Origin of the sequence: Paenibacillus wynnii (assembly GCF_030812855.1) — a bacterium.
Taxonomy (GTDB): Bacteria; Bacillota; Bacilli; order Paenibacillales; family Paenibacillaceae; genus Paenibacillus_AQ; species Paenibacillus_AQ wynnii_A.
Window position 1 is genome coordinate 1 of record NZ_JAUSTK010000007.1, and the last position, 216,781, is coordinate 216,781.

Consider the following 216,781-nt stretch of genomic DNA (forward strand, 5'->3'; position numbering starts at 1 on the left):
TGAGATGTAAAAGTGCAATTGAATCGCCCTCAGATGGTGCAATCCGCCAAATGAGATGTAAAAGTGCAATTGAATCGCCCTCAGATGGTGCAATCCGCCAAATGAGATGTAAAAGTGCAATTGAATCGCCCTCAGATGGTGCAATCCGCATAACAGAGGTGTGAAGTGCAGATCGTTGGCGTCTATGTGTTGGACCCGAGCTCTTGCGGCAATTGGACCTCAAATAGTGTTCGTACCACGCTACTTTCTACTGAAATGACTCCATCATGCTGCTCCACAATATTCCTGGCAATGAACAGGCCCAGACCTGTGCCGCCCCCCGGATGCGTTCTTGCCCGGTCACTCGTATAGTACATATCGAAGATATGTGGCAAATCGTCTGGATCGATGAATCCCCCGTAATTAATGACCTCAACCACCACCTGCCCAGAAGCAAGGCGGCTATTAATATCTACATACATTCCATCCTTCCCGTAACGGGCGGCATTGGTTAATAGATTCTCAAACACACGGGCCAGAAGTTCCCCATCACCTGCAATGTACAAGTTTGGCGTAATATTTACTCTAGAGAGCAGATGATTTTTCTCAAAAACAGGATATAATTCCTCATTCAGCTGCATCAACAGCTCACCGATGTCTATTCGCTTCTTCTCAACCGGCAGCATACCATAGTTCATTCTAGTGATATCGAACAATCCATCAATTAGTTTCTCTAAACGCTTCGACTTCGTAAAGGCAATGGAAGTGAAATGCTTGACTTGCTCTTCTGTCAACTGATTATCCCTAAGAATCAAATCCAAATAACCCAATACAGAGGTAAGCGGTGTACGTAAATCATGCGCCAAATTCACGACTAACTGATCTTTGCTGTTCTCTGCAAAATCCCCTCGTTCTACGGCCTGCTGCAGCTTTTCACTTGCCAGATTCAGATCTTCCGCAATGACTTTGAACTCATCCCTAGAGGAAATATGAACCCGATTCTTAAACTCACCACTAGCCAGATGATGAATTCCCTTCGAGATCTCATTGAAATAGGAAGCATACGGTTTGGTAAACCAGTAGAAGAAAAGAATAGCCAGCGGAATAAAGAGGAGCAGGAAAAAATAAATATCCCCTATGTTACTCATGATATGACGATACTGGGCCACAGGATCTTCCCGGCGCACACCGGAATAATAGAGCTGAAGGAGCCTATAGACCCCGTAAGTAATAGCGCCGGACAAAAGCATACTTAACCCCAGCAGCAGAATCATTTTGGTCCTAAAGCTTCGGATTCCCTTATTCATTGAACGTATACCCCACGCCCCAGATAGTTTTGATAAATTTATTCTTGTTCATATCTTCTCCAAGCTTCTTCCGCAGGGTTCGGATGTGTACCATAACCGTATTGCCGCTTTCATAGTAGGCCTCAGCCCACACCTGCTGAAAAATACTTTCCGCGCTAAAAACCTGCTTCGGGTGGCTGGCTAATAAATAGAGAATATCAAATTCCTTCGGCGTTAACTGGACAACCTCGCCATAAAGGGTAACGGTATGCTGATCCAGTGAAATGGTTAGTCCACTCACCTCCAGTACCGTCTTATTCACTGCCGCAGGTTGGTTGAAGTGCAAAGAACGGCGGAGATGAGAATTCACTCGAGCCACCAATTCCATAGGATTGAACGGTTTCGTCATATAGTCGTCCGCCCCCATCACCAGCCCCGTGATCTTATCGAGATCGGAGATTTTGGCACTCAAAAAAACGATTGGCAGATGGTACTGCTCCCGAATTTGACGGGTCACCTCGTAACCATCCATCTCAGGCATCATAATATCCAATATGGCTAAATCTATCGATTGTGACTGAATCGCCTGAATAGCAGCTTTCCCGTCAGAGACTTTAACAATATGATACCCTTCTTTTTGCAAATGCAAGGCGACCAAATCAGCGATCTCCGCCTCATCATCCGCTATCAAAACCGTGATTCGCTTCATTCCACTCCGCTCCTATATATAACGATCAATAGTATATTAAGCTTACTATTTGAATCCTAACTTAGGCTGAGACAAAACGCAAAAAAGGACAACCGTTTGGGTGCCCTTCATGATTGATTTTTTTCTATCTTTCTAACAAATTAAATCTTCCCAGCTCATCCTGAAGTTGTTGCGCACTCGCGCTTAGCATTTCTGAGGATGCTTGCACTTCTTCCATAGATGATAATTGTTCCTCGGCGGCAGCAGCCATATTTCTCGATTCATCGGCCGTTTGTTTCGAGATATCCACCATCTCGGTAAACGCTGCTGTTACTTGCTCCGTGCCTGCCGATACTTGTTCTGCAGATGCAGACACATCCTGAATTTGATCCGCGACTAACTGAATGGAGTTCAATATTATTCCAATAGCTTGGACAGCTTCCTTATTTGTCTCTAATCCCTGCTCCGTTACTAGAGCTGTTTGTTCCATAGAGGCTACAACCCTTGCAACCAGTGTACGGACTTCATCAACGAGTGCTGCAATCGACATGGCCGATTGTGTTGTTCGTTCGGCGAGTTTGCCTACTTCCGTGGCCACAACCATAAAACCTCGACCTTGCTCTCCTGCTCTTGCTGCTTCAATGTTGGCATTTAACGAAAGAAGATGGGTTTGTGAGGAGATTCCCATAATCATAGACACAATCGAATGAATCTCATCGGAATGCTCGTTTAGTTTCGTTACGAATTGACTGGACTGACCTACTGCCTCTTGAATTAGATTCATCTGGATAAACGAATCCTGAAGCTTCTTCTCTCCCAATTTTGCTCCATTCGTCGCGTCTGAGGCCGAGTCTGAAACTTCCGACGCGCTCTCCGCGATCCTCGTTATAGCTACGGCCATTTCTTTCATGGCCAACGCATTCTCCTCCGAGGCTTTCTGCTGTACTTCCGCACCATCTGATATGGCACTGACGGAGTAAGCAATTTGTTTCATAACCGTCGTTGACTCCACAGATACCGCTGATAATTGCTGTGAGGAAGCCGCCACCTGCTCGGAGATTTCCTGATTCCGGCGAAGAAGATCATTAAGTGAATCAGCCATGAGATTAAACGAGTCTCCCACATAACTTAATTCATCCTTCGTCTGAAGCTTCAAACGCTCCGACAAATCACCAGCAGCTAACTTGGCTGCCCCAACCTGTAAGGATTGAATCGTTGACTTTACATTTCTATAGAACGCAGTATAGAAAAGTCCAACCAATAGCAGGGAAATCCCAATAATTAAAAGCATGTTATTTCGGTTGGAGGAAAGGTTGTCGATCCGTACATCAAGAAGTTGGCTCAATTCAGCAGAGACGACTTTGAAGAGACTCACAGAATCATCAATCGCCTTCGTGCCTTCAGCAAAATAGTCTGCTGGCGTCATAGATATTGCCGATGTATTTAATATATTTGTATCTAACGCTTGAATAAAACGATTAACAGACTCTACGTTGAGTTTACTCGTATCCCCAAACTGTTTGTCAAAAGATGTATTATATTTAGTCGCCTTAATCACTGCCTGTTCAATTCCCTGTAGAGCATTTTCAATCTGATTTTTGTCGATCATCAAGCTTATTTTTTCATCCGTAGTGATCTGTTTCCGAGCCAATATTCCATTTCCTTGACCACGGGCTTGTCCAGTAAGCTCAATCAGTATGGGAAGTCGGTTAACCATCATATCCATTAAGTAGAAAGAATCAATCTCAGGATCCAGAGTTAATCCCGATTGATCTGCCGCAAGAGTGATGAGACCGAGCACGTTGTGTATGAGAGCGGAATGCTGATTAAAGCTGTCTTCGGGCCTAAGCGAAGTTGTCGTCGCCTGCAGCTTCTTCCAATCACTTTGAATAAGTGTCCACAGGTCAGTAGAATCAAGCTCTACTATATTCTTGGCTTTTGTCTTGCCAATAAGCTCTATATTGGAATTGATCTTTTTTTCCGTTTCAACAAGCTTGGACTCTGAAGTTGTATCTCCATTCAAATATCCATTCGCTAGCCCACGATGCTGTTGTATATTGAGCATCAGAGGCATGAGAGATTCGATATAGGATACTCCCACTTTTTCTTTCTCTGCAATTTCAATATTTTGCTGAATATTTGAGAGCCAAATACTCAACAGAAAAACCAAGGGTCCAACAAAAAGCAAGCTAAGCAGAATAAACTTCTGCGCATACTTTAAACGGGAAATGACAGCTATAAAAGGTTTTAAAATAAAAGCACTCATGAAGCTAAACCACCTTTAATTATTAGATTAAATTTTATGTTACTTTATTATTATCGGTAATTATAAACCCTATCATAATAGTATGAATTTAAATTTAATAAAAGGGGAATATCCCAGCGGCCATTTGCATGACCTTTGGGACAGCCCCCTCAACTTGGCTATCATGTGTGGAAATTACTGCTTTACTTGCGCCATCTTTCAGCCAACTCACGGATTTGATGCGGCGTTGTACGGCAGCATCCACCTATTATGCGCGCCCCTGCAGCGTACCAACGTTCCGACTCATCACGCATACTCCCGCAGGTTCCGTTTCCATGCCAGGTTTTGGTCTCCGGGTTGTACATCTCTCCCGAGTTAGGATATACAATGATCGGTTTTGTGGTGTAGTTGCTCAGAATAGTGACTGCATCGGTCACCACGGTTGTCGGTGCGCAGTTCAGGCCGATTGCAGCAATCTGCTTATTGGACCCGAACCGAGCGGCACACTCTTCAAGCGATGTCCCCTCACTGATGGAGGTTCCATCCTTCAACGAAAAGGACAGCCAGGCGAAGACATCTGGGAATTCCTTCAGCAGTGCCTCTAACACCCCAGCCTCCTGAAGGGAAGGAATGGTCTCAAAAGCTAAGATATCGGCCCCTGCTTCGATTAGTGCAGCCATCCGGGGACGATGAAAGGCGGTTAAAGTCTCATCTGTCACCCCGTAATGGCCTACATACTCCGATCCGTCCGCCAGATAAGCACCATAAGGACCTACGGATGCTGCTACAAGCGGCTTTGGCCGATGGGTCTGCTCCCCTTCCTGCCAAACATCATCTCTCGCCCGACTAGCTAGCTGTACTGTTAAGCGGATCAGATCCAACGCAGCTTGTTCCCCGATTCCCTTTTCACCAAAGCCCAATACCGTAGCCTGATAACTGGACGTAATTGCACAGTCCGCTCCGGCTCTGAAATAATCGGCATGCACCTGATAGATTAGCTCAGGATTCTCCAGCAGCACACGGGCGGACCAGAGAGGATCATCTAGATTACATCCATGCTGCTCCAATTCGGTCGCGAGGGCTCCATCCAGAATCATAACGGAGTAATCGCGTAAAATAGCTTCAATTGGATTGGATAGGTTCGACATGGGCTTGTCCTCTTTTCTTTACACGTTGAGTGAGATAGTAGCTGCCATAACATAAGATTATAAAGGGTATTCCACAATACAGCGCAATTCGCTGTGTCGAGTCAAAAGCAATTCCGATGCATGAAGCCAGGCAAAGGACTAAAGAGACTAGCGGTACCACCGGATAAAAAGGAGTCCGGTAAATTAGATCCTTAACTGAATTCCCTTCCCGTAGATACTGCCTGCGGAACAACAATTGTGACAGGCTGATGCTCATCCATACGACAACAACAGCCAGTCCAGAAATCGATACCAAAGCAATATACACTGTCCCCGGTGCAATAATGCTGGACAGCAACGCTAATCCACCACCCAGCATACTGAAGGTTACCGCATATATCGGCACGCCCCGCTTCGTTAACTTGGCAAACACCGGAGAGACGGTCTGTTTATCCGCTAGAGACCACAGCATCCGGGAGGAGGCATATAATCCTGAATTGGCTGCTGACAGAATGGCTGTCAGAATAACAAAGTTCATGATATCAGCGGCATATGGAACACCGATGCGCTCCATCACAGCTACAAATGGACTCTCCAGAACACTGGCGTCTGACATGGGCAGCAGTGCAGCCAGAATTACAATCGTCCCAATAAAAAAGATAATCAGACGCCACAACGTGGTGTGGATTGCTTTAGGAATTGTTTTTTCCGGATCAACCGTTTCCCCGGCTGCAATTCCAATTAACTCCGTTCCCGAAAAGGCAAAATTGACGGCGAGCATGGTAAGAAGGATGGCTGTTGCACCCTGCGGGAACCAACCGGAAGCCGTTATATTTGAAAAGAGGGGTGCAGCTTCCGTCTCAGCCATTGGGATAAATCCGAACATAGCGGCCCCACCCAGAATAATAAATATTACAATCGTTAGTACTTTAATCGAAGAAAACCAAAACTCCGATTCCGCAAAAAGCCTGACCGTCAACGAATTAAACAAAAAGATCATCAATGCAAACAATGCACTCCAAATCCATACGTTAACGGAAGGGAACCAGCGCTGCATCAACAGTCCTGCCGCTGTAAACTCTGAACCAAGTGCAACGGTCCAAGTCAACCAGTACAACCAGGCGACTGTATATCCGGTTGCTGGACCAATATACTTGGCTGCATAACTGTGAAACGCACCGGTCTCCGGCATATGTACGGACAGTTCTCCAAGACAAAGCATAACCAAATAAACGGATACCGCACCAATGAGATACGCCAAAATTGTTCCTAAGGGTCCAGCCTGCTGAATAGTATAGCCGGAACTAAGAAATAATCCAGTCCCGATTACCCCACCAAGCGACAGCATGACGACATGCCGTGTCTCCATCTTTCTTTGAAATGGTTGTTTTCTGTTGTTCTCCATGCTTTCTCCCCTTCTTCTTCATCCAGGGTGAACACAAAAAACGCACCCTTATAATAGAGTGCGTACTGATAAATAAAGACAAATGCTTATCTATCAGGCTGTTCACCCGCTGGAGTTAGCACAGTATCCTTCAGAGATCTGTTGCTGAGGCTTCAAAGGGCCAGTCCCTCCACCTCTCTGGATAAGAAATAATTTGATTTTTAACTACTATAGCGATCTATGTTTCAGCTGTCAATATATAAGTAGATTTATGTATCGGTTTGCAGCGCAGGCTTCACTGCTCTGGTTTATACTCACCTAACTTCCCTTCGTAGATCAAATACAACCGCTCGCTTTGCCGGAAGTCGTCCGGTGTAACGAGTGCAGGCAGCTTGTTCCATAGCTTTATGCCGGAGCGCTCTAGAATCTCGGCAACGAATTGCGAACAAAAGTAGGAGTTGCTGAATTCAACAGGTTCCTTGAGTGCGATACCGATAACACCCAGAATGTTATAGAGATACTTTTTACGGCTTCGGATAAAAATTTGCAAAACCCGCTTCATTTTCTCGACTTCGCGGTCGGATACATGTAGCTCATAGATGACGCAGGTCGTATTCGGATATTTGCTGAATGTGCCTGTCTTAATATCCTCTTTCACAAATCCACCGTTGAGAGGGTTGCTTGGGTGCTTTCTCCCGAAGCTGTACAGCTCAGAAAGTTCCCGGTTAAACGAAATCGAAGCGTGGTTGTATGGCGCTTTCGTATAGCCTTGAATCATTTTCGTAAAAAGCGTTCCGGTATTCGTGAGCAAAATAAAGACCGATCGATCTTCTGCCATTTACATAATTTCCCCTTATCAAGTTTGGACTATTCCTTCATAATATCATATGATCCCTTTAATGGAATCTACCTCACGATAAGTTGGTGATTGGCAATGAGCAGCTCATTATTTACGTTAATTCTTATATTTTCAGCCTTATCGGCTATCCAATTGGTCTACTATATAGTGGGTAGATTACAGCCGAGCAAAGACTATACGGCCATTGGATTCCGCATTAAAACCTGGTGGGGCATGCTCTTCATCTTTTGCCTGGCAACCCTTTTCAACCCTATCGTTTCCCTGCTGTCCCTAATGGCACTCACCTTCTTTGCACTGAAAGAGTATTTCTCCATGATCAAATCCAAAAAAGCCGACCGCAGACTTTTTCTGTGGGCGTACTTATCCATTCCTGTACAATTTTATTGGATTTATATCGAGTGGTACGGGATGTTTATCGTATTTATCCCGGTCTATATCTTCTTGTTCCTACCGATCCCTCGTCTGATTAATAAAGGAACGGTAGGTTTTCTGCGCAGTGTCAGTCAGGCTCAATGGGGGCTTATGCTGATGGTTTTCGGGCTTAGTCATCTGGCCTACTTCCAATTTGCTACACCGCAGTATGGCGCAGGACTTGTACTTTTCCTAGTGGTGTTGACGCAGTTAAATGACGTGGTGCACCATTTGGCATCCATGTATTTCGGCAAGCGAAAGGTAGTCCCGACAGCCAACCCGTATTTAACTTGGGAAGGTTTTGCGTGCGCGTTTATCGTAACGACAGGGAGTTCTTATCTAATCTACCCGTACTTAACTCCTCTTGACCTAACTTTTGGGATCGTGTCCGGCATGCTAATCAGCTTGAGCGGTTTCTTCGGCAGCCTAACGGTCTCCGTGTTGAAACGGGATTTGTTAATCGGCGATGACGATAAGTTCGAGTCTTTGAAAAAAAGCTACTTAAGCCGGGTCGATAGTCTGACCTATACCTCGCCGATTTTTTTCCACGTCATCCGTTACTTCTTCGATTTTATGTAGGAATTTAAGAAAAGGTTAGAAATGTCCATTTGTTAAATTTTACAACAAAACCATTTGGTCTTACCTTCGTTTAACTAATATGACCAACATTTCTCAACAAGGTGATGACCAAATGACGAAAATCAAAGGCGTGTTACTTTCTCTTCTGACTATGTCCATGTTATATTCAGCCTCTGCTCATGCAGAAGAAACCAAGGCCGAGGCCCAAATGACTCCCATCGCAATGTCCATCTATTTGGACGGCCAACGCCTTCAACCTGAAGTCGAGCCGATCAACCTCAACGGTACGGTACTTGTTCCTATGAATGAACTGTTTAAGGTACAGGGTGCCAATCTATCCTGGAATAACACGAATAAAACGGTCACAGCAACTAAGGGCGACACAACGTTTACCTATCGCATTGGAGAGCTTACAGCTAATCTAAATGATCAGACACTGAAACTGACCACTGCCGGCCATATTACTAATGGGTACACCATGATACCGCTGCGCTTCGTTACTGAAGCCCTGGGAAATACAGTGAAGTGGGATCCGGACACCCGATCCATCCAAATCTCGTCTGTAATAGACTATGATACTGCCATCCTTTGGGGCGTCAATCTTCGAAACCTCCCCAGTTCCCAGAGCGCCTCCGCAAGTCTGGAAATGCTGGCCGCAGGCTCAAAAGTTCATGTTATCGACGAGGTTGATGCTTTATGGATAAAAGTACGCACCCCCGATAACAAAATCGGATACTTATCAGCGAAACCGAAATATACCGATTACACAAGCTCCTCCCTGATTAAGATGCAAGCGGACGAGCTGATTACTTACGGAAAGAAATATCTAGGCAAACCGTATGTCTTCGGTGCTTCACCGGATCAGACAGACACCTTTGACTGCTCTTCTTTTGTTAAGCGTGTGTTCGAAGATACACTGTCGATTGAGCTTCCACGAGTCTCCTATGATCAGGCCAAGATAGGCAAGGAAATCGGGATCAACGATCTGCGTAAAGGGGACTTATTGTTCTTCACCGCACGTAATCTGGAAATCGGACATGTTGCCATCTATGCAGGGAACGATCAGATTTTGCATACGTATTCGAAGGAACTCGGCGTTCATATCGAATCCTTCGGCAGTAAGTGGAAGGAACGGTTCGTTACGGCCCGGAGGGTGTTCTAGAAACAACGATTCCACTTCTATACAGACACGAACAAACCCCAATGCCATGAACTCCATGGGGTTGGGGTTTTTTTACAGAAACTGTTTTTAGCAGTCTTTTGGACCTCATTCATACGAATTCGGGTTAGACTGAAACGGTTCAGTAACGAGTCGGGCTACATTAGTAGGCTTTAAATGCATGTGAGGCAACTGCTTGGTATTTGTCAGTTGTATTGGCTCGCTTTATCCATAATTTGATAGTGTAGGTACCCTTCGTAGGGAAATCATATGCCCAGCTAGCTTGTGATAATAATCCAGTGTCTTCAACTAGCACAGAAGCTGCATTTGTCTTATCTACAACCTTCCCAGCATATTCAATCGTCCAGTATTGTTGATAAGTTACATTTACCTTACTTACTGAAATAGAAGCATATGTATCAAACGGTGCTGAGTTTATCGAAAATGCACCTATAGGATTACCATCTTGAAAAGCTAAAACGGTGTCTGCCTTATAGGTTACACTGTTCCCCGCTGCAAAAGCGGTGGATGAAAATACGAACATAATTACAGCTACTAAAAATAAAAATCTGAACTTTTTCTTCAAATATTCCAACTCCTCTTAATTTATAGAATATGGCCTTTCGGAACCTCGTCTATCTTTTCGCCAAAGAACGATAAAATCCTTCTTTAAAAGTAAAATGATTCCATGTCAATCTTCACTTTATTTTCACAATAATTAATAAAAAAGAGCACTTATTACCGTCCCTTCACCCATTTGAGTGCTCACGTTAATCCGCCCACCCATCGCTTGGACTAATTCCTTAGTTATAGCCATTCCGAGACCACTTCCTTCTATGGAGCTATCCGTATTCGTTCCCCGATAATAACGGTCAAACAAGCGTGCAATGGTCTGTTGATCCATCCCTTGACCGTTATCGCTGAAGTCTATGCGCCAACCTTTCTCTGGCAGTTCGATCAATTCAATAATCATCTCCGTACCTGGGGAATTATGAAAAATCGCATTGGCTATGATATTATCTCCTCTGAGCCTCATATTCATTTTCAAGTATCTGCAGGAACGGACGAAAAACCGTTGACTACCCTTCCTATCACTTTTAAGGATGGCTTGGAACCGATCCGCGGTGATATCGTATCAGGAACTATAGATAAACAATAATGAAGAGGTGGAACAATGAAGCCCATTCCTAAGAAAAAGAAGTATACGACGAGCGGCAACATAGAATACGCGCAATCTGGTGAAGGCCTGCCTGCCGTAATTCTCATTAATGGAGGAAGCGGTCCGATTGAAGGCTGGTACAAAGTGTTCCATGAACTAGCTGAGCAGACAACGGTTTTCGCTTATAATCGATTTGGGGTAGGAGGCAGCGATAAGCCCTCCACTCCTCAGCATGGAAATGCGATTGTGAGCTCACTCAGAGAATTGCTCAAGGAAGTAAACCTCCAGCCTCCTTATATTCTAGTTGGGCACTCTCTAGGGGGGTTATATGCTAACCTGTTTGCTAGGCAATATCCAAATGAAATAGCGGGAGTCGTGCTTCTGGATTCCAGCCACCCGCAAGATCTAAAAATTAATGAAACCCAAAGTGGATTCATCCGGGGCATTAATCGAATCCTTCAGAAATTCGATTCCTTCTCTTCCCATAAACAATGGAACGAGGTTCACTTTGTAGAAGAGACCGTGCAGCAAATCGGGCAGGCCGCCCCTTTCCCAGATGTCCCGTTATTTGTAGTATCTGGGGGCAAAAAACCACCAATGCTCCCAGAGCATGCCTATCAATTAAGAAAAGCCAATCAACTAGACTTTGTGCAGCTTAACCATCAGGGCAAACACATTATAGCTTCCCAAAGCGGACACTTTCCGCAGATGTCGGAGCCAGAAGTCGTAAAGCAGGCTATTCAGGAGTGCATTGCTAGGGTGAGAAAAAAAGACACTTGAGCGTCTGTGCTCAGTGTCTTTTCTCTATATCAACCTACCCACAAACGTTTGTTTAAAAAGTGTGTCTATGAAACTGGATTCACAGTAGTAGCAGCGGTAGCAACATCCTGAGTCCTACCTTTTTTAACCCCAGAAGCTACCAATACAATAAGGAAAAAGACTGAAATCCCCCATAACACCTCTACGTTCATACTTCCCGTCTTAAATCCGCCGAAATACATGACCTCTCGAAGCCCTACTGCAACAAATTTCAGTGGAACCCATGAGTATAGCCAATCCTGCGTCGCCTGCGTCAGAAATTCAGGTGCAATATTAAGCACCGGCATGGAGAAGAACATGAGAAGTACGAGGATTCCCATAGCAGGAAGGCCAATCCAGTTCAGTAACGACGATTGTATTAGGAAGAATGCCGAGCCAGCCAGCCAAAGGAATAACCAGGTATCTACAGCATGTGTTAGCTCCATTCCATACCATGACGAAGCCATCCATACCAAGAACCCCGATACAGCCATTATTAAGACGAGTCCAACCCCTATCTGACTAAGAATAACAACCCATCTCCGAGTTCCCTTAGCAGCTACCTCCTTGGATATTATAAACAGCATTAACCCGGCTACCAAGCTGCCAATCCATTGGATCTGAGTCAGCATACCCGGTGCATTGCCACTCGCATTATTGATACCCACAGCATGGACCGTCTCTTCTTCTATAATTATTGGAGATAATAAAGCTTTAGCTGCTCCTACCGTTATCTGCTCTGATTGCTGACTCATCAGTCCAAGCAACTGCGTAGACAACTCCAGGCTGACGCCCTTCATTGCAGCTCCAAGCATCTGCTTTACAGCGGACGAGGCTTGCGTATTCGCACCTTCATTCGTAATAATCTTCACTGTTGCCGGTTTAGGATCTGGACTAGCCAACGATAACATTCCGCTGCTGAGGTCTGCCGGCAGCACCAATGCCCCGTAATACTCTCGATGATCCAAGCCCGCTCTTACTTCCGACTCTGAACCAACAACCTTCCATACAATAGGAGCCTGATTATTAGACAGTAACTTCTCCCTAATCTTCTCACCCACGGCTAGAGATTCACCTGTCGGCAGCCCTACCTGTTGATCTAGAACCACAATAGCAACCGGTAAATTTTTGGGCTTTGCCCCGACAATCGACCCCATCATAGCAGCCCCAAAAACAACTAACACAACAAATACAGCGACTATCCCTATCCACAGCTTTTTTTGTTTTATGAGAGCCATTCCACTCTACCCCATCTCTATTTTTAATTAACAATATGTTGATTAATGACCATAGTGTTAATTATAATGAGAGTCATACGGAATACAATAATCAGCTTTACCCCATTCTGTTAACTATTCAACACCACTCTGCAAAACTGTTCACTACCTCGAATAATTTAATCGAAAGGGGCTCCTTATGTCTGAAAAAATGGATCGAAGACAAGCTCGAAGCAAACAATTAATGCGCGAGGCTCTCCTGTCGATTTTAGAAGAGAAAAGTATCGAAGGGATTACCGTTACTGACATCGCGAACCGTGCAGATATTAACAGAGGAACCTTCTATCTGCATTATCGGGACGTAGCCGACATGCTGGACCAAATGAAGGATGAGGCTTTTGAGCAGATTCGGAATAGAATCCTGCAGCTTAATCCTAAGGAATTAATGGTTTATGCCGATCGAAATGAGCCCTACCCAAAGATAACCCTTATTTTCGAGGAGGTTGAACGTCAGGCAGGATTTTTTAAGGTTATGTTCGGGCCTCATGGCGATGTTTCTTACATCAATCGGTTTAAGGCCTCAATGGAAACCCAAATTTTCAACAACCTTTCTTATGCGCAGCCTCAAGAGGAGAATCGATTAGTTCCTTTGGAATTCCTGATTTCTTATATGGCTTCAGCTAACTTGGGAGTAGTACTGCACTGGCTACAATCAGGAATGAAGCAAACACCTCTCGAGCTTTCAGCTATAATGACAAACCTAATGAATTATGGCCCGCTTACTTCATCCGGACTAAGGATTGAAACCCCGAAGATAGAGTCGAGAAAACGGTCAAATCACATATGAGTCATTACTTTTGGGCAGGGAATTGAACCGCAAACAGGTTCCGTATATGATAACTTTATAATGTTTATTTAAGGGGAGGTTGCGTTTACGTGGCAGTACTAATTAATGAGCAGATCCGGGCATCTGAGGTGGCGCTGACTGGACTCAGAGGAGAAAAGCTCGGCTTCGTGTCCAGAGAAGAGGCGCTGGCTATGGCCCGAGCCCAAGGGGTGGATTTGGTCTGCACCTCGCTGATGAGCAGTCCCCCGCCTTGCAGCTTAGTTGCCAAGGGTAAAGGAAAAGCGGTAGCTGGGAAGGAAGCAGCAGCTGGCAAGTCGGGTAAGTCGGGTAAGTCTGGCGCAGGACGGACTATGGGAGCCGGCGGCAAGGAGAAGGTCAAGGAGCTTCGCTTCACCGCCCATATCGAGGAGCATGATTACGACACGAAGCTCCGCCAGGCGGACAAGCATCTCCGTTCCGGCAAGCCGGTACAACTGGTCGTGAAAGCATCCGGCGCCAAAGAAGGACTCGCCGCCAAAGCCGTGCTGGAACGGCTGTTGGCCGATTTGAAAGAGGCGGGAGTGAAGGACTCCGGCATTCAGACGGGCGGCAAAGGCTCGCAGGTGAAACTAAATCCGCGCTGAATCAGGCGTCCCTGTAAGTTTTACCTCTTCTTAAATATTTTTGTTTACTTCCTTATTGTGCATAATCCCCGGTGTAGTTGATGAGAGAAACATCCATAACTCCATCCAGAACGGATAAATCATGGACGAATGCGGTGTTGTCATCCCGTAGTCTAAGCTCAACAGTCATTTCTACATAGTCTTTGCGTACGGTCTTAGATTTCAGGGTGTAAACCAATTTTTGCAATTGAACCCTTACGGATGCAGTAGCGCTATCGGAATGACGGATAATCAATAGATATTGCTGCTCACGGATTTTGTGGCGGGAGAGCCATATTAGTGTTAGCCCGATTACAAGCGAGCCGATAAGGGCGAGGGGGTAAAGCTTGGCTCCTGTGGCGATGCCTCCGGCAATGGCCCAGAACATATACACGATATCCAGGGGATCCTTGACTGCGGTACGGAAACGCACAATACTGAGCGCCCCGACCATCCCGAGGGACAGTACAATATTGGAGCTGATCGTCATTATAACCATGCTTGTAATCATGCACATAAGTACAAAAGCAGCATTGTAATTATAGCTGTATACAACTCCGCGAAACGTTTTGCGGTAGATGAAGAAGATGAACATCCCGATTCCCAGAGAAGCGGCGAGTCCAAGCACCACATCGATATATGAAATCGTGCGGAAGGCATCGAGATGAGTGACACTTTTTTTAAATAAATCCTGGAAGTTAAGATTCTCGTTCATTCTAATGCGGGTCCCCTTATCGTTTGAAATGAAGCATGTTCGCTTCTCGGCAAATCACATATTTAGAAATGGTGGAGCGGTTACTTAACGTCGGGCTAGCAGCAAAACGTATATCTTCAGCAAGGAAGTTATTGTACTTCATTTCAAGGATTGTTTGTGCCGGGTCCAGCGTTTCCTTCAAAATAAGCCCGGGATAGAAAAGATCAATGCTGTTCACGCCGGCAACAAGCCTTTTGTCAAACGTGATCCGCACGTCTCCATGATCATACACATAGGCCTCCCGTAAATAGTCGACTATGGTGATCGGACGGTAGCCCCTATGTGCCAGTGCCAAGTAGAATTCCCGGATTAGGGAAGAGGTTGATCCATCAACTGCCGAATAATCACCCTGTAATATAGCTTCATACTGCATACGCGTCAGTGGAGCACTTTCCTTATGCACATAGTCTCCGAATTTGCTTTTGCGCTCGAGCTTGATCGTATGATCGCTTCCATTATAAATGCGGATCCTGAACTTTTCCCGTGAAAAGATCCCGTTAACCTTGTCATACAGCGCATAATCCACGGGGCTGTCGAAATACAGACTTCGGATTCCATATCCTTCAGGGCTTCGGGAATGCGAATCAAGCGGAAGCAAAGCCGAGACGCGCTGACGGATCGACAAATACTCATGAGGGTGCAGGTAATATTTATACTCATGCCGGAGCGGGCGTCCCCTAAATTCCATCTTAGTTCACCTTAACCTCTCTGACACCGTAATAAGGAAGATTCTCCTCGTCAAAATAAATATCGAATGCTACCTGCGAGTGACCGTTGCCATCGCTAACGGTTGCCTTCCAGTAATAAGTGCCCCGCAACAGATCGCCGAACTTCAATGTGGTATTTGGGGTACTGACCTTTTTTACGATATTGGTGAATTGCGGGTCTTTGGCCAAAGAGAATTCGTACTGAAGGTTGTCCCCCTGCAGATCGAAAGAGGTATCCCAGTTGAAAGTAGTTGTGGTTCCTTCCTGTTGAAGGTCACCCAGATAGAAAGGCTTGGGCTTCTCTATATCTTCTTTAAACCGTTTCATAGAGCGAAGCGGAACCTCACTAATCGCTTTCACGTCTTCGGATATCTCAGCGACGGGAATAGGGAAGAAGTTCCGATCAGGATTTTGGTTTGAAAACTTCTCAGTAATCGGGTAGTACAGGGCGATTTGCTTAGTAAGGGTATCGCTGTTGATATAATCCCGGTACAACTCGTCTATCTTATCCTTGAGAAGCTGAACATTCTCCTGGCTTCGAAAGAAACGGTTATGAAGTTTTACGCCCCAGTAATTACTGATGCCGCTGTTATACGGCCCAATACTGTTTACATTCCTCTGACGTTCCCAGCCCCCGTCATAATCCCAGGGAAGGAAGTACCACTTGTCGGTGTTCAAAGGTGAAAATAGCAGAAAATTTTGAGCATTCGTATCCATGTTGTCCATTAGGATATTGGAAGCCATCCAAGTTAGATAGTTATCAAGGTCGAAGTGCTTGCTTACCACCTCATTGATCGGCATGGATAAATTATTTACATCGTCCAGCATGGCCAACAGCTTGGTGTGATCTTCCCGACCGTTGATTTCCAGGTGGGTCTCGAATTTCGCCTTGTCATAGGTCGGATCGTCCTGCGCCTTCAAGTCCTCGGGATAACGGAGAAATTCGAACATAGTAGCTTTGTATAGCTGCCCGTAGGGATCCAGCCAATGGTTCTTGAGAAACTTCTTGTTGGGCTGCTCTATCTGGGTATACAGACCGTAATCAACATATTTCACAGAGGCGGTTGTTCCGCCCTCGCTCATATCCTTCACGTATAAATGTACGAATCGGGTACGTAGGCTGGTCATATTCGGCATAGCCTCGAATATATCGAAGCTGAGCTTGTTTCGCAGCCGGGAAGGGTCATGGGAATGTTTATTAAGATTCAATGTACTTTGGTCATTCCATACTCCCGCTTGATCTAACAGCTTGATCTTGTAGGAACGCTGGGAAGTATACCGAGCCGTTTTACCCCTTAGTGAGATATTAGCGTTTGCCTCCGTTGACGAATAGCCGAAGAAACCGGGCTTCGGTCCACTGCCATCCGCAGCCCCTTCCTGCAGAATGACCTTCATTGACCCTTCATCCATCCGATTGACGATCCGGTTCAATTGATACCAATCAAGAGGCGTTTCCGATCCGGTTTTCTCATCGGCTAGTACAGTCATGTAGAGCGTATCAACATTCGTGTCATGGTCTCGTTCATAGATGCGCTTATCTTCGGATAGCTTATCCTCCGTCACTGTAGAGGAAGTAACCGTATCCGGTGTGGCACCCTGGTTTACTGTTGTAGCCGCAGGGCTGCTGGTACAGGAAGACAACACAATCGCTGCAGCGATCAGACCCAGTGTCATTGACGCAGTGCTTGAAAGCGGGAGACGCTTGCGTTTTGGCCGCGTGGTCATAAGCGGCTGAGCACAGAACGTATGGTAATCAATGCTGCGGACATAACGTATTAGTCGGATTAAAGCTAGCAGCAGCACCACAAATGAGGCGCAAAGCATACCGTAGCCATGGTATTCATACAGCATAGAGAGTGTACTAAGGGCAACATTAAGGAAGAGATAAATACCGCTAATCATAAAAACACCTTTGCGGTCATCGTAATACAACAAGAGCAGCAGGATGACAAACGTGATGATAAACAGGTAATAACCTAATAGAAGAATGATAAACACATCCAATTGCTCCATACTGAAACCCACCATAGGAAGCAGCTTGATTCCTAGCGCTAGAGAGATAACGCTGAACATAAGTTGAATTTCCATCAGAAAGGTCAGCTCTTTAATCAGTGAGCGCTGCATTTCGCCGCGGGCCTCCGAGATCTCCTTCCATGTTCCGCTCTGCCGAATCAAATCGTAATAACCCCTGAATTTCTCGTAAAAGTTCGTTTCTACAGCAACCGTAAAGACGATTAAAGTTGGAATGACGCTTAGGTAAGCGTAGAAGACCGGTGTATCGTAAAAAGGAGAGATGAGATATCGGCCGGCTACCAACTTATGATAAGGGCCAAACCAGTACACAAAGCTATGCATGTACACACCGGCGTACAGAAATGTCCCTATGCCGAGCAGAGTGGGATATTTTCGGAAATAGGAAAGAAAGCTGAAAAACAAACGGGCATCTCTGCTCGGAAAGACCTGTTCAAAGTGACGATTCGTCAGCACCAATACAAGAAAAAAACCTGCATCCACTGCAGCGATCATACCCGCCGCTGTCTGATGTGTCGTCAACTCGCTTACCACCCAAGCTCCAATAGCCGCGGTACAGGCGCCGATCAGAAAGCTGCGAAATATACGCTTGTAATCCTTGAGTGCCGTAAGATGAACCGACTGTATCCAGATCAGAATCAGCTCCATGAACAAGAAAAACGCAAATACCTTATACATGTAGCCTGCTTCCACCCCCTTCAGAAACAGCAGGGCCGCCACTGCGCCACCCGGCAGACATATCGCAGCAGCTCCGTAATAGGAGGAGAGGGCATGCTCATATTTTTTCTGAAACAGCATATCTGCCAGAAACCGGGTCAGCACCATGGAGACACCGCCGGTAATCAGTACGGAAAAAATAAAGGCATACACAATGGTTGAAAAAAAGAGTTCACGCTCTAAGTAAGCAGCACCAGAGAACGTCATTAGATACTGAATTCCGGCTACCATAGCCATACATAACACCATAGGACCTATGGTCGACATGGAGGAATAGGCATAAGCCCGAAAATGATGGAGCAGTCCGTGCTCACGGTAAAGCTTCCTTAATTCAAAGCCGATACCTGCCATATCTGCTCCTCCTTATAATGATTATAAAGCTCACGATAGCTGCGGATAAACTGAGAATGAGTATAAAGAGCCTCTGCTCGGGCAAGGCCGCTCCGTCCCAATTGCTCACGGAGCTCCCTGCTGTTCCCGAGCCGTATGACAGCGTCGGCCATCTTATCGTAATGCATGACAGGGACAACGATTCCGGCAGGCCCGAAGTTATCCTCCCGGCCCTGAAGCAGGTCACGGCAGCTACCGACATCGGTTGTAACACACGGTTTGCCTGCGGCCATCGCTTCGAGAATCGCCAAAGGCATGCCCTCGCTGACGCTGGAGAGTAGAACCAAGTCAAGACGGCCCAGGTATTGGAGAACGTTAATTTCTCCTGTAAAGAAAACATCTGTAAGAAGAAGTGTATCTATCAGCTGACGGCATTCCCGGAAATAGTCCTCGTCTTCATCCCACGGCCCCATGATATGGAGCTCTGCATCAAGCAGTTCTTTCTTTACTAGAGCAAAGCTCTGGATCATCGTTTTGATATCCTTAATTGGAACTATTCTGACGATAGCACCAATCCTTAGCGGCCCACCCTCTGAAGGGGGTCCAGCAACGGACGCGTAATCATCTACATTCACGCCATTCGGAATGATTTTTATTTTGCGTTCATCGCAGCCGATCTCTATTTGGATTTCCCGATTACGGCCAAATAACGTAATGACCTCATTACTCGCAGTGTAAGCCGCTTCTGATAAGCGGTAAAAATATTGGATCCACAAATCCTTGAAATAACCCTGAACCCAGCCGGCTTTGATAATCTCTTCTTCTCTTTCCCGGGAGTAGATGCCATGCTCGGTAAGCAGAGTAGGCTTTCCATATAAGTGCTTGCCCAGAGCGCCCAACAACCCTGCATAACCGGTCGATACGCAGTGATAGAGATCCGCCTCTGGAATGTCTTCCCGTATCGTAAGAAGCAGCGGAAGCATCATAGAGCGAACAGTCCAGTACATTTCAGTAAACGGCACATGGGCATAGTCTTCACGGCAGCGTTCAGTGAGCACTTTGAAAAATTCGCGGCTCATCAGCAGATGGCCCGCGGTAGCGATGCGATCAGAACGAATCAGATCAAATAGACATCCCCAGTTCACCTGTTTCCCACCGCCAAGAAAGGCACTCAGTGCTTCCCGTTCACTAGGACTTAGACGTAGGCGGTCTCTGCTTGGTGCAGCCTCGTTCATATAACTATTTAGGAATATCTCTTTCACTTCTATAATGTTGGCTGGAAGATTGTATTTGTACAAGCCTCGTTGCTTCTCATCAGCCCCAATCGCCAGAATAATAAATTCATGCTCCGGCAGATGTGTAGTTAGTGAGTGAATCCAGCTTGAGACCCCGCCGGTAATATAAGGATAAGAGCCCTCCGCCACGATGCATATTTTCATAAGTTTAAGCCTCGCTAAAGTGAATTGTAAAACTAGATTCGGTTACCGTAATCAGTAGGATGCCTTCACCCATTTTTTTGGCTTCGCAGCCTTTCATTTGATCAATTTTTTTGTGAGTCCGAAGAACAAAGAAGGTTTCTCTCTGGAACGGAGTGACTTTACCATTGATTTCTTCAGCACTTTGTTGCAGCTCCACATGGCTCGACATCAGATTCTTCATATCCATGGCCGCTTCTACGGATGTTTTGGCACGCAGCCAGGGATAGGATTCTTGTAAATGTGACAACACTCCGGAGTAGGAATCGTACATTTCCTCCCAGGTGTTTCCTGAGTTACGATCACTATCAAGCACATCGTACGGATAGACAAAATGGGAGAAAAAACCGTAGACCGTCAGAACATTGGCCGCCGTCCAGCGTTCATAATCTCCTTGGTTATAGCCCGAAGTAACGCGCGGCATATCCAGAATTCCATCTTTCGCCTGTTCAAACTCCTGTTCATATGAATTGCCTGTAGCATCTTCCCCAAATACGGATGAAATAACGGCCATATGACCCCAACCTTGCTTGAGTGCTGCGCGGCCCTCTGGGCTCAGTACATTGGAAGGCGGCACGTACGAGAACATTGTATAATCCGGGAAGCTCCGCTTAACAAAGTTCACAGCTTCCTTGACCGACTGAGCCATGTCACTTTCACTTTCCCAAGGGGCATAATCAAAAGCTTCGCTCTTGCTGGAATCTGTGGTTAACGATTGGTGATTATAACCATGAAGACCAATCTCACCGCCGCTTTTGATAATCTCTCTCCCATAGCTGATTAGTCCTTGTGCATCCGCATCGGAGGGAGAATTAAAAGGTGGCTTTACCTGATCCTCATAGGATTCGATGGTTACAGCCGTATATTTCAGGCCGTAACGCTTGGCGGCCTTCAGCATATCCGGCCACCAAATCTGTTTGAAAAAATCTTGCCGGTTTAATTTATAAATTTCATAGATGTGCGGATCAATGGAGTTACCATATGGAGCCGGCCAGCCGTCAATGTACATTAGCTTGGAGTTAAAAATAGGATAGATAAAGTCCGGCATCAGCATTGAAACTCCACCTGCGATAATTCCCCGGCTAATCTTCTCTTGAAGCATCGTTCCATTGAAGACCATAACCTCTCCTTTCCCTACGGAAAAGCTCCATAAAAGCGGAGTATCTGCCAATGTTGTGGCATGAATACGTGCAGAGGAATCCAATTCCACCTGCATCACTGTATTATTGATAAAGCTGTCGTCAATTTGCAGACCCGCTTCACCTAGAAGCACTTCATCAATCAATCGAATTCCAACCTCATTCTTTAAAGCCCCAACATTAATAATTCCTAGCTTACGGTAAAGCTGATAAAAGGCATCATTTTGTTTCGGAAGGATGGTCAGGAAGATGTTCCCTCCCTGCTCCAAATATCCGTTTAGCAGACTCGGTTCCCGAAGAAGCGAAAGATCCTGCACGGAGAGAATCACGGCAGTACAGCCGGACACCTCGAGCTTGTTTTTGCGGAGATCTGTTACGCCTACCGTTTTTCTCATATCCCTCAGCACCCGGTTAGTCTGTCCATTGACCCGGGCACTGAATGGATCTTCACTGTCATAGGCTAGACAGAATGGAGCTCCGGAAGAATCAGCAGGTGCTATGGCTCCGTTCTTCCAGCCTTCGATCTGCGTTTCTAGATTGCGGTTATGACTGAATTGCTGGAAATACCGTATATGTGTAAGATACATAACTGCTGTAAGCAGCACGATGCCCGCGATGATAGTATAAATGCGGAAATTCAATTTCATAGTCTGTTCATCCATAACTCAATCTTCAAGCCCCTTCCGACCAGAACCGTACGAATCTCAGACCCTCATGCGACAGCCGTACGTTTGACTGCTTCAAAGATAGCAGCGCCTGGTTAAATTGCTGTGGAGACCTAGTGGTAAAATACAGGTTCATCAGCGCCAAATAAGGTTCCTCGCGGGTTGGAAACCGATCCTGGAATAATCGGCTTACCTGCTCGGCAGCGGCATAATTTCCAAGTTCCAGTTCAAATTGCACCTTTTGCCCGTAAACATCAAAGGCGTCTGGATCGGCTGCTATCCAGTTCTCAAGCACCTCTGCCAGGCTGTATTTAAGCCTCTGCATCGTCCCCTTGTCCAGAAATCCGCTGCGCATATAATTCTGCAGCAACTCGGCATAAGCTTCCAGAAAAAAAGCATCGTCACGGTGGCTTTCATACTGGACGGAGAGATCCTGCAGGGAATGGTTCAGCTTGCGTTTGACCTCAACAATCGCACTCACTGCATAATGAGAAGTTTCCGTATCTTCATTGGTCACTGCCAGCCGCAACACCTCTAAATAATCCGTTGCATCCTGCTTCAACAGATCAATCATGGTCCGACGGCGGGTGGTTAGATCGTTGACCAACAGTGCTTCCTCCAGAGGAATGATATTCACCTCTTTGGTGGCATCCACAATACGTGATACTTTAGATAAATCAGTCTGGGCGTCCTGTCGTAAATAAGATTCCAATTTCTCCACCCGCGGTGAATTCAGGTTTGCATTATGCCGCCGGAATAGAGGAAATAGAAAGCCTACAAACGGAAAGGCTACAGCAAATACGAAGCGGACAGCTGCTTCTGGTAGAGAATGGCGGTAGCGAAAGCCGAAATAACAGGCACAGACCGCAGCATAGATAAAATAAAAATTTTTAAGCATATTTCGGCTCCTCCTCCAAATGAAGGAAGACGGATTGGCCACGTAAGCGGCGTACGATATGCTCGACATCGCTTTGGGTCGAATTACTGAGCAGCATTAGCAGCTCTCCATCCGCGCTCATTCCCAGATAATCGGTTTCACGCAGGGAGCGGTGGATGCGTTCGATTATTTCAGAGTTAACATTCTTTAGCCCTGTAGGAAGCAGTACATAATTTACACCGAACTGCTCGCTTGCAGCCTGTTTACTGGCCAGTATCTCCATGAATGCCTCTGTCTGTAGTACTCTTCCTTCCTCGGGATCCACATATCGCTGGCTGGCAGCGGCGTCAATATACGTATGCGCGCGGGACAGTGAGGAAGAGATGAGTTCGACAACTGTTTTGAAAAGGTTCTGATAGTATAGGGTAAAGCGATGGAACTCAACAGCATGAAGGGATACGATCGCTACCACTTCCCCTCTACTGACCACAGGGGCAGAGAGCAGCGGCAACTCAGGGTTCAGTTCCTTATTAACATATAATTGCTTGTCATACAGCAGGGACATAAGATATTCATGTTGATCCGCCTTTAGAGAGCGCGGGAACTCAAGAGTGTCTACTGCTGAACAGCCCGCAAGACGCAAATAGCTTTTAGTCTTGTTAACTGTATAGATGGTCACCTGATCTGTTTGCATAATCTTTTCTAGTACACCGATAGCTGCCAGGAAGATTCGTTCTGGCTCCAGGCTCTCTAACTCTCTGGTAACCGTATGTATTTTGCCGAAGCTGTCCTCCGTTGTAATAATCTGATGATGGAGTTCGTCCTTAACTGAACGTGTCTCCTCATACACCTCGTACAGAAAAGCATATTTGTCTGACGCCTGCTGCAACTGCTGCTCAGCGTTGTTCAAGCGATTAGTACGTCGTTCGATGCTGTAGCCAACAACTAGACCCACGAAAAGATATAGGGCGAACTGGAAAAACAACGTTGAATCGTATAATAACGACACGACATCCCGGCCGTTTTCGGTTTGCTGCCGAATGAAGAGAAGGATAGACAATAGCACGGCTAGCATGGACTGACGGCTTCCGTAGAGGATGCCGATGATCGTGATATAGACAAGCTTGAAATCCATCCCAGCATAGTCCGAACGCTCTAATATCTCATTCAGTCCATACACAGCAGAAAAAGCAAGTAGATTCTCGGCATAGGGAAGCGCGGTCTTCAACTTTTGGCGAATCATTGATGGTTTTTCTTCTATAGTTTTGACAACAGGCTTGGTTTCCTTAGACTCTCTGGCCCAAGCATACATTTTGTGCAGACCGGACTGCAGTGTGTATTTAGGAGACCAATCCAAGGCATGCATGATCCGCGCGTTATCCAAGGTAGAACTATAGACATCACCTTCACGGGACGGAACATAATTGATGAGAGCATCGCCCTGTAACTGCTGGAGCTCCCGAATTAAATCATTGATGGAATTCTCTTGGCAGTTGGATAAATTGTAGACGCCGTCAAGGGAGGAGTAAGAAGCTCGGAATAGGGCATCGGCAATATCTTCTACATAGATGAAGTCACGAGTCTGATTGCCGTCACCATGCACCGTAATTTCTTGGTTCTCCAACATTTGCTTCATAAATATGGAGACCACGCCACCCTCGCCGCTACTTCCCTGCCTAGGCCCATATACGTTGGAAAAGCGGAAACATAAAGTGTCTAACCCGTACATCTCCTTCCAATTAGAGCAGTACATTTCCCCCACCATTTTATTCATTCCATAGGGAGAAATAGGTCCGAAAGGGGAAGTTTCAGGAATCGGCATCTCTTCAGTTACGCCATAAACAGCAGCCGAAGAAGCAAAAATAAATTTGCGAGCACCATACCGGCTTGATAGTGACAGCATATTGGTCAACCCAAGCACATTGGACTCAGCATCCTGATAAGGATTTTTTAATGAGACGGACACACTAACTTGAGCAGCCAAGTGAATAACGGCATCAAAGCGATTACTACGGAACACTTCTTCACATTTTGTGTCCTCCACGGAAAGAACATAACCTTTATGTTTAAAATTGATATTTTTCTTGCTTCCTGAAGACATATTGTCGATAATATACACGTCATAACCCTCTTTGTGGAATCGTTCTGCCACAGTAGAGCCGATAAATCCGTAACCACCGGTAATCAATACTTTAATAGCTACCCCTCCGTTCTATCTTTGATGTAACTCAATAGCACATAGGTCTGGGTATGTTTTAATAGTCTTAAGAGCCCTACGGTCTATCATTATACAGGACTAAGGACTTTTGAACCAGATGAAAAGTAGCGGAAAAAGTCAAAAAAGCAAGAGAAAGGTAGACTGCTATGCTAAAAAAAACACAGGGGTTGACCGCCAAATTAATACAGATATGTGCCGTGCTCCTTTTCTGCGGGGGATCGGGTTCAGTAGGAAAAGCTGCACCTGCCATGGCCGTAAGCTACCCCACCGAAACGCAAGCGGTGCTTTATAATCCATATATCGGTTTTGTAGCTGATGCTCGTGACCCCCAAAGGGTCAAGCAAAAAATCTCTCTCGTTCATGCCAATTTAACTTGGAGAGATTTGGAACCTGAGGAGGGCAGCTACGATTTCGCCGGTTTGGAAGAAAAATTCCATTTCAATCATTGGAAAGACCAAGGCGCCCGTATCGTGCTTCGAGTTGTGCTGGATTACCCTGGGGAAGAAAGCCATATGGATATTCCGGACTGGCTGTACGAGAAAATCAACAAAACGGGCATCGGGTACGATCTGACTTATGGCAAGGGTTTCAGCCCCGACTATTCCAATACAGTGCTGATTGCATCCCATAAGAAATTGATTGCCGCGCTGGCCGAGCATTACAACAGCGATCCCTTTGTTGCATTCATCCAGCTCGGAAGTATCGGCCATTGGGGAGAATGGCATACGATGGATTCCGGACCCGGTTATATCCCTTTTCCATCTCGAAGTATCACTGATCAGTACGTCGAGCATTATGTACGTTCCTTTACCGGAAAACAGATGCTAATGCGCCGCCCGACCCTAGCTGCTTCGCGTTACGGAATGGGATTATATAACGATGCCTTCGGCAAACATAATGCCACGATTGACGGTTTTTTAAGCTGGTTCACCAACGGATATACTTCGTGGCTGACGCAGGACGAGGAGCCGGCAATGCGCAATTTCTGGACGACCTCACCCAGCGGAGGGGAATTTTCGGATCCCAAAGCCTATCTCCAGGATTCAACCATTGATGAATCGATTTTGCAGGCTAAACTTACCCATGTTTCCTGGCTAGGCCCCTCTGCTCCATGGAATGAAGAGCAAGGAGGGATGCTTCAAGCCAATATAGATCGTTTTCTGCGGACAATCGGCTACCGCTTTGTCATACAGAAGGCGGTATACGAAAAGGAGATCATACCCGGAGGGACGGTGCATGTTAGACTGCTTATCGCCAACCGCGGCACGGCGCCCTTCTATTTCAAATGGCCTCTTGAAATATCATTGGCTGATACACAGGGGAATACTCTGGCTTCTGTAAGCAGCTCGACAGACATCCGTAAGTGGCTGCCCGGAACTACCCCCGCCACCGTCTTTCTGAAGCTGCCCAAACGACTGACACCCGGCCAGTACACCTTACAAGCCGCCATTCTCGATCCAATTACTGGAAAGCCGGGCGTAGATTTCGCCATCAATGGCCGTCAACCGGATGGACGTTTTTCGCTGGGGAAACTAACGGTCTCGGGTGGAAACTGAAAACTTACCGTAAATTCAACCTCTATAGGTTCAGGCTAGTATCTATAGGACGCAAATAAGGGCACCCCTCCGGGTGCCCTTTCGTCTGAACATAATAGGATGATTAAGTAGGGATTGTGATGAGGAATGTTGTACCCTTCCCTTTTTCACTATCGACTTCGATATTCCCTTTGACTTTATTGATTGCACTGTAGGCCATGAGCATACCAAGGCCCGTTCCTTCTTCTTTTGTAGAATAATAGGGCTTACCTAGACGTGATATTTCTTCCCTTGTCATTCCAATGCCGGTGTCTTGGATGCTGATGATAATATTTTGCTTACTCTCCGTTATATCGATAAAAAGAGTACCGCCGCCCTTTTCTCTCATCGCCTCAATACCGTTTTTATATAAATTAATTAGACATTGCTGAATTTGGTTCCTGTCATAGTCCTTATTCAACGTATTGTTGAAACTATATTGCACCTCCACATTATGAATAGAGGCATAAGGCATAATGATATTTTTGGTGTACTCTGACTCTTCTCTAATGTTGGAATAAACCATGTTTTCGGACTGCGGCTTGGCAAATGAGAGATAATCGCTTACAATTTTCTCCGCGCGGTTAAGTTCTAGTAAAGATAATTCCACATATCCTTTTTCCTCAGGTGTTAACGTCTTGGATTTATTTAATAGCTGTAGAAACCCGCTGGTTACCGTGAGTGGATTTCTTATTTCGTGTGAGACACTAGCTGCTAACTCACTGACCACATTTAATCTTTCCGATTGTAGAATTCGGTCGCGATTTTTAATATTGGCAATGATCTGCTCTATAAAAATCATTATGATACTCATCACCCCGACACAAGTCGTTAATACATTAAAGGTGAGTATCCAGAATTGTCTGTCTAATGTCCCCATAATAATACTCAGTATAATCAGGTAAGATCCCATGGTAAGAAAAGAAACGGTGGTTGCGCATACAATTCGATTTCTGGAATTTAATTTTATAAACTTTTTACTAAGTAAGGGTACTAAGATCACTACAGCTGTTGAAAATAAAAAGGATTGGCCCGCTCCGCCCCCGCCTAAATAGAACCGGTAAATATTTAATATCAAATATAACGGGAGTACATTCTTGTAACCTCCATAAAGAGCCACGATAATAAACGGGATGTATCTTAAATCAAAAATAAATCCTATTTCAAGTTTTATAGGTTTGGCAATACAAAGGATCATCGTCACTGCGGATAGTAAAACAAGAATCTTGCCATTATAGGAAAGTGGCCTATTTTCAAAGAAAATCAGAACGATTAATACTGGAAACAACATAAACAAGAAATTCAAAAGTAATGTTTCAAACAAGAGACACTTTCCTTTCGGCGTCTGTTACAGAAAAAGAATATATACCATATTTTTAAAGCTTATTATAGAAGATTACGCTACTTTAATTATATAAGTAAAGATAAACCTGCAAACTATCTATATCCGAGTTCTTTTAGACGAAAAAAAAGGGGTCCCAGAGCCATTTGCATGGTTGGAATCCTCCTATTCCTTGGTATCATGAGTCTCAGTCATTCACCAGTCCGCGAATAAAGCTCTCAAAGTTATTGGCCAACGTAGTAATCTTGTAATGATTAGCTTGATCTACATGAATAACCTCCGGTTCGCCGTCATTCCCAGATGAACGGTAATCCAGCATCACTACCTCATGATCTGAAGGACAATCACAAATCACTACGCCAATTTCAGGATAACCCCCATTTTCAATTCTAGACCGGCTGCCTAGATCTCCGCATAAAGAAAGACTCTTGTCCCGCCCAATGCCCAGAATACCTGAAATAACAATAGAATCATTGACCCCGGATTCCTTTGTAGGGTAATACTTATTATGAGGTATACCCCCATTATGTAACTTCATCATCTCAATGTAGAAAGCGGGTAACTTGAAGACGAGTTCCTCTTCCACTGAAGCAATCAGCTCATCCGTCGGCGACTCAGAGATATAATGATCTAATGCATATTCACTATCATCCCAAAAGTTTGAAGTATCGACGGCTTCTTTTGCAGGTTTTACTGCTTTTGCTGGTTTCTTAGCTTTTTCACGCCGGCACCAATCTATGAACTCCAATGTATCCTCGTCATCGGGTTCCATTTTATCGGCCATTTTAAATTCTTTTAGGGCTTCATCATATTGCTCCAGATAATAATAGGAAACCCCGATGCGGTAATGCCAGAGCGGATCTTCCTTGCCCTCTTCTGCAATGGTCTTAAATTGTTGAAGTCCTTCTTCGTAGCTTCCCAGATTATTCAGCGCTCTGCCTAAATGACTAGTCAATACATAATCTCTGTCAGCCGGAGGAATCTCCATAATTGCATCTACTATGTCTTGGAATTCATCATCTTCATGCCATAAATCCAGTTGTTCTAAAAGATCATCTCTCATCATTTCGGCCTCCCAATCGGTATCAATACCTAATATAAAGTATACCATTCCCGCTTGTCCCTCTCCAACAAGCTGGAATCAAAAAACAGGGACTCCCGCACAAACTGTGCGAAAGACCCCGTATAGGTGTTAGATATCTCAGTAAAAGCTAGATCTGAGCCCCGAATTGGTCTTAGATGTTTTAGGGTTACTCCTTTTTCGCTAGCTGCTCTTGGGCGAGACGAACCATTTCCCGAACCATGGACCCGCCAATTTTACCGCCTATATGACCTACCTCTTCCGTAGTCAGGCCCCCATTTTCACCTGGCTGCAGAGGGACACCAAGCTCCTTAGCCACTTCATATTTCACATCATCCGGGCGGTTCGGATCAACTGTATACCCTTCGCGCTTCATTACATCAGCTTTAAATGTCTGCATTTCACGCTCCACCCCTGACACCGCATATTTCCTTCTTCTAGCCATCCTGATGCACTCCCTTGATGTTTTTCCCCCTAACTTACCCGAAATCACTGGTTCTCATCCAATGGCGGATATAAACGATGGTTCTGTTTATTTTGAAACTTCTCCACACTGGTTGCCCTGATAAGTGTTTCCTCGTAGTTTGGGTGTCGCTGAGTCATCAATTTGAATACCATATCCCCTATTTTTGTTCAGAATATTAAAGCTAATGGTCGGATTTGAATTCGCATCGACAGCTATGCCGCTGTTACTATTGCCGCTGGCGCTATTTTTCTCAAGCACCGGTGTACTCTCTCCACTTACGTAAATACCGTTCATACCGTTGTTATAGCAATTGTTACTAGACGCAGAACCTAATGCTCTACCCTCGTAGACGATTCCATGTTGTTCATTGTTGAAACATTGATTTTGCTTCACTATAGGGGTCGACTTTCCCATAATGACAACTCCAAACTCATTGAAACTGCACTGATTCTCAGTAATAATGCCCTTCGCATCATCACTATATAGAATACCGAACAGTTTGTTCTCCTTACTATTATTCGAGTGGAGTTCAACACGAGTCTGTTCAATGGCAGTTAGTCCAGCTTCGCCATTATTATTACAGAAATTGAATTCAGCTTTTCCAGTTGCCCGCTCTCCAAATGCAATACCAGCGAATTGATTGCTGACTGTTGTGCATTGCGCAATCGATCCATTAGCATCATTACTTACTGCAATCCCGGTCTTGTTTGAATTGCATTCACAGCCTGTAGCCGTTATTTTGGATTGACCCCCTGCATAAATACCGCCGTATTCATTATGGCTGCAACTATTATTAATGAGAGCAGCTTGAGCCTGTTCCTTCACGAATATACCAAAAGGATTACTCTGACAAGTATTTGAACGTAGTGTTCCATTGACGGTTCCTTGCAAAGATATACCCGTATCATAATTGTTGTTGCAGATATTGCTTTCCAAAGCTATCGAATTGGAACCTTCCACATAAATACCATGCATCAAATTGCCACTGCATTCATTAGATGTAACTTCTGCCTCCCCGGCTGCATACTGGGCAATACCAGCTTCCCCATTCAGAGTACAGGTGTTACGCTCCAACACAAGTTTGCTTTTCGTCTCATAGCTAATACCCTTCGAGAGATTACGATTGCAGTGATTAGCTGCAAAATATCCTCCTGACGACTCCATTATATGTATTCCGTCAACATTTGCCTGACAAAGGTTACCTACAACCGTAAGAAAAGCTTTGTCTTGGCCGCGGATGCCCGTCTGCTCATTGCGCACTATTTCGTTATTTTCAATAGTTAACTCTGATTCTCCGGCACCAATCAACCCATTATTATTAAACCAGATTCGGTTATTCTGAAAATCACCTATGGAGTTATCATCCATATATATCCCCATAATGTTATGTGTAAGCTCACTATCATACAGCTTAACAGCGGCATGATCAGTAGCTATAATGCCTGACAGCCCCTGATTGCGGAACAAGCTGCATCGAATTTCAAGCTTGCTGGAATCAACCGCTGCGATGCCGACAGCATTATTAATAAATTGGCAACTATCGACTACTCCTGACGAATTGCCCTTCAAAAGTAAAGCTGCTCCTGACGAATCGGAATCCAAGGGCTCTTGCGGGGCACTGACATCCGTAAATTCGCAGCGCATGAACGAAACACGACCACTCTCGATGACAGCAATATTCCCTACCGTTCCGAACAGTTCAAACCGAATACCCTCTACATGCAGCTCTTTCATAGCTGTCAATCTTAACAACGAATCCAGCCTACCGGCAATGACTGTAGATCCATTATCTGCTCCGCGCAAACGTAGGGTTTTGTCTAATACGAGCGTCTCACTCAATAGATAACTAGCACCCTCCAATCGCAGTTCAGAATGCTCCTCCGCCTCGGCAATAGCAGCAACCAAATCCATATTAGCAGACAGAGCTGGCTCAGCCACCTGGGCTGACGATGAAATCTCAGGAACGTTTATATCACTCAACATCTGTTGTTCTAGCTGCTGCAAATACGAGAGCGCATTCTCTAATGTTGCAGGTATGACTCCGTCACTCACGTGTGTAATCGCACGATTGAAAGCCGCTCCAAACGCTCCTAGTTCCCAACCAATCATACTGCTGGTCATCATTTTTGCTCCGGTTGTCCAGTACAACTGTTTCTGCAAAAGGGCAGCTTCCGCCTGCGTCTCCTCTTGATTATTAAGCAGCCTGTCAAACTCAACTAAGCTCTCCTCCAGCTTGCTTAAGATAAGTTGTGACAGTTCAAAGCCTTCCTGCTCGTTACGCTTCAATCTTACTAAGAAAAGATTCTGTTTGGAGATTAACTCTTTATTGCGAGCATTGAGCTCATCGGCTGTAATTTCCATTTGAGCTAAGCGGGCATTAAGTACCTTGAGATTACCCTCCCAATCGAGCAGCGGTCGACCACCGAACATGCCGGATTTATTGTATACATTAAACTCTTCCTCAAGTTGCCTATGGGCTATATTATGATGATTAATACGCTGATCATTATGACTAAAGCTGCGCTTTATGTCATCATGTTCTTTTTCCAACTCATCAAGCACGCCAATCATCATATCCATCTGCTTATTTAACTTCATATAATCGCTCACAAGCCCTGGAAGTGGATAATACGACTGTAAATTGTGAAGTGCCGAATCTACATCTAAGCCGCTGAAGCTATTCAGCAATTGTTGCACCTTTTTACGATTGTCTGCCAACGTCTGTATTGATTTTTTCTTGTCATTAATAAGCATAAACGCTTGTTCATACTTACCATTTTGTTCAATTACGTTGTTTTGCAGCTTGGTGATCACATCGCGCAGACGTGACAACAGTCGCACACCCTTCTTCATAGCTGCTTTATCATACAGCTCCTCCTGCAGCGCCTTCTCAAGCTGCAACCATCCGCTTCGATTGAACAAATTCGTATCTCCGCTTAATCTCCCCTCAGTCGCTTGAAGCGTTGATACGGCTTCGAGCCTGCATACGCTGTTACCCAGTCGTCTCTGGACCTGTCTAAGGAAAGTATCTAGTTGCCCTTCCTCCGGATCATGCTCATCAATGCAATTAACTACACCAATTGGCCTCCACTCGTTAGCCATTTGGCCAAGCTTCGACATCTCGAGTCTTGACCCTGCTTGTCCGTAGGAGAACAACCACAGCACCTGATCCGCGCGATTAGCGAATCGTTCAGTTGCCCTTGTATGATGTTCATTATTCGAATTTAGACCAGGTGTATCTACAATGGTAACCTTCCTCAACAGAGCGACAGGAATACGGACCTCTATATAATCAATGGAGTCTCTTAATTTCCTGATGTCCTCATCACCTTCTGCCGATAAGGAGTGCAACTTCTCATAAGGGTACATCTGGGTAGTTCCATCCAACAGATGAGCAATAACTTCCCTCGTTTCTCCATAACTCAGCATCGTCACTACGGCAGTTGCAGGAACATCATCCGTTCTGAGGAAATCCTTCATACCAATCAACTCATTAATAAAGCTTGATTTCCCAGATTTAAACAGACCCATAACCGCGAGAAGAAGTGGCTTAGCTGCATCGTCAGCAAGTTGCTGCAGGCTATCCCTATACTCTTTAAGTTCCTCGTAGGGCTCCAGCATGAGTACCATTCGCTCTGCTACCTTTTGTACAAGGAAATCTGCCGGAAGTTTAAAAGCATAATCGGGTAGCTTTGGCTGCCGTTGCGGCAAGCGACTCGCCAGTTCTTCCTTTGATTTTTTCACGATTGGCTTAAAATTTACGCCTTGTACAGTCTCAACCGTATCCTTGGCGACTTTCCCCACCTTGCGCTTCGATCTTCTACGGAGCACTACAGCACAGAATCCAATAACAATTATTGAGGCCGCTATAATGGCAATGAGTTTTTCTGAATTTAGATATGCCATAGGCTAATTTCCTCCCCCACCTGCAACAACCGCTGCTTTTCCCGCTGTTTCTCTTCCAAAGAATGCTTCATGCCGGATATATCCGACTCCAGTCGTATTTTATGCACTCGTACGATCTCCACATAGCGGTTCTCTGCCGAATCGCGAACCAACTTGATATTTGTCAGGAGCCATTGCTCCACCTGAATTCCAAACTGTTCCATCACTTGATCAAGAGCGGCAGCAAGCTCAGGCAGCAGCTTCTCTTTCGCCTTTTTTAACTGATCTTGCATCATATGTTTTTGTATAAATGGGAATCCAGCCATGCCGACAATGGGAAGAAACAGTGGCCCACCAAGTAGCATGGCAAGCATTCCAGCCCCGCCGGCGATAAGCCCTGCCATTATTGGCGTATTACTCAGGTCTGCACCGGTTAACGTTATTTCGCTGTCGGAACTATTCAAATCTTCCAGGTTGCTCTTAGTCCACAGCGGGTGAAGCGCTGTATTGAACTCCTTAGCCAAGGCGGTTACGAGTTGATTCTCCAGCATTTGTAGCATCTTTATCATTGCAGGCGAATGCTGCTCAATCCACTGCTTGAAGCGCCGCTTAATCTGCATCGTGATATGTGTCTCGACAAATTCCTTAAGCTGTGTCCCCGAAAACTGAATAACCGCAAATTCCATATCTTCCTTTATATGCTGCTCAAAATATAGAAGTGATTTTCGAAGGATTGCCAGCATCTCCGTTTCACGATCCTTCGTATAGATGTCCATTTGTGCACGAATAGCCCCATGCCGTTCCATCAGGATCTCCATGCCCTCCAGCTTCCGGTCAAGTTCCTCGCCTGATGCACTCAACAGCTTGTGACGGCCTTCGATCTCTCGGCCAATCGAAGTGACAAGGCTTTGCATGCGGGAGCGGAACCGTTCCAGCTTCACCTCACCCTGTGAACCGTGCTGAATAAGCTTTTGAATGGATTCAATAATTGCAGGGTATCCTGATGCTTCAAGCTGATCGACATCGTTAGATTGTCTACCCTCTAAGGCCATCGTCCCACAGTAAGGGAGAACCGTCTGCTTCCGGCCACCCAATGCAGCCGCAAGTCGATTGCCAAGGCTGTCTAAGTAAACAGACTGCTCTTCCTCAATCTGGTCGATAAAATTAGCAATAAACAGAATGCGCTCAAGCCCCTCAGATAAGAATGTTTCTGACAGAAACTCCTTTTCGGAACGTGTAACAGGGGACGTTGCATCCAGCATGAAGATGACAACATCTGCGCGTGGAATGAACCGATACGTAACCTCCGATCTCTGCTTATTCAGGTCGTTCACTCCAGGCGTATCGACAAGAATGACATTCGGCTCAAGCATTTTAACTGGCATCGTCAATCTTAAGTAGCGAACGCCCTTAAGACTTTCGGTACCCTCTACAGAGAAGGCGTCTATACTTTCCTTATTGAGCTCACGTTGCTCTGCCGTACCATCGTCCCAATGGACCGTTAGGTTTCTCTGCTCACCGTAAAGGACCGCGTTAATCGTTGCTGTTGTAGGTGTTACATCGACTGGCAATAGCGCTTCTCCAAGCAGTCCATTGATAAATGTGGACTTCCCTCTTTTGAACTCCCCGAGAACCACAACCGTGCACAGATCCTCTTCTACGGTCTCCTGAAGCGCTTCAAGTTCTCTCAAAAAAACAGAGTCGGGCAGCACCCCGCCCACGACTTGTTGTATTCTGCGCATGGATTCAAGCAATGTCGTTTTACTTGCTTCATACCCTTGCATTGTTATATGGTCCTCTATCATTTCGTCCACTGTGAATGTCCCTCCCTTCCGTTACCAAGCTCTCCTGACAACTCTTCCAGACAACTTATAACACTATTTAAATGATCTTCAAGCTTTAGAAAATAAGCTTTACGCTGTTCCACGTTACCCGCCTCATGATTACGGTCCGCTACTGCACGTTGCATTTGATCCGCAATAAAGCTGAGCTTACGATTGACTTCCTCTCCAAAATGCGTAACGGTTTCGTCGGTCATTTGTTTCCATTGACTTTCAAAATCTGCACACAACCCTGGAATAACATCTCGATATCGGCGCTCCACCTGTACTCGGACCTTGGCCAACGCCTTTCCTCGTACTTGATTGTCGAAGTACGAATAAATAAAGCTGCCTCCAAAAAACAGTGCCGGAAGAGCAAGCGGCAATGCCACATGCAAGCCGATAATGGCTCCCAACATTCCCAACGAACCAATCCCGGTCTTCACGAACACCTCGTCTTGGTTGTAAAGCGACTCATTATACACGCTTTCCCCGTCAGCCTTAACGGTCTCCGGAATAAACGTTTGAAGAATCTTCTGCTCAATCGCTTCCCACTCTTGTTCAAGCCGACGGTTTACGCGCCCGATCTCCTCCTCCAGAATCGCTGTTTGGGCCGCACGGATACTTTCCTGCAGAGCCGTCTGCATAGGCGCTACCACAGCTTCAATGGCGCTGGCTATTTCTTCATTTTGCAGTGGACCCGTATAATTGGTGACGGTTTGAACAGCTGTGGTCGCAACTTGATGCAAGCCGGACTCCCATTGTGATCTGATGTCCAAGCCACCGCTGCTTAATGCTATACGGAGCCTATGGATTGTATCCCCAGCGACGCGACTGACACGATTCAGTTCATTCTGTACAATAGCTGCTTGCTCTTCCAACTCCGATAGATGTTTTCCCAGAGTTGACATAGGAAGCCGAATAGCGTTTTGCTTCAATTCATTTGCTATTCGAATTGTCCGCTCTAACGGCTTGGCCAGTTTCACTTTTCCGCGTTCCTCACTTAGAAAATGTCCGACAGCTGCTTCAAATTCTACGTACCCCGATTGCTCGAAAGGCACAAGTCCACTAGCTTCCACTTCACCAGAAGCCGCCCGACGAGCATCAAGCGCTTGTTTAGCCGAAATCAGATACACCTTAAGGTCCTTTACAACTGGTGAAAGAAGATTGATAATGCGATCTAATACTTTCTCTTGGGCCTGGCTGGACGTAAGCCGATCCTTAAAGTTAACGACAAAGAATATTCTTTGAATATCCGCCTTCAGAATACGGTCTTTAAAGAAGCTCAACTCTGTCTCGGACAGCGGAGGACGTGTAGATAACACAAAAATAGCAACATCTGCTTCTGGTATAAATTTATATGTAATTTCCTCACGAGCCGCATCCAAATCGTTCGTACCGGGCGTATCAATCAACTCAATTCCACCTTGGCAAATGGAAGCCGGATAGCCAATTTCGACATGTGAAATAGACCCGAATTCCATCAACGCAATATCCCGCTCCTTGACAGAAGACGGGTCATCCGGATCAGGCTCTTCTGGTGCGACAATCGTTTTGAACTTGGTCTCGCTAATCTCTGCGCTAGCCCGGCTATCACGGTAATGCAATCGATAATACGGCTCGTCGGCATAAATAATTTTGCTAAGCACAGTCGTCGTTGGATTGGCCGAAGAAGGTAACACCCTGCGTCCGAGCAGACCGTTAACAAAGGTAGACTTTCCGCGGGAAAACTCTCCCACTACAACGATTTTGAACAAATCATCAGCTAGCCCTTCTCTAGTCATTTGTAGAACTCGCTCAGTTGATTCAACCTGTAGTTCCTTCGCAGTTTGCTGTACCTCTCCAATCGCATCCATAATTCGCTTGCGCTGTTCGCGATACGATGATAAATCGATTCCTGTCATCTGTACGTATATCCCTTCTTTAATGAGAAATAAATAAAAAAGAGACCCTCCCTAAGGTTAAATGGGTCCCTGGACCATCCAAGGTCAGTCAAACGTAAGCTGAGGCAATGAATAATCTTGAATATGAGCAAGCGGGTTGGACTGCTGCAGAACATGATGAAACGATGAATCGTGATGGCTGAGATAGGATAGCGGGTCTCCAGTAGCTACTTCCCCTGTAAATGGGTTGATATGACCCGGATAGGTGTAATTGTTGAACGGATTGCCATCCGGATGGGAACGCATATGCGCTTTAACATGTGTGCCGTCGCTGCGGTTGTAATCCTCTACAAATACTGGATGATGTGATTGATTGGAGTCATGACCGAATGCCTTATCCAGTACGTCTGAATGATTAATAGGATCGTGATGGCTAAAATAGTTGGAATCCATGCAATTCACCCCTTTTCATAATTGTATACGCATCTATCTATTTATTATATTCGTATTATAGAATCGTTTCTAGTATATTTTCCTGAATTATCCACATCACCTAGTTCATAAGACATAGATATACAATAGTAATCATTTTAAAATTATTAATTCGGCAAGTATTAAGAAAGTTGTCTGTTTTTCCTGATTCTCCTTATTCTCCTTATTCTAACTGCATGATTGCTCGTAATAACACTTTGTTTATCGAATCCACACTTCCTTTGTCACCCGTGCAGGGAGGTGCTTAATAACAGCGAATCATTTATAAAAGAACATCTGAAGTGGAGGAATCAAAGTGGATATTTTGAAAACGAAGGATGCCGCTGAACTGCTGTCCGTTAGCCCAACCACTATCAAACGTTGGATCTCTATTTTTCCTAGTTACTTTAAAAAGGATCGGTTTGGCCACTATATATTCTCGGAGCAGGAAATTGGCCTGCTTATTCATATTAAAGACCGAATCGAACACGGGGAAACGTTGGATTGTATTGATCTCTCGACTTACAATCAGCCACCAGAGCTACCGCAAGAAAAGCTCCCCCTGCACACACATGATAAGTCTATAGAAGATATGGCTTCCCGCATCGATCATATCGAACGCTCACTTAATCATAAAGCGGACGAAGTAGTCTCGATCCAGCTGTTCCAGCAGCGCGAAGAACTCGAGGACCTACGCCAAATGATCACACAATTAGCTGCATCTTTAGAAACTATTCAGAAGCCAACTACCCAAATACACTCGTCATATGAAGAGAACCACCCGTCTGCCGTCGCCATGCGTCAGGTTCCGCCAAGGAAGCGGAGTCTTTTGCGCTCTTTTTTCTCATTTATGTAAGGTGGTAAAAGGGAGAGGAGCTAGCAAAATTAAAGGGCACCGTTAAAGGTAACCGCTACTCATGTTAGCAGCTTGAATATAGAAGCAGGACGTTCGGAGATTGCTGGAGAATTTTTGGCGGGGATCGACAATCTTCTTAAGCGCGATATCGATGTCATTGCGGCTCTAATCTATTCCTGACCTGGAATGCTTTGATTTGTCTAATAACTTTAATCTGAAACCTCAGATAATATCAATGCGTATGATGAGTATCTAACGAAAAGAGAGGAGCATTTACATTGTCCATGTTCAAACGTATGCTGGCGAGCGCCGGAATTGGTGCCGCTAAGGTTGATCTTATGCTTCATCAAGATACAGTGAGCGCAGGGGGTATCCTCAGCGGTGTCGTCCGGATCGAAGCTGGCCGTGTGGATCAGGCAGTCGATGATGTTTACGCTTTTGTCAGAACGAATTATGTAAAGGAACATAATGATACAAAGACAAATGTAGAAGCAACTTTGGCTAAATTCCTGCTCGCTGAGAAATTCACCGCAGAAGCGGGCAAAGTCTATGAATTCCCTGTCTCCTTTCAGATTCCGGCGTTTACCCCGGTGACAATGGGCAGAACACCCGTGTGGATCCACACCGGCCTTGATATTAAGGAAGCAATTGATCCAACGGATGAGGATCGTCTTCAAGTCATGCCACATCCGCATTCTGCTATTATTCTTGATGCAGTCAATCAGCTTGGATTTAGACTTCGTGAGGTAAGCTGTGAACATGCGCCTCATTACGGCAAAACAAACGGGATGTCTTTTGTCCAGGAATTTGAATTTGTCCCTACTTCCATGTTCCGCGGCCAACTGGACGAACTCGAAATCATCTTTTATCCGGATGAGAATGGTGTCAGCTTGCTGATGCAGGTCGACCGTAAGGCACGCGGACTCGCCGGCTTATTCGCCGAAGCGCTTGATACAGATGAACGTTTTGTAAAGCTGCGTTTTGACCGCAGCGACCTTGCTTACGGAGCACATCACATCGCCGATCGGCTGGCTGATACGATTCGCAGATACGCCTAAGGCGCGGTATAATCTATTAAATAGAATGGCGGCACAGGATTTCATCCCTGTGCCGCCATTTTTCATGCTGCTTTTTTCTCGTCTTTCACCTTTTTACTCCCTATTGAATAAAGCACAAATAATAGAATAAACCATAGCGGTGTAAACAATAAAGCCGGACGTGTATCTTTAGCGAACAGCATAATGATGAGAATTCCGCCAAACAACGTTAAGACAACAACGTTAATAAATGGCGTAAAAGGGGCTTTGAATTTCGATTTAGCCTGTAATTCCGGCCGGGTCTTCTTATACTTGATGTGGCATACGAGAACGACACCCCAAACCCAGATAAAACAAATTGCACTAATGGTGGTCACTATGCCAAAAGCCTGCCCCGGAATGATTTTACTCAAGAGAGCTCCCACGGAAATGACAAGTGTAGAAATGAATAAGGAGTTCCCTGGTACATGATTTTTGTTCAGTTTGGCAAAATGAGGTGACGCCTGATCTTTCTTGCTTAAGCTATATAGAATCCGGCTTGTGGAGAACATCCCGCTGTTACAAGCGGAAGCGGCGGAAGTTAATACGACAAAATTAATAATCCCTGCGGCGATCGGAATCCCCACTAAACTAAATGTCTTCACAAAAGGACTCTCTGACGGATTGAGCTCCGTCCATGGGTTAATGCATAGCAGAACAAAAAGCGCACCAACGTAGAAAAATAGAATCCTTAGAGGAATTTTATTAATAGCCGATGGAATACTTTTTTCAGGATTCGCTGTTTCCGCTGCCGATACACCCACTAACTCCACACCGACGTATGCGAATACAACCATTTGGAAGGAAAGTAAAAAGCCTGTAATTCCGTTCGGAAAAACACCCCCATGCTCCCAAAGGTTTTTGACCGTCACCGTTCCCGCATCCGTCTTTAATCCCATAACCAGCAACACGACCCCAGTGCCAATTAATGCGAGAATCGTGATCACCTTGATTAAAGCAAACCAAAATTCAAGTTCCCCGAAATTTTTTACATCTAATAGATTGAATCCTAATAAAATGATTAAGCAGACGACGGCAGGTACCCACTGCGGAATATCAAACCAATACTGTACATATACGCCGACCGCAATAACATCAGCCATAGCTGTCATGATCCAACAAAACCAATACGTCCAACCGGTTATGAATGCGGCGCGAGGTCCAAGATAGTCTTCAGCAATATCCGTAAAAGATTGATAACCCGCATTAGACAACAGGAGTTCTCCCAGCGCTCTCATTACAAAAAACACGGCGATACCCACGATCAAATACGTAATCATGATGGATGGTCCTGCCTGTTGGATCGCTCTACCGGATCCTAGGAATAATCCCGTACCGATAGTGCCGCCGATGGCGATGAGTTGAACATGCCGATTTGCCAGCTCTCTTTTTAATTCTTTCTGTGCCATTATTACCCAGTTCCCCCTTCTGAATGCAAAACGTTAATGCCCATAAAAAAAAGAGATTGGATGTCATCCAATCTCTCAGTTCATAAGAATATTAAATAGTACTTACCCTGCTAATAACGATCAGCATGACAAATAAATATTCAGTACTCTTCTGTCCTTTTGCCTGAGATTGTGAACCCTTCGGCGCCGCGGTTTCCGCAGTCTCTCCAGAAGCTGCTCCTGCTATAGTGTGATCCATAGCAATCATAGCTTGCGAATTATAAAGTTGATGAAGCGGTGTTGCCTTTTGTATTTTAACATATTACTTGCGATGTGAGTATTGGGGCAGTGACATATGTCTCTTTTCCCCATACCACTTCTTTTTGGAAATAGATGCTTCTATACGAGTAATGCACTTAAAATCAAGAGATTTATAATCAATCCCCAATTGCTCCATCGCTTCTTTTTGGATCGGTGTCGGTGATGTATACGGAAATAATCCGATTAAATAGTTCGACTGCATCTGAAAAAATTTATCGATGGTTTTATCATCCCATACTGGGAAAACGATTTTAACTAAATGATTTAATTCAACCGTTTCAATGGCGAATTGTTGTTTAAAGCTAACAAGTTTCTCCAGGGTCACATTTCTCTCGATTATTGTAAAAAGCATCGGGTGCCCCGAAAGTACCGAAACCGGCTTGAGTGACTGATTTCAAATAAGGGTTAGCCGGGTCCAGCGCTTCAGCACCAAAATTAAGAAGAATCAGACAGGCACCCAAACCGCTTTGAAAAGAATAATCATGATGGACCCATGCGGCCAAATCGCGGCCATTTCGAATATAGCGAAGGATGGGATCATATACGTTTGTAGTTCGTGGCGCTAATCCATTCTGGATATCCAACCACTCCTGATACGAAGTTAAATAATCATCGCCGGCCACCGTTATGCGGTTACGTTGGACAGTTGGCGTTCCCCCGTAGGGGATATCGTCACGGAATAAGGTTCCGGTTGCTACTCTCCCATTCACTTTCGGCCCGCGGAAGTTCGAAAGACTCGAAAGCTCGGACGCGGCTGTAATCGTTAGCGGATTGGAATCGTAATCCTCAAAAGGAACATCGCGCGTCAGCACCCTCCAGTACAGCTCGACCATTTCGCCAGCTATCTCGCTGCTGCTGAATGCAGGTGCCGCAGAGATAGCCAAACGGTGACTATCGGATCCTGCCAGTTCGTAGGCATATGCGGCTTGGGGATCGACAAGCTTAAGGACACCGCCAAGAGGAATATCTTCAAAATCTTCCGGCTCGCCCATTTTTAAGGCATGGATATAAGACCTGTAAGCAATCAGATGTACCTCTCCGAGTTCATTGTGCGGCAATCCTTTGGAGAAGTTGGCAATCTTGTTCCGATATCTTTTTTCATCTCCGTTACACGGATGGTCTGGTAGCCGCCGATTTTTTTGGAAAATCGCTGTTTGCAAACGAATTCGAAATGCTTTATTACGGCGTTTGACAGGTGTTAAAGGTCCAATCTCACAATTCTCCATTGTCTTTGGTCGTTTTCTGCGCCCCACTGTGCTCCTGTATATAAAGCTGGAACCCTTTGGTATAATATCTCCCACTTGGCAAGACCCTCTTCATTTATCCTTGATTTAACATACGGCGGAAACCTAGGTAATGGAAGGGCGGGAGCGGAGAATAATCCCAACTGAAAATATAATTCGAAACCATAACCGGGGACAGCGGAACTTTTCCGGACCGCGTCGTTTCGATTCTTTGCGACGGTCTTCGCGTGTAACCACAAATAACCGCTTGCGGTTCCCGAGACCGCAAGCAGTTAAGGTCCAATTTGGAACAAGTACCATTCCTCATTATGTTTATAGCTCTGCCTGCTCTATAAACACATTCTTTGCTACCTGGAGAGCCGAAGCCGCGCGAGGCCATCCGGCATAAAAGGCCAGATGCGTGATAGCCTCAACCAGCTCATCTTTCTTCAATCCGTTATCAACGGCTAATCGCAAGTGATAGGGAAGCTGCTCGGTCATTCCTCCTGCCACCAACGCCACAACTGTTATCAGACTGCGCTCCCGTAGAGATAATTGCTCCCTTCTCCACAAATCTCCGTATAACACGTCTTCCGAGTATCCGACGAATGCCGGAGCGAACTCCCCGAACGATTTCTGCGCATTGGACACGATTTTCCGATGTGCCATTTGTCAATCCCCCCTAACCGATCGTTGCAGCATTTGGGCAACTCCGTTACCGAACGACCAATCCTCAAGTTCCGTATCGACGAGCACAATGAACACGTCTTCTTTCCTCATCGGAAGCGCTCTCGATAACTGTTCGGCTAACGTATCGTAGAAGCTTGTCTTCTGTTCGGTCGTTCTTCCTGACTTGAGCGTGATTTGAATGAACAGCAATCCGTCACTTCGTTTGACGTCCAAGTAATTCTTACTGTAATAGAATTCGCCTGGTTTATGAGCATGGAATACCTGGAATAGATCGTCGTCAGGTACATTGAAATGCTGGATCAATGCGCTCATGATGGTCTGGCTGATTCGTTCCAACTGGTCAGCTTCATATTGTGGCTCCAAGTAGCTAACTCTAATAAACGGCATGTTCTATCATCCCTTGCTTGAGTTTTCTTTATTGTACATCGCGTCACTTCATTTATATAATGGAATAAAATAATGAACTTCATCAATATTTTCGATTAAGGTGGCCGATAGAATGGACTTAAAAGAACTGACCGCTTTTCAAACGATACTTCAAGAGGGAACCTTCTCACGGGCAGCCGAGAAATTGAATTATGCGCAATCGACGATAACGAATCAAATTCAACGGCTGGAAAAGGAGTTGGGAATACAGCTCTTCAAGAGAGGGTGGGAAGCGGAATTAACGAATGCCGGACGATTATTCGCAGCGGAAGTTGATAAGCTGATTCGACATTGGAACGACGTAACCGAGCTGGCCAGGGCACTGCAGCAAGACGAGATCGGCAGCCTGCGTGTGGGTGTGATTGAATCGCTGATAGAAACCATACTTCCTGATTCCTTGCACAGATTTCAAAAGAACAAGCCGAAAATGGCTTGCCAGATCGTGTTGGGGAACACCGACTCCTTGTCCCAAGCCATACTCCATGACGAGCTCGATTTCGCGATCTGCGGCGAGCCGTCCGATCCGACGGCTTTTTATTTCGAGCCTCTTTATCAAGAAAGAATCGTCTTTGTAACGGACCACAACCATCCGTTAAGCGGAGCAAGCAGTGTCTCCTTCAAGGAGATTCTAGACTATCCCGTCATAGCAGGGGGACGCACGTGCCTATACTATTTGCAGTTAGCCAAGCATCTATCTAGATACGAGACGATGCCTCCTCTTCTGAATACGGTAAGCCAAATCTCCTCCATCCCTTATTTCGCCAAACAAACGCTCGCCGTCGGCGTTGTGCTAGGTTCCACCCCGTTAATTCCAGAGGTCGAAAGAATCGACGTGAAATGGGATGAGCCTTTCATACCGGTCGGCCTCTTACAGCCTCGTGGGCGCGACTATCCGCCTGCATCCTCCAAGCAATTGCTCATGCAAATCATCAAAGAGGAGATCGAAAGAGCAGGATTGCGAAGTTCACGGTGAAGGTACACAGGAGCATTCGAAGACAAAAATTTCGCCCTACTTATGATAGGGTTCACCATGCTGTCTGTAACGGCAAGTTTTAAGGCCATCCTTTGCGGGATGGCCTTTTCTTCGCCGAACATAGTAGTAACTTAACCAACGTTATCCGTAAGTTTAACCGCCTAACGGATTCGCTACTTTAAAAGCAGCGATTTAATAACCGACTCTATATCAAATGGTTCCGTCGTAGTCTCGTATCTATCGTATACATAGCCGTTCCGGTCGATCAAAAACTTCGAAAAATTCCACTTGATCCCATCACCAGCGTATATGTCCGGATACTTTTCCTGCAAGAAATCCTGCATCCACTTACCGCCTGAGGTCTGAATATCGAAACCTTGAAACGGGGCCTGCTGCGTAAGATATTGAAACAAAGGATGTGCAGACTGTCCCCTAACCTCCATCTTCTCAAATAACGGAAATGTCACTCCAAAGTTGCTTTCACAATAATCCTTAACTTCCGAGTTGCTCCCTGGCTCTTTCTCGTTGAACTGGTTACAAGGAAAACCGAGAATTTCAAACCCCTGCTCATGGTAACTTTCGTAAAGCTTTTGGAGATCAGCGAATTGGCGAGAATAGCTGCATCTACTGGCCGTGTTGACAATAAGGAGAACTTTTCCACGATAAATTGACAATTCAACGAGTTTACCGTTAATGGAGTTCACCTGAAGATCATAAATAGACATCTTATCATTCCTCCACCAATTACATTATTATTATAAATATATAATAGGGTCATTGACTTCTATTGGTCTAATATATAATGACAATAGTTTTTATAGGTAAAACCAATATAGAAATAACACTACATCACCAATCATAAAAAGGATACAGAATGTGTGAAAAGTCAAAGGCATCGAACTAAAGTTTGACCCAGCACTTTTCAAGCCATTGGGAGAGTCAATTCAATCCTGGATTGCCCACAACGTGAAGTAAACAAACGATTATAGACGAAGCACATGTATAGACAATTGCAGATCCTTAGAAGAACAAAATGCGTAACCCAACACTTACAGCGTGGGTGCGCATTTTTTTGTAGAGAATTGCTGGCTTCGTGTAAATTAAACATTTTACATATCATTTTATCTCGGATCCTTCTCATTACCTTAGAAATAATTACGTAACAAAGTACCTCGAGTCTCTTCTTTCAGCACTTTTACACCTGAAGCGGAAGATTTCGCCCTACTTATGATATGGTTCACCGTAACATTTATAGAGCGAAATTTAAGGGCACCCGAACAGGCAATCATTTATATGAAGAAAATTAGTCGGTATAATAAGATAATTGTCCAGTTAGAATGTCTCATCGTTTTGATTATGTTAATTAGGTATATCAAACTGAAGTATTTTTGTAGTTTGATGAATATTTTTTGGGAATAGTATTTTCTTAAGACCTGTGATTCGTAAAAATCTTTATTGTTAAACCATGTTTGTCCAGTTAAATCTTCAACTGTTAAATAGCCATTTTCAATATTTTGGTTGTTATAAATTTCCTCAGAGTTTACCTTACACATTTTCAAGTTACCTAAATAAACATTTATGCTTTGGGGTATTGATTTTCATTAAAGACGTTATTTCTTTATTTTCAAGAAAGTGAAATGAAATGCCTATTAGGAACAATTAATACATGTCCCTCATTTAGTGGTCCAATACTAGGAATAATAGTAAAGTATTCGTTTGACCAAATAATATTTATTTTTCTATATAAGTTGAACTATTAAATTGCCCAACTAAAACCTTACACAAAGGCGATCGATGATCGACAGAGGAGATTTCATGATCTCGTCCATAAACTGTTGAACATTGTTGCGGATTTCAGCGACCGTGTGATAGAACACATTGTTAATGACATCCGACTTTAACCATTTCCATAGACCTTCGACAAGGTTGAGTTGTGGGCTGTAGGGAGGCAGAAAAACCAATTCCAGTCGCCCGTTCATCTCTTCCAAAAACGGCAGTAATAACTTGGCATGATGAATGCGAGCGTTATCTAACACGATGGCGATTTGGCCTGTTGGATAGTGAGCAACCACTTTTTGAAGAAAACTCAAAAAGGTCACCGCTGTATATTGCTCATCTCCCTGCCAAACCACCTTGCCCGTGGAATAGTCCACAGTGGCCAGCAACTTGACTCCACGATGCTTGCCTGTGGTTGGGATAATTCGCTGCTTGCCGCGAAGAAACCATGTTTTTTGAATGGCTTGGTAATCACGGATCATCGACTCATCCTCAAATAGCAGATGGTCGACTTCATTATTCATCAATCTTTTTTTAAAGCCGGAAAGGTGTTCTCTGCAAACAAGCGTTGCTTTTCTTCATCCGCTGCGGCTAAGGTATATGTGGGTTTGGTATAGCTTAACCCTTGACGATGCATCATTTTTGAGATGCCACGAAAAATACGTCTGGCCAAATTCTCACTCAATAAAGGTTGCGATAATCTCGAGCGTCCAATTGTGTCGAGCGGTAAAACCTACCTCATGAGGAACTGAGCTTATAAGGGTATGCTTCAGCTTTTCCTGCTGATCTTTCGTTAAGCGGAAGGTGCACCGGGTGAATGATTCATTTGTAGACCGGAAAGACTACTTGTTTCGTATGCTTTAATGTACCCTTTCACGGTTTTGGCACTTCGGTTTAAGGTATGAACAATCGATTCTACCTGCGTTCCTTGAAGATGTAACTATAACGCCTGATAGCGTTCGTACATTCGGCGATCTTTTGCTTTTTTCATCGCCTGTTTGATTTCCTTTAATTCTGCTGTCTGTTCCATTTCAATTCCCTACCTGTCTCATTTGTCGTTGATTACTTATTCGACATGCAGATATGAAATTCCTTACCCTAGTTTTCTAATCTTTAGTTCAACTTATATAGTCTAAACTTTTTTATAGAAAATAGAAGAGCCCTGTAAATACAATATTTTTATAATTGAATTAATAAATTAGATTATTGGGATAATTCTCTACCCTTCTTAGTCAATTTATAGCAGTCTAGCACTTCTTTCCCTTGCGTATAAGCTACTTTTTCGACATAACCATCCCTTACTAAGTTCTTGATCCGGGCATCAGCAAGTCCACAGTCTCGCAGATGAAAATGGCTAGCATGTCCAACTCTTGACAGTGCCGTAAAAGCAACTCGATCTCGGTTGAAAAATTGAGTGATTAATGGTTTGCTTCGTCTTGCTATGGTAGTCACCTCCTTGTTTTTTAGATTATCGTTTGCAGCTTCAGATGGGTGTTGAATGATCATCGTTAGATGAACAACTAGGTTTTGCGTTTCGTAGAAACGCTCGTTCATGGGGAACGAGCAAAATGAATTTGCGGCTCGACTGAGGCGCTTGACCATCTTCAGATGGTCAACAGGCTTTCCCAAGGGGCGAGCAAATTCGGCTCCGTTTTGCAGGGAGTGCCGCAGGAAAAAGGCGAGCCTAGAATCCTCCCGAAGGTGCGAAGCCCCTTTTCCCGCTTTTTGCATTATAGATTCGTAAGTTGGCGATATAACTCATTAGGCGAGAAAAATTAAAAAAAGGCTCCATGCATCACACATTGAGTCACTTCCCACTCGAAAGTAGGGGGAAATTTATTAAAATAATGTGACGAATATTCTGAGTCTCGTGAACTAAGGTCTTAAACACAGACACATACAAAAGACAGATCCACATTTTAATGGATCTGTCTTTTTGTTCACCATGCACTTTTTCTTCTTTGTTACTTTGAGCGTTGTGCTAATTTCATAAACGCTTCATTAACGTTCTTCATTCTTTCTTCCACTTTCTTAGCCGCAGCATCTAAAGTATACCCATCATCCAATTGTTCCTTTATCAAAAGTATTTTTTTCACGTTCAAATAATCATATTTCCGTGTTGTTCCTTCAGTTTCTTTAGAGGAAATAATAATTCCTTTTTCTTCCCAGTATCGTATTTGTCTTGTTGGAACACCAGTGATTTCAGACACTTCACCTATCCCTACAACCAATTTACTCAATAAATCAAAATCCAATAAGATATTTTTTAATTCTTCATTTGAATTCATATGAGATCACCTTCACCGAATATTTCTCTTTGAAAGTATTCTACTATAGTTGGTTCAATGTTACAATCAATTGATATGTATTGACATCGATTGTAGTTTTGTTACAATATACGTTGTGAGGTTGCAAATACCCTAAACAATTCTTTAAAGGAGATGTTTTTTATGCCAATTATCAATGTTGACTGCTGGGAAGGTTTCAATGAGGAACAAAAAAAGCAATGGATTAAGGAATTAACCAATGTTACAGTAAACCTGTTTAATTTACCCCCTGATAAGGTTCTGGTCGTACTTCGGGAAACATCATTGACAAATTGGGGGCAAGCAGGTGCTATCGCCACTGACCCCGATTTTATGAAAAAAAGCCGTGTTACAGAAGCTTCACAACGGATTGAATAGCTTGAAAATTCAATAGTCAATATTTCAGGAGGGATTCGCTTGTCCCAAAATCCAGCTTTTGAAACATTTAAACACAATTTCCCCAAAGCTTATATCGCATTTAATGAAATGTATCAATCGGTTAGTTCGACCGCTTTAGACGAAAAAACAAAACAGTTAGTGTATTTGGGGGTTCTTACAGCTTTACGTTATTCACCTGCAATTCGAGTGCATATTTCAAAGGAAATTCATGTGGGTGCTACGGAAAATGAAGTTTTAGAAGCAATGATGATGAGCATTCCAGCGGGTGGTCTTTGTAATTTCCTTTCTGTTTTGCCTGATGTGCTTGATGAATTGAATGGGAAATAAGGAGGTTTCTTAAAGTGGAACAACTCGCAGGAAGAATTAGTGAAAGAACAGAAGCGTACAAATATTCTTTGGTAACGACAATACTTGCATGGTGCGGTTTAGTTGTTGTATCGAGTTTATACATTACTATTCCTATGGTTTCCGTTTTTGCAAATGCGTTTAATGTAACACCATCACAAGCCTCTTGGGTAAATAGTTCTTTCTCACTTACCTATGCGATTGGCTTTCTATTCATTGGATCTTTGTCAGAAAAGTACGGGAGAAAACAAATCATGCTTTATGGATTGGTAGCACTGTTCCTTGTATCGCCTATTTTGGGGTTTGTTCATAGCCTTCCTTGGCTCATTGTATTACGAGCTATTCAGGGTGCTGCCGCCGCAACGTTTGGTCCTGCTGTCCTTACTTATATTGTGGAAATGTACCCGATTGAGAAAAGAGTGACAACAATAGGTTTTGTAAGTACGGGCTTTTTAATGGCAGGCATTATCGGGCAAGTTTTCAGCAGTATCATTAGTGAAAACTTTGGCTGGTCATATGTATTTTACATTCTTGGAGGGATCTACTTATTGTCAGCTATCTTATTGGGAGGGTTGGTTCCAAGAGGAGATGTGCAACATACGCAAGTGAATATTTGGACTACATTCCAACAGATTGGGAATGTATTTTCGAAAAAATCACTATTTTTTTGCTATCTCGTTACCGTAACTCTTCTCCTTTCCTTTGTGGGGATGTACGCTACTCTTGGAAATTATTTAAGTCAGTCTCACTTTGACCTGAACAACAGTCAAATTTTAATGGTACGAGCCGCAGGGATCATCGGGATGTTAGTTTCTCCATTTGCAGGGTGGTTAGCAAAAAGATTTGGAGCTAAGCGTGTTTTACAAGGAGGATTACTTTTTGCAACAGCGGGTCTTGCCATGGTTGGAATCAGCTCCAATCTTCCGATTCTGATTTGTATGAGTATTGTTTTTGTTACAGGTATTGCTGTTTCAGTACCTACCCTCATCTCGTTAATCGGAAGCTTGGCAGGAGAGGCAAGAGGGATAGGTGTTACCCTGTATACCTTCATTTTGTTTATCGGAGCTACTCTCGGACCGATCGTGGCAATAAACCTGATGAAATTTGGGAGTTACACCATCACATTTGAGGTATTAGCTTCTATTTTAGGCATCGGTATGTTGGCTTCTTTTCTTGTAAAAGCCAATGCCAATTCAAAGTAATTCTTGGAGGTAAAAATGAAAAAACGTAATTTTTTCTTACTGATTGCTTTTGTTTTTTGCCTGGCGTCCGTTAGTGTGGTCTATGCAAATGGGGCAAAGATGAAACCAAATAATACCAATGGGGTGGTTCAAGTGAATAAGGTTGTCCAAGCAAGTAATATCGTTCAAACAAACAAAGCTGTAAAAGAAGAGGCCTATAGCGAAGCCTTGAAAAAGGCATTGCAACTACTAACTGTTCCAGAAGGATATACTTTAAAAAATGTTCAAAGCCAAAAGCAAAACGCCGATGACGTTTGGGTTTTCAGATATGAAAAAGATTCGGGCGAAAATAATGATTTAGGTGGTGAACATTTTTCATTTGTAGTAACAAAGAACAGTTATAAACTCCTTGGCTTTACTTGGATGGATAAAAGTTTATCGGAAGGTGAACTTCCAACGAAAGAAGATACGAAAGAAATTTCAAAAGATATTTTGGACAAGGTTGAGCCTGGTCTATATGAAAAATTGGATAATTTATGGATTGACCAACACGTTGAAACAATCACCATTAAAAACGGTGCAAAGCAAAAAAATGTAACAATTTCGGGAATCAAATACAAATGTTACTTGAAAGAAAATGATGATTATGCGTGGGTAATCGTTGGGGCAAACGGAAAAGTTATTACCTTCGAACAAGGAATTAAATGGGTAAATGGTCGAGTTACTGAGAAATGGTTACACGATAGTTGGTTGAAAAACAATTAAACAATGACCTTTTAGAAGCGGGCCGCCAAAATGTTAATTTGGCGGCTTTACTCATGTGTTTTATAATAAATACTGATTTTATAAATTTATGAATTGTTCCCGCAATTCCGTTTCCGTCTTCCATGTACGTGCAGTTCTTCTGGTAAGCTAAAATACTTTCTGGTTAATGCTAAATCGTGCCTGGGACTTTGCGATCATCAACTCGAATTGAATCGTTTCAGACCTTTGAGACAGCCCCTTTAATTGTTTAAGGATTAAGCGCTCTTGCAATCGCATCCACATAACTTTTGCTGGCGCGCTGGCTTACTTCCGCTTGTGGAACCATCACTTCAAAGCTGTGGAATGTGCCGGGATACAGATGAAATTCAACGTCTACACCCGCTTGCGCAAGGCGCGCCACATATTCGATCGTCTCATCTCGGAACAGATCGAGCTGTCCTACGCACGTATAGGCCGGTGGCAGCCCCGCCAAGCTTTCCGCTCTCGACGGTACCGCATGTGGGGACACCTCGCCGTCTTCGGTACGATCACCCCAGTACATGTTCCAGGCCGCCAAATTGTTCTTCCGGTTCCAGGTTGCGTTATCGGCCGTAATTTCAAGACTTGACGCCGTAATATTGCGGTCGTCGATCATCGGATACAGCGGCATTTGGAAGATGAGGGCTGGCCCGCCTTTGTCGCGAGCCATTAAAGCGAGCGCTGCGGTCAGACCGCCGCCCCCACTTGCACCGGCAATCGCGATCCGATCCAAGTCGATGCCCAGCAGCTCAGCTTCGTCCGTCATCCACGTCAAGCCGGCATAACAGTCATCGATGGCAGCTGGGTAGGGGTGCTCGGGAGCAAGTCGATAATCGACCGATACGACGACGCATTTAACCGCCTGCACGAAGCGTTCGCACAAAGCGTCGTCCATATCAGGATGCCCCATCACATAGCCTCCCCCGTGAATCCACAGCATGGCCGGAAGCTTAGCGCCAGTTCGCTGGGCAGGTTCGTAGATTTTGACCAACATCTCGCCTGCTACGCTCGGAATCATCCGGCTTGTCGTGCGTACGTGCTCCGACTTCTCAATGGGAGGACTCGACAAATAGCTTCTGCTCAATTCTAAATTTCCCTCCAGTTGAAAACCAGGAAATTGTGCTAATACCGACCTTAATTCTGGCAATACCCGACTTTCAAAATCCATTCGAATCACTCCTATAATTAAATTATGATCTTTTTTCCGTCTCAGCTTCCCACTTGGTTATTTCTTCCAGAACTCGGGGTGCTACCTCTGTTCCTAGCAGCTCAATGGCTCTCATCACCTCGGCATGCGGCATCGTGCTTAACGGAACATACAGCATAAAGCGTGTAATGCCTACATTTTTGCGAAGGTGAATGATCTTCTGGGCAACAGTCTCGGGATCGCCGACATACAGTGCACCTTCAAAGCTGCGCGCGGCATCGTAACTAGAACGATCATAATGCGCCCAGCCCCGCTCCTTGCCTAATCTATTCATACCTGCCATGGTAGAAGGAAAAAATGTATCTGCAGCTCGTTCAGTATTCTCTCCAACAAATCCTATTGAGTGCGACCCAACCTTAAGCCGCGATTCGTCATGACCAGCGTGCGCTGCTGCTTTCTTATAAAGCTGCACGAGCGGTGCAAAATCCGTCGGTTTTCCACCAATTATCGCCAGCATCAGTGGCAGTCCTAACAGACCTGCACGGATAGCAGACTCCTGTCTGCCCCCGCTGCCAACCCATATCGGTAAAGGATTCTGAACGGGCCGTGGATACACGCCCAAATTGTTAATCGCTGGCCGATGCCCGCCCTTCCAGGTTACTTTTTCGGACTCCCGTATTTTAAGGAGTAATTCCAAATGTTCTTCAAACAGCTCATCATAGTCATTCAAGTCATAGCCAAACAGTGGAAAAGATTCAATAAAGGAACCCCGGCCCGATATAATCTCCGCACGTCCATTTGAAATGCCATCCAGCGTAGCAAAATCCTGAAAAACGCGCACCGGATCAGCTGAAGAAAGCACCGTCACTGCACTGGTCAGCCGAATCCGTTTCGTCTGTGATGCAGCCGCAGACAGCACAAGTGCTGGTGAAGATGCCGCATAATCCTTCCGATGATGCTCACCTACGCCAAACACATCAAGTCCTACTTGATCAGCAAGGACAATTTCCTCAACAACTTCACGCAATCGCTGTGCGTGACTCATCACTTCACCAGTCTGAATGTCCGGCTTTGTTTCTACAAACGAAGTAATACCTATCTCCACGGTCAATCTCTCCTATTCTAATAGCTTTATCTGTCAACAGCTTTGAAAGCAGGTTGATATGTAGCTCAGATTAATGCTGCTGAATCTTCATATCTGTTTATCAAAGGACACAAGCTTTATTTTAATGCGGCAGCCGTAGCGCGGCTGGTCATCGCCCAAAACAGAAGAGCTATAGCACTAACAGAGGCTCCGAGCAAGCATACTCCGTCCCAGCCATAGTGCGCATATATATGGGTCGAAGTGATAGAGCCGGTAGCACTGCCGATGGAATAGAAAACCATGTACCCGGCAGTGAGCCGACTGCGCGCCTCCGTACGCAATGCTAAGATCATACTTTGATTAGTGACATGAACGGCCTGCACCGCTAAGTCAAGAAGTACAATGCCAATGACCAACGCGAACAGCGACCGTTCTATACAGCTGATTAGCAACCATGATATCAACAATAGAATCAAAGATAAGCCCGTCGTTCTCTGTCCGTAACCTCGATCGGCTAGCTTCCCCGCACGTGCTGCAGCTAATGCTCCGGCAACTCCTGCGAGACCAAACGCCCCAATTGCAGTGTGCGAAAGGGATAATGGCGGCGCGCTAAGAGGGAGTACTAGTGAAGTCCACAAAATACTGAAATCAGTAAAAATCAGCAGTGCCAAAATAGCGCGGATACGTAATATTCGTTCTTGTGCGAACAACATAAACACGGATCTAAGCAGGTGGGGATAGGACAGTGATTTTACCCCACGCTCAACATTTGGCAAAACCCTAATTAATGCACAAACCATAAGAAGCATAAACGCAGCAGAAACCAAATATATGGAACGCCAACCCGCAAGATCCGTTAATATTCCTGAAATGGATCGAGCAAGAAGAATGCCAATCACAATTCCACTTGTTACCATGCCAACGACGCGTCCTCGTTCGGCAGGGGTAGCCATTGTCGCCGCGAACGCCACAAGAGTCTGCGTCACAACGGCAAGCAGTCCCACCAAAGCCATACCTGCGAATAGTGCCATGCTGGAGGAGGCAGTGCCAACTATAACCAGAGCTATCATGGATAATAGCATCTGACCGATAATCAGTCGGCGCTGGTTCAGTAAATCCCCAAGCGGCACCAGCAGCAACAGTCCCACTGCATAAAAGATCTGAGTGATGGTAATGAGAATGCCAATGGTTGAATAGTCAATACTGAACTCACTCGACAGATCATCGAGTATCGGTTGTGCGAAGTAGATATTGGCAACAGACATCCCGCAGGCAGCCGCAAACAATAGTGTCACATATCGAGACATGAAAGGACCATGAGCTGTATCAGATCTGATCATCATCCCCGGTGATGAATTCGCCTTTATATCAGCATTAACTGCTACTTTTACTTTAGCCTCCTTCATTTTGTACACATCCTATTTCTATTAATTTTAAATACCGATAAAATATCATACTAATCAGTATGATATAATTCCCAGTAAATATAACTTTTAATAACGAGTACTGTCAATCATTATTGCAAATCCACTATGTTATATCTTATATATAATCTTCCCTTGTTAGGACAAACCAACCTACATTTGACAATATAAACGGATAATTATAAAATAATATTATACCATTTGGTACGTAAATAAAGGCCGCAAACCATTGCATATGATCAGAATCATTGAGCAGTTAAGAAAAAACTAAGAGTTAACGAGAGGTATTGATTATGGGACGAATCCGCGAATTTGACGAAGAAAAAGTATTAGATGCAGCTATGCAACTATTTTGGGAGAAGGGATATGAAGCTACCTCATTAAGCGATTTAACTTCGAGAATGGGAATTCAACGGCCCAGTATATACTCAGCTTTTGGAGGCAAAAAAGAATTGTTCGAAGCCGCGCTACGCAAATACACGATGTCCCGTGCTTCTCTTATCCGAACCAAACTTCAAAGCAATCCATCAGTAAAAGAAGCATTTCGAACTTTTTTTGAAGGTGTAGTTGATGAAGAACTTGCATTTAGCCCCAAAAAGGGATGTTTTTGCATCAATACAATGGTCGAACTTGCGCCTCATGATGAGAAATTTGAAATTCTTACAAGGGAACATCAAATGTACCTATCGGTCATATTTCAAGAAACCATTGAACGAGGTATACAATCAGGTGAGCTCGAGATCGGGGTAAATGCGAAGGCTGTATCACAGGCGCTACTTGTATCGTTAATTGGACTAACCGTAATAATGAAGTCTCGTCCAGAGCGATCATTTGTTGATAATACGATAGAGGTGATACTTACACTGCTTAAGTAATTCGGAGTGAGTTCAATTTTAACAAATGGGATAGCGCGGACATTGCTTATTCTCATGCTTCTTGCCTTCATCGTTTCGTTGGTTGCTAAGAAACACTGTATTTCTGCCATCATTTACTTGATGGCTCTCGTGGCTCTGATACATTAACCCAATGGTTCTGCCCTACCGAAAAGTTAATCCATTATTTATGGTACGGTTCAGCGCGTTATTCGAAGCGGCAAATTTTTGAAAGAGGTCATCCTTTATGAGATGGCCTTTTCTTTGCAGAACATGTATTAAAATACACTAACGTTTCCTGTTTTTTGAAATACCGACCTCATATTTGCATATATATACTTTTTTATGTATTATTATTTAACATTTATGAAAAAGGAGCACATCTAATGTCATTTTTAATCAGAAACGCTGAGCCAAATGATTTAAGCAGTTTGACCGAGTTAATGTATGAATACATCGTTGGTTTTTATCAAAACCCTAGGCCACCTATCGAAAAAATTCATAATTTAATCGGAACCCTTTTTGACCAGCAAAAAGGTGTGCAGTTTGTGGCAGAACAAAATGGAGAGTTAGTCGGTTTTGCTACTTTATTCTTTACATTTAGCACTATGAAAGCAGATAAAATCACCGTTATGAACGACCTCTTTGTAATAGAACAATTTAGAGGTACAGAAGTGGAATCACAACTTTTTTTAGAATGTCAAAAGTACTCACAAAATCATGGATATGCTAACATGACTTGGATAACTTCTACTGATAACAAACGCGCTCAAATCTTCTTTGAAAAAATGAGTGCTGTCAAAGGGAAAGATTGGGTTCACTTTTCCATAAGCTAGGCGGTTGTAACCCTTATTGCGTGGTCTTTATACCACTCTCTTCGGCAATGCATGGCCTCCCACCGCACTCTTGTCCCTTTGTGAGATAGCAGTAGCACAAACAAGTCTATGTAGGGCGAAACCAGTTCAGGCCGCCACTCCGCGACTTTTGTCATTACCTCACAACAGTCGCCAAGCAGTGCGGCATCTGTTCCTGTAAGAGCTCCCGTCACTTCCGCAAGCAGCGCCGGGTTATCCTAGATATTGCGCGGCGACGATTCGATTGGCTTCCTGAGTCCTATCGCCAACCTGTGAAGACATTTGCTTTATAATCCCCATAAGCTCCTCCAATCTTCATGACCGCGACTCGGCGTGTCTGTATTAATCCACAATTGGCCGGGGTCAAGCCTTGGCTGCTTGAAGAAATGCCGAGATCAACGGGTGTATGATGTTTTTAAAAGCTGAACGTTCCGGCTGAAAAAGCGTTCCAATAAAAAAAGGATGTGGAGCAAGCTCTATTATACGCGCCTCGCCATTACTGTCTACTCCAGTAATCCGCAGCTCCCCTTGTTCAAACAAATGCCTAAACTCAGCATTTAAACCATAATTACAGATGCCATATTGTTCGACAATCTCGTTTTTACCATAAATTTTTGCAATGCTTGAGCCTGGGTGCAACTTAAATGTGTTCGTCTGTTCATTAAGAGAACAAGCAAGAGGAGCAACCACTTTCAATGAAGCGGCAGGATTCGATTCAGCATGATCAGCTTCGGTGAGACCAAGAACATTCCTTGCATATTCAATAATCATATGTTGGTATCCGCCGCATGTTCCGAGAAAAGGAACTCGCTGTTCCCTAGCAAACTTGATGCCGTTCAGAGCACCCTCCATACTCGCATATGGAGTAGCGGGAACAGCCCATAGAGCCTGGTACTTGCTTAGCATTTGCTCAGTTTGTTGCTCTAACAGCGGGGTTGCAAGCCATTCAAGCTCAAATGGACATGCAAGTTCATTCGCTGCTAGTTCGATCGCTTGAGGAATTGCCCTATGTGCTGTGACCTCTTGGTCATAATCACCGATCAGTCCGATATGAATCACTTTGTTCATCCTCTCTATCGTAGAGTAACTTGCTCGTTCAAGCATACATCTAGAATCCACGGCCAAGGACCGTAGCCCGCTTCTACGTTGATGTGTCCCATTTTAGGCAGCATAACGCAAGGAACCCCTAAATCTAAATATTGAGCAGCATCTTCTACCGAACAATAAGGGTCTGTTGAGGATAAAACAAACAGCGTCTTTTCCGCCACCGTTGCAATTTCAAGCATGTTTTCCGGAACAGGAAAAAACGTCATTACCGGCTCATATTCCAAAAATGGCGAAGGCGGCGCTACAAGAATGGCACGCTGCAATTTTCGTTTCAGACACGAAGCCGCATAGTGAAACCACATGATGCACGCTAAGCTGTGAGCTACAACGATGACTTCTTCATCTTGAGGAATTTCTTCAATAACAGAAGATAAATGGTCGAGCCAAACATCCTTGATAGGTTGATCTTTCTCTGGAAAGTCAGGAAAACGAACTTTTTCACCTTGCTTCTCCAGTTCTTGCTGCAACCATGTTTGCCAATGATCGGGTCCACTGCCCCCCACCCCATACAAAATGAGAAAGCTTCTGCTCATGATAAAAACACCTCCACAATTGTCCTTAAAATTATGACTGCATCATTCACGATGCTATTAATCTTTTATTCTTCTTGTTTAAAGATAAGTGGCATTATACAATAAATCAAATTGATTTTATTCATATTTGATATGAGGAGATGCTCATGACATTTACACAATTCAAGATATTCTCTAAAGTAATTGAAACCGGCAGTTTTACAAAAGCTGGAGAAGTACTTAACATGACTCAATCCGCTGTCAGCCATGCGATAGCTAGCATGGAGTCTGAATTGGGAGTGGCATTGATAATTCGCGACAAAAAACGAGGCGTGATTCTATCGGATTTTGGAAAGCGGGTTCTTAAACCAGTCAGGGACATCATAAATAAAATATCCATAATCGAACAAGAGGCGGCTGCCGAGAAGGGGCTTGAGATCGGCACCATTCGCATCGGTAGTTTCCCCAGCACGACTGCCCGCTTGCTGCCGAAAATGATCGCCACTTTCAAACAGATGTACCCGATGATAGAAATCGTCCTATTTGAGGGGACAGATCATGAAGTTAAAGAATGGATCAATAATCGAGTTATTGACATGGGGTTTATAGCGAAGCTTTGCTGGGACGAAACCATTATTCCTATCACCAGAGACAAGATGGTTGTAGTTATATCCAAAGGTCACCCGCTCACAAACTACCCGGCGATTCCTGTACAGATGCTTGCGGACGTTCCATTCATCATGCCGTCAGGCGGATGCGAACTCATCATTCGAGAGATCTTCGAGCAATACGATTTATCTCCTTCCGTACATTTCCAAGTAATGGAACTGGCTACCATATTAAACATGGTTCAAGAAGGACTTGGCGTTACAGTGCTTCCTCAGTTGGCCTTGCCGGACACGCTTCCGGATGTTGAGGTTAGAGAGTTGGAGCCTGCTGTTTGGAGGCACTTAGGCCTTTACTGCCCTTATATGAACGAAACATCGCCAGCCGCTCAAAGATTCATTTCTATCGGGCAATCTTTATTTACGTAGTTGGCACTCTATAGTTGGAAGCTTATTCCATAAGATACGACTATTTACAGCTCGCCGACAGCGCCCATCATTTGCAGGGCGAAACGCCCTATGGGTGTTTCGGTCTCGAAATTTTCGGAGAAGGAGCGGAAGGTGATGTTATTTTTGTTGAGCAAATCCACGATTTGAAGCAGGTCGATACTTTTTCGGGCCATTCGGTTGATCTTCCAGAGATGGGACATAAACATCGGGCCAAAACAGGGAGCCACAACGGAAAGGTTCCGCTGGGCTATCGTGTGGTCAAAGGATCGACTGAAGGTCGAGGCAAAAATACGGAAGTGGTTGTTGTTGAAGAAGAGGCTTGCTCCATCCGTGACTTGCTCGATAATCCGATATTATCAAAAGAAGCTGATTTATTTAATGTGCTCTTCGCTTCAATCCTACCTAATTGCAACTCATCTCGGACAATCTCTAATAGCTTAATGCCAGTTGTCACGTGGCTTTCGTAATCATCAGAAACATGCTCATTAAAACTCTTCAAGTTGTAGCTATTCTCTTGTAGTGATTCCATAAGACATTGTTGGGACTTTGTTTCCCATGCTTTAAACCAAGAGGAATCAACAACAATTAATCCCATATATCCATCATCTTCCGCTGTTCCCTTCAATCTAGTTCCCTCAATAAGATTTTTATACCAATTAGATATACTACAAGTGTGATGCTTCAAGATGCCTAGACGAAAAATAATGGCCTTTTGCACAACTCAAATTTCGCCCTACAAGAAGCTCATTCTCCTCTGGTGTACGATTAGCTTTCTCCGTGAAAGACCCTGAGTTTTGACTCTGAGCAATCCAATGATCCAGAGCAGATGTGCGATTTGTTAAACGAATCGAAAATGTTTCCGAGGAAGATTTAATGGAAATCACAATGGCTAAGATGGTGAGAAGGATGCGCTGTTCTATTGTATTCCAGACAAAAAACTTGCTCCAATATGTGATTCGCGGCAGATATGTTATAGTTTATGTATTCATATCTAACGTCGGGGTGGTTCGATGGACTGGAAGAGAGCAAGGTCAACGGAGCAAATTGAATCCAGAAAACAAGAAATTCTGGATGCTGCCTATAAACTGTTCGAAGAAAACGAATATAACAATATCACATTAAATGCTATCGCAAGAGAGCTTCAGATCAGCAAACCTAGTATCTACAGGTATTTTAGCAGCCGCGAAGAAATCTTTCTGGACATATACGGTCAAGAGTATGAATGCTTTCATAAGGAACTAATTGAAGCCTTAACGAAATTGAGTATCCATCCGATACCGATGGAAGTGAGCACACTTTGGGTGAAGGTATACCGAAATCATCCCCATCTGTTGAAGCTGATGCCGTTTCTCGGAATTGCTTTGGAAAGGAACAGCTCAGAACCATCCTTGAGAAGCTTTAAGGCAACGAACATTGACTTACAACAACGACTTGCCATTCAACTTACGATCCTCTATCCAAATCTAACGATGCAGGACGGATTTTATATCCAGTACTATGCATTTCTAACCGCCTCTTCGCTGTGGCCCTTATCCAATCCAACAGACACGATGCATCAGGTATTAAGCGGTTTTGAACATTTGAATATCGACTATAGCTTCAACCATGTCTTGTCCCAAGGTATAGAAGCGCATATTAAGGATTTTCTTAATAAAAGAAGAAAGGATGCTTGAATTCTCACGGCATCCTTTATTTATGATTGAAAAGTTACCAGTGGTATGTTATTTTTAAGGTACCGTTGGTAACTTAAAAATCAAGGAGGAGAGCAGCAATGGGTAACCCCAATTGGAGCGAAGAACAGATAAAGGATCTGCATCATGCTGTCGTGATCATTACCGGTGGCAATACGGGACTCGGATTTGAACAAGCTAAGGTACTGGCCCGCAAGGGTGCAACCGTGGTATTAGCTGTAAGGAACACAGATAGAGGCCATGCAGCTGCGCAGGAAATACGGAACGTGTATCCTAACGCATTAGTTAAAGCCATGAAGCTGGATCTCTCGGATTTGGATTCCGTCAGAGACTTTTGCAGCACATTTCAAGAGAAATATAAGCGGCTCGATATTCTGATCAATAATGCAGGCGTAATGGTGCCGCCATTCAGCTTGACAAAGGATGGGTTTGAGCTGCAATTTGGCGTCAATCATCTGGGGCATTATGCACTAACCGGGTTGCTGCTGCCGTTAATCATGCAATCAGAACAAGCCAGAGTGGTAACCATAAGTAGCCTGGCGAACTGCTGGAAGGGGGCGAACATTAATTTTGAGGACCTGCAATGGAATACACACTACGATAAACAACGGGCTTATTCCCAAAGCAAACTGGCTAATATCCTATTCGCCTATGAGCTCGATCGAAGATGCAAAGCAAAGGATGTACCCATCCTATCCTTATGCGCACATCCCGGTTGGTCTGTGACTAATCTCCAGCATAATTTGAATGGTATTGTCAAACGGATCGCTCATTACCTATCGCAGCCGCCGGAGATGGGAGCTCTGCCAATTCTCAGAGCCGCTACAGATCCAAATGTGCTAGGCGGAGAGTATTTCGGCCCCTCGGGCAAGAACGGGCGAAAAGGCTACCCGGTACAAGTTACGTCCAGCAGCCTTACCCATGACCGAATGCTGGCGGAGCGTTTATGGAAGGTGTCCGAGGAATTAACGGGAGTAACCTATCCTGTATGAAGATCGCGCAACTTGGTCATCGATCCTACACTCTCTGCGCCATTCTCAGATGGAATTTTTAGGGTATAATATAGAAAATTATTGAATTGAAGGGCACTGCTTCCCTGGCTTTTCTGGAGACAACCTCGCTGCTTATTGCGGGGTTGTTTTTTTATTGTTATGAAAGGTGGGATTAACATGAGTGAAATACAAGAAACAAGAGCCATCTTAACGAAAGAAGACCTAACCCAGCACTTAAAAGCTGTGGACTGATGAAAGGACAAACCATATTCGTTCACACTTCACTAAGCGTTCGGATTGAACATTAAGGGGTACACACTTGAATCAATCGCGAATTCCTTCTCCGTCATACGGTCTTCGCGGGTAATCAAAAATAACCGCTTGCTGGCTCCCGAGACCGCAAGCAGTTAAGGCCCAATTTCGCCCTACTTGTGATAAGGTTCACCCCGCTGTCTGAAGCGGCAAGTTTTAAGGCCATCCTTTGCGGGATGGCCTTTTTTATGATCTAAGCATCAATTATTCTCATCAGCGCTAAGTTTTTCGAATAAGGCTCGAAATGGAACCATTACGCTTCCGTCTATTATGAAAGGTGCGACATCGAAAGTGACCGACTCCCCATCGAGAGAAACTTGAATCTACTCTGGCTTAGTACCATCGTTATTTCCCAAATCTACAATGACGCCATTGTTCTCTAGTTTTTTGACAACCTGCCTCGCTAGCTCATTCAGCGGGTTGTTTGCCAAAGATACTTCTCTTAAATGCGGTATCGTTTCGAGCACTTCAATATCCCGGATGAGGTTATCGTCCAGATAAAGATACTCCAATGTAGGGTGATTTTTTAATGGCGTCAAATCTTGAATTTTATTTCCGCTCAGCATGATCCATTTTAACTTCAATTTCTGAATGGGCCTTAGATCTGCCACCTGATTGTTGCTGGCAAGAAGATCGGTCAGCTTGTGTAAATTCTTCAACGGCATTAGACTTTTTATCTTGTTATCGTCAACAACCAGTGTTTGCAGAGAACTTAACCCGGAAAGCGGTGAAAGGTCTGTAATCTGATTCCCGTCAACAGCTAAAAACGTCAGTTTTTTCAACTTGCCGAGCGGTGTAATATTCTTTATATTTTGACCAGGCAGAAATAGTCTCTGCATGTTAACGGCATATTCAAGTCCTTGCAAACTGATGATTTTATTCTTGGATTCCATAGGATACAAAGATTTCAACTTCTGCAAATCACTCGCCTTGACCTCTTTATTAGCCGACAGCTTTAATTCCGCTCGAATGGCTTTCGCCAAAGCCGGGTCCGTAATAACGGATGCGGCCCAAATGGATGTTGCCGGTAAGAATACGAGAACCAAACAAAACACGATGATATTTTTTACTAATTGAGTAGGCATATAGACTCTCCTTTTAAGCAACTCGAATGGGTGCCATCCTTACTTTTATCGGATTTTTCATGAACGACCAAGACATCTTTCAACTACCAACTTCTTCTCTTCGTCCTCCGGAAACTTACTTCTAGCGACGATCCCACTCAGCAAGAACAACTTGAGCCTGTATGGAGTATAATTCCATTAAATGATCGTACGTATCCATTGCTTGACTCTGAAACACTTCATCAGCTAAAGGATCAGTATAGATATTTATTACCGCGTGTATCAAATCTCCATTCCGGGTAATCAGTAGCCTGTTCCCACAAAACCGCACCCAAGTTATATCCTCCGTACATCATGGACCTTGATCCGGCATAATCCAGAATTAATGTGTGAATATCTCCACTAAGTTCTTGGTGACTCTTCTTAAGATTGTACAAGAAAAATCCTACCTGTCGCTGAACCTCTTCGTCTTCATCATTCATAAGTCGGTATAAACCATCTTTAAGAATGGGGCAGGGATTATTCAACAAATTGTTCGAAAATATTTCCCCACACCTCCACGATGAGCTAGAGACCCAGTTAGCATTTTTGTTAGTAAAGTCTCCATTTGTCCTTGGATTTGTTGACTTTCGAAGAGATCCTCAGAAATTAAAGATAGGGCAATAAGTTCAGCCCCACGTTGTTGAATACCTTCCTTTTCCTCGCTTATGAGTGCATGTAAATGAGAAAATAGACGCTCAAATGGCTTACCCATCGCCCAGTAACAAAAATCACCTGTATACGGCAATCCTAGTATAAAAACAACCACCTTATAACATTAATTAGCAACTTTCTTAACCTTAACACAAACTTTTTGGCAAATTGAAAACTACTATCTACGACGGTTCACCTTATACGGTATGACGGCTATATTTTTACCATCGCTTGACAATTATTAGGTTTAGAAACTATACTAAATTTATGGATAAAAATAAGTCTAATCAATTAAACGACAACAATACCGGAAGCCGTAATCTGGGACGCTTGATTATGCAGCTTCGGCGACTTGAACGTCAACCCCATACCTTTGGAAGCGCCGGACCTTTAACCCCCAGCGAAATTCATACTATTGAGGCTATCGGTTCCGAGGGAACTGTTCTTATGAGCGAACTCGCCGGGCGCCTGGGAATTACAAAAGGTGCGGTCACGCAGCTTATTGCACGATTGGAAATTAAAGAACTTGTCGTGCGTTCACCCCATCCCAATGATTCGAGAGGGACCATGATTTCACTTACCGAAAAAGGAAAAGAGGCTAATACGGCTCACGAAGAAGTCCAACGCCAATTTTACAATCAATTGCGTGCTCAGTTAAGCGAACAGGAGATCGAAATATTTGAGAAAGGCATTGATAAGTTAAACTCCTTTTTACGAAAATAATTTTTTTTGATTAATTAGTTTAGTAACTATACTAATATCATTACAGGGAGCAGGGGGGAATCTAAATGAAGGAACATATTGTCGTGATTGGTGGTTATGGTCATGTAGGACAAATGATCTGCAGAGAGCTATGCGAGTTATATCCCGGTAAAGTTTTTGCTGCTGGAAGAAGCCTAGAACGTGCGGAACTATTCAGCCGCGCAACCGGTGGAAAGGTCATGCCCTTACAACTCAACATCAACGAACCGGTCAATCCGGATGTTCTAGATAACGTGAAGTTGATCATTATGTGTCTGGATCAAACGGATACCAACTTCGTTCGTTCTTGTTTCGAAAGAGAAATCCTTTATGTAGATATTTCCGCGAATGTTTCGTTTCTTTCTCAGGTGGAAAAATTGCATTCAGAAGCTTATGACCGTCATACAACAGCCGTGTTGAGCATTGGTCTTGCTCCGGGGATGACAAATTTGATGGCTCTCCATGCCACAGGTTTGATGGATCAGACGGATGCTATAGATATATCCATCATGCTTGGATTGGGAGATCAGCATGGCAAAGCCGCCATCGAATGGACGATCGATAACTTAGGCACGCAATTTGGTGTCATTAAAGATGGACGTATGACGGCAGTCTCCAGCTTTAAAGACGGTAAAATAACCGACTTTGGAATAGGTCTGGGACGTAAAAAAGCATATCGATTCAATTTTTCGGATCAACATGTGCTACCGCGAACGCTTGGTGTATCGTCAGTCTCCACACGCCTCTGTTTCGATTCAACACCAGTAACCGAATTATTGGCTTGGCTGAGAACAGCTGGAGTATTCCACTTATTGAGATATAGGCCGATTCGCAATATCGTCGTCCAATTGTTCGGCAGGATACATCTCGGAACCGAGATGTTTGCCGTGAAAATTGATGCACGGGGGAAAAAGAGCCAAGAGAATATGTTGGTAGAATGCTTCCTCCAGGGGAGAAAGGAAGCCGAAATTACCGCCAAAGTCGCCTCAGCTGTAGCGGATGCTGTTTACCGTTCTCCGTACCCCCATGGTGTATATCATATTGATCAGTTATTTGATTTAGAGACCCTATGCCGTCTTATGAATGGCATGGTTTCTATTCAAACCAGGATAAATGGCCAACAATATCCCTAATAACGAATAAAGAAATCATCTCTCATGTCACGAGAGGAAGAACGGAAGCCGAGTCCCGATGTTATGGATGGGATATACCAATTTCCATTAACTGGGTTTTTTAGAGAGAAATTCGAAAAAAAATGAAGTAGACCGGGGAGAGTCCTTTGGCACTGCTCCTTGTTCATTTTATTAAGCTACCCTGCCCTTTCGTCTTGACACATAACAAAGACCTCTCTTCCGAGAGGTCTTTGTTATTAACCTAAAAGATTTGGGAATGAGCTTCACCGGAACACAGTGCTCCCTTACTGTCCCACCTCATATAAAGACGTATCCAGTGCCCGGATATATGGTGTCCATTCCCCTGTCGTGTAGAGCAGAAGCCGATGCATCGCGCGGGTACATGCCGTGTAAAAGAGCTTGCGCTCACTCTCACGTTGATAGGTACGCGAAGAAGCATCGTAGATCAGCACGGCGTCGAATTCTACTCCCTTAGCCAGATATGCGGGAATAACCAACGTCCCTTTCTCAAAGGTGAGCGTCTCCTTCGTAATGAGCCGCAGTGCTTTACAACCCGCTGTCGTCAATGCTTTATAGGCCTCGAGGCTTTCGGCTGCGGTCTTCGTAATGACAGCGATGGTATCGAAGCCTTCTGCCTTAAGCGCTGCGAGATCCTCAACTATTCGCGCCGCCCGCTTCTCGTCGCTGTCAGCTTCGAAGAGGTGCGGCTTCCCGCCGCTTCTTTCAAAGGGGACGATCTCTTCACTTGGCAGCAGCGACTTCGTAAACTCCACAATCTCGCGGGTCGAACGATAGCTCCGCACAAGACGGATCAGGCTCGTGTCAGCTTCGCCGTAAAGCCGGATCAAAGACGAATCCGCCTCGTGCAGATTCGTGGCCTGAGGGAAGATCGCTTGGCTGAAGTCGCCGAGCACGGTCATTCGGGCGCGGGGAAATAGCTGCTTGAGGAACACGTATTGGAACGGCGAATAATCCTGGCCTTCATCAATAAATAAATGCCGCACATCCGTGTTCGTCCGAGTCCCCTCTATTAGTTCTTTTAAATAAAGAAACGGGGTCGCATCCTCATAAAACAATTCGAGCCGGCCCAGCTTCTCCTTCGTTTGCCTGCAGATTTCCGCCCACCGATCAGGCATTTCGGTCTCGTTCGTCATTGTCTGATAGGCGGCCTTTTCACCGAACAGCTGATCATACAGTCCGATCATATCTATGAACAGGAACCGCTTCGCCTCCCGCCTCAGCGGTCTAAAGTACTCCTTCACGATCATCCGGCGCAGTAGTTCTTCTTGCTGCATGGTAAAGTCGAAGACGTTCTCTTCCCCCTGAGACTTCTTGAGCAGTTGGCTGTAGACTTCGGCATACTCCTCATTATCGAGGTAATCGAGTTCATCTTGAACCCAGAGCGCTTCCCGTTCCTGATGCTCCAGCGAAGTCAGTTCCCGAAGCAGCCATTCCTGCAACTGAGCAACGCGGTTTACCAGGCGGATAGAACTGTCATAGCTGTAGAACTGCGATTTCATTTGCTCCGCGCTAATCAGATCGCGGTCACGGAAGCAGATACCGCGGAACAGCATGCCTTCCTCTCCCAGCCACAGTGCATAGTTTTGCATAGCCTGCAGGAAAGCCTCGGAAGCCTTATACTTTATTCCGATCAGCCGTGCTTCATACGCTGGCGAGAAGTTTGACTGCAGTATATATTCGATCTGCTCGAACGGATTCTCTAGTTGGAATGTCGATCCAAGCCAATGCTCAAGATATTCCTGAAAAGTCGTCTGTTGCATGTTCTCCTCGCCGAGCTCTGGAAGAACCGTGGATACATAACTGTTGAACATCGGATTAGGCGAGAAAAGAACGATCTGGTCCGCCTTGAGCCTATCACGGTGTTTGTACAACAAGTATGCCACCCGTTGCAGTGCCGCTGATGTCTTTCCGCTGCCGGCCACACCCTGTACAATAAGCATCCGGCTTTTGTCGTTGCGGATGATGGCGTTTTGTTCCTTTTGGATGGTGGCTACAATGCTCTTCATTTGCGTATCCGCGCCCTTGCCAAGCACCTGCTGAAGCAATTCATCGCCGATTGTTATGCTCGTGTCGAACACATTCTGGAGCTGACCGTCACGGATCTGGTATTGCCGCTTCAGCGTCATCCTGCCCGTAATTTGTCCAACTGGCGTTTCATAGCTGGACACTCCTGGAGAACAGTCGTAGTACATACTTGCGATTGGTGTCCGCCAGTCATACACCAGAAAGCTCAAGCCGTCTCTATCCAGGAAGGATGATACACCGATGTACACGGGTTCGATCAAGCCCGAACCATCTTCCTGATAATCGATGCGCCCGAAGTAGGGAGACGGCAAGAGCCGCTTCATACTTTTATAGCGTTCCACCCACAGTCGGTGGCTGCGCTCCCGTTCGGACAATATTCTCTCCTGCTGCTTTATACTGTAGAAGGTATCTGCGAAATCTTCGTAGCTGCTCGTGTTGACCGTTACTTCCTCCCAAAAACGCTTGCGAATGTCCACCACCTGATCGCGCAGTCCGGTCACCTCCGGTTCCTGTTCGGCGATTTTTGATCGCAGCCTTTCCTTAACCAAATCCAGCCGCTCCTCTTCTTGCTGCAAATCATTTGTGTTAATCATTCTCCTGAACACACTCCTTTTCAGTCTGGTCTGAATGCGAAAAAGAACGTTTGACAAACCGGGAATTCGTATGGTAAGATTAAGATGTAAATAAGATGCGTTAACTTCGAACATTTTTTACAAAAAATCACATTCATTTTTCACTATATCATAATACTGTTATGTACGCAATTACTTTACATAGTTGAACCCGGCAGAGCCTGCCGGGTTCTTTTTTATTCAGCCTTCCAGTCTCTTCAACCAGTCCATAATTGTATCTACCGATTCTCTATATCTCTGCCCTACGAGCACGCCGGTATGCGTTGTGTTCCACAGTCCGTTATATTCAGCACGGAGGTGCTCCGCTGCCGCTCTACCCCGGCGGTCGTCATTATCACAGCTTACTGCACTGATAACCAAACACGGACAAGAAATCGAACTGCTGTCTATGGAAATGCCCGTTGCTCCGAAATGAAAAGAAAACGCGCTAAAGGCCTTTGCTGACTCCATGGTCAGATACTTTTTCTGAAATTCAATGTCATCTGGTGTTTCATCTATGCTTGAAAGCTCTTCACGGGCTGGGGCAGGCAATAGGATGCCAGGTGACACCCGAGCTATGTCTTGGTAAGGTACGACTTCATGAACTTCTTTGCTTATGCTTGAATCGATCAACACCAACCCGGCGATTTCGGCGGTTTCAGCCAACTTCTGGGCCAGGATTCCCCCCATGCTAAATCCGATAAGAATTGGCGGAACACCACATTCAGCGATGACCTCTTTAATATCCTCCAAATAATCCTCGAAGGTTATCTTCGTCATATCCAGCAGTCTGCTTTTGTAGTGACTTCTCAAATTCATCACGTAGCATTTCCACCCTTCACCGATGAAGTGAGGGATGTATTTGCTCCACATCCAGCTGCCTGTAAAGGCACCGTGTACAAAAAGCAAAGGCGGCCTGTTGTTAGCTGCTTTCGGGGGAATTGCCCCTTCGAATATCTCTAGATATAAATCGTTGTCCCCAAGGTATTTCTCCGTATGCTCGGGCAATTCTTTCGTATAATCTCTCACGATTGCATCCTCCTGGTCATTTAGTTTGACATCAAACTATATGCTAAAATTTTTTTAGAAGTTGTGATATATTTTTTCTAAAATGTTAAGCAGATCTTCTTTTTCTTTATCCGAGATATTCAAGTAAAACAAGTCTAACAATTCCGTAGACACGGATTCAAAGACCGGTTCCAGTTCTCTCCCCTTTGGGGATAAAGCCACATATACAACCCTCGTGTCCTCTCTATCCCTTTCCTTTGTCACGTATCCAAGCCGGACCAACTTGTCGACAAGTGCCGTGACCGTAGATTTATCCTTATGAATCCTTTTGGAGATATCCGCCATAGTGAGTCTGGGCTGCTTAAATAACGCATAGATGATATCACCATGCGAAGTGCCAATACCATTTATCCCCTGCTTCACCATTTCTGCAACAATGAACCGATTAACTTTCTCCCTAATTTTGGAGATCAATGAAATGACATCTCTAGTTTCCATATCCGCATTATAGTTTGATATCAAACTAATGTCAAATCGACTGTCCGGGGCGATTCGTTGTTACTCTTGTCTCCAAGAACTCATATGCGGCCATGCCCCCATGGCATTGACAGTAAGTAGTATCCATCAAAAACCGGAAGATTAATATCCAATAGAATGAGGTGTGGACCTGTCTGCTTAAATTCCGTAAGCACCTGGTCAAATCGGGTCACTTCCACCACATCGTACTGCCACTTAATCAAAGTATCAGCGACAATCCGTCTAATTTTTTCATCGTCCTCAATCATCATTATTCTATACATGAAATCCCTCATCATTGTTAAAATGGTCACTACATTTATTTTAGCACAATCTTTGGAGGACTTTCATGCTAGGACTAACCGTTATTCCGACAATAACAGGCAAGTGGTACTCGTAACACTAGTACCGCCGCTTCAAGGTTCAGTTCATCCGTATTGGCCTATCTGCCGGTTGTCACCAGGACCGCGTCGGCCTTCCACTCCTGCGTTTTTTACTGATTATTCTAGAGTAAAGGACTGGCCTGACCAGCCCCTCCTCATCAAACCGTACGTGAGGTTTTCCCTCATACGGCTTTCCGATGTTCGTCATTCATGGGCATGCAGTTTACAATAGCGTTTTAAGTCCATACTGGACGGCAATATATCTAACCTCTGACAGTGAACCCATCCATCTTCTACGTTGTCTTTTCTTGGCATACCACCGTGTTAATCGCTGCAAAATATACCAGTCCAACTTGGCTAATCTCTTTTGGCTGTAGTTCGTGTAGTAATAATTTCTCCATCCTTGGATCTTTGGATTGAGCCATTTTACCTGTTCCGCAAACGATTTCGAGCGTATGCTCGGGGGTGCCAATCTTTCTTTGACCACCTCTCGAATGCGTTCCTCTGCCTTTTTCGTTAGCCACTGTTGTGTGGTGTAGTACACCTTACCTCGGGATGTTTCTGCTTTGGTTTTCCGGTGATGCATCCCTAAGAAGTCGAATCCTTCGTCTCCAATCCATAATCCAACAATGCGGGTTTTGGTCGGGTGTAGGGTTAACTCCAAACGCTCCATAATTTTGCGTATGAGCTCATACGCATGTTCGGCGTCCTTTTTCGTTTTGCAAACCACTACAAAGTCGTCTGCATACCTCGTTAGTTCACCTACTCCTTTTCCGTGTTTCTCCCATAATTGGTCGAAGTAATTTAGATAGATATTCGCCAGTAACGGTGAAATCACTCCTCCTTGTGGAGTCCCTAAATCCGAGCGTCTTACCGTTCCTTCTTCCATAACTCCCGCTTGTAGCCACTTTCTCATTAATTTTAGTATCCGCCTGTCATTGATACGCATTTGCACCAATTTCATAAGCTTCTCTTGATTAATATTGTCAAAGTAGCCTTGGATATCGACGTCGACTACCCAATTTCCTTTGCGGTTGCAGGCTTTACGAATACGTTCCAAAGCTTGTTTAGCACTTCGTTTCGGACGAAAACCGAAGGATACTTCCCCAAAGTCTGCTTCAAAGATGGGCTCAATCACTAGTTTGGTTGCCATCTGTAGGACTCGATCCCGTACGGTGGGTATGCCTAATGGTCTTTGCTTGCCGTCTTTCTTCGGAATATAGTGTCTCGGTACAGGGTGCGGATGGTAGTTGCCTTCTTTAAGCTCTCGCTCACATACCTTGAGAAACGATATTTCTCCTTGTCCCTCAATATCTGCTAGCGTCACGGCATCTACTCCTGCGGCTCCTTTATTGGCTTTCACTCGTTTCCATGCTTCGCATAGAACGTCCCACCTGTAGATCTTGTCGTACAATGCGTGGAATTTACGCTTTTTGTTCTCCTTGGCCGCATGACCTAGCTTTTCTTGGAGTTGTTGAACTTTTTCCTTGGGTGTCGTTATCCGGTTGGCATCCACTCACTCTTACCTCCTCCAAAAGCATAAACAAAGCAGGGCTCCTTCCCTCCCTAAGGTTATGTTGTCCTTAGGTTCTTCGGTACTATGAGCCCCTCGGACTCCCTTCCCACAGACGGTTCACTTCGTCTTTTGGACTTATAGAGCGTCTCTTTACGGGTTCCTAAAAAAAAAACCGTGTGGGGGAGGGTCTCCCCAGTTCACTGCATTATCTTTCAATCCATGCCGTTCCCTATACGCCGGAAGGTTCTTCACTGTTGTTCCAAGTTCTTCACAGCTTCCTTGGCCTTCGTCTATTTTAGCGAGACTCGGCTCCCTCTTTTCCCCTTTGCAGGGCCTTTTTGACGACGCGGCAGGATTCACTTCATGTTGCGGCCTGGATTGTCGCTCGCCCTGTCTCTGACAGGTACTTTTGTCGATGCGCTTTTACACACAGATTTCGCCGTGCGCAAGCATCCTAGCTACAAAGGTGGCTTGGCCCCTCCTTTGGTTGGACTCTCACCAACTAGATAATGCGTGCCTCTGGGCACGCCTCAAACAAAAAAGCACCGGAAGAATGCCTCCGGTACTCTTTGCTATAATCGTGTATGACCGATACTACGAACGATTACTTCGCGCTACGGTTCTGAAGCTTGCGCGGGTCAACCTTGTTGTCCTGCAGGAGCGGGGTTTTCGCGCCCTTGGCAATTTGTTCCCAGGCCACCATTTTGAAATTCTGGTTAAGCCTCTTGCCATTGTTCATGTTGGAATCGTCCTGTGCGATGAACAAGCCATTAGGGTATTGTTCGCCGAGCCCGAAACCGAGCACATCGATCCCATCTGTTACCGAGGTTCCATCGGTCAAGGGGCCGTCTGTGATTTTGAAGCTCGTTATGAAGGCATTCTTACCTTCGCGGTCGTATACAGCATAGCTGTCACTGCCCTGGCTGGATGCGATCAGGTAACCATGGCCGTCCGCACCGTAATAGATCGTCAGCCCCTCAATATCATCCTGCAGCCGGCGCCCGTCCGCAATATCTACCGTAGACAGAGGTTTGGTGCCGCCGTCTGCTTCAGCATCGTATTTGTAGATCGCGTAATCCTCTTCCGCAATGTACATCATGCCATACTCATCATCCGCGACCAGGCCTTCGGATTGCGTTGTCAGCTTAAATTCACGTACAAGCTTGCCTGCAATTTTGCCATTCCCGTTATCCTTCAGCTCATACTGCTCGAACTCGCCGTCCTTGCCCAGGACCAGCGCATAGAACTTGTCCGTTTGCAGGCTGTGGTACAGGCTGAAGCCATACCCTACATTCTCTTCGCCAAAAAATTTAGCCGTCATTTATGATACGGTTCCCCGCGCTGTCTGTAACGGCAAGTTTTTATAGTATCCTAGACATGATGTACTTAAGATACATAATTATCATGAAGGTGTGAAAACTCCGAATGTAAGTATAATAACAGCCAATCATACGAGCAATATTTACCAAAAAGAGGCAAAAAACAGAGGCAGACTCATAAGTGTTCGCCTCTGGCTTATTTTGTTGTCTTATTTGGGGTTATCGTGATTAGTTGGATTAGTCAGAATTTATCAATCTTGTACCAGAATATGGGTAGCGGAAACCATCCTACGGGCGCAGTTACTGCCATATAACGACTGTGTTGTGTAAGCAGAAGTGCCTGAGCCTGCTGCTTATTAAGGACAACTGCATCGGGCTTAGCAGACCGCTCGACAGTCACGCCACTCGCATCCACTCGCGCAGTAATCGGCTGACCGTCCATGACTGCGGAGAATTCCCCCTGGACAATCCCTGTGGTCTTAAACTTAAGCGTCAGATAAGCCTTCAATACATTGGCAAAATCGAGAATATGATACATATCAGATGTCTCGATAACATAGTCTTCAGCAATGCTGCCAAGAGTCGTATTCAGCTGAATGTCATATTCTGGCGTATAAATAGAAATCCGCTCTGCTCTACTATATACCATATAAGCCTTGATAGTCCGCGAAATATCGTCCGTATTTTTCATCGCGAATTCAGATATTTCATCGCCTGCTTCGTTTACGATCAGATACCCGATCAACTTACCTTTATCCAGGACGCCCAGCGCATTTTGAAGGAGGGTGTTGAAAATAAGTGGCAATTGCTGTAAGTTACGTTCAATATAAGCAAGCCGCGAGGTGTTAATGCTATGCGCAAAGGATTCTGCTCCTTCAACCTCGAATAACGGGCAGAAGGATATTCCTGTGTCGTTCACATGTCTTAAGGCATGGCGCACGTTGGCCTTTCCCACGAAATACTTGATCTTTACACCGCCAAGAGTGAAGCCGAAATACTCATATCTCTGCCGCTGGCCATATAATACAACCATATCACACGTATTGCGCAGTTCTGCAAGCCACATGTCCATGAGCGCCTTCATATGCCCTTCGCCACGCGCCCGTGGATGGACAGATACGGTACCCAAATAGCCGGTTTGCAGAGTATAGTCACATACCGTCAGAGGCTCTGGAAAAACGGCCACCTGTGCGCGCAGCCTGCCTTTCTCATCCACAGCAACCTTATGCATGGCTGAAGAATCTACGTTCTTTCCATACGCTTTGGGCATCAGGGTTTCAAAATCTAAGCGAAAAGCATAGTTGGCTAAATCTATGCATTCATCGCGCTCATTCGGAGTTGCCATTCTGTATTCAACCATTTCCCCTATCCTTTCAGTCTAAATAGTAAACTACCTTCCTAGACTATAATTCTAGAAGCATATTCAATATCCTACCGGGCAGCGTAGTAGACCTCTCTAACGGTGAAAATAAAGAGGGGTTATAGAACTCTTTATGCCCCCACCACACTCCCTCATTCATCAATTCTCACCATTGAAAAAGACCCTTCAAAGAAATTTGGACTGACTAGGGAGGGCGCCCTTTTGTTTGAAGGCCCGGGCTCCACCAGAATTACTCGATCATTCTCTCCTTCCACGCCCCGCAGGCTTGTGACCGCGGGCAACGTTTCTGCAATGACGAGGCCATTTCGGAACACGAACCGCGGCGCCAGCCGCTGGCGGATCAGATCGCCAGAGTCCTTCGCGTCGAACAAGAGGAACGAGGCGGGCGTTCCATTACGGAATTCTCCGCCTTGGAAACTGTAAGCCTCCAGATTCATCGCCGCAGCTCCACCTTCCGTGATCATCCCCAGCAGGCTTCGCATTTCGGCACGTCCACTCATATGGGCCAGATGAGCAGCCATGTGGGCGGCGTCTAGTGGATTGCCCGTACCAAGGGGATAGAACGGTGAACGAATATCGTCGTGGGATAGCGCGACGTTGATACCAGCGCTCTGAAATTCCTTAATGCGCGTAATTCCTCTTCCCTTAGGATAGCCCCCATAGCGACCTTGCATAACACTGTTAATTAGCGGGCAAGCGACGATTGAAAGTCCGGACCGTTTGACAAGCCCAACGACTTTCTGGAAATATGATTCGTTATAATACGCCGCAGCATTTGCATGCGCCGCCGTCACCCGAGAGCCAATCCCTGTAGATAGCGCCAAGGAGGCACAGACCTCCAGATACTTGGAATTCTCGTCATCCGTCTCGTCACAGAAAACATGAACATATGCACCGCTGCGATCCGCAAGGTCGAACGCCTTGCGCAAGGACAGCACCCCTTCCTCGCGGGTGTGCTCCAGGTGCGGAACCGCGGACACTCCGTCAGCGCCCATTCGCAGCGCTTCCTCCATCCGCTCCACATTGGCCGGACAACACATGATTCCGTCCTGAGGAAATGCCGTGACTTGGATGTCTATCTGCCCGCGATAGCGCTCTTTAATCTCCATTATGGCTTCCAATGCCATCAGCTTCGGATCCCCAATGTCGACCATCGAACGCAGATGAAGGACACCGTAGCCGAGATAAAAGCGAATCGTGCGCTCCGCTCTTGCGATGATATCCTCCCTTGTGAGCGTCACCTTGCGTGAAGACCAGATTTCGATCCCTTCCGCCAGCGTACCGCTCTCGTTCCAGACGGGATTCCCTGCGGTCAGCGCCGTATCCAGATGGACGTGCGGCTCAACGAATGGAGGCACCAAAAGCCTGCCTTCCGCGTCGAGCGTCTCCGCGGCAGCCGCTTCTTCCAACTGGCCCAATCCCGCAATCAGCCCATCCCGTATTCCAATATCGACACTTGCGCCGCCTTCAGTTAGAAGGACATTTCTCACAATCAAATCATAAGCGTTCATCATCTCATCCCCCGCCATTCATTTAATGCCTTTGGTCGCCTCGTGGCCGGTATGAATAGAACCTGCGCTCGTCATGACTCCAGTCGGCTTGCCCTCCAATTCTCCACTTGCGCAAAGACTGCCTGACATGTCGAGGAACGCTTTGACCTGCGCCGGCATTGAACCGTAATAGGTCGGGAAGCCCCAGACAATGCCGTCAGCCCAGCGCAGATCGTCATGAGTTGCCTCCAGTAATTCCTTCTGCTCCTTTTGGGACGTTTCATACTTATCCCATCTTGCACCGACACGGAACTTGCCGGACAGCGAGTCTTCCCCGCGGTCTTGCCTGCGGCTCGGATGGTCGAGCAGTGCCGTTACGTTGTCAGGGGACCGAAACTCTGGTATGCGCACCAGCCTCACCTCGTGCCCTTCGTCTCGGGCTCCCTTTGCAGCCGCTTCAGACATCCGATGAATATGTCCGTACGCACTGAAATAGACGATCAAGACCCTGGCCATTCTCGCCCCTCCCTTCTGTGAAAAAACGACAGGAGCCGCGGAGTGAACGCGTACGGCCCCTGTCCAGTTCCTATTCTCTTGCCGCGCTCCCTCAGCCAAGACCCACAAGCGGAGCCGCGATTGTCCCGTAAGATTCCTGTACCTTCGTCCGGCCTTCAGCCCTGCGCTGACAACTCATTATTTTCCGGGAAGAAACTCGTTAGTGAACACATCGTCGATCGGCTCAGCTTTCTTAAGAATGCCGATGTCGACCAACTGCTTCTGCAATCCTTCCCAGATGTCCTTGCTCATGTAACCGACTCCGTTTGTCTCCGCGTCCCCGCTGTAGATAAGCGGCTCCTGGGCTTTTGAGGCAAACGCCATCGCTTCCACCTTCAGATCCGGGTTTTTCTCCAGCATTTCCTTGTTGATTTCTTCGGAATTGTCCTTGTAATAATCCCAACCCTTTATGGATGCTTCGATGTAAGCTTTGACGATATCCGGATGATCTTTCATGTAGTCTTCCGTTGTGAAAAGAATGTTGCCGTACTGCTTGTAGCCAAGATCATAATTGAGGAAATAATCGACCTCCACGCCCTCCTCCTTCATCGAGAACGGCTCGGAGGTTACATATATTTGTGTGGCGGAGTCCGGATCAGCAACGAAATTGGCGAGCGAACCGGTATACTTCATCTCCTCCACTTTGTCCAGCTTGTAAGCCTTCTTGAGATATTCCCAGAACGCTACGCCGCTGCCTACGTACACCTTATGGCCGTTCAACTCGGAGATGTCCTTGTATTTACCTTTATGGTACATAATGCCTTGCGGGTTCTTTTGGAATATCGCCGCGACTGCCACGAGTGGAATTCCGTTTTCCCGCGCCATCAAGATCTCGTCCGCCTGCCCCATTCCGAATTCGGCCTTGCCGGAAGCAACGATCTGCGAAGCGGATACCCCTGGGCCGCCCGGCTGGATTGTCATTTCAATCCCTGCGTCCTTGTAAAACCCCTTCGAAAGTGCCGCATACTGCCCACCATGCTCCGGCTGCGCAAACCAGTTCGTCACCTGTGTGACTTTGGTCATCGTGACTTCTGCGGGCTTGTTACTCGGCGATTCACCGCTCTGAGAAGAGTCTCCATTCTTGTCGGACCCACAGGCCGACAGCGCCATGACGGCCATGACCATTAGAGATAGCGCCCCTAACCTAATCTTCTTGCCTCTCATACTTTTTGCGAGCATCGTTTCTTCCTCCCTTATCCTTTGAATATCTATATGCGCATCCGCTTGTTGGGCGGACGAGCATCGAAGTAATACGGCCTTTCTGGTTTAGTAGGGCTGATTATTAGAGACTTACAGTTACAGCGCTTGATAACAGGTCCGTCCACTGACGCTTCAGCTCGGATGCATAAATCCAGCGCGTCTTGTTGTACACCCAACGTGTAGCGGGAAGCTCCTGGAAGAGCTCCTCTCCTGACATACCGTCAAAAACGACGAAGCTCGCCGGATTGCCGGCAGACACACCGTACTCAGGAACACCAGCAATCGTCGCCGGGAGATTCGTCAGCATCTTCAGCAACGTAACAATATCCTCTTCACCGGCTAGATGTGCCGCATAGGCAGTTATAAGACCAATCTGAAGCATGTCTCCCCGACCGAACGGATGGAACGGATCCTGGATATTGTCGGAGGCGGCTGCAACGGGAACCCCGGCTTTCATCAGCTCCTTGACCCGCGTCAGACCGCGTCTCACGTTGCCCTGATCACCGCGGCCCTGAAGGTACAGGTTGACCGCAGGAAGCGTGACTGCCCCAATCCCCGCCTCTGCCATCTTGGCAATCAGCCGGTCCGCCTCCTTTTGAGCCATCGCGGATAGAGAACATAGATGGCCCGCAGTCGCCCTTCCTGAATACCCATGAAGTTGGACTTGGTCGCAGTAGACATCAATCGTTTTGAGCTCAGGATCGTCGGATTCATCGCAGTGAAGATCGATCTGCCGGTCAAACCCCGTCGCGAGTTGAAACGCCCAACGAATTCCTGCTTCTGGATCGGGTGCCAGATGCGGTGCTCCGCCGATGCCATCGATGCCCATCCGCAGCGTCTCCTCGGCGAAGTCAGTGAGCCTTCGTTCTTGGGCGGGATCGTAAAAATACATCGGAAAGTACTGGATGTCGACGAAATCCTTCACCATCTCCCTCGCCTCCAAAGCTGCCTCTACCGTACGCATTGCAACCTCACGGCCAAGATGGAAGGGAACATCGAGATGACTGCGAAGTGTAAGACTGCCGAAGGAAGCTGCTCTAAGTGCCGCCTTAACAATCCGTTCCCTGATTGATTCCTTGCTGAAGGTCGGAGTGACGGAACGGTAATTTTCGATCGCTTCCAGAAGGGTTCCCGAGCGATTTCGCACATGAGTGATCGAATAGGCTTTGTCCAGATGCATATGGACGTCTACAAATCCGGGCAGCAGCACCCGCCCCTGCAGATCGATCTCCCGGGCTGTCCGAAGTTCCTCGAAGTTTAGTTTGGAGATCGGCACGTGCCCATCCGATACCACAATCTCTTCCTGAGCTTCAACAGTAGACCATTTCCCATCCTTGATTGTTAGCTTGAACAAACCACCACCCTGGGCAAGGGGCAATCTAGCGTTTATAGCTTCCAGATCAGCCAGCATGGCTGACACCATCCTTTCGAGCTGTCATTCTCTACCCGTCTGACGACTTCATCTCTGATTCGTGCCAGGAGCTGAGCATCCACTTGGAGAAGGCGTTGACCAGGAGGAAAAAAGCAATTCCGAGCACCGACGCCGATAATCCACAGGCGAACAAATAAGCGGTTTGAAGACGGGAGGCGGCTACGGTGATCGCATAACCCAAGCCCCCCTGGCCGCCTCCGATTCCAGCGATGTATTCGCCCACGATGGCTCCGATAACGGCAAGTGTACAGGAAATTTTGAGTCCGGCGACAATGTAAGGTAGCGCAGACGGCAAGCGCAGGCGGAACATGGATTGCAAAGGCGAGGCATTGTAAAGATAGAAAAGGTTCTTCATGTTCTGGTCAGTTGAGTGGAGCCCGACAAGTGTATTGGACAGCATTGGGAAAAAGCCAATTAGGAAGGCTATAATAACGATCGCATTGATTCCGGCACCGAACCAGATCACGATGATGGGTGCGATGGCGACGATCGGTATAGTTTGCATAATAATGGCGTAAGGGTATACGATTCTCTCGACAAACTTGGAACTTGCCAAGATGATCGCAAATCCAACCCCTAGCACGACGCTGAGTAAAAATCCTAGCACGGCTTCCATAATTGTCGTATACACGGATACCCATAGATTAGCGCCGTTCTCTATTACAGCCTGAACGATATCGGAGGGTTTGGGCAGCAGAAAAGGCTTAATATCAGCCAACCGGCAGACAAGTTCCCATCCACCAATAAATATCACAAACGCTACGAGGGGAGGCAGCGCTGTTTTCAACCATGCCGGCCTGGAGTTGTACGATTTTCTCTCCGATACCACTCTTGGTTTTGTTTCCGATAGATAACGGCTGGGGTTAGCGGCACCCTTAACGATCTCTTCCCTCATCTCTCATCACTCCCTATCGTTTCCTGTGCAGCGGGAATCTGCAGCTTGCCTGGGTTTAACAGGGAACGCGGGTCGTTCGTTCGCTTGGCAGCAAGCATCGCCTCTATTTGTCCGTGTCCACCCATTTCGAGCATCCACGTGTGAGGATCGTTGATTCCGACGCCTATCGAACGGAAGAACGCGATGATCTCGTATAACCGTTCGTGAGTCGTATATCGGAGGATAGGCAGTGCGGCTGGGACGATGACGCCCGCCGAACGCATGAATTCGAAGTGCAAAAGTACTTCATCGCCAAACTCAGCCTTGATTTGACCGATTTGCCGAGGGAAATCGACCGGATGGAAGCCTGCCTGGAGATAAGTGAGAGAAGGATCTGTCTTTAGAGCCCATAAGGTGGTGTGGTTCCATGTGAAATCGGATAGGCCAATGGTTTTATGGTATTGATCGGAGGGGATGACATAGCCGATGCGTCCGCCAAACAAGGCAGCATGGTCCGCAAGCGCATTTTCGGTGCCTTCCTCAGTCTCCAGCAAGCACGCGCTTGCCCCTGGCTCGAGGTGCTTCCCGATCGGTTTGAAGAACGAAGGAATAGGCCATTCGATGGAAGTGACCAGCCGCTTGCGGATCGAGTCGTCGGATGCCACTGCATGAGAGAAACGGTAAGCCGCTTCAAAATCGTCAAATTGCACGACCGTCTGTCCCCAGGAAACCTTCGTTGAGATCGGGATCTTCAGCTCCGTCAGGATACCATTGGTTCCGTAATTATGAATGTAAGCTGCGAGCTCTGGCCCGTTGATGGTAAGCCTCCGGGGCGTCTCCTCTAACGTGTACACGACGGCCTCCAGCACGTTGCCGTCCCACAGATCCCCCCAAGTGATGGAGCCAATGCCACCGGAGCCGCCGCAGACGAAACCGCCTACCGTCGCCTTCATGAACGTGCTTGGATAAATCCGAAGCTCCTTGCCTTGCATACGAAGAAGCTTCTCCAGCGCTCCCAGACGAACTCCTGCCTGAACTCGGGCATATTCTTCTGTCACCTCCTGCACGGCATTTAGTCGACTCAAGTCCAGCACAATGCCGCCTTCCAGCGGTACTGCCTGCCCGTAATTCCCAGTTCCCGATCCACGGGTAGTAATCGGAATGCCGTGGTGATAAGCAAAGGAGAGCACCGAGGCGACCTGCTCCTCCGTCTCCGGAATAACGATTGCGTCCGCTCTCTTGTCCCGCAGCAGCGGCTCAAGCACGGGTGAATACCAGTAATAATCCTTCGATAATTTGTCAACTTGGTCGAAACCGAGGAGCAGCCTTTCTTCCCCGACTAAATCCGCTAATTCCTTTGTCCATACATCCGTCATCAGTTGATCCTCCTCTTCATGCTTGTATTATGAGTCAGTGCTTCAGAGCATCCGATACGGTGCGGACAATCTGCCCGAATTCCGGGGTGGTACGGAAAGATTCGTTGCGTGGAAAAGGGACCGGAACGTCAATTACAGCGGCTATCTTGCCGGGGCTAGGGGTCATTACAGCCACACGGGTGGACAAAAATACGGCTTCGAAAACGTTATGCGTGACGAACAGTACGGTCATTTCCTGGTCTCTGCTCCAAAGGTCGAGCAGCTCGAACTGAAGCGTCTGCCTAGTAATCTCGTCCAGTGCACCGAACGGTTCATCCATCAGGAGCAGCTTGGGCTTGGATACGAGCGCCCTGGCAATCGAGGCCCTCATCTTCATCCCCCCGGACAGTTGTCTGGGCATTGACTTCATATAATCCTTCAGCCCCACCAACTCGAGCACGCGTTCTGCCTCCAGCAGGCGCTCCTTGCGGGATACGCCGCGAAGCGCTAACGGGAGGGCCACGTTGTCAATGACGGAACTCCAGGGCAGTAACGTGTGATCCTGAAAGACGAAGGCGGTATCACTCTGCTTGCGGGCCTGCTTGGGAGTAGTCCCCATTACATCAAGCGTCCCTCCCGTGGGTTCAGACAGGCCGGTAATCATTTTAAAGATCGTTGACTTGCCGCAGCCGGACGGACCGACAAAGCAGAGAAACTCGCCTTCGTTAATAGAGAGATCCACATCCTGAACGGCGACAGTTCCGTTCGGATACACTTTGGACAGCCCCCCCATTCGTACCCTTTCTTTTCTGACCGCAGTCGTTTCCATAGTTGTCGCAGCTCCTCTCCTTATTCCTTCATAGATCCCATGTCAAATGTCGCAATCTCCAGCAGAGCTTCCGCAAGAAGCGGTCCCGCCTTCTTCAGCATCGCCTCTCCCCGCTCAGGATTCGCTTTGGTTGCGTCGCCGGCGATTCCACTGTTGGAGATATCTTTCATAACCCAAGCAAACGATCTGGAACGGAAGGAGAAGGAATCCGACTGGGGAAACTTCGGCAGTTCCCTTAGAGCCAGCTCGGGATGGACCCAGTCCGGACAGACCGCCATTACTAGAGAGGTCTCCACATCTCCTGCGTGAATGCCGCTCGCCTTCTCCTCTTCATCGGTGAACGAATCGCTGTAACGGACCGCACCCGGATCAAGGCGGTAGACGTCAAGTCCAGTTGAGAGACGAATCTCCCTCAACATCATGCCGAGCAGATCGGCGTTGCCCCCGTGGGTGTTGAACAGCAGCAGCTTCTTAAATCCGCTTCTGGCGACAGATGCAGCGATGTCCTGAAGCACCATCATCAAAGTCTGGGCAGACAATGTAAACGTCCCAGGGAATTCTGCGTGCTCGGTACTTTTTCCGTAGCTGATAGAGGGGATCAGCCAGATTGGGGCGTCTTCGGGAAGGTGCTTGAATGCTTCCGCGATCAACGCCTCCCCCAGCAGAGTATCCGTGTAGACAGGCATGTGGGGCCCATGCTGCTCGATGGCACCCACAGGAAGGACGATCAGCACATCCTCCTTCGGCATCGCTTCGATCTCCTTCGTCGTTAGCCGAGGCAGAAAGCGGCGATTAAAGGCGTTTCCGTTATATCTGAACATCAACCTCTCACCTCGTATTCCAAATTTTTTTAATGTAATATATCATTACACAATATGAGAGCATAACCCCCTATTTACAGTGAATCAAGACATTTAAAGATGGTTTTAGAACATCGAGTTAGTTAACATCACACTAAAATAACATTTGTATAGTATATATATCACATAAACGAAAGTTTGTATAGCATAAATTCACATCAAACGAACATATGAGTAACATTTCCTTACTGACAAAAAAACTCTGGAAGGGTATAATTGCAAAAAAAACACCGGTAAAACCCGGTCATGCAGATTTCGGGGAGGATTCATCATATGCTCATGGGAACAAGACAATATGAAATCATGAAGCTGCTTGAGCTCAAGCAGCAGGCAACCATCATGGAACTCGCTGAGAAGTTTAAAGTCTCACAGATGACCATACGGCGCGATCTGGACCAGTTGCAGTCCGAAGGAAAAATTCAGCGGTCCCACGGCGGGGCTGTTAAGGTTAAAAGATTCATGGGCTCCGATTACGATCAGCGAGCGAACGAAAACAAAGCTGAGAAGATTGCCATCGCGAGGGAAGCCGTGAACCATATCAAGGACGGGATGAGCATTATTCTGGATGCAGGGACGACTGTCGCGGCCATGGTAGAAGAGTTGGAAAAGTTTAAGGATCTGAAAATCATCACCCGTGATTTGCACACGGCGCTGCTTCTCTCGAACGAACAGAGATTCGGCAGTTTCGACGTCTACTGTACAGGAGGCCGGCTAAGCAAGTGGGCTTACAGCCTAGACGGTATCTATACGGAAAAGATGCTCGCCTCACTGACGGTGGATGTGGCATTCCTTACTTGTGAAGCCGTCTCTCATGCCAAGGGTGCCATGGCCTGGTCGCCCGTGCTCGTGGGTGCCAGACAGACTGCCATGAACGCGGCGGATAAAAACATTCTGCTTGTCGATTCGACCAAGTTCAGTTATAATTCGCTCGCGATCTTTGCCAGTCTTGACTCGTTCGACGAGATCATCACCGAGAATGGACTCGATGAAGACGAAGCCGATGTTTATAGGACTGCCGGCTATCCGATTCGCATCGTACCCGTCACGTAATCGCTTCCACAATAGTATTAATTTTTCTCTAATTCAAGAATCGTACACCAGTCAATTCCTTTTCCTATTTAGACGTGCTATAGTCGAAATGATCTTGTTTGGAGGGGATAATTATGAATAACTATATCATCGGACCCATTTTAGAGGGATAACGCCTGCGGCTTGTTCGCCGATCAGCTGGCTGCTACGATTCGCAGATACGCCTGAGGATCGGTATAAACAATAGAATGGCGGCACAGGATTTCATCCCTGTGCCGCCATTTTTCATGCTGCTTTTTTCTCGTCTTTCACCTTTTTGCTCCCAATTGAATAAAGCACAAATAATAGAATAAACCATAGCGGTGTAAACAATAAAGCAGGACGTGTATCTTTAGCGAACAGCATAATAATGAGAATTCCGGCAAACAACGTTAAGACAACAACGTTAATAAATGGCGTAAAAGGGGCTTTGAATTTCGATTTAGCCTGTAATTCCGGCCGGGTCTTCTTATACTTAATGTGGCACACGAGAACGACACCCCAAACCCAGATAAAACAAATTGCACTTATGGTTGTCACTATGCTAAAAGCCTGCCCCGGAATGATTTTACTCAAGAGAGCTCCCACGGATATGACCAGTGTAGAAATGTATAAGGAGTTCCCTGGTACATGATTTTTGTTCAGTTTGGCAAAATGAGAAGACTCCTGATCTTTCTTGCTTAAGCTATAGAGAATCCGGCTTGTTGAGAACATCCCGCTGTTACAAGCGGAAGCAGCAGAAGTTAATACGACAAAATTAATAATCCCTGCGGCGATCGGAATCCCCACTAAACTAAATGTCTTCACAAAAGGACTCTCTGACGGATTGAGCTCCGTCCATGGGTTAATGCATAGCAGAACAAAAAGCGCACCAACGTAGAAAAATAGAATCCTTAGAGGAATTTTATTAATAGCCGATGGAATACTTTTTTCAGGATTCGCTGTTTCCGCTGCCGATACACCCACTAATTCCACACCGACGTAGGCGAATACAACCATTTGAAAGGAAAGTAAAAAGCCTGTAACTCCGTTCGGAAAAACTCCCCCATGCTCCCAAAGGTTTTTGACCGTCACAGTTCCTGCATCCGTCTTTAATCCCATAACCAGCAAAACAACCCCGGTGCCAATTAATGCGAGAATCGTGAGTCCGTTATTCTCCCAATTTAACCTTTTCAAAGCAAATAAGTGCTTTGGTGTCCGTAGCTCCTCCTATCCTTCCACTCCGCACATGATTCCTTTACACCTTGTCTTTTCGGCCAAGCACTAGTATTGGTTTTGAGCCTATAAAACTGCAACCAATATAACCCTGATTTTCTAATTTTCTATAACAATTTCTCCTTCATCACTTGGTTCTTCAAACCCATTGAGAAAAGTTGTTAACAACTCCTCTGTAATCGTAAAGGCAGCATTTGCATCAAAACGTTGGCTGCGAATCTTTAGGCGCTTCCGCAATTCATCAGGATGTACTTTCAAATAAATGAGTTTCCATTTCCCTCCCGCGTTTTCAATAAGCCGCTTATATTCATTTCTTTCCGACCTGCTCCAAAAACTAGAGTCAACCACAACCTGTTTTTTATCTAGAATGAACTGCACGATCTTATTACGTAATCTTAGATGTGCTTCATTTAAATAGTCCCTATACTTTTCAATGGGATAATCAATTCCATATCGTCCGTTGGCCGACCATACCTCCTCATCAATAGAAAGGCGTATATAGCCATACTCCTCCATTTTTTGAGAAAAGGTAGTTTTCCCCGAGCCCGCTATTCCGCACATTAAAACAACTAAAGATTTATCAGGATCTCGTTCTGAATCCATCAATAGCTCCATGTCCAATTTGTCTAACATCATGTATTCCTCCTAATCTCCCCTCAGCCATTTCATCCAGTTTACCCTTGGAGCGTGCTGCCAGCAATAAAAAAGAGTCGCGCCAACATTCTGGGCAACTCTTTGTCCGTAATTAGTGTTCAAGCTCAGTATAAATTTGAAAGGTCACGCCGAATTTATCCGTTACATCACCAAATCCAGGGCTGAAAGGTTCCTCTCTAAACGGCATATTGACTTGCCCTTCTTGCCGCAAGGCTTCATAAATTCGTTTTGATTTTTCTACGTCGTTCGTTGTAATGCAAATGGTTACCCGCTTCCCGTTTTCAATAGGCGAACCGCCTGGAGCATCCGAAAACATGAGTTCCGTTACACCGACTTTTAACTTGGCGTGCGCTACAAGACTCCTCAGATCGTCAGTGAACGTATTGGGCATGTCCGGCATTTCACCGTAAGTAACCATGGAGAGGATTTCTGCATCTATGGCTTGTTCATAAAACTGAATGGCTTCCTTTACGCGTCCCTCCAAAGTAATATAAGGGGTAAGTTTTACCGTCATAAGATTGTTCCTCCTCGAGTTTTGATTCGATTGTGATTCATAAGTATAGACGATCCGGCCACCGTAAAATCATCGGTATATGGAAAAAAATCCTGATTCGCGTCCAAACTTGTCGGCAATCCAAATCGAACAAATAAATCGGAGTCGATGAAATAATGGATATGAGCGATTTTACCCTGTTTTATCTCGAGGATATGAATGCTCCAAGGAGTCAGTAACCCATCTCGTCCGGTAGGTACATACTGAGCAAAAGCGGGACTATTCCCGTTAGCCCGGATCGGCAGTAACCGGGAACCCAAACAATGGCTGCGTGTTGTATTGTAGAATGACGACAGATTTGAGCTGCCACGAACCCACATCGTAAATGGCGGCATCGACAAGCTGCCGTTCTCGTGGAATAATGCTATCAAAGCATCGATGTCGTACTGCTCGAAAGCTTCCATATATCGTGCAAGCAGTTGTTGATCGGCCTGGACATCTCCCCCTTGTAATACATCGGACTGAAGATTCGATTGAGCGATCGTCGCCCGTGCTCGTTGCAAAGCGCTGTTGACGGCTGCCGCGGTCATCCCCATCGCATCCGCTACCTCATTAGCCGACCACCGGAAGACATCAAGCAAGATCAGCACGGCGCGTTGCCGGGGCGGCAATATTTGCATGATCGCAATAAAAGATAATCGAATGGTTTCTCTGCTAATCACGATATTGACCGGGTCGCCAACGGTATCGGGAGCCGGCCATACCCAAGAACTTCGAGGCATGCTGTCCCTTGGTTCCATAATAATAGCAGCTGGTTCTGAGAGATCCATCGGAAGTGCCCGGCGCTTTGCATTCCTTAGCCTATCCAAACAAACATTGGTGGCAATCCGATACATCCAAGCTTTACGGGAAGAATGCTGCCGAATCTGGTCCCAGTTCTGCCAGACGCGGAGCATGGTATCCTGCACCGCATCTTCCGCCTCAAAAATGGATCCCATCATTCGATAACAATAACCGATTAGTTCAGAACGCAACTCCTCGATCAGGTCTATTTCTCCATGCTTTTGGCTCATCTTACTTCCCCCCTTTTTGGGCGCTCAAAAAGCTTAAGTCTTATTATCCATTTTAACACTTCATAATCGAGGAAATTTACCATTATTTGTGATACGGTTCACCGCGCTGTCTATAACGGCAAGCTTAAAAGCCATCCTTTGCGGGATGGCCCATTGTGCGAATGTTCTCTCAAAATAGTATCTACCTGTACGGTCGGGTACAATGAGGCGTCAAAGTACTTATACTCCCCCCTCAATTTGGGTTTGAACTGTTTTTTTCTTACGGTATAAGCTCCATTTTTTCAGATAATAGGCTACAATGACGAACACGCCCATGATGCCGGTATAAGTCAAAATAACGGCAGCGACGTTCACGTTACCTCCCTTTTCCCCTCGATTGAAGCCAGGTTGACCTTCTCCGCCGGAAGGCCTCCCTTCTCTCATTCCGCCTCGTTCTCCGCTTTCGAAGGCCTCCTTGCCTTCGAAGCCTGTTTGCTGCGTGTTCACACCGAATGCCGAAACCGAGCTTGCTAGACGAGTGACGTAAGATGTCTGATTGATTTGGTATAGACCGAACAGCAGAATGATCAGAGTCAAGCCTTGAGCAACATACCGCATCCAAGCTCGGCTCTTCTTTACGCGGGTCATTTTCTTACACATGTTCACGACCCACTGCCAATGAAGCCCGACATGGATCCCGATTAGCGCCAGCACCAAGAAAGATACCGAGATATGAGTCATTTTAAACCAACCCTCATTGCCCACGTTAATATTTGGAAATACCACATGGGAAATCATGATCCCGCTTACGATGATGAACGTCATGGAAACCATCAACAAGAAATTTAACGCATAACTACCGCGCACTCTCCAGGACAAGCTGCGATCGAACATTTTTAAAGTGACCCTCTTCACCCAACCCCAATTCAGAAGAATATGAGTGATGTAGGCGCCGGCAAAAAAGAGGCCCGAAATTTCATGAAACGCTAACCCACCTAACACATTTTTGTTGAAAAATAAGACGAACAATAAGCCTATGACAACATCAAGCGCAAACTTAACATAATTGATTTTTTTCATCCCGTTCAACCCTCCATTTCTGCTTCTGCTCAGTATGAGGCTTGAACCTTTAATGAATCTTAAGTTTGCGAATTCCGATTTTCATCAATATTAACGGCAAGTTTAAAGGCCCTCCTTCACGGATGGCCCCGGACTTAATAAGCTTATAATTTATAAATGCTATCATTCAAGATCTCTTTAGGATGAACAGCTATTAATTCAGTGAACGAGACTTGTGGATTTGACCTTAGATAACTGTTAACTATTAAATTACCAAATGTGTAACCAATACACCATGGGAGTCCGCTCTTTTTATCTCCAAACATATATTTTTCAAAATCGTTTCGATCTATGCTAAAGAGGAATGGCTTCATTTTATCCCACAAATCTGTTTCTTCGCTTCTGCTTAAAGTACTAAGCCATTGTGGCTGTAAGTCAGAAAATAGACTTTTTGCAAAGACATCCGCTTGTCCCTCATTGGCCTTCCACTCCTACGTTTTTTACTGATTATTTTCAAACAAAAAGCACCGGAAGAATGGCCTCCGGTACTCTTTGCTATAATCGTGTATGACCGATACTACGAACGATTACTTCGCGCTACGGTTCTGAAGCTTGCGCGGATCAACCTTGTTGTCCTGCAGGAGCGGGGTTTTCGCGCCCTTGGCGATTTGTTCCCAGGCCACCATTTTGAAATTCTGGTTAAGCCTCTTGCCATTGTTCATGTTGGAATCGTCCTGTGCGATGAACAAGCCATTAGGGTATTGTTCGCCGAGCCCGAAACCGAGCACATCGATCCCATCTGTTACCGAGGTTCCATCGGTCAAGGGGCCGTCTGTGATTTTGAAGCTCGTTATGAAGGCATTCTTACCTTCGCGGTCGTATACAGCATAGCTGTCACTGCCCTGGCTGGATGCGATCAGGTAACCATGGCCGTCCGCACCGTAAAAGATCGTCAGCCCCTCAATATCATCCTGCAGCCGGCGCCCGTCCGCAATATCCACCGTAGATAAAGGTTTGGTGCCGCCGTCTGCTTCAGCATCGTATTTGTAGATCGCGTAATCCTCTTCCGCAATGTACATCATGCCATACTCATCATCCGCGACCAGGCCTTCGGATTGCGTTGCCAGCTTAAATTCACGTACTAGCTTGCCTGCAATTTTGCCCTTCCCGTTATCCTTCAACTCATACTGCTCGAACTCGCCGTCCTTGCCCAGAACCAGCGCATAGAACTTGTCCGTTCGCAGGCTGTGGTACAGGCTGAAGCCATACACTTCCTCCATTTTGGCCTTGATCGGTTCTGCCACAATGTCTGTCAGCTTGCCGGTTCCGCCATCCATGGCAAAGATATCAATCGTGTTCGTCGAACGGTTCGTGGCACCAACGATATCGACTTTCTGATCACCCAGCTGGAAATCATATCGAACATCAATATTGTTCATTTTGCCTATCTTATAGTTCTGCAGCTCTTTGCCGTTCAGATCGTAGACAAGGATGCCCCCGCCTTTATTGGTTGCAATGATCTTGGAATGGGCTGCGTTCTTAGGATCGAGCCAGATGGCCGGGTCGTCGGCTGCATCCTCGCCATCTTCTACAGCCGCTGTCTCCGCCTTAGCGGTTACCGAATAAGGAATGATAACATCCGCCGGATTCGTGAACTTTGCATTCTCTGCCATAATCGATTGCAGCAGCTTGGAAGGAATGTACATTTTGCCATCGATGATCTTGACCTCTGTTGCCAGTTCACCCGCTTTGCCCGCCAGACGATACTCCTTCTCGCCTGCTGTAAAGGTACCCGCGAGTCCGTTCTTCAGCTTAACCAGTGCGGACTTATCATCACTGTCCCAAGTAATTGATGCGCCGATCTTCTCCATCTGCTTGCGCAGCGGCTCATAACCTTCTAAGTCTGGGACAGATGCGGCGTTCGCCGTTGTTGCGGCAGGGAACAGCGCGCCTGCGACGAGCAGCGTAGATAATGCCATTTTCCAGGTTCTCATCATTGATCCATGTTCCTCTCCATCGTTAGTAATTGGTTAACTATATAAGATGGATGTAAAAGTAGGATTAAATTGAGAAACGCCTTTTGTAAAAGGATTGATCTTCTGTGGATCTCCCAAGGAGAATTCTCCAGCATGCTGCCTTTCTTTTGTGAAAGGAAAATGTATGCATCTACATAAAAAAACTCCAACATGATGTTGAAGTTCCGATTGGTTAAGTTTGATTTATCTATATATTCGTATCATGCTTTACTCGTTCGATCTCCTCAGTTACCCATACTATTTCCGCTTTAGAAATGGCTTTTCGATGACTGAACATGCGTAGAACTTGAGTGCGTTTTCGTTCAGGTATTTCTTGTTTTACAGCAACTTGCGACTCCATATCTGTAATATAACTGAGGTTATATTGCAAATACTCTAGATATTGCTTAAGAGTTGCGCTCTGAACGTTAACTGGAGAATATAGAAAAAAGTTCATTTTAAAATGGAACATAAGCTCGATATCAGTATTGTACTCAAGCGGAGCAGCCATAAGATCAATAAAGCGTTGTCGTCCATTTTCCGTTAACTCATAGATTTTACGGGGTCTTCCACCTTCTTGTAGCTCGTCACGTTGACTAATATAACCACTTTTTACAAGTCGAGAAATAAGAGGGTACAAGGTTCCGGAACTGATCTGACGGATGGGTCCGACACTACTCTTTAACATAAATTGAAGCTCATATCCATGTTTGGCTTGGATCGACAATTCTCCTAAAACAAACAATTCGTACATGGTTACAGCCTCCATACGCGTAAGTACCCTATAAATAGGCACTTCCTATTATGCTCCATTGCGCACTGTCGTGCAAGAAGCCGGCTGAGGTTGAGCTTCCATTCGATTATTCTCTGGCACCCATTGTGATTTTCTTTGATTTTAAAAGCGGTTTGTACATCTCACGATTAACAAACAGAAGATATATATTTATTGACCCAATCATCAGTGCGGGAAGAATTCCTTGGAAATTAAGAAAAGCATGAAATAAAATCATATTGACTGAGATCGGCATGAATAGGATCAATGCTAATGGTACGAAGCGATTGGATAACATCGATAATCCTACAATAACTTTCAGCAAACTGACGATTACCATTATATATCCCGAGGTTATAAATGAGTTCATAAGAGTATTCGCAGGTTCAGGATATTGCATGGCAGGCATCATACCAGATAAATTAACCAGACCGATCCCTAACAGTATTATTCCAAAAACAATTCGCACAAACATCGCAAGTTTTTGTTTCATTATATTCATTCCTTTTAACCCCTTTTTATTTCAGTTCTGCTAACCGTTCTTCATAACGTAGTTCATACTTTTTCTTCATTCTTCAGAGGCCTTGGTTTACGAAGAGTCAAGGAAAGCATCAGGCAGAGAAAGGCCATACAAGTTAAAAGAAAGAACGTATCACCAAATCCCCGAACACCCGCATGCATCCGATCAAGTGTAGCTCCATGACTTTCGACTCGAGAAGTTAAATAACCGGTTAAGGCCACAACTGCGAAGGATATAACGATTTGCTGCGAAGATGTCGTCAGTGGTGTTACGCGGCTCACCAGCCTTTGCTGCACTGAATTGAGAATATGAGTATTGAGTGGCATCATCGATAACCCCGTACCGAGCCCCAATAGAATCAAGCAAGCAATCATCAGACCTAGAGAAGTTTCCGTCGTAATGCTAGATAAGAAGAACAATGACCCAAAAATAATGCATAATCCGATGAGAACAAGCGGGCGTGCACCGAATTTATCGAACAATCGTCCACCTAGCGGCACTGTAATCCCAGAAGCAAGTGCATGTGATAGTAATATGACACCCGTTTCATACGGTGTTAACTCTACTATGTTCTGTAAGTACATTGGAATTAGCAGCATCGAACTGAACAATATGACCTGAATAATCCATAATAAAATTATACTGCGGGTGAAGTCTGAAGATTTGAATACACTTAGCTCTAGAAGCGGATTCTTATGCCTAAGCTCCACAATAATGAAAAGAAGCAGCGTGGTAAGTCCAATAACAATTACAGTAACTGCGGTAGAGGACCCGTTTACTCCTCCTTCATTGACCCCATATACAAGCAAAACGAACGAAACAGGTGCCAGAATCATTCCGAGAATATCTAATTGTGATGACTGCTGGCGAGTACTATGGGGAAAATATTTGATCCCAAACAGAATGGTTATGACCCCGATGGGAACATTTATCAGGAATATCCAATGCCAACTAACATTCTGAACGAGCCACCCGGACATTATGGGTCCAAGAGCCGGAGCTAGTAACATCGGGATGCCCAACATTCCCATAACACTACCTCTACGTTCCGGCGGAGCCAACTTAAACACCATAGCTATACCAATTGGAGTCACCATTCCACCTCCAAGACCTTGTATTACCCTGAAGAGGATAAGCTGTTCCGTAGTTTGAGCCATCGAACAAAGCGCTGAACCAAGTGTAAACATCCCGATAGTACTCAAAAAAATTCGCTTTGCACCATAGGTATCCGTCATCCAACCGGCAAGTGGTATGACGGCAGATAATGCAAGTAAATAGCCTGTAATAGTCCATTGAAATATCCGAAGGTTTGTTCCGAAGAGCTCCACAAGCCTGGGAACCGCGACATTGACAATCGTACTATCCAGGATAACCATCATCATACCAGCGATAATAACCAACAAGGGTGCATAACTCATTTTGATTGAACCTGTCTCGGATTCACCCAATTTCATTCCTCCAGTCAAATACAATTTTTATATATCGTTACGACACATTATATGTCGTTACGATATATAATGCAATGGACTTTCGAATAAAAAAAGAACCGCCATTTCTGACGATTCCCTCTTGTATAAGAATTTGATTTATGTGAAGCGGATCATTTTTGCAAAATTCAGCGCCTAAGTAAGATTACTTTCAACTTCTATTGTGCCATTGTGGGATAGAACAAATTGTTTTTCAATCGCTAGACCTAAGCCTGTCCCACCGCTAAGGATGGAGCTGCCGCGCGGGGCATTTCTCCATCCTTGATAGGTAAGCCTGTCACTTTAATCCCCTTCACGATTCATATATTCTGAGTTGTATTTTACATAATTGATTGACAATCCACCAAAAGAGAACTTATATTAATGATAATGATAATTATTATCAAATAAATTCGTAGTGAGGACTGGTACACAAATGAATACAAAAAGAAAAATCTCAATAATCACAACACTAATCATTGCAATGCTCATGCTTGCACTGGTTGGTTGCTCAAATCAGCAATCAAGTTCTGAATCAGCCGCAAACGAAGGGTCAAAAACAGAGGTTACGGATTCCAAAGAGGCAGTAACTAAATATCCAATCAAGATCAAGCACGCATTAGGGGAAACCGTAATTGAAAAGAAACCAGAACGTGTGGTTACTATTTCATGGGCAAACCATGATGTTGTTCTTGCACTTGGCGTTGTGCCTGTAGGTTTCTCAGCTGCAAACTACGGTGTTCAAGATGAGAGCGGAATGTTGCCTTGGACTGCTGAGAAATTAAAAGAACTGGGTGGAGAAACACCAACTATATTCCAAGATACTGACGGCTTAGATCTTGAAGCCATTTCAGATGCTAATCCGGATGTAATTCTTGCAGCGTATTCAGGAATCACTCAAGAAGAATATAATACTTTAAGTGAAATCGCTCCGGTTGTAGCTTATCAGACTAGCCCTTGGCTAGCTTCATGGCGCGAACAAATTAAATACAATTCCATGGGTATGGGAATGGAAGCAGAAGGTACACAACTTATTGCCGATACAGAAAAGTTAATTCAAGATAAAGCAAATGAACACCCTGAACTTAAAGGTAAAAAAGCTGCATTTGTTAGCTTTACAGCTACAGACTTATCTAAATTTTACGTTTACACACCAGCCGATTCTCGTGGTGAGTTCCTTACGGAGTTAGGAATGGAATACCCTGAAAGTATTACGAGTAAAGTTACGGATCCAAGCAGTTTCTATTTAGAATTAAGTGCTGAAAATGCTGATATTCTCAACGATCTTGATATCTTCGTATCTTATGGAGATGATGCTACATTAAAAGCATTGCAAGCTGATCCAATTCTCGGAAAAATCCCAGCAGTTCAAAGAGGATCTGTTGTTATTATTGGAGATAACACTCCACTTGCGGCGGCCGGAAATCCAAACCCGCTTGCCATTGACTATTCCATTGATGAATACTTAAAGTTACTCTCAGAAGCTGTTGGCAAGTTGAAATAAATGATGAACACTTCCGTTTCAGAAAATAAGCAGTTAAACGTTCCGAAGAATTTCATAAAAGTACTTATACTCCTTGTTATTTTACTCGGTATAAGTGTTTTGGCGTCGCTTGCCTTTGGCTCTCGTACCATTGGGTGGACACAACTTATGGATGGTTTGCTCCACCCTGATGTACAGTCCCATGAAGCAAATGTTGTTCGCCAAAGAATTTCTAGAACTATATTTAGTTTAATGTGCGGTGCTGCATTAGGAGTTTCCGGGGCTCTAATGCAATCCGTCACTCGTAATCCTATTGCAGATCCTAGTATATTGGGAGTCAACACCGGGGCCGCTCTATTTGTAGTTTGTGGAATTTCTTTCTTGAATATCAGTACTGCTAGTCAATATATATGGCTTGCACTACTCGGAGCGATCATAACTGCCATTTTTGTGTTCGGAATTGGGTCTATGGGGAGTGGTGGTGCCACCCCCCTTAAACTCGTTTTAGCGGGTGCTGCTACCAGTGCTGCATTATCGTCTCTAGTCATCGCAATTATGATCCCCCGTACAAACGTTATGGATCAATTTAGATTTTGGCAAGTAGGCAGTGTTGGATCAGGAAACTGGAGTTCTATCTCTACTTTTATTCCTTTTCTAATTGTTGGAATACTAATAGCATTGTTCACAGCACCGGCACTAAATGCATTGGCTTTAGGTGATGAGGTGGCTACAGGGTTGGGAGTACGCACTGGAATGATTAGACTAATTGCTGCTTTTGCCGGTATTCTATTATGCGGTGCAGCAACAGCACTAGCAGGTCCTATTGGCTTTATTGGTCTTTTAGCCACCCACGTAGTACGACTCGTTATTGGACCTGATTTACGCTTTGTTATCCCGATGTCAGCTCTTTCAGGGGCAATCATTCTAACGATATCAGATATATTCGGAAGGCTTATCGGTAGTCCCGGGGAACTAGAAGTGGGTATAGTTACAGCATTTATTGGGGCTCCTATTCTCATCCTATTAACTATGAAAGCGAAAATGCGGACGTTATGATGAATGAAAACTTGAACCTTATTATATTAGGTAGAGCAAAAAGACGTCGTCGTTTTATACTCATGACTTCCTTATTTGCAAGCATCGCTTTCGCACTGTGCTGCATGATGCTTATGCTAGGAAATACAATTTATCCTGTTCAGGATGTAGTTCGTGTTCTACTGGGTGGGGATGTAAAAGGTGCAACATTTGCAGTGGGTACGATACGTTTTCCGAGGATGATCGCAGGTGTTTTTTCTGGATTTGCTTTCGGTGTTGGCGGATATATATTCCAGACCATGTTGCGAAATCCTTTAGCAAACCCAAATGTTATAGGAATAACAGCTGGTTCAAGTGCATCCGCTGTTTTTTGTATCATTGTTCTACACGCAAGTAATATGGTTGTTTCTATTGCTTCTGTTGTTGGTGGACTTGCGACCGTGTTCGTAATTTTTCTATTGTCAAAAGGGACCTCTTTTTCGATTGGTAGACTCATATTAATCGGAATTGGAATTCAAGCTATGCTAAACGCTGTAATATCCTACTTATTACTTATTGGTAAGCAACAAGATGTCCCTACTGCCATGAGATGGCTAAGCGGTAGTCTAAATGGTGCCAAGATGGATAATCTTTATCCTCTTATCATTACAGTTCTTATCTTCACACCTATCATCATGGCACTTAGGAAACAATTAGATATGTTAGAACTTGGAGAGCAAGCAGCAACTTCACTTGGAGTCGATACGGATAAGACAAGAATTGCACTTATTATCAGTTCTGTACTTATCATTGCATTAGCTACAGCTACAACAGGACCCATTGCATTTGTCGCATTCCTTGCTGGACCTATCGCAAAAAGACTTGTTGGTGTAGGTTTTTCAAGCATTATCCCAGCTGGTCTTGTTGGAATCATTTTAGTTTTAGCATCAGATCTTATTGGGCAATTCGCATTCGTTACTAGATACCCTGTAGGGGTTATTACAGGAATTCTAGGTGCGCCTTACTTGATCTACTTGCTGATCCGAATCAATCGAAAGGGTGATTTATAATGAACCCAACACATACTTTTCAAGCTGAAACCATCACCGCTGGATACGATAATAAAACCATTCTGCATGATGTGAGTATTTCCATTCCAAGTAATAAAATAAGCATTATTATTGGAGCCAACGGCTGTGGTAAATCTACACTGCTTAAAACGATGGCGCGGCTTATTAAACCTACTTCCGGGCAAGTTACCTTGGATGGAGTACCCATTCACAAAATCCCTCCAAAACAATTGGCACGTGTGTTAGGGCTTTTGCCTCAATCTCCTATTGTTCCAGAGGGAATAACGGTTGCAGATTTAGTTGGACGAGGAAGATACCCACACCAAACGTTTCTTAAAGGTTGGACAAAAAAGGATTATGAAGCTGTTGCTGAGGCCATGGAAATTATGAATATTACTGAATTTGCCGATCGGAATATCGATGAGCTCTCTGGTGGTCAAAGACAGCGTGTCTGGATTGCGATGGCTCTGGCACAACAAACAGACATATTGTTTCTGGATGAACCAACCACCTACTTAGATATCACCTATCAAGTCGAGATTCTTGATCTGCTGACAGATCTGAACCAAAAACGTGGTACAACCATTGTAATGGTTCTTCATGATATCAATTTGTCCGCACGCTATGCAGACCATATTTTTGCTCTTCATGAGGGAAAGCTTGTAACCGAAGGCGAGCCCTCAAAGGTTATTACAAGTAATTTGATTAAAGACATTTTTTGTCTCCAATGCGCTGTAATCAAAGACTCCGTTTCGGGCTCTCCTTCTGTGGTACCGATTGGACGACATCATAATAAAATGAAAATGTACTCTTAATAAAAGATTTTAAAAGAAGGATAGTCCATGAATCTATAGGACTATCCTTCTTTTTATTCTTGCGAGCCTACTTACAATAGATATAAAAATATCTACGGGATCCTCACTATCCACTGCAAACCCGAACCGTTGACTCTTGGATGATAGCGACTTAGAAGCACGTGAACGAGCGAATCCGATTCAAATCGATACCGAAGTATCCCCAGAAGAAACCGAACCATCTGAACCCTGCAACAGAATTACGCCCGACGAATACCGGGAAGAACCAGAATTGCTCGCCGTTGTTCAGCCAAATGTATGTGTTGCGGAACAGGCAGCGTCTGATCCCGCCGGGGTCGATGGCAAATGTGGCGGCCTGCATTTGCGGTACGAATTGCGGTGGAGGAGCCGTCGGCGCTTGAACGCCTCCCGGTGCACCTCCCGGAGTCCCCGGAAATCCCCCTGGTCCTCCCGGCACGCCAGGTCCGCCCGGGAATCCCGGAAATCCTCCGCCGGTTCCCGGCGTTGGAAAAAATCCCATATGTGATCACTCCTTTCAATGAGTAGGCATAATCATCATATGCATTCGCGGAAAGAGCGCCTGGGCGAATGAAAAAAAAATCCCCGCCCAGCCGCGATTATGGAATTTTTTCTCAATTCTTTCGTCGATAGATAAACTAATCCGAGAATCTAAGGCTGCAAAAAGCTTGCCCTTATTTGTGATACGGTTCACCGCGCTGTCTGTAACGGCAAGTTTTAGGGCCATCCTATTATGGATGGCCCTTTCTTTTTTCCCGCTTTATTGCTAACCGTTAGCACAATCGTTACTTTTTCTTTACTGGTATCCAGATCTCACCCTGTGTATGCCCTGGCATTCCATAATACATTTCGAAACCAGGTGCCTCAACCTGTTCGTATTCAGAGGTCGGAAACCACTCGGAATATATTCGTACCCATAATTTTTGCAAATCACATTGCGGGTCTGAAAAAATAGCCCAAGTTAATTCCGGGACAGAAAGTTTTGTAAAAACATATCATGCACTTGAAAGATTCTCTAGTGTGATCATATAAGGCAGCATGCAATACGGTGTTACCAAAACGTCCCAGCAACTCGTTCATAAGGTCAACACTGCCATCCTCATCACATTTTTTACGGAATTGAGGAACTTCAGAAAAAGCTATTTGCTGGTTAAAATTCCGCGAGCTGCTAAATCCTCTTTTGAGAAATAACTTATGCGGCTTTGCCCGAGTGTGTATCCGTCCGATTGCGCCGAAAGAACGGCTTGCCCTTCGACCAATTGATGAACGGCTGCTCTATGACATAATAAGAGATCGTCGCCGCCGCATACGAGATTGCGACGACGGATACACTGATGCCTAACCATCGCCACACGTCCTCGACCCCGAAATAGCGATAATCCTTTATGACGTACATTTCGATTAACGTAATGAACAAATAGTGCCAAATATACAAGCCGAACGAAATTCTCGCGGTAAATCGGAAAAAGGGATTTTCAAGTAAGCGTCCTAACATCAGGCTGAACGGTGCCGACAACAGCACGACTCCGAACAAAATCGCGTAGGTCGGGAAGTAGTACGGCTGTTGCTGGAAGCTGAAGTCAAATTCACCAAGGTGGCGCATGCGCCAGAGCAGCAAGCCGGCAAGCACCAAAGCTACTGCCCCGACGGCGTCGAACAGCCCGAGCTTGCGCAACCGCTCGATGGCGGGGCCGCGCTGCATAATCGCGACCGTTACGCCCGCCGCCAGGATGCCGATAGCGAAGTGGCCGAAAAATCCGATCGGGTTGTAATTTGGCATCCAGTATTTTGCGCCGCCGATCAGACCAAATTCCCAACCTCGGCCATTCTCGCTTGGCGTAAACCACTGATGTATGAGCGAGTTGGCGACAAACACCAATCCAAACGCGACGACCCAGAACAAGATCGCCTTTCCGAATGAACGCCGCTTGCTGAGCATAAACAATAAAGCCATAAACAAAGGCATAAGCATGTAGCAAAACACCTCGAAGCTGATCGACCAGAATGGCCCATTCAAGTCGGACGGAAATAACGTTGTATAGTGGAAGCCCGTCGTGAACGTGAAACCCGTTATGATTCGCCGCCACAAGAACTCCGTATGAATGTCCAGCCCCCATACGAGCAACAGACAAACCAAGAACGAAACATAGAAGCCGGGCATAATTCTTGCAGCGCGACGCACTGCATACGTTCGGATACTCGGATACGCCTCATTTTCCAAATAAGCACTCCAAAAGGGGAAAGACAACAAAAATCCGCTTAACACGAAAAACAAGCTGACCCCGCTGTTCCCAAGCAAGACAAACGACTGCACTTCTTGAAGCCAATGCTTTTGTGCGGGCATCGCTAGACGTTGTGATAAATGATGTAGGATGACGGACAGGCAAGCGATCGCACGAACGCCATCCGCTCCTGTTAATCGGGTACTGTCTAACCGAATCTTTGACATCAGCTTAATTTCCTCTTTTCCGAATTGACTTCCCGAACGGATGATCGCCCGCGTAGACAACGAAATGGCCCTCGAACTGAACAGGATGACTGAAGCCTAGAACACCGCATCCGTTTGCCCACTACTCCCATTCCCAATGGCGCTGTACATCGATTTCAGGTACTCCTATCTTCCAATAAATTACAGGAAAATCCTTCAATGATTTCATTATTCAGCAAATTTTTACGGGGCTAACGGCGAATAATTTTCATTAACCACCTCATCGCCGTTTCAATATTGGCGGACTCCTTTCATGTTCCACAGTTTCTATTATGGCAAAGCAATAAAGATATTCAGAATCTCATTTTTATCATGAATAATAAATAGTATATCACTGGTAATCCCACGATAGCAGATAGTACTGTGATTACAGTTTGTACTTTCTTCTCATTTCGTAATATAAATAGTAAAGACTTATACCCTAAAATACCAATCCATCCACCTAAACCATTTAGAATGATATCATCAATATCTGCTGTCCCTATTCCTAAAAGCCCCTGAATGATTTCAACAAATAAACTCACAATAAATATAAACAACAGATTGATTATTACTCTTTTATTCTTCTTAAATAATGACAAATATACACCAAGGGGAATAAAAATAAGTATATTGCCAACCACATTACCAAAAGCAAATTTTTTCAAATTAGCAGAACTGCCAGATATGTATTCACTTATACTATTAAAGGGAATGAGATTGATTGACCTAACGAAAGTCCTTTGGCTATCAAACAGCTCCAAAATCGAAACTCTCGATAAGAACAATATTTTAATTAACAAAAGTATGTAACAGATAAAAACACCATATAAAAAGACTGTTACTATTCGTTCTCGTTTATTCATAATATCTCCTTTCCAAACTAGTCTTGAATGGCTTTGTTTTCGTCGTCTGAAAGGGCGGTCAGCATGATGTCGAGAATGACAAGCTGGTAAAGATTTGCTTAGCCCAGTTCTCACCGCCATTAGATGTTTTATATATCCATGGGGTTTGACTTGTTTCTAAATTAACCCCTATCCAACCCTGCAATGAATCGGTAAAGGATATCGTTTCTTTGTTTCCGATAGAATTCCGTTGATGCTACTTCGGCCTGGGGAACCTGCTGTTCTGCTAAGCAAGCCCCAGGAGAACTCATAAACACATAAGGTTATCCATATCTAGTTAACTAAAAAAGCACCTCGTGTAAGGTGCCAGCCAACAAATAATTAATACATATGTAAAAACCAGGCCTTTGAGAAAACGGCATTAAAGGAGTCGTCCTTCTTGTTAAGCACCACTTCATAAATCTTTGTAAGGTGTTTATAATAATAGCGGCTCCAATAAATAAGGTTCACAAGAACAAAAACCGTTGCTATGGCAAAATTATACCCTTCAAAAGGGATCAGCATATAAGTCGCAATCCATAGGACCAGCGAAAACATTAGTACCATTACATTATAAAGTATCGTTTCTGCACTATTTTGAATTTTTCGGAAGGTTTTAAAGAAGTTCACTTCTTTTCTCTCTTCAGTACCCTGTAACACGAGAACCGTATTCGAGTTTATAACTATGTTTTTATAGTAGAGATGCTGAATTAAATCTTTGTTAATCTGATCTTCCTTATACTGGAATAGTTGGGTAATCGTACGACAGGTTATCCAATACACCTCTTTGTATATACGATATCTCATAACTACTTGGACAAGCATGACTCCCAGTACATACAGTGCCAGAAACCCCGAACCCTTTGCGTACAGAGAAGCTTTCATATTGATTATAGCGGGAATAACAAAACTAATCACGGCGATATAAAAGGCAATCGTCTGATCCCTTTTTTTCTGCTGTAGACCTAATTCATTGACGCTCAGTTCATAAAGATTTTCTAGGCGGAGGCTTTTACTCTCAGCAACCATCCCCCGGTGAATATTAAAGTTCTGATATTGGAAATCTCCGTTCACAATATGCCCCCTCTATTTACTCTCGATAAGGAATTAACGGTATTTCATCCGTTACTACTTTCCTTAGATATTCGTAATTCTCCTTCGTGTTAGCCGCAAGTAGCGGAATTGGGCGGTTGAATACCGTTCTATCGTATTCAATGGTTCCCAAGAAACCTCCTGCTTCACGAATAATAACATCTGATGCTGCAAAATCCCAAGGAAACACCCGAATCTCAAAATATAATTCAACCCGCCCGCAAGCTAAATTAGTTAGCTCGATTGCTGCAGAGCCCAGCCGACGTATATCCTCGCAATCGCTATAAACTTTCTCTATAATATTAAAACATGGCTTCGCATAGTTTTTGTTGTACAGACTCATGGCTGTGCAAAACATGGAATGCTCGATGTCCCGATCGGAAACTTTAATTCTCTTGCCATTTAAAAAGGCACCTTTTCCCTTCTCAGCGTAAAACATTTCATCTCGGAAAGGGTTATACACCACGCCTAAAATAGCCTCGTTATCCTTGATTAGCCCTACTGATATAGCGCTGCAGCCCAAATTTCTGATAAAATTCGATGTTCCATCGATTGGATCCACAATCCACAGATAATCATAATGATACTCATGATCTTCGCTTTCCTCACCGATAAATCCGCTTGAGTCTAATAAAGGCTCTAGGCGCTCTTTTATTAAAGCCTGCACGGACAAATCCACCGATGTTACATTATTTGTAGCATCCCCCTTGCTTTTAATAACGAATTTTTGTTCCTCAAACAGTCGACTTGCTTCTCTTACAATATCAATCACTTTTTCAATCAAAGGAACACCTCTTCCTTATTCGGCTATAATGTTTTATCCATCAAAATGAATTATACCCTTTTAATTATTTCTAGATTAAGAACGGTGTTTTCGCCTAAATTGCATACAAAACTCCATAATCGCCGTACGCGGTACTATCCTGAAGGATACTATTTTGAACGCCTGCCTGTTTAATTTTATACCAAAGAAGTGTGTCTCTTCAATTATGTTTTTACGAATCGAGTGTTCCGATTTTCCGCGAACCATTATATCAAAGGCTTAGGAGCGCAGAATCATATTATCCGCTGTCCTGCCTCGTAAGATCCCAGTTTCTTGGCTACTTCATACCCGGTACCTCCACCCGCGAATACCTCCAGGAACGTCCGAGGAAATAAAAACACAATTCCATTAATCCAACCTCCAATAAGAGATGGGTCGTTTATTTCATTAGGGGTTGACCTAGAGTTCTTGTCGAACCAAAAAAAGAGAACCCGTGCGTAAACGGACAGAGAAAACCTTATTGGAGTAAAACCGGACGATTGGGGATTTTTATGGACACCAGGGACGCTACCTGAGCAGTGGTTCTTTCCAAAAGAGGCTGTTTTTGATTGAATAGCGTCTCCTGAGTCCGCTTGGGATTCGCATGACCCTTTGAGACTTAAATAGCGGCTATACAGTCCGCACAGAGGTGTAGGGTATTCCGTCAACCAGATGGTTCTTCTTACCGTTTATTTGGATAATAAATGGTTTGCTAACTTGCGTTAAAATAACAAGTTGTTGCCCAATCGAAGGAATCCATTTTTCTAGCACGCTTAGTGCCTGATATTGTAATCCCCTTTATCCAATTCAAGAGCAGCCTGAATCAATGGTAATCCCACGCCTTCATGCTCGTGTAAATCTTGAACAATATACCGCAAACAATCTTTTTCCTCATTTGACGGGCTTGATAACGATAAGTGATTTCCTGCGAATGCGCAGAGGTCTCTGACTATGTACAAGCATAAATTGGAGGATATTCAATAGCCATGTGCAGCGGTTCGTAGGTCTGTTCCGTTGGTTCCTTCCAAAATCAAGAATGAGACGCATTTGTTACTTACAATGAAATTACCATTAATAGATACTTTGTACAGCTAACAATAGGAATTACACAAAAAAATTTCGCCTTACTTATGGTATGGTTCACCGTATCACTCTGAAGGCGAATTTTTTAGGGCACCGCCGAGGGTGCCCTAATCTTTTTGAATAAGGTGTTCAAGTTGATGAGCCGTGATGAATCAACTAAGAGGATTTTACCCCAAGCACTCCTGACACGATCACTAAAATACTGCCGACCTTTTGCACAGTAATAGAACGAACTGTAGCGAATAAGCCATGCCCCATCCTCCCCTTAGAATGCAGCCCAATAGATAACGCTAATAAACTACTCAGCAAATATCCTTTCATCTTCCTGCTCTTCGGTTCTCTCTTAGTTGCATCAGGGTCAGGACTTCATTGCTGGTAATGGAGTGTACCCCCATGTCCAAATACTTATCCATCACATGGGTCTCATCAACCGTCCAGACTAAAACAGGCAAACAACGGCGTCCGGCATAATCCAATAATTGTTCCCGGCAGAAGCGATAATTGATGTTGACTCCGCTGCACGAAGCAGAAATGGCATGTCCGCACGTCTCCCTGACAAAGGTATCATAATCTGCTCCGCAGGTTTCAAACAGGCGTGCGCTTGCATTTAGCACTACTTGATACAGACGATGATTTTCCTTGACATAAGCTGCCCGTTCTTTTTCACATCCGCTGATAATCGCATAATCCCTCATATTATATTTTTCGACGGTTTCGATCATCGGGCCAACAGCGCTATCTTCCTTCACATCGAGATTGATGATCCGATTGGCTTCACGGATCAGCGGTAAAACGTCTTCCAACAGGGTTATCTCTTCGTTCACTGCCAGACTCTTCAATTCCTCAAAGGTCAAATCCCGTACCCTCCTGCTTCCGTAAGCTGTAGTAAATACATGTTCATCATGGAGCAAAATAACAATCCCATCTTTCGTTGCTCTTACATCGACTTCAATTAGGTCTGCTCCCGCCTTCAAACCTGCAAGCACAGAGGGTATGGAATTCGGAGGAGTATTCAAGCAGCCCGTGTGGGCTGTGATCAAAGGCCATCTCATGTATTTACCACCGTACCTTCAATATTATTCACTTGTGATACTCTTCCTCGTATCATTACTATCGGCGGCTTAGAACAGTTTACGATATCTTTACGTAGAATTAATTTTCATCAAATAATTCATCATTAAAATAACCTTATAAACAATTTTAAAAAAGTAAATCGATCGGCGTGGGAACCTTCCCACATATAGGAAGGGTGATTTATTGATTGAATTACACGATCATTGACATTGCAAATATTTCGGGGGTATCGAAGTCAACGGTTTCGCGCGTGATTTCCAATTCAGGCTATGTAAGTCCGGCGGCCCGTGAAAAAGTACTTACTGCAATTGAGAAACTGCAGTACAAACCCAATGCTGTAGCCCGCGCTATGGTTTCCCGCCACACCAAAAATATTGGCGTTATCATTTACCGCCAGCATCATCCGATTGCCTCCCATCCATTCTACGGGAAAATATTGGACGCAATTCTGGAAAAGGCTTCGGAATTAGGGTACTCGATATTCGTCATGACGGATAAAGAAATAACCAGCAAGTCAGCGGATTTCTTGCTAGAGAAACGGGTGGACGGGCTTATACTGATAAGCCGGCTCAATCAAGAATTGATCGATTATTTTAAGAGCTCTCAAATTCCGTTTGTCATGGTTAACGGAACATCCGATGACAGTAACGTGATTCACCTCGTCAATGACGATGAGCGGGGCGGAGAGCTGGCGGCCGAACATATGCTGTCTCTCGGATTGACAAGAATTGCCGTCTTCGCCGGGCCCCAGGAGCACCGCAGTCACTTTTTAAGGTTAAAAGGGTTTCGGAAGACATACAGCCAAAACGGTTACGAAGTAGATGAAAATCATATTTACTATGCTGATTCTTCGCAATTTGAAGAAGGCTATAAAGCTTTTCAATCCATATGGGAACGATCCCATAATTTACAAGCCATTTTTGCAACTAACGATATGATTGCACTGGGAGTCATCAAAGCCATTTATGAAAAAGGAATGCAGGTTCCCAAAGACATTGCAGTCGTCGGGTTTGACGATATTGATTATGCCGCGATGTCCAATCCATCTTTAACTACCGTGCACAGCGCCAAAACAAGAATGGGCCATGAGGCGGTATTGATGCTTGACGAATGGATACATGGAAATACCAGACAGACCAAAATGCAGATGTTTACTCCTGAACTTAAGATTAGAAATTCTACAAAAATAGAAATAATGGAGGGTTTATCATGAAAAAAACAATGACAGGTGTTTTAGCGACAGTGTTGGTTTGCTCCAGCGTTCTTGCCGGTTGCGGGAAAGCGGAAGAGAAAAAAACTGCCGGTACAGGTGTGAGCGCAACATCTACTCCTGAGGTCGTAACTTTAACCGCACAGACGGCTGGCATTGAAAAGACTCGTGTGGACAACCTGGTTCAGGCATCACTGAAATTAAATGAAGAATTAAAATCCCAAGGGAAAAATATCGAAGTCAAAGTGGAAACCAAGTCTTTTGACGGCAGCTGGCCGGATTATGTGAAGCAGTTCATGCTGGCTTCGCAATCGAATAAAGCACCTGACATTTATGCAATCGGCCATGAGTATGTCGGCATGCTGGCGGATGGCAACTATATTATGCCGCTTGATAGCTTGAAGCAATCCAAAGCTTACTCGGATCTTTTCCCTGTACTTTGGGAATCCGTGACCTACAAAGGCAAAATATGGGCTGCTCCGCAGGATACGGAAGCCCGCCCTGTTTTCTATAACAAAGGTATTTTGAAGAAACTGGGCTGGTCTGACCAACAAATCAATGATTTGCCGGAAAAGGTCAAAAAAGGGGAGTTTACTCTTGATGATATGACCCAATTGGCCCAAGAAGCTAAAACTAAAGGAGCGGCGGAGTTTGGCATCGTGCACCGTCCAGTCGACGGACCGGATTTCCAAGCGCTTGCTTATAACTTCGGTGCCAAGCTTTATGACCCGGCTGACAATAAGCTAGTATTGGATAAGAAAGCAGTCGCCAAACAAATTCAATACTACTATGATCTCGCTCAGAAAAAATTGATCCCCGATAGCCTGACGACCATGGAATGGAAAAACGTCCATCAGACTGTTGTAAACGAGAAAAACCTCTTCTATTTCGGCGGGGTTTGGAATGTGAATAACTGGGTTTCCGACGCCTTCCATGATCAGTTGGGTAAGGTCGATGTGAAATGGGTGAATGAGCATATGGGCATGATGCTGATCCCTGCTGCGGAAAAAGGCGGTAAGCCGGTTACCTTGTCCCACCCATTCGTTTATACCGTTTCCGCGCAAACCAAGCAGTCTGAGCTGGTAACACGACTGCTGGAACTTGTTGCTGATCCTAAGCTTCAAACCGAACATAACGTAAAAACTTATCACCTGCCGATTACTAAAGGCGGAGCAGACGATGCAACTTTCAAAGCAGACATCACATTAGGCAAAGTCGCTTATATGTCCGAATATACAACCTTCCTGCCTAACCACGAAGGATTCAGCAAATACAGCAGTGCCGTATTCAAAGCCATTCAAGCCGTAGAGCTTGGAAAACAGACGCCTGATGCAGCCATGAAGGATCTCGAAGCTCAATTAAAGAACGATCTTGGCGATCAATTGAAAATCGTACAATAAATAGCCTTAGCGTTGTACCCGGTAGAGCAACTGCCGGGTACAACTTTTCAAAGGGGGAACAACATGGAAAAATCGAATCGTATGACCATGATTTTGCGCAGATGGGGTTTGCCTTCAGTGATGCTGGGACCTTTCGTCCTGCTCATCTCTATTTTCTTTTTTTTGCCTGTTGTGTTAATCACAATTCTAGCTTTTACAAATATGGATTCTGCGATGCGCTGGAATTATAATGGATTGTCGAATTTCAAAAAAATGTTATCAGACCCTCATATTTTTGAAATTATTAATAATACGGTTATTTATGTGTTTTTTACACTCTTAATTAATGTGTTTTTGGGTTTGGCTCTCGCACTCTTGACAACGTACTTTATTAAAAAAGAAACGGTAGGGCTAGCCGTCCGGACAATTTGGATGCTGCCGAGGATTTCACCGCCGGTCGTTTATGTATTGATCTGGCTGTGGTTTTTCGATCCGAGTGAATACGGGGTATTGAACAGTTTAAGATCGCTTTTCGATCTGCCTCCGGGAAAATTTCTGGCGGAAAACCCGATGACGGCCGTTATCTTGGCAAATGGCCTCATAGGAGCTTCCTACGGGATGATTATTTTTTCATCCGCAATTAAATCCATCCCTGGAGACTTGTTTATGGCGGCTAGAGTAGACGGCGCATCTCACCGCTCTATCATTGCAGATCTCATTATTCCTGCTGTTCGCTGGCCTCTTATGTTTGTCACTTTATGGCAAATCATGTCCCTGCTGACTTCTTATGAATATATTTTATTGCTGACCAAAGGCGGCCCATTATTTGAAACCGAAGTCTTGGCCTTGTATTCCTACCATACAGCCTTCCAAAACTTCGAATACGGCTATGGCTCGGCTGTTGCTCTGGTGCTTGTACTCGTTGCTCTGCTCTTCTCTTTCATTTTCTGGAAAGTATTCGGAATGAGCAAGATGATTAAGGCATCGCGGATTGAATAACGGAAAGGAGGCCTAAAATTGAGTACTCAAAAAAGACGTTTACCTTCTATCGCCGCTTACGGGGTTTTGGGGATTGTCACCCTGCCTATTATCTTGATGTATATATGGCTATTGTTAAATTCCTTCGCACAAAAGATGAAATACGGCGTTATTCCGGTTGAATTTACTTTGGAGAACTGGAAATTCATTTGGTCTGATGTAGTGATAAACGGCTCCGCTTTACCTAGTATCTGGACAGCTACTTTCAATTCCTTGCTATTTGCAGGCACGCTGACTGTTTTGGAAGTCGTGATCGGGATTATGGCGGGGTATGCCCTTTCCCGTTTGAACTTTCCAGGCCGCCAAGGACTGCTGAAAACAACAATGATGCTTCATGCTTTTCCTAGTGTGGCGCTATTAATTGCTGTCTATTATATTTTGAATTTCTTAGGTTTATTTGACTCTCTCTCGGGGGTCATACTTGTCAAAACGGCTCTCCAAATTCCGATGACAGCTTGGATTATTAAAGGATTTTTCGATGATGTTTCCTGGGATGTCGAATGGGCGGGTTTAATCGATGGCTGCAACCGTTTTAAAGTATGGTACACCATTGTAATTCCGTTAATTAAGCCTGGGATTGCTGCGGTCAGTATATTCTCTTTTTTATCCGGCTGGTCGGAGTTCCTGCTCCTGTACACCTTTATTTTAAGCGATGAAAATATAACGCTGGCGGCCTATCTGCAAAAATTGATGAGCAATCCTAATATGATCGATTATGGGCTTCTTAGTGCCGTATCCCTCTTCTATATGGTTCCGGTTCTACTGTTCTTCGTCCTTACACAACAATCTTTAATGCAAATAAGCACAGGAGGAGGGAAACGCGTATGAAAATCGAGATGAAAAATGTAATGAAATCTTTTAATAAACAAACCAATGCGGTTGATGATCTGAATATGACCATTGAAGACGGGGAATTCGTTGCTCTGCTGGGTCCAAGCGGCTGCGGGAAATCCACCACCATGCTGATGCTGGCGGGAATCTACCAGCCAACCGGCGGGACGATTTATTTTGATAACGAGCCAGTGAATATGGTAGATCCGAAGGACCGGAATATCGGGATGGTCTTTCAAAGCTATGCGCTATACCCTCATATGACTGTGCTTGAGAATATTATGTTTCCGTTAAAGCAGATGAAGGTTGCCAAAGCCGAACGAATCGTCCGTGCGAAGGAAGCTGCGGAGCAGGTGCAGCTAGGCCATTTATTAGCCCGCAAGCCGAGCGAACTATCGGGCGGTCAGCAGCAGCGCGTAGCGCTTGCCAGGGCTATTGTGAAAAAGCCCCGGTTGCTTTTGCTGGACGAACCGCTGTCTAACCTCGATGCCCGTATGAAAATTGAGATGCGCGAGGAAATCCGCCAGCTTCAAAAGGAAATCGGCATTACTACCGTTATGGTTACGCATGATCAGGAAGAAGCAATGACAATTGCAGACCGTGTTGCCGTCATGAAAGACGGGCGGCTTATCCAGTTCAGTACGCCTATGGAGCTGTACAACCACGCAACCAATCTTTTTGTAGCTCAATTTATTGGGACGCCGCCCATGAACTTCTTGGAAGGAAACCTGATTAAAAACGGGGATAACTATCATTTTATGGAACAAAAACAAACCAGCTGCATAGGGATTCGTCCCTATGATCTCAAACTTGGCGATAGTGGGAATCTCGTGTTCAACGGTATGATCAGCTTGGTAGAACCTCTTGGACACTCTTCCCTTGTCAGTTTGAAAATCGGGGATGCCCTGGTCCGCTTATTTGCAGAGCCTAATTATCAAGCAGAACGGGGAACGCCCATTGTATGTTCGACCGATATCGAATCCATCGCCGTATTCGATAAATCTACCGGACAGAGCCTGAACCGAGACATATGCGTAAAGGATGTATGAATAATGAATCATGCAAATGAAGAAACCTTACTACAGTCAGCCATAGCGTATGCCAAACAAGCTGGGGATCTCATTCGCAGGCGAGTGGGCAACTTAGGAGACATTCAAGAGAAAAAGAACGGCTCAGATTTAGTAACGGAAGTTGATCTGCTCAGCGAAACATTTTTGCGGAATAACATTTTACAAGATTACAGCGAACATTGGATTTTGTCGGAAGAAGATAACGGTAAGCTGAATTCTTATGAGACCTTGCTTAAAAAGGGATCCGGTCTCGGTTGGATTATTGATCCGATCGACGGAACGACAAATTTCATCCATGGGATTCCACATTTTGCCGTATCAATAGGCATTGTTAGGGATCGGGAGCCAATCATCGGTGTAGTTTATAACCCGTTGACAAACGAATTGTTCCACGCCAGAAAACATTTTGGAGCTTTCCGCAATGGTGAACCTATCCAGGCGGGAAAAGAAAAGCAATTGAGCGAAGCTTTGCTTGCCGCAGGCTTTCAAGCGGAAGAGTGGGGACCTAATTCCAATGTTTTGCATCAGATGGATAAGCTGGCGGGAACCTGCCGCAATCTACGCATGAACGGAGCAGCCAGTCTCGATCTATGCTGGGTCGCCATGGGGAGGCTGACCGGATTTTGGCATAATGGGCTGCATCCATGGGATACGGCAGCGGGTGTGTTGATTGTTCGTGAAGCAGGAGGTCAAGTAACCGATCATCACGGTAATGCTTATCAACTTCATCATGACACACTGGTTGCTTCGAACGGAAATATTCATTCTGAATTTCTATCCGGGATACAATAAACCCCAGTCTAACTGTGAAAGGACAAGCACATATGGATAACCAGAAACTCATCGCTCAGTTCCAAAATCTTACACGCAACACGAAATGGGAGCAAAAAGATAAGATTGATTTACAATTCAACAACTACCACTCACAAGGAATGGTTCGAATCGGGGACCTCTTTTATATGTCCTCGGTTGAACTTATCGAAAAGCCAGTTAAAGATGACCAACCCCAGCATGGTTATGATCGTACTCCTGGAAAGGGAATCGGTCACCTGTTTGTCTTTGATATACAGGGGAATCTTTTGAATGATATGCTCTTGGGTGAAGGGGACATCTATCATCCAGGCGGCATTGATTTCGATGGTAATAATATTTGGGTACCTGTCGCCGAATACAGACCCAACAGCCAATCTATTGTTTACAAAGTTGATCCGAAGACTATGAAAGCAGAAGAATCGTTTCGAGTCCATGATCATATCGGAGGATTGGTCCGTGACAATCAAAATGGAAAGCTAATCGGTAACAGCTGGGGTTCACGTAAGTTCTATGAATGGAACCAAAAGGGGCTGCTGCTGCTTGTTAAAGAAAACTCGAGTCACTTTGTGGATTATCAAGACGGTCATTATGTAGGCCAGGGAAAAATGATTTTGAGCGGTATCTCTGAGCTGCCCAATCCTGCAGGCCACAATTCTAAACCGTACGAGTTGGGTGGATTAGCCCTGATAGACATGAAAACGTTGGATACGATTCATGAAGCACCCATTACTGAGTATTCTCCGCAAGGACACGTGATTACCCGTAATCCGGTATTCGTGGAGAACGCTGGGCAAGAGATACGGCTTTATGCTGTACCAGATGACGATCACGGGTCTATGCTGATATATGAAACAAGCAATTTGAATAATAAAATATAATCTTGCAGTATGACACATGGCCAGCAAGTACGTGGCCGATTTTTTTGAATTGTTTCTTTTTATGCTTATGGGTAGCGCCGATACCTTCATGTTAAGCGGGGTTTCAGACCATACGGTCTCCGCACCATCCCTTGCTCAATGAATATGAAAAAAACGAGTATAAAAAAATGGGGCTCATTTGGTGAATAGCCATCTTGAGTGTGATTGTGAAGATGATTAAAATGACTAGATGACGGGTCGCCTAAACGGTGATCTCCCCGTGAGTAGCCTCATCCCACCCTCCCCCTCTGAGGCAAGTTTCCACGTCCCTTGCGCGGTTAAGGCCAAAAATTTCGCCTCACTTGTGATACGGTTCACCGTATCACTCTAACGACGAAAAATTCAGGTCAACGAAATAATGGGGCCCCTGAATTCATGGAAGGAAACCGTGATAGATGAGCTGTGAACACCGATTCCCCGTTGACTATATGAAGTATGCTTTTTCCTCCCTTAGAACCCCTTTGCGCTGCAGATCAAGCACAATGGCTAACAGACGGTCCGTTTTGTTCATGCCTGCTTGCATCCCCTCACAGTAGATTAAATCCTACTATACCATTATAAAAACATTAGGTAGCTTTCGCTCAGGATCTGGGATTGATATTAGAACATGCGGGTCAAAAGCGGATGTTGGACTCTTTAATATGAATTTTCTGATTGGTGAAATGAAAAACCAGGTATATCAAGAGAAGTATGGTAACGGCAAAGAGATTACAGCATTGTATTTCGGAACACGGGAAGACAACATCCTGGTTTGGAAAAAAGGAACGGATTTGCCGTCGGCAAGCGATCAGGTCGAAGCAGAGTTTGATGTGAACCGTTAGGAGATTGAGGATATAGAAAGTTCTGAATATGAGGCTTATTAAAGACAACTAGTTAAGACAACAGCGAGCCGGTATCGGCTTGCTGTTGTCTTATATTCATGCTAACTGACATTTTATTGAGCTATCGTATCCCGTCGTATTATGAGGTTAGCCAGTTTTTACTGGTTGACCTCTTTTTATTAAGTAGGTGTAATAAACTGTAGCCGGGGTCGAACGTTCGTGTCCCTGGGAACACATCCCGTCGCTAAAACTGTTCGCCCCCTACTTGTAGAAACCATGTTTTGGCTGGTTGAGACCTAGATCTCTTATCACGTGCGATGCTGTGGAACTGCAAGCAGATGTCATAGGGGTTACTACCGGCAACCATATCATCAGAGAGGGTGAGAATAGGATGAATCCAGTCATTGGTCTAGATATTTCAAAAGGTCAAAGTGAAGGTCAAGCATTCTTAAATAAAAGGCAACCTTGCGGTTCAAGCCCAAGTACTAAATTAGTAGAACCGTGAATTATAAAATCCGTATTTTGAACTGCCATCATCATGGCGCCTTCTGCTGTAGGAATTGAATTGAAAATGGCCACATCATCCCTAGCAAAATTTGCCAGAACGCCTCAAAGTTATGGACCGGATCATTGGTGAATTTATCGATTTTGACCTTCGACAGCTCATCTATTTTAGTAAAGTGTTTGACATATCCGATGTCGTCTGTTAGCGCGCCATTCTGAAAATGACCCAACGACATCGCGGGGTTGCCATGAATTTTATCGATGTATAGGTGCCGTCTTTGTCCATTCGACCGTATGCGAAAGGAAGCAAGCTATCCTTCGTATAATTGTTAAGAACGACATCCTTATTATCCGTTTCGATAATATAGTCGTAGGCTTCCGATTTCCATAGTCCACGCTTGGAAGCCTCTATGCTCGGACGGGCTCCCTTATTGATTTGCAAAAGAATAAATACTGCTGCAATTCCCAGAACAACTAACGCCGCTACAGAAATTCCTATTTTTCTCTTATGATTCTCTCCTTTTCGATCCATTGACTAAGGACGCTGAACGGCGACACTCTATCATGAACTGCTAGAGGGAAAAGAAACCCCAATTGTACATATAAATGACGAAGATCGCTGTGGCCGCCGCATAAGCAAATTGAGGTCCGGTTACGTTCCGTTTAAGCGCGAAACTTATCCCCAATCGGGCAAGCAAGACCAACAGCAGGAGGACCGGCAAATAGAGAAGCAGATAGGACCATGATGGTATTTCATTGACCAACAGATTCGCGATCGAAACGACAAACAGAAAATACACGATAAAGAGCATGGACACGATGGTGCTCAGCCAATCGAATGCGCCCCTCCTTCTTCGGATCAGACCGATCAGCCATCTCAAAGCCGAAACGACAATTTGCAGAGGATAGATCAATGCCAAGCCAAGTAAGACGGCAAGATGGAAGTAAGGGTAATAGAGTGCCGATTGGTGCTCATATGCCATCGTCGGGATGGAGCTGGAGGTAAAGGTGCCGTTCTTCACATCCAGATAAAGCAGATCTTGGGCATTTTCTTTTCGAAAAAGATAGGGCTCCGATTCCACATAACGATCGTTTTGGAAGGTGACGATGCCGTCTTCCACCGCCTTCAATTTGGAGGCGGATAAATTTTGCCCGAAGTTGATCGGCCCCTTGAGTTGCGCGCGGTTGGGGATGTAGTACCCTTCCATTTTGCGCAGTTCGTTTACAGGAGTCGGGTTCGCGACAGGCGCAGAAGTCTGTTTCATGGGATAAAACCGATCCAGATACGCACCTATAAATTGTTCCGTCAGCTTGCCTCCCCCGCCGGAATTAGTAGAGATGAAAATGCCCGTTTTTTCCGTCGGGATCAGATACAGGTACGAAACAAATCCGTCGATGCCTCCGTCATGTTCGATCAGCCGCAGACCGTTCTGATAACGTTCGAAGAAACCGTAAGCCATGCCCGGCATTTTCCGGTTAACAGTGAATTGCGTGCGATGCATCAGGTCGGCCGTTTGTTCGGAGAAAAGGCGGGTGTCGTCATATCGTCCTTGCTGCAGGTGGGTGATCATGAAGCGGGTCATGTCTTCGGCGGTCGAGTTGAAAGCGCCGGCAGGCGCATGATGGATATATGAGTAAGGCAGAAGTCGATAATTATCCTTGGCATATGAATAATTTTTGGCCAGATAGGGATCGGACTCCTGCAGCCGGAAGCTGGAGTGATTCATATGAAGCGGTTTGAAAATGCTGTCTTCCACCGTTTTCTCATATGGCTGATTGGTGACCTTTTCGACCAAATAACCGGCCAACGACGACCCTTGGTTGCTGTAAGCGATCTGTTCGCCGGGTTTGCGGACAAGATCGGGCAGACCGTTCTTTATCGCTTCGGCCAGCGGCAACTGCTTCTCCCGATCCCCGCCGACCCCGAAAATCGATTCGTAAAAACCTGCCGTATGCGTCAGCAAATGATGCGCCGTTATCGGCTTGCCATCGATGTAAGAAAGCTTGAGGTCCGGGATATATCGCTTGATATCTTCGTGAAGATCCAGGCGACCCGCTTCATATTGCTGCATGACGGCCGTAGCAGTAATCAGCTTGGAGATCGATCCGAGGCGGAAGACGGTTTTGTAAGGATCGGCGGGGACCTGTCGATCGAGATCCGCATAGCCGTACCCTTTGATAAATGTAGTCCGGCCGTCTCTAACAATGGAAACGACCGCGCCGGGCACATGATGCTCCTGCATGCTGCGCTTCATAAAAACGTCGGTGAAAGTCTCCAATTCATGCTTTTCCGGAACGGACGCGAAAGCGGAAACGGGAAATAACGTACAGATCAACACGATCCATAAGGACCGTCGGACCCATTGAAACCGATTGTTTAACAACAGAAGCCCTCCCTAAAAGATGATATTTATGATTTCTTCGATTAACGGAAGCGATTCGGAAAACGGTACGATCCGGATCGACTGCGAGGCCGGAATTTCTGTTTGTCCGACAATCTGAGACGGGGATGATGGAGATTGCGCAAAGACGGTTCCCCCCATGATGAATGTGAGCAGCATTACGCAGTCAGAATCATTTTACTCATTACGTTTAAGCGAATGACTTGCTAAGTTTTCATCCTCCTTAGTTCGCTTAAAGCTAATTGTAGAAGAAGAAAGATTGAAAGAAACCCGAGAGGGAACGGTTTTTCCATAATTTTACCCCGACTGAAGTCGGGGGATTGCAAGCATTATGGCTTCAAAATCTCGATCGCTCTCTCCAGAACAGGGTCTTACCCGCTATCGATATCCTCTTGTCATTTGACCTCAAAATGCACGCAGGAGCCCTATAACGAAACTTTCATTGTGAGTTTGTCCTGTTCCTGATCCATACCATCGAGCTTTCCAAGTACCCTGCGAGATCACCCCAAAACAACTAGCCGTCACTTAGAATACGGTTCACCGCACCCTCGCAAGGCGAAATTTACTGGTGGATGCAACGAGCCTTTTTAGCTTCAGAGCCTCCTCTGGACATTTGCCCCCATATCCTCGGACTTTATGTACAACGTAGCCGGTAGAATCAAAGGAACGTACAGCAAAAGGAGAATGAACAAGTAATGAAGGCCTGCAATTCCGAAGCCAATAAATAACAACCGCAAGATAGGATACAGAATCAGCGTTAACGGTACGGCTGCGATCAAAGACAAGATCATGCATGCTGTCATAAACCGGCGCATCAACATAAATCCCAACAAGCTGAATGAGCTAACCATCAACGGAATTGCAACCAAATAATGACTTCCCGGCATGCTGAACATGGTCCAGACGGCCAGTACCGCCATGATAAGCATAGCTCCAATGATGATATCTATGACGGACAACCCCTGGATCAGTTTCTTTAATCGAGTGAAGACATTTAACTTACGCAGAATCCAGTAGATCAGAATACAAAGGATGATAACTATCGTCGAAGCAATAAGAAACACCGAAGAAAACCCTTTGAATTCATAGATGGAGTAAACCAAGGAAAATAAGTTTCCGTAAAGGAACAGCAGTAGGATGGCAGCTAGCGCAAAAATTACCCATCGGCTGCTCCTACGAAGCACGATATCCCCTTTCCTCCATCCATACAGAATAGCCGTAGTAACGAGAAGCAATGCGATGACTGTTAGAAGAGCGTTCCATGATTCAGGGAAAACTACAAGATGGTAACCAAATACGTTAAAGAAAACATGATTTTCCTCATCCCCCAAAGTCGTCAAATCCATGGAACCGAGCGCCTTCATCATCGATAACGCATTTTGTCCGCTGTGTTGAACCGTTGGCAAATAGATGTGCTCCAGATCGTCTTCCTTGCTATGGTAAACTTTGGCCCCCTCCACATATGCGAAATTCACCCCGTATACGCCTGCTTTCTTGAACGGGGAAAGATCCGAATCATTAGGCAAATAGCGGTATATATCATTCATGAAAGAAAATGCGTATGGATTGGCCACATGGTCGTTAAATAGTTGAATGGCACGACCGTTCGGTCCGCTTGTCTGAAAGAGGATGACGGGCCCTTTGTAACCGCGGGCTTCCAGATTCATGACGAAACCGATCTGTTCGGGGGGATGCTTCTTTAGGTAATCCTTTGCGCCATAGAGCCCCAATTCCTCCCCGTCCGTGAACAGGAACACTATCGTATTCCTCATAGGCTTCTCTTGTTTCAATATTCGCATCATTTCCAGCATCACGGAGACATTCGCCCCGTCGTCATTCGCTCCCGGTCCCTCAGGCACAGAGTCATAGTGCGACATCACAATCACCGGTTTACCCGGTTGCGTACCTTCCAATGTGGCAACAATATTGTGAATTGGCAATTCCTTCTTGTCATAAATGACTGTGGATCGTTCAATAGCGACCGGGATGTCCATCTCCCTAATGGTATCAGAGATGTATCCCTTTGCCTGGTCATGGTAAGCCGAGCCTGCTGGTCTTGGTTGCTGTGCAATTCTCTTCAGATGATCATACACTCGTTCTGCAGAAAACTTCTCTGAGGTATCCTCTTTCGATACGACTTCGACGGACGTTGTGGCCCGCATATTAGCCAATATGAGTGAAATAATGACCACTACATAGAGAATGACAGCAACCTTTTGATAACAATAATTCGTCGTATGCTTTTGAATATCCCCATCCCCCTAGTTTTTAGAATCCTGGTCTTAGTCTTACTCAAGAGGCAAATTTCAATTAAAAATCGTTATTGATTTCCAAAAAGACCTGCTCCATACAATAGAATTTGATTAAAATTTTTCTAAAAGCAAGTCTATATCAGAGTTACTTTATATACACTTACATCCTTTAAATTGCAAATCTATTCTACAACTATTCCACACCTTCCTTTATCCTTGAATGTATAGGAAGTTTACTTATGTTCCAAAAGCGCCTCTGGATAGGGTTGAGAAATTCCATTGAGCAAGGAAGACGGCTTATTCTGTAAAAATTGGTCAAAGAACGCGACTGTATAGGCATTAATGATTTGGTGCTCGTGCTTCGGACTTATTCCTTCCATCCATTGCAGAAGTGGTGAATACATATAAAAGTCAGAATAACTGAAGTGTTGGGTATGTCGAATCGTTAATTGGTATCCACCATCGGCGAGCGAGTTTTGTTTTCGTGCCACAAAATCCTTGGTTATGCTGTTGAAGCCCTCTAATGTCAATCCGAATTTATCCAACATCTCCTGCGGGGGCTGTTTCTCCGTTTCTGTTGCAGCGGGTAATTCAGAGTTCATAAGCATAAATGGCTTTTTAAATCCCGATTCGGGAATAGGCTCGCCGAAGAACGTGCCGTCCATATTGATTCCCGCTTTTACACGCGGGTCAAGCAGCAACATTTGGGCTGCAGCGGCGCCGCCAATGGAATGACCCATGATTCCGATTCGATCCAGATCGAACCTCCCTTTGAACCGTCCCGTAGAGTCATCCCGATTCAAGCTTTCGATTTGATCGAGCACAAACTGAATATCTTTCACCATGATCTCACTTGTCATTTTGTCCGATGCCGATAAGTCCATTAAATTCATCTTGCGAAATCCAGTCGTATGCCCATCGGGAAATACAGTAGCAACGGTGTGGTACGGATGCTCCATACCCACCACAATGTACCCATGACTAGCAAGCTCTTCCACTTGAAACATATTTTGAAATCGCGTTCCTCCTAAACCAGGCGAAAATAAGACAATCGGGTATTTAGTGGCTGCTTCCGATAGCTTCGATTGCACCGTGGAATGCGTTTTTACCAGATGCAAATAGTCGAATAGAAAAGCCGGTATTCCAAATTGTTTGCTAATTTCTTGGCTGAACTGCGGGAGATACGGTACGTAACTATTCTTCTCCCCTTGTTCCCCCTCAGGTGACGGATACCAAACCTGCACCATCAATTCTCGATGATCCTTCGGATTGTCGGAATAGGCTTCTCCCCGCTTCGGATCAATCCAATGATAAGATACCGTGCCTACCGCATAGGATCCAGTCAGGGATTCAAAAGAAAATACTGGCATAAATACCGGCAGCATGCCTGCGATCAACGCATAAATTACAGCTAACAGCCCCAACAAGGTCTTTTTCCATCCACTTCTTTGGTATTTCCTTTCCTTTGCATTTTGGGCTTTCGCTCTACCTTTAACTGCAATTCCCCATAAAAAAAGTGTCAATAGATAGGTTGTTACCATCTGCCAACGATATCCTTCCACCAGAGGCTGCAACAAAGTAAGTAACGTAGAGAAGGCTAAGCTTACAACCATGTACCGTTTTGTAAGCCAATCGGGTTTAAAGACAATCCACAAGAGCAAGCCTACATTCGTCAAATAAGCCAATAATTCCAGTATTCGCATAGACATTCCCCTTTGTTTGGTTCATTTCCTCATAATTATCATAACTTACCACTCTTTCTCTCACCTTTCATTTACCTTAAATTAACCTTACACAGCAGGATTATCTAAACCAGAATGGAATCTTATTAATACGAAATCCGTAGGGGGAGGCAGGCTACTTGTGTCCAAAACTATATTAATTGTTGACGATGAACCGGAAATTGTTGAATTGTTGAGAATTTTTCTGGAGCGGGAACAGATTGAGATCATCGAGGCCTTTAACGGGGCTGAAGCTTGGCAGCAAATGGAGAAAAACACAATTGACCTAGCGGTTATTGACATAATGATGCCGCAACTTGACGGTTATCAGCTGCTTAAAAAGATACGTGAGAAATATAAGCTGCCTGTTATTATTTTATCCGCCAAAAATCAAGATTCTGACAAAATTTTGGGGCTTGGGCTCGGCGCAGACGATTTCGTCGCCAAGCCGTTTAATCCATTAGAGGTCGTTGCACGTATTCAGGCTCAGCTGCGGCGATCCTATGAATTTACTCCCCCTATTACCTCAGATCCAAAATCGAATCAACAAACCAGCTTGGGCGACTTGGTTCTCGATCACCATTCCTGCGAACTGCAGAAGCGGGGAATATCCATAGCTTTAAGCTCGACAGAATACTTGCTGTTAAAGTTATTTATGGAAGCACCTGGTCGAATTTTCACCAAAAAACAAATTTTCGAGAATGTTTGGTCGCAGCCTTATATGAACGATGATAATACGATAATGGTGCATATCAGCAGATTGCGAGAAAAAATCGAGGATGATCCAAGGCAGCCCGTCTACTTACAGACAATCCGCGGGTTGGGGTATAAATTTGCAAAGAGAGTCGCTTCAATATGAAGAAAAACAAAATATTTACTTCCTTGATCAAAAATTATATGTTATTTTCGATTACCTTGGGGATTATGCTATGCTTCATTTTCCCTATTTTTAATAGTCAGATCCAATCCCGACTGGCAGAACCTACGATCTTGAAAGTAAAAGCAAATGAGATTGTCCGTAAGGACTATACACAAATCCCATTCGAAGTTATCGAAGCATTTGGAGGATGGATCGAGATTCTCGATGAAAATCTGTTCGTCGTTTACACCAAAGGAAACCCTGCCGGTCATCGTACTTCATATACCCAAGCTGAGCTCATTTCTCTCTTTAATGAACATTCAGGTGCAACCGAATACGTTTCTATGGCTCCCTTCCAAACGGATGAAGGACGGATATACCGCTGTCTTGTTCATATCCCGCAAGGTTATATCACAAACGAAATCGAATTTCATAAAACGCCCGCCGCCTTAATGCGGACCTTTATTATGCTGGTTATTTCGACTGTTGCTCTTTTTCTGGGATTATTCGGCCTTAATGTCTACATATACAGTCGATGGACCGCCCTCAAAATTACAAACCCACTAGAGGCCATTGCAAGCGGCATGCAAAACATGGCGAACGGTCGTTTTCGGACAAGACTTGCGTTCAAGGCCGATTATGAGTTGGCGCAAATTCAGGATACTTTCAACAATATGGCGGAACAGTTAGAACAATATGAAGCAGAGAAACGAATGCTGGAAGAAAGCAAACAGCGTATGCTCGTTGAGATTTCGCATGATCTCAAAACACCAATTACAACCATTCAGGGCTATGCCAAAGCTTTACAGCTGGGAATTGTCGACGATGAAGGACAAAGACAGAAATACTTGGACTATATTTTAAACAAATCGAACCTCCTTACCGCATTGATCGACGATATATTTGAATTGGCCAAACTGGACAGTCCGGACTACATCCTTGAAACCGAGCTCGCAGATGTTGCTGAATTTGTCAGAGAAATCGCCACCCAATTCTATGATCAATTCGAGGAAAAACAACTCTTCCTTCAAGTCCAAATTCCGTCAAGTGAAATCCGAATCCGTTTTAATGCGAAAATGCTGTACCGCGCTTTTTCCAATTTATTGGCCAACGCGCTTAAGTATTGCCCTGCACGAAGCGAAGTCCTGATTCAATTGTTAGAAACGGAGTCGAATATTCAACTAAATGTTATCGATAACGGACCCGGTATTCCCGATACTATGAATGAGATCATATTTGATCCATTTACACGGGGCGATCAGGCCCGAACAAGCGACGGCGGCACAGGATTGGGCTTAGCCATTGCCAAACATGTGATGGAGAAACACAATGGCGAGCTGCAGCTCGATACAAGGGATGGCCAAACCGCGTTCCGCATGATTTTTCAAAAGATTAATGGACTAGGAGAACACATAACATGATAAAATATTCCAACAAGCAGAAAAAGACCATATAGCTTCGTAAACAAAAACCCCATAGCTATCAAAGCCGTATAAGAACGTTTCTAAGGAGAACGTATAAGAAATTCGCCTTACTTATGGTACGGTTCACCCCGCTGTCTGTAACGGCAAGTTTTGTATAAGGACCAACCCGATAAAAGGCTGGCCTTTAGGATTGCTAATCTATTCTAATGCCTCGATACAAAGCTCGATTCTCACTTCAATTCCGACGACAGTTCCACCCGTTTTCAGAGCGGCAAGTTAAATGTCAAACCAAGTTTGTTGTATTCAATCCTAGCTGGTGAATGAAATCCTGCACGTTAATAAATCTTGTTCAGCAGCCCAATCACTTCATCAAGGGTGAGGCCAAAGGATTTGTAGTAGGCTGTGTCGCTCTCCATTTGCTTCAGGACCGTCTCATTGCGTATCCGCAGCATCTCATCGGGCGAGAATTCGGCTACAAAACATCCTTTACCTGTTACCGTATTGATCAAACCGCTCCGCTCAAGTTCCTCCCAAGCTTTCTTAACGGTGATGACACTAACATGCAGTTCCAGGGCGGCCTGCCGGATGGGCGGTAGACAATAGCCGCTTTCCAGCTCGCCCTTCAGGATTTGTGCGCTAATCTGTTCGTACAGCTGCTGATAAATCGGTTTCTCGGATGTGTTTGAAATCGTTACAATCATAATATCTCCACTTTCATGAATCTCTTTACGGCAATCCGATAGGCAATTAAGGTGAATGCTATAAAAATTACGATACCTGCGATCAGAATGGATAGCTGCAGTGCAGTATTATCCGTCCCTGAGCCATAAAAAATGTCGTTTACCCAAGGACTTTGGATTCCGGCCCATTGGGCCACTCCGGCAAAAAGGATAGCGGCTGTAGTAGATGCGGTGGTTGCCGCTCCATACTTATATGCCGTCTTGTAATACATGGATATAAATATGATGTTGAAGATCGCCAGCATGATGAAACATAATCCCCAAAAACCCATATGCGGTGGATAGAAGATGTAAGTCAGATGAGGGTACAAGCGAAACGTAAATATGCTGAAGATCATGGCAGCGAGAAGATGAATAAGTTCAAGAATGACAACAACGGTTATCCTGGACTTCACGATGTCTGTTTTGGTCACGGGCATCATCGTACTAAACATCAAATCATTCTGGCTTTTAAATCCGCCAAACATATTCGGTATCGTTATGAAGCAGAAATATAGCGGTACGATAAAGTAGACCCAACCGGGAATAAGCATTAAGCCCCCCATAATTAAGGGTAATACGAAGAACCAGGGGTTTACGCCTAATTTTAAATCCTTCATGACCAAATTATACATATACATCCTCCTTTTTCGCGAAGTAGATCATGATTTCATCTAGGCTTGGCGTGGTTGCCCTCAGGCTGGAAGATGGATCGATGTCTTTGGCATGAATCAGTCCGGTAAAGCCGAAAGAGTTGATTTTATAAGAAATCAAATGTTCCCTCACTTCGTTTAATTGGGCTTCGCTGCCGCTGAGTAAACGGTAGGACTCCTTTAATTCGTTTTTCTCGGAGCTGGCAATGATTTGACCGTGTTCAATGAAGGTTATATAGTCCGCACATCTTTCTAAGTCGGAGGTAATATGAGTAGAGAAAAGAATGCTAATCTCGCCGCCAATGATGAGCTCCTGAAAGATATCGAGCAGATCGTCTCTTGAGACAGGATCGAGTCCGCTGGTCGGTTCATCCAGGATGAGCAGCTTTGCGCCATGCGATAAAGCAAGGGCCAAGCTGTACTTTACCTTCATTCCTCTAGACAGCTCCGCTATTTTTTTGTTCTCATCCAGCTTGAATCTCTTAAGATAATTGTAGTAAGTTTCATCATTCCAATTCTTATAGAACTTCTTTGTAATATCGGTCAGCGTCTTGATCTTGCTGCGTGTATAGAAGTCGATATCACCGAATGCGCATCCGATTTCCTGCTTCAATTCAATTTCGTGATCAGCGATGTTCTTGCCAAGAATGTATATCTCGCCGCTATCGACTTGAACCATGTTCAAGATCGATTTTATCGTGGTCGTTTTTCCGGCGCCATTGGCCCCGATGAACCCCATAATGTAGCCCTTCTCCAATTGAAAAGATACATCTTTGATCTGAAAGTGCGGATATTTTTTATTTAAATTTCTAATATCTAGTGCCAGCATACCATACCTCCCCAATAAATTGTGTATTCCGTGTATACACAATGTATCACAAGGCTTCGACAAAAGTCAATTGGTACAACAACGCAGTACAGCATAAGAGCTGACTTATGAGGCATTAACCGATGCTTCCTTCCGCTTCCACCGGAAGAAAGGCTTGCCTTTCGACCAATGGATGAACGGCTGCTCTATGACATAATAAGGGACAGCCGCCGCCGAATACGAAATTACGACGACGGATACTGATGCCGAGCCAGCGCCACACATCCCTGATACCCGAATAGTGATAATCCTTGATGCCGTACTTTTGGATTAACGTAATGAACAAATAGTGCGAAATATACAGGCCAAACGAAATCTTCGCTCTAAACCGAAAAAAACGGTTATCAAGTAAGCGCCCTAATATTACGCTGAACGGTGCCGACAGCAGGATGACTCCGAATAAAATGGCATAAGTCGGGAAGTAGTATGGCTGCTGCTATAGTCCACGTGATGCAAATACAGGCTCCTACGAGTTTTCCTTCAAAAAACTTGCCCCTACTTGTGATACGGTTCACCGCGCTGTCTGTAACGGCAAGTTTTAGGGCCATCCTTTGTGGGATGGCCCTTTCTTTGAAATATTCAACCAACCCAAGATAACCCAATCTCGCTTGGTGAAGAAACCTTTCAATCTTCTCTTGATCCTGGCATTCCCTGATCTTGTAACGAACCGAATTCATATCGAATCTCTCCTTTTACTCATAAGATATTCATTCCACTCCAATTGTCTTAACTCCGTTAGTCTTCTAGAGTGCGGCAACGACAAGATTCCATTTTATGATTGGAGCTTCTATTTGGAGGTGTGAACGATGATGAAAGTAATTCGTAATGATAAGAGACCGATCTGGCAGCAATTGCTTGATCAAGCAATTTATAATATTACTAGCGGAGTCTGGGCGCCAGGAGAATTACTGATTCCTACTCGCGAACTTGCTCACATCGTAGGTGTCTCCCGCTCAACTATACAGATCGTCTACGAGGAATTGCTAAGTCGAGGTTATACGGTTACCTCTCGCCGAGGAGGAACGCGAGTTACGGCCTTATGTAGCAATTGTTGCCGGCGGGGCTCCAACATAACGCCCCCTACTGCGCACTGGTGTGAAGGGGTGGCAAAGACCCGTTTGGATTGCGGGTGAATATGCTCAACCACTAGACCATACTCATCAACGGGAACGGGTACCACATTCATACGGCAATATTCCATCGCCATCCAAGCAGCTGGGAAACCTGGATCTTCTACTGAGACAGTGTCCCCATCAGCTAAAAGTGACTGTGCGATTAAGTCAATACTATGCTGAGCTCCTGAGGTCAACAGAATCTAAAGATCGTTTAAAGATTTACTGAATTTTCAGAGGAACTCAAATACAAGGGGTAATAATCATCCAGCCCCCCCTAGATTACCCGTAACTTCATATTGCCGTTCGCCAGCAAAGACGCAGCTGGTGCTTGAAACGTAATGGTTGGATACTTGGCAGTAAACAACTGAATATTTAAAAATCAATGCAAAAAGCACTACCTTGAGGCAGTGCTTTTTGCATTATTAAGTGAAGAGATGTCCAATTTAGGGGAAGGTTAATACTCCACATCGATCCAATCAGGTCGTATGTTACATCGCCTTTTCAGCCAAATCGCTAACTAAATTTCTCATCCACTTGCGTGAGTAAATCCGGGCGTATCCGAAGCCAAAGCGGACAACCTCCTCCAGGGAGATTACGAGATACACAAGGTAGACAGGCTGCTTCCAGATGTATGACAGCAGCAGCCCGGATGGGACACCTATCAGCCACGTTGCGGTCGATTCCATGCTGAACACGAACTTACTGTCTCCCCCACTGTTTAGAATTCCGCCAGCTATAATCATATTGGATACTTTGACCCAAAGAAATCCAGCAAACACGATAACGATATACATGCTCATTTGTTTAGCATCCTCGGAGATATTGAACGCAGAGACATACAGCTTCGAGCCTGCCGCAATGATAACCCCGACAATCAAAGAGATAATGATGCCAAGGCGAATGAACTTTTTCGCGTGATCGAGTGCGATATCAGTTTCGTTCGCACCCAAACGGTTGCCAACCATTACCCCTGCTGCACTAGCCAGACCCGATAATAAGCCGATGCAAAGACCCTGCAGTGGGAAGGTAATGGTCATCGAGGTCATTTCCGTCGTCCCCATACGGCTATAAATGATCGCATATGCCGTCTCGCCCAATACCCAGATCAATTCAGTCAGTAGCAGCGGATAGGTCGTTCCAAAAAACTTGCGAATGAGCGGTTTAGGAACGATGAACAAGTTCTTTAACCCGACAGCTCCTGGTAAACGATATCGGTACACGGCACCAATGATCAACAAGCATTCGAAGACCCTAGAAATAAGGGTAGCAATGGCCGCGCCCTTCAGACCAAGCGCAGGAGCGCCGAAATGGCCGTAAATAAGCACGTAATTCAGTATAATATTCAAACCAACTGCAATTAAACTTACATACATCGGCCATTTGGCATGGCCAGTACTGCGCAAAATCGCGGAATACATCATCGTGAGCATGACAGGCACAAAGCCAATCGACATTATCTGAAGGAAAATGTACCCATCATCTATTACATTCACGTCTGTAGTGAACAGGCTCAAAAAGAGCGGGGAATCGATGAAGACAGCCGCAGAGAACAGGAACGAGAACGCGAAGCCGACGATCAGTCCGAGACCCAGCACTTGGGAGACGCTTTTGGAATCTTTGTTCCCCCAAAACTGGGCAGCATAAATGGATACACCCGTCGATAAACCGGCCAAGACAACCGCGATGATCCCGTATATTTTGGTGGACATCCCCACCGAGGCAATTGCCACATCTCCAAGCTGCCCGATCATCAATTGATCCGTCAAATTGAGCAACGCCATCAGCAAGCTTTGAAGCGTAACGGGCACAGCGATTTTATACACACTTTTGTAGAAATCTTCTTTTTCTGACATGTATCGTTCACAACCCCCATATTCTCGATTTTTCTAGAACCCATAGCCATTCGCAGTCTATGACTTAGTGTGAGGTCATATCACCTTTTTGTAGCGCATGAGCGTGTAATTATCTTTTGGCTGAATTTCTACAACCTTGAACTTTTTCGCAAAGCTCAATTGCTGATACCCCTCTCCATCCACTAAAGTAATGTTCGTGGAGCCGCCTATGATGATCGGGAGCTGCATCAGAATAATTTCATCGACGATATCCTGATTGAAAATATGCCAGTTCAAAAATCCGCCGCCTTCGACTATCAGGCTGGTAATCCCGTAGTTTTCCTCCAACTGACGTTCAAGCTCCACAAAATCGACTTTATCCTCTCCGCAGATGAGGCACTCCTTCCCTCTTTCCCGGATCTGCTTGATCTTACCTTCATCCCGTCCTTTCTCGGTCGTGACAATAATCGTCTTACCCTGATCCGAAAGCACATTGCAGTCCAGCGGAATATCCAAGGTGGTCGTCGGTATGATACGGATTGGATTTTTGTTCTCCTCATACCGATTAGTAAGGAATGGATTGTCGGTCAGGATTGTATTTTTACCAACCATAATACCCTGCACTTTCCCCCGGAATAGATGGATGAATTCCATATCCTCACTGGAAAACAAAGAAAAAAGCTCTTTACTCGAATTACCGGCTCCCATAGTGAGCTTTCCGTCAATCGAAATTTGGCTGAATATCGTTGTTTTCATTTCTCTTCTCCCCTTATCTTATCAGCTTTTAAATGCGCCCCAAGATGCTTGGATGGTCTGTTCCATTTTTTTCAAGGCTTGTTCGGGATTGCTCAAGGGCAACTCGATCAGACCCGCATTTAGCGCCTCCCATACATGGATCATGAGGGGGTAAGTCGGCATCGGCCGTGTGTGGTCCAAAAGCGACAAAATCATTCTTTTGTTAGGCGCAGCAGAGGCAGCCAGGCGGCTTAGCACCTTCTCCTGAGCCGGAATTCGCTGCACGCCCAGCGTCCACATGGTTTGGCATTCGTCACTCAGCATAAAACGCGTGAATGACAAGATATCTTCCCGCTCCTCCGTGGTTAATGAAAGATTCGGGTAGATCAGGCCGATGGAAGAAGACATGGATAGCGATTGCTGGCCTTCTATGACCGGAAGCTGGCAAACCGCAAGCCTATTGTTCATATGCTTGTCCAGATGGTTATAAATCCACTCGCCACAAATAATAGCGCCGATCTTACCGTCAATGAACTGCTCTAGCAGTCCTGTGGAACCGTCGAGACTGACGAGCACGCCTTGATCCATCTTATCGCGGATGAACTCAAGCGCCTGCTTCATTTCAGGGCTGACGATATTCGACTTTCCATTCTGTACAGGCCAACCGCCGAAAGCTGTAAGGAACGACATAAACCAATAGCCCTGCTGTAAATCCGCCCCAATGGGTACGATACCTTGAGCGGACAGCCTCTCTGCTGCCTCTTCAAACACGTCCCATGTCGTCGGTGCACTGGCGTAAATCTCCGGATTGTAATATACAACCAGATGATTGCCTCGCAAGACCGGGATACCATACTGAACACCATCCATTTGCATCGTTGAAAGGACCTCTTCAGTCAGCACATCTTCAAACAACCCGCCCGGAACTTCGGAGTAAAGACCATTCTCGACATAGGAGGACATATCGGCAGGAACCATCGCCAGATGCGGACCTTGATGGGTATCTTTAATTTCGTTCAAGCGCGCAGTCAGTTCCGATATGTTCATCACTTGTGGCGTAATTTGTACGTTGAAGCGCTCCGTATACAGCTTGCAAATTCCCTCCAGCACTTCAATCGAGGTATCTCCCGGACCGTCAAACTCATGCCATAGCACGATTTCCTTGTTGTTCTTTTCCATCGCAGCCTCTCTCCCTTAACTAAATTGTCTATGATTGTTTACGAGCACTAGAGCCTGATTAGGCGCAAGCAGCAAGCAGTCGAACGCCTGACCTACGCTGCTACCCGTTAAGGAACTATCCAGTGTTACGGTCATTGGGCATCGGCCAGGTACGGCTGCCTTCAAATCGATTTGGCAGAAAGCATCAGCACTCAAGTTAAAGCAGCACAGCATCGTCTTATCCCCTTTCATATACCCGTATAGAACAGTACCTTCCGGGGATTGAGCCACGAAAAAGTTTTCCGGCTTCACTAGGTGGCGCCAATCTTTCTTGAATTCACTTAGCTCCGCCAGCAGCGGCAGCATCGGTGCAGGATTGGTCCAATTAATTTGCATGACGTTAAAAAAAGCTCGGGAAACCTCCTCTCCGTTCGTGTTGTCTCCAAGACCGCAGTTGAGGGGCTGCTCTTCATTCATTTCATAGCCCGTCGTCACGTATGGAATTGCGTTCGGAAGAAATTGATTGAATACCGCGATCATACGGGCCAACTCAACACCGCCACGGCTCATGATCCGGGGAGTATCGCCCGTTTCTGCACAGGCAAACACATGAATATCCAACTCAGGCAGCTCCTCTAAGAATGAAACTAGATTCTCCTTAGTAATCTGCGTCATGACGTTCCATCCGCTGCCAAGCATAATGTTATAGCCGGCGCTCGCTGCCTTCTTGTGGTTGCGGTTGAACAAGTCTTCGCTGATCAAGATCGCATTCGGATTCATCTCTTTAATCGTGTCAAAAATACGAGTCAACAATGGAATAGGAAGCACATGTCCGATGTCGATGCGGAAGCCATCAATCCCGTACCTTTCGAGATTGAACCGTACTGCCTGCTCCAGAACGTCCCACAACTCCAAATTCGGCTCTTTTCCTGGGTAGTCATTGCATTTAATCGTATCAAAAAGGACATATGGCGCCTGATCCGGGCTTATGAGATGTCTCACCTGCGGAGAGAAATCTTTATAGAGGCGCAAGAACGTAATGTCTGTCCAAATCGGTTGCACATCATTAATCCAATCCGAATGCGCTGGAGCAGTCGTTATCCCCATCTCTTGCTCCACCAAAGTTAATAGTTCTCCCCCCGTTTTAGCAGCCTTCTCCTTCAACTGCTGCCAAAGGATCGGATGAATTTCATTGGGAGGCGGTGAAAACTTCCGCAGAAACGCTGCAGTCTCCTGACTGCTGTAAACCTTCTCCAATTTGTCAGGCGTACACTCCTCAAAAAATCCAAGCTCGGGAATCGAGGGCGGTGCAAATCCTTCCAGTTCCTCAATTTTGATCCAATACACCCAATCAGGGTGTTCGGTAATGAGCGCACTGTTTTTCGCCGTTACGCGAGGAATGAAATCGACAACAGTCTTAATATCAAGCAAATGACAAGCTTCTACCAAAGCGCTGAGCTCATCGTGGATCGTGAACTCCTCCATGCCGTCCAACAGGCTATCGTGCAAGTTCTGGTCCAAGTGGAATAACGATTGCACCGCGTAAGGTGATCCGATATCCCCCTTCAGATTCAACTTGCTGTACTGGTTAACTGGAAGCATGTACAGAATATTGATGCCCATTTTTTTTAGCAGGGGCAGAAGAATAAAGAATCTCAAAAAAGTACCCGATTCAATTTTTCCGTCATGGTTGTAATCCCAGGCCGTTGAATAGCGAATAAGCGAGGAATAGATCGCGCTGTCGTCCAGATTCGTGCGTTCCTTGAGCAGATACCTCCACGAAAGCCTGTCCACATACTTCAAATGATCCGTCAAAAAATCATACGGATGTACACAAATTTCACCCTCTTTTTCTAAGAGAACATGCTCATATTGGCACTCGTTCCACACAGCAGGTATCCAAATTGGCTCTACGTCTTCATCTTTGTGTGTAGACAAGTACTCTTGAACAAGTCTAAATTTACTGTCTTTGCTCATTAGCAGACGCCACCTCTCGTTGATTGTAGTTCTCGTTTAGGGAACAAAAACCGTCTTTACGGTTTCACTCCCAACCACCTTCAAAGAGTTCAATTCATAGCCGATCAACTCGTTTATCGCTACTTCGTACTGATTGAGCTTAACTTTTCTGGTCACGAGTTTCTCGAGTTCAGATGTTTCAGCGGCAAACCGTAAAGCCTCCTCGAACATGTAGCGGTATTCGCCTGCTGCAATAATTTTGATTGCATGCTGTACGAATTTGGTAGGAGAAAAGGTGTACCGATATTTCGCATTAATACCAAAAGGAACGATGCGACCTCCACGCTCAATCCATTTCTCCGCCATTTCGAGCTGAGTGCCCACCGTGTCGATAATCAGATCAAACTTATTTCCCGAGCAGATCTCGTCTACGGTAGCTTGATTTAATTGAGATGGTGTCAGAGCAAAATCTGAAATTTCTCTGGCAAAAGCCAACCGATAAGGATTAATTTCCGTCGCAACGGTAAGCGCCGACTTGGATTTGCTCACAATTTGACATAACAATCCCATCGGACCCGATCCAAGAATGAGCACCTTATCCTCTGCTGAAACGTTAGCCTCTTTGAAATTATGCAGTACACAGGCAAGCGGCTCGATCAAAACCCCCGTCTCCCAGCTCATATGGTCGGGAAGACGGTGCGCAAACGTTTGCGCGGTAGAGTAAAAAAAAGTGAATGTCCCATTTCGATTCAAACCCGCAATAGGCATCCCATTTCCATCGGTGCCCGTACAGAGGTGCGGCTGTCTCTTCAAGCAAAAATAGCATTCATCGCAGCTTTGATTCGGATCGATAACTACGCGGTCGCCTACCTTAACACGGTCAACGTTGCTGCCGATTTCGATTACGGTCCCTACAGCCTCATGACCGCGAATGACCCCTGGAACCCCCTCCTCTTTCCCAGTTATGACTGCTAAATCTGTTCCACATACACCTGTCATCTCAATCCGGATCTTGACTTCATCCGGTGCTGCAATCTGCGGCTCTTCCCATTCGCAGAGCTCCAGCTTATGATTTGATGTCCACACCAGCGCTTCCATACGCATTCCCCTTTCATTTTCTGCGTTATCCATATTCGCCCATAATATATCATAACTACCATGTAAAAGTAAGGTGATTGTTGTCGAAAAATGTTAATACTCACATTTTTTATAAACACTTTGTAAGTAAGCGCTTTAAATTATACAAATTTCATACTCGCACTACCTTTACTAGGTCATTTAATTGGTTAGACAACGATATTCCCATTCGCTTTTATAGAGAATACAATGCGTAAAAGCCCCATCGAAGTAAATCGATCAATAGGGCTCTTAATGATTATTTTGTTATTTTAATTTTTTATTCTCGTCAATTGGTAATAATCAAACGTATCCATTCCCAAAATCCTCGGTTATCAGGTTTCCCCTTAGATCAACTGTACCGTTTTTAATCATTCTTTCATGCCGAGTATCGCTAGAAAAAGGGTTAGCTAGTTGATATCGGGACTTAATTTTGCTTTTTAATACAATTTTGTCCATTTTCGACACAACCTCCTTTTAAAAGTTATCGACACTCAGAACTTCACTTTTTTGGGTTTTCATATTCATAAATAAAATTGGTTACCTTTTTGAAAGCTTCTTGAGTACTATTATAACCAGTTGAGTTCCACTTTGAAACATTTGTTGTTTTTTGTGTTGCTCTACTGTATTGCTTACCTTCAATCTTCCACTTACCCTTGATTGCATCTACTTGTATATATTTTATTGTCTTTTCCTCTTCAAGGGCCCAAACATACGTTCCACCACTTGTGTCCTCAGTGTATTTCCAATCAAGGTTTTTGTCAATCTTACTCAAATCATTGAGCAGAGCTAGAACGGTATCATACCTGTCTTTTGGATTGACTGCCAAAGCCTTTTTTATAACATTTTGTATGGATCTCGGAATATGAGGTAAGTATTTATTGCGGTCAGGAAAAACTCCAGCAAGAACATCACTTGATTTGGCTGTGCTTAATTGAGTAGCGAATTCCGCAGAGATTTTTGATCCTCAATTGAGACAGTTAGCACGACCTTGGATCTGTTTCATTGCAGTCTGAACAAGCTTGAAATTGACTGAACTTCGGTTACTATCGCCAAGCTTAGAAGTTGTTTCAGTAAGTGAGTGGCGTAGCTCACTCTGCTGATCTCTCAATTTATTTAACCTCTGCATCAAGTCATCCTGAGCGAAATGGCCTTGCTCGAACATCTCAAAGCAGCGTTCCTGGCGCTTATTTATAGAGGCTAAGACATATTGGTCTGGCGGCGGAGTTCTATACTCATTTCACTTCACCGATTCGCCGGTATACGGATTTGGTGATCCACCGTGTGATTCGAGAGGTGAATGAAATCGGCGAGGCACTCAGTGAAGCTCCGGAAGCGCAGGCCAGAGTGCGCCTCCGGGAAGGGCAAGGGTGGCACTGGAAGCAACCGCCGCCTTCGTGAGAAAGAAGAACTAGCAGCCCGCTGGTCCCCGTCAGGAATGTAACTTGTTAGCCGACATATAAGCGGTAATCCGAGCGATCCTACCCGCACGCGGAAGCTGCTTATGCATAAATCTCAAATCCATAAGCTGCTCGGCTTGTCCAAGCAAGAAGGCTATTCGATTGTACCGCTGAAGATTTAATCCGCAATGGTTATGCGAAGCTGCTGATCTGGCTAGGTAAAGGGAAGAAGCAGTATGACAAGTGTTTAGCGGCCGCAAAGCGCGATGCTCAGCGTGACATTCAGCGTTTGCTGCGGGAGAAGCAGAAGGTGGCAAGGTAGTTAATCGTTATTTGTGAAGATAGATGGGAACTTATATAGTGAGCACGAATACAGAGACCTCAAATTTTCGACAATGGGAATGAATTAATCGTTGGAAATTTGAGTTTTTTTACATAACGCTGAGGGATATTACATATAAATAACACTCACTTAATACTTGTCTTCTATATTAAGTGGGACAAAGAGATAGGAGTGGTGAAATGAAAGGTTTAAGAAGACGGGTTTATCCGGTTGTGCTAACGTTTGCACTATGTATCCAAGTTGATTTGCAGGCGTGGTTCCGCTAACCTCTTATGCTGCTGAGGCAGTGGAAGATGGAGCGTTGGTTACATCGCTTACGTCAGTTACAGAGCAGACCGATCAAGGACTCGCAGAGACAGAACAGGTAGAATCTGTGACGGATGTGGTGTACACCATTGGATGGACAGGGAACCTCAGTAAGGTAACAGGCACTCAATTAGTCCATGTGCCGACACGCAGTATTTATGCAGAGATTTGGATTGATCAAATGACGGGAAAAGAAGGTCAAGTCGCAAGTATCCGAAGTCCGTACGTTAGAAAGTTAGCTGAACACAAAAAGAGGTTATCCAAAGCCATTTCCATTGGCTAAGAGATAACCTCTTTCTTTTGAATACGGATATTACTTACTCCCCCTGCGAACCATACAGTAAATCCGTACCGTGTACAATTTCAAGCGGAGGGGAGGCAGGATCGACAGGACTGTCATGCTCAATATCATCGGCATCCGGTACATCCTCCAAAGGGAGGTCCACGTCATCCTGTTCGTCCATTTCCATATCTATATCTGCAAAATCTATTGTGCTGTCGGTCAACCCTGCATTTCCAGCGGCTAGAATAGCATCAGACTCCAGTAGTTAATCCCTCGTTAACCCGGTCTCCCGGTCTCCCGATCTCCATTAGGTTGCTCATAGCTTTCAGACTCTTCTTTAAGGATTGCATGATTCCTGGCTTCTTTTTGATCTTTGTCACGCAAAGCCTCTGGGAAGCTGTCTTCCTGAAATAGGCCAAATTCGTCATCGATATCTCGCTCGGTAATCAAAGAGTCTTCCTCGTGTAGTTGTGCTTTGTTCATTTTAGTATCACTCATGTTGTTTCCTCCTAATTACGTAAGGATCAGTTCCTGTATATATCTCCTTTACCCTTCTACACGCCGCCGGATCCGCGTAAAGGCTAAATTCTCTAATCCTTAATATATTCAGTTAAGATTTATAATAACCATGAGGTTTGAAAAATCGACTTTTTTCCTGGAAATTTGAGTATCGGTGTCGATATCGTCATTCTTAAACAATGCAACAACCAGAATAACGGATAGCGCAATAATTGCGGTTATGATAACAGTCTCCGTTATGCCGACAGCCGTAATGCTCCGGCCGACACTACTACCGGAGTCTTCTCCAATTAACACCTCTTATTATTAGTTAGTCATACTCAATTTGATAGTTTTTAAATATTATTTTCATTCCTAAAATTCAATAATTTTACAATCCTTATTTACTATAACATAAAATTATATGTTTTAGAGTTAGACTATGGACCATGCTCAAGTGAATACTCAAAGTAAAAATTTAGCCGTCACTTATGGTACGGTTCACCGCGCTGTCTGTAACGGCAAGTTTTTGAAAACACCTCCACTGACGCGCAGCGCGAAAAACACTTCAAACGGTACGAGAGATTGACGTTATAAACGAAAGCCCGGTGAACAGGTCCAGCGAATTCCAGGTCAATTCCACTTGCCTCCGCACTCTTCGCCTCCTGAGATGCTCTGAATCGGCAACTGGCTACTATTCGAGTACTGCACTTATTTATTTGCCTTCAAATTATGATTTAAATAACTCACCGTAAAGGAAATGAACTCAGAAAACTCGTCAACGAAATCAAGAGATTTATAATCAATCTCCAACTGCTCCATGGCCTCTTTTTGGATCGGTGTTGGAGATGTATACGGAAATAGTCCAATTAAATAGTGCGTTTGCATCTGAAAAAATTTATCGATCATTTTATCATCCCATTCAGGGAAAACGTATTTAATTACATGATTTAAATCAACCGTTTCAATGGAAAATTGTTTTTTAAAGCTAACAAGCTTCTCCAGAGTCACATTCCTCTCAATCATTGTAAAAAGCATCGAAATTAACTTCAGGAACCGTTGATGTCGATACGCTACCTCTGCCCATCTTTGTGAAAAAGCCTGGATTTCATGGGTCATTTCAATAGTAAAGTTTTTTTTGAGGTCACTAATCCAATCCTTGAATTCATCCAGAACGACAAGAAGAAAAATCTCTTCTTTTGAAGAAATATACTTATATAAATTGCCACGCGTAAACGTGGTTTCTTTTGCGATTTTAGCTAAATCAATTTCATGAAATTGCTCTGTATCAAAGAGCTTAATAGCTGCATTTTTAATTTGCTCCACTCTGATCTTTCGCTGTGTATCATTTCGTACCCGATCAAATTCCATTAGTTTAGTCTCCCTTCCAAAAAAATTATAGCATAAAAATCTTGCGTAACCATAAAGAATACACTATAATAGCCCTTAAGTAACGTGACGTAACGTCAATAACGGGTGTTTGTTTGAGAAGAAACGAGGAGGAATGCGCATTGAAAACGCAAGGTGTTGTTTTAGTCACTGGTGCATCGGCAGGAATAGGTAAAGCTACCGTAAAGTTGCTTTTACAGGAAGGGTTCATTGTATATGGGGCAGCCAGACGTGTGGAGCAGATGCGGGACATTGAATCCAAAGGCGCACATATTATGAAAATGGACGTCACAGATGAAACATCCATGAAAAATGGCGTTAATCGCATCATACAGGAACAGGGTAGAATCGACATTTTGTTCAATAATGCGGGATACGGTTCCTACGGTGCAGTCGAAGATGTGCCGATGGAAGAAGCACGGCGCCAATTCGAAGTTAACCTTTTTGGATTAAGCCGTTTGACACAATTGGTGCTCCCTCAGATGAGAAAACAAAAATCAGGAAAAATCATCAATACTTCATCTGCCGGCGGGAAAATCTACACTCCGCTCGGCGCATGGTACCACGCTGCAAAACACGCCCTGGAAGGATTCTCCGATTGCCTTCGTCTGGAAGTCAAACCCTTCGGTATCGATGTGGTCATTATCCAGCCGGGAGCAACGGAAAGTGAATGGTTAGGGGTTGCGTTTGAGCATGTGGAGAAGACCTCAGGGAATACAGCCTACAGTAAAATGGCCGCCGCCTTTATAAAAACATTTGAGAATCCAAGTAGTAAATTTTCCCCTGATGTTATTGCCCGATTGGTTTTAAAAGCGATTCAATCCAAAAAACCGAAAACAAGATATGTGGCGGCCAATGCCAAACTAGCTTTGTTCATGCGGAAAATCTTGTCCGATAGAATGTTTGACCGTTTGGTTTATCGAATGTTTAAAATAAGATAAGTTAGCCCGCTCCGTCTGTAACGGGAAAGCTTTAAGGTTGAGGTTTAAAAAAAGAGGCGAGCCTGTCTCCTTCAAGATAGCACAAATAAACCCGCAGAAGCCCGTTTACGCATCATTCCGACCGGAGTTTTCTTTCAAAAAACTTGCCCCTACTTATGGTACGGTTCACCGTATCACTCTAACGGCGAAATGTAAGGGCACCCACTTGGATGCCCTTCGTAGATTTGATATTTATCTCCCACAATTCGTTGGTGTGTGATGCGGGCTTAAGTCATTTACTGCGCAGTCCAACCCCCGTCAACCATTAGAGTGGTACCCGTTACCATATCACTTGCTGGTGAAGCAAGATAGATGACAGCGCCTGCGACATCACTAATCTCAGCTAAACGTCGATTGGGTACTCTCGCCAGTACCCCTTCTAAATAAGCGGGATCATCCAGACGATCTGAATTTCCTGGCGTGTATGTAAAGGTTGGCCCGACTGCGTTCACATTCACACCCTTAGCAGACCATTCCAATGCCAGAACTTTCGTCAACTGATTAACCCCGCCCTTGGAGGCGCAATATACAGCGTGATCTACGATGCCAACGACACTAGCCTGTGAGCTCATATTTATGATCTTGCCATATCCCTGAGCAAGCATAATCTTCCCTGCCGACTGACAACAGAAAAACAAACCTTTGAGATTAACATCCATCATGTTGTCCCAATCTTCTTCTGTAACATCAACTGCTGGATGATTGTCGCCCAGTCCGGCATTGTTAACTAAAATATCCAATCTTCCAAAGTGCATTTTTACCTGATGTATTACTAGATCGATCTCCTTAACATCCCGAACATCCAGTGTAAAAGCTACAGCGTCGCCTCCGTTAGCCCGGATTTCCGATACTAATTGATCCAGTTCTTCCCCGTTCCTTGCTGCAACAGCAACCTTCGCGCCAGCGTGAGCCATTGCTTTTGCAAGCCCAAACCCGATCCCTCTACTAGCTCCTGTTATCACGGCAATCTTGTCAGTCAAATCAAATTGCGGGTACATCTTAGAGAGCACCCTCTTCCTTGCATTCATCTATTTTATATATTATTGTTTCATAGCTATCCGCCCATAATGCCGAAGAATCTTTCTCGGTGTGAAGATCGTCCCTTCCAGTGCGATAGAGCATATTTCTCCTATCTTTGATAAATTCGTCTACATGGGCTTTCTCATCAAAATGAACGAGCACAGCATCCTCTGACAAATTAACGATAACCAAAAACTTGACGCCTTCGTGCTGCCTAATATAGGATAACACCATTTTTTCCGAGTTACGTACGAACTCTAATTCACCCGCCCAAAATGCCGGCTCATTTGTTCGAAGATGGATCAGGAATTTATAGTGCTCGAACATCCATATATCAAACGAATCCCAATTGAGTTTATACTCATCGAATAAGGACGTCCATGTTTCCATCGTATTCTCATTAAATTCCTGTCCCATCATGACGAGGGGAACGCCTTCGAGCGTCAGTAAGATCGAAGCAGCTGGTCCGGCATGCTCCACGCCTAAATACTCGTAGATTCTGGACTGTTCTTTCTCCTCAAGCCAATTCATCCTCAGAGCATTCTTGGGAAAGCTATACTTGTAAGAGTTATAAATCGTTACAAAATCAGTCTGAGTAATCGTTCTGTCGATCATCTGACGAATAAGAATTCGTGGATTTCCGTTATAGGTCAAATCACACGCTTCAATATGATGATATTCATCGTAGGACTGCGAGATCAGGATGAGATCCGCTTTTACTTCCTGCAGAGCTTGCTTGATCTCGGTGAGGAAATCATAGGGAGTAATGTCCGAATCATCCAATCGAATTCCGTCAAAATCAAACTCCGTAATCCAGTATTTCATAGCTTCAATGACATATTTCCTCATGTCGCGACTGCTAAATTCCAGACCGGCAAAATATACGCGATTAGGCACATCATAGTAGATCTCACCTTGTTCATTATGTGTAAAATATTCCGGATGACTTTCTGTCAGAATATGATCCACACTGGTACGGTTCAAGACCCAATCCAAAATGACCCTGATCCCGTTCTCATGGGCTTTGCGCATAAATAACAATAGATCATCTTTGGTTCCGAATTGTGGATCTATCGAATAAAAATCTTTTACCGCGTAGGGATCACCGTATTTACCAATCCTACGTTCATGTCCCACTTCGTTAAACGGCATCAGCCAAAGCGTATTGATTCCCGTTTCTTTAAAATAGTTTATCTTATCAACCAGTCCTCGGAAACCGGTGTCCGTGTACGCACGAAGATGAAGCTCATAAATGACCGATTTTTTAATCCATTCAGGACTAGAAAGGGCTGTAAAGTTCTCATACATATATCCCGGATGGTTTTTCGAAATCTCATTTGTTCTTATTAGTACATCACCATGTTCAGTTACCGTAATCGCAGAGTTATTCTGCCCATCTTCCGAAATACTCGGATTTAACGGGTCTACTATCCACGCTTCCCCATTCACCACAAATTTATAGAGATGTCTTCCCTTAAGAATAGGTAATTCAATCTCCCAACCTGTCGCATCTTCCATTCTGTTCATGTAATTTCTATCGCCATTCCAATTATTAAAGGTCCCTGCTAGAGCAACACTATCAACGGGAGTATCCGTATAATAAACAAATCGTATACCCTTAGATCCCTTTGTTGGAAATTTAGTCAGCATGGTAAGACCTCCCTTAAATAGATTCTTGACTCATAGGGCTGAAGACGACCATTAGCTAATGTTTCATCCGCATCTGACTCTACATTGGATAGCAGCAATTCAAAAGATTTGTCTGCTAGCGCCTCAGGGATTTCCAGGTGAGTCGAGGTGTCGGAGAAGTTCATAACAACGACCAATTGTTCATTTCCTAAAGTCCTTGTAAAGGCTAGAATGGATGAATGATCAAGGAGAATGGGTTCATATTTGCCATAAACTGCAACGAGATGTTGTTTGCGAAGAGAAATTAATTTCTTGTAATAGTTTAATATGGAATTTGGATCTTTCTCAGCAGACTCCACATTAATCCAGCTCGCATTGGGATTAGCTTGAATCCATGGCGTTCCGGTTGTGAACCCGCCATGAGAATGATCATTCCATTGCATGGGCGTTCGGGCGTTGTCTCTACTTGATTGGTGAATGGCCCTCATGATCCGATTCTCCGTCCAACCTTCCTTCTGTGCCAGGCGATAAAAATGATGGGTAACGCTATCTCGATAGTCATCAATAGAATCTAACTTTATATTCGTCATGCCGACTTCTTCCCCTTGGTAGATATAGGGGGTACCTTCCAGCATAAACATCAGTGTTGCCAATAGCTTGGCCGACTCTATACGGAACTCTTGATCATTACCAAAACGAGAAATGGCCCGCGGTTGATCATGATTGCTCCAAAAATTGGCGTTCCAACCTTTGCCATGAAGTTTAGTTTGCCATTGATTTAGAATCTCTTTTAGCTGAGACAATTGCCAAGGCTTCTTTTCCCAGCTTTCAAGACCTTTATTGTTATTGTCCATGCTAATATGCTCAAAGTGAAAGACCATATTAAGCTCGTCCCGCTTTTCATCTACATATAACAAAGCCTCTTCTGGGCCCGTGTTAGCAGCTTCCCCGACGGTCATAATGTCATAGTGACGAAACACTTCTCGATTGAGGTTTTGAATATGATCGTGTACTTTTGGAAGATTTGAAAATAAATGATGTGCGGATACGATTTTCTCATGAGCTGGCGCTTCTGCATCCGGATAATTTTCCATCTTGACGATATGATTTATAGCATCGATACGAAATCCATCCAAGCCTTTATCAAGCCACCATCGTACTATTCGATGAAGCTCCTCAATTAAAAGCGGATTCTCCCAATTCAGATCCGGTTGCTTTCGGTTGAAAATGTGTAAATAATACTCCCCTGACTGTTCATCAAATTCCCATGCAGAACCGCCGAAGAATGATCCCCAGTTCGTTGGAGGCTCATTGTTTTCTTTCGCTTTCTTCCATATATAATAATCTCGTTTAGGACTGTCTTTGGATTGACGGGATTCAACGAACCATGGATGCTCATCAGAAGTATGGTTTAAGACGAGATCGGCGATAACTTTAATTCCTTTGCGATGAGCTTCTGACAATAACTGTTCAAAATCTGCCATTGTTCCGAATTCTTCAGACACGGCATAATAATCACTAATATCATAACCGTTATCATCGTTTGGAGATTTGTAGAAGGGACAGATCCAAATCACGTCAACACCCAAATCATGTAGATAATCAAGCTTCGAAGTAATCCCTTTAAGATCTCCAATGCCGTCTCCATTGGTATCCATGAAACTTCTCGGGTAAATTTGATACACTACACTTTCTTTCCACCATTTCCTTTTATAATCTACTTCTTGCACCATATGAAGTCACCTCGAAGATTTTTTATTTAATCTCTTCTTCTATCGTATCTGTATTGAAACAGGCTTCCAATATCCGATACCACTCCATAATGATGCTATTCTGTTGTGATCATCCGCCCCTACCATGAATGGTTTCGTTAGCTCTGGCTATGATGGTGTCTTTAAAGCTTTTAGGGGAACAATGATGGACTCGTTTAAACAACTTGTAGAAATGTGATATGTTCGGCAAGCCGACCTGCTCAGCAATCTGAGCAATGCTGAGATCTTCGGTCAGAAGCAGGCGTTCTGCATATTTGATTCTGCGATGAATGACATAGTCAGTGAAAGTAATGCCCATGGTCTGTTTAAAATATTTAAGGAAATAGCTATAGCTGAAACTGACGAGAAGACAAGCCTGCTCAACAGTTACTTTATCGGATAAATGAGCTTCCACATAATCGAAAACTAACTTTAGCTTGGCATAGTTCATCGATCGGTTGTGTTCTAACAATCCCTCATTGTCATGACGTAATAATAAAAAAATACATTTTTTTACCAAATAGTTAATGGCCATCTCATAGCCTCTTTGCATCTGTTCATATTCCTGTTGCAATTCTATTACGGTGCTGAAGAATTGTTGCCGCAATTCCGAATTCTCCCTAAACAATGTGTTTAACCTTACTAAAGGGAGCAATGATTCCTGAAACAAATAAAGGAAAGGAAGCATGTTGGAATCTAAGAATGCCTCCAGCTCAAAATGGAGCACAACATAATCAACCACTTCGTTTTGTTTTCTCAGATCGAGATGGGGTTGGCAAGAACCCAAAATTAACACATCCCCCGCTCGTAAGTGATAAACTTCAGCTGGTGTATGGATTTCCATTCTTCCAGATCGTACAGCAATAATCTCTAGCTGTGGATGGAAATGCCACCCATGCTGACATATTTGCATACTGTGAAAGCTGAGCACTTGAATACGAAGTAGCGGGTCGTTATAAACAATTGGCTCTTTATATAATTCCATAAGATAGATACCTCCGGAGCAGAGTTAATTCATAGATTAAGAAATTCGCCGTTATTTATGATACGGTTCAGCATATCATCTATGGAGCGAAATCGAAAGGCACTCGATTGTGTGCCTTTCGCATGTTCCATCTTTCCTTGTAACGCGAAACTGATGATCATCTTAGTGCAACATGCTGTGGGCCGCCAAAAACTACGGATGACTCCCCAATCTCGGGCTTATAGCCTTTAATTGCTGTCGCGCAGTTCCTGCATTGTCCCTTCCCTTCCGCTTCCAATTTAAATTGACTTCTTCCCAAATCCCCAACAAATTCGATCTATTTTGCTTAGTTAAGCCAGAATAAAAGCGCTTGCATTACTTTTTACTTAAGATTATAATACCTGTATACAAGTATACTTGAACTCTTTTATAAGGTGATCTTAGCAAGTTCTATATCCCGAACAATGGCTTTCTAAAGCATCCGTTGGAGACCGTGTACCCAATACACTCAGTATGAGAATTATTTTGGGCTTAATTGAAAGCGGTACCGACACCATTTTATCAGCGCATAAGTTGGCAACTGAATTTACGGTGAGTCGCTTCCTGATGATTTGAATTCAAAACTTCGATGATGTGCAGGATAAAGTTAATGGCCTCTGGATGTTCCAACAATTGCACTCAAAAGGAGAAATGCCAAAAATGACTGACTATATGTTAGGAATAGACATCGGTACAACAAGTACCAAAGCAGTATTATTCTCTGAAAAGGGCAAAGTCATCCAAATAGAGAATATTGGTTACCCTCTTCACACACCTGATATTTCGACAGCCGAACAAGATCCTGAAGAGATTTATCAGGCCGTTTTACAAGCGATTACAAATATAACAAAACATCATCCTGATAAAAAGCCATCTTTCGTTTCATTCAGCAGTGCCATGCATAGTGTCATAGTAATGGATGAACATGACCAGCCTCTGACAGCGTGTATCACATGGGCGGATAACCGCAGTGAAGCCTGGGCTCATAAGATAAAAGATGAATTTAATGGACATGAAATCTATAGGCGAACAGGAACCCCCATTCACCCAATGTCACCCTTAAGCAAAATTGCCTGGATTGTCAACGAATATCCTGAAATTGCTAACAAAGGGAAAAAGTATATCGGGATCAAGGAATTTATCTTTAAAAAATTCTTTGATCGGTATGTAGTTGATCATTCCTTGGCTTCAAGCATGGGGCTGATGAATCTCCAAAAGCTCACTTGGGATGAAGAAGCATTGGAAATTGCCGGCATCACCGCTGACCAGTTATCTGAGCTTGTACCAACAACACGGATATTTAGCAACTGTAATCCAGACCTGGCTAAACAGATTGGCATCGATTCACAAACTCCATTTGTCATCGGCGCCAGTGACGGGGTGCTTTCAAATCTCGGGGTAAATGCCATTCGAAAAGGCGAAATTGCTGTGACCATCGGTACAAGTGGAGCGATCCGCACCATTATTGATAAACCGCAGACAGACGAAAAGGGAAGAATCTTCTGTTATGCATTAACGGAAAAGCACTGGGTCATTGGCGGTCCGGTCAATAATGGCGGTATGGTCCTTCGCTGGATTCGGGATGAGCTTGCTTCATCTGAAGTAGAAACAGCTAAAAGACTTGGAGTAGATCCGTACGATGTATTGACCAAAATTGCGGAACGTGTAAGACCAGGATCAGATGGACTGCTATTTCATCCATACCTTGCAGGTGAGCGTGCCCCCTTATGGAATCCGGACGTACGCGGCTCATTCTTTGGTTTAACCCTTTCACATAAGAAAGAACATATGATTCGAGCAGCCCTGGAAGGAGTGATTTACAATCTTTATACCGTATTCTTAGCTCTATCGGAATGCTTGGAAGGTTCTGTGACCCGGATTCAGGCAACAGGCGGATTTGCCAGATCAGAAATTTGGCGGCAAATGATGTCAGACATCTTCGCATCAGAAGTAGTTGTTCCAGAAAGCTACGAAAGCTCATGTCTTGGCGCATGTATTTTAGGTCTCTATGCCACAGGAAAAATCGACTCGTTTGAAATCGTTTCTGAAATGGTAGGCCATTCACACACACACACACCGAAAGAAGAAAATACAAAAGAATACAGACAGTTGCTGCCGATCTTTATAAGCTTATCCAGACTATTAAAAGATGATTATACCCGTTTAGCCAATTACCAAAGAAATTTAACAAAATACAACTAAATTTAGGAGGAATACAAAATGCCCTTAGTTATTGTCGCATTTGGAATTGTTGCATTATTAGTATTAATCATGGGTTTAAAATTGAATACCTTTGTTTCCTTGATCATTGTATCATTTGTCGTTGCTTTAGCCCTTGGAATGCCAATAGGGGACGTTGTCAAAACGATTGAAACAGGATTAGGCGGGACACTTGGTCACTTAGCGCTAATCTTTGGACTTGGAGCGATGTTAGGTAAGTTGATTGCTGATTCAGGGGGTGCCCAGCGAATTGCCATGACCCTCGTTGATAAATTTGGAGAAAAGAATATCCAGTGGGCGGTCGTTGTCGCATCCTTTATTATTGGTGTCGCGTTATTTTTCGAGGTAGGACTGGTATTATTAATTCCAATCGTGTTTGCGATTTCTAGACAACTAAAAGTTTCTATTTTGTATCTTGGAATTCCGATGGTAGCTGCTTTATCTGTGACTCACGGTTTCTTGCCGCCGCACCCAGGACCAACGGTAATTGCAGGTGAATATGGCGCAAACATTGGTGAAGTATTACTATACGGTTTCATTGTTGCGATTCCAACGGTGATTTTAGCAGGACCGGTATTCACAAAAATCGCTAAAAAATTAGTACCGAATTCATTTACAAAGTCTGGTGATATTGCTTCTTTAGGGAAACTAAAAGAATTTAAGCTAGAAGAAACACCTGGATTTGGAATTAGTGTATTTACCGCATTACTGCCCGTTATCTTAATGTCAATCGCTACCATTATTACTCTTCTTCAAAAGACAATGGGATTCGAAGATACTAGCTTTCTAGCTGCTATCCGTTTTATTGGTGAAGCTGGTACTTCCATGTTGATATCGTTATTAGTTGCAATCTATACCATGGGATTGGCAAGAAAGATTCCAATCAAAAACGTAATGGAATCTTGTTCAACAGCTATCTCACATATCGGAATGATGCTGTTAATCATAGGTGGCGGCGGCGCCTTCAAGCAAGTATTAATCAACGGCGGTGTAGGTGACTATGTAGCCGAATTGTTCAATGGAACATCATTGTCTCCGATCCTGCTTGCCTGGATCATTGCAGCAATTCTACGCATTTCCTTAGGGTCTGCTACCGTTGCCGCTTTAACCACAGCCGGGTTAGTGATTCCAATGTTAGGGCAAACAGATGTTAACCTTGCACTTGTTGTGCTTGCAACAGGCGCCGGTAGTTTAATTGCCTCTCATGTAAACGATGCTGGTTTCTGGATGTTTAAAGAGTACTTTGGATTAAGCATGAAAGAAACATTTGCAACATGGACTTTGTTGGAGACGATTATTTCAGTAGCTGGATTAGGATTTATTTTAGCATTAAGCTTATTTGTATAAACCAACCTTGATAAGCAGCTGAAGTGCTTCAGGAAGCTAATGAGTGGTATCATCAGCATGCGTTCAAAATAAATGAAAAAGCACCCTGGATTGATATTATCCCCTCTGAGTAGACAGTTCTTAAGAAGAGCACTACAGTCTACTTGGAGGGGATTTTTCATGGGCGAAAAACGTAAGACCTATTCAACTGAGTTTAAGCGAAAAGCTGTAGATATGTATCTGAAGTGAGGCATGGGGTATAAAAGCATTGCAAAAGAGCTTGGTATCAGGCATTCCAGGGTACAGCTTTGGGATTGTATACAGAGCATCAGCTCAAACACATGCTTAAAAAGCTATATATGAAATCTAAAACCCCCATCAGTGAATGGTCAGAGATGCTCCTGAATGCTCAGTGGACGTATGCCAGCGAGGAAGACTACGAAGAAAAAAGGCGACTGTTGGCAATTGATAGTGTGTCCTCAAACGAATGATCTCTTCTTAGAGAAAAGGCAGACAGGCCTTTTCTCTTTTTATTTTGTCTTACTGCTTATTTCTACCCTCTCTCTCCTGCTACCTCATCCCTTCTCCGCCTCCTTAGCGCTCGAGCCACCAATCTGTCCATCTGTGAAGCACCTTCATTTTCAGCGTTCCATTCCCTATATACGCTTGCCAGCTTCAAAATCCGCATCATCCCATCTCATCTTAGCTCTTTAAGCCATTTGTTTTCTTGCTTAATCCAAATATAAGCTGTTTTAGCTAAATAAGTAATATGGAAATTGATAATTTTTATGTGGCTAGTAAAGATGTGTTTTATCAGGTAAATCTCACTCCTATCCCCATACAACGGGCACTTTCCCGCGCCCCATAAGCATGCAAGGCCAAAAATTTCGCCCTACTTGTGATACGGTTCACCGCGCTGGCTGAAGCGGCAAGTATTTCTCTTCACCTCTTGCAGTTTAGCACTGAAAAATAATTGAATATTAATTCATATTAATGCATAATTATTAATATAATGAAGACTGGAGGAATCACAATGTCGGCTTTTGTACGGATCGCTGAGCCTGAAGATATAACGAATTTGACGGAATTAATGTATGAATATATCGTCGGATTTTATCAAAACCCTGGCCCGCCTATCAATAACGTTCATCATTTGATTCGAACCCTTTTTGACAAACAACAGGGTATACAATTCGTTGTAGAAGAAAATGGAAGACTAGTCGGTTTTGCTACGCTCTACTTTACATTTAGCACGATGAAAGCAGATAAAATTGCTGTAATGAACGACCTCTTCGTCACAGAACCCTATAGAGATACAGAACTGGAATCCCAACTCTTTTTGGCATGTAAAAATTACTGCATCAATCAGGGATACGCCAATATGACTTGGATAACTTCTATTAATAACACACGGGCTCAATCATTCTTCAATACAATGAACGCATTCCAAGGGAAAGATTGGGTGCACTTCTCCATCAACTAACTGCAACGATTATATCTTCATCTTGAGGAATTTCTCCAACAACAGAAGATAAATGGTCAAGCCAAACATTCTTGATAGGTTGATCGTTGTATGGAAAGTCAGGAAAACGAACTTATCCACCTTACTTCCCCTGCTCTTGTTGCAACCCTATTTGCCAATGATCGGGGCCACTGCCCCCGACTCCATACAAAGAGGCTACAGTCAGCCACTAACGGGTTGCCGCTCTACATTTATTGAACATCAAATTTTATCGAACATCAAATAAAGTCTCGACGATTCTGAATAAGGACATCGAGACTTTATGAAAAAATTATAGTTACCTTATTGGAAAACAGCTAGGCAAAATTAATTCTGCATAAAATTATTCGACGCAGATCCATATTGGGTAAAGCTTGTCGGTCGTTAAAATTCTAAAAATACTTCAGATTACTTTACTTAAGCAAAAGCTTGCCGCTACTTATGGTAGGGTTCACCGCGCTGTCTGTAACGGCAAGTTCTAAGGCTATCCTCTTTGCAGGAGACCCTTTTTGAAAATCAATAAACAGAACTGTGGTCCTGCTCTAGAACAAATTGAATAACATCCATTGCAAATCTATCTGGTTCTTCAAAATGAGGTAAATGACCACTCTCATCATAAATCTTTAAAAACCCGTTCCTAACATCTCTTACAAATGTTTGTGTCTGCACTTCACAAATAACGGGGTCATGTCTGCCTTTAATCAAAAGAGCGGGCACTGATAATTCTTTAAGCATGGGAAGGACTGAGTCAAAAATACGTCCTTCGTCAATTAATTTGGACAAGTGTATATTACTGCGTCTTCCATACTCCTCTATCTGACTGTCTGAATACTGCATCTCCGTGTAGTTGTTACCGTCATTTGGTGTATATACTTTCATTCTCCGTTCGCCTAGTCCTTGACCTAATTCAAAAAACGCATCTAAGACTTCAAACGGCGGTTGAGACCCGTTTGCTACCGCAAGACATGCTCTCGCTTGGTCGACGTTTCCGATTGACTCGTACAGGCTTGCTGCTTTTCGCAGCCAATTTCGAAGGGATTTAGCCAAGTCCAAAGAGGGTCCCTCCAGGATTAGGCTTTCAACTGAGTTGGGATAATGGCTTGCATAGAGCACCCCTAAGAAGCCACCAAATGAATGACCAAGCACAGACTATTTTTGAAAACCTAGATGTTTACGAAGTTGCTCACAATCCTCTACCAAATCCTGAAGATTGAATGGCTCTTCTTCCTTAATTGCATCAGAACGCCATACTCCACGTTGGTCAATACTTATTAGACGGAGTTTGTCTGAAAGCCGTTTTTTTTGATGTAACATGAATTCATAACAACTTTCTCCCGGTCCACCATGCAGGTATAAAAGCGGTTTAGCATTTTCGTTACCGTGAATTTCCATATATAAACGTTTTCCACGAACTTCTATTAGAACGCCCTCCATATATACCTTCCTTTCTTGTGGAATATATGCATTTCTACAACTGATATAGAATTCTACAAGTTTCTAATAACCCCTTTTTATAAAAAAATTTCAACTTAAAAGCAGTAAAACAAAAACTTAAACGCTCAACCTCACTATTCCACATGCTCCACAGCATTCCCCAATAAACTTGCCCCTACTTATGATACGGTTCCCCCCGATTTATCTTCACGGCGCGATAAATCTGCTCCACCAGAACCAGGCGCATGAGCTGATGGGGCAGCGTCATGCGCCCGAAGCTCATGCGCTGCTGCGCGCGGCGCATGACGTCATCGGAGAGCCCGTGGCTCCCTCCGATGACGAAGACGACATGGCTCGTCCCGTAGGTGCCGAGCCTGTCGATCTCTCCGGCAAGCTCTTCCGAGCTCCAGAGCTTGCCGTCGATCGCGAGCGCAATGACATGCGCCTCGCTCTTAATCTGCGCGAGGATACGTTCGCCCTCGCGCGCTTTCACCATCCCGACCTCAGCTTCGCTGAGAGAGTCGGGTGCTTTTTCATCCGCCACCTCAATCACTTGGAACTTGAGGTATGGCGTAAGCCGTTTGGCATACTCAGCGATGCCGTCCATCAAATACTTTTCCTTCAATTTGCCTACGCCGATAATTTGAATAAGCATAAATTCCTCCAACTGTTTCTCTTATATTAAATAGTTATTTTCCATCACTTCGCGAACTCCCCGCTCCTCGCCAACCTATCCAAAATCCTTCTCTTACGATACAGCATACGCGCGGCTTCCGCTACTTCCTCAAGCGTTTTCCGATTGGTGTAAGCACCGAAAAACATCCCCGCAACCGGAATGGTCTGCAGCAATTTCTTCAAGCCCCAATTATCGCGGTACACGGTAATAACCTCTCTCCAGCCTTGAATTTTGGAGATGGCTGCATGGGCGCCGGCCGTGATATCACCGTCTCCACCTGTCTGCAAGTTTAACTCTTCAAGGATAGCCTTTTTACCTACGATGTCCGATAGAGCAAACTGCATAACCTTCACTGTGAATATTCGTTCTGTCTTCTCTGTAGGATCATAACCATAACACAGACCGATCTCTTGAATAACCTTTAGGGATAACCCTAGTGAGGCTGGAATGTCAGCAGCAAGTGTGAATAGACCGCCAAATCCGGTAGTTGCTCCTTGTGCAGTGGCGAAATTGCGGCGGCTATTCGATAACTGCAGGGAAGCGGCATTCATAACAGACAGAGAGTATGGCCCCGTCTCCAGACCTCCAGAGGCTACACTTTGAGCAGCCATTATCGTGCCTACCTTGCGACCAGCGACCAAGTAATTTCCGCCGTTTTGGATATAGCTGCCCAGCTCGTCCAATACCAGACCTATTTTATCGCTAATGATCTTGGGTGTAATCTTATCCAGCAGCTTGAACGGGAGGCGCATGACGCGATCCCATATCATCAACTGGTTCTGTGAATTCTCCCATCTTGTTACTTCGGCAAGTGCCGCCTGCAGTTGATCCGGTGTCTCCAAATGTGTAGATATATTAATCGTTTCTGTCATATAAATACCTCCCGGTGAGTTTCTTTAGTTTAACATACGATAGGCCAACGAAAAAAAGCGATGCTCCGAGTTCTGATTCGGAACAATCGCTTTTCATCTCACAGGATTAATCAAATCTCAATACATTGTCTGATTTCCTCAGAAGCTACTTGGAATCCAACGGAAGTATATAAGGATAAGGCCGATTCATTCGTTGTGAGTACCATTAACTGCGCACGGGCGAGATTCTGCTCTTTCAAATAAGATAAGGCTTGAACAAGCAAATACTTGGCCATTCCGCGTTTTCTCCACGGCTCTCTTACAAATACATCTTCGACAACCCCGATTCCTGCAATGCCTTCGGTTCCTTCAACTTCTACCGTTTCTCCACTCTCTTCGCTTTTCCAGGCCATCGTGCAGCCTACAATTTCTTCTCCCTGACGAATCACCATTGACGTCCATAGTGGGTTTTGCTTGTACTGAGTCAGCCTGCCAATTCCCAGCGCACTATCCGGCCACACCTCAGCCTCTAATTCCAAATACTCCTGCTCCATACGGGCTGTCTCTATTGACCAATAGGTAAAGTCATAGCCTTCCTCCAGTACAAGGGGCTGTATAGATTCGGTGAGGTCACGCTCCATGGAATACAAGTTCTTGTAATGGCTGAACCCTCGATGCTTCGCAAAATACTGGTTATTCAGGTTATCTGAAGGATCATTCCCTACACACATAAGTGTAGAGTATTCACTGGGAAAAGATTCTTTGAGCTGCTGGGCGCGGGAGAACAGATACTCATACACACTGTCCATCAATTCATAATCCTTTTCCCTCTCCGGGATGGTCCTCAGATTGATGAAAATCTTATGTTTGTTGTCAGTGGTACGGCCGGGAGGAACAATATCAAATACTTCTACCTGTCCCTTAGCCACCATTTTCCCACCTTCAAAAGCACAGTAAACATTCACATAGTTGTCTTCTTCCCCTACCCACCAAAAAGTAACCTTCTCTCTGGTATTTACTGCATTGTACAGCCCACCTAATAACGGCAAGTCCCCCACTTGATAATTCCGGATCTCGATTTCAGCCAATGGTAATCACTGCTCGCTTTCCTTTTTTTATCAAGCATACCATTACATTTTATGGATTAGCAGGTACTATTTATATATAATTATTTGTGACGCAAAAAAAGGACGTGATTCACGCCCTTCATCCTACATTTTCTATATGTCAGACCACCAAATACTCCGCATTCTTATCGCATTCTGCGCATTTTGCCGGTGGATCCCAATCCGAGAATTCCGTATCCTTCAAATCCACAATATCAGGCGCATCCTCATATTCGTCCACAAACATATCAATAGCTAATTCCACATGTTCCTTACATACTACATACATCAACCAAGCATCCCTTTCTGTGCCGCTACGGTGTAATACTATTACTACTACTGTTCTACCATAATTCTAGGGAAAAGGGAACTCCCTTTCCGTCCGGATCACAAACTTTAAGCTCTGTTAACGAAATCTTCGATCTCTTCCGCAATAAGCGCTAAAGCATCTTTCCAAAATTGCAGCGAGTGAACATCAATCTCCATGAGTTTTGCAGCATCAACAATATTATTTTTGCTCGTAGCGCTTAAGAACGTATGGTATCGGGCAACGAAATCTCTTCCCTGTTTTTTATATTGCGCATAAAGACCTTTGGAGAACAATAACCCGAACGAATAGGGGAAATTCAAAAACTCGTTACCCGACATATAATATCCCACTTTATTAATCCACATATAAGGATGGATTGTTGCAGGGTCAATACTCTGCCCGTAAGCTTCCTGCATACAAGCAAGCATTAGCTCATTCAGTTCCTCAACGGACAAGGTGCCGTGCTTTCTTTTTTCGTATAGCTGATTCTCGAATAAATACCTTCCATAGAAATCAACAACAAAATATCCAGCATCCGAAATACTTCGCTCCAGGAGGGAAACACCGTCTTCTCTTGGTGCGAGCCTAAGTAATTCATGATTGACTATGGTTTCACAGAAGATCGAAGCGGTCTCCGCAATAGGAGTAGGGTAATCTGTGTTTATCATCTTTTCGTCGGAAAGACAGGAACTATGGTAGGCGTGTCCAATTTCATGAGCGAGCACCCCTACATCCGTGTAACTCCCGGTAAAGGTGGTCATGATACGGCTTTCTTTTAGCGGAAAAATGTCGACACACATCCCGTAATTTCCTTTTCCCGGTCTAGGCTCGGCATCAATCCAGTGATTATCAAAGACCCTTTGGGCAAAATCGGCAAGCTCATCACTAAAGGTTCGGAAGCTGTCGACAATACAATCCCTAGCCTCTGCATAAGTTAGGACTTTAATACCTTCATTTATTGGGGCGAAAATATCATAAAAGGGAAGGCTCCCGGGATGCCCTAACCTTTGAGCTTTCTTCAAATAATAGGTATGAAATACAGGCAGGTTTTCTTTTATAGCGGATAACATGACCTCTAAGGTTTCACGGTCCATTCTCGAGGCAGTAAGAACCTTTGCTAAAGGAGATTCATACCCTCTCATCCCATATATCGTAAGGGCCTCACCGCTGATTCCATTAATACTGGCCGCGCTTACCTCTGCTATGCTCCTATAGGCTTCCCATTCGGCATAATATGCTGCTTTTCTCAACGTAGAGTTTGTGTCGTAGGCCATATTCCGCAGTTCGGAGAGTGACAATCGACGGGATTCTCCTTCAACCTCAACATCCACAAGTACATTGGAGACACTATTCATATACAACCTTTGCCATGCCTTGGACCCTGTGCTTTGCAGCCTTGCAATAACCGCCTCTACCTCTTCACTTAATACATATTTGGATTGCCTCAGAAGTTCATTCAGATAAAACCGGTGCTCTATAAGATAGGGTGAACAGTCTACAATCTCACCTAAGCCGTCTACGGCAGTAAGCCATTTGCTGAAGCCTACACAGGCATTCACTACCTCTGCACCTTCACCCTCAATATCATCCAGCATATCCATTGCTTCCGTATTTCGGCTATCTGCACTTAGGATTAGTTCCAAATAACAAGACAAACAAGCGAATACGCTTTTGAATGCATTATTCCTCTTTAAAAACTCCTCTATGAGAGTAGAAGGCTCATTCCTATCGTTAGAACTTAGAACTGTCCATTCTTTTAAAGCTTGTATATGATGCTTGAGTCGTTCACGATCTGCTTTCCATTCCTCTGAATAAAAAGAAGTATATAGGCTGTCTAGATTCCAGGTTAGATTCATTGGTAAACATCCCCCTAGCTTATAATATGGAAAGTTAATAATTCCCATAATAATTAAACCCTACCATGATCTTTTTGTTTTTTCAATTTATTTCTCCCTACAAAAAAAGATCCCCTCCACCCCGCTCAGGAGTCAGAAGGAATCTTATCGTCATCTATACACTCAAAAACTCCGCCGGTCGATCCAGCTCATACAATCGGCGATACCTCGGCTCCCGTTCCATCAGTTCCGCATGCGTGCCGCGCATTTCCACAGAACCATTTTCCATGAAAATGACTTCGTCCATCTGCTCCGCACCCACCAGATGATGCGTCACCCAAACCAACGTTTTCCCAGCCATCGCCTCAAAAATCGTAGCCAGCAGCTCGCGCTCCGTCCGCGGATCCAGTCCAACAGTCGGCTCATCGAGTACAACAACAGGTGTATTCTGCAGCAAAATACGCGCGAGTGCTATCCGCTGTCTTTCCCCGCCGGAAAAGCGTTGTCCTGCCTCACGCACAGGTGTATTATAGCCCTCTGGCAGTGAAGAGATTAATGTATCCAGCTTCGCAAGTGCTCCAGCTTCCTTAATCGCCTCGTCAGACGCCTTCGGGTCTCCCAAACGGATATTATTAGCTACCGTAGTATCGAACAGATGCGGACTCTGATTCAGCACTGAAATAATCGAAGGAATTCTATCTCCATAAGCTGCAGCATCCATTCCGTTAATCACAGCCGACCCAACGGAAGGCTTAATCACGCCTTGAATGACCTTTAGCAATGTTGATTTACCAACTCCACTACGACCGATAATTGCGATCTTTTTACCTTGTGGAATGTCGAGATTCAGATCGCGTATCGACCATTCTTCACTTTCACTGGCTCCATAGCGGTATCCGGCATTTTTCAGCTGAATGTGAACAGATTGTACATCCATAGCCGCCGCAGCAGTATTGTCCAGCGTCAACCCAGCAGCCACTGCATGTTCCTCATCGACTTCCACTCCGGCTAACCGCTCCAGAGAGTTGCGGTATTGCGGAATCTTCTCTACCGCTTCGGATACAGGCAGAAACGCATCTGCCACAGGGAATACCACCAATACAAAAGCAGCAATTAGCGTACCCGCAATCGCACCACTAGCGTATTGTCCCGCTGCCCAGAACAGCAAGGAGACAACGCCAACACCAACAATCGCCTGCCCAATGAACATTCGAAGTCGAGCCCACCCCCGCAGGGCAGCATCGGTACGGGCAACTCTTTTCTCATCCGCTTCATAGGTATCTACGAACTGAGCCTGCCGTCCGCTGATCACCCAATCACCCATGCCCAGTACGGCATCGGTCAGCTTCTGATAAAGACTATTGCGCTCCTGCTTGACTTCCCGCTGACGCTTTTGTGTGAACAGCAGCGAAATGAGTGGAAGCACTACAACCAATACCAGAATATACAACGCCATCAGCAGCGCAAAGGCGATATCAAACGTTCCCAGTGAAATGACCACAGCCGCATAGAGCAACAAAGCGATTACACTAGGAAATACCGTACGTAGATATACATTTTGCAAATACTCAATGTCGTCAGCCAGCATGCCCAGAATGTCACCTGTACGGAAACGCGAGGACAGAAACAGCGCTTGCGGTTCCAGAATATTGTAGAGACGAATACGCATTTTGGACAGAATCCGCAGAATCGTATCATGCCCTAACAGACGTTCTATATAGTGAATCACTGCCCGGCTGGTCCCGAAAGTGCGAACACCAACAATCGGCACATAGATCATTAAGATATTTTCAATAGGGGTGGACGCTTTCGAAATCAGAAATCCTGACGTATACATCAGAGAAGAGGCTGAAAAAACCGTCAGCGCTCCAAGCAGGATTATAAGTACAAAACGCCAGAAATACGGCGATATATAGGGAGCAAACCATCCTTCACGTTTCAATGGATTCCCTCCAATTGCGATTGAATAAGCTCATAATATACACCCTTGCGGGCAATCAATTCCCTGTGAGTACCCACCTCAGCTACTTGGCCTTGGTGCATCACAATAATAACGTCCATATCGATCATCCAATGCAGGCGGTGCGTAGCCAAGAATACCAGCTTCCCTGCGAACAGCGGCAGCATCGTTTCCTTCAGCTCATACTCCGTCTCGATGTCCAGATGGGCAGTCGGCTCGTCTAACAGCATAATTGGACGGCTGCTAAGCAGGGCACGGGCCAAGGCAACACGCTGCTCCTGTCCTCCGCTAAGTGAGCGGCCGCCGCCGCCGATCATTTCGCCCAGTCCGTTTGGCAGTGAGGACACAAGCTTTGATAATCCGGCTGCATCTACTACTCTGCTTACTTCATCCATGGATGCATCAGGATAATAGAACCGCACATTGTCCGCCAAAGTACCACTGAAGATATAAGGCCTTTGCGGAATATAGGAGGTCTGTTTCCGCCACTCCTCATCCGTCAATGCACTGACATGAGTTCCATTGACGGTAATATTCCCGGAGGTAGGATGCAGGAACCCTCCCAATATATCGACTAACGTGGACTTACCGGCGCCGCTCTCTCCGATAATCCCCACTTTACGGGCACCTGTAACCTTAAGGTTAATCCCTGCGAGCGAAGAATGTCCACCTTCCTCATAATCCACACCCACGTCATTCAGTATTAATTCACTATCTTTATGCCAATCAAATACCGAGCCTGTAGAGGAAACGGAACGATCTAGAACCTCTGCCTTAACCGTATCTCTATCAATGATGCTCTTCATAGCTTCGCCGGCTTCCTTCCCATCCAAGGTGGCATGGAAATCTGCACCTACCAGTCGAACGGGCAGGAAATATTCAGGTGCAAGGATTAGAATCGTAAGACCCGTAACTAGCGTCATCTGATCATTGACCAAACGCAGCCCCAAGCTTACAGCTACCGAAGCGACCGACAGCATCGTGAAAAAGTCGAGTGCGAACGAGGACAAAAAGGCGACGCGCAGTGTGCGCATAGTAGCCGACCGATAACGGTCACTTACCGCTGCAATGCTCTCGCTGTGGCTGCGGCTGCGTCCCAGAAATTTCAGCGTCTCCAATCCGCGCAGCGAATCCACGAAATGATTGGACAGAGTACGGTAAGACTTTAACTGGCGATCCATCTGTTTACGGGCCGTCAACCCGATCAAAATCATAAAAACGATAATAATAGGCATCGTTACCGTGAGGATAATGCCGCTCGTCGTATCCTGCGTAAAGATATACAACAGCAGCAGAACAGGTGTAACAGACATTCCTACCATCCGTGGAATGATAAGCTCCAGGTATGTACGGAACTTCGTGACTCCTTCCAATACAAGTGTAACCAGATTCCCGGTTCCACGGTCACCGACCATTCGAGGCCCCAACTGGAACAGCTTATCCATCATTTCCTTGCGCATACTGCTTCCGGTCGCTTCTGCAAAGCGGTAAGAGACATGGCTCATCAGCATGGCACACGCATGTCTTACAAGAAATGCAAGAAGGAACAATAGCGCAATGCCCCATTGTTCCTTCAGCGGTTCTCCCGCAAACAGCGCAGAGATGACTTCTGCCAGCCATTTAGCCAGCAGAAGAATAGACAAGCTTTGCACCAGGGTAAGGAAGCCCACGATCAGAAAGACCGGCTTAACTCCTTTGTACCCAAGCAAATTTTTATCCATTAGTATTCAAGATGCTCCTTCTCGTGAACCCGTTTGTGAAAGATAAAGTAACTCCAAATTTGATATCCCAGAACGAACGGCAGCAGCGTCAGCGCAACAATCGTCATTACTTTCAGAGAGTAATGTCCCGAAGCAGCATTGGTAATCGTCAGGTTGAAGGCTTGATCAATGGAGCTGATCATTACTCTTGGGAACAACCCGATAAAAATCGAAGCTACCGACAAGGCCATTACAGCCCCCGTCATCCCAAAAGCCCAGCCGTCTTTCTTGTTCGTCATGAAGTATCCGCCGAGTACATAAGCAATAATACCCAATATCACTACAATTAGAAGCAGCGTTCCACGCACTTCAAATACATCGGTCATGAAATAGGTCATAATTACAAACGTAAGGAGTAGCGCGCCCAATGGAAGCAGTAACTTCTGGGCCAGTTTACGCGCCCGAACTTGCAGGTCGCCGACCGTGCGAAGGGTGGTGAACATCAGTCCATGCACCAAGCACAGCATAACTACTGTAATTCCGGCTACTACGGTATACACATTAACAATATCCGTAAATCCCGCGTACATCTGCATATCTGCATCAATTGGCAAGCCCTTAATGAAGCTTGCGAACACTACCGCCAGTAGGAACGGTGGGAGGAAGCTGCCAAAGAAGATACAGGCATCCCAAGTTCTTCTCCACGCCAGCGAATCCCGTTTGCCTCTGAATTCAAAGGCGACACCGCGGGCAATCAAGGCTAGTAATGCGAAGACAAAAGGAATATAGAAGCCGCTGAATAATGTAGCATACCATTCTGGAAAAGCAGCGAACATCGCACCGGCACCAGTTAGCAGCCACACTTCATTCGCATCCCAGAAAGGACCAATAGAGTTAATCAAAACTCGGCGCTCCGTATCATTCTTAGCCAGGAACTGCGTTTCCATCCCTACGCCGAAATCAAAGCCCTCCAGAAAGAAAAATCCTATAAAAAGTACTGCAATCAGCACAAACCACAGTTCATTAAGAGAAAGCATGGGATCCCTCCTTGTTATATGGGTCATGCGAAGAGCCGTGATCGTGATCGTTATCCATGTTATAAGGGCCTTTTTTGATCACCTTAATGAATAAGCCCACTAGTATTGCTCCGAGTATTGCATAAATAACTGTAAATGAAATTACTGAGAACAGCACCTGTCCACTCGTAATATTAGGTGATACGCTATCTTTAGTCTGCATAAGCCCGAACACAGTCCAAGGTTGACGTCCAAACTCTGTCATTACCCAACCCGCTGTATTGGCGATCGGAGGCAGCAGTAACCCCCAGAACATAAACCGCATAAACCAGGTGTTCGGTTGGTCCATCTTTTTACGCCACATAAGGAACATTGCATACATGCCCAGGAAGATCATAGCTGTACCTGCCGCAACCATGATGCGGAAACTCCAGAACGTTGTACGCACCGGAGGAATGTAATTTCCGGGGCCATATTTTTGCTCATACTCCGCTTGCAGCTCGTTCATCCCTTTAACCTCACCGGAAAACTTGCTGTAAGAGAGAAAGCTGAGTAAGTAAGGGATTTTGAATTCGCCGCTGCTTACCTTGTTCTCAGGATCAATATTTGCCCATACAGTCCAAGGTGCCGGATCGCCACTTTTGCCCCATAATCCTTCAGAGGCTGCCATCTTCATCGGCTGAGTCTCAACCAAGTATTGAGCCTGTGCATGTCCTGCCACAGCTACACCAATGGATGAAATAATACCTACAATAGCTGCAATCTTGAACGATTTCTTGAAAAAAGATACATCCTGCTTCTTCAACAGTTTATATGCACTGATTCCCGTAATAAGAAATGCACCGGTTGCATAAGCAGCCAGCACGGTGTGCGGGAACTCAACAATCAATTGTCCGTTGGTAATCAAGGCAAAAAAGTCATTCATCTCTGCTCGGCCATTATTAATAGCGAAGCCTACAGGGTGCTGCATAAAGGAGTTAGCCGCCAGAATCCAGAAGGCGGATAACATCGTTCCGATTGCTACCATCCATATGGACAGCAGATGAATTCTTTTGGATACCTTATCCCAGCCAAAAATCCACAAACCGATAAACGTAGATTCCAGAAAAAAGGCCAACAGTGCTTCAATAGCAAGCGGAGCACCGAATACGTCCCCGACAAAGCGCGAATAATCGGACCAGTTCATGCCGAACTGAAACTCCTGTAATATCCCTGTAACTACACCAACAGCAAAGTTGATGAGGAACAGCTTGCCCCAGAACTGTGCCATTCTTTTGTACTCTTCATCGCCTTTTCTTACATACATAGTCTCCATAATTGCGATTATTAGTGCTAAACCGATCGATACTGGCACAAAGAAATAGTGAAAAATCGTCGTTGAAGCAAATTGCAAACGCGACAGCGCTACTATATCCATAATTCTCCCCTTCCTTTTTTCCCAATTCAGTATTTATATTTTGTCAAAAATCGAACGAACAAAGTGTGATATTAATCACATTATACACCCTGTTTCGGGCTTAAAAAGTATAAATTTGTGACAAATATCACAATTTATCGATAAAAAGCAAAAAAAATAAGACGGTTTTACCGTCTCGGAGTTGGAATTCGATCTATAAAAATCTTGGCCCATAAAGGCGTTGGTTAGGTAATGGAAATACCCTTCTTCAGCGATTTGAGATCGCCATTCGAATTAAGCAATATTGGAAGCATCTTCATGCTGCGTTCCATTGGGGAGTCACAGAGACGGCAAGAAGGCGCATGTTCAAATGCAAAATTATCTCTCATCCATCCATTACAGCCCTCACTGGTACAGGCCCATATTGCAGTATTTTCTTCCGGTATTTCCTCCAAAGGCTTCTTCCGGTAGTTCATTGCCGTTCCTCCCTTCCTTTATGTCACAAGTTGGTTAAACGAAATAAAAAAAGACCGTCCCAACTTTCACAAGCGGGGACGGTGCCTTCTATATTACAGTTTTACAACGTTTTCGGCTTGTGGTCCACGGTTGCCTTGAACAACGTTGAATTCAACGCGTTGGCCTTCGTCCAAAGTTTTGAAGCCGTCGCCAGTGATTGCGCTGAAGTGAACGAATACGTCGCTTCCGCCTTCAACCTCGATGAATCCGAAACCTTTTTCTGCGTTGAACCATTTAACTGTACCTGTTTGCATGTGTGTTACCTCCACAAATTTAAATTAATATGTTCTTTTTATCTTCAAACAAAGAAAAAATTAACACATTGAAAAGGGTTTTATTTGAAATAACAGCCCTTTTCAATAAGAAAATTATTCATCAGCTGTATGAGTATTATCATATTACCACACCTAAGAACCAAAGGCAAGATGTCCTATCCGTATTTCTCCGTTTCTCCCCATATAAGGCTGACTTCCCAATGTAAGGGTTATCAGCCCAATTATATTACTGCTATATCAGTATATGCTGCCCTGATTTATTTTATTCCTGTGGTTTTTCTTGGAGAGTTACGGAGACTTCTTTCATGATTCCATTACGGTAAAACGTAATCTTCAGCTGGGCCCCAATCTCCGTATTATCATATAAATATTTACGCAGAGATAGTGTTGATGTAATCGGCTCGCTATTGAACTTGGTAATTACATCATTGAACTTCAGGCCTGCCTCTTTAGCCGGCCCAACCACATCCAGTACAACCGCTCCGTCCTTAATGCTATCCGGAAGGTTTAATTTCTCCAGTTGTTCTTCAGCTAGTGGTATATAGGGATTATTCAAATCAACCGAATATACACCCAGATAGGATCGGGCAATCCGCCCTTTCTCCGCTAGCTCATTTGCCGTTTTGAGCACATGGTTGGCCGGAATAGCAAATCCCAATCCCTCTACACCAGTATCTGAAATTTTCATTGTATTTATACCGATGACCTGACCGTTCAAATCCACTAGAGCACCGCCGCTATTACCTTCATTGATAGCTGCATCTGTCTGAATGACTTCTTGCTCCCAGTCATAAACACCATCCTGGTTCAGGGATACCGGGATCTTTCGCTCAGTATAACTGACAATGCCGGACGTAAGCGTGTCGCCCAGACCCAAGGGATTGCCAATAGCTATGACCGTCTCTCCCAGGCGAAGCTTGGAGGAGTCGCCGATCTGTGCCACCGTATGGATACCTTCGGCATCAATGGAAAGCACCGCGATATCACTTACCCGATCTGTACCCACAAGGGTGGCCGGTCGAGTCTCACCGTCAACCGTAACGACTTCAAGCTTGCCCGCGCCGTCAATAACATGGTTATTCGTAATAATGAATGCCTTGGCATCTGTTTTTTTATAGATAACACCGGACCCGAGTGCCGACTCATTAAGGATATTAAGCTCCTTATTATCCTCTTTGTGATTAATTATGCTGACCACTGCCGGGCGAACCATTGCAGCTGCCTGAATAATTCGATCATACGGATCACCGCTGCTCGGTGTAACATTCTGTATCATTGCAGGCGTAGCTGTGGTTTCGTGCCCCAGTTGACCTGATACTAAACTGAATAAGAGCACTGCAACTACTGCACTGATCAAAGAGCTGATCGCAGAAATTTGAAGAGTTGACAGACTCAGGCGCGGTTTCCTTACCGGCCAGCCGCGGGTTGAAGATGGCTTCAATGCTTTACGCTCTCTGCGCCGAGATACTTTGGTTGAATAGAAATCATCATCAAACAGTCCCACCTTGAAATCCTCTCCCCTCTATCACTCTTTTAGACTCCTCAAAGTACTAAAAGGTTTCACTCCGCAACTCTCATATTCTTTCAATATAGTGGAATATTTAATGTCTTATAAGACTACAATAGTAGAAATCAAATAATTCTTAAGCGTCGATGTGCCTACCGTTAAAAGTCAGGTTTCTCTTATGATTGTATCACAGGCCGAAGCCGGGACGTTGGTTTTCTAATGTAAAATCTCTGCATATTTATGGAAAGCTTTTGATAAACATTTTAAGGGAGGATATTCTATGGATTCATTTTCAACAAGCATGGATCTGGTCCAATTTATTGGCAAGCTAGGTGACTTAAAAGACGAACACTACCACATAATGCTTACTGTCAGCGCCCTGGTTGAACTGCTTATCGAGAAAGAAATGATCTCCCGTCAAGAACTTGAGCGTAAGGCTGCCGAGTTGGACGAGCTTATGACTCGCTCACCTTATCCCATGGCGTAGGACGGTCATAATACGTATCGCACAATTTAAATTCACTGTCTTTGAAGAAGCACCCTAAATCCTCCATAGCACCGCGAACCGACATTCTAGCCAAATCCATCATATTGTGATCTCTGCTTAAATGGGCCAAATAGGTCCTTTTTGTACGTCCGGTAAGAATCTCACTTAGAGCAGCTCCCGCAGCATCATTCGATAAATGCCCCATATCTCCCAGGATACGCCGTTTGGTATTCCATGGATATCTCCCCATTCGCAGCAGCTCAATATCATGATTAGCCTCTAATACAAGTACATCTGCATCGGATATAGCCAGCTTCACCTTTTCACTCACATAACCCAAGTCCGTAGCTACGCACAGCTTCTCCTTACCATCATAAAAATTATAACCAACCGGCTCTGCAGCATCATGAGAAATGGCAAAAGACTCTACACGCATACTGCCAAAGTCACGGTGCTGACCGGTCTCCAGAATGATTTTATTGTGCTCCTGTATCTTTCCGATTCCTTTTTCAATAGCCCCCCAAGTATTGGTGTTGGCATAGATCGGAAGGTCGTACTTGCGCGCCATTGCGCCCAGTCCTTTAATATGGTCTGAGTGCTCATGTGTTACCAAAATGCCGTCAATTTCCTCGCCTGTTACCTCTCGCATGCTAAGCAATTCATCAATTCTTTTCGCGCTAAGTCCTGCATCTATCATTAGAGTAGTCTCGCCATTGCGTACTACAGTAACGTTGCCGGTAGATCCGCTGGACAGTACTGTAAATGAAATCCCCATAAAGCCCCTACTCCTTCTACTCTGTTGTCTTCGGACTGATTATGTCCGCACTGATGCCATGTACATAATACGACTTTCCATTCTCCAGCACGAAGCGCCACATCGGGGCCGCCACTTGGCTCTCGGAGTTGAACAATTCACCGTAATAACCGAGCTCAATATCTTTCACTACCGTATCCGGTGCAAAATACTTTTCTATTAAACTGCTGAGCGCCTGGGAAGCCGGAAGCACCTTCTGAACCTCTTGGTTGCTGCTCGGCCCAATTTCGATCTGGGGTCTTCGGTAAGCCACAATCTTCTGATTGCTGCTCATCAACTCCAGACTTACTCGGAACAACGGCCACTGTTTCTGGACAAGCGGGTGGAGAACAAATTTCCCGACCTCGGTTTCCTGAGCATCAAGTTCATAGCTCGCGATGTCCGGAATCTCGCTCTCGAGCAGATTGCTTAACTCCGAGAAAGAGGAATACATAAGCTTGCTGTCTATCGGCTGTTTCAGCTCCACAGGCTTCTGATCCTGCTCCCCTCCTGAATAACGATAGGTAATATCGGGCAGTTGAGGAGTGGCCGCCGGGATGGGACAAAGTACGCGAATCCCTTTTTGCTCCATAATTTGTTGAGTTTCTTCAGAGAGGGAGGTGAAATCTAGATTGGCACTGACCTGATCCCGCAGATCCATCCACAGCTGATAGCACAGCAGCAGATTTAGCAGCAAGAAAGCGTAGATCAGCACATTTTTAGCTCTTCCCCAATCCATACCCCATCCCCCTCATATTGAATATCCTAATTCAGTGTAAGTACCGTCCCATCACTGAGCGTAACCTTCCATACCGGATGTAGTTGCAGCTTGTCACCCTGTATCCCGGGGACATAGGCTGGTGCCAAATCCTTCACGGAGGACGCCTTTCCGATTTGAACCAGCTGGTTCTTCAACACTTCTCCGCCTGATAGCTCGACGATTTTTTTGATAGCCTTGGATTCATCCACATACATCAAAGATCTTTCATAAGAAGATACCGTTCCTTGCTGCAGATCCAGATTTATAACCCCGTACTGAAGCAGCGGCTTGTTCATGATGGGATAGGAGCCGTAAGGGTAGGAACCATAATACTGCTGAAAGGAAATCAGCCTTTCTTGGGTCCCCTCTTCAGCTGCCGCCAACTGATCCATTGAGGTTTCTTTAGCAGCCGCAAGCCGGTAACTCCCGCTCCAACCACCATGCTTGTTAACGAAATCTACAGCTTCAAGGACATCCTTGGCAGGTGTGCTCTCCCCCACAGGCAGAGCGGTAGGATCACTGTAGCTCATCCATTTTTGTTCCTGATCCACCTGCAGGCTTCGCTTGCTATCTGTATATATTTCCGAGCCGTCTTTTTCACGGATATACCGGGTGCTCCCTGCATCGAAGAAAAGGTTTCTCTGCATTTGTTCGATGGTATACATATCCGAAGGGATTTCCGCTTCCACTATGGATACATTACTGTCTGGTACATAGTAATCACCGTTAACTGTCGTATAAGGTGTCCAATTCTTGCCGAAGTCTACATGCTGCTGTACATCCTGTACGGTAAGATCCGCTTTTGCCGCTTCATACACGATATCTCCTCTGGTACTAAAAAAGAGGGCATGCGCCTTCGAGTCATTCTTAAGGTTATAGATCCATATCCGGTCAATACTTTCCCCAGCGAACAGAGAATCGGGTGACAGCTGCATTACCCTTTGCAGCAACGTCACCGGAATACCTGCGCCGTAGCTCAGCTCAATGCCGGGATTCTCGCTCCGAAGCTTGGACCAATCAAAGTCCTGCACGGATCGCCGTTGGAAGCTTTCAAATCCGCGCCCCTTCAGCCGATTCAGAATTAGGTTATAGAAAGTCGAGCTGGGGTAAAAAAGAGTGTGCTTGCTGTCCCCCAAATGAATAATCATTTTGTCAGGGTATAGCAAATTTTCGACTTTCTCTTCCGGGCCCATATTATCGGTCTTCACATACAAATTCTTCGAGAGTACTGCTGTATCACTGCCCGGCAGACGATAGATCAAATAATAACTCTCAATAAGACTGCTAAGCACCAGCAGGGCAAGGATCCATGATTTTATTCTTTCCTTCACGCTTGCCCCCTCCTTTGCTCGTCCAGAGGCAGGGTAAAGGTTACCTTAGAGCCTTGGTCCAATTCAGATTGCAGAGAAATCGAACCTCCGTGCGCCTTCACAATTTCCCGGGCAATGGACAGCCCAAGTCCGGTTCCGCCCATATTCCGTGAACGTGCCTTATCGACACGGTAGAAGCGTTCAAATATTCGTTCAATGTCCTTCTTAGGGATTCCTATTCCGGAGTCCCGGACGGAAATGGCCAGCATGCCTTCCTCATTGCGGCAGGCTTCAAGCTCTATCGTACCGCCTTCCGGTGTGTACTTCAGCGCATTGGAGACTAGATTGCCGAGCACTTGGTCGATTTGATCACGGTCAAGCCATGCATTGGAGATTCCGCGGCGGACTCTCGTGCTGATATCAATACGTTTCTGACGAATTTGAAAAGAGAAGCGGTCTGCCACATCCTCCAGCATCTCTGCAATATCAGTATGCTGCATCCGCAGCCTTGCTTCCTTGGAATCGAGCCGCGACAGATGCAGAAGATCCGTAACCAGACGTATCATCCGTTCTGTTTCATTGCGGATAACTCCTACAAAACGTGCAGCCAGCTGCGGATCATCCAGTGCCCCGTCATCCAGCGCCTCTGCATAGCTTTTGATAGTCGTTAGCGGTGTGCGTAGTTCATGGGAAACGTTAGCAACGAACTCACGGCGCGATTCCTCCAGATTCTCCTGATCAGTAACGTCCTGGAGTACGGCAATGGTACCCGCTATTCCGCCTTCCCGGCGGTGTATCGGTGTGAAAGTCACACGTACAATATTGGGATCCTCATGATCCTGATGAGAAAGTCTCAGTAACGACGATTGGGCACTGACTCCGGACAAAGCTCCGGCTTGCTCAGCATCTAGTCCAAGCAGCACTTCCAGCGGTGCCCCTTCCGGTAACGGCCCTTCTTCCCCCAGCATAAGCGCAGCACGGCGGTTCATTAGAATAACAATACCCCGTTCATCTGTCGCTACAACACCGTCGCTCATATTCGTCAGAATAGAAGCCAATTTCTCCTTCTCTTCCTCGTTCTGCGAGAGCGCCTCGCGCAGTCTTCCGGTCATATAATTGAACGCCTGGCTTAGCTGACCGATTTCATCATTGCCGAACACCGGCATTTTGCGATTAAAACGTCCTTCTGCAACTGCCGTGGCGTGGCGGGTCATTTCTTTGATAGGTTGGGTGATCGTATGCGCCAGAATAACCCCTAGTACAGCCGTAAGTACTAGTGCCAGCAGCAGCCCGGAAATAAACACACTATTAATCCGGCTCATCGTAGCATACAGGTCCTTCATGTCGGCAGCGATATAAATAGCGCCTACTATTTTGCCACCAGAGACTACAGGCTTGGCTACAACCTTCTTCCGTACATTATCGTCGCCGATAATATACTCCTCATTATCACTGATACCCTGCAGTGCACGGCTGACCACCGTTTGTGTATTGCGTTGTCCCACATAGTCGCTCTGCGAGGGAACGGAGGTTGTAATGATTTTGCCGCTGGCATCCAGTACTTGAATCTCGGCACCGTTAATATACAAATTGTTAACCATTCCGCGCAGGCTGTCTACAGAACTCTCATCATCGGACGTTACTGTGTCACTACTGAACTTGTCTGCCGTCAGAATAGAGAGCATCTCGGCCCTTGCTTTCAAATCCTTCGTGAAATTCTCCGTTAAAGAGTTCTTCATGGAGCTAACAAAATAAACGCCAATCAACTGCATGGCAATCAGAATAAGCAGCACGTAAATAATAATAAGCTTGGCCTGAATCGTCCGAAAAAAGGACAACCGTTTCATCACAGCCCTCCGCTTTTGGGACTATGCATCAAATACCCGAGTCCGCGCCGCGTAAAAATATATTCAGGCTTGCTCGGATTCTCCTCGATTTTCTCCCGCAACCGCCGAATCGTTACATCCACGGTCCGCACATCACCGAAATATTCAAATCCCCATACAGCCTGCAGCAAATGCTCCCGAGTCATTACCTTGCCCGCATGTCGAATCATATAATAAAGCAGCTCATACTCACGATGCGTCAGATCCAGAGGTTCCCCGTCTTTGTATACCATGTACATATCCGTATCTATAAATAAGTCGAAATGATGAGTTCCCTGTTTACTCTCCGCAGGTTCGCTTTGGGTTTCCGCAGGGGACGGCTTATGCTGCCGCCGCATCTGTGCTTTTACCCGGGCAAGCAGCTCCCGCGTACTGAACGGCTTGGTTACGTAATCATCAGCACCCAGCTCCAGTCCCAGCACCTTATCAATTTCTCCATCCTTAGCAGTAAGCATAATAATAGGAATATCCAGATGAGCTGCACGTACCTCGCGGCATACATCCATCCCGTCCTTACCCGGCAGCATCAGATCAAGCAGCATTAGGTCGGGCCGTTTGGACAGAGCAAGCTCTACCGCGCTATTCCCATCAAACGCGCAGATCACCTCGTAGCCCTCTTTTTCCAAATTGAATTTTAAAATATCGGCAATAGGCTGTTCATCGTCCACTACCAAAATGGTCCCCATCTGCATGTCTTTGCTTCACCTTTCTATCTTTACTAGTTCATTGTTCCTTTTATTTTACCATACCTATCAGGGTGTCACACCCTAGTTCGGAAGTTTCCAAAAAAAGAAACCGCCCAGATAGGATCCGGACGGTAGTAGGTATAAAAAATGAATTATCGCAAGTATTTCATTGGATTGGCTGCCGAGCCATTCTTACGGATTTCAAAATGAAGATGGGTCCCGGTAGATCGTCCGGTGTTGCCCATTACCCCAATCTTTGCCCCTTGCTCCAGCCTTTGACCCTGACTCACAGAGATTTTGCTCAAGTGACCGTAATACGTCTCGTATCCATTACGATGATTAATGATGACTACGTTGCCGTAGCCGCTCTGAACACCTGCGAAAGACACTGTGCCGGCATCAGCAGCCATAATCGTACGATTGCCTGATACTAAATCCACACCTTTATGTGCCCGACCCCAACGTTCGCCGAAGCTGCTTGAGATCCTAGCGCCAGATACGGGCCAGTTGAACATACCCGAACCTTCACCTACAATTTTAGTTCCCCGATAGACGACTTCCGGAAGCGAAGCCTTCACAACCGTTTGACCCAGCCATTCCTCTTGAACGACCAGACCATTCTCCTTTGTAAGACGGTATTGCATTTCTTTTACACCGGTCTGACCTGGACGGACAACCTTGCTCTTACCGGCTGCCAACTGGTCACTTTTACGTACAATTACTTCCGGTTCAGTAATGACCTTCTCTGATACCTGCTCCACCGTTACTACGGTAATTGCAGGCTGGGGTACGGATAGCTGAAGCTGGTCCCCGATTTGCAGCGTCAATTCTTTCACAGTTGGGTTGTTTTTGAATATTTCCTTCTGTGTGATCTCGAAACGATTGGCAATCCCGGAAATGGTATCACCCTCCTGAACAGTATAGAGCAGAGGAGCCTCTACGCCTTCTGTCAGCAGCTTGACGGCTTCATTTAAATCTAATATTTTGTTTGGATCCGCCTTTATGGGCAGAAGGGATACATCTTCACGAATGTTGGCCGCCTCTACCTTTTGGGATAACGGTGTCGCAATTGCTACACTCTTGGTGCTTGCTGCAGTTTTCATTAGTTTAGCCCCGGCGACCTCAGCGGTCTGTCCAGGTATGTAATGCTGCTTCACCTTATTTAATACTGCAGTGGCCGTCTCCTGATCCTTTACAACACCTACTACTTTACCGTCTACCATCAGTTGTACGCCAACAGCATAAGCTTTCAGCATACCATCCAGCTTAGCTAACGTGGCTTCGTTGTTAATCTCTGGTTTGTAGGCTTTTTCAACCTCAGTAGTAATGCCTTCCGTCTGGAGGATCATCTCAGTGCCAGGGTATTTCGCCTGATACTCCTGCTGTTTTTTTGCGAATAACTGATCCAGTGTGGTCTTGTCGCTCAACGTCCCAATCTCTTGCCCTTGCACCAATACTCGATAATAGGGTTCTGTATTCGCCCCTACATACTGTTTCCCTGCGCCTACTAAAAAGGTGGTGATAAGTACGATCCCTGCTGTTGCCAAAAGCCAGTTCCGCCGCAAGCCTAAGTTTCCTGCAATCCCGTCCACCTTTGCGGTCACACTGTCCTGCTGATCTTTCACGCTGGATTCTGCCACCGCCGTTTGGCTGTTCCGCAGTTTCCCCATCCCGCGCGTAAACTTAAATCCCTTCATGAAACTCTCCCTTTCAGCTTGCTTATTCGCCAGTTGCACCGGATAAGCTTGTATTACGACCCCGTATATATAGTCTGCTGCAAATAAATTCTGTATCAATTAGTATAAGAATCTGTGCTGTCATAGATAACAAAAAGGTTACAAAATTTTAACCCATTGCGATCCTTGTTTACTTTAACATACTTGAGCGAAAAGTTTCAACTTTGTTAATGGAAAAAAACCCGCTAAAAATGCGGGTTTTTTTCCATTTTGTATCAATTTTTTCCACCCAAGGTGTCAAAAGTATGACTCTTTTTAATTTCAGGGATTCGTGCTGGGCGTAGGTGTAAGCATTTTCATAAGGTCTTCGTATTCCTCTTTATCTACATACTTGGAGATGACCTCCTGGATCTCTGTCACTTCATCCTCCGTTAATCCATTCTCCATCGCTGTAGAAATTTTTTGCATTTCCTCCTGAGGCACCTTAGTCATAAGAATATTAAATATATTCACCTTTTCTCCAGAGGGCAAATTGTTCTTTAGGTCATTCATAGCTTCTGGCGTCATAACCAGCTGTTGATCAAGTGCATCTTCACTCTCGCTCCCCGATGTCTCCGAATCCTGCTGAACCTGCCCCATAACAGGGAGTGCATCCTCTGGTGTTGGGATATCATCCTCGGCGGTCTTTGATACGCTTCCGTCCTTCGGATCCGATGTATCTGTTGGGGTCGATCCGCTGCCCGCCTGATTGCCTTCTGTATTCTCAGTCTCATTACTATTGTTGTTCATCCCTGCGAGGCTCTTAACCATCTCGCTAATTCCAGATACCGGGTTATCTAGCTTAATATCGAAGCTTCTCAGCACCGACTGAATATATGCATTCACTACTATCCCTGTCGTTAATACTGAAAGACTGCTCGCCAATACGGTAATTAGGAGCACCCCAAGCGCACGTTTTAGGACCTTCATCTTCATCTCTCCCTTGCGTCGGTTCTTGTCCATAGATAAGAGCAGCGAATACCGTTGCTATCCACTATCCTAGTATTGACCGTTACTGACTCCGGGAAACCTCTGAATATAGTAAGTCTGCTTATTTATGCAAAAAAAAGAGACCCCGATGGGCCTCTTCAATCATCCAAAAGATATTATACGTACATTGGCATTACTTGATTTGTCTGTTCACGGTTACGTCCTACGGAGAAAATAGCGATTGGAATGCCTGTTAACTCGGATACACGTTCTACGTATTTACGAGTGTTCTCCGGTAGATCCTCCAAAGTTTTTGCGGATGTGATATCCTCGCTCCAACCTGGCAGCTCCTCATATACCGCTTCACATTCAGCCAGCTTTTTAAGGCTTGCCGGGTAAGTAGTGATGATCTCTCCGCGGAATTTATAGCCTGTGCAAATCTTCACGGTTTCCAATCCGCTCAGTACATCCAGAGAGTTCAGGGATAGACCGGTAATACCGCTGACACGGCGGGCATGACGCACAACAACACTGTCGAACCAGCCTACACGACGGGCACGTCCTGTTACAGTACCATACTCATGTCCTGTCTCACGAATGTAATCACCAATCTCATCATTCAATTCTGTAGGGAAAGGACCGTCACCCACGCGGGTGGTGTAGGCCTTAGCTACTCCGATAACCTGTTTGATCTTGGAAGGACCCACACCAGATCCGATGCACACACCGCCGGCAGATGGGTTGGATGAAGTTACGAACGGGTATGTTCCTTGGTCAATATCCAGCATAACCCCTTGCGCACCTTCAAACAATACTCTTGCGTCTGCATCAATTGCGTCATTCAATACAACCGATGTATCTGTCACATAATCACGCAATACTTCTGCATATTCCAGATACTGCGTAAGAATTTCCTCAACATCCAGCGCTTCCGCACCATACACCTGAGTAATTACTTGATTCTTCTCTTCCATCAGATGACGAAGTCTAAGTTCGAACTCTTCTGCATCCATCAGATCCGAAATACGGATACCGTTACGTGCAGCTTTATCCATATAACAAGGGCCAATACCTTTACGTGTCGTACCAATCTTGTTCGGACCTTTACGATCCTCTTCCAGAGCATCAAGCAGCATATGATAAGGCATAATGACATGAGCTCGGTCGCTGATTACCAGGTTCTTCGTATCAAATCCATTCTCATGGATATAATTGATTTCTTGGATTAGGGCAGCCGGATTAATAACCATACCATTACCGATTACACAGGTTTTCTCTTTATAAAATACGCCTGATGGAATCAGGCTGAGCTTATACTTCTTACCGTCAATCAGAATCGTGTGACCGGCATTGTTCCCCCCTTGATAACGGGCGACCACATCTGCGCTCTCTGCCAGAAAGTCAGTGATTTTACCTTTGCCTTCGTCTCCCCATTGTGTTCCCACCACGACAACCGTTGACATATTATTCATTCCTCCGTAGGTGCTAGCTAAAGCACCATTATTTTTCATAATATGGGCTCTTTACGTCACACTTATGTACGCAGCCCCCCGGACGCCAGCAAGTTTTACCCCGCTAAAGCACAATTACCAGTGTAACAGCCGTTATTTTCAAAGTCAAATAAAAACGAACGATTACACAGTCAAATGTGCAATCGTTCGGAAATCGTCATTTATTAGCTTAACCAGCAAATGGTTCGGCATGTGCCCGCTCGTAGTTAACGAACTTGTTGAAATTTTTCAAAAACACCAACTCGACCGTCCCCACGGGACCGTTACGTTGTTTAGCAAGGATAATTTCAATAATATTTTTCTTTTCAGATTCCTTATCGTAGTAATCATCCCGATACAGGAAGGCTACGATATCGGCATCCTGCTCAATCGAACCCGATTCACGCAAGTCACTCATCATTGGACGTTTATCCTGACGCTGCTCAACTCCACGGCTAAGCTGTGACAAGGCAATAACCGGGACATCAAGCTCACGGGCAATCTGCTTAAGCGTACGGGAGATTTCAGAAACCTCCTGCTGACGGTTCTCTCCACCTTTGCCTCGGCCCTGAATGAGCTGCAAATAGTCAATGACGATCATGCCTAGCCCTTTCTCTTTCTTAAGCCGGCGGCATTTGGCCCGAATATCTGTAACGGTAATACCAGGCGTATCGTCAATGTAAATCTCCGATTCAGATAAGGATTGAATGCCCATCGTTAGTTTTGACCAATCATCATCACTTTTGAAATCGCCGGTACGCATAATGTTAGCGTCCAGATTAGCTTCGGCACAAATCATCCGCTGTACTAGCTGAGGAGCGGACATTTCCAGACTGAATATAGCTACGGTTTCCTTGGCTCTCACCCCTACATTCTGAGCGATATTGAGCGCAAAGGCCGTTTTACCCACCGAAGGACGCGCTGCTACAATGATAAGATCATTGCGTTGAAAACCATTCGTCATCTTATCCAAATCTGCAAAGCCCGTAGGGATCCCGGAGGTTCCCCCTTTGTTCTGATGAAGCAGCTCCACACGATCAAATACCTGCATTAATACATCACGGATGTTAATAAATCCACTACCGCTTCTCCGGTTAGATATTTCCAAAATCCGGCGTTCAGCATCACTCAGCATATTCCCGACATCTTCGCCGCCTGTGTAACCTTCGCTTACAATCTGTGTTGCTGTGCGGATCAGCCTCCGCAGCATGGCTTTTTCCTCAATAATCTGCGCGTAATATTCTACATTTGCTGCTGTAGGCACTGCATGCGCCAGCTTCGCTAAATAGCTCACTCCACCAATTTCTTCCAACTGACCTTTATCCTGCAGTCTGGACGTCAGCGTAACCAGATCTATCGGCTGGCTCTCTTCTCCGAGCTGAACCATCGCCTCAAAAATCAGTTGATGCGGCTTATCGTAGAAGTCTTCGGTATTCACACGCTCCATGGCGGTGATTAACGCTTCGTCCTGCAAAAGAACTGCACCGATTACCGCCTGCTCTGCCTCCAGATTTTGCGGTGGAACCCGATCGAAAAAGAGATCCCCACCCATACTACTCCTCCGTTACCTGAACCTTAAGCGTAGCCTTTACTTCGGTATGCAGCTTCACAATGACTTGAATTACACCCAGATGGCGAATCGGCTCACTTAGTTCAATTTTTCTTTTATCAATAACAATTCCTTGTACTGAAGCCAAGGTCTCAGCAATTTGTTTGCTCGTAATAGCTCCAAATAAACGGCCGCCCTCACCGGCTTTTGCCTTCATGCTCAGGGTTAGCTCGTTCAATTGGTTAGCAAGCTTCTGTGCTTCTTCCTTCTCGTTATCCTTTTTACGTTGTTCGGCTGCAGCCTGATTCTCCAACGTCTTTACATTACCGTCAGTTGCTGGACGTACCAAACCTCGCGGCAGTAGGAAATTAGCTGCATATCCTTCAGATACCTCTTTAACCTGACCTTTCTTGCCTTGCCCTTTAACATCTTTCATAAAAATGACCTTCATTCGAATAGCCCCTCTTTCGATTCAATTTCGGCCAGCACACTCAGCAGTCTGGCTTCTGCTTCCTTGCCAGTTCCCTCCAGCTGCACCGCCGCGTTTGACAAATGCCCTCCGCCGCCCAGCTTCTCCATAACCACCTGGACATTCATTCGCCCCAGGGACCTAGCACTAATACCTATCAAGCCATCCGGCCGCTCACTGATCACAAACGAAGCAAAAACATTCGTCATTCCCAGCAGCGTGTCTGCGGTCTGTGCAATCAACAGCTGCGGAATTTTCATTCCGGGGGCCGTAACACACAGTGCAATATGATCATATACCATACGGGCATGCTTGATAATTTCAGCTTTGGAGAGATACTCCTGTAAATCCTCCTTCAACATCCGCTGAATTAAAATCGTATCCGCACCAATCCGCCGTAGAAAGCCGGCTGCTTCAAACGTTCTTGATCCGGTGTGCAGCGCGAACTGCTTCGTATCTACAGTAATGCCGGCGAGCAGCATTGTCGCCTCCAACGGAGTGAGCTTTACCTTCTCGTGAATATATTGCAGCAGCTCCGTAACAAGCTCACAGGTGGATGATGCATAAGGCTCCAGATAGACCAATACGGCATCGTTGATGAATTCCTCGCCTCTGCGATGATGATCCACCACTACAATCCGACTGGCGTATTGAACAAGCCGAGGCTCCATAGTCATAGAGGCCTTATGAGTGTCCACAACAATCAGGAGAGTATGCTCGGTCATAATTTGCAGGGCTTGCTCCGTCGGAATGAAGGACTTGTACAGTTCATCATCCTTTCGGATCTCGTCAATCATCCGGGTGATGGAAGGATTAGGACCTTCCATCACGATATTTGCTTCTACATTGTACATTTGTGCAGCTTTTAATAATCCGATTGCAGCACCCACCGAATCAATATCGGGAGTCCGATGCCCCATAATAAGCACCCGATCACTCTCCTGCATTAAATCGCGAAGTGCATGTGCAATAACGCGTGCTCTAACCCGGGTTCGCTTCTCCGCAGCATTGCTCTTGCCGCCGTAGAAGGACAGCCGCTGACCGGCTTTAACTGCCGCCTGATCGCCGCCACGGCCAAGAGCCATATCTAGACTCGACTGTGCCAAAGCACCCAGCTCACTAGCAGATTCGGCCCCAAATGCCAGTCCAATACTCAGCGTCATTGGAACTTTAAGGTTGGCGGTCATCTCCCGCACTTCATCGAGAATAACAAAGCGGCTCTCTTCCAGAGCCTGTAAATTGCGGTGGTTGAGCATCATTAGGTAGCGCTCCGAGGATAACCGGCGTAAGTAAACATCGAATTGCTTGGCCCAATCAGTAATCTCACTCGTTACTTTGGCAATTAGCGAAGTGCGCTGCTGATCATCCATCCCCTGGGCCGATTCATCGAGATTGTCCATTAGAAGAATACCCAGAGCCAGCTTCTCTTCCTCGTACCGTTCACGCAGCACCACAAGCTCTGTAATATCATACAGATATAGGAGTCGTTCACTGGGAATCACTACAGCTTGATAGTGGCGCTCATCTACTGTAATTTCTACCCTTTGATCCTTTAAAGAAAGGTCCTTTACGGAATCCTTATTTAATTCCCTTTTCGTCGGTGCAGTCCCTTGGAAGGAGGAGATCACTTCGGGCAGTATTTCCTGGAGTGATTCACCTACCAGTGATTTCCGAGAGAAGATATCACCTGCATGACGATTATTCCATTCGACCGTTCGATCCTCACTGTAGAGGATAATGCCTAGCGGCAGCATACTAACCGCTTCGCCCTCTACCCGTTTGATACGAAAAGACAGGCCATTTATATATTCCACAAGGCTGCGCCGGAAGGAAATTTCCGTTTTCAACATAGTGAAGCAGAAGGTACCTGCTAGAAACAAGCTGGTCACGCCAAGAACCCAGTTATAAATGCTGATAACTATAATAAGCACAAGCAACAGCATAAACGCCCATACGGTGTGATAGCCGTGCCAGCGCCTTTGTAGAAATTTAGGCATGAACTCTCACCCTATCGTTTCGATTTCGTGACACGCGCGCGCAGCGGAAATACCAGATCAATAATACCGATAATCCATAGCGATGGCAGTAAGACAATCGGAATCGCCAGCAAGATCGGGAATACCTTGTTCCATTTCCGTTCATGCGCTACAAAAAAGAAAAATCCAATTGCTTGAATCTTGAATCCAAGCTGTAATAACGGCAGCAGGTTAGCAGAAATCATTAACATGTAGCTGTTATCTGAGCCGGAGAAGATCATAAGAACAATAAAACCGACCAGATAGTACCAAATAAATGATCTTGGAAGTCTCCAGTCCCGTAATGGTTTCATCTTCGGCACCGCATAGTTCATACTGTTCAGAATTGGACGGACAATAGAGTGAGTTATAACAGCAATCATAGCTGAACTAATGATCAGCGTCATTGGAATCATCTGGATGGTCATGACACTAAGCTTCTGAATTTCCTCTGAAGTCCAGCCTAAGTCTCCCATGCCCATACCAATCAAGGGAGTTACCTCTAATACTTCATTCACATAATTGTAAAGATCGAAATTAAATACAGTCTTACCGAGGAGTAGCAACAGCAGAAATTGGCAGAGGATGGCCAGCATACCCGCGATTACAGTGGATTGCGCCGAATCACGTTTTCTGTACCATCGGCCCATCACCAGCGCCGGAACCAACAGATACACTGCCATCAATACGTACACAGGCGAAATAAGGCCAACAATGAGCCATACCGGAAGGATATGCAAAATGAATTGCCGTGTGTTCAAGGTTGTAAACAGCACTACCGGTGGAATGACCAGAAACAGAGTTGTGATAATAAGCAATGGGGTTGACAAGGATAGAAGCAGGAGCAGGTAAGCAACACTCCATACCACGGACGTCCAACGAAATTTCAACAGTATTCACCTCTTACGCATATGTTCTTCTAACGCAGATATATCTTTGTATGATTCTTCCAATTGGTGGCCTTCCTGCTTGTGTTTTCTAAGCTTCTCTAGCAGTAAATCGTCAAGCTCACGATAGGGAATCCCAAGTCTTCTCCCAAGAATATAAGAGCTCATCATCAAACTGGCCAAGCTGTCACCCACTCGGGCGGTACTGCCCTCCCATAAAGCCTTAAATAATCGGGATACTTGATCAATAACTTCCGTTTTCAGCCACTCAATAACCTTGGCTCGTTTGGCAACATCTAGTTCCTTCGGCACATTTGACACGGTTCTCTACCTCCGGCAAAAAGCTTTATTCTCCATTATAGCATAAAATTTTTGCTCAGGTGCAAGCGCCCCCCGACAGCATAGAGCCCCTCTTTTTTTCAAAAAAGACCCGCATTCCGTTATTGCCGGAAATACAGGCCTGGGTTTGCTTTACTTCTGTTTCCATCATCAAAATAATTATATTGATTCCATGGATTGCCGTGAAACAAATCTCTCACAATATTCAATGATTTGACTCCGGCGCACAATACCTATGAACCGATTCATATCATCAACGACAGGGACAAAGTTTTGGACCTTTGCCAAATTAATCAAATCTTCCATATCCGCATCAATCGATACCGGCTTATTATTCATTCTCAGCGGCACATCCTTTAGCAGAAACTTAGAAGCGGTCTCAAAAGTAACCTTCCCATTTGAGTCTTTCATATACCAGAGTAAATCGCCCTCAGTTACTGTACCTGCATACTCACCATTCCGATTAAGAATTGGAACCGCGGTGTAACGATGATACTCCATCCGCTCCAGCGTCTGCCGCAGCGTTGAATCGAGGGTAACACAGGTTACTTCCTGTTTAGGAAGTAGAAAAAATGCAATATTCATGTCTTGATCCTCCCCAAAGAGTTACGAAGGAATTTCCGTTCCTTACCTTACTCTAACCATAAGAGCCTTTGTTGTTATACGTAGAGATTAATAAACAGTTCCAGAATATTATACCATACAGACAACAAGCAGCAGCGGTAACATTCCCCACGCTGCTGCAGATGGCATTCTTTATTATACGATTGAACCGTACTATTGTGCCAACGGCGTTGATGTAGGCTCTAGTGCGTCGCCTGCTTTTCCGGGCTCAATAAGCTGATCGATAGGTGTTCCTGCGTTCATCCAGTTATCAATCAACAGCTTGGCATTACTCAAATCCTCTTCATTAACGATATCATAGAATACCCCGTCAATACGGGTGCCATCTCCCATTACCGTAAAGCTGGAGATATCCATCTCTTTACCACCCATGATTTTTTTGGCCAGACTAATAATCATAGAAGGCTGCATGTCTGTCTTGAAGTTTTCACCCATGATATCTAGCAGTGATGAGATATTTCCAATTTGATTGAATGATAACATCTTATTCGCGGCTACATCAAGAAATACCTGTTGTCGCTTCGTGCGGTTGAAATCGCTATCCTCACGGTATCTTACGTAGTTTAAAGCATCTACACCGTTATAGCTTGATTTCCCGCCGATAATCGTAAACTTTTCGTGATCCTTGCCCTTATTGACTATGTCTTTCTTAATAGGTAGCGGAACACCGCCAATCGCATCTACTACATCCTTCAACCCTTGAAAATTAATGGTGGCGTAATACTCAATATCATGACCGAGAAGGGCTTCGAGCGTATCTTTAGCCATTTGTTGGCCGCCGAAGGCATAGGCATGAGTGATTTTATCCTTCTTATTGTCATCATGTCCGATAATCTCTGTGTACGTATCCCGCGGAATCGAGATCAGCAGGACCTTAGCATCCTCTGGACGGACAACAGCATAAATCATTGTATCCGAACGCGCCGTTTCTTTATCACGCTGATCCGTACCCAACAACATTAGAGAAAAGGGCTCATTTTTGTAAACAATCGGTTCGGGTTTAATTGAATTGTTCTCGTTGACCAGCGGCACGTAAGATTCCTTTTCCAGCGTCGCCTTGACTTGGTCTGACAAGAACAAATCAAAGGCCAGCACAGTCAGCGGCTTGCGGAATAGAAAAGCTCCTGCTGCAATCAGCAGAACAACTATAAGGGCAATGTATCTTTTTTTCATTTTTTTCATTGGATTAATTCCTTCTTTATTCTAAAATAAAAAATAATGGCTGGCGACGATAAACAATATTTATATTGTAATCACTAAAATAAAAAGAAACAACAAAAATCGACAGCGGAGATTGCTACATATCTATTCATAATTACAATTTGTACAGTATGTGTTTGATTCTTGATTCCCAAGACATACTTAAATAAAATCCGTAATCGAACAGCCTGGCTGTCTCTTGAAACCGCTCCTGGCTAGTTTCCGCGCCCATCACTACTGCTATCAAGCGTTGCCCGTCCCGGTGTGCAGTTCCTGCAAAGCAGTAGCCGGTTCGGCTGTCAAATCCTGTTTTTAACCCGTCATTTCCTTCATAGGCATACGCACCGCCCATCTCAGGAAGCATAGAATTCATATTGCTTACATACAGGCCTTTGCCCGTTAGTTTCATTTGAGTCAGACTGGAGGTGTTGAGGACTTCGGGATGGGTTCGGATTAGAGACATTGCGAGCGTAGCTGTGTCCTTAGCCGTCAGCATAGTTTCTCCGTTACCATACCCTGGTGGGCGATTCGGACCTAAATCTTTACCCGAAAGTCCCGAAGCATTCGCGAATACAGACCTTGGGGACAAGCCCAGACTACGGGCTTTATTATTCATCATTACTACAAAAGAGTTCTCCGAACCGGCTATGTGCTCTGCCAGGGCTACAGCAGCATCATTCGCTGAATATACAGCTATTCCTTGAAAGAGTTCACGCAACGTGTACGATTCGCCGCGATTGAGAGACAGCGTTACACCGCCAACACTGCTGGCATATAAACTAATTGGAACTCTCTCTTCCCAGCGGCTTTTACCCTCGGATATACGGTCGAGTACAATTAACTCGGTCATCATCTTAGACATACTGGCTGGAGGCATAGAGGCATCCCCATTCACATCCATCCAAATATGACCGGTATTCATATCCATCAGAACTGCAGCGCTAGACTTAATATTAGGTTTAAAATCAAATACGCCCGACTTGTAAACTATGAACAGGGTTGCGATCAACAGTGCTGCTGAACCCCAAATTACATTCCGTCTATTCATCAAATAATTCCCCCATATTATATATGACGAATGAAACAGCGTTTTGATTTCATTTTCCGAAAAATTAAATTATTTTTCCCTTATATAAGTCCTATCACCATAAAAGGTACTGAAGAAACCTCTTCTAATCCACATCCTTAATCCACCATTTTGCAGGTTCAATAATAGCACTCATAGAATTAACATGAACCCCTTGAAGACGTTTATTCACAGGGATGATAGACTCGCGCTCAGCAACAAAAATCATCGGCACTTCCTCGTTAATATATTTCTGCCAGTCATAATATACTTGCTTGCGGTATTCCTTATCGTATGACTTCATGCTCACACCGGCTCGAATCAACTCTTCATTTCTTTCAGAGGACCAACGCGGGTAATTCCACGGATCGTCCTTTCTCCAGAGTCCGGATGGATCGGGGTCGCTTGCTAATCCCCATACTCCGTTAAACAACTCTATAGTGGGATCGTCGCTCTCCACAGCATCATAGAAAGGATTTAGTTCCTTCAAGGTTCCTCCATTCAGTCTTACATCCAGCCCCACTTCTCGCCAGTTCTGTAGAATAGCCTCTGTACGTGACTCTGCCATGGTGCTGCCTATCATACCGTCATAGTTAATCACGAAGGGCTTCCCTTTAGGATCTTCGCGAAAACCGTCTTTGTCGATATCGATATAGCCCGCTTCATTGAGCAATTCTTTAGCTTTATCTGGATTATAAGGGTATTGATTAATTTGGTCTTCAGGAATCTTCGCCCAGCTTGTCCCGGGGATCGGGGTCTCTACAAGTTTACCCAAGCCGTAAGAGTAATTTTTAATTAGACTGGCCCGGTCAAGCGCATAATACATCGCCTGGCGTAATCTTTTATCGGCAAATTTGGGGTTGTCCATCTTAATTACTTCCTCTTTATTATTCCAAGATCCGAATTTGAAGCCTATATATTCATATGACAACTCGGGGGTCTGCAGCAGGTTCACATTATCAAGATTCTTAAGCTGCTTATAGGCATCACGGGGAGCATCCTCTATATCAATCACGCCTTGTTTAAAGAGCTCTACGATTTGTTTATCATCGAACACCTTGTAGAGTACTCCGTCAAGCAGAGGCTTCCCCTTGTAATAATCGTCAAAACGCTTCATCTCAACGTATTCACCAGGCTTGATGCTAGTGATCTTAAAAGGCCCGATCCCGATAGGATTGACCCTCATCTGGTTGCTGTCTTCCATTTCTTTAACGGGTATGCCCGTATAATATTTTTTGTTCATTGGGTAAGACCATAGGTTATCAATGGTATTCACGCGCGCTGAAGTTACTGTAATTCTTAAGGTATAAGGATCAATTACGGTTAACCCGCTAATGGTTGTAGCTTTCCCTGTATGGTAAGCCTCTACGCCCTGAATCATTTCCACACTATAATAACGCGGCCCGGTATAATCAGGACTTGCGATCACTTCAAGGGCAAATTTCCAATCCTCCACCGTCAATTCATCCCCATTATGCCAACGAACACCCGGTTTGATTTTGAAAGTGAATGTTATGTGATCCTCGGATTCCTGCCAAGTCGCAATGTTAGGTACTGTGGTTAGATCATCTTTTACAGCAAACATAGATTCCGTAGTGAATTCCAGTGCGTAAAGATCATCATCCCCTTCGTAAAAAGCAGGCTCGAACAATCCCTGAAACGGGGAGGAGTAACCATAAGTAATGATTCCGCCAGCCTTCGGTTGAGCGTTTCCCTCAGAATCTGTCATTCCGGGAGCCCCGTCTCCACCTGCCGAATTCCCAGGGGTTGCAGCTCCGGAACATGCCGACAGCAGCAGCGCCCAGAGTAACATCAGCATGGCTCCACTTCTTATCTTATTGTTCATGTGTTCCTTCCCTTCCGTTACTGATCAATCTAACTAGTGATACTTCCTATAGTTACTATAATAAACCAATGGTAAATTGAATATATTTTTTATCCTATGAGTGGAATAAATATTAACCTTAACAAAAATTTTGACATCCTACAATTTGTAAAATATTGCATATCCTAAAAAAGAGCCTGCCACATGGACAGACTCTCCTGAATATTATTTGGGTTGTTCAGCTGTTATCTCCATCATAAACAATACTTAGTCCCTCTACATATTTCCGCTGCATCAGCTTCTTTTTCTTCCGATTCTCCTTGCTCTCAAAAATAATATCGAAATCATAATCGTCCGGGTACAGCTCATCTTTGGAAATATACGGTTTAAGGCGCTTATGGTTGATGGACATTTTTTGCTTCTGAATCATGACACCCACCATACCCAGACTGTTTCTTTTCTCAAAAACAATTCCGGTTCTCCCCAATGAGCTGACGTATACAGCATCCCCAATCTCAAAAGACTGCGGCAGCGCCTTCCCATCCTGCTCTTTCTCATCGACATGATCGGCTTGAACTTCAACATCAATTCCTATATCTGTTGGGTCTCTTTGCACTTTCAGTTGTTGTCGCTGCATATGAGCATCCCGATACCCCTGCTCCACACGCTGTTCCTTTACAATTTGCTTCGAGCGCTCAATAACTGACAGATCAATACCCAGCTTCTCAGCAATTTGCAGTGCGTAGCTCTCTCCCGCTTCACCAATGGTCAACCGGTATAAAGGCTGCAGAGTATCCTTATCAAACTCCATTCGAGCATTTTGAAATCCCGGTGTGCCAGCCGCGAAGGCTTTTAACTCATTAAAATGCGTAGTGACAATAATATTCGCACCTCTGCGGCTGAGTTCCTCCAGAAGAGCGGTAGATAGGGCTATACCTTCACCAGGGTCCGTCCCGGCGGCCAATTCATCAATGAGCAGCAGCACACCCTTGCCGGCGCCGCGCAGCATTTCCTCAATACTCTTCATCTGTGCTGAAAAAGTACTCAGTGACTGAGTTAAGCTCTGACCGTCACCGATAACACTCATTACATCAGAGAAAACGGTAAATTCACTGCCTTCCTCCACGGGAATAAGCATTCCAGATTGAGCCATCAGGGTCAGGATACCGAGTGTTTTGAGGACCACAGTCTTTCCACCGGTGTTAGGCCCGGTTACAATGAGGGATTTATATCCTTTTCCAAATTCCAGACTGATCGGTATCATTCCTTGCAGCATGGGGTGTCTCCCCCCAATCATCCGCATAAATCCCCTTTCATTTAACTTAACCGCTGTGGCACCAAGAGTACGGGCATACTTCGCTTTGGCAAATATAAAATCATACGTACCCGTCACCTCGATGTTAAGCCGCAGGGATACCCCTTCCTGCTCGACCAGATCGGTTAGTCGGCCTAAGATGATCGCTTCCTCCCGGGCTTCATCAGCCAGCAACAAATCCAATTCTCCTTGTAAGGCAGCAACCTCATCCGGCTCTATGAACACCGTTTGCCCACTTGTAGATTGATCGAGCACCGAACCCTTGACCTGCTTATGATATTCCCGTTTCACAGGAATTACGTAGCGTCCATTCCGCATGCTGTAGATATTCTCCTGTAGAATGGACTGATGCCGCGACATGACACCTTCAATCTTCTTATGGAGCCGCTCTTTGGCTACGTTCAGCCTCTTGCGAACCTTCTCCAACCCCTTACTGGCCCCGTCATCAATAGATCCGAAGCGAATACAGCGGGTAATCTCATCTTTCACATGACTCAGCTCCAGTAGTGAGGAAGCATAGGCCCCGATCCGTGGCGCGGTTTGTTCCTTGGAGGCCATGTATTTACGGAGCTGGGTGCAGCTATTTAGAAAAGTACCCACTGCCGTGAAATCCTGCTCATTATAGAGATATCCTGTTCCCATCAGCGACATGATCCATTCAATCCCTTCCAGGGAAGGGAGCGGGATACTGGATCCCTTTTCAAGCAGTTCCTTAGCCTCCGCCGTCTCTTCCATTGCTCTGTGTATGGATGTCAGGTATGTCATAGGTTGTAAATTGCTAATATGCTCTTTCCCGGCATAAGATACGGCATAACGCGCCAAGTCCTCTTTAATTTGTTCGTATTCAAGGGTACGTAAACTTTGTGAATTCATCATTATTTCCTCCTTTAGCTCTCTTCCTGTAATCAACAACCGCAATCTCCCGATAGCACAAAAAAAGGGCAAAGAACGCCACTATGGCAGTCTTCGCCCTCATTTGTTAGGTGTTTCTCTTGTCTTTTCAAGTCTTCCCTGAACGTTTGCCCCCGGGTACCTGAAAACAGAAAAAACCGTGCTGCAAGAGCACGGTTTATCACAAAGAGAAACAGCCGTAAAGAGGCCATTTGACGCTTCGCGTGTTCTTAACTAATCATCCACCCTTCAAGTAATTAGACTTCGTAGTGAAACAGACTCAAACAAGGCATATATTGTCGCCCAAAAAAATGAGTCCTCTACAATTACTTTAAGGTGATATGAAATTGCTTAGTTAAGAACGGCCACCAACATCAAAATTTCCCCTTCAGTTATAGGATACTTGTAATTTACTACATTCCTATGCTGACGTCAAACAGATACAAAGCAATTCAGCACCCATATTATACCGTTCATTTGATCCGCAACTTGTCCATGCAGAGCCCCGAAGAATGTATTCTGCAGTTCAATGATCACCTGACCGCCGTCCGCAATCAGTTGTTCATAGATCTTTTTGGTTTCTTCCTCGTTATCCAATTGCATAATAAGCCTTACATTCTCACCCTTGGGTGTTCTGCCGAACGGATCGGCAAAGTGAATCAGCGTCTGTCCAATATGTAACTCAGCATTAAGCAATTTCCCGTTATGTTCATTTAATATCTTAATTTCTCCACCAAAAACACTTTGGTAATATTCAATGGATTCCTGTACTTGATCTACAACAATATAGGGACTTGCACTTAACATCCTTACGCCTCCTAGTAGTCTAATACTAACATCATCAACGTACACCCCGTTATTATATTAAATTTACTCCGGACGTGCAAAAGAACCCCATTGGGGCATTTCGATGCTTATTTGAGCAAATAAAAAGACAGCCGGCTTCCCGGCTGTCTTGACGAGCATCCTATTCCGTTGTGTAAGGCAGCAGCGCGATTTGACGCGAGCGCTTAACAGCGATTGTCAGAGCACGTTGATATTTTGCACTAGTTCCTGTTACACGACGCGGCAAAATCTTTCCGCGTTCGCTGATGAACTTCTTAAGAAGCTCAGTATCTTTATAATCAATGTGAGTAATTTTGTTCACAGTGAAAAAGCAAACTTTCTTACGCTTGTTGCGTCCACCACGACGTGCCGGTCTTTTGTCGTTGTCAGCGCCTTCTCTTGGTTTAAAAGCCATGTTCTGTTCAGTCCTTCCTTATTAAAATGGCAAATCATCGTCCGATATATCGATCGGTTTTCCATCGCCCGAAAAAGGATCTTGATTATTGTTGGTGTTACGTGAGAAATTGTTGTTGCTATTTCCACGTCCACTGTTGCCGCCGCCACCACCGAAGGAAGGCTCTTCTGGAGCACTACCACCACTTGAAGCATTTCCACCTTCACGGTTCTGCGTAGATTCCAGGAAACGGACATTATCAGCAATAACTTCAGTGACGTATACACGTTTACCTTCGTTATTCTCGTAATTCCGAACTTGGATACGTCCTTCTACTGCTGTCAGTCGGCCTTTGCGCAAATAATTGGCACAGGTTTCCGCCAGCTGTCTCCAGGTAACTACCGGGATGAAGTCCGCCTCGCGTTCGCCGCCTTGAGTTGCGAACTGACGGTCTACGGCAAGCGTAAACTGCGTTACAGCCACACCTTGAGGTGTATAGCGAAGTTCCGGGTCACGGGTCAACCGACCAATCAGAATGATACGGTTCAACAATAGGGTCTCCTCCTTTTGAGCGTTTTGGTTACAAAGCGTTACAAGATCTTAAGCTACATCGTTCGTAATGAGATAACGAATAACTTCGTCAGAAATCTTCATGAGACGTTCTAATTCAGTAACTACTGCAGGTTCTGCAGTAAAGTTAACCAAAACGTAGAATCCATCACGGAATTTCTTGATCTCATACGCAAGACGGCGTTTACCTTGCACATCGTGCTTTGTAATTTCCCCGCCATTGGAGATGATGCCTTGGAATTTTTCGACTGCTGCTTGAACGACTTCTTGCTCAATGTCAGGACGAATAATGTACATCACTTCATATTTGCGCATAATTTTCACCTCCTTATGGTCTGAGGCCCCTAAACACGTTAGGAGCAAGGAACGAGCACAAACACAAACTCGCACCATATTAATATACCAAAAAGTACAAGCCAATGCAAGTTATATTATACAGTCTTTAATATCCACCCGGTTTAGTACATGAAGATCACTCTGGGAACACACAATATAGGGGGTATCATTTTCTACAGAAAGGAGGGATATCATGGGCGAAAAAACTGAATATGAAGCAGGCGATAAGGCACCAAATCCCGGAATTTATACGGAAGTGGGAGAAGCACGAAGCTTCCATACTCAAATCACACATCCAAACCGTATTGAAATGGAAAAGGGCGACACCTTTCCTCATACAACTAACAAGAACCGCAAGTGGAAAAAGGCTGAGAAGGCTCGGGTGCACTAATTTAGGTGTTCATGTATAAACTTTAGCAGTTCGACCCATACTATTCTCAGGCAGTACAAAAGAGAGGTGTGGTTCCGTTGGACGTTTTAGTCGAACACGAACACAGGAATTCTGATTTGGCACCTATTGTCAGCAAGGAAGTGTAATAAGAGTATTGTCTTAAAAAAGCAATACTCCTGAGCAGTCCTGTAACATTAGCGGCTTATACAGAGAAATTCCAACATCATTAATGTACTGCCTCTAAGGAGGGTCCCGAAAGGGGCCCTCCTTTTGTTGTATTAACTTCAACAGTGCTATAAACATCAAAAAATCCCCCACCTTAGAGACGAAGGATTGATTATTTGTTATTTAGAGTAAAGATGGCGGAGAGGGTGGGATTCAAACCCACGCACGCTGTGACAGACCTAACTTATTTCGAGTCAGCCCCCTTGAGCCTTGAGCACCTCTCCGCAGGACCCTTTGAAATCATTTGCATTTGCTCATATCATTCTACGTATTATCTAGTATTTGCTTGTTTAGGTTCATCGCGCAATAGGTTTCTTGCCGGAATACCTACAGCAGAAGCATTGTTAGGCACATCTTTAACAACTACGGACATGGCACCAATGTTTACGTCATCGCCAATGAATACGGGACCAAGGATCTTGGAACCCACACCAATAAAGGCTCTATCACCGATAACGGGTTCACCTAAGCTATTTCTGCCGCCAATAGTGACTTGATGAAAGATAGTAGCATTTCTGCCGATCACCGCTTTATGGCTAATGATGATACCGTTTAGGCCATGCGGCAGATGAAGCGCGTCACCGATCTTTGCTTGTGCATGTAATTCTCCATTAGAAAGGATTCGGACAAAAGCTAAGTCCATCAGCTTATAGAGCATCCATAGCGGCTTCTTTACTACTTTGCTTTTTAACTGGTAATGTACCCAGTTACCAAAGCGATACGTAAACAGAACCATAATCGTTTGTGGATTCTTGCGATTGGCTTTCAAGTCCGTTTTGAATGATCTAATCATTTTGTCGTCCTCCTCCTCTTTTAGAATCTACTTCCATTGTATGACAATAACCTCTATAAAGCCTGGTTTACATATACAATATCACCATTTTGCTGAATACAATAAATAATTTATTTTATTTTTAAACAATAATCAACCATACATTACCACTTATTTGTATAATCATGCCTGAGTAGTCTATTAATTTAATGATGAGTTGCTCTTTCACCTGTTCGCTTGTCCATTTTCCTTGCATTCATAAGAAAAACCTCCTACATGAATTTCATGTAGAAGGTTAATTAGTTAGGTATCAGGAATCATCTAGGTACGCACCATCGACGATTATGTATAATAACTAGAGATGGCGGAGAGGGTGGGATTCGAACCCACGCACGCTGTGACACGCCTAACTGATTTCGAGTCAGCCCCCTTGGGCCTCTTGGGTACCTCTCCGCAGCAAGAATTATTGTATCATGGAGCATGTTCATTTGCAAGTTAATTATTGCCCTAACGGACCTTCTGCCGATCGTAGAACCTTCTTCATATTTTTCTCAAATTTTGCCCGGGGAATCAAGACGCTATGCTGACACCCTGTACATTTTATCCGGATATCCATTCCCATACGGATAATTTCCATCTCATTCGTGCCGCATGGATGCTGCTTTTTCATCTGCACGACATCACCTAACTGGAAGGTCTTCCGCTCCACCACATTAATCGCCCCTTCTCCTGATCTCTTTCCCATACTTACGGCTTACAGACCATGCCTAGGTCAATGAGCTGTATTGCCCCTAGGAGTCTGTATGCGCCCTTTTCTAACCAAGCAGATAAATGGTCATACCTGCCCTGTCTCTAAGCCACCCTGCCGCTCCAGCGCTTGCTTGATATCGCTTTGGATTTGACGTTCAGCTACATCACGAGCATTTGGCATACAGCTAACGGCCACCCGTATAACATATTCTGAAGTACTCATGGACTGTATCCCCAGCACACTTGGATAAGCTAATATACTCTCATTGCGCTCTTCAATCCCCCTGAGAGCCTCACCTATTATTCCCAGAGTAGCCTCCAGGCCCCGTTCTATTTTTACAGGAACATCAACCACTGCCAGTGCATTAGCTAGCGAATAATTCGTCACATTGATAATGGTACCATTCGGGATTATATGTACTTCACCAGTACTGCTAAGCAGCCGGGTCGTGCGCAAACCGATCATTTCTACAGTTCCCTTGTAAGTACCCGTCTGAATGACATCCCCAACGGCGAATTGATCCTCCAGGATAATAAAGAATCCGGTAATAACATCCTTAACGAGACTTTGTGCACCGAAACCTACGGCTAATCCTAATACACCAGCTCCAGCCACTAAAGGCCCGAGATTAAAGTTAAACTCTGATAATATAAGAAAAACCACAACAAAATTACAAATGATCGACACTACATTCTTCAGCAGTTCACCTACGGTTTGAAACCTTCGGCTATTAGTTAACAACCGCGTACTAGCCTTACGCTGTAGAGAACGGTCAATCATATTATCGACTACTCTTATAATTATTCTGGATAGTATGAGTATGATTATGATCCGTATTCCTGAAAAGAGTACATGCATCCACATATCGACATCGGTTAGCCAGTTCCAAAGCTTGTCCTTGAACTGGAGAGCTTGCTTCACTGCCTGCTCAGGCGAAGTGTTTTCGAGCAACCGCATATTCATTAACTCCTCTCCTCCTTATTCCCAAACCAATGTGTAACCCTCCATTACATTTTTGCTGAAGATCCCACGGATTTCAATGTCCTGCTCTACCACTATTTTTTTCACTTCTTCAAGTCCTGACTGGAAAAATTGAATCGACATCGCACATCCAGCCGTGATCTCTTTGGGTGTCGGAAAGATATCAATCTCGATCTCTGCATATTCAAGCAGCATTTCAGCGCGAAGCGCCTGCTGGGTAGAGTCAAAAGCAATTAACATCTCATTATCCATTACAACGCCCCCATTAGGTTTCTTGTCCTATCTCTATTCGACCCAAGTATAAAATGGCTCTTTCATCCATATACTAGATATTAGAAGGAAACATATATCAACGAAATAGAATTAGCCTGGAAAGGAAGATGACATGACTTATTCTTCAAATACCTCACCTTTGGAAGAACCTTCTGGTTTAAAAATATCACATGCTGATCCCGAAATCTATTCAGCGATCATCCACAGATTACTTTTCCATTTTTCACGCACTCGTCCAGGGACTCAAATTGTTATTGTTTGTATCGGTACAGACCGTTCTACAGGCGACTCTCTCGGCCCTTTGGTCGGGACGGCTTTGTCTCGTTTCCATAGTCCGTTGTTTCATTTGTATGGAACTCTGGAAGAGCCTGTCCATGCCGTTAATCTTGAAGAGACTTTAGCTCTTATTAACCAGAAATATATTAACCCTTTCATAATAGGTATTGATGCTTGCCTTGGACATTCAACCAGCGTTGGGTGTATCCAGGTAGTTGAAGGTCCGCTGAAACCCGGTGCAGGTGTAAACAAACAATTGCCGCCGGTCGGCAATATCCACTTAACGGGAATCGTCAATGTCGGCGGCTTTATGGAATACTTTGTACTTCAAAACACCAGATTAAGCTTAGTTATGCGTTTATCGGACATTATTGCTTCCAGCCTCTATTCAGCATTGAAGCAATGGCACCAACATTCTTCTAAACCCGCTGCAGCGCGAGAGCTATAACCTCTTTTTCTTCAGGAGAAAGAGAGTACTGTGACTCTCCCGCTAATAAGGGTTTCGAATATATATATGAGTTCTCACGGTTATGCAAACTTGTAAGCACTACTCCATTACGGTTATCGTCAATGATTGCCATTGAAAAGCTGAGGTCATTTCCGCGTTCTCCAAATGCATTGTAACGTTTCATCGCGACATTTGATTTCATTCCACGAATTTTTTCCTGTGCCGATTGCAGAATGTCTTTATGCTTCCGTTGTTCTTCCTCCAGCATATCACCTTGATTTCTCAGTTGTACAAGTAGGCCTTCCAGATCCTCTACTCCGCTCTCAGTCATCATAGCCTCATACCTGCGCTTCATCTTACGGAGCTTACTTCCTTGGAGAAGCACGATGATTAGCAACAAAGCAATAAAACCGGAAAAACCTATAATAAACCACGACAATTGCTCATTTATGAATTGATTCAGTTCAGACATGGGTTGACCATCCTTCTATATTATCTGTAACTACCTTTACCATATAAATCATCCATAGCGGCCAGCATTCTACTAATATCCCCCTTAGTCGAACTTACACCCACACTAGCTCTTACAGCACCACTTTCGAGCGTGTTAACAGCTTTATGTGCCAAAGGGGTACAATGCAGTCCTGCACGAACTGCTATTTGATATTCTCTATCCAATCGGTGAGCAATTTGTGCAGACTCCTGCCCTTGAATTACAAATGAAACAATACCGGTCCGGGGACTTCCAAGTGCCGGGCCAAGTAATCTTATCCCTGGAATACCAGCCAGTCCCTCCATCAACATTTGCGTCAGCTCCCATTCCCGTTCATGAATAGGATCTAGTCCAATTGCCTTCACCTTTTGCACACCTGCCAAAAGACCAGCAATCCCTACCGTGTTTTGAGTGCCTGCTTCATATCTGTCCGGGCGCACGGATGGTTGTTCACTATTCTCCGACTGGCTCCCTGTACCCCCATGTACTAATGGTTCCAGGTCTACTCGCGGAGAAATATAAAGCCCCCCTGTTCCTTGCGGGCCAAGCAGCCCTTTATGTCCGGGAAAAGCAAGAAGATCGATATTCATTGTTCCCACATTGATATCCAAAGATCCTGCACTCTGAGCTGCATCCACCAAAAAAATTGCCCCATGAGATTTCGATATATCACCTATATCTCCTATAGGCAAAATACTTCCAAGAAGATTTGAACTATGGCTGCAAATAACCATTTTTGTGTTTGGTTTAAAAGCTTGCTGCAACTCCCGTAAATCAAGACGTCCTTCTTCATCAACTTGTAAATAATCAATGGTGATCCCTATGGTTCTACGTAAATATTCCAGTGGTCTACGAACAGAGTTGTGTTCAGACATTGTGGAAATGACATGATCTCCTCTGCCTAAACTTCCTTTAATAGCCATATTTAAAGCTACCGTTGTATTATGTGTGAAGGCGATATCCTGTGCATTTGCAATTGCAAAAAGTTCAGCGAGCACACTCCGCGCTCTTACAAGCACTCTTCCCGCCCCCATCGCTAGGGTATGATTCCCTCTACCAGCATTTGCTCCGGATACATTTAGGGCATTCAACATCGCCTCTGCTACCTCCGGTGGTTTAGGCCATGAAGTAGCTGCATGATCCAAGTACAGGAGTTCTGTCAACTCGATCCCCCCTCTGTATACTTTTTCAACACTTTTCGTTTAAAAAACATATCCTTCGCTATCCGGTACGGATATCTCAGGATATGTTCTAAGTTCATCCATTTATTAATTCCCCAATAACTCCAAAAGTCTTTCTAAGTCTTGAGAACTGTAATAATTAAGTTCGATTTTACCTTTTTCTTTGCCCTGTTTTATTTTGACCGTAGTTTTGAATCTTTCACGTAATGTTTCTTCAACATTATCAATGTAAGGATCACGTTTTACGATCTTGGCTTTTATTCCATTAGCAGGTTTACGATCAAGGTTCTTTACCGTTTCTTCAAGTTCTCTAACACTCCACTGTTGTTCAACACATTGGTCTGCAAGTTGCTTCACTAATTCTACATCTTTCAAAGCCACTATTGCGCGGGCGTGACCCATCGAAATTGTTCCACGTGAAACATAATCTTTAACCTCTTCGGGTAAAGTAAGTAGTCGCAGAAAGTTAGCGATATGTGGTCTCGATTTCCCCACCTTAAGTGAAAGCTCTTCTTGTGTAAGTGAGAACTGATCCATTAAGCCTTGATAGGCTACTGCAATTTCCATTGCATTTAGGTTCTCACGCTGTAAATTCTCAATGAGTGCAATCTCCATAACCTGCTGGTCACTGAGACTTCTTACAACTGCCGGGATCGTCGCTTTCCCACAATATTGGGAAGCTCGGAATCTGCGTTCACCAGCAATGATTTCATAACCTTTCAGTACACTTCTTACGATGATAGGCTGTATTACGCCATGCTGACGGATAGATTCAGCTAACTCTTGAATCGCCTCTTCATTAAAATCCTTACGGGGCTGATAGGGATTGGCGCGAAGTTGTCCAAGTGGAATCTCCACTACCTTATCATCTTCGTTAATGGATAAGGATGGAATAAGTGCATCAAGTCCTTTTCCCAAACGTTTACTCATAAGATATCACTTCCTTCGCCAACTCTAGATATACTTCCGCTCCTTTGGAACGGGGGTCATAGGTGATGATCGACTGTCCATGAGAGGGTGCCTCACTTAGACGGATATTACGAGGAATAATCGTCCGATATACCTTTTCTTGAAAATACTTCTTTACCTCTTCTATTACTTGAATCCCTAGATTGGTACGGGCATCAAGCATGGTTAATAATACCCCTTCTATCATTAGATGAGGGTTTAGATTTTTCTGGACTAATCGAACGGTGTTTAGTAACTGGCTAAGTCCTTCCAGCGCGTAGTACTCACACTGTATTGGAATAATTACGGAGTCTGCTGCTGTAAGTGAGTTAATGGTTAAAATTCCCAGAGAAGGTGGACAATCAATGATTACGTAATCATAATTCCCTTTAACCGCATTCAAGGCCTTTTTTAGACGTAATTCTCTAGATATAGTGGATACTAATTCAATTTCCGCCCCTGCCAGCTGTATTGTGGCTGGAATGATATGCAATCCATCAATCATGGTTTCTAAAATCGTTTCTGCTGGATCCACTTCATTAATTAAAATGTCATATATGCAGTTTGCTACATCCGCTTTATTGACGCCAACCCCACTGGTCGTGTTGCCTTGTGGATCGATATCAACAAGAAGAACTCTCTTCCCTAGAGTTGCCATACCGGCACCTAGATTTACAGAGGTCGTTGTTTTACCGACACCGCCTTTTTGATTTGCTATGGCAATAATCTTGGACACTTCATTCACCTCGAATAGTTAGGAACAATCTTCTGTAGGTCGTTATATCTGCTTATATTTTTTGAGTGTAAGTATAACAGGAGCCAAGCCATGAAAAAAGCGGCCGTTCACCTCAGGGCCGCCTTCAGCTTTGATAACATTTATCTTTTTGGGATTTGAATGACTATCTCGTAATGATCTCCGCGGTCATTCTCTGATGTCTTAATTTCCAGACCCGAGCCTGAGACCATATCAATGGATTGACGAATTGTATTCAGAGCTAGACGAACATCCTTGGTAAAGGAGATCCGTTTTGATTTTTTGTTTTTGGTAACTTCTTTGTAAAATGCTATTCGAGCTTCTGTTTGTTTTACATTTAGTTCTTTTGTGATGATTTCTGCCAAGACCTTTAATTGCATTTCTTCACTGTCCAAAGATAAAAGCGATCTCGCATGTCTCTCTGTGATCTTACGTTCCATCAATGCTGTCTTTACTTGTTCAGGCAGTTGAAGTAGACGAATCTTATTGGCAATGGTTGACTGACTTTTCCCAAGTCTTTGTGCCAAGCTTTCCTGAGTAAGGTTATGAAGATCTATCAGCTTCTGATAAGCGAAGGCTTCTTCAATAGAGGTCAAGCCCTCTCGCTGCAGATTTTCAATGAGTGCAATAGACGCAGCCTGTGAATTATTGAATTCACGAACAATCGCGGGAATCGTCTCCATGCCCAGCTTTTTAACCGCACGCCAGCGTCGTTCCCCGGCAATAATCTCATACTGTGAGTCACGCATACGCACAACTATAGGCTGAATTACTCCATGCGTTTTAATAGTCTGGCATAGCTCATCTATCTTATCATCATCAAAAATGGTCCGAGGCTGATATGGACTGCTGATAACTTCATGAACTGGGATCTGTTTGATTTCTTCTCCGCTGCTCCGCTCAGTGAATCCAAAAAGTTTGGTGAATTGATCTTTCATTCCGTTCATAACCACCTAATTTCGTTATAGTACGATCTTCTTGACCTTCAACCCGGGAAAAGCACATCGTACGGCTTCAGAACAGTCTGCTACTCTATGTAAATTTCCAAAGAGCAGCGGATCTACGCATTTCTTGACCTACTCTATCATTCTATCACTTTTCTACTCATAATCCTATTCTCCATGAGGACCATTTTTTCCTGCCTGAGCACAAACCGTTTTATTCAAAAAAAGAGCACCTCATCCATGAAGAACCATGGTAGAAGTGCTCTTTCAACCTTTTTCATATGCAAATATTGTTTCACGTGAAACATTTAGATCAAGGGTGATTTGGCTGGTAAGCCAGCTTTACGCGGATATTTTGCCGGTGTTACTCCCGTTTTTTGAATCAAAATAATATGACGAGCCGACTCTTCGACAGGCAGACTAAAAGACTCCACTTTCTCTAAGCGTCCACGTAATTCTTTAAGGCTGTATTTTGCTTCTGCCAATTCCTCTGATGGATCACTGCCTTTCATAGCTGCAAACCATCCATCCTTGCGAACAAATGGAAGACAAAACTCATTCAACAGTGCAAGTCTGGCTACAGCGCGGGCGGTAACCAAATCATAGGCATCTCGATGTCCGGATTGGCGAGCCACATCTTCAGCCCGGCCGTGTATCAATTGTACTTCATCCAGCTTAAGCTCATTAGATACATGCTGGAGGAAAGATATTCTTTTGCTCAGAGAATCAACAATGGTTAACTTAAGATGCGGGAAACATATCTTTAGAGGAATCCCCGGGAATCCAGCACCTGAGCCGATATCCGCCATACTCTTTATATCGTTGAACTTAAAGTGAAAAGCTAAGGATATAGAATCATAAAAATGTTTTGTATATACCTGATCCCTCTCAGTTATCCCCGTAAGATTCATCTTTTCATTCCAAGATACTAATTCCTTATAATAGGTCTCAAATTGTTCCAGTTGTAAAGGTGTAAGGGTAATTCCTTTGTCTTGCAAAAGCTGTGTGAATTGTATTACTGTAGCATCCATTATTTATCCTTTCGCCGCCGTAACCCGATTATAGTGTTCCAAGTAAACGAGAAGAATGGATACATCTGCGGGTGTTACCCCAGAGATCCGTGAGGCTTGACCGATAGATATCGGACGGATTTTGGTGAGCTTTTGTTTTGCTTCAATAGCCAGTCCGTGTATATCCGTATAATCGATATCATCCGGTATTTTCTTCTTCTCCATCTTTTGCAAACGCTCAACATGCTGCAGTTGCTTTTCAATGTAACCCGCATACTTGATTTGAATGCCTACCTGTTCTTTCATTTCCTCGTCCAATTCAACCGGTGAAGGTGACACTGCATCAACGAAGCTATAGTCTAACTCCGGACGACGCATTAGTGTAAGCAAGTTGCTTCCATCTACAATAGATGCAGATTGCATTCCTTCTAATATGGAGTTAACCTCAACAGGCTTCACTTTTGTTTCTTGTAGTCTTTTCACTTCTTGATCTACCCGTTCCTTTTTCTCGCTAAAGATATCATAACGTTGCTGAGGGATCAGACCAATGTCATAACCAATAGGAGTTAAGCGCAAGTCTGCATTGTCATGACGCAGCAATAGACGATATTCCGCACGGGAAGTGAGTAAGCGGTAAGGTTCATTAGTTCCTTTTGTAACTAGGTCATCTATTAATACACCAATATATCCTTGTGAACGATCAAGAACGATTGGTTCTTTATCTTGTACTTTACGGGCTGCATTAATACCAGCCATAACACCCTGTCCCGCTGCTTCCTCATAACCGGAGGTGCCATTAATTTGCCCGGCTGTAAACAAGCCTGGGAGACGTTTGGTTTCTAGTGAAGGCCATAGCTGAGTTGGAACCATAGCATCATACTCAATAGCGTAACCATTACGCATCATTTCTACCTTCTCCATCCCCGGGATAGACCGAAGAATGGCTAGCTGCACATCTTCAGGAAGACTGGTGGACAACCCTTGTACATAGTATTCCGATGTGTTTTTTCCTTCTGGCTCCAGAAAGATTTGATGCTTGGATTTATCACTAAAACGCACTACTTTATCTTCAATAGAAGGGCAGTAACGCGGACCGGTTCCTTCAATAATTCCTGTGAACATAGGTGCTCGGTGCAGGTTATCATTAATGATCTGGTGTGTGACTTCAGATGTATAGGTTAACCAGCATGGGAGCTGTTCATTCTGGGAAGACTTCGTCTCAAAGGAGAAAAATTTAGGCTTGTCGTCTCCCGGTTGAATTTCAGTTTTAGTAAAATCAATGGTGTCTCTATGCACGCGAGGTGGCGTACCGGTCTTAAATCGAACCAGATCAAAACCTAATTCACGCAAATTTTCAGCCAATCGAACGGAAGGCTGTTGGTTGTTTGGTCCGCTCTCGTAGGTCAGTTCACCCATGATAACCTTGCCCCGTAGATAAGTTCCGGTGGTTAAAATAACCGTTTTACTATGATAGGAAGTTCCGGTTTTGGTGACAACACCGGCACAACGTCCATCTTCTACAATCAGCGTTTCAACCATTCCTTGGCGTAAAGTTAGGTTTGGTGTTTTTTCCATCGTTTCTTTCATCGCATGCTGATAGAGAAACTTATCGGCTTGTGCACGCAGAGCATGAACTGCCGGGCCTTTTCCTGTGTTCAGCATACGTAGTTGAATGAAGGTCTTATCTATATTGCGACCCATTTCTCCACCGAGCGCATCAATTTCGCGCACTACATGACCTTTGGCAGGTCCGCCTATGGATGGATTGCAGGGCATAAATGCAACCATATCCAGGTTAATTGTAATCATCAGCGTATTGCAGCCCATCCGAGCTGCTGCCAGTGCTGCTTCGCAGCCGGCATGACCGGCGCCAATGACGATTACGTCATAGTTGCCTCCATCATAACTCATGTCCTGTCTCCTCCTAAATGTGGTTTATGAAGCAATGCTTCTAATTAATGTTATTTACCTAAACAAAATTGTGAGAAAATCTGATCAAGCAGTGAATCCGCAGCAGTATCCCCTACAATCTCACCAAGTTGCTCCCAGGCTAGGCGTACATCTATCTGTATCATATCAATAGGGACAAGCAGATCAGCAGCTTCATATGCATCTTGAAGAGATTGATACGCTTTTTTAAGCAAAGCAATATGTCTAACGTTACTAACATATGTCAAGTCGCCCGATTCAAGCTTGCCGCCGAAAAAGAGTGTAGAAATGGCGTCCTCCAGTTTATCGAGACCTTCCTCTTCAATAACAGACATAGGCACTATATTTGTAGATTCAAAATATCGAAGCAGAACTTCCTGGTCCAGTTTGGACGGTAAGTCCATTTTATTCATGATCACTAAGACTTGTCTACCGCTGATTTGTTCCATTAAAGCCAATTCATCCTCATGAAGAGGTTCATTAGCATTTAGTACTAGCAGAATTAGGTCCGCCTCACTAAAAGCAGCTCTTGAGCGTTCAACACCAATTTTCTCAACCACGTCCATCGTTTCCCGTATCCCGGCAGTATCAAGCAGCTTAAGCGGTATATTATTAATGGTAACGTACTCTTCAATAACATCTCTGGTCGTTCCTGGAATATCGGTCACGATGGCTTTATTGTCACGGGCAAGAGCATTTAGCAATGAGGATTTACCTACATTGGGTCGGCCAATAATAGCTGTTGTGATACCCTCACGTAGAATTTTACCTTCATTTGCTGTCTTAAGCAGCTTATTAATGCCATCCATTCCTTCACGGCTTTTGGTTTTAATGAACTCTGAAGTAAGGGATTCCACATCATGCTCCGGGTAATCAATATTCACTTCAATATGAGCCAAGGTCTCAATTAGACTATGTCTTAAAGCATGGATTCGTTGTGACAAAGAGCCGCTTACCTGCTTCAATGCAATAGAAAAGGCCCGATCCGACTTAGAGCGAATCAGATCAATAACAGCTTCCGCCTGTGACAAATCGATACGTCCATTTAAAAATGCCCGTTTGGTAAACTCTCCTGGTTCCGCGAGTCGAATATCCTGCTGAAGTAACAGATCCATGACTCTTCTAACGGATATAACCCCACCATGAGCACTAATCTCTACAACATCTTCTGTGGTAAAGGACCGTGGAGCTTTCATAACAGTTACCAATACTTCTTCTATATTTTCTCCATCACCGGGGCTAACAATATGCCCATAATGAACCGTGTGAGACTCTACCTCAATCAGTGGAATCCGGCTGCGGAACAAAGGTGCTACTTGGGATATAGCCTCGGGACCGCTCACGCGGATGATGGCTATCCCTCCTTCACCTAACGCCGTAGATACAGCAGCAATAGTGTCACTAAGCATGATATCATTCACCCCTATCTCTATCTGTAACTTATTAGTTGTTAAATCTTTTGCCTATTCTAAAAAAACAATGACCCCTTAGAGTGGTCAAGGAGTCATTGCAGCAATATTAGTCTTACTTCAAGGTTATTACGACACGACGATTTGGATCTTCACCTTTACTCAGGGTATTCACTTGCCGGTGATCCTGAAGTCTAGAGTGAATAATCTTGCGCTCTTGTGGTGACATAGGTTCAAGAACAACCTCCTTACGTGTCCGAACAACGCGACCAGCCAATCGATCAGCCAGTTCTTCCAACGTTTTCTTACGCCGATCCCGGAAATTTTCTGCATCTAACACTAAGCGGATGAAGCTGTCCGAATATCTATTGGCTACGATATTAGCCAAGTATTGCAAAGCATCGAGAGTTTGTCCTCTTCTGCCAATCAGTAATCCCAAATCGGGGCCTGATATTTGCAGAGTAGTTGATTCCTTAGTATGGACGATTTCTACTTCTACGATAAGTCCCATGCTCTTCGCAACATCAACAATGAAGTTGATTGCTTCTTGATAAGCTTCCTCTGCCGGATGTCCGGAATCTTGCCGCGGCACACCGCCGACCTCTTGTTTGCTCTCTCTAGTTGACTGCTGAGGCAGTGACGGAGAACTCGCCGCTGAGAGCGGTGCAATTTCAGGCAGTAAGGTCAGTTCCACCTTTGCTGCCTTCACACCGATCAATCCCAGGAATCCTCTTGACGGTTGCTCTAGTACGTTGACCGTTACCCGGTCCTTGTTCACTTTAAGTTCAGTAAGTCCACGTTCTACAGCTTCTTCAATGGTTTTCCCTGTCGCGACGGCTTTGCTCATTTTGACTTTTTGGCCTCCTTGGGTCCTTTGCCGCTGCTATTCTTAGCAGCACCTGCAGTACCTTTGTTGGAATTATTCTTGCTCTTCACTAGATTTGGACCGTCTTGGACGGTTCCAACTCCTGCAACAGCCAATTGGATCTTGTCGTTATTGCGGTATAAGAAATAGTTCTGAACAATGGTATAGATATTACTGAATACCCAGTACAAAGGTAACGCTGCTGGGAAATTGTAAGACATAACGAAAATCAGAACAGGGTATATCATCATCATGAACTGCATCGGACCCTGTTGTTGCATCGGGTTCATTTTGGTCATCATTTTAGTTTGGATAAATGTTGTCAGAGCAGCAAGTACCGGCAGTATAAACAACTTATCCGGTTCACCAAGCTGCAACCACAGGAAAGTATGTTCCCGCAGGTCTGGATTGTAATAAATAGAGTTGTAGAGAGCGATAAAAATCGGCATTTGAACAATTAAAGGAAGACAGCCGGCCATAGGATTAACTTTGTTCTCCTGGAACAATCTCATGGTTTCTTGCTGTACCTTCTCAGGTGTGTCTTTATATTTTTTCTGGATCTTCTGGAGTTCCGGCTGAATGGCTTGCATCGCACGCGAGCTTTTTACTTGTTTCATTGTAAGCGGCAAAATCAGCGTGCGGACAATGATAACCATCACGAGTACGGCTAATCCATATTGCCCATTAAACCACTTAGCGAACGTATCAAGAGCCAACGCAAAATAGTAAACTACATTACTTTGCCAGAAGCTCCCTGTCTTCAAATCCTCCGTTGTGTGCGTCACAGTAGTCGCCGACGAGCATCCTGACAAGACAAGCAACGACAACATTAACACAGCAATGACGAGGATCCATTTTCCCCGTCTAGTCTTCATTACAGACACTTTAAAACCCCTCTCATAAACATTCCTTTGCACCGTAAATCATACCATAATAATCACTACAAATAAACAAGCCTATTAAGCTCTACTTATTTACGTGAAGCCTTTAACAGCTTGGCTTTGCGCAGCACATGCAGCGCACTTTTTTCGAGCTCTTTATATTCCATTGCCAGAGCTCCTTTCCTTACTATAAAAACCATATCCAATCCATCAGCGATTTCAGTTTCATGATGACGGACAATTTCCTTCACCAATCTCCTCATTCGGTTCCGGACCACTGCATTTCCGACCTTCTTACTGACCGACACGCCCAGCCGGAATCGCTCCACCTCTTTTTTGCTGAACCAATAAACTACAAATTGATGATTCGCAAATGACTTCCCATGGCGGTATACGCGGCTGAAGTCGGAACGGTTTCGTAATCGTAAACTTTTGCGCACGAGAATCTCCTTATTTAAAAGCCGAATTACAGCTCTCCGGAATTTTTCCTTCTAATTAGTATAGTCATTCAAGGTTAGGGATAAACGCTTCAGACGATGGATCATCTTCCTACCTCTTTTTTAATGAAGAATACTGAAATTCCTATTCTTAAATGAAATATCCCCACAAAGTGGCGCAAACGCTGGAAGCGTAAACCAAACTCTGCGGGGAATTTTCAACCTTATACAGTAAAAAAGACCACCGTAGTGGTCCTTTAGTGGCCTAACTTACGCACTCAAAGATTTTCTGCCTTTCAAGCGGCGGGCTGCCAGCACTTTACGGCCGTTTTTCGTGCTCATTCTTTTGCGAAAACCATGCACCTTTTTGCGCTTGCTAACATTCGGTCTGAACGTCGGTCTCATGTATTGCACCTCCCTTACAGGAACTAATTTACTTTACTGTCTTATAAGCAAAAACGGGCTATGCCGTCCTTTAGTAGGGACAGTATCTACAGTATCATCATTTCATTTGGAGACAAATCACCACAGAAAACACCTTTATATATTAAAACATATTTTATTGAGAAAAGTCAACCATACAGACAGAGACTCTCCTTCTATATAGAGAAACAATTATCCACAGCCTTTAGAAATAAAAAACTAATCCACAGGGTTTTACAGTTATCCACCTGTTACTAAAAAATAAAGTCGACTATCCGCACATGAGCACAACCTGTGTATAAAAAAATCGACAACTTGACGCATGCTGTCGAACCATGAACATATTATCAACAATATGTAGTGTTGTTCCTAATATTTATACACAAGTGATTGAATTTGTGGATAAAATGTCCTCAGTCATTGAAAAACAGGGGTTGTTTTGCTATGATGGTATTACTTTTGAATGTGAATAGATTTGTTTGTTCGCTATATTATCAACAAGCTGTGGATAACGTTGTGAACAATTCAAATTTATCCATGTTTTTTTGTCTCTGCATATTGCGTACTGGGGATAAAGTTCACCATCAATTTATTTTCTTCGACATTTCCACTTCATGGCTGATGCCACATTTGGAAGATTTAAAGGAGTGACAGTCTGTGGACAGCCATACTTCCGAATTATGGCAGCAAATTTTATCAATTATTCAAACCAAATTAAGCAAACCGAGCTTTGATACCTGGTTTAAAGCCACGAAAGCTATGACTTTCGGCTCACAGGTTCTCATAATTTCGGCCCCTACAACGTTTGCTGTGGAATGGCTTGAGAGCCGTTACACCAAGCTGGTAGGCGCTACGGTTTTCGAAGTCACCGGAAAACAGGTTGACGTCAAATTTGTTATTGAAGAAAGCAAGCCCTCCGAGCCTGTAGTGCAACTATCCGCCCCGCAGCCTCCTGTATCGCGAGAAGAAGCACAGACTCATTTGCTCAATCCAAAATATACGTTTGATACGTTCGTAATTGGTTCCGGCAACCGTTTTGCGCATGCGGCATCCCTTGCTGTAGCTGAAGCGCCAGCCAAAGCCTATAATCCCTTGTTTTTATACGGGGGTGTTGGTCTGGGAAAAACCCATTTAATGCATGCCATCGGCCATTACGTTTTGGAGCATAACCCTAGTAATAAGGTGATTTATATCTCTTCCGAGAAATTCACCAACGAATTTATTAACTCCATCCGTGATAACCGCGGTGAAAGCTTTCGTAACAAATATCGCAACGTTGATATCTTGCTTATTGACGATATTCAATTTCTGGCCGGCAAAGAGTCGACGCAGGAGGAATTTTTTCATACGTTCAATGCACTACACGAAGAACGCAAGCAAATTATTATCTCCAGTGACCGCCCGCCTAAAGAAATTCCAACCCTGGAAGAACGGCTGCGTTCCCGGTTTGAATGGGGTCTTATAACCGATATTCAACCGCCAGATTTGGAGACACGGATTGCCATTTTGCGTAAGAAAGCCAAAGCGGAGAACCTGGATATCCCTAATGAGGCAATGATGTACATTGCCAGTCAGATTGATTCCAACATCCGGGAGCTTGAAGGGGCACTGATAAGGGTTGTAGCCTACTCTTCCCTGACAAATCAGGATGTCACTACTCATTTGGCTTCAGAAGCGCTTAAGGATATTATTCCTTCCAGTCGTCCTAAGATGATTACGATCGGGGATATTCAAGCTAAAGTTGGCGAATATTACAACCTTCGCATGGAAGATTTCAAAGCACGAAAACGTACCAAAGCCGTTGCTTTTCCGCGTCAGATCGCGATGTATCTATCCAGGGAATTAACCGACTATTCCTTGCCTAAGATTGGAGAAGCCTTCGGGGGACGCGACCATACAACGGTCATTCACGCCCATGACAAGATCACACAGTCATTAAAGGTCGATCAGGAGCTGTACAAAGTGGTTAATAATCTTGCCGAAAAAATTAAAAATCCTTCCTAAGGATGTAAAGAGCCTATGCACAATCTATACACATGTGAATAGGCTTAATTTTATGCGGGTTCAAGGGGTTATCCACATATTCAGTGCCCCTACTACTAATACTATTAAATAACTATAATAATTCATCATCTATAAGCACGTCCCAAAGCAACTCGACAAATACAGGTTCCCCCAATTTTTCAGCTAGGAGTGAAGTTATGAAAATCAGCATTCTTAAAAATGAACTTAACGAATCCATCCAACACGTATCAAAGGCTATATCCAGCAGAACAACGATCCCTATCCTTACCGGTATTAAACTGGAAGTCAGTCATCAGGGCGTTACACTAACTGCAAGCGATACTGATATATCCATCCAATCGTTTATTCCTGCGGAGAATGACAGCCATACTATTGTGAAGGTGGAGCAGCCGGGAAGCGTTGTCCTGCCGGCTAAATTTTTCGTTGAAATCATCAAGAAGCTGCCCTCCAAAGAAATTCACATGGAAGTCAAAGATGGCTTCCAAACTTATATTTCTTCCGGAGCTACTGAAATTCAGATTGTGGGCCTTGATCCTGAAGAATTTCCGGTATTACCAAATATTGAAGAGAACGAGACGATTTCCCTACCGGGAGACCTGCTCAAAAATATGATCAAACAAACCGCATTCTCCATTTCAACTCAAGAAACGACACCGATTCTGACAGGAATTCTGTGGAATCTGGCCGATGGTGAATTCAAGTTCACGGCTACTGACCGTCACCGCCTGGCTACTAGAGCTGCACATCTCGAAGGAACAGAAAATGTACGTTTTGGAAATGTCGTTATTGCCGGTAAAACGCTTAATGAGCTTAGTAAAATCATTCCGGATCAAAATATGCTCGTAGATATTGTGGTTGCGGATAACCAGGTATTGTTCAAAATCGACAAGGTCTTATTTTATTCGCGTATATTGGACGGAATTTATCCGGATACTTCTAGGATTATTCCTACTGCCTACAAAACAGAACTAACTTTAGACACCAAAAAATTAAGTGAATCCATAGATCGGGCTTATTTGCTGTCCCGAGAAGAAAAAACGAATATTGTTCGTCTGCAAACGCTCGAAAATGGGGGGATTGAAATTTCCTCCAGTTCCTCTGAGCTGGGCAAGGTTCGTGAAGAACTTGAAGTTATCGATTTCAAAGGTGAGCCTCTGAAAATTTCTTTCAACTCCAAATATATGCTTGATGTCTTAAAAGTTGTGGAAAGCGAGCAGCTTGTTATCGCATTTACCGGAATGATGAGTCCTATTATTCTTAAGCCCCTCGATGAAAGCCAAAGCATGTACGTAATTTTGCCTTACCGAACTACAAATTAATTCCCCATTCACGTGGCTGTGGATAAGTGGGCGAAAGGACAAAAAGTCATGAATCAAATTGTTATCCACAGTGGATATATCAAACTCGATCAGTTTCTAAAGCTTTCTGAATGTGTATCCACAGGCGGAATGGCCAAGGCTTTGCTGCAGGAAGGATATGTCCGCGTCAACGGAGAAAAAGAAGAGCGCCGGGGTAGAAAGTTATACCCTGGGGATAAGATTGATGTGCAGGATGCCGGATCCTTTGAAGTTGTCGGCGGTGGAGTTAAGGAATAGGTATGGGCTTTAAATAGCGTCAGGAGGAACCATTACGTGTTTGTTAAAAATATCGGTCTGCAGCATTATCGAAATTATGGGCAGCTGCGTCTGGAAAGCCTCGGTGACGTGAATCTAATTTTGGGTCAGAATGCCCAGGGTAAAACAAACCTCATGGAGGCTTTGTTCGTTCTAGCCATGACCAAAAGCCACCGTACCTCTAAAGACCGGGAGTTGATCTCCTTTGAGGCCCCGCAAGGGGCTGCTCAGATTTATGCTGAAGTGAAACGGAAATACGGAGATTTGAAGCTGGAGCTTACGTTATCAAGCCAAGGCAAAAAAGCCAAGATTAACGGTCTAGAACAACGCCGGTTAAGCGAATTTGTGGGCTCCCTAAATGTTGTCATGTTTGCACCAGAAGACTTAGAAATTGTCAAAGGAACCCCCGGTATAAGACGGAGGTTCCTTGATATGGAGATAGGACAGGTACAACCCAGTTACTTATTCCATCTCCAGCAGTACCAAAAGATATTGCTTCAAAGAGGCAACCTGCTGAAACAATTATGGGGTAAGGACTCCTCGGCAAAAGATCTGCTGGAAGTATGGGATGCGCAACTTATAGAGCATGGTGTTAAAATCGTCAAAAAAAGGAAACAATTCATAAAGAAGCTGCAGATATGGGCAGAAAGCATCCACCGGGGTATTACAAATGGCGGAGAAGAGCTTAAATTGCTGTATGTCCCCTCTTTTGGAGATAGGGATGAGGAAGATGAAGCTGTCTTATTAAACAATTTTATGTTAAAGTTATCACAAACCAGAGATCAGGAAATACGGCGCGGCATGACGCTGACGGGTCCCCATAGGGATGATCTGTCCTTTTTTATCAACGGAAGAGAGGCACAGGTCTATGGTTCCCAAGGTCAGCAGCGCACGACAGCCCTATCCCTGAAGCTGGCTGAAATCGAGCTTATTCATGAGGAAATAGGGGAGTATCCCGTTCTGCTTCTTGATGATGTATTGTCCGAGCTTGATCCCTATCGTCAAACCCAGCTTATAGAAACCTTTCAAAGCAAAGTACAAACTTTCATAACAGCTACAGGGATTGAAACTCTCAAAGCTGATAAATTAAAAGGTGCGAACCTATATCATGTCCACGATGGAAGAGTGGATGTTTAACAGAGCGGAGGACGTGCATGTATATTCATTTGGGCGGGGAGAAGATTATTCGTTCTTCAGAATTGATTGCCATATTTGATATTTCAATTGAGAAATCCTCCAAGATATCCAAGCAATTTGTCGTTCATGCTCAAGAAAGCAAACTGCTGGAGCGGATTGGCGAAGAGGAAGCAAAATCGATTGTAGTGACAAAAAATATCGTATACTACTCCCCCATCTCCTCCTCCACTCTTAAAAAAAGAGCCAAAATATTATTAGAAATTTAAAGTCATACCCTGTAAAAGAGATAATCAGAAAGAAGTAGGTGAAGGCATGTCAATGAATCAACCGACATATGATGAGAGCCAGATTCAGGTGCTGGAAGGGCTCGAAGCGGTCCGAAAGCGTCCCGGCATGTATATTGGTTCCACTAGCGCTAAAGGTCTGCACCATTTGGTGTGGGAAGTAGTAGATAATAGTATCGATGAAGCTCTAGCCGGTCATTGTGACCGTATCCAAGTGATTATCCACGAGAATAATAGTGTAACTGTTATTGATAATGGACGCGGTATCCCTGTAGGGGAGAATGCTAAGCTTAAAAAATCGACACTCGAAGTGGTTATGACTGTCCTGCACGCAGGAGGTAAGTTCGGTGGCGGTGGATATAAAGTATCTGGTGGTCTGCATGGCGTAGGTATATCGGTTGTCAACGCTTTGTCCGAGAAGGTTGTCGTTACAGTCAAGCGTGACGGACATGTATACCAGCAGGAGTACAGACGTGGAGCACCGCAGTATGACATCAAGGTTGTCGGTGATACGGATGAGACAGGAACGACTACAACATTCCACCCGGATCCAGAGATTTTTACCGAAACTACAATTTTTGAATATTCAACACTGCTTACCCGTATCCGTGAGTTAGCTTTTCTTAACAAAGGGATCGAGCTTTCGCTTCATGATGAACGGACAGATGTATCCAATACGTTCAAATATGAGGGCGGAATTGTTGAGTATGTGAAATATTTGAATGAAAAAAGAGAAGCTCTACATGAAGAACCTATCTACGTTGAAGGCTCACGGGATATGATTCATGTCGAAGTGGCTCTCCAATATAATGACTCCTACACAGAGAATATTTATTCTTTTGCTAATAATATTAATACGCATGAAGGCGGAACACATGAATCCGGCTTTAAGAGTGCACTAACACGTATAATCAACGATTATGCTCGTAAAGCAGGAGTAATCAAGGACAGCAGTTCTAACTTAACGGGGGATGACGTGCGTGAAGGTTTGACGGCGATTATTTCCGTGAAAATACCTGAGCCGCAGTTCGAAGGTCAAACGAAGACTAAGCTAGGTAACAGTGAAGTTCGGGGGATTGTGGAATCACTCTTCGGAGAGAAACTGCAAGAGTTCCTTGAGGAGAATCCAGCTGTCTCACGCCGTGTTCTTGAGAAGTCTTTGCAAGCTTCCCGGGCACGTGAGGCTGCTCGTAAAGCACGGGAACTAACACGTCGTAAGAGTGCTCTTGAAGTAAGTGCCCTGCCGGGTAAACTTGCTGACTGCTCTTCCAAGGATGCCTCTATCAGCGAATTGTTCATCGTCGAAGGTGACTCTGCCGGTGGATCGGCCAAGCAGGGCCGTGACCGTCATTTCCAAGCCATTCTTCCGTTGCGCGGCAAGATCCTGAACGTTGAGAAAGCACGTTTGGATCGTATTTTGTCCAATGCCGAGATTCGGGCTATTATTACAGCTTTGGGTACCAGTATCAGTGATGACTTTGATCTGTCGAAGGCTCGTTATCACAAAGTAGTTATTATGACGGATGCTGACGTCGATGGAGCTCATATTAGAACTCTGTTACTGACATTCTTCTATCGCTACATGAGAAAACTGGTCGATGCCGGGTATATTTATATCGCTCAGCCCCCACTATTCAAAGTGGAACGCAATAAAGTAATTCGTTATGCGAATTCCGAGAAGGAGCGTGACGAAATTATTGCCGGATTCGGCGAGAATGTTAAAGTCAACGTTCAACGCTATAAAGGTCTCGGCGAAATGAATGCGACACAATTATGGGACACTACAATGGATCCTGAGAGCCGCATGATGCTTCAGGTAACGATTGAGGATGCCATGCTGGCCGATAGTATTTTTGACACACTTATGGGTGATAACGTTGAACCACGACGCGAATTCATTCAGGAGCATGCAAAAATGGTCAAGAATCTTGACGTGTAAAAGTATACAACATATACAAACCTCTGGATTACTTCCCTTACGGGATAGTAATACCGGAGGTTTTTTTGTTGAATAGAATGCTTTTAGTGGTTTTTCTTAACACGGCCGTAGGCTGCAGCATACCGATGGATTCTTCGATAAATAGATCTGTCAGGAAATAATTTAAAGACAACAATGGAAGGCAGCGTATTGATCTCCAGCAACCACAAATCATGCTGAGGATCAATGGCCACATCCAGTCCGATCTCCTTTATTCCTGGATATGTTCTCTCCAATTGTCTCGCCATAATCACGCCAAGTGCTTTTAACTGGTTTATGGTTGAATCAACCTCAAAGGTATTCATATGTTCTTCAAGGACTGCTTTTACTGACTTGATACGACCACCGCTATGGTAATTAGTGACAATTTTTTGAGGAGCGGCAATTCTGCTTAACATCCCGGTAGTCTCCCAAAGGCCGTCTAAATTTTTCTGTGTAAGCACCCGTAGATCAAAAGGTCGCTGCTTGTGTGTTAGTAGATCAATCCCTTTCTGTATGAGATAGGACTGATTATGGATTACCTTGATTAAAGCCCTATCAAGTTCCTCCGGGGAAGAGTATACCTCTGCTGACTTGCGATATCTTAGAATATACATGAGCTTCGTATTCTCAACCTTTACTTCTAGATTCTCTGGAGGCTCTTCTAGATTCTCTTGATCCCCTTGATCACTTGCGCTTAAAGTGACGCCTCGTTGTTCTACTCTCATTACCCCAGTGCCGTAAGTACCCCTATCTGGTTTAATGTACACCATGTCGTACAAGAGAAGCATTTCTTTAAGAGTATCAAGTGCATATTTACGGGTATCGGGGATGTAAATAGAGAGATCACGATTTCGCAGGATAGCCTTCGTTTTGGCCCACTTACTGGAGACCCGTTGAATCCTCATCGTTATTTCCTCCTTTTGCTGCTGAAATTTCAGGACAACCAATCTAAACAATGGTATAATAAGAGGATATGGGATTAAGCCCTTTTTGATTGATATAGGACGATTCCATTCGTATAACAGCTGATATAGCCATTTGTTCTTGCCTATACAGTCTATGTACTGAAGCCAAGTGCGGAAAGGGCAAATACCCTTATCTGGACAAAAAAGAAATTAAATTTAGACGATATAAGGCTATCACGTTTAATTGTGCTACTTTTAAGAAAGTAATATAATAAAGGGTAGCGATTTTTTCAAAATATGAGAAAGTATAGAGTTTCTGTCTACACTTTTCCCTTATATTTTTTACAAGAAGCGGATCCCGTTCTTAAAGGACGATGAAGCCGTTTCTTCTTAAATGAAGGAGGTCCAGCAACTCATGGCTGAACAAAATAACTCGCAAATTAAAGATCGGGACATTAGTGTTGAAATGCGTGATTCCTTTATGGATTATGCAATGAGCATCATTGTTAGCCGAGCTTTACCGGATGTGCGAGACGGACTAAAACCGGTTCACCGACGCATTTTGTTTGCGATGTCTGAACTTGGAATGTCTCCGGATAAGCCTCACAAGAAATCGGCGAGAATCGTCGGTGAAGTTATTGGTAAGTATCATCCCCACGGCGACTCAGCTGTTTATGAGACCATGGTACGTATGGCTCAAGACTTTTCTATGCGCTATATGCTTGTTGATGGACATGGTAACTTCGGTTCTGTGGACGGTGATATGGCAGCAGCGATGCGGTACACGGAAGCACGTCTTTCCAAGATCGCAATGGAAATGCTACGGGATCTTAATAAAGAGACAGTAGACTTTGCACCCAACTACGACGGTGAAGAGAATGAGCCGGTTGTATTACCATCTCGTTATCCGAACTTGCTTGTAAATGGTGTATCGGGTATTGCTGTTGGTATGGCGACTAATATTCCGCCACATAATTTGGGTGAGGTTATTGATGGAGTGCAAGCGATGATTCGCAACCCTGATATCACACCTATGGAATTAATGGAATTTATTCAAGGTCCTGATTTCCCAACGTCTGGATTCATTCTCGGTCGAGAAGGTATTCGTCAGGCTTATCGCACAGGACGTGGTTCTGTTACTATGCGAGCCAAGGCTACTATCGAGGAGAATAACGGGAAAGCTCGTATTATTGTTCATGAACTTCCATATCAAGTGAACAAAGCCCGTCTGGTGGAGAAGATTGCTGAATTGGTTCGTGAGAAGCGGATTGACGGCATCACTGATCTTCGTGATGAATCCGACCGTAACGGTATGCGTGTTGTAGTTGAGATGAGACGGGATGTTAACCCTAGTGTGGTCCTGAATAATCTTTACAAGCACACTTCGATGCAGTCGACATTTGGTATCAATATGCTTGCTATCGTGAACAATGAGCCTAAGGTGCTTAACCTGCGTGATGTGTTGTATCACTATTTGCAGCATCAAATGGTTGTTATTCGCCGCCGGACTGAATTTGATCTGAAAAAGGCGGAAGCACGCGCTCATATCTTGGAAGGTCTTCGTATCGCACTCGATAATCTGGATGAGGTTATCGCCTTGATTCGTGCATCCCGTACAACGGATATTGCCCGTGAAGGCTTAATGAGTACTTTTAGTCTCAGTATTGAGCAGTCCCAGGCTATCCTCGACATGCGTATGCAGCGCCTTACAGGTCTGGAACGTGAAAAGATCGAGAACGAGTATAATGAGCTCTTGGCTAAAATCGCAGAATATAAGGCGATATTAGCGAATGAATCCCTTGTACTGGAAATTATCAGTAATGAATTGCAGGAGATCCGCGATAAATTTGCTGATGAGCGCCGTACGGAGATTACTGTAGGTGAAGAGAGTATTTTGGATGAGGACCTTATTCCACGTGAAGAGGTTATAGTTACGATTACTCATACCGGATATATCAAACGGCTGCCAGTAAGCACCTACCGCAGTCAGAAGCGGGGAGGACGCGGCGTTATCGGTATGGATACGAAGGACACGGATTTTGTGGAGCATTTATTCGTAAGCAACTCCCATAATTACTTGATGTTCTTTACCGATAAGGGTAAGGTCTACCGGATTAAAGCCTATGAGATTCCGGAGCTTGGACGAACTGCACGCGGAACACCGATTATCAATCTGCTTCAGATTGAACAAGGTGAGAAGATTAGTGCTGTGATCCAGGTCGAGGATAGCGATATCGATAAATATCTGTTCTTCTCTACCCGTCAGGGTATCGTGAAGAAAACGCCGCTTGAAGACTATAACAACATTCGCAAAGGCGGACTAATTGCTATTAATCTACGTGAGGATGACTCTCTAATTGAGGTCAAGCTTACAGACGGACAGCAGAATTTAATTATCGGTACGGCACGAGGCATGTCGATCACATTCTCCGAGAACGACGTAAGATCTATGGGTCGGAGTGCTACCGGTGTCAAAGGTATAACTCTTACTGGAAATGACCAAGTAATCGGGATGGATTGTGTGGATGAAGATCTTGAGGTTCTAATCGTTACTTCCAAGGGTTATGGTAAGCGGACACCAGCAGGTGACTACCGTTCCCAAACCCGTGGTGGTAAAGGAATCAAGACAATCAACCTTACCGAGAAGAATGGTCCTGTAGTGGGCTTAAAAGTTGTTAAGAGTGACGAAGACCTTATGATTATTACAACCAGCGGAACCTTAATCCGTACCAGCATGGATGGGATTTCGACAATGGGACGTTATGCTCAGGGGGTTAAACTGATTAACATCCGTGAGGATGATGCGGTGGCTACCCTTTGTCGAGCTGACAAGAATGAGGAAGAAGAACTGTCCGATATCGAAGAGGGCGGAGTAGCAGTAGAAGAGATAAGCGAATCACCTGAACCAGAAACAGATGTTGAAGGCGAAGTAGATACGCTGGAATAGTATTCGTAGGAAGAGCATGGATTTCTTTATTAGAAATCTGTGCTCTTTTTTTTGCGAATAATTAAATTGGTGAATGCACTACTCCACACTAGTCGCTTGTATCTATCCATACTATAATTAGAGGAATAGAGTTACCTGATTCTTATAGATTGATTGGGTGCGCTGTTACATAAACGTTCTTATATAAGAAGAGCGTCCCTAAAGCTTATAGTGTTAAAGAAATTAAGGGGCTGAGTATATATGCCGAGTTTATCCGTTGCGGATGTGAAACCAGGTTCAAAGATCATTAAAGATGTCATTACACCTCTGGGGGGAGTTCTGTTCGCCAAGGGAAAAGTTTTATTACCGCGGGATATGGAAATCCTTCAGGCTTTCATGATAGAACTGGTAGAGATTGAAGGTAGCGACGCAGATCATAAAACAGCTGATTCTAATAAGGGTTCTGCCAAAACAGCATCTACAAAAGCTGTTGCAATAGTTAAAGATAAAAACAGCACACCTCTTCATGATGAATACGACAAGATGCTGGCTCTCATAAAGAACAGCTATCGCTCAGTTCCTGCAGTAACTCTACCCATCTATGAGCTGCGCAGTCAGTTAGAAGCTCTGGTAGTACATATTAAAGATTATCATGTTTTGAAGTTCGTTCCCCGTATGCTAAATGAACAGGATTATAACTACCATAACGCGGTGTTGTCTGCTTTGACGTCATATAAGATTGCCCAATGGTGCAATTATCCTCAGAAGGACTGGATGCAGGCTGCTATAGCGGGGCTACTTCACGATATTGGTAATGCCAAGGTTGATCCTTCTCTTCTTCATAAAGCTGAGCCTCTGAACAGTGCTGAGAGGGAAGAGGTGCGAATGCACACAACCTACGGGTATCAATTTTTACGTAATGTAACCGCGATTAATGAAGGTGTCAGACTGACTGCATTACAGCATCATGAAAAAATAGACGGTTCGGGATATCCACTCCGGCTGGAAGGGAGCCAAATTCACTTCTATGCTAAGATTGTAGCGGTTGCTGACATTTACCATGCTATGACTCGAGAGCGAGCCTACAGAAAAGCTGAGTCTCCTTATTTGGTTTTGGAACAGATTCTTAAGGAAAGCTTCGGTAAGCTGGACCCGGTGATTGTTCAAACCTTCCTCCAAAAAACAACGGAGCTTTACACCGGAACTAAAATAAGATTAAGTGATGGGTCTATTGGGGAGATTATATTTACGGACCGGAGTAACCCAACGCGCCCAATGGTGCAGGTTGCAGGTGGTAGGATAGTCAATCTGGCAATGGAGCGCGAGTTGAACATTCAGGAGATTATTTCATAGTTATTATTCAAGGATGTTGTAGGATGCTGGACTACCTCATATAGCCGATCTGGAAACAGTGGAGGTAGTCTCGCATTAAAAGATATGTAACTAATAAAAAAAGCTTGCAATTGATTTCTATACATGATATATTCTTATTCCGGCCAAGAAATGTTGATGCCGAGCTCGAAAAAGAAGTTGAAAAAAAGAGCTTGCATTACACGGTTGGATATGATATATTATAAGAGTTGCTGGTGAGACATTAACCGCCGACAACGAGAACTTGATCTTTGAAAACTGAACAACGAGTGAGTGGGATTTTACGAAAGTGAAATCCAAAATAGATGAGTTTCACAGCGTGTTTCACGCTTTTGAAATTTCATCAAGAGAATGAAAATTCTCGTCAGATGTTTCAAAATGAGCAATCGCTCTTTCTGAATACCAATTTGGAGAGTTTGATCCTGGCTCAGGACGAACGCTGGCGGCATGCCTAATACATGCAAGTCGAGCGGATTTACTTTGGAAGCTTGCTTCCAAAGTAGGTTAGCGGCGGACGGGTGAGTAACACGTAGGCAACCTGCCCCTTAGACTGGGATAACTACCGGAAACGGTAGCTAATACCGGATAATTTCTTTCCTCACCTGAGGAGAGAATGAAAGACGGAGTAATCTGTCACTGAGGGATGGGCCTGCGGCGCATTAGCTAGTTGGTGGGGTAACGGCTCACCAAGGCGACGATGCGTAGCCGACCTGAGAGGGTGAACGGCCACACTGGGACTGAGACACGGCCCAGACTCCTACGGGAGGCAGCAGTAGGGAATCTTCCGCAATGGGCGAAAGCCTGACGGAGCAATGCCGCGTGAGTGATGAAGGTTTTCGGATCGTAAAGCTCTGTTGCCAGGGAAGAACGTCCGGTAGAGTAACTGCTACCGGAGTGACGGTACCTGAGAAGAAAGCCCCGGCTAACTACGTGCCAGCAGCCGCGGTAATACGTAGGGGGCAAGCGTTGTCCGGAATTATTGGGCGTAAAGCGCGCGCAGGCGGCTATTTAAGTCTGGTGTTTAAACCTTGGGCTCAACCTGAGGTCGCACTGGAAACTGGGTGGCTTGAGTACAGAAGAGGAAAGTGGAATTCCACGTGTAGCGGTGAAATGCGTAGATATGTGGAGGAACACCAGTGGCGAAGGCGACTTTCTGGGCTGTAACTGACGCTGAGGCGCGAAAGCGTGGGGAGCAAACAGGATTAGATACCCTGGTAGTCCACGCCGTAAACGATGAGTGCTAGGTGTTAGGGGTTTCGATACCCTTGGTGCCGAAGTTAACACAGTAAGCACTCCGCCTGGGGAGTACGGTCGCAAGACTGAAACTCAAAGGAATTGACGGGGACCCGCACAAGCAGTGGAGTATGTGGTTTAATTCGAAGCAACGCGAAGAACCTTACCAGGTCTTGACATCCCGATGTAAGCATTAGAGATAGTGCCCCTCTTCGGAGCAT

Annotated in this window: 193 protein-coding genes, 2 tRNA genes, 1 rRNA gene, 11 pseudogenes and 2 riboswitches; of the genes and pseudogenes, 58 read left to right on the forward strand and 149 right to left on the reverse strand. The window is 44.8% G+C overall.

Going from position 1 to position 216,781, the window contains the following annotated elements:
• Positions 1-182: 182 nt before the first annotated feature.
• The 6 genes from J2T20_RS09025 to J2T20_RS09050 all read right to left on the reverse strand — a co-directional run bounded on the left by J2T20_RS09025 (position 183) and on the right by J2T20_RS09050 (position 7,547).
• Positions 183-1,286, reverse strand: coding sequence for a HAMP domain-containing sensor histidine kinase (locus tag J2T20_RS09025; RefSeq protein ID WP_307587603.1), 1,104 nt, complete (start codon positions 1,284-1,286; stop codon positions 183-185).
• The gene (locus J2T20_RS09030; RefSeq protein WP_307587604.1) at positions 1,279-1,974 is read right to left on the reverse strand and encodes a response regulator transcription factor; all 696 of its coding nucleotides are present in this window, start codon (positions 1,972-1,974) and stop codon (positions 1,279-1,281) included. Before J2T20_RS09030 ends, J2T20_RS09025 begins: the two co-directional genes overlap by 8 nt.
• 124 nt (positions 1,975-2,098) lie before the next feature.
• Positions 2,099-4,219, reverse strand: a complete 2,121-nt coding sequence (locus tag J2T20_RS09035) for a methyl-accepting chemotaxis protein (RefSeq protein WP_307587605.1) — start codon at positions 4,217-4,219, stop codon at positions 2,099-2,101.
• 182 nt (positions 4,220-4,401) lie between these two features.
• Positions 4,402-5,346 (reverse strand): homocysteine S-methyltransferase, encoded by a 945-nt coding sequence (gene mmuM, locus J2T20_RS09040; RefSeq protein WP_307587606.1) that lies wholly within the window; start codon positions 5,344-5,346, stop codon positions 4,402-4,404.
• Entirely contained in the window at positions 5,321-6,730 is a 1,410-nt protein-coding gene (mmuP, locus tag J2T20_RS09045) for an S-methylmethionine permease (RefSeq protein WP_307587607.1), read from the reverse strand. The genes mmuM and mmuP overlap by 26 nt, the downstream gene beginning before the upstream one ends.
• 83 nt (positions 6,731-6,813) lie before the next feature.
• A riboswitch (SAM riboswitch) is annotated at positions 6,814-6,918 on the reverse strand.
• Positions 6,919-7,004: 86 nt separating this feature from the next.
• Positions 7,005-7,547 (reverse strand): hypothetical protein, encoded by a 543-nt coding sequence (locus tag J2T20_RS09050; protein WP_307587608.1) that lies wholly within the window; start codon positions 7,545-7,547, stop codon positions 7,005-7,007.
• Positions 7,548-7,643: 96 nt separating this feature from the next.
• Here J2T20_RS09050 and J2T20_RS09055 point away from each other — a divergent pair, with 96 nt between their 5' ends.
• Both J2T20_RS09055 and J2T20_RS09060 read left to right on the forward strand, forming a co-directional pair.
• Positions 7,644-8,558 (forward strand): phosphatidate cytidylyltransferase, encoded by a 915-nt coding sequence (locus J2T20_RS09055; RefSeq protein WP_307587609.1) that lies wholly within the window; start codon positions 7,644-7,646, stop codon positions 8,556-8,558.
• 112 nt (positions 8,559-8,670) lie between these two features.
• Positions 8,671-9,720, forward strand: a complete 1,050-nt coding sequence (locus tag J2T20_RS09060; protein WP_307587611.1) for a C40 family peptidase — start codon at positions 8,671-8,673, stop codon at positions 9,718-9,720.
• A 160-nt stretch (positions 9,721-9,880) separates the two neighbouring features.
• On the opposite strand, the gene J2T20_RS09065 is transcribed toward J2T20_RS09060, so the two are convergent.
• On the reverse strand, positions 9,881-10,303 hold the full coding sequence (locus tag J2T20_RS09065) for a hypothetical protein (RefSeq protein ID WP_307587613.1): 423 nt from the start codon (positions 10,301-10,303) through the stop codon (positions 9,881-9,883).
• A 132-nt stretch (positions 10,304-10,435) separates the two neighbouring features.
• Positions 10,436-10,678: a sensor histidine kinase gene (locus J2T20_RS09070; RefSeq protein WP_307587615.1), complete on the reverse strand. Its 243-nt coding sequence runs from the start codon at positions 10,676-10,678 to the stop codon at positions 10,436-10,438.
• 30 nt (positions 10,679-10,708) lie between these two features.
• Between J2T20_RS09070 and J2T20_RS09075 the strand changes: the two genes are divergently transcribed.
• Both J2T20_RS09075 and J2T20_RS09080 read left to right on the forward strand, forming a co-directional pair.
• On the forward strand, positions 10,709-10,876 hold the full coding sequence (locus J2T20_RS09075) for a hypothetical protein (RefSeq protein ID WP_307587616.1): 168 nt from the start codon (positions 10,709-10,711) through the stop codon (positions 10,874-10,876).
• 15 nt (positions 10,877-10,891) lie between these two features.
• Positions 10,892-11,656, forward strand: coding sequence for an alpha/beta fold hydrolase (locus J2T20_RS09080; RefSeq protein WP_307587617.1), 765 nt, complete (start codon positions 10,892-10,894; stop codon positions 11,654-11,656).
• Positions 11,657-11,721: 65 nt separating this feature from the next.
• Here J2T20_RS09080 and J2T20_RS09085 read toward each other — a convergent pair whose 3' ends face one another.
• A complete protein-coding gene (locus tag J2T20_RS09085) occupies positions 11,722-12,912 on the reverse strand; it encodes a YhgE/Pip domain-containing protein (protein WP_307587619.1) in 1,191 nt (396 codons plus the stop codon).
• Positions 12,913-13,090: 178 nt separating this feature from the next.
• Between J2T20_RS09085 and J2T20_RS09090 the strand changes: the two genes are divergently transcribed.
• Together J2T20_RS09090 and infC are read left to right on the forward strand one after the other, a co-directional pair.
• Entirely contained in the window at positions 13,091-13,738 is a 648-nt protein-coding gene (locus J2T20_RS09090) for a TetR/AcrR family transcriptional regulator (protein ID WP_307587621.1), read from the forward strand.
• Positions 13,739-13,827: 89 nt separating this feature from the next.
• The gene (gene infC / locus J2T20_RS09095; RefSeq protein WP_307587622.1) at positions 13,828-14,361 is read left to right on the forward strand and encodes a translation initiation factor IF-3; all 534 of its coding nucleotides are present in this window, start codon (positions 13,828-13,830) and stop codon (positions 14,359-14,361) included.
• A 52-nt stretch (positions 14,362-14,413) separates the two neighbouring features.
• Here the strand turns inward: infC and J2T20_RS09100 are convergent, their stop codons facing one another.
• Genes J2T20_RS09100 through J2T20_RS09130 form a run of 7 tightly spaced genes read right to left on the reverse strand, consistent with a single transcriptional unit; the run spans position 14,414 to position 25,262 of the window.
• Positions 14,414-15,094 carry a DUF4956 domain-containing protein gene (locus J2T20_RS09100; RefSeq protein ID WP_036652041.1) on the reverse strand — a complete coding sequence of 227 codons (681 nt, stop codon included), beginning with the start codon at positions 15,092-15,094 and terminating at the stop codon, positions 14,414-14,416.
• Positions 15,095-15,110: 16 nt separating this feature from the next.
• A complete protein-coding gene (locus J2T20_RS09105; protein ID WP_307587624.1) occupies positions 15,111-15,821 on the reverse strand; it encodes a polyphosphate polymerase domain-containing protein in 711 nt (236 codons plus the stop codon).
• Position 15,822: 1 nt separating this feature from the next.
• A complete protein-coding gene (gene pelG / locus J2T20_RS09110) occupies positions 15,823-18,939 on the reverse strand; it encodes an exopolysaccharide Pel transporter PelG (protein WP_307587627.1) in 3,117 nt (1,038 codons plus the stop codon).
• Complete coding sequence (gene pelF / locus J2T20_RS09115) at positions 18,915-20,357, reverse strand: GT4 family glycosyltransferase PelF (RefSeq protein ID WP_307587629.1); 1,443 nt, start codon at positions 20,355-20,357, stop codon at positions 18,915-18,917. The genes pelG and pelF overlap by 25 nt, the downstream gene beginning before the upstream one ends.
• Positions 20,358-20,361: 4 nt before the next feature.
• Entirely contained in the window at positions 20,362-22,179 is a 1,818-nt protein-coding gene (locus J2T20_RS09120) for a DUF2194 domain-containing protein (RefSeq protein ID WP_307587631.1), read from the reverse strand.
• A gap of 25 nt (positions 22,180-22,204) precedes the next feature.
• Positions 22,205-23,095: a hypothetical protein gene (locus tag J2T20_RS09125; RefSeq protein WP_307587633.1), complete on the reverse strand. Its 891-nt coding sequence runs from the start codon at positions 23,093-23,095 to the stop codon at positions 22,205-22,207.
• Positions 23,088-25,262 (reverse strand): NAD-dependent epimerase/dehydratase family protein, encoded by a 2,175-nt coding sequence (locus tag J2T20_RS09130; RefSeq protein WP_307587635.1) that lies wholly within the window; start codon positions 25,260-25,262, stop codon positions 23,088-23,090. Before J2T20_RS09130 ends, J2T20_RS09125 begins: the two co-directional genes overlap by 8 nt.
• 176 nt (positions 25,263-25,438) lie before the next feature.
• Between J2T20_RS09130 and J2T20_RS09135 the strand changes: the two genes are divergently transcribed.
• Positions 25,439-26,848 carry a DUF4832 domain-containing protein gene (locus tag J2T20_RS09135; RefSeq protein ID WP_307587637.1) on the forward strand — a complete coding sequence of 470 codons (1,410 nt, stop codon included), beginning with the start codon at positions 25,439-25,441 and terminating at the stop codon, positions 26,846-26,848.
• A gap of 103 nt (positions 26,849-26,951) precedes the next feature.
• Here the strand turns inward: J2T20_RS09135 and J2T20_RS09140 are convergent, their stop codons facing one another.
• The 7 genes from J2T20_RS09140 to J2T20_RS09170 all read right to left on the reverse strand — a co-directional run bounded on the left by J2T20_RS09140 (position 26,952) and on the right by J2T20_RS09170 (position 37,796).
• Positions 26,952-28,190: an ATP-binding protein gene (locus J2T20_RS09140; protein ID WP_307587639.1), complete on the reverse strand. Its 1,239-nt coding sequence runs from the start codon at positions 28,188-28,190 to the stop codon at positions 26,952-26,954.
• Between the two features lie 205 nt (positions 28,191-28,395).
• The gene (locus J2T20_RS09145) at positions 28,396-29,271 is read right to left on the reverse strand and encodes an SMI1/KNR4 family protein (RefSeq protein WP_444939700.1); all 876 of its coding nucleotides are present in this window, start codon (positions 29,269-29,271) and stop codon (positions 28,396-28,398) included.
• Positions 29,272-29,458: 187 nt separating this feature from the next.
• Positions 29,459-29,734 (reverse strand): alpha/beta-type small acid-soluble spore protein, encoded by a 276-nt coding sequence (locus J2T20_RS09150; RefSeq protein ID WP_307587641.1) that lies wholly within the window; start codon positions 29,732-29,734, stop codon positions 29,459-29,461.
• An 87-nt stretch (positions 29,735-29,821) separates the two neighbouring features.
• The gene (locus J2T20_RS09155) at positions 29,822-33,661 is read right to left on the reverse strand and encodes a right-handed parallel beta-helix repeat-containing protein (RefSeq protein WP_307587643.1); all 3,840 of its coding nucleotides are present in this window, start codon (positions 33,659-33,661) and stop codon (positions 29,822-29,824) included.
• A complete protein-coding gene (locus J2T20_RS09160; protein ID WP_307587939.1) occupies positions 33,649-35,445 on the reverse strand; it encodes a dynamin family protein in 1,797 nt (598 codons plus the stop codon). Before J2T20_RS09160 ends, J2T20_RS09155 begins: the two co-directional genes overlap by 13 nt.
• On the reverse strand, positions 35,442-37,364 hold the full coding sequence (locus J2T20_RS09165) for a dynamin family protein (RefSeq protein ID WP_307587645.1): 1,923 nt from the start codon (positions 37,362-37,364) through the stop codon (positions 35,442-35,444). The genes J2T20_RS09160 and J2T20_RS09165 overlap by 4 nt, the downstream gene beginning before the upstream one ends.
• A gap of 84 nt (positions 37,365-37,448) precedes the next feature.
• On the reverse strand, positions 37,449-37,796 hold the full coding sequence (locus J2T20_RS09170) for a hypothetical protein (RefSeq protein WP_307587647.1): 348 nt from the start codon (positions 37,794-37,796) through the stop codon (positions 37,449-37,451).
• A 334-nt stretch (positions 37,797-38,130) separates the two neighbouring features.
• Here J2T20_RS09170 and J2T20_RS09175 point away from each other — a divergent pair, with 334 nt between their 5' ends.
• Both J2T20_RS09175 and J2T20_RS09180 read left to right on the forward strand, forming a co-directional pair.
• Entirely contained in the window at positions 38,131-38,670 is a 540-nt protein-coding gene (locus tag J2T20_RS09175; RefSeq protein ID WP_307587649.1) for a MerR family transcriptional regulator, read from the forward strand.
• A 284-nt stretch (positions 38,671-38,954) separates the two neighbouring features.
• Complete coding sequence (locus J2T20_RS09180) at positions 38,955-39,728, forward strand: sporulation protein (protein ID WP_307587941.1); 774 nt, start codon at positions 38,955-38,957, stop codon at positions 39,726-39,728.
• A 62-nt stretch (positions 39,729-39,790) separates the two neighbouring features.
• Here the strand turns inward: J2T20_RS09180 and J2T20_RS09185 are convergent, their stop codons facing one another.
• The 5 genes from J2T20_RS09185 to J2T20_RS09205 all read right to left on the reverse strand — a co-directional run bounded on the left by J2T20_RS09185 (position 39,791) and on the right by J2T20_RS09205 (position 43,755).
• Positions 39,791-41,155 carry an amino acid permease gene (locus J2T20_RS09185; RefSeq protein WP_307587650.1) on the reverse strand — a complete coding sequence of 455 codons (1,365 nt, stop codon included), beginning with the start codon at positions 41,153-41,155 and terminating at the stop codon, positions 39,791-39,793.
• A 141-nt stretch (positions 41,156-41,296) separates the two neighbouring features.
• Positions 41,297-41,375: riboswitch (glycine riboswitch) on the reverse strand.
• A gap of 81 nt (positions 41,376-41,456) precedes the next feature.
• Positions 41,457-41,780 (reverse strand): hypothetical protein, encoded by a 324-nt coding sequence (locus J2T20_RS09190; RefSeq protein WP_307587653.1) that lies wholly within the window; start codon positions 41,778-41,780, stop codon positions 41,457-41,459.
• Positions 41,758-42,756, reverse strand: a complete 999-nt coding sequence (locus tag J2T20_RS09195) for a hypothetical protein (RefSeq protein WP_307587655.1) — start codon at positions 42,754-42,756, stop codon at positions 41,758-41,760. Before J2T20_RS09195 ends, J2T20_RS09190 begins: the two co-directional genes overlap by 23 nt.
• 255 nt (positions 42,757-43,011) lie before the next feature.
• Positions 43,012-43,347 (reverse strand): carboxymuconolactone decarboxylase family protein, encoded by a 336-nt coding sequence (locus J2T20_RS09200; RefSeq protein WP_307587657.1) that lies wholly within the window; start codon positions 43,345-43,347, stop codon positions 43,012-43,014.
• A gap of 3 nt (positions 43,348-43,350) precedes the next feature.
• Positions 43,351-43,755, reverse strand: coding sequence for a tautomerase family protein (locus J2T20_RS09205; RefSeq protein ID WP_307587660.1), 405 nt, complete (start codon positions 43,753-43,755; stop codon positions 43,351-43,353).
• 112 nt (positions 43,756-43,867) lie between these two features.
• Here J2T20_RS09205 and J2T20_RS09210 point away from each other — a divergent pair, with 112 nt between their 5' ends.
• Positions 43,868-44,767, forward strand: a complete 900-nt coding sequence (locus J2T20_RS09210; protein ID WP_307587662.1) for a LysR family transcriptional regulator — start codon at positions 43,868-43,870, stop codon at positions 44,765-44,767.
• 173 nt (positions 44,768-44,940) lie between these two features.
• Here J2T20_RS09210 and J2T20_RS09215 read toward each other — a convergent pair whose 3' ends face one another.
• From J2T20_RS09215 to J2T20_RS09225, 3 genes and pseudogenes are all read right to left on the reverse strand, one after another.
• Positions 44,941-45,492, reverse strand: a complete 552-nt coding sequence (locus tag J2T20_RS09215; protein ID WP_307587663.1) for a glutathione peroxidase — start codon at positions 45,490-45,492, stop codon at positions 44,941-44,943.
• Positions 45,493-46,536: 1,044 nt separating this feature from the next.
• Positions 46,537-47,573, reverse strand: a pseudogene (locus J2T20_RS09220) (IS630 family transposase).
• A 934-nt stretch (positions 47,574-48,507) separates the two neighbouring features.
• Positions 48,508-48,831 (reverse strand): MerR family transcriptional regulator, encoded by a 324-nt coding sequence (locus J2T20_RS09225; protein WP_307587665.1) that lies wholly within the window; start codon positions 48,829-48,831, stop codon positions 48,508-48,510.
• A gap of 162 nt (positions 48,832-48,993) precedes the next feature.
• Here J2T20_RS09225 and J2T20_RS09230 point away from each other — a divergent pair, with 162 nt between their 5' ends.
• Genes J2T20_RS09230 through J2T20_RS09245 form a run of 4 tightly spaced genes read left to right on the forward strand, consistent with a single transcriptional unit; the run spans position 48,994 to position 51,539 of the window.
• Positions 48,994-49,227, forward strand: a complete 234-nt coding sequence (locus J2T20_RS09230; RefSeq protein WP_307587667.1) for a tautomerase family protein — start codon at positions 48,994-48,996, stop codon at positions 49,225-49,227.
• A 39-nt stretch (positions 49,228-49,266) separates the two neighbouring features.
• Positions 49,267-49,575 carry a carboxymuconolactone decarboxylase family protein gene (locus J2T20_RS09235; RefSeq protein ID WP_307587669.1) on the forward strand — a complete coding sequence of 103 codons (309 nt, stop codon included), beginning with the start codon at positions 49,267-49,269 and terminating at the stop codon, positions 49,573-49,575.
• 14 nt (positions 49,576-49,589) lie between these two features.
• A complete protein-coding gene (locus J2T20_RS09240) occupies positions 49,590-50,795 on the forward strand; it encodes an MFS transporter (protein ID WP_307587671.1) in 1,206 nt (401 codons plus the stop codon).
• 15 nt (positions 50,796-50,810) lie between these two features.
• Positions 50,811-51,539, forward strand: coding sequence for a hypothetical protein (locus J2T20_RS09245; protein WP_307587672.1), 729 nt, complete (start codon positions 50,811-50,813; stop codon positions 51,537-51,539).
• 247 nt (positions 51,540-51,786) lie between these two features.
• Here J2T20_RS09245 and J2T20_RS09250 read toward each other — a convergent pair whose 3' ends face one another.
• The 3 genes from J2T20_RS09250 to J2T20_RS09260 form a co-directional block, all read right to left on the reverse strand.
• The gene (locus tag J2T20_RS09250; RefSeq protein WP_307587673.1) at positions 51,787-52,725 is read right to left on the reverse strand and encodes an alpha/beta hydrolase; all 939 of its coding nucleotides are present in this window, start codon (positions 52,723-52,725) and stop codon (positions 51,787-51,789) included.
• Between the two features lie 22 nt (positions 52,726-52,747).
• On the reverse strand, positions 52,748-53,809 hold the full coding sequence (locus J2T20_RS09255) for an LLM class flavin-dependent oxidoreductase (protein WP_307587674.1): 1,062 nt from the start codon (positions 53,807-53,809) through the stop codon (positions 52,748-52,750).
• Positions 53,810-53,925: 116 nt separating this feature from the next.
• Positions 53,926-55,131 carry an MFS transporter gene (locus J2T20_RS09260; protein WP_307587943.1) on the reverse strand — a complete coding sequence of 402 codons (1,206 nt, stop codon included), beginning with the start codon at positions 55,129-55,131 and terminating at the stop codon, positions 53,926-53,928.
• A gap of 374 nt (positions 55,132-55,505) precedes the next feature.
• On the opposite strand from J2T20_RS09260, the gene J2T20_RS09265 reads away from it, so the two are divergent.
• Positions 55,506-56,087, forward strand: coding sequence for a TetR/AcrR family transcriptional regulator (locus J2T20_RS09265; protein ID WP_307587676.1), 582 nt, complete (start codon positions 55,506-55,508; stop codon positions 56,085-56,087).
• A 383-nt stretch (positions 56,088-56,470) separates the two neighbouring features.
• Positions 56,471-56,920 (forward strand): GNAT family N-acetyltransferase, encoded by a 450-nt coding sequence (locus J2T20_RS09270; protein ID WP_307587677.1) that lies wholly within the window; start codon positions 56,471-56,473, stop codon positions 56,918-56,920.
• A 381-nt stretch (positions 56,921-57,301) separates the two neighbouring features.
• On the opposite strand, the gene J2T20_RS09275 is transcribed toward J2T20_RS09270, so the two are convergent.
• Positions 57,302-58,006, reverse strand: a complete 705-nt coding sequence (locus tag J2T20_RS09275) for a CTP synthase C-terminal region-related (seleno)protein (protein WP_307587678.1) — start codon at positions 58,004-58,006, stop codon at positions 57,302-57,304.
• A 5-nt stretch (positions 58,007-58,011) separates the two neighbouring features.
• A complete protein-coding gene (locus tag J2T20_RS09280) occupies positions 58,012-58,578 on the reverse strand; it encodes an RBBP9/YdeN family alpha/beta hydrolase (RefSeq protein ID WP_307587679.1) in 567 nt (188 codons plus the stop codon).
• A 146-nt stretch (positions 58,579-58,724) separates the two neighbouring features.
• Between J2T20_RS09280 and J2T20_RS09285 the strand changes: the two genes are divergently transcribed.
• From J2T20_RS09285 to J2T20_RS09305, 4 genes are all read left to right on the forward strand, one after another.
• Complete coding sequence (locus J2T20_RS09285; protein ID WP_307587681.1) at positions 58,725-59,591, forward strand: LysR family transcriptional regulator; 867 nt, start codon at positions 58,725-58,727, stop codon at positions 59,589-59,591.
• Positions 59,592-59,605: 14 nt separating this feature from the next.
• The gene (locus J2T20_RS25915; protein ID WP_444939699.1) at positions 59,606-60,079 is read left to right on the forward strand and encodes a hypothetical protein; all 474 of its coding nucleotides are present in this window, start codon (positions 59,606-59,608) and stop codon (positions 60,077-60,079) included.
• A 543-nt stretch (positions 60,080-60,622) separates the two neighbouring features.
• On the forward strand, positions 60,623-61,285 hold the full coding sequence (locus J2T20_RS09300; protein WP_307587685.1) for a TetR family transcriptional regulator: 663 nt from the start codon (positions 60,623-60,625) through the stop codon (positions 61,283-61,285).
• Between the two features lie 98 nt (positions 61,286-61,383).
• Positions 61,384-62,295: an oxidoreductase gene (locus tag J2T20_RS09305; protein WP_307587687.1), complete on the forward strand. Its 912-nt coding sequence runs from the start codon at positions 61,384-61,386 to the stop codon at positions 62,293-62,295.
• 512 nt (positions 62,296-62,807) lie between these two features.
• Here the strand turns inward: J2T20_RS09305 and J2T20_RS25750 are convergent.
• From J2T20_RS25750 to J2T20_RS09315, 3 genes are all read right to left on the reverse strand, one after another.
• Positions 62,808-62,930, reverse strand: coding sequence for a stalk domain-containing protein (locus J2T20_RS25750; RefSeq protein ID WP_373457781.1), 123 nt, complete (start codon positions 62,928-62,930; stop codon positions 62,808-62,810).
• Positions 62,931-63,692, reverse strand: a complete 762-nt coding sequence (locus J2T20_RS09310) for a leucine-rich repeat domain-containing protein (protein WP_307587689.1) — start codon at positions 63,690-63,692, stop codon at positions 62,931-62,933.
• Positions 63,693-63,925: 233 nt separating this feature from the next.
• The gene (locus tag J2T20_RS09315; protein ID WP_307587691.1) at positions 63,926-64,153 is read right to left on the reverse strand and encodes a hypothetical protein; all 228 of its coding nucleotides are present in this window, start codon (positions 64,151-64,153) and stop codon (positions 63,926-63,928) included.
• A 478-nt stretch (positions 64,154-64,631) separates the two neighbouring features.
• Between J2T20_RS09315 and J2T20_RS09320 the strand changes: the two genes are divergently transcribed.
• Both J2T20_RS09320 and J2T20_RS09325 read left to right on the forward strand, forming a co-directional pair.
• Positions 64,632-65,087 (forward strand): MarR family winged helix-turn-helix transcriptional regulator, encoded by a 456-nt coding sequence (locus J2T20_RS09320; protein ID WP_307587693.1) that lies wholly within the window; start codon positions 64,632-64,634, stop codon positions 65,085-65,087.
• A gap of 65 nt (positions 65,088-65,152) precedes the next feature.
• Positions 65,153-66,238, forward strand: a complete 1,086-nt coding sequence (locus J2T20_RS09325; protein ID WP_307587695.1) for a saccharopine dehydrogenase family protein — start codon at positions 65,153-65,155, stop codon at positions 66,236-66,238.
• Between the two features lie 284 nt (positions 66,239-66,522).
• Here J2T20_RS09325 and helD read toward each other — a convergent pair whose 3' ends face one another.
• The 15 genes and pseudogenes from helD to J2T20_RS09400 all read right to left on the reverse strand — a co-directional run bounded on the left by helD (position 66,523) and on the right by J2T20_RS09400 (position 83,574).
• On the reverse strand, positions 66,523-68,877 hold the full coding sequence (helD, locus tag J2T20_RS09330) for an RNA polymerase recycling motor HelD (protein ID WP_307587696.1): 2,355 nt from the start codon (positions 68,875-68,877) through the stop codon (positions 66,523-66,525).
• A 219-nt stretch (positions 68,878-69,096) separates the two neighbouring features.
• Positions 69,097-69,924: an alpha/beta fold hydrolase gene (locus J2T20_RS09335; protein ID WP_307587699.1), complete on the reverse strand. Its 828-nt coding sequence runs from the start codon at positions 69,922-69,924 to the stop codon at positions 69,097-69,099.
• A 54-nt stretch (positions 69,925-69,978) separates the two neighbouring features.
• Positions 69,979-70,401, reverse strand: a complete 423-nt coding sequence (locus tag J2T20_RS09340; protein ID WP_307587700.1) for a MarR family winged helix-turn-helix transcriptional regulator — start codon at positions 70,399-70,401, stop codon at positions 69,979-69,981.
• Positions 70,402-70,481: 80 nt separating this feature from the next.
• The gene (locus J2T20_RS09345; RefSeq protein ID WP_307587702.1) at positions 70,482-70,703 is read right to left on the reverse strand and encodes a response regulator; all 222 of its coding nucleotides are present in this window, start codon (positions 70,701-70,703) and stop codon (positions 70,482-70,484) included.
• A gap of 322 nt (positions 70,704-71,025) precedes the next feature.
• Positions 71,026-72,318: a group II intron reverse transcriptase/maturase gene (gene ltrA, locus J2T20_RS09350; RefSeq protein WP_307587704.1), complete on the reverse strand. Its 1,293-nt coding sequence runs from the start codon at positions 72,316-72,318 to the stop codon at positions 71,026-71,028.
• Between the two features lie 604 nt (positions 72,319-72,922).
• A pseudogene (locus tag J2T20_RS09355) lies at positions 72,923-73,603 on the reverse strand (phytase); the annotation flags it as partial.
• Positions 73,604-73,878: 275 nt separating this feature from the next.
• Positions 73,879-74,997: a GNAT family N-acetyltransferase gene (locus J2T20_RS09360; protein WP_307587706.1), complete on the reverse strand. Its 1,119-nt coding sequence runs from the start codon at positions 74,995-74,997 to the stop codon at positions 73,879-73,881.
• Positions 74,998-75,149: 152 nt separating this feature from the next.
• The gene (locus tag J2T20_RS09365; protein ID WP_307587708.1) at positions 75,150-76,532 is read right to left on the reverse strand and encodes an amidohydrolase family protein; all 1,383 of its coding nucleotides are present in this window, start codon (positions 76,530-76,532) and stop codon (positions 75,150-75,152) included.
• Positions 76,533-76,547: 15 nt separating this feature from the next.
• Complete coding sequence (locus J2T20_RS09370; RefSeq protein ID WP_307587709.1) at positions 76,548-77,024, reverse strand: flavodoxin family protein; 477 nt, start codon at positions 77,022-77,024, stop codon at positions 76,548-76,550.
• A gap of 177 nt (positions 77,025-77,201) precedes the next feature.
• Positions 77,202-78,086: an ABC transporter substrate-binding protein gene (locus J2T20_RS09375; protein WP_307587711.1), complete on the reverse strand. Its 885-nt coding sequence runs from the start codon at positions 78,084-78,086 to the stop codon at positions 77,202-77,204.
• Positions 78,087-78,345: 259 nt separating this feature from the next.
• Entirely contained in the window at positions 78,346-79,686 is a 1,341-nt protein-coding gene (locus tag J2T20_RS09380; protein ID WP_307587713.1) for an amidohydrolase family protein, read from the reverse strand.
• A gap of 19 nt (positions 79,687-79,705) precedes the next feature.
• Positions 79,706-80,590, reverse strand: coding sequence for an ABC transporter permease (locus J2T20_RS09385; RefSeq protein ID WP_307587716.1), 885 nt, complete (start codon positions 80,588-80,590; stop codon positions 79,706-79,708).
• Positions 80,587-81,945 carry an FAD-binding oxidoreductase gene (locus tag J2T20_RS09390; RefSeq protein WP_307587718.1) on the reverse strand — a complete coding sequence of 453 codons (1,359 nt, stop codon included), beginning with the start codon at positions 81,943-81,945 and terminating at the stop codon, positions 80,587-80,589. Before J2T20_RS09390 ends, J2T20_RS09385 begins: the two co-directional genes overlap by 4 nt.
• Before the next feature lie 34 nt (positions 81,946-81,979).
• Complete coding sequence (locus J2T20_RS09395) at positions 81,980-82,753, reverse strand: ABC transporter ATP-binding protein (protein WP_307587720.1); 774 nt, start codon at positions 82,751-82,753, stop codon at positions 81,980-81,982.
• Between the two features lie 20 nt (positions 82,754-82,773).
• Positions 82,774-83,574, reverse strand: coding sequence for a creatininase family protein (locus tag J2T20_RS09400; RefSeq protein WP_307587721.1), 801 nt, complete (start codon positions 83,572-83,574; stop codon positions 82,774-82,776).
• Positions 83,575-83,886: 312 nt separating this feature from the next.
• Between J2T20_RS09400 and J2T20_RS09405 the strand changes: the two genes are divergently transcribed.
• Entirely contained in the window at positions 83,887-84,663 is a 777-nt protein-coding gene (locus J2T20_RS09405) for a DeoR/GlpR family DNA-binding transcription regulator (protein ID WP_307587723.1), read from the forward strand.
• Positions 84,664-84,927: 264 nt separating this feature from the next.
• Here the strand turns inward: J2T20_RS09405 and J2T20_RS09410 are convergent.
• The 10 genes and pseudogenes from J2T20_RS09410 to J2T20_RS09450 all read right to left on the reverse strand — a co-directional run.
• Positions 84,928-85,827, reverse strand: a pseudogene (locus J2T20_RS09410) (amino acid permease); the annotation flags it as partial.
• A gap of 168 nt (positions 85,828-85,995) precedes the next feature.
• Entirely contained in the window at positions 85,996-86,529 is a 534-nt protein-coding gene (locus tag J2T20_RS09415; protein ID WP_373457782.1) for an AAA family ATPase, read from the reverse strand.
• Positions 86,530-86,641: 112 nt separating this feature from the next.
• Positions 86,642-87,064, reverse strand: coding sequence for a VOC family protein (locus J2T20_RS09420; RefSeq protein ID WP_307587729.1), 423 nt, complete (start codon positions 87,062-87,064; stop codon positions 86,642-86,644).
• Entirely contained in the window at positions 87,061-88,116 is a 1,056-nt protein-coding gene (locus J2T20_RS09425; protein ID WP_307587730.1) for a sigma-70 family RNA polymerase sigma factor, read from the reverse strand. The genes J2T20_RS09420 and J2T20_RS09425 overlap by 4 nt, the downstream gene beginning before the upstream one ends.
• Positions 88,117-88,335: 219 nt before the next feature.
• Positions 88,336-89,175 (reverse strand): DUF4405 domain-containing protein, encoded by an 840-nt coding sequence (locus tag J2T20_RS09430; RefSeq protein WP_307587732.1) that lies wholly within the window; start codon positions 89,173-89,175, stop codon positions 88,336-88,338.
• Positions 89,176-89,318: 143 nt separating this feature from the next.
• Positions 89,319-89,621 (reverse strand): annotated as a pseudogene (locus tag J2T20_RS25755) (DUF2268 domain-containing putative Zn-dependent protease); the annotation flags it as partial.
• Between the two features lie 120 nt (positions 89,622-89,741).
• Positions 89,742-91,148: a phytase gene (locus tag J2T20_RS09435; protein ID WP_307587947.1), complete on the reverse strand. Its 1,407-nt coding sequence runs from the start codon at positions 91,146-91,148 to the stop codon at positions 89,742-89,744.
• 229 nt (positions 91,149-91,377) lie between these two features.
• Entirely contained in the window at positions 91,378-91,938 is a 561-nt protein-coding gene (locus tag J2T20_RS09440) for a PadR family transcriptional regulator (RefSeq protein ID WP_373457783.1), read from the reverse strand.
• Between the two features lie 91 nt (positions 91,939-92,029).
• The gene (locus J2T20_RS09445) at positions 92,030-92,443 is read right to left on the reverse strand and encodes a hypothetical protein (RefSeq protein ID WP_307587736.1); all 414 of its coding nucleotides are present in this window, start codon (positions 92,441-92,443) and stop codon (positions 92,030-92,032) included.
• A 53-nt stretch (positions 92,444-92,496) separates the two neighbouring features.
• The gene (locus J2T20_RS09450; protein ID WP_307587737.1) at positions 92,497-93,915 is read right to left on the reverse strand and encodes a DHA2 family efflux MFS transporter permease subunit; all 1,419 of its coding nucleotides are present in this window, start codon (positions 93,913-93,915) and stop codon (positions 92,497-92,499) included.
• Positions 93,916-94,363: 448 nt separating this feature from the next.
• Between J2T20_RS09450 and J2T20_RS09455 the strand changes: the two genes are divergently transcribed.
• From J2T20_RS09455 to J2T20_RS09470, 4 genes are read left to right on the forward strand one after another with little or no spacing between them, the layout of a single operon-like run.
• The gene (locus tag J2T20_RS09455) at positions 94,364-95,431 is read left to right on the forward strand and encodes an iron-siderophore ABC transporter substrate-binding protein (RefSeq protein ID WP_307587739.1); all 1,068 of its coding nucleotides are present in this window, start codon (positions 94,364-94,366) and stop codon (positions 95,429-95,431) included.
• Entirely contained in the window at positions 95,432-96,466 is a 1,035-nt protein-coding gene (locus tag J2T20_RS09460; protein WP_307587740.1) for a FecCD family ABC transporter permease, read from the forward strand.
• A complete protein-coding gene (locus tag J2T20_RS09465) occupies positions 96,463-97,494 on the forward strand; it encodes a FecCD family ABC transporter permease (protein WP_307587742.1) in 1,032 nt (343 codons plus the stop codon). The genes J2T20_RS09460 and J2T20_RS09465 overlap by 4 nt, the downstream gene beginning before the upstream one ends.
• Positions 97,494-98,309 carry an ABC transporter ATP-binding protein gene (locus tag J2T20_RS09470; protein ID WP_307587744.1) on the forward strand — a complete coding sequence of 272 codons (816 nt, stop codon included), beginning with the start codon at positions 97,494-97,496 and terminating at the stop codon, positions 98,307-98,309. The genes J2T20_RS09465 and J2T20_RS09470 overlap by 1 nt, the downstream gene beginning before the upstream one ends.
• Positions 98,310-98,460: 151 nt before the next feature.
• Here J2T20_RS09470 and J2T20_RS09475 read toward each other — a convergent pair whose 3' ends face one another.
• From J2T20_RS09475 to J2T20_RS09505, 7 genes are all read right to left on the reverse strand, one after another.
• Complete coding sequence (locus J2T20_RS09475; RefSeq protein ID WP_307587746.1) at positions 98,461-98,829, reverse strand: collagen-like protein; 369 nt, start codon at positions 98,827-98,829, stop codon at positions 98,461-98,463.
• Positions 98,830-99,112: 283 nt separating this feature from the next.
• Complete coding sequence (locus J2T20_RS09480) at positions 99,113-99,256, reverse strand: GyrI-like domain-containing protein (RefSeq protein ID WP_307587748.1); 144 nt, start codon at positions 99,254-99,256, stop codon at positions 99,113-99,115.
• A gap of 263 nt (positions 99,257-99,519) precedes the next feature.
• Positions 99,520-100,776 (reverse strand): acyltransferase family protein, encoded by a 1,257-nt coding sequence (locus J2T20_RS09485; RefSeq protein ID WP_307587749.1) that lies wholly within the window; start codon positions 100,774-100,776, stop codon positions 99,520-99,522.
• Positions 100,777-101,108: 332 nt separating this feature from the next.
• Entirely contained in the window at positions 101,109-101,660 is a 552-nt protein-coding gene (locus J2T20_RS09490; protein ID WP_307587751.1) for a VanZ family protein, read from the reverse strand.
• A gap of 360 nt (positions 101,661-102,020) precedes the next feature.
• A complete protein-coding gene (locus J2T20_RS09495; protein WP_307587753.1) occupies positions 102,021-102,752 on the reverse strand; it encodes a hypothetical protein in 732 nt (243 codons plus the stop codon).
• A gap of 16 nt (positions 102,753-102,768) precedes the next feature.
• Entirely contained in the window at positions 102,769-103,554 is a 786-nt protein-coding gene (locus tag J2T20_RS09500) for an inositol monophosphatase family protein (protein WP_307587754.1), read from the reverse strand.
• A 1,418-nt stretch (positions 103,555-104,972) separates the two neighbouring features.
• Positions 104,973-105,707, reverse strand: coding sequence for a glycerophosphodiester phosphodiesterase (locus tag J2T20_RS09505; protein ID WP_307587757.1), 735 nt, complete (start codon positions 105,705-105,707; stop codon positions 104,973-104,975).
• Positions 105,708-105,916: 209 nt separating this feature from the next.
• On the opposite strand from J2T20_RS09505, the gene J2T20_RS09510 reads away from it, so the two are divergent.
• The 8 genes from J2T20_RS09510 (at position 105,917) to J2T20_RS09545 (ending at position 113,808) form a co-directional block, all read left to right on the forward strand.
• On the forward strand, positions 105,917-106,942 hold the full coding sequence (locus J2T20_RS09510) for a LacI family DNA-binding transcriptional regulator (RefSeq protein WP_307587759.1): 1,026 nt from the start codon (positions 105,917-105,919) through the stop codon (positions 106,940-106,942).
• Positions 106,939-108,339, forward strand: coding sequence for a sugar ABC transporter substrate-binding protein (locus tag J2T20_RS09515; protein WP_307587760.1), 1,401 nt, complete (start codon positions 106,939-106,941; stop codon positions 108,337-108,339). Before J2T20_RS09510 ends, J2T20_RS09515 begins: the two co-directional genes overlap by 4 nt.
• Positions 108,340-108,402: 63 nt before the next feature.
• Positions 108,403-109,317, forward strand: coding sequence for a carbohydrate ABC transporter permease (locus J2T20_RS09520; protein WP_307587762.1), 915 nt, complete (start codon positions 108,403-108,405; stop codon positions 109,315-109,317).
• Positions 109,318-109,335: 18 nt separating this feature from the next.
• The gene (locus J2T20_RS09525) at positions 109,336-110,184 is read left to right on the forward strand and encodes a carbohydrate ABC transporter permease (protein ID WP_307587764.1); all 849 of its coding nucleotides are present in this window, start codon (positions 109,336-109,338) and stop codon (positions 110,182-110,184) included.
• Entirely contained in the window at positions 110,181-111,236 is a 1,056-nt protein-coding gene (locus J2T20_RS09530) for an ABC transporter ATP-binding protein (protein WP_307587765.1), read from the forward strand. Before J2T20_RS09525 ends, J2T20_RS09530 begins: the two co-directional genes overlap by 4 nt.
• 3 nt (positions 111,237-111,239) lie before the next feature.
• The gene (locus tag J2T20_RS09535) at positions 111,240-112,049 is read left to right on the forward strand and encodes an inositol monophosphatase family protein (protein WP_307587766.1); all 810 of its coding nucleotides are present in this window, start codon (positions 111,240-111,242) and stop codon (positions 112,047-112,049) included.
• Between the two features lie 32 nt (positions 112,050-112,081).
• Positions 112,082-112,948 carry a DUF6454 family protein gene (locus J2T20_RS09540; protein ID WP_307587767.1) on the forward strand — a complete coding sequence of 289 codons (867 nt, stop codon included), beginning with the start codon at positions 112,082-112,084 and terminating at the stop codon, positions 112,946-112,948.
• A gap of 680 nt (positions 112,949-113,628) precedes the next feature.
• The gene (locus J2T20_RS09545; RefSeq protein WP_307587768.1) at positions 113,629-113,808 is read left to right on the forward strand and encodes a hypothetical protein; all 180 of its coding nucleotides are present in this window, start codon (positions 113,629-113,631) and stop codon (positions 113,806-113,808) included.
• Positions 113,809-114,270: 462 nt separating this feature from the next.
• Here the strand turns inward: J2T20_RS09545 and J2T20_RS09550 are convergent.
• The 5 genes and pseudogenes from J2T20_RS09550 to J2T20_RS09570 form a co-directional block, all read right to left on the reverse strand.
• Positions 114,271-114,402 (reverse strand): annotated as a pseudogene (locus tag J2T20_RS09550) (dipicolinate synthase subunit A); the annotation flags it as partial.
• Between the two features lie 112 nt (positions 114,403-114,514).
• Positions 114,515-114,844 (reverse strand): hypothetical protein, encoded by a 330-nt coding sequence (locus J2T20_RS09555; RefSeq protein WP_307587769.1) that lies wholly within the window; start codon positions 114,842-114,844, stop codon positions 114,515-114,517.
• A 40-nt stretch (positions 114,845-114,884) separates the two neighbouring features.
• On the reverse strand, positions 114,885-116,696 hold the full coding sequence (locus J2T20_RS09560) for a serine hydrolase domain-containing protein (protein WP_307587770.1): 1,812 nt from the start codon (positions 116,694-116,696) through the stop codon (positions 114,885-114,887).
• A gap of 611 nt (positions 116,697-117,307) precedes the next feature.
• A complete protein-coding gene (locus J2T20_RS09565) occupies positions 117,308-118,876 on the reverse strand; it encodes a M20/M25/M40 family metallo-hydrolase (RefSeq protein ID WP_307587771.1) in 1,569 nt (522 codons plus the stop codon).
• Between the two features lie 323 nt (positions 118,877-119,199).
• Positions 119,200-120,669, reverse strand: a complete 1,470-nt coding sequence (locus J2T20_RS09570; protein ID WP_307587773.1) for an alpha/beta hydrolase family protein — start codon at positions 120,667-120,669, stop codon at positions 119,200-119,202.
• A gap of 160 nt (positions 120,670-120,829) precedes the next feature.
• Between J2T20_RS09570 and J2T20_RS09575 the strand changes: the two genes are divergently transcribed.
• Positions 120,830-121,546, forward strand: coding sequence for a response regulator transcription factor (locus J2T20_RS09575; RefSeq protein ID WP_307587775.1), 717 nt, complete (start codon positions 120,830-120,832; stop codon positions 121,544-121,546).
• On the forward strand, positions 121,543-122,967 hold the full coding sequence (locus J2T20_RS09580) for a sensor histidine kinase (protein ID WP_307587776.1): 1,425 nt from the start codon (positions 121,543-121,545) through the stop codon (positions 122,965-122,967). Before J2T20_RS09575 ends, J2T20_RS09580 begins: the two co-directional genes overlap by 4 nt.
• 338 nt (positions 122,968-123,305) lie before the next feature.
• On the opposite strand, the gene J2T20_RS09585 is transcribed toward J2T20_RS09580, so the two are convergent.
• The 5 genes from J2T20_RS09585 to J2T20_RS09605 form a co-directional block, all read right to left on the reverse strand.
• Entirely contained in the window at positions 123,306-123,671 is a 366-nt protein-coding gene (locus J2T20_RS09585) for a GntR family transcriptional regulator (RefSeq protein ID WP_307587778.1), read from the reverse strand.
• Positions 123,668-124,324, reverse strand: coding sequence for an ABC-2 transporter permease (locus J2T20_RS09590; protein ID WP_307587780.1), 657 nt, complete (start codon positions 124,322-124,324; stop codon positions 123,668-123,670). The genes J2T20_RS09585 and J2T20_RS09590 overlap by 4 nt, the downstream gene beginning before the upstream one ends.
• Positions 124,317-125,171 (reverse strand): ABC transporter ATP-binding protein, encoded by an 855-nt coding sequence (locus tag J2T20_RS09595; protein ID WP_307587782.1) that lies wholly within the window; start codon positions 125,169-125,171, stop codon positions 124,317-124,319. The genes J2T20_RS09590 and J2T20_RS09595 overlap by 8 nt, the downstream gene beginning before the upstream one ends.
• A 115-nt stretch (positions 125,172-125,286) precedes the next feature.
• Positions 125,287-125,496 carry a hypothetical protein gene (locus J2T20_RS09600; RefSeq protein ID WP_307587784.1) on the reverse strand — a complete coding sequence of 70 codons (210 nt, stop codon included), beginning with the start codon at positions 125,494-125,496 and terminating at the stop codon, positions 125,287-125,289.
• Between the two features lie 58 nt (positions 125,497-125,554).
• A complete protein-coding gene (locus J2T20_RS09605) occupies positions 125,555-125,887 on the reverse strand; it encodes a hypothetical protein (RefSeq protein ID WP_307587786.1) in 333 nt (110 codons plus the stop codon).
• A gap of 129 nt (positions 125,888-126,016) precedes the next feature.
• Between J2T20_RS09605 and J2T20_RS09610 the strand changes: the two are divergent.
• Positions 126,017-126,244 (forward strand): annotated as a pseudogene (locus J2T20_RS09610) (GntR family transcriptional regulator); the annotation flags it as partial.
• Here J2T20_RS09610 and J2T20_RS09615 read toward each other — a convergent pair.
• From J2T20_RS09615 to J2T20_RS09645, 7 genes and pseudogenes are all read right to left on the reverse strand, one after another.
• A pseudogene (locus tag J2T20_RS09615) lies at positions 126,244-126,525 on the reverse strand (PLP-dependent aminotransferase family protein); the annotation flags it as partial. The pseudogenes J2T20_RS09610 and J2T20_RS09615 overlap by 1 nt on opposite strands.
• Positions 126,526-126,813: 288 nt before the next feature.
• Positions 126,814-128,178, reverse strand: coding sequence for an MATE family efflux transporter (locus J2T20_RS09620; RefSeq protein ID WP_307587788.1), 1,365 nt, complete (start codon positions 128,176-128,178; stop codon positions 126,814-126,816).
• 75 nt (positions 128,179-128,253) lie between these two features.
• Positions 128,254-128,913, reverse strand: a complete 660-nt coding sequence (locus tag J2T20_RS09625; protein ID WP_307587790.1) for a RibD family protein — start codon at positions 128,911-128,913, stop codon at positions 128,254-128,256.
• A gap of 21 nt (positions 128,914-128,934) precedes the next feature.
• The gene (locus J2T20_RS09630; RefSeq protein ID WP_307587792.1) at positions 128,935-130,071 is read right to left on the reverse strand and encodes a sugar ABC transporter substrate-binding protein; all 1,137 of its coding nucleotides are present in this window, start codon (positions 130,069-130,071) and stop codon (positions 128,935-128,937) included.
• 15 nt (positions 130,072-130,086) lie between these two features.
• Positions 130,087-132,027, reverse strand: a complete 1,941-nt coding sequence (locus J2T20_RS09635) for an alpha-amylase (protein ID WP_307587794.1) — start codon at positions 132,025-132,027, stop codon at positions 130,087-130,089.
• A 36-nt stretch (positions 132,028-132,063) separates the two neighbouring features.
• Positions 132,064-133,104 (reverse strand): zinc-dependent alcohol dehydrogenase, encoded by a 1,041-nt coding sequence (locus J2T20_RS09640; protein ID WP_307587795.1) that lies wholly within the window; start codon positions 133,102-133,104, stop codon positions 132,064-132,066.
• A gap of 520 nt (positions 133,105-133,624) precedes the next feature.
• Positions 133,625-133,951, reverse strand: a complete 327-nt coding sequence (locus tag J2T20_RS09645) for a hypothetical protein (RefSeq protein ID WP_307587796.1) — start codon at positions 133,949-133,951, stop codon at positions 133,625-133,627.
• 377 nt (positions 133,952-134,328) lie between these two features.
• Between J2T20_RS09645 and J2T20_RS09650 the strand changes: the two are divergent.
• From J2T20_RS09650 to J2T20_RS09660, 3 genes and pseudogenes are all read left to right on the forward strand, one after another.
• Positions 134,329-134,478: pseudogene (locus J2T20_RS09650) on the forward strand (RNB domain-containing ribonuclease); the annotation flags it as partial.
• Between the two features lie 112 nt (positions 134,479-134,590).
• Positions 134,591-134,844, forward strand: a pseudogene (locus J2T20_RS09655) (SsrA-binding protein); the annotation flags it as partial.
• 274 nt (positions 134,845-135,118) lie between these two features.
• Positions 135,119-135,454, forward strand: coding sequence for a hypothetical protein (locus tag J2T20_RS09660; protein ID WP_307587797.1), 336 nt, complete (start codon positions 135,119-135,121; stop codon positions 135,452-135,454).
• A gap of 34 nt (positions 135,455-135,488) precedes the next feature.
• Here J2T20_RS09660 and J2T20_RS09665 read toward each other — a convergent pair whose 3' ends face one another.
• The 3 genes from J2T20_RS09665 to J2T20_RS09675 form a co-directional block, all read right to left on the reverse strand.
• Positions 135,489-135,677 (reverse strand): hypothetical protein, encoded by a 189-nt coding sequence (locus J2T20_RS09665; RefSeq protein ID WP_307587799.1) that lies wholly within the window; start codon positions 135,675-135,677, stop codon positions 135,489-135,491.
• Positions 135,678-135,730: 53 nt separating this feature from the next.
• Positions 135,731-135,952, reverse strand: a complete 222-nt coding sequence (locus J2T20_RS09670; RefSeq protein WP_307587801.1) for a hypothetical protein — start codon at positions 135,950-135,952, stop codon at positions 135,731-135,733.
• A 711-nt stretch (positions 135,953-136,663) separates the two neighbouring features.
• Complete coding sequence (locus tag J2T20_RS09675; RefSeq protein WP_307587803.1) at positions 136,664-137,323, reverse strand: TetR/AcrR family transcriptional regulator; 660 nt, start codon at positions 137,321-137,323, stop codon at positions 136,664-136,666.
• Positions 137,324-137,463: 140 nt separating this feature from the next.
• Between J2T20_RS09675 and J2T20_RS09680 the strand changes: the two genes are divergently transcribed.
• The gene (locus J2T20_RS09680; protein ID WP_307587805.1) at positions 137,464-138,282 is read left to right on the forward strand and encodes an oxidoreductase; all 819 of its coding nucleotides are present in this window, start codon (positions 137,464-137,466) and stop codon (positions 138,280-138,282) included.
• Positions 138,283-138,557: 275 nt separating this feature from the next.
• On the opposite strand, the gene J2T20_RS09685 is transcribed toward J2T20_RS09680, so the two are convergent.
• The 4 genes from J2T20_RS09685 to J2T20_RS09700 form a co-directional block, all read right to left on the reverse strand.
• Positions 138,558-139,319 (reverse strand): SDR family NAD(P)-dependent oxidoreductase, encoded by a 762-nt coding sequence (locus tag J2T20_RS09685; protein WP_307587807.1) that lies wholly within the window; start codon positions 139,317-139,319, stop codon positions 138,558-138,560.
• A gap of 1 nt (position 139,320) precedes the next feature.
• Complete coding sequence (locus J2T20_RS09690; protein WP_307587809.1) at positions 139,321-140,991, reverse strand: alpha-amylase family glycosyl hydrolase; 1,671 nt, start codon at positions 140,989-140,991, stop codon at positions 139,321-139,323.
• Entirely contained in the window at positions 140,985-142,703 is a 1,719-nt protein-coding gene (locus J2T20_RS09695) for a glycoside hydrolase family 13 protein (RefSeq protein ID WP_307587811.1), read from the reverse strand. Before J2T20_RS09695 ends, J2T20_RS09690 begins: the two co-directional genes overlap by 7 nt.
• Positions 142,704-142,812: 109 nt before the next feature.
• On the reverse strand, positions 142,813-143,706 hold the full coding sequence (locus J2T20_RS09700) for a helix-turn-helix transcriptional regulator (RefSeq protein WP_307587813.1): 894 nt from the start codon (positions 143,704-143,706) through the stop codon (positions 142,813-142,815).
• Between the two features lie 423 nt (positions 143,707-144,129).
• Between J2T20_RS09700 and J2T20_RS09705 the strand changes: the two are divergent.
• The 4 genes and pseudogenes from J2T20_RS09705 to J2T20_RS09720 form a co-directional block, all read left to right on the forward strand.
• Positions 144,130-144,285: pseudogene (locus J2T20_RS09705) on the forward strand (GntR family transcriptional regulator); the annotation flags it as partial.
• Positions 144,286-144,384: 99 nt separating this feature from the next.
• Positions 144,385-145,926, forward strand: coding sequence for a gluconokinase (gene gntK / locus J2T20_RS09710; RefSeq protein WP_307587815.1), 1,542 nt, complete (start codon positions 144,385-144,387; stop codon positions 145,924-145,926).
• Between the two features lie 18 nt (positions 145,927-145,944).
• The gene (locus J2T20_RS09715) at positions 145,945-147,291 is read left to right on the forward strand and encodes a GntP family permease (RefSeq protein ID WP_307587817.1); all 1,347 of its coding nucleotides are present in this window, start codon (positions 145,945-145,947) and stop codon (positions 147,289-147,291) included.
• A gap of 1,012 nt (positions 147,292-148,303) precedes the next feature.
• On the forward strand, positions 148,304-148,753 hold the full coding sequence (locus tag J2T20_RS09720; RefSeq protein WP_307587819.1) for a GNAT family N-acetyltransferase: 450 nt from the start codon (positions 148,304-148,306) through the stop codon (positions 148,751-148,753).
• A 534-nt stretch (positions 148,754-149,287) separates the two neighbouring features.
• Here the strand turns inward: J2T20_RS09720 and J2T20_RS09725 are convergent.
• From J2T20_RS09725 to J2T20_RS09785, 13 genes and pseudogenes are all read right to left on the reverse strand, one after another.
• Positions 149,288-150,205: pseudogene (locus tag J2T20_RS09725) on the reverse strand (alpha/beta fold hydrolase).
• Positions 150,206-150,380: 175 nt separating this feature from the next.
• Positions 150,381-150,860 carry a 23S rRNA (pseudouridine(1915)-N(3))-methyltransferase RlmH gene (gene rlmH / locus J2T20_RS09730; RefSeq protein WP_307587821.1) on the reverse strand — a complete coding sequence of 160 codons (480 nt, stop codon included), beginning with the start codon at positions 150,858-150,860 and terminating at the stop codon, positions 150,381-150,383.
• A 44-nt stretch (positions 150,861-150,904) separates the two neighbouring features.
• Positions 150,905-151,753: an EcsC family protein gene (locus J2T20_RS09735; RefSeq protein WP_307587823.1), complete on the reverse strand. Its 849-nt coding sequence runs from the start codon at positions 151,751-151,753 to the stop codon at positions 150,905-150,907.
• Positions 151,754-151,863: 110 nt separating this feature from the next.
• Entirely contained in the window at positions 151,864-152,820 is a 957-nt protein-coding gene (locus J2T20_RS09740; RefSeq protein WP_307587825.1) for a GNAT family N-acetyltransferase, read from the reverse strand.
• A gap of 139 nt (positions 152,821-152,959) precedes the next feature.
• The gene (locus J2T20_RS09745; RefSeq protein WP_307587827.1) at positions 152,960-153,127 is read right to left on the reverse strand and encodes a CxxH/CxxC protein; all 168 of its coding nucleotides are present in this window, start codon (positions 153,125-153,127) and stop codon (positions 152,960-152,962) included.
• A gap of 107 nt (positions 153,128-153,234) precedes the next feature.
• Positions 153,235-155,004 (reverse strand): M3 family oligoendopeptidase, encoded by a 1,770-nt coding sequence (locus tag J2T20_RS09750; protein WP_307587829.1) that lies wholly within the window; start codon positions 155,002-155,004, stop codon positions 153,235-153,237.
• Between the two features lie 154 nt (positions 155,005-155,158).
• Positions 155,159-156,925: a thiol reductant ABC exporter subunit CydC gene (gene cydC, locus J2T20_RS09755; RefSeq protein ID WP_307587831.1), complete on the reverse strand. Its 1,767-nt coding sequence runs from the start codon at positions 156,923-156,925 to the stop codon at positions 155,159-155,161.
• A complete protein-coding gene (gene cydD / locus J2T20_RS09760; protein WP_307587833.1) occupies positions 156,922-158,664 on the reverse strand; it encodes a thiol reductant ABC exporter subunit CydD in 1,743 nt (580 codons plus the stop codon). Before cydD ends, cydC begins: the two co-directional genes overlap by 4 nt.
• Entirely contained in the window at positions 158,664-159,680 is a 1,017-nt protein-coding gene (cydB, locus tag J2T20_RS09765) for a cytochrome d ubiquinol oxidase subunit II (protein ID WP_307587835.1), read from the reverse strand. Before cydB ends, cydD begins: the two co-directional genes overlap by 1 nt.
• Positions 159,667-161,076, reverse strand: a complete 1,410-nt coding sequence (locus J2T20_RS09770) for a cytochrome ubiquinol oxidase subunit I (protein WP_307587837.1) — start codon at positions 161,074-161,076, stop codon at positions 159,667-159,669. The genes cydB and J2T20_RS09770 overlap by 14 nt, the downstream gene beginning before the upstream one ends.
• A gap of 224 nt (positions 161,077-161,300) precedes the next feature.
• Positions 161,301-161,531, reverse strand: coding sequence for a cold-shock protein (locus J2T20_RS09775; protein ID WP_307587839.1), 231 nt, complete (start codon positions 161,529-161,531; stop codon positions 161,301-161,303).
• A 93-nt stretch (positions 161,532-161,624) separates the two neighbouring features.
• Positions 161,625-161,825 carry a cold-shock protein gene (locus J2T20_RS09780; RefSeq protein WP_019914582.1) on the reverse strand — a complete coding sequence of 67 codons (201 nt, stop codon included), beginning with the start codon at positions 161,823-161,825 and terminating at the stop codon, positions 161,625-161,627.
• A 283-nt stretch (positions 161,826-162,108) separates the two neighbouring features.
• The gene (locus tag J2T20_RS09785) at positions 162,109-163,350 is read right to left on the reverse strand and encodes a S1C family serine protease (RefSeq protein ID WP_307587855.1); all 1,242 of its coding nucleotides are present in this window, start codon (positions 163,348-163,350) and stop codon (positions 162,109-162,111) included.
• Positions 163,351-163,633: 283 nt separating this feature from the next.
• Between J2T20_RS09785 and J2T20_RS09790 the strand changes: the two genes are divergently transcribed.
• Positions 163,634-163,840 carry a hypothetical protein gene (locus tag J2T20_RS09790; RefSeq protein ID WP_307587857.1) on the forward strand — a complete coding sequence of 69 codons (207 nt, stop codon included), beginning with the start codon at positions 163,634-163,636 and terminating at the stop codon, positions 163,838-163,840.
• On the opposite strand, the gene J2T20_RS09795 is transcribed toward J2T20_RS09790, so the two are convergent.
• The 22 genes from J2T20_RS09795 to rpsF all read right to left on the reverse strand — a co-directional run bounded on the left by J2T20_RS09795 (position 163,809) and on the right by rpsF (position 187,694).
• Positions 163,809-164,615, reverse strand: coding sequence for an MBL fold metallo-hydrolase (locus J2T20_RS09795; protein WP_307587859.1), 807 nt, complete (start codon positions 164,613-164,615; stop codon positions 163,809-163,811). The two genes, J2T20_RS09790 and J2T20_RS09795, sit on opposite strands and share 32 nt — an antisense overlap.
• Positions 164,616-164,631: 16 nt before the next feature.
• Positions 164,632-165,372, reverse strand: a complete 741-nt coding sequence (gene yycI / locus J2T20_RS09800) for a two-component system regulatory protein YycI (protein ID WP_307587861.1) — start codon at positions 165,370-165,372, stop codon at positions 164,632-164,634.
• A 26-nt stretch (positions 165,373-165,398) separates the two neighbouring features.
• Complete coding sequence (locus J2T20_RS09805) at positions 165,399-166,724, reverse strand: YycH family regulatory protein (protein WP_307587863.1); 1,326 nt, start codon at positions 166,722-166,724, stop codon at positions 165,399-165,401.
• Positions 166,721-168,550, reverse strand: coding sequence for a cell wall metabolism sensor histidine kinase WalK (gene walK / locus J2T20_RS09810; protein WP_307587865.1), 1,830 nt, complete (start codon positions 168,548-168,550; stop codon positions 166,721-166,723). The genes J2T20_RS09805 and walK overlap by 4 nt, the downstream gene beginning before the upstream one ends.
• A complete protein-coding gene (yycF, locus tag J2T20_RS09815; protein ID WP_307587867.1) occupies positions 168,550-169,281 on the reverse strand; it encodes a response regulator YycF in 732 nt (243 codons plus the stop codon). The genes walK and yycF overlap by 1 nt, the downstream gene beginning before the upstream one ends.
• A gap of 146 nt (positions 169,282-169,427) precedes the next feature.
• Positions 169,428-170,972, reverse strand: a complete 1,545-nt coding sequence (locus J2T20_RS09820) for a M23 family metallopeptidase (RefSeq protein WP_307587869.1) — start codon at positions 170,970-170,972, stop codon at positions 169,428-169,430.
• A gap of 300 nt (positions 170,973-171,272) precedes the next feature.
• Positions 171,273-171,920, reverse strand: a complete 648-nt coding sequence (locus J2T20_RS09825) for a hypothetical protein (RefSeq protein ID WP_307587871.1) — start codon at positions 171,918-171,920, stop codon at positions 171,273-171,275.
• Between the two features lie 176 nt (positions 171,921-172,096).
• Positions 172,097-173,383 carry an adenylosuccinate synthase gene (locus J2T20_RS09830; RefSeq protein ID WP_036651790.1) on the reverse strand — a complete coding sequence of 429 codons (1,287 nt, stop codon included), beginning with the start codon at positions 173,381-173,383 and terminating at the stop codon, positions 172,097-172,099.
• Positions 173,384-173,600: 217 nt separating this feature from the next.
• A complete protein-coding gene (gene dnaB, locus J2T20_RS09835) occupies positions 173,601-174,962 on the reverse strand; it encodes a replicative DNA helicase (protein WP_307587873.1) in 1,362 nt (453 codons plus the stop codon).
• Between the two features lies 1 nt (position 174,963).
• Positions 174,964-175,410: a 50S ribosomal protein L9 gene (rplI, locus tag J2T20_RS09840; RefSeq protein ID WP_307587874.1), complete on the reverse strand. Its 447-nt coding sequence runs from the start codon at positions 175,408-175,410 to the stop codon at positions 174,964-174,966.
• On the reverse strand, positions 175,407-177,425 hold the full coding sequence (locus J2T20_RS09845; RefSeq protein ID WP_307587875.1) for a DHH family phosphoesterase: 2,019 nt from the start codon (positions 177,423-177,425) through the stop codon (positions 175,407-175,409). Before J2T20_RS09845 ends, rplI begins: the two co-directional genes overlap by 4 nt.
• Positions 177,426-177,436: 11 nt before the next feature.
• Positions 177,437-178,333, reverse strand: coding sequence for a DUF2232 domain-containing protein (locus tag J2T20_RS09850; protein WP_307587876.1), 897 nt, complete (start codon positions 178,331-178,333; stop codon positions 177,437-177,439).
• Positions 178,334-178,339: 6 nt separating this feature from the next.
• Positions 178,340-178,642: a MazG-like family protein gene (locus J2T20_RS09855; RefSeq protein ID WP_307587952.1), complete on the reverse strand. Its 303-nt coding sequence runs from the start codon at positions 178,640-178,642 to the stop codon at positions 178,340-178,342.
• Positions 178,643-178,828: 186 nt separating this feature from the next.
• The gene (locus J2T20_RS09860) at positions 178,829-179,254 is read right to left on the reverse strand and encodes a CBS domain-containing protein (protein WP_307587877.1); all 426 of its coding nucleotides are present in this window, start codon (positions 179,252-179,254) and stop codon (positions 178,829-178,831) included.
• A gap of 192 nt (positions 179,255-179,446) precedes the next feature.
• Complete coding sequence (locus J2T20_RS09865) at positions 179,447-180,475, reverse strand: LCP family protein (RefSeq protein WP_307587878.1); 1,029 nt, start codon at positions 180,473-180,475, stop codon at positions 179,447-179,449.
• 133 nt (positions 180,476-180,608) lie between these two features.
• Positions 180,609-181,541 (reverse strand): D-alanyl-D-alanine carboxypeptidase family protein, encoded by a 933-nt coding sequence (locus J2T20_RS09870; RefSeq protein ID WP_307587879.1) that lies wholly within the window; start codon positions 181,539-181,541, stop codon positions 180,609-180,611.
• A 124-nt stretch (positions 181,542-181,665) separates the two neighbouring features.
• Positions 181,666-183,405, reverse strand: a complete 1,740-nt coding sequence (gene opp4A / locus J2T20_RS09875) for an oligopeptide ABC transporter substrate-binding protein (protein ID WP_307587880.1) — start codon at positions 183,403-183,405, stop codon at positions 181,666-181,668.
• 217 nt (positions 183,406-183,622) lie between these two features.
• Positions 183,623-185,572 carry an endonuclease MutS2 gene (locus J2T20_RS09880; RefSeq protein WP_373457784.1) on the reverse strand — a complete coding sequence of 650 codons (1,950 nt, stop codon included), beginning with the start codon at positions 185,570-185,572 and terminating at the stop codon, positions 183,623-183,625.
• A 450-nt stretch (positions 185,573-186,022) separates the two neighbouring features.
• On the reverse strand, positions 186,023-186,397 hold the full coding sequence (locus tag J2T20_RS09885; protein WP_307587884.1) for a VOC family protein: 375 nt from the start codon (positions 186,395-186,397) through the stop codon (positions 186,023-186,025).
• A gap of 160 nt (positions 186,398-186,557) precedes the next feature.
• Entirely contained in the window at positions 186,558-186,830 is a 273-nt protein-coding gene (rpsR, locus tag J2T20_RS09890) for a 30S ribosomal protein S18 (RefSeq protein ID WP_036651767.1), read from the reverse strand.
• A 21-nt stretch (positions 186,831-186,851) separates the two neighbouring features.
• The gene (ssb, locus tag J2T20_RS09895) at positions 186,852-187,361 is read right to left on the reverse strand and encodes a single-stranded DNA-binding protein (protein ID WP_307587887.1); all 510 of its coding nucleotides are present in this window, start codon (positions 187,359-187,361) and stop codon (positions 186,852-186,854) included.
• A 48-nt stretch (positions 187,362-187,409) separates the two neighbouring features.
• Complete coding sequence (gene rpsF / locus J2T20_RS09900; RefSeq protein ID WP_036651761.1) at positions 187,410-187,694, reverse strand: 30S ribosomal protein S6; 285 nt, start codon at positions 187,692-187,694, stop codon at positions 187,410-187,412.
• Between the two features lie 214 nt (positions 187,695-187,908).
• Between rpsF and J2T20_RS09905 the strand changes: the two genes are divergently transcribed.
• Entirely contained in the window at positions 187,909-188,106 is a 198-nt protein-coding gene (locus J2T20_RS09905) for a YjzC family protein (RefSeq protein ID WP_036651758.1), read from the forward strand.
• 360 nt (positions 188,107-188,466) lie between these two features.
• Here the strand turns inward: J2T20_RS09905 and J2T20_RS09910 are convergent.
• The 6 genes from J2T20_RS09910 to J2T20_RS09935 all read right to left on the reverse strand — a co-directional run bounded on the left by J2T20_RS09910 (position 188,467) and on the right by J2T20_RS09935 (position 191,087).
• Positions 188,467-188,555, reverse strand: a tRNA-Ser gene (locus J2T20_RS09910).
• Positions 188,556-188,602: 47 nt separating this feature from the next.
• Positions 188,603-189,124, reverse strand: a complete 522-nt coding sequence (locus J2T20_RS09915; protein ID WP_307587891.1) for a serine O-acetyltransferase — start codon at positions 189,122-189,124, stop codon at positions 188,603-188,605.
• A gap of 341 nt (positions 189,125-189,465) precedes the next feature.
• A tRNA-Ser gene (locus J2T20_RS09920) sits at positions 189,466-189,556 on the reverse strand.
• Positions 189,557-189,602: 46 nt separating this feature from the next.
• Positions 189,603-189,812 carry a DUF951 domain-containing protein gene (locus J2T20_RS09925; protein ID WP_307587954.1) on the reverse strand — a complete coding sequence of 70 codons (210 nt, stop codon included), beginning with the start codon at positions 189,810-189,812 and terminating at the stop codon, positions 189,603-189,605.
• A 126-nt stretch (positions 189,813-189,938) separates the two neighbouring features.
• Complete coding sequence (locus J2T20_RS09930) at positions 189,939-190,817, reverse strand: mechanosensitive ion channel family protein (protein ID WP_307587893.1); 879 nt, start codon at positions 190,815-190,817, stop codon at positions 189,939-189,941.
• Between the two features lie 15 nt (positions 190,818-190,832).
• Positions 190,833-191,087, reverse strand: a complete 255-nt coding sequence (locus J2T20_RS09935) for a DUF3343 domain-containing protein (RefSeq protein ID WP_307587895.1) — start codon at positions 191,085-191,087, stop codon at positions 190,833-190,835.
• A 133-nt stretch (positions 191,088-191,220) separates the two neighbouring features.
• On the opposite strand from J2T20_RS09935, the gene yyaC reads away from it, so the two are divergent.
• A complete protein-coding gene (gene yyaC, locus J2T20_RS09940) occupies positions 191,221-191,832 on the forward strand; it encodes a spore protease YyaC (protein ID WP_307587897.1) in 612 nt (203 codons plus the stop codon).
• Here the strand turns inward: yyaC and J2T20_RS09945 are convergent.
• The 12 genes from J2T20_RS09945 to rpmH form a co-directional block, all read right to left on the reverse strand.
• Positions 191,804-192,304 carry a DUF4446 family protein gene (locus tag J2T20_RS09945; protein ID WP_307587899.1) on the reverse strand — a complete coding sequence of 167 codons (501 nt, stop codon included), beginning with the start codon at positions 192,302-192,304 and terminating at the stop codon, positions 191,804-191,806. The genes yyaC and J2T20_RS09945 overlap by 29 nt on opposite strands.
• Positions 192,305-192,324: 20 nt before the next feature.
• Entirely contained in the window at positions 192,325-193,488 is a 1,164-nt protein-coding gene (locus tag J2T20_RS09950) for an aminotransferase class V-fold PLP-dependent enzyme (protein WP_307587901.1), read from the reverse strand.
• 105 nt (positions 193,489-193,593) lie between these two features.
• Positions 193,594-194,436 (reverse strand): ParB/RepB/Spo0J family partition protein, encoded by an 843-nt coding sequence (locus J2T20_RS09955; RefSeq protein WP_307587903.1) that lies wholly within the window; start codon positions 194,434-194,436, stop codon positions 193,594-193,596.
• Positions 194,429-195,190: a ParA family protein gene (locus J2T20_RS09960; RefSeq protein WP_307587905.1), complete on the reverse strand. Its 762-nt coding sequence runs from the start codon at positions 195,188-195,190 to the stop codon at positions 194,429-194,431. Before J2T20_RS09960 ends, J2T20_RS09955 begins: the two co-directional genes overlap by 8 nt.
• Positions 195,191-195,330: 140 nt before the next feature.
• Complete coding sequence (noc, locus tag J2T20_RS09965) at positions 195,331-196,146, reverse strand: nucleoid occlusion protein (RefSeq protein WP_307587907.1); 816 nt, start codon at positions 196,144-196,146, stop codon at positions 195,331-195,333.
• A 314-nt stretch (positions 196,147-196,460) separates the two neighbouring features.
• Positions 196,461-197,183, reverse strand: a complete 723-nt coding sequence (gene rsmG / locus J2T20_RS09970) for a 16S rRNA (guanine(527)-N(7))-methyltransferase RsmG (RefSeq protein ID WP_307587909.1) — start codon at positions 197,181-197,183, stop codon at positions 196,461-196,463.
• A gap of 3 nt (positions 197,184-197,186) precedes the next feature.
• A complete protein-coding gene (gene mnmG, locus J2T20_RS09975; RefSeq protein ID WP_307587911.1) occupies positions 197,187-199,073 on the reverse strand; it encodes a tRNA uridine-5-carboxymethylaminomethyl(34) synthesis enzyme MnmG in 1,887 nt (628 codons plus the stop codon).
• Between the two features lie 50 nt (positions 199,074-199,123).
• The gene (mnmE, locus tag J2T20_RS09980; protein WP_307587913.1) at positions 199,124-200,500 is read right to left on the reverse strand and encodes a tRNA uridine-5-carboxymethylaminomethyl(34) synthesis GTPase MnmE; all 1,377 of its coding nucleotides are present in this window, start codon (positions 200,498-200,500) and stop codon (positions 199,124-199,126) included.
• A 115-nt stretch (positions 200,501-200,615) separates the two neighbouring features.
• Positions 200,616-201,347, reverse strand: coding sequence for an RNA-binding cell elongation regulator Jag/EloR (gene jag / locus J2T20_RS09985; protein ID WP_307587915.1), 732 nt, complete (start codon positions 201,345-201,347; stop codon positions 200,616-200,618).
• Positions 201,344-202,249, reverse strand: coding sequence for a YidC/Oxa1 family membrane protein insertase (locus J2T20_RS09990; protein WP_307587917.1), 906 nt, complete (start codon positions 202,247-202,249; stop codon positions 201,344-201,346). Before J2T20_RS09990 ends, jag begins: the two co-directional genes overlap by 4 nt.
• Before the next feature lie 86 nt (positions 202,250-202,335).
• Entirely contained in the window at positions 202,336-202,686 is a 351-nt protein-coding gene (rnpA, locus tag J2T20_RS09995) for a ribonuclease P protein component (RefSeq protein ID WP_307587919.1), read from the reverse strand.
• Positions 202,687-202,953: 267 nt separating this feature from the next.
• On the reverse strand, positions 202,954-203,088 hold the full coding sequence (gene rpmH, locus J2T20_RS10000; RefSeq protein WP_036651710.1) for a 50S ribosomal protein L34: 135 nt from the start codon (positions 203,086-203,088) through the stop codon (positions 202,954-202,956).
• A gap of 675 nt (positions 203,089-203,763) precedes the next feature.
• Here rpmH and dnaA point away from each other — a divergent pair.
• From dnaA to gyrB, 6 genes are all read left to right on the forward strand, one after another.
• Positions 203,764-205,110, forward strand: coding sequence for a chromosomal replication initiator protein DnaA (dnaA, locus tag J2T20_RS10005; RefSeq protein WP_307587921.1), 1,347 nt, complete (start codon positions 203,764-203,766; stop codon positions 205,108-205,110).
• Positions 205,111-205,307: 197 nt separating this feature from the next.
• Positions 205,308-206,450 carry a DNA polymerase III subunit beta gene (gene dnaN / locus J2T20_RS10010; RefSeq protein ID WP_307587923.1) on the forward strand — a complete coding sequence of 381 codons (1,143 nt, stop codon included), beginning with the start codon at positions 205,308-205,310 and terminating at the stop codon, positions 206,448-206,450.
• Between the two features lie 48 nt (positions 206,451-206,498).
• On the forward strand, positions 206,499-206,726 hold the full coding sequence (gene yaaA, locus J2T20_RS10015) for a S4 domain-containing protein YaaA (protein ID WP_307587925.1): 228 nt from the start codon (positions 206,499-206,501) through the stop codon (positions 206,724-206,726).
• A gap of 36 nt (positions 206,727-206,762) precedes the next feature.
• Positions 206,763-207,881, forward strand: coding sequence for a DNA replication/repair protein RecF (gene recF, locus J2T20_RS10020; RefSeq protein ID WP_307587927.1), 1,119 nt, complete (start codon positions 206,763-206,765; stop codon positions 207,879-207,881).
• 17 nt (positions 207,882-207,898) lie between these two features.
• Positions 207,899-208,147, forward strand: a complete 249-nt coding sequence (remB, locus tag J2T20_RS10025; protein ID WP_307587929.1) for an extracellular matrix regulator RemB — start codon at positions 207,899-207,901, stop codon at positions 208,145-208,147.
• Positions 208,148-208,193: 46 nt separating this feature from the next.
• Entirely contained in the window at positions 208,194-210,104 is a 1,911-nt protein-coding gene (gene gyrB, locus J2T20_RS10030) for a DNA topoisomerase (ATP-hydrolyzing) subunit B (RefSeq protein WP_307587931.1), read from the forward strand.
• A gap of 83 nt (positions 210,105-210,187) precedes the next feature.
• Here gyrB and J2T20_RS10035 read toward each other — a convergent pair whose 3' ends face one another.
• Positions 210,188-211,030 (reverse strand): YheC/YheD family protein, encoded by an 843-nt coding sequence (locus J2T20_RS10035; protein WP_307587933.1) that lies wholly within the window; start codon positions 211,028-211,030, stop codon positions 210,188-210,190.
• Between the two features lie 415 nt (positions 211,031-211,445).
• On the opposite strand from J2T20_RS10035, the gene gyrA reads away from it, so the two are divergent.
• The 3 genes from gyrA to J2T20_RS10050 all read left to right on the forward strand — a co-directional run.
• The gene (gene gyrA / locus J2T20_RS10040; protein ID WP_307587935.1) at positions 211,446-213,977 is read left to right on the forward strand and encodes a DNA gyrase subunit A; all 2,532 of its coding nucleotides are present in this window, start codon (positions 211,446-211,448) and stop codon (positions 213,975-213,977) included.
• Between the two features lie 240 nt (positions 213,978-214,217).
• The gene (locus J2T20_RS10045) at positions 214,218-215,309 is read left to right on the forward strand and encodes an HD-GYP domain-containing protein (protein ID WP_307587937.1); all 1,092 of its coding nucleotides are present in this window, start codon (positions 214,218-214,220) and stop codon (positions 215,307-215,309) included.
• A 422-nt stretch (positions 215,310-215,731) separates the two neighbouring features.
• Positions 215,732-216,781: ribosomal RNA gene (locus tag J2T20_RS10050) — 16S ribosomal RNA — on the forward strand; the annotation flags it as partial.

What these genes read in the sequence shown, in the direction of transcription:
- J2T20_RS09025 (WP_307587603.1), bottom strand. Translation starts at nt 1,286, where the DNA reads ATGAATAAGGGAATCCGAAGCTTTAGGACCAAAATGATTCTGCTGCTG.
- J2T20_RS09030 (WP_307587604.1), bottom strand. Translation starts at nt 1,974, where the DNA reads ATGAAGCGAATCACGGTTTTGATAGCGGATGATGAGGCGGAGATCGCT.
- J2T20_RS09035 (WP_307587605.1), bottom strand. Translation starts at nt 4,219, where the DNA reads ATGAGTGCTTTTATTTTAAAACCTTTTATAGCTGTCATTTCCCGTTTA.
- mmuM (WP_307587606.1), bottom strand. Translation starts at nt 5,346, where the DNA reads ATGTCGAACCTATCCAATCCAATTGAAGCTATTTTACGCGATTACTCC.
- mmuP (WP_307587607.1), bottom strand. Translation starts at nt 6,730, where the DNA reads ATGGAGAACAACAGAAAACAACCATTTCAAAGAAAGATGGAGACACGG.
- J2T20_RS09050 (WP_307587608.1), bottom strand. Translation starts at nt 7,547, where the DNA reads ATGGCAGAAGATCGATCGGTCTTTATTTTGCTCACGAATACCGGAACG.
- J2T20_RS09055 (WP_307587609.1), top strand. Translation starts at nt 7,644, where the DNA reads ATGAGCAGCTCATTATTTACGTTAATTCTTATATTTTCAGCCTTATCG.
- J2T20_RS09060 (WP_307587611.1), top strand. Translation starts at nt 8,671, where the DNA reads ATGACGAAAATCAAAGGCGTGTTACTTTCTCTTCTGACTATGTCCATG.
- J2T20_RS09075 (WP_307587616.1), top strand. Translation starts at nt 10,709, where the DNA reads ATGAAAAATCGCATTGGCTATGATATTATCTCCTCTGAGCCTCATATT.
- J2T20_RS09080 (WP_307587617.1), top strand. Translation starts at nt 10,892, where the DNA reads ATGAAGCCCATTCCTAAGAAAAAGAAGTATACGACGAGCGGCAACATA.
- J2T20_RS09085 (WP_307587619.1), bottom strand. Translation starts at nt 12,912, where the DNA reads ATGGCTCTCATAAAACAAAAAAAGCTGTGGATAGGGATAGTCGCTGTA.
- J2T20_RS09090 (WP_307587621.1), top strand. Translation starts at nt 13,091, where the DNA reads ATGTCTGAAAAAATGGATCGAAGACAAGCTCGAAGCAAACAATTAATG.
- J2T20_RS09100 (WP_036652041.1), bottom strand. Translation starts at nt 15,094, where the DNA reads ATGAACGAGAATCTTAACTTCCAGGATTTATTTAAAAAAAGTGTCACT.
- J2T20_RS09105 (WP_307587624.1), bottom strand. Translation starts at nt 15,821, where the DNA reads ATGGAATTTAGGGGACGCCCGCTCCGGCATGAGTATAAATATTACCTG.
- pelG (WP_307587627.1), bottom strand. Translation starts at nt 18,939, where the DNA reads ATGGCAGGTATCGGCTTTGAATTAAGGAAGCTTTACCGTGAGCACGGA.
- pelF (WP_307587629.1), bottom strand. Translation starts at nt 20,357, where the DNA reads ATGAAAATATGCATCGTGGCGGAGGGCTCTTATCCTTATATTACCGGC.
- J2T20_RS09120 (WP_307587631.1), bottom strand. Translation starts at nt 22,179, where the DNA reads ATGAAATTGAATTTCCGCATTTATACTATCATCGCGGGCATCGTGCTG.
- J2T20_RS09125 (WP_307587633.1), bottom strand. Translation starts at nt 23,095, where the DNA reads ATGCTTAAAAATTTTTATTTTATCTATGCTGCGGTCTGTGCCTGTTAT.
- J2T20_RS09135 (WP_307587637.1), top strand. Translation starts at nt 25,439, where the DNA reads ATGCTAAAAAAAACACAGGGGTTGACCGCCAAATTAATACAGATATGT.
- J2T20_RS09145 (WP_444939700.1), bottom strand. Translation starts at nt 29,271, where the DNA reads ATGAGAGATGATCTTTTAGAACAACTGGATTTATGGCATGAAGATGAT.
- J2T20_RS09150 (WP_307587641.1), bottom strand. Translation starts at nt 29,734, where the DNA reads ATGGCTAGAAGAAGGAAATATGCGGTGTCAGGGGTGGAGCGTGAAATG.
- J2T20_RS09155 (WP_307587643.1), bottom strand. Translation starts at nt 33,661, where the DNA reads ATGGCATATCTAAATTCAGAAAAACTCATTGCCATTATAGCGGCCTCA.
- J2T20_RS09160 (WP_307587939.1), bottom strand. Translation starts at nt 35,445, where the DNA reads ATGATAGAGGACCATATAACAATGCAAGGGTATGAAGCAAGTAAAACG.
- J2T20_RS09165 (WP_307587645.1), bottom strand. Translation starts at nt 37,364, where the DNA reads ATGACAGGAATCGATTTATCATCGTATCGCGAACAGCGCAAGCGAATT.
- J2T20_RS09170 (WP_307587647.1), bottom strand. Translation starts at nt 37,796, where the DNA reads ATGGATTCCAACTATTTTAGCCATCACGATCCTATTAATCATTCAGAC.
- J2T20_RS09180 (WP_307587941.1), top strand. Translation starts at nt 38,955, where the DNA reads ATGTTCAAACGTATGCTGGCGAGCGCCGGAATTGGTGCCGCTAAGGTT.
- J2T20_RS09185 (WP_307587650.1), bottom strand. Translation starts at nt 41,155, where the DNA reads ATGGCACAGAAAGAATTAAAAAGAGAGCTGGCAAATCGGCATGTTCAA.
- J2T20_RS09200 (WP_307587657.1), bottom strand. Translation starts at nt 43,347, where the DNA reads ATGGCACATCGGAAAATCGTGTCCAATGCGCAGAAATCGTTCGGGGAG.
- J2T20_RS09205 (WP_307587660.1), bottom strand. Translation starts at nt 43,755, where the DNA reads ATGCCGTTTATTAGAGTTAGCTACTTGGAGCCACAATATGAAGCTGAC.
- J2T20_RS09210 (WP_307587662.1), top strand. Translation starts at nt 43,868, where the DNA reads ATGGACTTAAAAGAACTGACCGCTTTTCAAACGATACTTCAAGAGGGA.
- J2T20_RS09215 (WP_307587663.1), bottom strand. Translation starts at nt 45,492, where the DNA reads ATGTCTATTTATGATCTTCAGGTGAACTCCATTAACGGTAAACTCGTT.
- J2T20_RS09225 (WP_307587665.1), bottom strand. Translation starts at nt 48,831, where the DNA reads ATGAATTCAAATGAAGAATTAAAAAATATCTTATTGGATTTTGATTTA.
- J2T20_RS09230 (WP_307587667.1), top strand. Translation starts at nt 48,994, where the DNA reads ATGCCAATTATCAATGTTGACTGCTGGGAAGGTTTCAATGAGGAACAA.
- J2T20_RS09245 (WP_307587672.1), top strand. Translation starts at nt 50,811, where the DNA reads ATGAAAAAACGTAATTTTTTCTTACTGATTGCTTTTGTTTTTTGCCTG.
- J2T20_RS09250 (WP_307587673.1), bottom strand. Translation starts at nt 52,725, where the DNA reads ATGGATTTTGAAAGTCGGGTATTGCCAGAATTAAGGTCGGTATTAGCA.
- J2T20_RS09260 (WP_307587943.1), bottom strand. Translation starts at nt 55,131, where the DNA reads ATGATGATCAGATCTGATACAGCTCATGGTCCTTTCATGTCTCGATAT.
- J2T20_RS09265 (WP_307587676.1), top strand. Translation starts at nt 55,506, where the DNA reads ATGGGACGAATCCGCGAATTTGACGAAGAAAAAGTATTAGATGCAGCT.
- J2T20_RS09270 (WP_307587677.1), top strand. Translation starts at nt 56,471, where the DNA reads ATGTCATTTTTAATCAGAAACGCTGAGCCAAATGATTTAAGCAGTTTG.
- J2T20_RS09275 (WP_307587678.1), bottom strand. Translation starts at nt 58,006, where the DNA reads ATGAACAAAGTGATTCATATCGGACTGATCGGTGATTATGACCAAGAG.
- J2T20_RS09280 (WP_307587679.1), bottom strand. Translation starts at nt 58,578, where the DNA reads ATGAGCAGAAGCTTTCTCATTTTGTATGGGGTGGGGGGCAGTGGACCC.
- J2T20_RS09285 (WP_307587681.1), top strand. Translation starts at nt 58,725, where the DNA reads ATGACATTTACACAATTCAAGATATTCTCTAAAGTAATTGAAACCGGC.
- J2T20_RS09300 (WP_307587685.1), top strand. Translation starts at nt 60,623, where the DNA reads ATGGACTGGAAGAGAGCAAGGTCAACGGAGCAAATTGAATCCAGAAAA.
- J2T20_RS09305 (WP_307587687.1), top strand. Translation starts at nt 61,384, where the DNA reads ATGGGTAACCCCAATTGGAGCGAAGAACAGATAAAGGATCTGCATCAT.
- J2T20_RS09310 (WP_307587689.1), bottom strand. Translation starts at nt 63,692, where the DNA reads ATGCCTACTCAATTAGTAAAAAATATCATCGTGTTTTGTTTGGTTCTC.
- J2T20_RS09315 (WP_307587691.1), bottom strand. Translation starts at nt 64,153, where the DNA reads ATGAATGATGAAGACGAAGAGGTTCAGCGACAGGTAGGATTTTTCTTG.
- J2T20_RS09320 (WP_307587693.1), top strand. Translation starts at nt 64,632, where the DNA reads ATGGATAAAAATAAGTCTAATCAATTAAACGACAACAATACCGGAAGC.
- J2T20_RS09325 (WP_307587695.1), top strand. Translation starts at nt 65,153, where the DNA reads ATGAAGGAACATATTGTCGTGATTGGTGGTTATGGTCATGTAGGACAA.
- helD (WP_307587696.1), bottom strand. Translation starts at nt 68,877, where the DNA reads ATGATTAACACAAATGATTTGCAGCAAGAAGAGGAGCGGCTGGATTTG.
- J2T20_RS09340 (WP_307587700.1), bottom strand. Translation starts at nt 70,401, where the DNA reads ATGGAAACTAGAGATGTCATTTCATTGATCTCCAAAATTAGGGAGAAA.
- J2T20_RS09345 (WP_307587702.1), bottom strand. Translation starts at nt 70,703, where the DNA reads ATGTATAGAATAATGATGATTGAGGACGATGAAAAAATTAGACGGATT.
- J2T20_RS09360 (WP_307587706.1), bottom strand. Translation starts at nt 74,997, where the DNA reads ATGGTTGAATACAGAATGGCAACTCCGAATGAGCGCGATGAATGCATA.
- J2T20_RS09365 (WP_307587708.1), bottom strand. Translation starts at nt 76,532, where the DNA reads ATGATGAACGCTTATGATTTGATTGTGAGAAATGTCCTTCTAACTGAA.
- J2T20_RS09370 (WP_307587709.1), bottom strand. Translation starts at nt 77,024, where the DNA reads ATGGCCAGGGTCTTGATCGTCTATTTCAGTGCGTACGGACATATTCAT.
- J2T20_RS09375 (WP_307587711.1), bottom strand. Translation starts at nt 78,086, where the DNA reads ATGACCAAAGTCACACAGGTGACGAACTGGTTTGCGCAGCCGGAGCAT.
- J2T20_RS09380 (WP_307587713.1), bottom strand. Translation starts at nt 79,686, where the DNA reads ATGGTGTCAGCCATGCTGGCTGATCTGGAAGCTATAAACGCTAGATTG.
- J2T20_RS09385 (WP_307587716.1), bottom strand. Translation starts at nt 80,590, where the DNA reads ATGAGGGAAGAGATCGTTAAGGGTGCCGCTAACCCCAGCCGTTATCTA.
- J2T20_RS09390 (WP_307587718.1), bottom strand. Translation starts at nt 81,945, where the DNA reads ATGACGGATGTATGGACAAAGGAATTAGCGGATTTAGTCGGGGAAGAA.
- J2T20_RS09395 (WP_307587720.1), bottom strand. Translation starts at nt 82,753, where the DNA reads ATGGAAACGACTGCGGTCAGAAAAGAAAGGGTACGAATGGGGGGGCTG.
- J2T20_RS09400 (WP_307587721.1), bottom strand. Translation starts at nt 83,574, where the DNA reads ATGTTCAGATATAACGGAAACGCCTTTAATCGCCGCTTTCTGCCTCGG.
- J2T20_RS09405 (WP_307587723.1), top strand. Translation starts at nt 83,887, where the DNA reads ATGCTCATGGGAACAAGACAATATGAAATCATGAAGCTGCTTGAGCTC.
- J2T20_RS09415 (WP_373457782.1), bottom strand. Translation starts at nt 86,529, where the DNA reads ATGTTAGACAAATTGGACATGGAGCTATTGATGGATTCAGAACGAGAT.
- J2T20_RS09420 (WP_307587729.1), bottom strand. Translation starts at nt 87,064, where the DNA reads ATGACGGTAAAACTTACCCCTTATATTACTTTGGAGGGACGCGTAAAG.
- J2T20_RS09425 (WP_307587730.1), bottom strand. Translation starts at nt 88,116, where the DNA reads ATGAGCCAAAAGCATGGAGAAATAGACCTGATCGAGGAGTTGCGTTCT.
- J2T20_RS09430 (WP_307587732.1), bottom strand. Translation starts at nt 89,175, where the DNA reads ATGAAAAAAATCAATTATGTTAAGTTTGCGCTTGATGTTGTCATAGGC.
- J2T20_RS09435 (WP_307587947.1), bottom strand. Translation starts at nt 91,148, where the DNA reads ATGAGAACCTGGAAAATGGCATTATCTACGCTGCTCGTCGCAGGCGCG.
- J2T20_RS09440 (WP_373457783.1), bottom strand. Translation starts at nt 91,938, where the DNA reads ATGGAGGCTGTAACCATGTACGAATTGTTTGTTTTAGGAGAATTGTCG.
- J2T20_RS09445 (WP_307587736.1), bottom strand. Translation starts at nt 92,443, where the DNA reads ATGAATATAATGAAACAAAAACTTGCGATGTTTGTGCGAATTGTTTTT.
- J2T20_RS09450 (WP_307587737.1), bottom strand. Translation starts at nt 93,915, where the DNA reads ATGAAATTGGGTGAATCCGAGACAGGTTCAATCAAAATGAGTTATGCA.
- J2T20_RS09455 (WP_307587739.1), top strand. Translation starts at nt 94,364, where the DNA reads ATGAATACAAAAAGAAAAATCTCAATAATCACAACACTAATCATTGCA.
- J2T20_RS09460 (WP_307587740.1), top strand. Translation starts at nt 95,432, where the DNA reads ATGATGAACACTTCCGTTTCAGAAAATAAGCAGTTAAACGTTCCGAAG.
- J2T20_RS09465 (WP_307587742.1), top strand. Translation starts at nt 96,463, where the DNA reads ATGATGAATGAAAACTTGAACCTTATTATATTAGGTAGAGCAAAAAGA.
- J2T20_RS09470 (WP_307587744.1), top strand. Translation starts at nt 97,494, where the DNA reads ATGAACCCAACACATACTTTTCAAGCTGAAACCATCACCGCTGGATAC.
- J2T20_RS09475 (WP_307587746.1), bottom strand. Translation starts at nt 98,829, where the DNA reads ATGGGATTTTTTCCAACGCCGGGAACCGGCGGAGGATTTCCGGGATTC.
- J2T20_RS09485 (WP_307587749.1), bottom strand. Translation starts at nt 100,776, where the DNA reads ATGTCAAAGATTCGGTTAGACAGTACCCGATTAACAGGAGCGGATGGC.
- J2T20_RS09490 (WP_307587751.1), bottom strand. Translation starts at nt 101,660, where the DNA reads ATGAATAAACGAGAACGAATAGTAACAGTCTTTTTATATGGTGTTTTT.
- J2T20_RS09505 (WP_307587757.1), bottom strand. Translation starts at nt 105,707, where the DNA reads ATGAGATGGCCTTTGATCACAGCCCACACGGGCTGCTTGAATACTCCT.
- J2T20_RS09515 (WP_307587760.1), top strand. Translation starts at nt 106,939, where the DNA reads ATGAAAAAAACAATGACAGGTGTTTTAGCGACAGTGTTGGTTTGCTCC.
- J2T20_RS09520 (WP_307587762.1), top strand. Translation starts at nt 108,403, where the DNA reads ATGGAAAAATCGAATCGTATGACCATGATTTTGCGCAGATGGGGTTTG.
- J2T20_RS09530 (WP_307587765.1), top strand. Translation starts at nt 110,181, where the DNA reads ATGAAAATCGAGATGAAAAATGTAATGAAATCTTTTAATAAACAAACC.
- J2T20_RS09535 (WP_307587766.1), top strand. Translation starts at nt 111,240, where the DNA reads ATGAATCATGCAAATGAAGAAACCTTACTACAGTCAGCCATAGCGTAT.
- J2T20_RS09540 (WP_307587767.1), top strand. Translation starts at nt 112,082, where the DNA reads ATGGATAACCAGAAACTCATCGCTCAGTTCCAAAATCTTACACGCAAC.
- J2T20_RS09545 (WP_307587768.1), top strand. Translation starts at nt 113,629, where the DNA reads ATGAATTTTCTGATTGGTGAAATGAAAAACCAGGTATATCAAGAGAAG.
- J2T20_RS09555 (WP_307587769.1), bottom strand. Translation starts at nt 114,844, where the DNA reads ATGGATCGAAAAGGAGAGAATCATAAGAGAAAAATAGGAATTTCTGTA.
- J2T20_RS09565 (WP_307587771.1), bottom strand. Translation starts at nt 118,876, where the DNA reads ATGCGGGCCACAACGTCCGTCGAAGTCGTATCGAAAGAGGATACCTCA.
- J2T20_RS09570 (WP_307587773.1), bottom strand. Translation starts at nt 120,669, where the DNA reads ATGCGAATACTGGAATTATTGGCTTATTTGACGAATGTAGGCTTGCTC.
- J2T20_RS09580 (WP_307587776.1), top strand. Translation starts at nt 121,543, where the DNA reads ATGAAGAAAAACAAAATATTTACTTCCTTGATCAAAAATTATATGTTA.
- J2T20_RS09585 (WP_307587778.1), bottom strand. Translation starts at nt 123,671, where the DNA reads ATGATTGTAACGATTTCAAACACATCCGAGAAACCGATTTATCAGCAG.
- J2T20_RS09590 (WP_307587780.1), bottom strand. Translation starts at nt 124,324, where the DNA reads ATGTATAATTTGGTCATGAAGGATTTAAAATTAGGCGTAAACCCCTGG.
- J2T20_RS09595 (WP_307587782.1), bottom strand. Translation starts at nt 125,171, where the DNA reads ATGCTGGCACTAGATATTAGAAATTTAAATAAAAAATATCCGCACTTT.
- J2T20_RS09605 (WP_307587786.1), bottom strand. Translation starts at nt 125,887, where the DNA reads ATGAATTCGGTTCGTTACAAGATCAGGGAATGCCAGGATCAAGAGAAG.
- J2T20_RS09620 (WP_307587788.1), bottom strand. Translation starts at nt 128,178, where the DNA reads ATGTCAGAAAAAGAAGATTTCTACAAAAGTGTGTATAAAATCGCTGTG.
- J2T20_RS09625 (WP_307587790.1), bottom strand. Translation starts at nt 128,913, where the DNA reads ATGAAAACAACGATATTCAGCCAAATTTCGATTGACGGAAAGCTCACT.
- J2T20_RS09630 (WP_307587792.1), bottom strand. Translation starts at nt 130,071, where the DNA reads ATGGAAAAGAACAACAAGGAAATCGTGCTATGGCATGAGTTTGACGGT.
- J2T20_RS09635 (WP_307587794.1), bottom strand. Translation starts at nt 132,027, where the DNA reads ATGAGCAAAGACAGTAAATTTAGACTTGTTCAAGAGTACTTGTCTACA.
- J2T20_RS09640 (WP_307587795.1), bottom strand. Translation starts at nt 133,104, where the DNA reads ATGGAAGCGCTGGTGTGGACATCAAATCATAAGCTGGAGCTCTGCGAA.
- J2T20_RS09670 (WP_307587801.1), bottom strand. Translation starts at nt 135,952, where the DNA reads ATGAGTGATACTAAAATGAACAAAGCACAACTACACGAGGAAGACTCT.
- J2T20_RS09675 (WP_307587803.1), bottom strand. Translation starts at nt 137,323, where the DNA reads ATGGAATTTGATCGGGTACGAAATGATACACAGCGAAAGATCAGAGTG.
- J2T20_RS09685 (WP_307587807.1), bottom strand. Translation starts at nt 139,319, where the DNA reads ATGTACCCGCAATTTGATTTGACTGACAAGATTGCCGTGATAACAGGA.
- J2T20_RS09690 (WP_307587809.1), bottom strand. Translation starts at nt 140,991, where the DNA reads ATGCTGACTAAATTTCCAACAAAGGGATCTAAGGGTATACGATTTGTT.
- J2T20_RS09695 (WP_307587811.1), bottom strand. Translation starts at nt 142,703, where the DNA reads ATGGTGCAAGAAGTAGATTATAAAAGGAAATGGTGGAAAGAAAGTGTA.
- J2T20_RS09700 (WP_307587813.1), bottom strand. Translation starts at nt 143,706, where the DNA reads ATGGAATTATATAAAGAGCCAATTGTTTATAACGACCCGCTACTTCGT.
- gntK (WP_307587815.1), top strand. Translation starts at nt 144,385, where the DNA reads ATGACTGACTATATGTTAGGAATAGACATCGGTACAACAAGTACCAAA.
- J2T20_RS09715 (WP_307587817.1), top strand. Translation starts at nt 145,945, where the DNA reads ATGCCCTTAGTTATTGTCGCATTTGGAATTGTTGCATTATTAGTATTA.
- J2T20_RS09720 (WP_307587819.1), top strand. Translation starts at nt 148,304, where the DNA reads ATGTCGGCTTTTGTACGGATCGCTGAGCCTGAAGATATAACGAATTTG.
- rlmH (WP_307587821.1), bottom strand. Translation starts at nt 150,860, where the DNA reads ATGCTTATTCAAATTATCGGCGTAGGCAAATTGAAGGAAAAGTATTTG.
- J2T20_RS09735 (WP_307587823.1), bottom strand. Translation starts at nt 151,753, where the DNA reads ATGACAGAAACGATTAATATATCTACACATTTGGAGACACCGGATCAA.
- J2T20_RS09745 (WP_307587827.1), bottom strand. Translation starts at nt 153,127, where the DNA reads ATGTATGTAGTATGTAAGGAACATGTGGAATTAGCTATTGATATGTTT.
- J2T20_RS09750 (WP_307587829.1), bottom strand. Translation starts at nt 155,004, where the DNA reads ATGAATCTAACCTGGAATCTAGACAGCCTATATACTTCTTTTTATTCA.
- cydD (WP_307587833.1), bottom strand. Translation starts at nt 158,664, where the DNA reads ATGGATAAAAATTTGCTTGGGTACAAAGGAGTTAAGCCGGTCTTTCTG.
- cydB (WP_307587835.1), bottom strand. Translation starts at nt 159,680, where the DNA reads ATGCTTTCTCTTAATGAACTGTGGTTTGTGCTGATTGCAGTACTTTTT.
- J2T20_RS09770 (WP_307587837.1), bottom strand. Translation starts at nt 161,076, where the DNA reads ATGGATATAGTAGCGCTGTCGCGTTTGCAATTTGCTTCAACGACGATT.
- J2T20_RS09775 (WP_307587839.1), bottom strand. Translation starts at nt 161,531, where the DNA reads ATGAACTACCGGAAGAAGCCTTTGGAGGAAATACCGGAAGAAAATACT.
- J2T20_RS09780 (WP_019914582.1), bottom strand. Translation starts at nt 161,825, where the DNA reads ATGCAAACAGGTACAGTTAAATGGTTCAACGCAGAAAAAGGTTTCGGA.
- J2T20_RS09790 (WP_307587857.1), top strand. Translation starts at nt 163,634, where the DNA reads ATGGATTCATTTTCAACAAGCATGGATCTGGTCCAATTTATTGGCAAG.
- J2T20_RS09795 (WP_307587859.1), bottom strand. Translation starts at nt 164,615, where the DNA reads ATGGGGATTTCATTTACAGTACTGTCCAGCGGATCTACCGGCAACGTT.
- yycI (WP_307587861.1), bottom strand. Translation starts at nt 165,372, where the DNA reads ATGGATTGGGGAAGAGCTAAAAATGTGCTGATCTACGCTTTCTTGCTG.
- walK (WP_307587865.1), bottom strand. Translation starts at nt 168,550, where the DNA reads ATGAAACGGTTGTCCTTTTTTCGGACGATTCAGGCCAAGCTTATTATT.
- yycF (WP_307587867.1), bottom strand. Translation starts at nt 169,281, where the DNA reads ATGCAGATGGGGACCATTTTGGTAGTGGACGATGAACAGCCTATTGCC.
- J2T20_RS09820 (WP_307587869.1), bottom strand. Translation starts at nt 170,972, where the DNA reads ATGAAGGGATTTAAGTTTACGCGCGGGATGGGGAAACTGCGGAACAGC.
- J2T20_RS09825 (WP_307587871.1), bottom strand. Translation starts at nt 171,920, where the DNA reads ATGAAGGTCCTAAAACGTGCGCTTGGGGTGCTCCTAATTACCGTATTG.
- J2T20_RS09830 (WP_036651790.1), bottom strand. Translation starts at nt 173,383, where the DNA reads ATGTCAACGGTTGTCGTGGTGGGAACACAATGGGGAGACGAAGGCAAA.
- dnaB (WP_307587873.1), bottom strand. Translation starts at nt 174,962, where the DNA reads ATGGGTGGGGATCTCTTTTTCGATCGGGTTCCACCGCAAAATCTGGAG.
- rplI (WP_307587874.1), bottom strand. Translation starts at nt 175,410, where the DNA reads ATGAAGGTCATTTTTATGAAAGATGTTAAAGGGCAAGGCAAGAAAGGT.
- J2T20_RS09845 (WP_307587875.1), bottom strand. Translation starts at nt 177,425, where the DNA reads ATGCCTAAATTTCTACAAAGGCGCTGGCACGGCTATCACACCGTATGG.
- J2T20_RS09860 (WP_307587877.1), bottom strand. Translation starts at nt 179,254, where the DNA reads ATGAATATTGCATTTTTTCTACTTCCTAAACAGGAAGTAACCTGTGTT.
- J2T20_RS09865 (WP_307587878.1), bottom strand. Translation starts at nt 180,475, where the DNA reads ATGAAAAAAATGAAAAAAAGATACATTGCCCTTATAGTTGTTCTGCTG.
- J2T20_RS09870 (WP_307587879.1), bottom strand. Translation starts at nt 181,541, where the DNA reads ATGAATAGACGGAATGTAATTTGGGGTTCAGCAGCACTGTTGATCGCA.
- opp4A (WP_307587880.1), bottom strand. Translation starts at nt 183,405, where the DNA reads ATGAACAATAAGATAAGAAGTGGAGCCATGCTGATGTTACTCTGGGCG.
- J2T20_RS09880 (WP_373457784.1), bottom strand. Translation starts at nt 185,572, where the DNA reads ATGAATTCACAAAGTTTACGTACCCTTGAATACGAACAAATTAAAGAG.
- J2T20_RS09885 (WP_307587884.1), bottom strand. Translation starts at nt 186,397, where the DNA reads ATGTTAAGTGCAAGTCCCTATATTGTTGTAGATCAAGTACAGGAATCC.
- rpsR (WP_036651767.1), bottom strand. Translation starts at nt 186,830, where the DNA reads ATGGCTTTTAAACCAAGAGAAGGCGCTGACAACGACAAAAGACCGGCA.
- rpsF (WP_036651761.1), bottom strand. Translation starts at nt 187,694, where the DNA reads ATGCGCAAATATGAAGTGATGTACATTATTCGTCCTGACATTGAGCAA.
- J2T20_RS09905 (WP_036651758.1), top strand. Translation starts at nt 187,909, where the DNA reads ATGGGCGAAAAAACTGAATATGAAGCAGGCGATAAGGCACCAAATCCC.
- J2T20_RS09915 (WP_307587891.1), bottom strand. Translation starts at nt 189,124, where the DNA reads ATGATTAGATCATTCAAAACGGACTTGAAAGCCAATCGCAAGAATCCA.
- J2T20_RS09930 (WP_307587893.1), bottom strand. Translation starts at nt 190,817, where the DNA reads ATGAATATGCGGTTGCTCGAAAACACTTCGCCTGAGCAGGCAGTGAAG.
- J2T20_RS09935 (WP_307587895.1), bottom strand. Translation starts at nt 191,087, where the DNA reads ATGGATAATGAGATGTTAATTGCTTTTGACTCTACCCAGCAGGCGCTT.
- yyaC (WP_307587897.1), top strand. Translation starts at nt 191,221, where the DNA reads ATGACTTATTCTTCAAATACCTCACCTTTGGAAGAACCTTCTGGTTTA.
- J2T20_RS09945 (WP_307587899.1), bottom strand. Translation starts at nt 192,304, where the DNA reads ATGTCTGAACTGAATCAATTCATAAATGAGCAATTGTCGTGGTTTATT.
- J2T20_RS09955 (WP_307587903.1), bottom strand. Translation starts at nt 194,436, where the DNA reads ATGAGTAAACGTTTGGGAAAAGGACTTGATGCACTTATTCCATCCTTA.
- noc (WP_307587907.1), bottom strand. Translation starts at nt 196,146, where the DNA reads ATGAAAGATCAATTCACCAAACTTTTTGGATTCACTGAGCGGAGCAGC.
- rsmG (WP_307587909.1), bottom strand. Translation starts at nt 197,183, where the DNA reads ATGGATGCTACAGTAATACAATTCACACAGCTTTTGCAAGACAAAGGA.
- mnmG (WP_307587911.1), bottom strand. Translation starts at nt 199,073, where the DNA reads ATGAGTTATGATGGAGGCAACTATGACGTAATCGTCATTGGCGCCGGT.
- mnmE (WP_307587913.1), bottom strand. Translation starts at nt 200,500, where the DNA reads ATGCTTAGTGACACTATTGCTGCTGTATCTACGGCGTTAGGTGAAGGA.
- jag (WP_307587915.1), bottom strand. Translation starts at nt 201,347, where the DNA reads ATGAGCAAAGCCGTCGCGACAGGGAAAACCATTGAAGAAGCTGTAGAA.
- rpmH (WP_036651710.1), bottom strand. Translation starts at nt 203,088, where the DNA reads ATGAGACCGACGTTCAGACCGAATGTTAGCAAGCGCAAAAAGGTGCAT.
- dnaN (WP_307587923.1), top strand. Translation starts at nt 205,308, where the DNA reads ATGAAAATCAGCATTCTTAAAAATGAACTTAACGAATCCATCCAACAC.
- yaaA (WP_307587925.1), top strand. Translation starts at nt 206,499, where the DNA reads ATGAATCAAATTGTTATCCACAGTGGATATATCAAACTCGATCAGTTT.
- remB (WP_307587929.1), top strand. Translation starts at nt 207,899, where the DNA reads ATGTATATTCATTTGGGCGGGGAGAAGATTATTCGTTCTTCAGAATTG.
- gyrB (WP_307587931.1), top strand. Translation starts at nt 208,194, where the DNA reads ATGTCAATGAATCAACCGACATATGATGAGAGCCAGATTCAGGTGCTG.
- J2T20_RS10035 (WP_307587933.1), bottom strand. Translation starts at nt 211,030, where the DNA reads ATGAGGATTCAACGGGTCTCCAGTAAGTGGGCCAAAACGAAGGCTATC.
- gyrA (WP_307587935.1), top strand. Translation starts at nt 211,446, where the DNA reads ATGGCTGAACAAAATAACTCGCAAATTAAAGATCGGGACATTAGTGTT.
- J2T20_RS10045 (WP_307587937.1), top strand. Translation starts at nt 214,218, where the DNA reads ATGCCGAGTTTATCCGTTGCGGATGTGAAACCAGGTTCAAAGATCATT.